Genomic DNA, 182,796 nt, shown 5'->3' on the forward strand with positions numbered 1-182,796 from the left:
CCCCAGCCGGCGCTTCCGGTTCGACCTGCACCCCCACCTGTGGGACGCGCGCCGGGCCGGTGAGCTGCGGGCGCGCTCCGGTGACGGCGGCCCGGACCCGGATCACGGCGGGCTGCTGCCGCCCGGGCACCGGTGTGCCGTGGACCGGTGGGCGGCCGAGGCGGAGCTCCTGCTGCGGGCCGAGGGGCGGCCGAGCGGCCGGGTCTGCGTACGGCTCGGAGCCCGGCACCGGATGGTCCTGGACGTGCCCGGCGACGGCCGGGGCGCCGCCCTGTCCTACGCGCCCTCCCGCGGCCCCTCCCTCCCCGTGCTGCCCGACGCGGCGACCTGGGTGCTGCCCGACCTGGAACTGCTCCGGGCCGGGGCGATCGACGCCGGACGCCTGCATCCGCTGGTCGCCTCGGCGTTGGGGGCCGAGCGGCCCGGGACCGCCGGGACGCCGGAACGGGCGGACGACCCACGGGTGGTGGAGTGCCGGGGCGCCCGGCACCGGATCGGCCTGGTCGACGGCGTCCTGGCCGCCCTCGACCACGATCCGGCCGAGGTCCGCCGGGAGGAACTGCTCGCCGCCTTCGGCGGTCCGCCGCTGCCCTGCCTGCGGGCCGTCGACGAGGCACACCGCCGGCCCGACTGCCTCCCCGGCGTCCGCGAACGCCTCCAGCACGGCGACGTCACCGGTGCGCTCGCCGCCGTGGAGACGTTGCTGGGGCCCGAGGCGGTGCTGCGTGACGGCCCGCTGCGGGACGCGCTGGAGACGGCGGCGCGGCGCCGCATCGCCCACGGGCTGTACCGGGCGGGCCTGGAAGGCCCCGCTCCCGGCAGCCTGCGCCCCTGGGACCGCCGCCGCTCCCGCGGCGACGGCCCGCACCCACGCCACATGTGACCCGGCCCGGCCCGACCGGGCCGGCTCCCCCCTTCTTCCTTCTTCTCTTCCTTCTTCGTTCCACCGAGACGGCTCACCACCGGCAACAGGTGATCACCCATGCGCACACACATCTCGCCCCTGCCCGACACCGCCACCCAGCTCGACGTGGCCGGCGACCTGCTGGCCCTGCTGCGGGACACCACCACCGAACCGCGCCCCGACATCCAACTGGAGGCCCTCACCCTGGCCGTGGCCGCCGACCTGCCCGTGCTGCTGTGGGGCGAGCCCGGCATCGGCAAGACCGCCGCCCTGACCCAGCTCGCCACCGCCCTGGACCTGCCGCTGACCACGGTGATCGCGAGCGTGCACGAGCCGTCCGACTTCTCCGGGCTGCCCATCGTCGGCGACGACCCCGCCGAGCAGGGCGTGCCGATGGCCCCGCCGGACTGGGCCGTACGCCTGGTGCGGGCCGGGCGGGGACTGCTGTTCCTCGACGAACTGTCCACCGCGCCGCCCGCCGTGCAGGCAGCCCTGCTCCGGCTCGTGCTGGAGCGGCGGATCGGGGCGCTGCGGCTGCCGCCGGGCGTGCGGATCGTGGCCGCCGCCAACCCGCGCTCCTCGGCCGCCGACGGCTGGGAGCTCAGCCCGCCCCTCGCCAACCGGTTCGTCCACCTGCAGTGGACGCACGACACCGACGTCGTCGTGCGCGGCCTCGGCGGGGTCTGGCCCCGGGCGACCCTGCCCCGGCTCGACCCGCGGAAGCTGCCGGAGGCCGTGGACTACGCCCGCCGTGCCGTGTGCGGGCTGCTCGGCGCCCGTCCCGCGCTCGCGCACCGGCTGCCCAGCGGCGAGGTGCGCCGGGGAGGGCCCTGGCCGTCCCCGCGCAGCTGGGAGATGACGCTGCACCTGATCGCCTTCGCGACCGCGGCCGGCTCCTCCCGTGACGTTCTCTCCCTGCTGGTGCGGGGCACGGTCGGGGACGGGCCCGGTCTCGAACTGCTGGCGAGCCTGGACCGGATGGACCTCCCGGACCCCGAGACACTGCTGGCCGACCCGGCCGGTGCGGTGCTGCCCGAGCGGGGGGACCTGCGGCAGGCCACGCTGGACGGGGTCGTGGTCGCGGTCCGCAACCGTCCCGAGCGGGCCCGCTGGGACGCGGCCTGGGCGCTCCTGGTCAACGCCCTGGAGACCGGCCCCCCGGACGTGGTGGTCGTCCCCGCGACCACCCTCGCCGCCCTGCGCCGCGACGACTGGAACGTCCCCGCGTCGATCGAGCGCCTGGCAGGAGTGGTGTCGCTGTCCCGGCGCGCGGACCGGACCACGGCGGCGGTCGCCGCGGCGGCCGCGGCGAAGGCGGGCCGATGACGACGAGAGACAGCGGCGGCCGCGAGTACCGCGAAGGCAGGCCGGCGAAGACGGACATCGCCGGTGGCCATCGGGACGAGGGCAAGCCGGCGAAGACTCGGGCGCCCGAAACCGCGCGCGGAGCGGCGTCCGGAGCGGCGCCCGGCACGGCGTCCGGAGCCGCCCCCGAAACCCCGCCCCGCACCGCCCCCAGACCCCTCGACCGGGACAAGCTGTTCACCGCCCGGCTGCACGCCGCCCGCGTCCGCCCCTACCTCGCGACGGCCCTCTTCGCCCTGCACGTCGTCGAGTCGCGGCGCGTGCCGACGATGGGCGTCGACCGGTACTGGCGCTGCTACGTCTCGCCGGGGTTCGTGGACCGCACGCCCGTCGAGGAACTGGCGGGCGTGTGGGTGCACGAGGTGTCGCACCTGCTGCGCGACCACCACGGACGCAGCGACCGGGTCGCGAAGGAGCGGGGCCTGCACGGCCCGGCGGAGCGCCTGAGGATGAACATCGCCGCCGACTTCGAGATCAACGACGACGTCTACGGCGACGGCCTGGCCCGCCCGGCGGGAGTCGTGGAACCGGGTGATCTCGGCCTGCGCGAGGGCGAGTTGATGGAGGAGTACCTGCGGCAGTTCAGCCTGGGCCCGCGTGCGCAGGACCTGGCCTGGCTGGACTGCGGCAGCGGCGCCGACGGCCTGGACCGGGAGTGGGAACTGGGCCCGGACGGCGCGCACGGCCTCAGCGAGCGGGAGCGGGACGCGGTCCGCTTCCGGGTCGCGCAGGGCATCACGGGCCGCCCCGGGCACGCCCCGCAGGGCTGGCGGCGCTGGGCCGAGGAGGCCTTCCACCCGCCCCAGCCCTGGCGGGAGCTGCTGGGCGCGGCGGTCCGCTCGGCGGCGTCCGGCCCCGGCGCGGGCGAGGACTACACCTACGGCCGGCCGGCCCGGCGCGCCACCGCGCTGCCCGGCACGGTCCTGCCGAGCCTGCGCCGCCGCCCGCCCCGCGTGTCCGTCGTCATCGACACCTCCGGATCGGTCAGCGACGCCGAACTGGGCAGCGCGCTCCTGGAGGTCGCCGCGATCGCCCGGGCCGTGGGCGGCCGCCGCGACCTGGTCACCGTCGTCCCCTGCGACGCCTCGGCCGGGGTCGCCCGCCGCCTGTGCCGCGCCGAGGGCATCCCGCTCACGGGCGGCGGCGGCACGGACCTGCGCGCCGGCTTCACCCGAGCCCTGCGCACCCGCCCGGCCCCCGACGTCATCGTCGCCCTCACCGACGGCCAGACCCCCTGGCCGGGCACGAGGCCCCCCTGCCGCACGGTGGTGGGCCTGTTCCCCCGCCGCTACGAGAACCACGCCTTCGACGAGTCCGAGCCGGAGTACGTCCCGGACTCACCCCCGGAGTGGGCGAGGGTGGTGGACATCGGCTGAACGGGCCGTCAGCTCGGCCTCAGCACGACCGCCTGGCCGCCCGCCGGGGCCATCTCCACGTCGAGGATGTCGTCGCGGGTGACGGTCCGGGTGCCGACCACGACCGGGGTCTGGTACGGGTTCGCGCCCGGGGTGCCGTCGGCGTAGACGGTCGCCGTGTACGAGCCGCCGCCGAGGAAGGACAGCGGCAGCGACAGGGTCCTGGACGACTCGTTCGTCATCGCGCCCAGGTACCAGATGGCGCCGTCCCGCCGGGCGACCGCGACGTACTCGCCGATCGGAGGCCTGCCTGCGGTGGCTCGCCGCGACCTCCACGCCGGCTGAGTAGCTCAGCTCGCGCGCCCCCGTTCAGGCCCCGCGCCTCGCCTCACCCCGGCTCGCCGAGCGCAACCGGCCTCTACACCCCTTCGCCCCTCACACCCCCCGGAACCCGTCCGTAGCCGCTACCACCGCCCCCGTCGTGGAGACCCCCGACAACCCGTGCCCCTCGTCGCCGATCAGCACGAGCTCCGCGTCCGGCCACGCCTGGGCCAGCCGCCACGCGATGTCCACGGGCCCGCTGATGTCCATCCGGCCGTGGATCATCACGCCCGGGATGCCGGCCAGCCTCCCGGCGTCGCGCAGCAGCACCCCGTCGTCCAGGAAGGCGGCGTGCCGCCAGTAGTGCGTGACGAGGCGGGCGAAGCGCATCCGGAAGAGCGGGTCGTCGTAGCGGGGGTCGGGCCGGTGCCCGGGCTGGGTGGAGACGTGCACGTCCTCCCACCGGCACCACTCCCGCGCGGCCCGTTCCCGTACGGCCGGATCGGGGTCGGCGAGCATCCGGGCGTAGGCGTCCACCAGGCTCCCGTCGCGCTCGGACTCCGGTACGGCGTCCCGGAACCGGGCCCACTCCCCGGGGAAGATCCGCCCCATGTCCCGGGTGACCCACTCCACCTCGCGCCGCGTGGTGTTGGTGACGCTGAACAGGACCAGCTCGGACACGGAACCGGGATGCTGCTCGGCGTAGGCCAGCGCGAGGGTCACGCCCCAGGAGCCGCCGAGGACCAGCCACTCCTCGATGCCGAGGTGCCGCCGCAACCGCTCGGCGTCGGCGATGAGATGGTGCGTGGTGTTGGCGGCGAGCGAGGTCCGCGGATCGGCGGCGTCGGGCGTACTCCGCCCGCACCCGCGCTGGTCGAGGAGCACGATGCGGTACGCCGCCGGGTCGAACAGCCGGCGCCAGAACGGCCCCGCCCCCGACCCGGGACCTCCGTGCAGCACGAGGGCGGGCTTGCCCGCGGGATTGCCACAGGTCTCCCAGTACACGCGGTTTCCGTCGCCGACGTCGAGCATGCCGTGCGCGTACGGCTCGATACCGGCGGGATAGAGCCCGGCCATGCGAGAGGTCCTCTCCGAAGCGGTGACGGGGGCGGGTGCGCGCCTACTTGATCGCGGTCCAGCCCGTCGGGGTCACCTTGTAGTGGTCCCCGTCGTCGGCGTCCATCCGCGAACTCGCGTGCACATGCACGTAGCCCCGCTCCAGGTGGTACCGGAACCCGCCCATCATGCCGACCACCGTGAAGACGATTTTCACGGCGGGGCCCTCGGTGAGGGGCGCGAGCGGTGGCAGCAGGTGTTCGATCTCCTCGAAGCACCGGCCGGTCGACTCCCGCATCAGGGTGTGGACATGGTGCTCCAGGGCGTCCGGCGGGGAGGGCAGGGGCCGTACCGTGACCGGTTCGAGGAGGTCCAGCAGGTGGGTGTGCCCCTGCTCCCTCGCGATGTCGACGGGGCGGCGGCCGTCCCGGGTGCGCTGGGTGCGCCAGGCGCCGTGTGCGATCAGCCGGGACACCACGGCGAAGTCCGCGCCGTGCCAGGCCGCCTGGTGCAGCGGGGAGAAGCCGCTGCGGTTGCCGGGCCGGGGCAGGTTGACCCACTCCGGCCGTTCTCCCAGCACCTCGAAGAGACGGCTCCAGGCGGCGTCCCGGGCCAGGTCCGAGAACTCGTCCCGCTGGTCCAGGTACCACTGGTTGAAGCGATCGCGGTCGGTGAGGCCGTCCCACGGCAGCAGCATGATCACCCGGTCACGCTAAACGACTCCGGCAGAGGCCCGTCGGGCTGCCCCAGGCTCACGGCTTGGCGCTCTCTGCAGGCCGAACGCCTCTTCGCAGCGCGCCAGAAGCTCCCGCACCGCAGGACTCGGGCCGCCCCTCCAGACCAGCGCGAGCAGCGCCGGTGTGGCGAGGTCGTCGATGGTGCGGACGACGAGCCGGTCCCGGTGCGCCGCGGCCATCGACTCGCTGAGGACGGCGACGCCCAGCCCCCGGGCCGCGAGGTCCGCGATGGCGTCCGCGGCGCTGGCCTGCAGCGTGATCCCGGGCCGGAGGTCCTGCGCGGCGCAGGCCCCGTCGAAGACGGTCCGCAGACCGGTGCCCGGGGGCATGCACACGATCGGATGGGCGGCGACGTCCCGCAGCGCGATCCGCCGCCGCGCCGCCAGCGGGTGCCCCTCGGGAACCACTACGACGAGCGGCTCGCTGATGATGGTCAGCGCCTCCAGCCCCTCGGGGGCGGCGGCCGTGCCGACCAGGGCCACATCGACGGTGCCCAGGCGCACCGCCTCCACGAGCCGGTCGGAGTTGTCCTCCAGCAGGGAGACCTCCACCCCCGGATGGGCCCGGTGGAACGCGGAGAGGGCGTCGAACAGGGGCGTGACGGTGCAGCCGATGACCATCCCGACCACGAGCGTGCCCCGGATCAGCCCGGTCACCTCACCCACCGCCTGTCCGACCGCCCCGGCCGCGGCGAGCGTCGCCCGGGCGTGGTCGAGCGCCGCCCTGCCCGCCGCGGTGAGGGTCGCGGTGCGCGCCGACCGGTCGAAGAGCTCGGCCCCGAGCTCCCGCTCCAACTGGCGGATCTGGGCGCTGACTCCGGACTGGCTGATGTGCACCCGCTCGGCGGCCCGCGTGAAGTTCCGCTCCTCGGCGACCGCGACGAAGTACTCCAGCTGCCTCAACTCCATAACTGTCGATTCTAGCTCCGATCTGATCCATCTGTTGGACTTCTGATCACTGCCCGACGAGGCTGGAGGCATCGCACCGAGACATCCCGACGTCAGGAGGACCCCGTGCCGGAGTACGAGAAGGCCATGCGCCCCGAGGACATCACCCGTCTGTTCGTCGAGCGCTCCAACGCCGGTGACGCGGCCGGGGTCGCCGCGCTCTACGAGGAGGACGCGGTCCTGGCCTACCCGCCCGGCCGTCGCACGGTGGGCCGCGAAGCGATCCGCGCCCTCTGGGAGAAGGTCCTGGCCGACCGCCCCCGCTTCGAGCCGGAACACCCTCTGCCGACCCTGGTCCACGGCGACATCGCCCTCACCTCCACCCCGCCGAAGGACGGCACGGGGGCGCGGGCGCAGGTGGTGCGCAGGCAGGCGGACGGGAGCTGGTTGCGGATACTGGATCAGCCGGAGTTCCTGCCGGCCTCCTGACCGGCGTCAGCGGCGGCCCGGAGGCCGGGACACGGTGAACCAGCCCGGCCTCACCTCCGTCAGCAGGTCGGGCAGCAGCCCTCGACCGCCGACCGCAGGGCGTCCGCCGGGGGGACGGCGCACGGCGCGAGCTGCGCCAGCGCCTCGCGCAGGAACCGGTCCTGTGCCGCCAACGGCACTCCCCGGTACCCCGGCGGGCCCTTGGACGCGTCGACCCCGCGCAGGGCCGTGACGTACGCCGCCAGGTCCTCGGCGAGCGGCACGGGTTCCTCGAGCGCGCCGGGGCAGGCTCCGGGCGTACCGGCCCAGGCGCCAGAGGTCGAAGATCTCCGTCCCGTCGGCGATGAAGTCCACGTCGACCTCGACTCCGTCCGGGCTCGTCAGCCGGCATCCCGCGCCGTGGACCGCGTAGGCGTACCCACCCGCCTCGCCCGTGCGGCTGATCTCACCCGACCGAGCCAGTACGAGCAGGTCCGCCGGCCGCTCCACTGACGGCACGGCCCGCCTGAGCGTCGTTGCGCCCCCGGCGCCTGGCCCCGCCCTCTGCCGCGTCCGCCTCGTCGCGTGCCGTGAAGGCCCGGGTGAGCGTGTCGCTCGCCCGCCGCACGGCCTCCGGGCTGCCCTGCGACGTCGGCGGCACCGAGCGCGCGGACGAAACCGAGCACGGTCTCCCGTGCGGATGTGCCCGGGTCGTCACGATCGTCTCCCCGCCCCGCCGAGGCCTTCACCCCGCCCTCCGGGCCGTACTCGCCCGCCGCACCAACCGCGTGGGCACCAGCGTCGTCCCGTGCTCCGCCCCGTCCTGGCGCATCTTGCTGAGCACTCCCTCCACGCACAGCCGCCCCACCTCGGCGAAGTCCTGGTGGATCGTGGTGAGGGGCGGGAGGAAGGACGCGGACTCGGGGATGTCGTCGAAGCCGATGACGCTGACGTCGTCGGGGACGCGGCGGCCGCGTTCGTGGAGGGCGCGGAGCAGGCCGAGGGCCATCTGGTCGTTGGCCGTGAACACCGCCGTGCAGTCCGGCTCGTCGGCGAGGAGGAGGCCCGCCCGGTAGCCGGATTCGGCCGACCAGTCGCCGCGGACCAGGGGCGGCGTCACCCGGCCCGCGGCTCTCAGGGTGTCGCGCCAGGCGTTGGCGCGGCGCTGGGCGGCGAAGGAGCCCTCCGGTCCGGCCAGGTGCCACACCGTGTCGTGGCCGAGGTCCAGCAGGTGCCGTACGGCGTCACGGGCGCCGCCCGCCTGGTCGGTGTCCACGACGGTGTAGCGGTCGCCGGCGTCGGAATCGGCCACCACGACCTGCACGCCGGGCGGCAGGGAGACCGTCGCCGCGTCGAGCAGGTGGATCTCCATGATGACGATGACGGCGTCCACGGCGAGCTCGCCCAGCCGGGAGAAGGCGCCGTTCACCTCGTCCTGGGTGGGGACGGCCACGGGCAGCAGGGTGACGGCGTACCCGTGCTCGGCGGCGGAGGTGGCGATGGCCTCCAGGGTGCGGATGTTGCCCATGGTGGACAGGGAGAAGGTGATCACGCCGAGGGTGCGGAACTCGCCCCGGCGCAGCGCCCGGGCCGCGCTGTTGGGGCGGTAGCCCAGCTCCCGCATGGCGGCCAGGACCTGCGCGCGGGTGTCCTCGGTGACGCCCGGGAAGCCGTTCGAGACGCGGGAGACGGTCTGGGACGAGACCCCGGCGAGCTGCGCGACGTCCGCCATGGACGCGCCCTGACGGGGCCGGGCCGCACGCCGTCTCGTGCCGCTCGCGCCCCCCGGCTGGCTCTCGCCGTCCACGGTGCCCACCTGCCCCTCGTTCCCCTCGCCGCGCACCCGGCGCAATTTTCGGTCCGGAACGAGTCCTTGACCCCTGAGATTCGGACAGTGTAGACATCCCGCCAGTGGATGTTTACGTAAACATTGCCTAGCTGAAATCGTACGAGAAGGCGTCAAATCCGCACCAGCGCACCACGTAGGCCCCGATCTCCGCGTCCGCCGGGAGCCCCCGTCACCGCGCGGCACGCAGAAGAGCTGGAGTACTCGAGATGGCACACCGCACCCGCAAGAGAAGGCTCCTCGGGGCCATCGGCGTCACCGCCGTGGCGACCGGAACCCTCCTGGCCACGACGACCCTGCCCGCCGCGCACGCCGAGCCGGCCCAGGCCGCGGCCGCCGGCGTCACCGTCCGGCCCGACCCGTCCTACTCGGGCGACACGTTCGAGGGCTGGGGTACGAGCCTGGTCTGGTTCGCCAACGCCACCGGCGACTACCCGCCCGCGGTCCGCGAGAAGCTCTACAAGCTCCTCTTCGGCGACGACGGTCTCAACCTGAACATCGCCCGCTACAACATCGGTGGCGGCAACGCCCCCGACGTCAAGGACTACCTGCGGGCCGGCGGCGCGGTCGAGGGCTGGTGGAAGGCCCCGGCGGGCACCACCCGCGAGGACGTCGACTGGTGGGACGCGGACGACCCGGCCGACTGGAACAAGAACGCGGACAACACGCAGCGCTGGTGGGTCGACCGCATCAAGAAGGACATCACCCACTGGGAGACCTTCAGCAACTCCCCGCCCTGGTTCATGACCGAGAGCGGCTACGTCTCCGGCAACTTCGACGCCGGCAAGGACCAGCTCAAGACCGACTCCGTCGACGACTTCGCCAAGTACCTGGTCGGCGCGACCGAACGCCTGGAGAAGGCGCACGGCATCAAGGTCGACACCCTGGACCCGTTCAACGAGCCGAACACCGACTACTGGGGCACCAAGCTCGGCCCCGACGGCGAGCCGACCGGCGGACGCCAGGAGGGCGCCCACATCGGCCCCGAGCTCCAGCAGAAGGTGATCCGCGCACTGGCTCCCGTCCTGAAGAAGTCCCGGTCGGACGCGGAGATATCCGCGATGGACGAGACCAACCCCGGCACGTTCGCCACGAACTGGAACTCCTACCCGCAGGAGGTGCGCGACCTCGTCGGCCAGATGAACGTCCACACCTACGGCACCGGCCAGCGCACCACCGTCCGCGACCTGGCCAAGGCCGCCGACAAGCCGCTGTGGATGAGCGAGGTCGAGGGCGACTGGGGCGACGGTCAGAGCTTCACGGACATGCGGCCCGGCCTGGGCCTCGCCCAGCGCATGGTCGACGACCTGCGCGAACTCGAGCCCAAGGCCTGGGTGTTCTGGCAGCCCGTCGAGGACTACGACAACATGAAGCCGGGCGGCGAGTCCGCCAAGGGCGGCAACTGGGGCGAGATCCAGCTCCCGTTCAGCTGCACCTCGAAGGACACCCTGAAGTCCTGCCCGATCTACACCAACACGAAGTTCGACACGGCCCGCAACTTCACGCACTACATCAAGCCCGGCGACCGGCTGATCAAGACGGACGACACGTCCAGCACCGCGGCGGTCTCCCGCAAGGGCGACACGGCGACCGTCGTCCACGTCAACAGCACGACCGAGGCGCGTGACGTCACCCTCGACCTCTCCAAGTTCGGCCGGGTCTCCTCCCGCGCCACGGTCACCCCGGTGGTGACCAGCGCCGACGGCAAGCTGGAGAAGCAGAAGCCCGTCCGCGTCACCGGCAAGCAGGCCACGCTCGCCGTGCCCGCGCAGTCGGTGACGTCCTTCCTGGTCAAGGGCGTCTCGGGGGTCGCGAAGGACGCGGCCGAGCTGCGCAAGGGCCACACCTACCGCCTGACCGGCGTCCAGAGCGGCAAGGACCTCACCATCGCCGGCAACGGCACGGGCCTGGTCATCAAGACCCCGAACACGACCGACCCCAGCGGGCAGCAGTGGCGGGTGGAGCAGATCCGCGGCGAGGACAACCGCAAGCGCTACGTCCTCACCGAGACCGGCGCGGACAAGCGCCTGGCCATTCGTGACGGCGCCCTGGTCGCCGAACCCGACGAGGGCCGCCGCGACGACGCCGCGCAGTGGATCGCGTCCTCGACCGGCGACGGTTCATGGACGCTCGTGAACGCGGCGACCGGCCAACTCCCGGACGTCGGAGGCCAGTCCACGAACGACGGCGCCTCCGTGGGCGTCTGGCAGCCGAACTCCGGATCCAACCAGCGGTGGAAGGTCACGGAGGTGGCGGGCGACTGACCTTCGTTCAGCGCCCCGCCCTCGACGCCCCCGGCGCCGCGGCCTCCCATCGGTCGCGGCGCCGGGGGCGTCGTGCGTCACGCATCGTGCGTCATCCGGCTTCCGCGTGGCCTGTGGGGGGGGGGAGTGCCCCACGGTGGGATCACCCCGAGGCGTTCCCCGAGCCCCCGATCATCCGCAACGCCCGCGTCACCGTCTCCGCGAACGACGGCCCCGTCGCACGGTCGGAGCGCAGGGCCCAGTCCTCCACGCCGATGCGCAACGCCGTGTTCAGGACGCCCGCCTCGACCCGGACGGCGAGGTCGCCGGCGGGGCGGCCCGTGCGGGTGGCGATCATCGCGGCGAACCTCGCCTCCGCGTCGGAGTGCGCTTCCAGCCACACCGCCCGCAGTCCCGGCTCGTCCCGGCACAACCGCAGCAGGTCGCCCAGGGCCCGCAGGCGCGGGGTGGCGTCGTCGTCCTGCTGGAGGCTCAGGATCGCCTCGGCGAGGGAGTGGTGGTCGCCGGAGGAGTCCCGCAGCCGGTCCGTCAGCAGATCGAGACCCGTCGTGAGCAGGGGGCGTACGCACTCCTCCTTGGAGCGGAAGTAGCGCCACAGCGTGCGCGTCGACACCCCGGACGCGGACGCGATGTCCTCCGCGGTGACCGCCGCCACGCCCTTCGCGGCGAAGAGCCGGACCGCCTCCTCGGCGATCTCCATCCGCGTCTCGGCGCGCCGCCGCTCCGTCAGCGGTGGCCGCCCCGTGGCAGCACCTGCTCGTCCGGCCATGCGCCCTCCTCGACTCGCCGTGCTCACTCTATTTTATGTCCTGCCCTGTCTTGGTGGCGCTGAGTGACCTCATGGCGCGCCGCGTCTTTATGTCGCACTGAGACAAAAAGCAGTACTGTGCCTGACGCCACGCCAGTGCGACGAGCGGAGGAGCGCCATGGGCGCCACGGGTCTGTCAGGCAAGAGCGTCATCGTCACGGGAGCCGCCTCCGGCATCGGCCGCGCGGCAGCGCTGCGGTTCGCCGGGGAGGGGGCGAGGGTCGTGGTCGCCGACCTGAACGCGGAGGGGGCCAAGAGCGTGGTGCGGGACGTCGAGTCCGCCGGGGGAACGGCCCTCGCCGTCACCGGGGATCTGAGCGAGACCGCCGTGGTCGACGCGGTCGTGGCCGCCGCCGTCGGCACCTTCGGCGGCATCGACGTCCTGGTCAACAACGCGGGCGTCATGGACACCATGTCCGCAGCGGCGGATGTCACCGACGCCGAGTGGGAGCGGGTGCTGCGGATCAACCTCACCGCGCCGTTCCTGCTGACCCGGGCCGTCCTGCCGCACATGATCGCGGCGGGCGGCGGCGCCATCGTCACCACCGCGTCCGAGGCGTCGCTGCGCGGCAGCGCGGCGGGCACCGCGTACACGGCCTCCAAGCACGGCGTCCTCGGCCTGACCCGCTCCCTCGCGGTGATGTACCGCGACCAGGGAATCCGCGCCAACGCCATAGCCCCGGGCGGCACCGCCACCGGCATCACCGCCGATGTCCGCATCGACCCCGGGGCCCACGGACCGGCCGTCATCGGCCGGCACTTCGTCAACATGGGCCGCATCTGCGAGCCGGAGGAGCAGGCCGCCGCCATCGTCTACCTGGCGTCCGACGCGGCGAGCGGGATCAACGGCGCAGTCCTGCCGGTGGACAACGCCTGGGCGGCCGTCTGACCGGCCGCCTCCCCACCCACCCGCGGCACGAGAGGAAGAGGACCCGCATGTCCACCCCCCACACTCCCTTGTCCCCCGACCTGGACTTCGACCCGGACGCCCTGCGCGAGCGCTACCGGGCCGAGCGCGACCGGCGCATCCGCCCCGACGGCAACCGCCAGTACCGCCGCACCACCGGCGAGTTCGGCCACTTCGACGACGACCCGCACGCCGGACCCGGCGTCACCCGCGAGCCCCTGACCGACCACGTCGACGTCCTGGTCGTCGGCGGCGGGTTCGGCGGCCTGCTCGCCGCCGCCCGGCTGCGAGAGGCCGGCCTGCGCGACATCCGGGTCGTCGAGAAGGGCGCCGACTTCGGCGGCACCTGGTACTGGAACCGCTACCCGGGCATCCACTGCGACATCGAGTCCTACGTCTATCTGCCCCTGCTCGAAGAGCTCGGCTACGTCCCGAAGTGGAAGTACGCGCCGGGCGAGGAGATCAGGGAGCACGCCCGGGCGATCGCCCGGCACTTCGGCCTCTACCGCGACGCCTGTTTCCGCACCCAGGTGACCGAACTGCGCTGGGACGAGGGCGAGTCCGCCTGGACCGTCACGACCGACCGCGGCGACCGGATGACCGCGACTCAGGTCGTCGTGGCGACCGGGTTGCTCAGCCAGCCCAAACTCCCCGGCATCGAGGGCATCGAGACCTTCAAGGGCCGCATGTTCCACACCAGCCGCTGGGACTACGACTACACCGGCGGCGACGCGAGCGGCGGCCTGACGAAGCTCACCGGCCGGCGCGTGGCCCTCATCGGCACCGGCGCCACCGCCATCCAGGTCGTCCCCCATCTCGGCCGGGACGCGCAGCACCTGTACGTCTTCCAGCGCACTCCCTCCTCCGTGGACGTGCGCGGCCAGCAGCCCACGGACCCCGAGTGGGCCGGCTCGCTCACCTCCGGCTGGGCGCGGCGCCGCAGGGACAACTTCCTCGCGGTCGTCACCGGTGCCGGGAGCGACGAGGACCTGGTGGCCGACGGCTGGACCAGCAGCGCCCGCCTCCAGCAGAAGCTCATCCCGACCCACCACTTCTCCGGCCTCACCCCCGAGGAGCGCGAACGCCTGGAGGAGATCGCCGACTTCCAGAAGATGAACGAGCTGCGTGCCCGGGTCGACGCGGTCGTCGAGGACCCGGAGACGGCGGAGAAGCTCAAGCCCTGGTACCGCTACATGTGCAAGCGGCCCACCTTCAGCGACCAGTACCTCCAGACCTTCAACCGGCCGAACGTCACCCTCGTGGACACGGCCGACCACGGGGGAGTGGAGCGCATCACCGAACACGCCGTCGTGGTGGGCGGGGTGGAGTACGAGGTCGACTGCGTCGTCTTCGGCACCGGTTTCGAGGTCGGCGTCTCCGGGCTGCTGTCGGGGCGGCTCCCCGCGTACGGCAGGGACGGCGTCGCCCTGCTCGACGCCTGGCGGGCGACCGGCCCGAGAACCCTGCACGGCTTCTACAGCCGTGGCTTCCCCAACCTGTTCATGCTGGGCTCGGTGCAGAGCGCCGCCTCCGTGAACTACGTGCACGTGCTGGACGAGCAAGCCGGCCATGTCGCCGAGGTGATCGCGGAGGCGCACCGGCGCGGGACCCGGATCGTGGAACCGTCGGCCGCGGCCGAGGCCGCCTGGGTGGCCACGATCCGCGAGAAGTCGGCCGACCTGTACGCCTTCCAGTCCGAGTGCACCCCCGGCTACTACAACGCCGAGGGCATGCCGAGGCCCCGCAGCGAGTCCTACGGCGACGGCCCCATCGCCTTCCACCAGCTGATCCGGCGCTGGCGTGCCCGGGGCGGCATGGACGAGGTGCTGGGATCGTGACGGAGCGTGCGAGCGGCTACGGCGTGCCCCGCACCCGCCGGGAGGCCCGCCGTCTCAACCCGCCCCCTCCGCTGTGGGGTTCCAACGGCGTGGCGTTCGGCCCCGACGGGCGGTTGTACGTCGCCCAGTTCCTCGCCGGGCGGATCAGCGCCGTCGACCCGGCCACCGGGGACGTCGAGACCGTCGTACCGATGGACGGCCCGGTCCAGTCGCCGGACGACCTGGCCTTCGGCGCGGACGGCTCGATGTACATCGCCGACCTGGTCCCCGGCCGGGTGTGGCGCCGCAGCCCCGAGGGCGCGTACACGCTGGTCTCCGACGAGGTGAAGGTGCCCAACGGCATCACCTGTGTCGGGGACCGGCTGTTCGTCAACGAGATGAAGACGAACGGCCGTCTGCTGGAGCTCTTCCCGGAGGGCGGCGACCCGGTCGTCCTCACCGACGGGCTGGCCTTCGGCAACGCGATGCAACGGGGCCCGGACGGCTGCCTCTACTACCCGCACATGATCAGCGGGCAGGTCTGGCGCATCCCGCCCGACGGCGGGGTGCCGGAGAGGGTCGCCGAGGACGTGCACGATCCCGTAGCGGTCCGCTTCGACCGGGGCGGCGTCCTGCACGTCCTCTCCCGCGGCCCCGAGGGCATCGTCACCCGCGTCGACCTGCACGGCGACGGCACCCGCTCGCTCGTCACCAGCGGCGTCACGGGCCTGGACAACGCCGCGTTCGACGCGGAGAACCGCATGTTCGTCTCCAGCTTCGCCAGCGGCGGCATCACCGAACTGCACCCCGACGGCCGCACCCGCCCCGTCGTCCCACGCGGCCTGGACGGCCCCTACGGCGTGACGATCGACCTGGGCGGCACGGTCTACGCGGCCGACCACTACCGCGTGGCCCGCCCCGAACACCCCGCCGACGACGGCGGTTCGGGCGACGTGGCCACCGAGATCCTCCAGCCGTTCTTCCACGGCATCACCGCCGACGGCGGCCTCCTGCACACCACGTCCCAGTACGGCGGCGTCCAGACCTACGACCCCGCCACCCGGGCCACCCGGGTCAGGGCGAGCGGCCTGAACCAGCCGCTGGGCCTCGCGGTCCGGTCCGACGGCCTGCTCGTGGTCGCGGAGACGGGAGCGGGCCGCGTCATCGGCCTCGACGCGGACGACACGGTCACCGTCCTCTCCGAGGGCCTGGACCACCCCGTGGACGTGGCCTTCGACACCGGCGGGCGCTGCTACGTCAGCGACGACCGGCTCGGCGCGGTGCTCCGCGTCGACGACGAGGGGCCGGTGGTCCTGGCGGACGGTCTCGGCGCCCCGCAGGGCCTCGCCGTCCACGGCGACGTGCTGTTCACCGTGGACGTCGAGCACCGCAGACTGTGGTCGGTGTCCCTGACCACGGGCGAGCGACGCGTCGAGGCCGAGGACCTGGCCGTCGGCCTGCCCCCGGGCGTCGAACGCCGGCCCGACCCGGCCCTCTTCGCCCACGGCGTCCCCGGCCTGGCCCTTCGCTTCGCCGGCCTCGCCGCGGCCCCGGACGGCTCCCTGCTCCTGTCGTCGAACGGGGAGGGCACGGTGCTGCGGCTGGCCCCGAACTAGGGCCCGGGGGCCGGTTCAGCGGCGGCGGCCCCGGGACGGCCTGCTCCGCCGTCCGTTGGAGCTTGAACCCGTGCGCGCCGGAGGCTTCTCGGCGGGCGCCGGGGTGAGGACGACGGGCACGCCCGACGGCTCCTGCGCCCCGGTGATGCGGCTCAGTTCGTCCTCGTCCGAGCGGACCCGGGTGACCTGCGGGGTGATCCCGGCGTCGGACATCAGCCGGGTCATCTCACGCCGCTGGTGCGGCAGGACCAGCGTGACGACGGTGCCGGACTCGCCGGCCCGGGCCGTACGGCCGCCGCGGTGCAGGTAGTCCTTGTGGTCGCCGGGCGGGTCCACGTTGACGACCAGGTCGAGGTTGTCGACGTGGATGCCGCGGGCGGCGACGTTGGTGGCCACCAGGACCGTGACCTGACCGTCCTTGAAACGGGCCAGGGTCTTGGTCCGCTGCGACTGGGACTTGCCGCCGTGCAGGGCCATGGCGCGCACACCGACGGCGAGCAGCTTCTTGGCCAGCCGGTCGGCGGCGTGCTTGGTGTCCAGGAACATGATCACGCGTCCGTCGCGGGCGGCGATCCGGGTCGTGGTGGCGTGCTTGTCGTCGTCCTCCACGTGCAGCAGGTGGTGCTCCATCGTGGTGACCGCGCCCGCGGACGGGTCGACGGAGTGGACGACCGGGTCGTGCAGGTAGGTGCGGACCAGCCGGTCGACGTTGCGGTCGAGGGTGGCGGAGAACAGCATCCGCTGGCCGCCGGGGCGCACCTGGTCGAGCAGGGCGGTGACCTGCGGCATGAAGCCCATGTCGGTCATCTGGTCGGCCTCGTCGAGGACGGTGATGTCGACGTGGTCCAGGCGGCAGTCGCCTCGGTCTATGAGGTCCTTGAGGCGGCCGGGCGTGGCGACGACGACCTCGGCGCCCGTGCGCAGCGCGTTCGCCTGCCGGCCGATCGGCATGCCGCCGACGACGGTGGTGAGCCGCAGCCGCAGCGCGCGGGCGAACGGGGTGAGGGCGTCGGTGACCTGCTGGGCCAGCTCGCGGGTGGGCACCAGGACGAGGGCCAGGGGCTGTCGGGCCTCGGCCCGCCGTCCGTCGACGCGGGCCAGCAGCGCGAGCCCGAAGGCGAGCGTCTTGCCGGAGCCGGTGCGCCCGCGGCCGAGCACGTCCCGGCCGGCCAGGGAGTTCGGCAGGGTCGCCGCCTGGATCGGGAACGGCGCGGTCAGGCCCTCGGCGCGCAGCGCGGCCAGCAGCCGCTCGGGCAGGTCGAGCTCGTCGAACGCCTCGACGGCCGGCAGCGCCGGGGTGACGGTGGCCGGCGGTGCGAATTCCTGGCTGGGGGCGGGGCGGCGCCCGCCGCGGCCGCCGCCCGCCGGACGGGAGGCGCTGCCTGCGCCGCCCGACTTACGGGAGCGGAACCCGTTGCCGCGGGAGTGGGGGGAGCCGTTGCTCCTACGAGCCGTGCGGTCCATGAGGGAACCTTCCTCGAAGCGGCACGCGTCGAGGAATGCGCGACGGCAGGGGAGAGCCGCGGGATTCGCAAGAGTTGAGCCGGATGGGAACAAAACGAGCCGAGGCCCGCACCGCGAGGGTGCGGGCCCCGGTCAGGGCATACGCGTACGCGTCAGGCGGGAACGATGTTCTCGGCCTGCGGGCCCTTCTGGCCCTGCGTGACGTCGAAGGTGACCTTCTGGCCTTCCTGGAGCTCACGGAAGCCAGAGGTGGCGATGTTCGAGTAGTGGGCGAAGACGTCCGGGCCGCCACCCTCCTGCTCGATGAAGCCGAAGCCCTTTTCCGAGTTGAACCACTTCACGGTACCGGTAGCCATATGAATCTCCCTTGAGGGCAGTACTCAGGGCCCGCACCTTGCGGACCCGTAGTCGCCGAAATGATCACCCTAAGGAGATCCGAGAATCCTCGGAAACAAAAAAGAGTGCTCGTCGACAAAAGGTCGAAAGAGCACTCGAAGTCTCTGGGAACCAAAACTGCAACGCCAGCCAAGGTAGCACAGGCCGCGTCGGAAGGCTCGGGAATCTCGTACCCGAGGTGGAGCCGTCCCTCCGTACGTACTGCGTTCTCAGTACCGGAGAGTGTCGGCAGGCGCACGACGACGGGACAAGCCGCTCACGGACAGGCTGGGGCAGACGTTCGACACCAGATGTGGAGACCTCCTGCCGTGGCTGATTTCCTGTATCGAGTGGGCCGTCTGGCCTTCCGGCGGCGCTGGTACGTCGCCCTGGTCTGGGCGGCCGTCCTGGCCGCCGTGGGGCTGGGCTCCCTCAAGGCGCCGGGGGCCGTCGACGAGGAGTTCTCGATGCCCGGCATCGAGTCCCAGAAGGCGTTCGACCTGATGGAGCAGCGCTTCCCCGGGGCCACGGCCGACAGCGCGACGGCCAGGATCGTCTTCATCGCGCCGGGCGGCGAGAAGGTCACCGCCGCCGGGAACAGGAAGTCCATCGAGAAGGCCGTGGCCGGACTCGGCGACGGCACGCAGGTCGCGAGCGCCGTCGACCCGTTCCGGGCGAAGACGGTCAGCCAGGACGGCACGACGGCCTTCGCGACCGTCACGTACAAGGTCGGCGCCAACGACCTCACCGACGCCGGCCGCGGCCACCTGGAGCGGACCATCGAGCGGGCCCGGGACTCCGGGCTGACCGTCGAGGCGGGCGGTACCGCGCTGGCCGCCGAGGGCGGGCCGGGCGGCGCGGCCGAGGTGATCGGCGTCGCGATCGCCGCGGTCGTCCTCCTGATCACCTTCGGTTCGCTTGCCGCCGCCGGGCTGCCCCTGCTGACGGCCGTGATCGGGGTCGGCGTGAGCATGGCCACGATCCTCGCCCTGTCCAGCGCCCTCGGCCTGTCCACGACCACCGGCACCCTAGCGATGATGCTGGGCCTGGCCGTCGGCATCGACTACGCCCTGTTCGTCGTCTCCCGCTACCGGGAGGAGCGCGCCAAGGGCCGTACGCCGCAGGAGGCGACCGGGATGGCCGTCGGTACGGCCGGCTCCGCGGTCGTGTTCGCCGGGCTCACCGTCGTGATCGCGCTGGCCGGGCTCGCCGTGGTCGGCATCCCGATGCTCACCAAGATGGGGCTGGCCGCGGCGGGCGCGGTCGTCGTCGCCGTACTGATCGCCCTCACCCTCGTCCCGGCGCTCCTCGGCTTCTGGCCGAACGCCGTGCTCAGCCGGCGGGCCCGCAGGAGCGGCCGGATCGAGGAGAGCGCCGGGGCCAACGCCGGCACCCGCTGGGCGCGGTTCGTGCTGCGCCGCCCCATACCGGTGCTGCTCCTCGGCGTCGTCGGCCTCGGCGCCCTCGCCCTGCCCGCCGCCGACCTCCAGCTGGGCATGCCGGGGGACGAGGCCAAGCCGGTCTCCACGACCGAGCGGCGGGCCTACGACGCGCTCGCCGAGGGCTTCGGGCCGGGCTTCAACGGGCCGCTGACCATCGTCGTGGACGCCAAGGGCGCCGCCGACCCGAAGGCCGCCGCCGACAGGGTCGCGAAGGAGATCGGCGGCACCGAGGGGGTCGTGTCCGTCTCCCCGGCCCGCTTCAACGGTGCCGGCGACACCGCGGTCTTCTCGGCCGTGCCCTCCACCGCGCCGACCGACGAGAAGACCAAGGATTTGGTGACCACCATCCGCGACGAGCGTCCCGGCATCGAGTCCGGCACCGGCGCGAGCTACGAGGTCACGGGCACCACCGCGATGAACATCGACATCGCCGAGAAGGTCCAGGCCGCGCTGGTCCCCTACCTGGTCGTCGTGGTGGGCCTGGCGATCGTGCTGCTGCTGGTGGTCTTCCGGTCCCTGCTCGTCCCGCTCAAGGCGGCCCTCGGCTTCCTGCTGTCGGTACTGGCCTCCCTCGGCGCGGTCGTCGTGGTCTTCCAGCAGGGCCACGGCGCGGAACTCCTCGGCGTGGAGCAGACCGGCCCGATCATGAGCCTGATGCCGATCTTCCTGGTGGGCATCGTCTTCGGCCTGGCGATGGACTACGAGGTGTTCCTGGTCTCCCGGATGCGGGAGGCGTACGTCCACGGCGAGCCGGCCGCCGATGCGGTCACGTCCGGCTTCCGGCACAGCGCCCGGGTGGTGGTGGCCGCCGCCCTGATCATGATCGCGGTGTTCGCCGGGTTCATCGGCGAGAGCGACTCCATGATCAAGATGATCGGCTTCGGGCTGGCCTCCGCCGTCCTGTTCGACGCGTTCGTCGTCCGGATGGCGATCGTGCCGGCCGTCCTCGCCCTGCTCGGCGACAAGGCCTGGTGGCTGCCGAAGTGGCTGGACCGGGCGCTGCCCCGCGTCGACGTGGAGGGCGAGGCCCTCACCCGGCCGGAGCGCGAACAGGCCCCGGACACGGCCCCGGACCTGGAGCCGGCGCGCACCTGAGGAAGCCGCACCCAGGGCCGCCCGTGGCGAAGGACACGGGCGGCCCCTCGGGCGTTCCCGCCCGGAGTCGACCACGATGGTCCCAGCCTCACCGACCGGAGAGCCTCATGAGCATCCCCCTGGAGCGGCGCTACGCGGATCGCCTGGAGGGATTCGCCGAGCAGCACCCCTTCCTCGTCGACCTGGCGACGGCCATGGCGCTGATGGCCTGCGCGACCTTCGGCACCTCCCTCGCCCTGCCCGGCGCCGACCCGCCGGACCAGGACCGGACCGGCGTGATCCTCATGGGCGTGGCGTGCCTCGCCCTGCTCAAGCACCGCGCCTTCCCGCGCACCGTGGTCACGATCACCATGGGCTGCACCGTGACAGCGGTCTCGATGGGCTATCTGCTCACGCCCCTGCTGCTGGCACCGATCATGGCGGCGCTGTACTGGCTCGCCACCCTCACCGACCGCAGGACCACCCGCGCCTACGGCATCGGCACCACGCTGGCGGTGATCGTCGCGGCCGTGTTCACCGACTCCATGGACCACCTCTCGCTGCTGCTGAGGACGATCGGCCCGTTCTTCTGGCTGATGCTGCCCCTGGCCGCCGGGAACATGACGCGGCTGCGGCGCGCCTACCTCCAGGCCGTGCAGGCCCGGGCCGAGCACGCCGAGCGCACCCGGGAGGAGGAGGCCCGGCTGCGCGTCACCGAGGAGCGGATGCGCATCGCCCGGGAGCTGCACGACGTCGTCGCCCACCACATGGCCCTGGCCAACGCCCAGGCCGGCACCGCCGCGCACCTCGCCCTCACCCGCCCCGAGGAGTCCCGGAGGATCCTCGACGACCTGACCGGCACCACCTCCTCCGCGCTGCGGGAGCTGAAGGCCGCGCTCGGCCTGCTCCGCCAGGACGGCGAGACCCCCGGCTCCGTGTCGCTGGAACCCTCCCCGGGCCTGTCCCGCCTGCCCGAGCTGGTCTCGGCGTGCGAGTCGGGGGGCCTGGAGGTCACCGTCACCACGGAGGGGCAGCCGCAGCCGCTGTCGCCGGGCGTCGACCTGACGGCGTACCGGATCGTGCAGGAGGCCCTCACCAACGTCACCAAGCACGCCACGGCCGAGGCCGCCCACGTGCTCCTCGCCTACACCGGATCCCGGCTGCTGATCACGGTCACCAACGACGGCCCCAGCAAGCCGGAGGCCGCCCGGGGGCGCGGTTTCGGCGTCATGGGCATGCGCGAACGCGCCCTGTCCATCGGCGGCGAACTGTGCGCGGGCCCCCGCCCCCAGGGCGGTTTCGAGGTCACCACCGCGCTGCCGCTGCAACCCGCCGTCCACCTCGCGGAAGGAACCACCGCATGACCATCAGGGTGCTGCTCGCCGACGACCAGGCCCTGCTGCGGGCCACCTTCCGCATCCTCATCGACTCCTGCGCGGACCTGGAGGTGGTCGCCGAGGCCTCCGACGGCGCCGAAGCGGTCGCCCTGACCCGCCGGTTCCACCCCGACATCGTCCTCATGGACATCCGCATGCCCGGCACCGACGGTCTGACCGCCACCTCCGAGCTGTGCGCCGACCCGGAGCTGTCCGCGACCCGCGTCCTGATCCTGACCACGTTCGAGACGGAGGACTACGTGGCCCAGGCCCTGCGGGCCGGTGCCAGCGGCTTCCTCGGCAAGGACGTCACCGCGGACACCCTCCTGTCCGGGCTGCGCACGGTGGCCTCCGGCGAGGCCCTCCTCTCGCCCGTCGCCACCCGCTCCCTCATCACCCGCTTCCTGATGGCACCCGCCTCCGGCGCCGGCCTCGCGCCACCGGAGCGCCTCGCCGACCTGACGGTCCGGGAACGCGAGGTGATGGCGCTGGCCGCGGAGGGCAGGTCCAACACGGAGATCGCCGAGGACCTCACGCTGAGCCCGCTGACCGTCCGTACGCACATCCACCGGGCCATGACCAAGCTGCACGCCCGGGACCGCGCCCAGCTGGTCGTCATCGCCTACCAGACGGGGCTGGTACGGGCCACGCCGCCGGTGACGTGAGCGGGCGGCCTACGGCCTGCCGTAGGCCGCCACCATGATCTTCTCGGCGGTCCGGTTCATGTCCTGGCCCTTGGCGTCGGTGGAGTTGACGCTGTAGACGAGGGTGCGCGAGCCGTTGCGGGTGGAGGCGATGGCGGCGTTGTACCCCCAGCGTCCGCCCGTCTTGCCCCAGACCTCGCGCCCGCCCAGCACCTTCATGGACAGTCCGACGGAGTAGGCGGCCGGCTTCCCGGTCCTGAAGTCGGTCACCTCGGGCAGCGTGAACATCTCCTCCAGCAGTGGCCCCCGCACGATCCGCCCCCGGAACAGGGCGCGGGTGAACGTCTCCAGGTCCGCGGTGGTCGAGACGATGTCCCCGGCCGCCCAGCCGTCCGTCGTCCCCCACACGGCGACGTCCCGCAGGCCCGTCGTGCCGTCGTCGAGCCGCATCGTCTGGTAGCCGTGGTTGTGCGGCCCGGTGATGCGCGGGTTCGCCCCCGGGAAGGAGGTGTCCCGCAGCCGCAGCGGCCCGAGCACCCGCCGGGCGACCTGACGCTCGTAGGAGTCGTGGGTGACGCGCTCGATGAGCAGACCGGCGACGGTGTAGCCGATGTTGAGGTAATGCTGCCGCTCACCCGGCGCGAACTCGGGCGTCTTCGACGTCGCCGAGCGGACCATGTCCCGGGGGTCGTACACCCGGAAGCGGTTGCCGTACGCCTCCTCGACGGTGGTGCCGGGGAAGTCCGGGGCGGGGATGCCGTGCGTGTGGTCGAGGAGCTGCCGGACGGTGACGCCCTTGTACGCCGCCGGGATCAGGTCCGGCAGATAGGAGCGGGCGCTGCGGTCCAGGTCCAGGCGTCCCTCCTCGGCCAGTTGCAGGGCGACCGCGGCGGTGAAGACCTTGGTGACGGACCCGGCGCGGAACCGGGCGGCGGGATCTGCGGGCCGGCCGCTCCGCAGGTCGTGGACGCCCGAACTGCCGTGCCAGGTACCCTTCTTGCCGCCGACCCGCACGAGAGCGGCGGTGGCGTCGGCGCCGGGGAGGCCTGCGATGGCGGCTTCGAGGGCGGCGTTCGGGGACTGCCCGGTGGTGGAGGGCGCGGCCGGCGGCGCGGCCGGGGCGGAGGCGGCGGCCGGGAGCACGGACGGCCCCGCGGTGATGCCCGCGACGAGCAGGGCGGCGGTCAGCAGGCCGGTACGGGTCTTCATGACGAACTCCGGTGATAAGGAGGGGCGTTGGGTGACGTCCTCATCCTCCGGAGCCGCGCCGCCGTGCGGATCGCCCTCGCCGGTGGTCCTGCGGGGTCACTTCCTCGCCGACGCGGGGGAGGGGCCGGCCCGGTCCGCTCCCCCGGGCGGGGGACCTCCGGCGGCGACGAGTCCGGTCTCGTAGGCGCAGATCACGGCCTGGATCCGGTCCCTGAGGCCCAGCTTGGCGAGCACGTTGCCGACATGCGTCTTGACGGTGTGATCGCTGACCACCAGCTCGGCGGCGATCTCGGCGTTCGACAGGCCCCGCGCGAGCAGCAGCAGCGTCTCGCGCTCCCGGGCGGTCAGGACGTCCAGCCGGGGATCGGGCCGGCGGGACCGGGCGGCGGGGCGGGTGTACTGCTCCACCAGACGCCGGGCGACGGAGGGGGCGAGCAGCGAGTCGCCCCGGGCGACGACCCGCACGGCGTGCACGAGGTCGTCCCGGCGGACGTCCTTGAGCAGGAAGCCGCTCGCGCCCGCGTGCAGCGCCTCGTACACGTACTCGTCGGAGTCGAAGGTCGTCAGCATCACCGTCCGGCAGTCGCCCGCGGAGCTGATCGCCCGGCAGGCCTCGATGCCGTCCACGCGGGGCATCCGGATGTCGAGCAGCGCCACATCGGGCGCGTGCCGCCGCACCGCCTCGACGGCCTCGCCGCCGTCACCCGCCTCGGCGACGACCTCGATGTCCGGCTGCACGTCCAGGATCATCGCGAAGCCGCTGCGCACGAGTTCCTGGTCGTCGGCGACCACGACCCGGATCGTCACGCCCTCACCTCCGCCGCCGCGGGGAGGGGAATCCGCACCCGCACCTCGAACCCGCGCCCGCCAGCGCCCGGCCCGGCGACCGCGCCGCCCCCGTGGGCCGCGGCCCGCTCCCGGATCCCGACGAGCCCGTGCCCGCCCCGACGGGGCACGGCGTGCGACCCCCGCCCGTCATCGCTCACGGTGACCTCCAACTCGACTGCTGTGTACGTCACGTGAACCCGCACAGTCTGTGCGTCCGCATGCTTGAGGGTATTGGTCAGGGCCTCCTGCACCACCCGGAAGACGGTGGCCCCCACGCCCTCGGGGACGGGCCGGACGTCCCCCACGGCCCGGTACGTCACGTCGAGCCCGCTCCCGCGCACCCGGTCGAGCAGTCCGGGCAGTGCGGCGAGCCCTGGCTGCGGCTCGCGCGGGGCCGTGCCGTCGCTCGCGGCGCCGTCGTCCCGCAACACCCCCAGCATGTGCCGGAGCTGCGCCATGGCGTCCCGGCCGGCCGCGGAGATGGCGTCGAAGGCCGCCTCGGCCCGCTCGGGCGCGGCACGCACCGCCACCGGTCCGGCCTCGGCCTGCACGATCATCAGGCTGACGGCGTGGGAGAGGATGTCGTGCATCTCCCGCGCGATCCGGGCCCGTTCGCGCGCCGCGGCCTGCTCGGCCTCGACGCGGTGGGCCCGCTGCCGGGCGTCGGTGAGCCGCCCGAACACGTAGGCGGCGGCGAACACGAAGAGGGAGAAGGTCAGTTCGCGCGCCGACCGGGTGTTGAGCCACACTCCCACCGGCACGGCGACCAGCAGCACCAGCCCGGTGACGAGCCGTTCGCGCGCGGCCGACAGCGCGGCGACGGTGTAGACGACGACCAGCCCGGTGTACGGCAGCGGCTGTCCGGGCCCGTCGACGGTCAGCCGGTACAGCAGGTTCGCGGCCAGCACCGCGAACAGCACGGCGACGGGAGCGTGCCTGCGCCAGACCAGCGGCAGCACGGTGAGCGTGCTCATCCCGTACGCGGCCCAGGTCGCCGGCGGCAGCCCGGGTGCGCGCGGCACCAGGAACGGCATGGTCATGGCGCTCTGGACGAGCAGAGCGACGCCGATGTCGGCCAGGAGCGGATGGTTCGCCGCGAGCACCCGCCCCCGCTCGAACCACCCGCGCAGTTCCCCGCGTATGCCCATGGCGACGAACGCCCCCCGTCTCGTGCGGCCCGATTGCCGAAACGGTAACGGGGCCGGCCGACTCAGGCGCCGGGTGCGCGGAAGGAGACCTGCCGGCGGGCGGCCTCGTCGATCTCGTCGAGGGTGAGCAAGGGGGTGGCCCGGGTCTGCAGGGCGCCGCTGGCCTTGACGGTGAGACTGGCGGCGGCCATGGAGACGCTGTCGGGGAGCTCGACGATCATGACGAGGTCGTCCGCCCCGAAGGCGAAGTACATGGCCTCGACCCGCCCGCCGAGCCCGGAGACGACCTGCTCGACGGCGGCCCGCCGCCCACTCGCGCCTTCGCTGAGCAGCCCCTTGGTGCCGTCGGGTGTGTAGGAGGCCTGGATGAGGAACTTGGGCATGCGGCAGGCCTTCCCGAGGCGGTCCCGGCGGTCACGCGGGGACGGCCGTATTCACTCGTTGGCGCACGCGAACCACCTCTCCTTCGACGTCTCCGTCCCTGGGCGTCGGCCGGATGGTGCGGCCGCAGCGGCTAGGGTGAACGCCGTGGAGCTCCTGCACCTGCGCTACTTCCTCGCCGTCGCCCAAGAGCTGAACTTCTCCACCGCGGCCCGCAAACTGCACATGGCGGCCTCCCCGTTGAGCCGGCGGATCAAGGACCTCGAGAACGAGGTCGGGCACCGGCTGTTCGACCGGGACACCCACCACGTGCGCCTCACCCCGGCCGGCAACGCGCTGGTGCCGATCGCGCGCGGGGTGCTGGAGCAGGTCGACTCCATCCGGTGGCGGCTGGACGAGACGGCCCGGCCGCGGCGGACCACCCTGCTGCTCGGCGTTCCCAGTGGCGTCCATCCCGACCTGCGGGAACGGATGGACGCCCTCGCCGAGCGGGTCGGCGACCGGTTCGAGATCAAACGCTGGCCCGGCGGCACCGACCGGCTCGTCGACGCGGTGTGCGACGGCAGGCTGGCGCTGACCCTGGCCCGGCTCCCGGCCGGCGGCGACCCGGCGCTGGAGCAGATGCCGGTGATGTCGGAGCGGCTCGGCGCGGTCGTGCCCCGGGACCGGTTCGCTGGACGCGAGTCCGTCGCCCTCGCGGAACTGGCCGAGCTCGCCTACGCGGGCTCCCCGACGGCCGTGACCAACGCCTACTTCCGCGGCCTCGACCAGCAGCTCGCCGAACTCGGCATCAAGAAGCGGGTCCAGCTGGGCAGCGCCACCTTCGACGGGGTCTCCGAAATAGTCTCCAGCGGTCTGGCGTTCTCCATTTCCATGCTGGATTCCAGAAGTCCGGTGCAGAATTACCGTCTCGACAATGTCGTCGTCCTGCCCTTCTCCGACTTCCACCCCCGTCTGGAGACCGGTCTAATCTGGCGCAAGGACCGGGCGCACGGCGGTGACCTGGAAGAAGTCGTGGCAGCGGCCCGCGAAGTGTTCGCCGAACCGCTCCACTCATAATCACCTGAAAATCTTCACGAAAAGCGGTATGACCACTGCGGTCATACCGCTTTTCGTTATTCGGTCATTCCATCAGGCCTCATTTGCTTTCGTTCTCCGTGTGCATCGCGCTAACTTAGTTGTCAGATACACACACATGGCGAACCGAGGAGTGAAGAAAACCGATGACGGACATCACCGACACCGTCGCCGGCCCGCTGGAGGGCGTCCGCGTGATCGACCTCTCGACCGTGGTGATGGGCCCCTACGCCGCCCAGATCCTCGGCGACCTGGGCGCCGACGTGATCAAGATCGAGTCGCCGTCCGACACCGTGCGCACCGGCCACTACCGCACGACCCCGGGCATGACCCCGCTGAACCTCAACGTCAACCGCAACAAGCGCAGCGTGTCCCTCAACCTCAAGGACGACACCGACCGCGAGCGCGCCCTGCGGCTGATCGACACCGCGGACGTGCTGATCACCAACATGCGCCCCGGCGCCCTGCACCGCCTCGGCCTCTCCCACGACGACATCGCCGCCCGCAACCCCGGCCTCGTCTACGCCCACGCCCAGGGCTTCCGCAGCGACTCGGACCGGGCCGGCAACGCCGCCTACGACGAGACCGTGCAGGCCGCCTCCGGCCTGGTCGACATCGCCGACCGGGCGCTCGGCGAGCCCGTCTACCTGCCGACCATCATCGGCGACAAGGTCTCCTCCCTGACCATCGCCTACAGCGTGCTGGCAGCCCTGCTGCACCGGAACAAGACCGGCCAGGGCCAGCTCGTCGAGATCCCGATGACGGACACCCTGATCGCCTTCAACCTGGTCGAGCACCTCGCGGGCCACACCCACGTGCCCGAGACCGGCCCCACCGGCTTCGCGCTGTCCATGCTGAAGGGCCACAAGGCGGTGCGCACCAAGGACGGCCTGGCCTGCGTCATGCCGTACAACCCGCAGAACTACCGGGACTTCCTCACCGCCGCCGGACGCCCGGACCTCGCCGAGGACCCGCGGGTCAACGGCGACGCCATCGACAGCGCCGACCACGAGGACCTGGCCGCGCTCCTGGAGACGTGCGCCCCGGCCCTCACCACCGAGGAGTGGGCGGAGGTGTGCGCCAAGCACAGCATCCCGATGGCGCCCGTGCTGGAGCTCGACCGCGCGCACGACGACCCCTACGTCCGCGACGGCCACCTGCTCGACACCGTCGAGCACCCGACCGAGGGCACGGTCCGCACCATCGGCATCCCGCTGCGCTTCTCCGCCACCCCCGGCTCGATCCGCCGCCTCGCACCGGTCGCGGGCCAGGACACCGAGGACGTCCTCGCCGAACTCGACGCCACCGCCCGCTGATTGCCACAGGAGGACAGTCATGAGCACCCCCACACCTCCCGTCGTGCGCACCGAACGCATCGGCTCCGCCCTGCTGATCACCCTCGACCGGCCCGAGGCCCGCAACGCCGTGAACGCGGCGACCGCCACCGCCCTGGCCGCCGCACTCGACGCACTGGAGGCCGACCCCACGCTGCGGGCCGGCGTCCTGACCGGCGAGGGCGGCACGTTCAGTGCCGGCATGGACCTCAAGGCCGCCCTGCGCGGTGAATCGCCCGAGGTCGAGGGCCGCGGCTTCGGCGGCCTGACGGAGGCCCGGCCGGACAAGCCCCTCATCGCCGCCGTGGAGGGCTTCGCCATGGGCGGCGGCTTCGAACTGGCCCTGGCCTGCGACCTGATCGTCGCCGCCGAGGACGCCCGGTTCGGCCTCCCCGAGGTCAAGCGCGGCCTGATCGCCGCGGGCGGCGGTGTGATCCGGCTGCCCCAGCGCATCCCGCACCACCTCGCGATGGAACTGCTGCTCACCGGCGAGCCCGTCGACGGCCGCCGGGCCGGCGAACTGGGCCTGGCCAACCGGGTCACCGCCACGGGGCAGGCCGTCGCCGAGGCGCTCCGGCTGGCCGAACGGGTCGCGGAGAACGCCCCGCTCGCGCTGGCGGCCGTCAAGCGCGTCGTCCGCGCCGCCGGCGGAGCGTCCGACGAGGAGGCCTTCGCGTTCCAACGCGAGGAGATGAAGACCCTGATGGCCTCGGACGACGTCCGCGAGGGCATGACCGCCTTCGCCGAGCGCCGCCCGGCGCGGTGGACGGGGCGGTGAGTCGGGCATGAGGACCGAGGACGTACGACAGCACCTCACCACCCCGCTCACCAGCCCGGCGTTCGCGCCGACGGTCCCGAGGTTCACGGACCGCGAGTACCTCAACGTCGTCTACCGCACCGACCCCGAGGCGCTGCGGGCCGTCGTCCCCGAACCGCTGCGGGTCGAGGAGCCGCTGGTCCGGTTCGAGGTCATGAAGATGGGCGACGTCAGCGGCTACGGCCCCTACACCGAGGCCGGCCAGGCGATCCAGGTCGGCTTCGAGGGGGAGCGGGGCGAGTACCTGCACGCGATGTACCTCGACAACTTCCCGGCGACCGCCTCCGGCCGCGAGGTCGCCGCCTACCCGAAGGTCATGGGCTCCCCGGCGCTGTACGCCGACTCCGGCGCGCTCGTCGGCACCCTCGAGCACGGCAGCCTGCGGGTCGCCACCGCGACCATGGGCTACAAGCACCACGAGCTGGACCGGCGCGAGGCCGAGGAACAGATCGGCGTGCCGACGTACATGCTCAAGACGATCCCCGGCTACGACGGCATGCCGCGTGTGCAGGAACTCGTCCGCACCCGCATCACCGACCTCACCGTCAAGGAGGCCTGGACCGGCCCCGCCCGGCTCCAGCTGTTCCAGCACGTGCTGGCCCCGCTGGCCGACCTGCCGGTGCTGGAGGTCGTCTCCGCCAGCCACATCCTCACCGACCTGACGCTGTCGGGCGTCGAGCCGGTCCACGACTACCTGAAGGGGGTCGCGTCATGACCCGCCCCTTCCGTGCGGCCGCCGTCATCGGCGCCGGGACCATCGGACTGTCCTGGACGGCCCTGTTCGCCGCGCACGGCCTGACCGTCCGGGTCAGCGACCCGCGTGAGGACCTCGCCGAGGCCGTCACCGAGGCCCTGGAGCAGTACGCGCCGCACCTGGCCGCCCGGGGCCTGGACGTGACCGCTCTCGCCGACCGCGTGCACATCGCCGCCGACGTCACCGAGGCCGTCCGGGACGCGGACGTCGTCCAGGAGAACGGCCCCGAACGGGCCGAGTTCAAGAAGGACCTGTTCGCGACCCTCGCCCGCGAGGCCCCGGCCCACGCGCTGCTGCTCAGCTCGTCCTCGGCGATCCCGTCGACCGCGTTCACGGGGGAGCTGGCGGACGAGGACGCCGCCCGTGTCCTCATCGGCCACCCCTTCAACCCGCCGCACCTGGTCCCGCTGGTCGAGGTCGTGCCCGGCGAACGCACCGGCGAGGACGCCGTCCAGGCCGCGCTGGACTTCTACACCTCGGTCGGCCGCACCCCGGTCGTCGAGCGCAAGGAGATCCCCGGCTTCGTCGGCAACCGCCTGCAGAACGCGCTCGCCCGCGAGGCGGTGTACCTCGTCGACCAGGGCGTGGTCACCCCCGAGGACCTCGACAAGGTCGTGACCAACTCGCTGGGCCTGCGCTGGGCCACGGTCGGGCCGTTCCTCGGCTCGCACCTGGGCGGCGGGCCGGGCGGATACCGGCACCTGGTCGCGCACATCGGGGCGTCGATGCAGCAGACGGGAGCGGGCGGCGGCACCCCGCCGCTGACCGGGGAACGACAGGAACGGCTCATCGAAGCCGTCGAAAAGGCCTACGGCTCCTCCACGTACTCGGAACTCACCGAGACGCGCGACCGCAGGCAACTCGCTGTCCTGGCCGCCCTGGACAGCACCGAGAAGGAGGAGAACTGAGATGACCACCCCCATGGAGCTCCTGGAGGACCTGCCGGCCGCCGACTTCTACGGCTACGAGTCGCTGCTGCCGGACGACGAGCGCAAGATCCTGCTCAAGGCCCGCACCCTCATGCGCGACGAGGTCAAGCCGCTGGTCAACGACAACTGGGCCAAGGGCGAGTTCCCGAAGGAGCTCATCACCCTGTTCCGCGACAGCGGCCTGGCCGGCCTGCCCTACGAGGGGTACGGCGAGCACAAGGCGGCCGTGAGCAACCTCCTGTCCGGCATGCTCGCCATGGAGATGACCCGCACCGACGCCTCCGTCTCGACCTTCTTCGGCGTCCACAACGGCCTGGCCATGTACTCCGTCCACTCCGGCGGCGACCAGGAGCAGCGCGACCGCTGGCTCCCGGCGATGGCCGCGATGGACAGGATCGGCGCGTTCGCCATGACCGAGCCCCTCGGCGGCTCCGACGTCGCGGGCGGCATGCGCACCACCGCCGAGCGCGAGGGCGACACCTGGGTCCTGAACGGCGCCAAGAAGTGGATCGGCAACGCCACCTTCGCCGACTACGTCGTGGTGTGGGCCCGGGACGTCGACGACAACCACGTCAAGGGATTCGTCGTCGAGAAGGACACGCCCGGCTTCGACCCGGTGAAGATCCAGAACAAGCTCGCCTTCCGGATCGTGGAGAACGCCGAGATCACCCTGACCGACGTCCGGGTCCCCGAGGCGAACCGCCTGCAGAACATCAACTCCTTCCGGGACGTCGCCGAGATCCTGCGCGCGACCCGCGCGGGGGTCGCATGGCAGGCCCTCGGCGTCATGGCAGGTGCCTACGAACTCGCCCTGGACTACGCCCGGGAGCGCCGCCAGTTCGGCCGTCCGATCGGCGGCTTCCAGCTCGTGCAGGACCTGCTGGTCAAGAGCCTCGGCAACATCACCGCGTCCTGGGGGATGCTGGTGCAGCTCGCCAGGCTTCAGGACGCCGGGATCTTCCGGGACGAACACTCCTCCCTGGCCAAGGCGTTCGTCACCTCCCGGATGCGGGAGGTCGTGGCCTGGAGCCGGGAGATCTTCGGCGGCAACGGCATCCTGCTGGACCACGACATCGCCCGCTTCTTCGCCGACGCGGAGGCGATCTACTCCTTCGAGGGCACCCGCGAGATGAACACGCTGATCGTCGGCAAGTCGATCACCGGTGAGAGCGCCTTCGTCTGACGTGCGGGCGCGAGCGCCTTCGGTGGTCGTCGGCGCATCTCAGGACGAACCAACCCCGGGTCTCCACCCGGGGTTTCGTTCTGCGTGGCCGGCAAATTGCGTGGCCGGACCGGCCCTCGGTTGCGTACGGTCGGCGCGATGAGCAGGAGACGTTACGTGGCCAGGGGCGTGCCCGGTGGCTACCGCATCTGGGACAACCGCGGGCGCCGCTGGTGGGGCGACTTCTACGAGTTGTGCCCCGACGACCTCCTGACCGAGCTCAACGGCCGGGCCGACCAGACGCGGATCACGGCACTGATGAAGCGCTACCGGGCGCAGAAGCGCTAGGTCCCGCCCTCACTGAGCGACGAGCTTCTCGAAGAAGAACTCGTGCTTGAGGAACGACGTGGCGTGCTCCGCCCCCGGATACGGCGGCACGAGCGGGGCCGCCTGAAAGAGCCGCCAGCCGTCCTCCAGGGCGCCGACCCCCGTCTCGTACGGGGGTTCGTCGCTGTCGCCGGTCGTCGGACGGGTCGAGCCCGTGCCGTCGTAGCGGGCCCAGCCGACGACCTTGGAGTCGAGGGCCGAGGTGTCGAGGTAGAGGACGAGGACCTGCTGCCGGGTGCTGGTCATGCGGTGCTCCTCGGAGAGACGGGCGCTGCGGGCCGGTTGGTGATGCGGGTGGCCCAGTGGTCGACGTCGAAGCCGGGGTCGCCGGACAGGGCGCGCCACAGCAGGATCCGGTTGTGGATCTCCAGCCGGGCGGTGGCCTGCTCGTACCAGGGGAACGTGCGCCGCAACTCCTCGCGCACACCGGGCGAGCCGGCGTCCCGTGTGTCCCACAGCCGCACCTGGGGCACGGTCGGGTTGAAGCGGATCTTGTACATGCGGCGGACGGTGTCGCTGTCGTTGCGCCGCCCGCCGTGCCAGATGCCGTGGTGCAGCAGGAGCACGGTGCCGGCCGGGCAGGTCAGCCGGGTCTGGCCGCGCAGGTTCTGGTAGCGGCCGGTGTCGGACTCATTGGTGCGGCGCAGATGACTGCCCGGGACGACGAGTGTGCCGCCCATCCCGGCGGTCACCTCCTGCGGGTAGTACATGAGCTGCACGTCGAAGGCGTCGGCCCGCACGTCGATGAGGGCGTCGGCGTGCAACGGCTGCGCACTGCCCTCATGCGGCAGGCGGGTGTGCACGAAGTGGTGGTCGACGGCCGGATCCGGACCCACCAGGCTCTCCAGCGCGCCCGCCACAGCGGGCAGTTCGAGGAGCCGCCGGGCGAAGGAACCCTCGGGGAAGGCCTTCGGCACGGGCGTGCCGTAGGGCACGTCGGGCAGTGGCCCGGCCGCGAAGACACCGAGCGCCTCCTCGTTCATCTCCCGGGGCACGACGCCGTCCAGGCGCAGGAAACCGTGGGCCGTGAACCGCGCCACCTCGACGGAGCTCAACAGCTGTTGTGTGGTCGGCATGACGCAACCGTAGGAGCGCGGAAGCCCGTAGTCGTGGGGCGTAATCAGCAACCACTGGTAATTTTCCACCATGCCGACCTTCGTGGAACTCCCCCTCGATCTGCCGCCCGACCGGGTGCACGCGGGCGTGGGCGTGCACGGCTCCGCCGGCCCGCACGAGGTCTTCCGCCTCCCGCACCTCTGGCAGCTCCACCTCTACGGCTACTCCGGCACCCTGGAGTCCGGCGGCGCGCGGCACCCGATCCGTCCCGGGCACCTCAGCCTCGTCCCGCCCGGCACGGAGGTGCACTTCCATTACGGCGCCGCGCGCTGCGAACACCTCTACGCCCACTTCCGGCTGCCGGGCGACGGGGAGCGGCGCCGCGTCCCGGTGATGCAGGACGCCGGCCCGGAGGCGGCGGTGCTGAGTGCGTTGCTGCGCCAGACGATCGCCGCGGGCGCGCAGTCCCCGGCCCGTGCCGCCGCGGAACTGTGGACGGTGCTGTGGCGCACGACCGGCTTGGCGGAGGCCACCGAGGCGCCCTTTGGGGCCCGGCATCCGGCGGTGCGGGCGGCCATGGCGCACATCGAGGAGCACCTGGCCGACCCGCTGAGCGTCCCCGGGATCGCCCGGGCCGCCGGGGTGTCCCACACGCACCTGACCCGGCTGTTCCGCGAGGACACCGGGCACACGGTCGTCGGCTACGTACGGCGGCGCCGCATGGAACGCGCCCGCCATCTGCTCATCGCCTCGACCCTGGCGATCCCGGCCGTCGCGGCGACGGTCGGGATCCCCGACCTCCAGGCCTTCAACAAGACCTGCCGCAAGGAGCTCGGCGCGTCGCCGCGTGCCGTGCGGCAGGCCGCGGGCGCAGAGGCGTCAGCAGCCCGTCGCCGCGATCTCTCGGGGCCCGGTGAGCGGCTCTTGGGCTGACTCCCTCAGAACTTCCGTGCGATCAAGGGATGTTGGCGTGCGCTAGGATTCTTTACCGAGCCATTACGCTCGGTTGAGCGTGTGAGGGGGGCGGGACATGGGGCGAGTGGTGCCCGTCCGCGTCCACAACGCCGCCCGTGACGGCGTTCCTGATACCGACCGCGCGGTGTGAGCGTTCTCCCCGCCCTCTGACGCGTGACGCATGACGCCCGACGCCTGAAGTCCGAGGCCGGGCGCGGCACGCGCACCCCGGCCGACGACGGCCGCAGCGGAGCACACCGCCGACGCCGCAGCACCTCCTGACCCCACCCCCGGCCGTCCGGGCGCGGGGTCATGCCCCCTCTCTTCTCCCGCTCACCGAGCCGTACCGCCGGGCCCTCGCGCCCACTGGCACAGACGCCGCAGACCCGATCAACGGAGGTCAGACGCCCGTGCACGACACCACCGCCATGCTCATCGAACTCGGGGCGATCATCCTCGCCCTGGGGCTCCTCGGACGCCTCGCCGGACGGGTGGGCTTCTCGCCCATCCCCCTGTACCTGCTGGCCGGACTCGCCTTCGGGCAGGGCGGCATCCTGCCGCTGCAGGCCAGCGAGGAGTTCGTCGCCACCGGAGCCGAGATAGGCGTCATACTCCTGCTGCTCCTGCTCGGCCTGGAGTACAGCGCCTCCGAACTCGTCACCACGCTGAAGACCCAATACCCCTCCGGCGCCGTCGACTTCGTGCTCAACGCCGTGCCGGGAGCCGCGATGGCCTTCCTGCTCGGCTGGGGGCCGGTGGCCGCCGTCGCCCTGGCCGGCGTCACCTGGATCTCCTCGTCCGGGGTCATCGCGAAGGTACTGGGCGACCTGCGGCGGCTCGGCAACCGCGAGACACCGGTCGTCCTCGGTGTGCTGGTCCTGGAGGACCTGGCCATGGCGGTCTACCTGCCGATCCTCACCGCCCTGCTGGCCGGGGTGAGCCTCGCGGGCGGCGCGGTCACGCTGCTGATCTCGCTGGGCACCGTGGGCGCCGTCCTCTACGTGGCGCTGCGGCACGGCCGCCTCGTGAGCCGTGCCGTGTCGTCGGACAGCGCCGAGATGCTGTTGCTGGCCGTCCTCGGTCTGACCCTTCTCGTCGCGGGTCTCGCCCAGCAGTTGCACGTCTCCGCCGCCGTCGGCGCGTTCCTGGTCGGCATCGCCCTGTCCGGCGAGGTCGCGGAGGGCGCCAGCAGTCTCCTCACCCCACTGCGGGACCTGTTCGCCGCGGTGTTCTTCGTCTTCTTCGGCCTGCACACCGACCCGGCCGCCATCCCGCCCGTGCTGCTGCCCGCGCTGGCCCTGGCCACCGTCACCACCCTGACGAAGATCGCCACGGGCTACTGGGCCGCCCGCCGCGCCGGGATCTCGCCCCGGGGCCGCTGGCGCGCGGGCGGCACGCTCGTCGCACGCGGTGAGTTCTCCATCGTCATCGCGGGCCTCGCCGTCGGCGCCGAGCCCCGCATCGGGCCCCTGGCCACCGCCTACGTCCTGATCCTGGTCGTCCTCGGCCCCCTCGCGGCCCGCTGGACGGAACCCCTGGCACACCGCCTCCCCCGCCGCGCGGCCCACCGCACACCGGCCGCCGCCCAGCCGCCCAAGGAGGCGGCGCCCGCGCACCGTTGACCTGCCGAGCGGGGGATTCCCGGGCGGCGGCCACGGTGCACGGCCGCCGCCCGCCGGGCACGTCCGGCCGGGCGCGCGGCCCACGCTCCGGCAGCAGCGCCTGGCCGGCGACGACGATGACCCGCCGGCCGGCCGGCGGGCGCCGGCGGCGCTGTGCCGCCCGAGGCACCGCATCCCGTCCGCCGACTGCCGTCCGCCGACCCGCCTGCCGTCTGCCGATCCGCCTGCCGATCGCCGTCCGCCGTCCCGTCCGCCGCCTGCCGATCGCCGACCGGTTGCCGTCCGCCGACCCGCCTGCCGTCCGCCGTCCCGCCTGCCGATCGCCGTCCGCCGCCTGCCGATCGCCGACCGGCTGCCGTCCGCCGACCGGCTGCCGTCCGCCGACCCGCCTGCCGATCGCCGTCCGCCGTGCCGTCCGCCGCCTGCCGATCGCCGACCGCCTGCCGATCGCCGACCGCCTGCCGATCGCCGACCGCCTGCCGATCGCCGACCGGCTGCCGTCCGCCGACCCGCCTGCTGATCGCCGTCCCGTCCGCCGCCTGCCGATCGCCGACCGGCTGCCGTCCGCCAACCCGCCTGCCGTCCGCCGACCAGCCTGCCGTCCGCCGACTGCCGTCCGTCGTCCACCCCGCCGAGCTGCCCGAGGAGGCGCGGCCGTCCCATCGTCGGGACGCTGTCGCGCCCCGGCCAGAGACCTTGGACGCCCGGCGTGGCTGTCCGGATTGGCTGTTTCCCCGGCCTGGGCTTGCTGGCACTCTGGCGAGCACCCCGGGAGCCGGTGGGGGAGACCAGGGGAGAATTCCGTCCAGGAGGACCGGAAGGAAGCGCCAGCATGATCGAGTGGATGCCCCTGGGCACCGGAGCCAGACCCGTACCGCAGCCCGTGGCCACGCCGCTGGTCTGGGCCGGGGCCGGCGGCGGCGCACTGGTGCTGGTGGCGCTGCTCAACACCGTGGTGGGACCCGACCGGCCGGAACTGGCCCTGCCCGCGTTGTCCCTGCTCGCCGCCCTGCTGGGCCTGTGCGCACGCTTCACGGCCGCCCCCGGGACGGCCCTGCTGTGCTGGCTGTTCCTCAACGGCTTCGCCATACCGCCCGCCGGCGCCCTCACCTGGGCCGGGCACCGCGACACCACCTGGCTGGCCTGCCTGCTCACCGCCGCCCTCATCGGCACGGCCCTGGCCCGTGTCCTCCACGCCCGCGCCGCCTACCGCCGCCTGGCCCCCGGCCGGGCCCGGCCCGACACCGCGACCGGCGACGGACCGTACGATTCCTGAACGTAGGGCCGCGCGAACCGAAGGGGCGTCATACGTGGGGCGGTTACTCGTCATCGGCGGCGGAGCAGCCGGCACCGCGGCGGCGCTCGCCCTGCACAAGCCCGGGTTCGACGTCGCCGTGTACGAGGCGCATCCGGACGCGGCGGAGGACATCGGCGCGTTCCTCACCCTGGCGAGCAACGGCATGCGCGCCCTCGCCCAGATCGACGCCACCGCCGCGGTCACCGCCCTGGGCTTTCCGCTGACCGGGATGCGGATGCTCGACGGCTCCGGCACCCAGAGGGCGGCCAGGACCCTCGGGGAAGCGGAGGACCCGGCCCTGCGCTACCGGTGTCTGCGGCGCGGCGACCTCAACACCGCGCTCCAGGCCGAGGCGGCCCGCAGGGGCATCCCCGTCCGGCACGGCGCCCGGCTCGTCTCCGTCGACGAATCCTCCGACTCCGTCACCGCGCACTTCGCCGACGGCGCCACCGCGACCGCCGACCTGCTCATCGGTGCCGACGGCCTGAACTCCACCGTCCGTCGTTCGATCGCCCCCACCGCCCGGCCCCGGTACGCGGGCGAGCGGGTCTTCTACGGCCGCACCACCGACGCCCCCCGCCTCGGAGCGACCGACGTCATCACCTTCATCCGCGGTACGTCCGTCGCCTTCGGCCACACAACGTCCCCCGAGGGCGAGACCTACTGGTTCGCCCGCGTCGCCGGCGACCCCCTGACCTCCGAGGAGATCGCGCGGGGCACAGCGGCCCGCCACCGCGACCTCCTCGTCCCGCTCCTGCGCGAGGACGCCACCCCCGCCGCCGGCATCGTCGCGGCCACGGCCGACGACATCCTGGTCACCAACGCCACGGAACTGCCCAGGGGAATGCCCTGGCGCTCCGCTCGCTGTCTGCTCATCGGCGACGCGGCCCACGCGGCCTCCCCGGCCACCGGTCAGGGAGCCTCCATGGCGTTGGAGGACGCCGTCGTCCTGGCCAAGGCCCTGCGCGACGCACCGGACCACGCCACCGCCCTGACCACCTACGAGAACCTCCGCCGCCCCCGCGTGGAGCACAACATCACCGTCAGCGGCGGCATCTCCCGCGGCACCCACACCCGCCCGGCCGCACCGGCGCCCCGCCCCGGCGACGAGGAACTGATCGCACAGTTGGAGTGGGACGGCCGTTGATCCGCACGCGGTGGGGCAGGGTGTCGCAGGAGGTCAGCCGGCGACAGCCGTGACGGTGACCGGGATGTTGCCGCGCGTGGCCTTGGAGTAGGGGCAGATCCGATGGGCCGCGGCACCCAGTTCCGCGGCTGTCTCCTGGTCGACGCCGCCGAGTTCGAGGCTCAGCACGGCGGCCAGTCCGAACTCGCCGTCGTCACCGTGGTGGAGGGTGATCTCGGCGTTGACGGCGGTGCTCGCCAGTGCGACCTTCCGCTCGGCGGCGGCGCGGCGCACGGCCCCGAGGAAACAGGCCGCCCAGCCCGCCGCGAACAGCTGCTCGGGGTTGGTGGCGCCACCGGCACCGCCCAGCTCCTTCGGTATGGCCAGCGTGGTCTCCAGAAGCCCGTCATCGGACCGCACGCTGCCGCCGTTGCGGCCCTCTCCGTCGACCCTCACGACGGCGGTGTAGCTGACTGCCATGTCTGTGCTCCCATTCGTCACTGGTTCAAGCGGTGACGGAATGGTGCCAGCACTTCTCATCTCCCGTCAATAAGCGGCTTGGGGGCTACTGGCCGACATGGCGTCACCTGTTTGACGGGTGACGATCCGCATGCAACAGTCAGGCCTCACACCAGCCGGTGCACGTCACACCACGGAGGTCCGAGTGATCAACAGGCGTAGTTTCGGCAAGGCCCTGGGAGTGGGCGCGGGAGCGGCGGCCGTAGGACTGGCCGGGCCCGGGAGCGCGCCCGGCGCGGCGGCCGTACCGGCCACGATCCCGGCATCCGGCCCCGCCCCCCGCACCGGTCCGCACACCACGTTTCCGCGGATCAAGCAGATCAAGGCCGGTGTCCTGGACGTCGGCTACACCGAACTGGGCCCCGCCCACGGCCCCGTGGTCATCTGCCTGCACGGCTGGCCGTACGACATCCACAGCTACGTCGACGTCGCCCCGCTGCTCGCCGAGCGGGGGTACCGGGTGATCGTGCCGTACCTGCGCGGCCACGGCACGACGCGCTTCCTGTCCGACCGGACGCTCCGCAACGCGCAGCAGTCGGCGATCGCCATGGACCTCATCGCGCTGATGGACGCCCTGAAGATCCACCGGGCCGTGCTGGCCGGCTTCGACTGGGGCTCACGCACCGCCGACATCGTCGCCGCGCTCCGGCCCGAACGCTGCAAGGCGCTGGTGTCGGTGAGCGGCTACCTGGTCACCAATCGGGAAGCCAACCTCAAGCCGCTGGCGCCCAGGGCCGAACTCGCCTGGTGGTACCAGTACTACTTCTCCACCGAGCGGGGCCGGCTCGCCATGGAGGACAAGACGCTGCGCCACGACCTGACACGGCTCGTCTGGGACACGGTCTCCCCGACCTGGGACTTCGACGACGCCACCTTCGAGCGCACCGCGGCGGCCTTCGACAACCCCGACTACGCGGCCATCGTGGTCCACAACTACCGCTGGCGGCTGAGTCTCGCCGACGGGGAGCGCCGTTACGACGGCCTGGAGAAGCTGCTCGCCGCCCGCCCCACGATCGGGGTTCCGACCGTCACGCTCGACGCCGAGCGGGACCCCTTCACCGCTCCGGGAGGCGGCACCTCGTACCGGGACAGGTTCACCGGCCCCTACGAGCACCGCGCCCTGCCGGGCATCGGTCACAACGTGCCCCAGGAGGCCCCCGCCGCCTTCGCGCAGGCCGTCGTCGACGCCGATCGCCTCTGAGGCTTGCCGAGGGGATGGTCACCGGTCAGAATGGTGACGTGAACCTCGATCATGTCTTCGTCTGCGGAAACCCGGCACTGGACTTCGCCGCCACGCTCCGGGCCCGCCGTTCGGTGCGCTTCGAGATGTTCGTGACGCCGGACCGGCTGAACGCCTGGTACGTGGAGTCCGGCCTGGTCGACGCGGTCTCCCCGGGCCAGGAGGCCGACGTCGAGCGGGCGAGGGCCGTACGGGAGGCGGTCTACCGGCTCGTCACCGCCCGCCGGCTCGGGGAGGAGTACGACGGGGCGGCGCTGACCGTCGTGAACAACGCCGCCCGTACACCACCCGCCGTGCCCCAGCTCACCCCGTCGGGGCGCTGGACGCAGGCGACGCCGGACGAGGCCCTCTCCCTGGTGGCGCGGCACGCCGTCGAGCTCCTGAGCGGCCCGGACGTGCCCCTGCTCAAGGAGTGCGAGAACCCGGAGTGCACCCGCACCTACATCGACCGCTCGCGGGGGATGCGGCGTCAGTGGTGCGGGATGGACTCCTGCGGCAACAAGATCAAGGCCGCCGCGTACCGCGCCCGCAAGAGGACCGCGACGGAGGCTAGCCGCCGACGTACCAGCTGAAGCCGCCGTTGCTGCTGGCTATGGCCAGGAGCACGAGCCACAGCACCACGTCGACGATGCCGAGGATGATGCCGGCCTTCGCCATTCCGGCACCGTTCTTGACCGACGCCTGCCGGCGGGCGACGGCGCCGAAGATGATGGCCAGCGGGCCCAGGATGATGTTCAGGAAGAACAGGCCGATGATGCCGCAGCACAGGCTCGCGATCGCCAGGCCGTTGGTGCGCGAACCGGAGGACGCGGCAGAGGAACCGCCGTAACTAGCCATGGATAACTCCCAGTTGTCGATGGCACGGACCGAACGGGCCGCACTCTCCTCACTTTCGACTTGTTTTGTTCGAATGCCCCTCAGGGCCGTTCCCATGACAACCAATTCGGGGGAGTGTCACGTCAGTTCTCGTGCACCAGCCCGGCGACGTGTGCGGTGACCATGTCGAGGACGCCCGTCCAGGCCGAGTCGTCGCCGAGCACGAGGTGGTTGAGCGTCAGGCCGTCGGTCATGGCGGCCAGGTAGCGGGCCAGGACGGGGACGGGCACGCGCAGACGCAGCCCCATGGCCTGCCGCAGCTGGTCGATGAGCTCGGTGTACGTCTCGGCGTACAACTCGTACTGACGGCGCGCCAGATGTTCGAAACCGGGCTGTCGCAGGGCGTACTGCGTGAGTTCGTAGGTGAGCATGTGCTCGTCGGGGTGGGCCCGGACGTGGTCCCAGTACGCCTGGAAACCCGCCCGGACCGTCTCCTCGAGGGTGGCTCTCGGCCGGATGGCCTCCTTCACCACCGTCACGTAGTGCCCGGTGATGGTGGTGATCACCGACTCGATCAGCTGCTGCTTGGAGTCGAAGCAGTAGTGGAAGACGCTCAGCGAGACACCCGCCTCGGCGGCGATGGACCGGGTCGTCGTCCTGGGGACGCCGTCCCGGGCCATCGCCCTGATCGCCGCTTCGGTGAGCTGTCGCCGCCGCTCGGCGGACGGCAACCGTGGCATGGAGCCCCTCTCGTGGGTGTCAGCCGCTGTGGACGCCGACTTCGTGGAGGGAGTAGCCCCAGCCGGTGCCGCGCTCCAGCCCGTGGACGCGGACGTACCGGGCCGGTGTGCCGGCGAACCGCGCGGTGTCCAGCCCGCCGTCACCGGCGGTCGTGGACCAGGCGGTCCGCCAGTTCACGCCGTCGGCGGACAGCTCGATCCGGTACGACTTCGCGTACGCGCGCTCCCAGTCGAGGGTGACCCGCCCGACGGTCCGCGCCGAGCCGAGGTCGACCTGGTACCACTGGTCGTCGCTCCAGTCGCTGGCCCAGCGGGTGCCGCGGTCGCCGTCGACGGCCCGGTGGGGTTTGTAACTCGTGAACAGGCTCCACTCCGAGGAACTGGCCGAAGTGGCGGCTCCGGCCGCGAGGTTGGTGCCGGCCTCGTGGTGCTCGGAGGCCGCCCAGGTGCCGAGGTAGGACTCCGCGCCCCGGAACAGGTCGTCGACCGTGTCCTGGCCGCCGACCCGGCGGATGTCCTCGATCCAGTCCGGGACGAGGCCGTAGTGGGCGGCGCCGTCGGTGTTCAGGTCCCAGGTGCGCTCGCCGGTGGTCTGCCGGTCGATGACCGAGCCGCCGTCGACGCTCTTGAACGGGTAGGTGACCTTGTTGGGCGCGTCCGCCCCGCGCGGCCCCGGCCAGCCGCCGACGCCGTTCATGTCGGTGCCGTAGCCGTAGCCCACGCCGTACTTGTCGCGCAGGGCCTCGGTGCGCTTCGCCTCCGCGACGAAGCCCTCGGAGCCGTGCATGTACTGGGCGATGAAGCCGCCGAGGCCGTAGACCCGCTCGGTCCAGTCCATGTCCATCCAGCTGTGCGAGGAGAGCACGCCGGGGTAGGACTCGGACTCGAAGATGTCGAGCACCCGGCCGGTGGCCTTGACGCTCATGTGGTCGATCTCCAGCATCATGCCGCGCTTCATCATGCCGCGGACGGCGTACTCGCCGAGATCGGTGAGCCCCCGCACGTTGCACTGGGCGTCGGCGCTGTACGACGGGACCTCCTCGCCCGCCGGCAGCTTCTTCTCGGCCGCGGGCGCCGCCGCGTTGCCGATGGGGTTGTCGTGCTGCGGGCCCTTGCACGTCTCGGTCTTCCAGTAGGTGCCGGTCGACAGGAACTGCCCGACGTTGATGGCCGTTCCGAGCGAGCCCGAGTCGAAGCGCACCCCGCACAGGGCGTTGTCGAACTTGTGGCACAGGAACATGCTGCGCACGCCCAGCGCGTGCAGCTCGTCCAGGCCCTTGTCGATGTCCGCCCTGCTGCACTGCGCGATGTCCAGGACCTGCTTGCAGCCGAACGGCTCGGAGGTCTCGACCCCCATGACCACCGCCAGCTTGCCCTGCTCGATGACCTTGCGGGCCTGCGCGCTGTCGGTGACGACCCGGAACCAGCCCTTGCCGGGCCCGCCGTACATCGTGTCGACGTAGGCCTGCATGTCGTACGTCAGCTTGGCCTGCAGCCGGATGGACGTCATCTCGTCGCAGGAGCGGTCCTTGAAGAAGTACACCGAGCAGATCACGCCGTTGGTGACGAGGTCGTTGACCAGCACCCGCTGCCCGCCGCGCCAGGCCCGCTCGATCCAGGCGTAGTAGTTCTGCTGGTGGGTCAGCGAGTCGTGCCGCGGCCAGTCCTTGAAGGTGGGCCAGCCGTTCGGGTCGTGCTTGCCGTCCCCGCCGTTGGTGATGAAGTCGAAGATCGCGAGCGAGCCGTCGGGGTAGTGCTCCGGACAGTCCTTGAGCGCGTCGGCCACGCCCTGCTCGGAGAACGCCTTGCCGCAGATCAGACGGCCGCCGAAGGCCTCGTTGGAGAAGATGTGGTCGTGCGCGTCGACGAACCCGCGCACCCGGCCCTTGGCGTCGGCGCCGGTGAAGGGCTCGCCCGTGACGTTGATCCGGGAGTCCGGCGCGGGCCGTGCGGTCGGGTCCCACCAGTCGTTCCCGGCCGCGGCACTCGGGGTGGGGCCGAGCGCGATCGACAGCACGAGCAGGAGCAGCGACACAACGGTGACGTTCTTGCGTCTGCGGTACGGGCGTCCGGAACTGATCACAGCCCACGTCCCTCGGTCGGCGGGTCGCGCGGGGTCTTGTCATGACCTCGCAAAGTGTGCGACGAGAATCGCCACTACCGCTTGATGAGTCAAGAGTCCGGGACGGTTGACCTGATGGCGCGATCCGCCCCGGGCGGGTCGCGCGGACCGGGGCAACAACGAACCCCAGGTCGCCGACCCGGGGTTTCAGGGAGCGGGTGACGGGCCCCGCCTGCCGTCGCGCGATCAGCTCGAAGCGGGAGCGGAGCCGCCGGAGGCTCCGTGCGCGGCACGGTACTCGGCGTTGATGCGCTGGGCTTCCTCGAGCTGGTCTTCGAGGATGACGATGCGGCAGGCGGCCTCGATCGGGGTCCCCCGGTCGACGAGTTCGCGGGCGCGCGCGGCGATCCGCAGCTGGTAGCGCGAGTACCGGCGGTGTCCGCCCTCCGAGCGCAGTGGCGTGATCAGCCGGGCCTCACCGATGGCTCGCAGGAAGCCGGGAGTGGTGCCGAGCATCTCGGCGGCCCGGCCCATGGTGTAGGCCGGGTAGTCGTCGTCGTCCAGACGATCACTGAGCGGGGTATCTGCTGGCATGTCACCTCGTAGTACAACGCGTCGAGGGGCCCTGGTGCCGTACGGCACCAGGGCCCCGAAGGAAATTCAACACCATCTGTCGGCCCTTATGGGGCGCCGACCTTCTGTTTCCGCTACCCGGCCCGGCTGCGGGAGGGGTAGCGGGGATCGCGGCTGCGTGACCGGGGACCACCATCCAATCCGGGGTCTTGCGGTACCCGGACCGAGAGCTTCCCGGCCGGGCGATCCTGATGGCGTCTGCTCCTCCGTCCTTCCTCGGTTCTCGTCTTTCCATGTCTACGAGAAGAAGAGTAACCACGACGGTGAGCAATGTCTACCCTGGCAAAGATAGATTTTGGAGCCCGGCGGATGCAGGCATCCTGTGGCGTCCGATCGGGTGGCGACATGGCAATGGGGCCCTGCCGACGCGCGTCGGCAGGGCCCCACTGGGTCCGTGATGGCGGTGACCCGCCCGTGTCTCACCCCTCCGGGAGGTCCCGCAGCCTTACACGGTCCGTGTAGGTGGGGGCGTTCCGCTGAACGGTGAGCCGGGCCAGGGTGACCAGACCCGTGCTCTGGTCGTCCCCGTCGCACAGGACGAGGTGGTCGACCTGCGCACCGGCCATGAGGGACAGCGCCACCTCGACCGTCATGTCGTCACGGATCCGAGGTGCGTGGGCCATGGTGTGGTACTGCGTGCGGGCCGGCGTCATGGGTGTCTCCTGCCGAGAGGGGAGGGCGAGTGGGCGCGGAGCTCTACGCGGCCGAGCCGGAACCGGTCCGTCGCTGGCCCCTGGAGCGTGCCGCTTCACCGGCGGGACGGCCCTGTCCGGCGGGTCGGCGGCCCCGGCGGCCCCGGGGCCCGGCGGACGCGCCGCGGGGGCGTTCCGCGCGCGGGGCGGGGATGACGACCGGGACCCCGGAAGGGGCCTGGGCGCCCGTGATGCGGCTCAGCTCCGCCTCGCCGGAACGCACCTGGGCGACCTGCGGCGTGATGCCCGCCGACGACATCAGCCGGGTCATGCCGCGCCGCTGGCCCGGGGTCACCAGGGTGACCACGCTGCCGGACTCGCCGGCCCGGGCCGTACGGCCGCCGCGGTGCAGGTAGTCCTTGTGGTCGCTGGGCGGGTCCACGTTGACGACCAGGTCGAGGTTGTCGACGTGGATGCCGCGCGCCGCGACGTTCGTCGCCACCAGGACCGTCACGTCCCCGCTCTTGAACTGGGCGAGGGTCCGGGTCCGCTGGGGCTGGGACTTGCCGCCGTGCAGGGCCGCGGCGCGGACACCGCTGCTCAGAAGGTGCGAGGTCAGCCGGTCCACCGCGTGCTTGGTGTCGAGGAACATGATCACCCGGCCGTCGCGCGCCGCGATCTCGGTGGTCGTCCGGTGCTTGTCGGCGTCGTGCACATGGAGGACGTGGTGCTCCATCGTGGTGACCGCGCCCGCGGACGGGTCGACGGAGTGCACCACCGGGTCGTGCAGGTAGGTGCGGACCAGCCGGTCGACGTTGCGGTCCAGGGTGGCCGAGAACAGCATCCGCTGGCCGCCGGGACGCACCTGGTCGAGCAGCGCGGTGACCTGCGGCATGAAGCCCATGTCGGCCATCTGGTCGGCCTCGTCGAGGACGGTGATGTCGACCTGGTCCAGGCGGCAGTCGCCCCGGTCGATGAGGTCCTTGAGCCGGCCGGGCGTGGCGACGACCACCTCGGCGCCGCCGCGCAGGGCACTGGCCTGCCTGCCGAGGGACATCCCGCCGACGACGGTGGCGAGCCGCAGGCTCACGGAGCGGGCGTACGGGGTGAGGGCGTCGGTGACCTGCTGAGCCAGCTCGCGGGTGGGTACCAGGACGAGGGCGAGCGGCTGCCGGGGCTCGGCGCGCCGCCCGGCCGTGCGGGCCAGCGCGGCGAGGCCGAAGGCCAGGGTCTTGCCGGAGCCGGTGCGGCCACGGCCGAGCACGTCCCGGCCGGCCAGGGAGTTCGGCAGGGTCGCCGCCTGGATCGGGAACGGCGCGGTCACGCCCTCGCGTCCGAGGGTGGCCAACAGCCGCTCGGGCAGGTCGAGATCGGCGAACGACTCGACGGCCGGCAGCGAAGGAGTGATCGTCTTCGGCAGCGCGAACTCGCCCTGGGGAGCCCGACGGTTAGTGAAGCCGCCGGAGCGGCGCGGACGACCGGAGCGGCGGTCGGCCCCGCCGCCCTGCTGGAAACGGTCATGGGTACGGGATGTGTGGGCACGCTTCATGCGGGACCTTCCTTGACGGGCGCGTAGCAAGGAAATCCCGCAGCAGAGGAGCAGCGCAGAGAATCTCGAGACGAGCCGAAGTCGATGCGGCCGGATCGGGCCGGCGGGGAAAAACAGCGAGCTGGGGCCCGCACCCCTTCAGGTGCGGGCCCCAGCTGCGAAATATGCGCGAGCGCCGATGTCAGGCGGGCACGATGTTCTCGGCCGTCGGGCCCTTCTGGCCCTGCGCGATGTCGAACGACACCTTCTGGCCTTCGAGCAGCTCGCGGAAGCCCTGGGTGGCGATGTTCGAGTAGTGGGCGAAGACGTCAGCGCCGCCACCGTCCTGCTCGATGAAGCCGAAGCCCTTTTCAGCGTTGAACCACTTCACGGTGCCAGTAGCCATTTTGTTTCTCCTTCGGAGGCGGTTTCGGGAATTCACCCTTTGTGAATTCCGTGTCGCCGTGATGATTACCCCGTAGGAAATGAACCTTCTGGCAACCACACCTGCAACTGAGATCGACAGTAGCACGGTAAGTTCGGCCCCGCGGCGGTCGAAAATTCCGATCCGGCGGCTGATCGAGGAATATTCTGCGGGCCCGGCTTCTATTTCTCATTTTGCGGGCACAGATATTGCCCTCCGTGGGCGCGGACCTTCCTGTCGCGCCCTCGCCTGGCGGCCCCGTGACCTCCGTCGACGGGCGATGTGCCGCTGCCGCCGTGATCGGTGGACGGCACGGCGGCACACGCGCCGGTTCGCCACTCCGGCGACGAAGGTCACATCCCCCGGACGGCCCATTCCTGCGACAACTACGTGGACATGTCACCGATCCGTGACGGCGGTGTGCGGGAACGAAGACGACGGGATCCCCGCGGCTCTCAGCCCCCTCCTAGTGATCAAGAAGCACCGGGAGGCCGAACCGACCACGGCCTCAACCGACCGATGAATCAGGGGATTTCATGTCCGGCAACCGTCGCAAGTCCTTCCTCGTCTCCGCAGTCCTCGTGGGCGGCGCCCTGCTGATGACCGCATGCCAGGACACGGACGAGGCCGCGGACACCGGAGCATCGCAGGGTTCCTCGTCCTCGTCCTCGTCCGGCGACGCGGCCACCCCGTCCGGCTCCTCGGCCGCGGGCAGCGGCCAGGGCACCGGCAAGGGCTCCGGCGCGGCGGGCAAGGGCTCCGGGGCGACCGGCGGGGCCGAGGACGGGGCCGGCTCCGGCGCCGACACCGGCAACGGCAAGCGCGAGCCCGTCGGGCAGAGCTGCGGCGCCAACGACATCTCCTGGAACGCCAGGTCCGAGACCCGGGCCGGCGGCTACATCCTCATCTCCGCGAAGGCGAAGCCGGGGATCACCTGCGTCCTGCCCGCCGCGCTGCCGACCGTCGCCTTCGGATCCGACGGCACGGAGGCGGGCCCCGCAGAGCAGGCCGCCGGGACGCAGATCACGCTGAGCGGGAACACCACCGCCTACGCCGGGGTCAACCCCAAGGGCACGAACGCGGACGGCGGCAAGGAACTGGACAGCATCATCGTCGCCGTCGGCGACGACGACCCCGACCCGGTCTCCCTGAAGGTCGGCGCCATCACGGTCGACAAGCCGGTCGTCACCAACTGGCACACCTCGGCGACGGACGCCGTCCCCTTCAGCTGAACGGATCCGCTGCTCCCCTCGGGGCTACCACGGCACCTCGCCCTCGTCACGAAGGCCGGCGCGTCCAGCGACCTGCCGGCGAAACTGCTCGACGCCCACGCCGCCGAACCCGACGCGGTCACCGTCGGTCTGCTCCTGTGCGGCATGGGCGAGCAGGGGCCGATGCTGCGCGACGGCCGGGCCGGCGTGGCGCTGCTGTACCTGCCGTTCGACACCACGGCCGGCCTCGACACCGAAGAGCGCTGCACGGAGGGCCAGGTCGCCCTGCTCCCGGCCGGACACGTCCTCACCGGCAGGCCCCACCTGCGCACGGTGTACGTCACCGGCCTCCCCGACCTGCCGATGCCGCGCTGGCCCGGCCCCGACGGCACGTACCCGGACGGCCCCGGCCCTCAGGCCCGCGACCACGCGCAGCTCCTCCAGCTGATCGCGCTCGGCCGCGCCTGCTGGATCGCACCGGACTCCTGCCGGACGCAACTGCGCGAGGACGTCACCGCCGTGCCGGTCCTGGACGCGCCGACGGTCACGACGGTGATCGCCTGGCCACCGCACAGCCGGTCCCGGGGGGTGGCGGTGCTGGTCCGGGCGGCGGTGCGGGTGAGTTCGTAGGAGGGACGGTGCCGCCTGCTCCGGGCAGGCGGTCGGTCGACCGCCCGTCGCCACCCGTCCCTGCTCGGCCCGGTAGGTCCGGTCCGATCCAGTCGGGTCCCGTCCCGTCCCGGCACGGACACGCGTCGCGGAGCGGCTGCCGTCGACGGCTGGGCGGTATGCACGCTGAGGCGACCGACCCGGGCCGAGGGCGGTCACCGCCACTGTGGCGAGAACCCGCTCAACCTGCCCGTCGACCCCGCCCACGGCCGGTCGGAGCCCGAGAGCAGCGATGTACTGTGCGCAATATGTCACTCGACCGTCCCGTCTCCCGCCGCCTCCTCAGTGACGAGGTCTTCGACCGCCTGCGCGACTCCATCGTGCGCGGCGAGCTCGTCCCCGGGGAGAAGGTCAGGGACGGCGAGCTCGCCGAGCGCCTCGGTCTCAGTCGCACCCCCGTGCGCGAGGCGCTCGCCCGGCTCGCCGACATCGGCCTGGTCGAGGCGAAGCCCGGCGTCTACACCCGCATCACCACCCTCGACCGCCGCGACGTCGAGAACACCCTCGCCGTCCTGCGCTCCCTCGACCGGCTCGCCGTGGAAGCGGCCGTCCCGGTCATGACCGAGCGGGACCTCGGGTGCATGCGCGAGGCCAACCGCGACTTCGAACGGGCCGTCGCGGCCGACGACACCGACGCCGCGCTCGCGGCCGACGACCGCTACCACGCCGTCCCCCTGACGGCCGCCGGCAACCCCGTGCTCAGCCGGATCGTCGAGCAGCTCCACCCGCAGATCCACCGCATCCTCCACCGCGAGTTCTCCACCCTGCTCGGCGGCCGCGACACCATCGAGCACCACGACCGGCTCATCGAGGTCTGCGCCGGCGGCGACGCCCGCGCCGCCGCCGACCTCTCCGGACGCCACTGGCTGGAACTCGGCGGGCACATCAACGAGCTGTTCGACACCAACCAGTTCGCGGAAGCGGCGACCGGATGAGGCGCTCCGATAGCATGTTCGACCGCGCGATGGTCCCGCCATCGCTGTCCCTCCCCCCAGCCATTCGGATGAATCGGCCAGAAGATTGATAGCCAGAAGATCGCGGGTGTTCTCGCGAATAGGCGGCATGACGTCGTGGGGTGCGTGGCGCCATTGGCGCGCGATGCTGTGGATCGCGGCGGCTGTGGTGGCGTGCGGATTCCTCGTCGCGCTGGAGATCGCCTCCCGCGGCTACGGGGAACCGGGGCCGATCACCAGCCAGGTGAAGGCCCTGGTCTTCGCCCCCAAGCCGGGCCCGCTCTACGGCGGTCTGGTGCTGATGATGGTGGTGCTGACCTGGCGGCAGCGGTTCATCGCGGCCGGCGCCGCGATCGGTATCGACTCCGTTCTCCTGCTGGTGCGTTGGGCGGCCGGTATCGAGGCGGGCGACGGCGAGTTCTTCGGCACCGGCGCGCTGTGGGTGATGCTGGGCTTCGCGGTCGTCGCCGTCACCCGCCGCACCGGCGCCGAACGCGTTCTGCTGCTGAAGGGCGTAGGGCTGGGCCTGTTGCTGGTGGCCGCCCGCAAGACCGGTGACACCTGGCTGTTCATCACGTCGAAGACCCGCCCGACGGTGCTCGACCAGTACGTGGCGATGGCCGATCACGCGCTGGGCAACCCGTCCTGGCTGGCGGGCCGGCTGGTCGAGGCCACCGACCCGGTCAGCTCACACGTCCTTCAACTGGTCTACGGCCAGCTCGCGGTGGCCGCGGTGGTCGTCGCGGCGTACCAGCTGCGCAACGTGACGGCCGACCGCCGCTTCCCGAGCCATCACCTCGTGCGCACCTTCCTGGTGATAGGCCTGCTCGGGCCGGCCTTCTACATGCTCTTCCCGGTGGTCGGACCGGTCTTCGCCTACGGCCCGGGCGCCTCCGGCACCGGCGGTGTGGAGTGGGCCGCGGCCAACCTGTGGCCGCACACGGCGCTGCCGATCACCACCCCGGCCCCGATGACGTACGACGGGATCACCCCCCGCAACTGCATGCCCAGCCTGCACACGGCCTGGGCCGTCGCGATCTTCGTCCACACCCGCCGGGCGCCGCGACTCCTGCGGTTCGCGGGCACGTTCTGGCTGGTCGTCACCCTCGCCGCGACGCTGGGATTCGGCTACCACTACGGCGTCGACCTGGTCGCCGGCGTGGTGTTCGCCCTCACCATCGAGGGGGCGCTGCGCACGGCCGAACGCGGCTGGGACCGGCGGGGCGTCCAGCTGGTCACCTACGGCACCACGGTCTTCGTCGCGCTCCTGGTGTCGTACCGCTACCTGCCGATGGAGATGGCCCGTCACCCGGAACTCTCCGGACCCCTGCTCATCCTGGCGATGACCTCGGTGATCTACGGCTACGTGCGGACCACCAGGCGGTGGGAATCGGCGGTCGCTCCGGTCCGGCAACCGGAACCGCAGCCCGAACCGGTCTGAGCCCGTAGAGTGGCGACCTTCGGACGGCGTGAGCCGGACGGAGTCCCCGAAGGCCGGGCCCATGCATCTCACCGACCGTCCCGCACACCGCCGCCTCGGCGCGGCGCTGGAGAACCTCTCCGTCACCTTCCGCGGCATGACCGCGCGTCCGGACGAGCACAACTGCGAGTGCCACTGGGGCAGCCCGGAGGAGCTCGCCCTGCTGAAGACGCCGGACGTGGAACTGGAGCCGGACCTCCTGCGCCGGACCTGGCAGGCCACCGACTGGTCCGATCACGCCGCCGTGCTGCGCCGCATCCTGCCGCAGTTCGCCACCGTCCTGGTCGCCGGCCGTGCGGAACCGATGTTCGGAGGGTACGAAGAGGCCGGGTACTCGCTGGCCCGGGGCCGCTGGCAGCAGTGGCCCGAAGAGCACGCCGGCCCGGTACGTGAGTTCCTCCATGCCTGGTGGGTGCAGAGCCTCACCGATCCGGACGCGGTCGTACCGGCCCACCAGGTCTTCGCGCTGTGTGCCGAGGCGTCCGGAACGCTGGAGCCCTGGCTCGCCGAATGGGAGCGGCAAACCGGGCACCTCGGCGACCTGCGTCTGGCCGAGGCGGTGGCGGAGTGGGAGTACGAACTCCTGGGGGACAGCCTGCCGTGGAGCGTCGACTGGTACGAGAACGACGCGGAGAAGATGCGCGCCGACCTGGTCGTCTGGCTCCTCGGCCACGCCGCGGCGCGGCTCCGCGCGTCGGGCGCGTCAGCGGAGCATACGGCTGCTCGGCCTCACCGACGAGGACCGCTGGACGGACCGGCACTGGCCCGGCCACCGCTACTGACGGCCGGCGAAAAACCAGTCCGTGGCGATGACTTCGCCTCGATAGCCTGCACGGCGTGACCACCTCATTCGCGAGCTCCCAGGACGTCGACGTCGCGACAGCCGGGGCGCGGGCCGGCGCGGACGTGGTCCGCGCCCTGTACGGCCGGCGCCTCGCCCGCGTCGACAAGGGCGCCGGGGACTTCGCCACCACCGCCGACATCGCGTCCGAGAAGGCGATCCTCGACGTGATCCGTGCCGCCCGGCCCGACGACGCGGTGCTCGGAGAGGAAGGCGGGCAGCGGGGCGCCGCCGACGCCGTCCGCCAGTGGTTGGTGGACCCCCTGTGCGGCACGCTGAACTACGCCGTCGGCACCATGCTGGTGGCCGTGAACGTGGCGCTGCGCGAGGGACCGGCGGCGGTGGCCGACCCGTTCGGCGGCGAGGTCTTCTTCACCGACGGGGAGACCGCGTGGGTCCGGCAGGACGGGGCCGACGACGCCCCGCTGACGCCCACGTCCGCGACTCGGCTGGTCGACGTCAACCTGGACCCGCCGTTCCCGAGCGCACCCGGATTCCGCGCCGTCGATCTGCTGGCCCACCCCGGTTTCACCGGACACTTCCGCCCGCGCGTGGTCTCCACGACGCTGGCGCTGGCCTGGGTCGCCGCAGGCAGACGCGCCGCATACGTCACCGACGGCGGCGACCTCTCCAGGAGCGTTCACTTCGCCGCAGGCATCGCACTGTGCCGGGCCGCGGGTTGCGTCGTCACCGGGATCGACGGCGCTCCGGTCGGCGAGACGACCCGAGGCCTCGTCGCCGCCGCCGACGCGGAGACACACGGGCTGCTGATGTCCGGCATACGGCGGGTCTGAGCAGGACCTCAGTGCGGACCCTGCGCCCGGCGGTCTTCAGGGATCGTGTCCTCGATCCCCCTTGCCTGCGACGCACTCGCGGGGGCGCGCGGCGTTTCGTCCGCGAGACCGTCCGGCCGGCGATCTACGCTCGGCCGGTGGCACGAACCGAGCAACGCGCCGAGGGAGCGGGACCGTTCACCACCCGGCTCACCTGGCACCTCCCGGACGGGGGCACCGCCGTATGGGAGTCACGGCCCGCCCGTCGGCGCGGGACCCTCGCCGTCCGGTCGCCCGGCTCGGCCGCCACGCGGCACACCAGCGCCGATGACGTCGCGCTCCGCCGCCTGCGCCGGCTCAACACCATCGCCGCGACCGCCTTCGTCATCGGCGGAGCCCTCTTCGCGGTGGGCGCCGGCATCGCCCAGTTCGGCTCCGGTGACGCGACCACCTGCGCCTCCGTCTACTTCGCCGGCGGCCTGTTCTTCAACACCGGCGGCTACGTCTCACTGCTCCAGGTCGTCAACGCTCCCCGGCACGTGCCCGGCGGTGAAGGGCGGCTCGTCATCCACGGCTGGCGCTGGTGGAGTTACGAGCCCGCCCGAGTGGACTGGCTGAGCGCGTTCGTCCTCTTCGCCGGCACCCTGGTGTTCGCCGTCGACCTGCTGGACTCCTTCCTCCAAGGGCTGAGCGTCCAGCAGATCAACCGGCTGATCTGGGCGCCGGACGTCATCGGGTGCGTGCTCTTCCTGGTCTCCGGGCATCTCGCGTTCGCCGAGATCTGCCACGGCCGGCTCTGCGTCCGCCGCCGCAGTCTCGGCTGGTGGATCGTCGCCGTGAACCAGCTCGGGTCCGTCCTCTTCATGCTCTCGGCGCTCGCCGCCTTCACCCGGCCCTCCACCGGCAGCCTGATCAACGCCGACATGGCCAACTGGGCCACCCTGATCGGCGCCTCGTGCTTCTCCCTCGGCGGCCTCCTGCAGTTCTACGAGCGCCCCTCCCACTCGCCGGGCTGACCCCCGGACGTCGTCTCCGGCCGGGGGAACATCATCGGCCAGGCAGCGCAACACCAGCCCGCCGTCGGCGACGCCTCCCGGCCCCCGGTGATTGGGTGACGCGCGAGCCCGACGGGCCGCGGCCCGACCGTGCGGGGCCATGCAGTGCAGGAGGCAGTCGATCGTGAGTTCCATCGAGGGCGCACCCCAGGGCGTGATCCCCGCGCATCTGCTCCGGGGCCAGAAGGCGCTGGTGACCGGGGCCAACTCCGGCATCGGCAAGGCCACGGCCATCGGCCTGGGCAGGGCCGGGGCTGACGTGGTCGTCAACTACGTGGCCGGCCGGGAGGAGGCCGAGAGGGTCGTCGAGGAGATCGCCTCGTTCGGGGTGCGGGCGGCGGCTTACGAGGCGGACGTGTCCGACGAGGACCAGGTCGCCGCCATGACGCAGCGGATGGTCGAGGAGTTCGGGACGATCGACATCCTCGTCGCCAATGCCGGGCTGCAACGGGACGCCCCCTTCACCGAGATGACCCGCGCCCAGTGGCAGAAGGTCATCGACGTCAACCTCACCGGGCAGCCCTCGACGCCGAGGGCGACCCCACCGACGTGAACGTCTGGAAGGCGATCTTCACGCCGATGTTCGGGCCGCAGTACTGGCACTTCGTGGTGGCCATGCTGGTGACCGCCGGCTACGTCGTGGCCGGTGTCTACGCCACAGGGTGGCTGCGCGGACGCCGGGACCATTACCACCGGCTCGGCTTCACCGTGCCGTTCACCGTCGCCGCGGTGTGCAGCCCGTCCAGTTCGTGCTGGGCGACTCCATCGCCCGGCGGGTCTTCCACGAGCAGCCGGTCAAGTTCGCCGCGATGGAGATCGTCTGGAAGAACCTCCCTAACCGTCGCCGAGGGAGCGGGCGCCGCCGGCACGCTGCGCTGGCTCGGCGTCGTCACGCTGGTGGCCGTGCTGCTGGTCTTCCCGGCGATCGCCCTCCTGTACTGGCTGGACACCCATGGCGAACTCGAATCCCTCACCGACGCAGACCTCCGCCGACGCGGTGCCGGGGACCAGGGCTGACCCCGCGGCCGCACGGCCGCGTTCGACAGGGACGGGACGGTCATGAGCGAAGAGCGGATCCTGCTGGGCATCGGCCTGGTCGTCGTGCTCGCGGTGGGCTCCCAGATCCTGGCGCACCAGCTGCGCGTCCCGTCCCTGATCGTGCTGCTGCCCGTCGGCTTCACCGCCGGGGCACTCACCGACATCGTCCACCCCGACCAACTGGCACCCGACTTCACGGCCTTGGTGTCGCTCGCGGTGGCCGTCATCCTCTACGACGCCGGGCTGGGCCTCGATCTGCGGTATCTGAAGGGCGAGACGCGGAGCGTGGTGGCCCGGCTGATCGCGCTGGGGGTCCTTCTCACCTGGGGAGCCTGTCTGGGACTGGTCACCGTGCTGTTCGACGTGCCGCTCACGGTGGCGGTGATGGTCGGCGTGATCCTCGTGGTGTCCGGGCCGACCGTCGTCGGCCCCCTGCTCGACCATGTCCGGCCGACCGACCGGGTGCGCAGGATCCTGATCTGGGAAGGGTCCCTGATCGATCCCCTCGGCGGCATCCTCGGCGCGGTCGTCTTCCACGTCATCGTCCGCTCCCAGGACGACCAGGGGTTCCGGTTCGGGACGTTCGCCGGGAGCATCGCGGTCGGCCTGGCCGGCGGCGCCGTCGGCGTCGCGCTGTTGTGGCTGGCCCTGCGCAGGCTGCGGCTCGCCGGGACGCTGGGGACGCTCGCGCAGCTGGCGGCCGTCGTCGCGGTGTCCGCGGCGTGCGACGCGGTGTTCGACGACACCGGGCTCATCGCGGCGATCGTCATGGGCATGGCGCTGGTGAACATGCCCGGCTTCGGCATGCCGGCGCGCCGGACCTTCTTCGAGACCGTCGTCGCACTGGTCATCGGTCTTCTGTTCATCTCCATCTCGGCCACGGTCACGCCGAAGTCCGTGGTTCCCGTGCTCCTGCCCTCGCTGGCGCTCGTCGCCGTGCTCGTCCTGGTGGTGCGGCCACTGGTCGCCGTGGGCGCGGCGGCACGGACGCGGCTCGGCTCCGGGGAACGCGGATTCATCGGCTGGATGGCACCCCGGGGCATCGTCGCCGCCGCCACCGCCTCGACGTTCTCCGCCGCGCTCGTCGACAAGGGGCTGCACGGCGCAGAGAAGATCCTGCCGATCACGTTCCTGGTGATCGTCGGAACCGTCCTGGTGTACGCGCTGACGGCACGGCCGGTGGCCGCCAGGCTCGGCGTCGTCCGGCCGTCGCGGACCCGGCCCCTGCTGGTGGGCGGCGCGCCCTGGGCGATCGACCTGGCACGGTCGCTGCGCACGGCCGGTCTGGCCGTGCTGATGTGGGCCGGCCACGCGCGGGAACGGGACCGGATCACGACAGCGGGGATCGAACTGGCCCCGGGCGAACTCCTGGCCAACGTGACCGACCCCGAAACCCGCCTGGAGGGAGTCACGGCCGTCCTTCTGCTCACGGACGACGACGACTTCAACGCACTCGCCTCCGTCGTCGTGCAGGACAGGGTCGAGGGCCCGGTCTACCGCGTCGGTCCCCCGCCCGGCAGCCAGGGCGTGGTCGCCCCGTACACGGGGGGCGGCGTGCTCTTCGGCGCCGGCCTCGTCCGGGACACCCTGGCGGACCGCCATGAGCGCGGGGCCCGCTTTCTGGTGCGGCCCGCCTCCGAGCAGCGGCCCCCCGGGCACGACACGCTCTTCGTCGTCCGGGCCGACGGCCGGCTCGAACCGGTCACCGAGGCGCGGGAGGTCGCGCCGGCCGAGGGGGACACCCTCGTGCTCCTCGGACCCGTACCGCCGCACGGTTCCGCGGGCACGAGCGCCGCGGGCACGAGCGCCCCGGGCTGACCGTCAGCGCCGGTTCAGAGCCGCGTCGAGGGTGATGGCCGCGTCGATGAACGCCAGATGCGTGAACGCCTGCGGGAAATTGCCGAGTTGGCGTCCTGTCAGAGCGATCTCCTCGGAGTACAGGCCGAGATGGTTGGTGTATCCGAGCATCTTCTCCAGGACGAGCCTGGCCTGGTCGGTCCGCCCGGCGCGGGCGAGTGCGTCGACGTACATGAAGGTGCACAGCGAGAAGGTCCCCTCGGAGCCGCGCAACCCGTCGGGTGAGGCCTCCGGGTTGTACCGGTACACCAGGCTGTCGGTGACCAGTTCCTGCTCCATCGCGTCCAGCGTGGAGGCCCACATCGGGTCCTCGGGCGTGATGAAGCCGACCGTCGGCATCCGCAGCAGCGAGGAGTCGAGCACATCGCCGCCGTAGTGCTGGATGAAGGCCCCGCGCGACTCGTTCCACCCCTGCTCCATGACCTGCTCGTAGATGGCGTCCCGCACGCTGCTCCAGCGTGCGGCCGCGGCCGGGCGGCCGGTGGCCTCCGCGAGCCGCAGCGCGCGGTCGAAGGCGACCCACGACATCACGCGGCCGTAGGTGAAGTGCCGGCGGCCACCGCGGGTCTCCCACAGGCCTTCGCCGGCCTGGTCCCAGTGCTCGGTCAGCCAGTCGAGGACGGCGAGCAGCTCGGTCCATTGCCGGTGTCCGGGGTGGATCCCGTGCCGGTGGGCGAAGTAGATGCTGTCCAGCGCCTCGCCGTAGATGTCCAACTGGATCTGGGTGGCGGCGCCGTTGCCGATGCGTACCGGGGCCGACCCCTCGTAGCCCTCCCAGTGGTCCAGGGTCTCCTCCTTCAGGTCGGAGGAGCCGTCGACCGCGTACATGATGTTCAGCGGCCCGGAACCCCCCTCACCGCCGGCCCGCTCCTTGATCCGCTCGCCGAGCCACCCGATGAACGCCTGGGCCTCTTCGGTGAACCCCATGCCCAGCAGGGCGTACACCGAGAAGGAGGCGTCCCGGATCCAGGTGAACCGGTAGTCCCAGTTGCGCTCGCCCCCCAGCTGTTCGGGCAGCCCCGTCGTGGGGGCCGCCACCACGGCGCCGGTGGGGGCGTAGGTCATGAGCTTCAGCGTGATGGCGGAGCGTTCCACGGCCTCGCGCCAGCGCCCGGAGTACCGGGACTTGCTCAGCCAGGACCGCCAGTACCGGATGGCGTCGTCGAAGATCTGCTGGAACTCGGCGAGCCGGACCTCCCGGGGCGGGCCGTCGGCGGCGGACTCCAGGACCAGTCCGCGCTGCTGCCCCGCCTGGAGGCTGAGCGTGAGGTGCAGGTCCTTGTCGACGGTCAGGGAGTTCAGCAGGCGCTCGTCGTCCGGCTCCCGGATCGGGTGCACCGTCAGGTTCGTCCCCTCCGAGACGAACACCGCTCCGTGCTCGGTGACGTGCAGCTCGTGCGGCTTGCGCCCGTAGTCGAAGCGCGGCGCGATGTCGATCTCGAAGGTCATGCTGCCGCGCACACAGCGGACCAGGCGGACCAGCCGGTGACGCGGGGTGACCGTCGTGCCGGTCACCGGCATGAAGTCGACCACCTCACCCGCACCCGCCTCGGTCATGAACCGGGTCACCAGGATCGCCGTGTCGGGCAGGTACAGCTGCTTGGTCGCGTACGCCGTGTGAGCGGGCCTGACCGTGCAGTGTCCGCCGTCGCGCTTGTCCAGCAGCGCGCCGAACACACTCGGCGAGTCGAAGCGCGGACAGCAGAACCAGTCGACCGTCCCGTCGGTGGTCACCAGCGCCGCGGTCTGCAGATCACCGATCAGGCCGTGGTTCTCGATCAGTGGGTACTCGCCCATGGAGGCGCCCCTTCCGACGTGCACCGTCACCCGGACAGCGGCCCCCGACCAGCGTAAGCCGGGGGACGGTCACCGACCTCCCGGCTGCTCCGGCCACCCCGGCGGCCCTCAGCTGTCGCGGGTGCTCCGGCCCGCCACCCGCGTCGGTTTCCCTGTCGGCCTCGGCGTCGTGGGAGGGGCCGATGGAGGCCGCCTCCAGCGGTACTCCCGGCTGACCGTCAACGCGAGTCCCGAGCCGATCGCCAAGGGCAGGACGCTCACGATCACCGGCAAGCTCAGCCGGGCCAACTGGGACACGCTCGACTACCGGGGCTGCACCAACCAGCCGGTCAAGCTCCAGTTCCGCAAGGCCGGCACCACGACGTACACGACCTGTACACCTCCGGCACCGGCACCCTGACGACCACGGCCCCGGCGCCCCAAGACGGCTACTGGCGCTGGAACTTCGCGGGAACCTCCACCACCCCGGCCGTCAACGCGACCGGCGACTTCGTGGACGTGCAGTAAGACGTGCAAGAGCCGGACGCGTCCCGCTCCGCTGCTGCGGGAACCGCGCGACCGGGGCAACCGACTCCTGGGGCAGGTCAGCCTCCCGGCCGAGGAGAACAAGCCCATGCCCTTACGTGATCAGATCCTTCCGCGAACACGGCCGGGAATTCCCTGGAACTCGGGGCCACTTCACCCCGACTACCTGAAAGACATGTTCCAGCCCAGTGGAATTCCGTTCGCGCGCAGGGAGCCTGAATGCCGATGAACCGGCCGGCCGCCACCGTTCTGGCCGCAGCCCTATGTCTGCTCACAGGAGCGTGCGGCGGCTCCTCTTCCGGTGACGGTGGCGACAGGCCGAGCGCGAGGACGACCGACGCCACGGCCTCGAAAACCGGATACCCGGTCACGCTGGAGAACTGCGGCCGGACCCAGACCTTCGAGAAGGCACCCAGCCGTGTCGTCGTCATGAACGGCGCCTCGGTCGCCGAGGTCTCCACCCTTCTCGCCCTCGGCCTCCAGGACAGGATCGTCGCCAACCAGCAGTCCTACGGCAGGTCCGAGGTCGCCGGCCGGGCCGCCGCGATCAAGGCCCTGCCCACCGGCGGCATCAAGGTCAACGAGGCGTACGACATCCCACGGGAGTCCATGCTCGGCCTGCGCCCCGACCTCGTCCTGTCCGTCACCACCTACGGCTTCGACCAGAAGAACGGCTTCGCCACCCGCGAGCAGCTCGAGCAGGTGGGAGCGGGCAGCTACGTCTCCCCGCAGGGCTGCGACGACGACCCCTCCAGGATGACCGTCGCCGACAGCCACCGGCTGCTGCGCGACATGGGGAAGATCTTCAACGTCGGCGACAAGGCCGAGAAGCTGATCGCGGAATCCGAGAAGAACATCGCGGCGGTATCCGAACGGGTCAAGGAAAAGACCGAGGGAGAGAAGCGCCCGAAGGTCATGGTGCTCTTCTCCAACATGTCCATGGGCAGCAACGACTTCAGCTCGGTCTTCGCCAAGGGAATCGTCAACGACATTCTCGCCAGGGCCGGCGGCGCCAACGCTTTCGAGAACGCCGCCAGGACCACCTTCGCCGACCTGAGCAAGGAGAAAGTGGCCGCCACCGACGTCGACGCCCTCGTCGTCATCGGCTACAACGACCCCGATCCGGCGGCATACGCCAAGAAACTGTTCAAGGAGTTCCCCCAGTGGCCGGCCGCCCGGAACAACACGTACGTGACGCTGTCGGACTCGGTGTACCTCGGCCCGAGCAACGACCTGGCCGTGCGGAAGATCGCCGAAATGCTGCACCCCGAGGCGTTCTGACCCGGCTCAGGACTCCGCTGGCGTTCACGCTCCTGTCCGTCGCGCTGATCGGCACGATGATCGTGGCGATCAGCATCGGCGCGGTGAACGTTCCGCTCGGCGACGTGTGGGGGATCGTCCTCCACCACGTCACCGGCACGGGAACGGCGCACCCCGACCCCGCGCTCGACCAGATCGTCTGGAACTTCCGCACCCCGCGGGTGGTTCTGGCCGCCCTGGCGGGCGCCGGCCTCGCCGTCTCCGGAGCGGTACTCCAGACCGTGGTGACCAACCCGCTCGCCGACCCCATCGTGCTGGGCATCTCCTACGGTGCCACGCTCGGAGCCGTCCTCGTCATCACCCTGGGCGGCGGCGCCGCGCTCGCCGGGCTCGGGGTGTCGGCGGCCGCCTTCCTCGGCGCGGTCGCCGCCGGCGCACTGGTCTTCGCCCTCGGACAACGACGGGGGCGCCTGGCACCGACCCGGCTGGTGCTGGCCGGCGTCGCCGTCGGCTACGCGTTCCTCTCGGCCACCAGCTACGTACAACTCCAGGCGACACCGAGCGAGTTGCGGACGGTCATGTTCTGGATGCTGGGCAGCGTCGCGGGCGCCCAGTGGGGCCAACTCCCCACCGTGACCGTGGTGGTGATCGCCACGGTCACGCTCCTCACCCTTTTCGGCCGGCGGCTCAACGTCCTGCTGACCGGTGACGAGTCCGCCACCGCGCTCGGCGTCAACGTCAACCGGCTGCGCGCCGTCCTCCTGCTGCTCACCGCACTGCTGACGGGAACCGTCATCGCCGTCGCCGGCAGCATCGGCTTCGTCGGCCTGATGATCCCGCATCTGGTGCGCCTGACCACCGGCGCCGACCAGCGTCGGCTGCTCCCCCTGACCGCCCTGCTGGGAGCCGTCTACCTGGTCCTCGTCGACCTGCTCTCCCGCACCCTCGACCGCCCCAACGAGATCCCCCTGGGCATCCTCACCGCACTCCTCGGAGCTCCCTTCTTCCTGTGGCTGCTGCGCCGCAACAAGGCCCTGGACTAGAGGCATGAAACTCACCGTCGACCGACTCCACGTCACACTCGACCGCAACCCGATCCTCCGCGAGGTCAGCCTCCGGGCCCACAAGGGCGACATCGTCGGTCTCGTCGGACCCAACGGCAGCGGCAAGTCCACCCTGCTGCGCACCGTCTACCGCTCACTGCGACCGGCGGACGGCGTGGTCAGGGTCGGCGAGGACGACGTATGGACCCTGTCCCCCCGCACCGCGGCGCGTCGCACCGCCGCCGTCCTCCAGGACGGCGGCGGCAACACCACCGGACTGACCGTCACCGAGATCGTCGCTCTCGGCCGCGCCCCTCACCACGGCCTGCTGGGACGTGACGGAGCGGAGGACCACCGGGCCGTGGCCGCCGCCATCGACCGCTGCGGCGTACGACCGTTCGCGGACCGTGACTACGCCTCCCTGTCCGGCGGAGAACGCCAACGCGTGCTGCTGGCCCGGGCGTTGGCCCAGATCCCCCAGCTCCTCGTGCTGGACGAACTCACCAACCACCTCGACATCCGCGCCCGCTTCGAACTGCTGGACCTCATCCGCGCCACCGGCATCACCACACTGGCGGTCCTGCACGACCTCGACCTGGCCGCCCGGCTCTGCGACCACCTGGTCGTCCTGCACGAGGGCACCGTGAGGGCGGCGGGACCGGTCCTGGACGTACTGACCCCCCAGCTGCTCGGCGACGTCTTCGGCGTCCGCGCCCGCACGGAACGGCACGCCGACGGCGTCATCCGCATCACGTACGCCGCCGACGCGCTCGCGGACGGGGACGGGGACGGGGACGGGGACGGAGACGGAGAGACTACGGCGGAGAGTCTCCCGAGCACCGGAACCGCGGTTCGCCGCATATGAGGTGAGAGCCGGTGTCACCAGCGAGTAGACCGCTCCGAGCGGCCCGCTGGTGCGCAGACCACGAGGGCCCGAAGCCGGTGACGGCTTCGGGCCCTCGCCGAACCGCTCCGCGCTCAGCGGGCGGCTGTCTCGCGGTGTGTCAGGCCGCCGCCCCGACCAGCCCCGAGCGCTCCGCGTCCCGCAGCGAGGCGACCAGGGAGGTGCGGGCGCGGGCGACCCGGGACCGAACGGTGCCGATCGGGCAGTCGCTGAGGTGTGCCGCCTCCGCGTAGGGCAGTCCGACGAGTTGGGTGAGGACGAACGCCTCACGCCGGTCCTCGGGCAGCTCGGCCAGCAGTTCGGCGAGCGCGACGCCGTCGTCGAAGCCGGGCAGGCCGCGCGGTTGAACCCGTTCGGCGGCGCACTGCCAGTCGTCGGTGTCGGCGAGGCGGGGGCGGGCGGCGGCGTGGCGGATGCTGTCGATCACCGCGCGGCGGGCGATGGACAGCAGCCAGGTGCGGGCCGAGGAGCGGCCCTCGAAACGGTGCAGGCTGCCGAGTGCGCGCAGGAACGTCTCCTGGGCGAGGTCGTCGGCGGCCTGGGGGTCCCCTCCCAGGTAGGTGACGTAGTGGCGGACGTCGCGATGCAGGGCGCGGACGAAGCGTTCGACGGCCTCGGGGTCGCCGCCGCGGGCCGCGAGCGCCCACGCCGTTATCGACTCCTCGGCCGGCGTCGTGGTGTCGGCGTGCACCGTCTTGTCGCGCGAGGTGGGCAGGACAGAAGTGATCACCTGGTGTCCTTCTCGGGAATCCGGCATCCGGGCCGACGCAGGGGTCGGTGGATCCGGTGAGGGTGTGGGGTGCGGCCGTACGCGCGCACGGTGGCGCATCACAGGCGGATGCGCGGCGCGGCGCTCGACCGGTGCCCGAGCCGCCCGGGCGCGGTGGCGCCGCGGGCGGTCGGGAATCCGGCTGTCTCAGGCGACAGCGGTCCCCACGGGCGGACCCCGCGTGGTGATGGCGTGGGTGAGAAGGAGCCTGCGTGGTGCCCGGGCGGAATCACCGCGGCGGGCGCGGACGCGGGGGCGGTGCGGTGGTGCCGGAAGGCGGAGCAGCAGCCGCAGGGGCGCCACGAGCCATCCGGCCAGCGCCCGCAGGATGCGGAAGGCGGCACGCTCGCCGTGCGCGAGCCACAGCCCGCAGAGCAGGGCGGCCAGCAGGTGCGCGGCGAGCATGCCGGTGGAGGACATACCGGCCATGCCATGCCCTGCCGACGCCAAGGTGTCCATGCCGTCCATGCCGTGTCCCATGGAGGCCATGCCGTCCATGCCATGGCCCGAGTGGGACATGGGCAGGGAGTGCGTGCCGTGCTCCATGGCGTGCGTGTGTGCCGGCATCGAGGGCGCCGGAGCCGGGCTCACGGCCGTCTGCGTGGCGGAGAACCACGCGTGCAGCGCCGTCTGGGCGGCGACCGTGAACGGAACGACGACGTGGAGTCCGCGCTCCCGGCCGGCCAGCAGCCACGCCGAACCGCCGACCGCCGCGGCTCCGGCGGCCAGCGCCCACCAGGCCACCACGGCCTCCGCCATCATGACGTGGCCCAGAGCGGCGAGCACCACACAGACGGCCGCGAACACCGCGGCCCGTCCTGCGCGTGAACACCACCCTGCTGTCATGGCGGTTCATCCTCGCATCCGTGGATCCGGCGTCAGGGGTGGGTACGGAAAGCCCCCTGGTATCCCGCTCAACGCGACCTCCGTGATACACGCCACACGACTTGGAGGGGAAGAGCCGGGAACTTCAGGGCGGTCCGGGCCGACTGCTGTTCCTGGGGGTACTTCTGTGGGGTACTTCTGTGGGGTACTTCTGTGACGGCAGGCTGAAGGTACGGAGCACGCCTGGGTTGCGAGTCGGCGACGGATCGTTCGGAAGGGTGGATTCCGCGCGATCGTTGGGCCATGGCCGAACTTGCCGACAAGCAGCCCTCCGACGAAGCGAGTGCCTTCACCGCGGGTTGTCTCCTGCTTCTCGTACTGGTGGCGGACATGGCGGCCGGACTGCTGGTCGCCATCGTGCTTGTCGCCCGAGGGTGGAACCGGATGGGAGCAGCCTCCGGACGGACGGCGGCCGACGTGCCGACCCCGGACTGGGCGCCGGTGCTGGGCTTCGGTGCACTGGCCCTGGCGCTCGGCGTCACGGCCGTCCTGCTGCTGCGGATCGGGCACCGGGGCATCGGGGCGGTGCAGCTGACGCTCTGCGTCTTCCTGGCCATCCACACGCTGAGGTCCTCGCCCTGACCCACACGAGGGAGCGGCGGCCACTCGCGCCGGTCACTCGGACCCGGCCAGACCGCATGTGACGCCGACCAGCGAAGCGACGGCCAGGACACCACAGGCGAACCTGAGCACCGTCGGCGTCAGGAGCCGATTGACCCCCACCGTGTTCGAGAGCTCTGCCCACGCCGTCATCGATCCCCCGCAGAGACCTCCGATGCCCAGTAAAGATAGTGGAGCTCGACCAGCCCAGCGGGGCCCCGGCCTGTGCGCAGTGCTCGTACGCACCGCTGGTGACCGCGACCGTCCGCCCGCCGGGCCGGTACCCGGCGATCAGGATCCACTGCCGCCCCATATCTGTCCTGTCCGGAGTTCCGGGCGGTAGCTTGGTGGAGAGGGCCCCTGCAGAAGGGCGATTCGATGGCGTGGTTCGCGTGGCTGCTCGCCGCCGCAGCACTGGGCGTCGCGGAGTTCTTCACCCTGACCCTGGTCTTCGGGCTCCTGGCGGGTGCCGCCGTGGTCGCCGCCGTCGTCGCCGGTGTGGGCATCGGCGTGGTCGGCCAGTTCGTGGCCCTCGGAGTCGCGGCGGCCGCGGGCCTTGTCGTCGTCCGTCCTGTCGCGCTGCGGCAGATGACACAGCAACCCCTCACCCGCGACGGCAGCGACGCGCTGATCGGCAAGCGGGCCGAGGTCATGCAGGAGGTCACCGCGACCCGCGGTCTGATCAAGCTCTCCGGCGAGGAGTGGTCCGCCCGCACGCTCGACGAGAGCCACGTGATCCCGGTGGGAGCGCTGGTCGACGTCATGGAGATCGAAGGCGCCACGGCCGTCGTCTACCCCCGCGAGCTTCTTCCGTGAACGGCTGAACGCACAGCAACGGAGGCACTGTGGAACCAGTTGTCGTCCTCGCCCTGGTGGCGGCCATCGTCGTCGTCTTCCTCGTGGCCTCCAGCGTGCGGATCGTCCCGCAGGCGCGCCGCTACAACGTCGAGCGGTTCGGCCGCTACCGCCGGACGCTGCAGCCCGGGCTGAACCTGCTCCTGCCGGTGGCGGACCGCATCAACACCAAACTCGACGTGCGCGAGCAGGTCTATTCGTCCGACCCCAGGCCGGTGATCACCGAGGACAACCTCGTGGTCAACATCGACACCGTTCTCTACTACCAGATCACCGACCCCCGGGCGGCTGCCTACGAGGTCGCCGACTACCTGCATGCGATCGATCAGCTCACCGTGACCACGCTCCGGAACGTCATCGGCAGCATGGACCTGGAGGAGACGCTCACCTCGCGCGAGGAGATCAACTCCCGGCTGCGCGCCGTCCTCGACGACGCCACCGGCAAGTGGGGCATCCGGGTCAACCGTGTCGAGATCAAGGCCATCGATCCACCGCACACCATCAAGGAGGCGATGGAGAAGCAGATGCGGGCCGAACGTGACAAGCGCGCGGCCATCCTGCACGCCGAGGGCGAGCGGCAAGCCAAGATCCTCACCGCGGAGGGCACGAAGCAGAAGGACATCCTGGAGGCGCAGGGCACGCAGCAGGCCATGATCCTGCGGGCGGACGGTGAGGCGAAGGCGGTGGAGCTCGTCTTCCAGGCCGTCCACCGCAACAATGCCGACGCGAAGATCCTGGCCTACAAGTATCTGGAGACGCTGCCGCACCTGGCGAACAGCGACAACAACACGTTCTGGGTGATCCCGGGGGAGCTGACCGAGGCGATCCGGACCGTCACCACCGCGTTCGGCGACCAGTCGACAGCGGGCCGGCCCTCACCCGCGCAACCCGAGGAAGCAGCCACGGGCGGCCCCGGCGACACGTCGTACGAAAGCCGGACTCCGGAACTCGGTGCGGGCTCGAAGGCCTCGCTCGACGCCGCCGCGGCTGCCGACGAGGCGGGGAGGCAGGCCGCCGCGGCGGTGAGCGACGCCAAGGCCGAGGCGGAGGCGGCGAAGTCGCCGCAGACGCCGCGGCGGGGGCAGACGCCCGGGGGTTCGTGAGGCCGGTTCGGCGGGTCCGCGGCACGAGGGATCGGAGAAGCGGCACCGGGGGTGGCGGGCGCCGGCCGGCCCCACCGCTCGATCACCGACAGGCCCCACCGCTCGATCACCGGTCGGTCCTGCCGCTCGATCACCCGCCGCCGGCACATCCGGCGGCCGCCGGGGCCTCCTCCTCGGCGGCCGCCGGGACGTGGACGAGGTGGCACTGCTCGACGGACGGTGGCCCGCGCGCTCCGGCGAGATCGTGCTGTCCGCCGGTCCCCGCACATCCCGACCATGGGCATGAAGATCACCTTCCCCGGCCTGTCCGGCGCGCCGGCCGTGACGGTGGTGGGTGTGGCCCGCTCGGACACGCAGACCGCCGACGCCTGCGTGGTTCCGTCCCAGGGGCCGGCGCTCACCGCGCCCGGCAGCGGCGGCTACCAGATGCTGTACCGCTCAGCCTCGACCCTCACGTCCGCGCATCCCGACCTGACGGAGACGAGCCATCACATCGCGGTCACGTCAGGCACCGACGTGACCGTCTACGTGGAGGCGCTGAACAAGGACCTGACACCGCTGGGGGCCACCGCTCAGGCCGGCGGACTCGACGCCGGCGGTGACATGGTCGTCCGCTCAACGCGCTGTCCACGATCCGCGATGGGCGACAGCGTGGGGCTCCGCCTCCCCGGTTCCGTCATCGCCGTCCACCACGGGGCCGAACTGTTCCCGCTGACCCTCGGCGGCCTGCTCATCGCCACCCTGGGTGTGCTGCTGCCCGCCGGCTGGGCCGCCAGGACCCGAACCGCGACCGCCCTGCGCACTGAATAGAGGTAGTCAAAGGCTGGTGTCGATCAAAATCTGCTGGGCCTGCTTGGGGCTGCCGGATCGGACCGCTTCGGTCATCGCGGCTCGCGCCGCCTCGGGGGGCGTGTCCGGGGGGACCACGAGCAGGGAGAAGTGGTCCTGGTCCCCTCGGGTCACGAGCGCGGTTTCGTCGCCCACGGAGAAGACGTCGATGTGCACCACACGGTCGTCGACGGTCACCCGCGTCGGTATTTCGTCCCAGGCCGCGGAGTCCAGGCCGATCCGTGTGATCGGCCCGAGGCGCTCGGTCAGGGCGCTGATCAGGCCGGGCAGTTCGGAGGCGAGACTCCTTGAACGGGGCCACCACGCGCCGTCGAGGATGCTCTGGCGTTCGTGAGTGGTGGTGAGCCGCAGAAGCGCCGTTCCGGGACGCATGGATTCGTGTGCACCGTCCGCCAGAAGACCTGCCGGAGGCGGGGAATCGGGATCGGGCATCGTGCTCACCTGCCTGTTCGGGGCCTCCTCGCGTCCACGCTACTCCTGGCGGGTCAGGCGCGGTCGCCGAGCACGGCGGTCATGATCGGCTCGGCTGCCTCCTCGGTGGTGTCGGGCGGCACGACCAGCAGGTCCCAGCGGCCGTGGCCGGGGGCGAGCAGGACGACGGTGTCCGGGGCGTGCGCTGCGACGGCCTTCCGCAGTCGTACGACCTGGTTGGCGACGAGCATCCGGCCGGGCGCCGCGGACCAGGCCGCTCCGTTCACCGTGACGCCGGAGATGTGTCCCCAGGCGCGCGGCAGTGCGGCGAGCAGCTGCGGAAGCTCCGCCAGGAGGTCGTACGAACGTGGCCACCACACCCCGTCGAGGCGACGTGGCAGCGCGCTGTGGGGCGCGAGCCGCAGGCGGAGGAGAGGGCGGATGGACGGTGCGGGCGGTGCGGGCGGTGCGGGTGGCGCTGTGGTGATCATGGCGTTTCCTTCGACGGATTGTGAAGCTCGGCCGCCAGGAGCTCGCTCGCGGTGAGGTGGAGCGCGGGGTCGGCAGCCGCGGCCATGAGCCGTGCCGCCGTGGCGGTCTCGGTCCGGGATGGGACGACGAGCAGGTCCCAGCGTCCGACGCCGTACGAGAAGAGCCGAATCATGTGCGGGTCGAAACCGGAGGCGAACCACGCGGCCTTCACCGTGTGCCCGGGCACGGGCAGGTCGCAGGGCGCCGCCGGCCAGGTGTCGCGGTGGGACGCCATGCGTGACACGCGTCCTCGCGTCGCGTCGAACGCCTCGGTGAGTGCGGGCAGTTCGGCCATCAGGTCATCGGTGTGGGGCCACCATGCGCCGCAGAGGGGGCCGGGCGGGAAGGTCGGTGGGCGCAGGGCGAGCCGGGCAGGGCGCGGTGGCGTGCCTACCGGGCGGCTGGCGGCGCGGTAGCCGGTCCTCGGCGGTGGGCCCGTGCCGGTGTGCGGGTTCATGGTCGTGGTTCCTGTCCTCGGGCGGCCGTCCTGCGACTGCCGGTGCCGCTGGGCGGGCGTCAGCCAGGCTCGTCGGTGTGGGCGCGTCGTGCCTGGGTGTGGCTGGTGGCCAGCCAGGGCGACCGGGCAACGGTCTCTTCGCCGACATGCCCGGTGTCGACGGTGAGATGGAGCAGGGTGCCCTGCCCGTCGGGGCCCGCGGGGTAGCTGCGGGGCTCGTCGCAGCGGAGGTTCCGGCGCAGTAGCTGCGTCACTCGTTGGGCGATGTCGGGGCTGGCGGCGATGATGCGGACCTCCGCGAGGTCGCCCATGGGGAGATCACCAGCGGCGGTCTCGTACGCCGGCGGGTCTTCGCTTGTGCCGTGACTGCTGCCGGTGTCGGTGCCTTGGCTGCGGCTTCGGCTGAGCGGCGCGGGCATGGACGTGACCTCTGTTCTGTCGGTCATTGCGGCCTCAACGTCCCGCGGCGTTCCGCGTGTTGTGCGTCGTCCGTTCCCGGTGGCGGCGCGGTCGGTGGCGCCCCCGCCCGCCGTCGCGATGGTCGCGACGGTCGAGCGCAGCGGACGGGGTGGAGTGCCATGGGGGCGGCGGGGTGGTGCCGGCGGCTGGGGGGCCGGGAAGAAAGCGGCTGGAGGAACGCAAGGCGATCCCTTCGCTGTGTGCGGAGTTGAGCCGGTGGATCACGTACGCTTCGGCGGCGATGAGCACGAGGAGCGCGGCGATGCCGAGGTCGATGTCCATGGCGGTCACGACCTGACGGTCGGTCGAACGCGGGAAGAGCCGGGGAGAAGCGGGCCCGCCGTCCCTCGGGCGCGTGGTGGTGCATGGGTGCCGGTGGTGCCGGTGGTGCCGTTCGTGCCCGTGGCGCCGGTGGTGAAGAGCTGCAGTACGGCCCTGCGCGGGTCGGGCACCGGCCACGCGTCGGCGGCGGAGAGGGAATCGAAGGCCGGGGCCATCGTGCTGACCTGTCTCCGGAAGCTCCTGCGCTGCGCGAGGCTTCCGGCGAAGTGTCTCGCCGAGGACGAGACCAGCGCGGAAGCCGGTGTGCGACATGCCCTCAGTACCTCCACCGTACTCCCGTGCGCCCCCCACTGTCGGGAAGCGGACGGAACGCCGCACCCGCCTCGGCGTTCTCGTCCACCGTCGGTCCCGAAGGGCAGCGCGGCCGCGGGAGTACGGTGGAAGACACCGAGGGCGTCGCGCGCCGACTCCGACACCGGTGCCGCTCTCGGCGACCGACGACGCCGGGCCGGGTCCGTCCGTGCCCGAAGCAGGGCTTGCCTCATGACCGTGAACGTGCCGGCTGCGCCGACGACCACAGAACTCCTCGGGCGTCCCGTCGGTTCGCACCCGCCCGCGACGCGGAAGCCCGGCCCGAGGCCGGAACGGGGCTCCTCGCCCCGGGAAGGGCAACGCGTCCGTCCGCTGACCCGGCGTCAGATCGAGGACCATCTGCAGGAACTGGGTGATCTGTACGCGGAGACGTCCGGCGGCGGCCCCTGGGCGTGGAACCAAGCCCGCAGCGCCTTCCTGCGGCGGCTTGCGGCCGACGCACGGCGTCCGGGATTCGAGCTGCTGATCGCGGAGACCACCGCGCTGACCGGTTGCGCCTACGGTTTCCCCGTAGGCGGCGACGGCCCTTGGTGGGAGGGCTTCGACGGATACCTTCCGGGGCGGCTGCTGCGGCTTGCCGCCTCCGGGCGTCTCTTCGTGATCTCCGGGATCCACGTTCCCACCCGGGTACGCAGGCAGAACCAGGACCGTGCCTGGAACCTCGCCCGTCGCCTGCAGAAACGGCTGCTCACCGACCACGGTGCCGCCGTCGCCGTCACGCTGGTGAAGCGCTCCGACCACAGGACCGTCGACGCGCTGCGGTCCTGGGGATGGCGGTACATCGAAGGCGACACACCGCGGACGGCCCCGCTCGGTCCGTTCCGCGTCCTGGTCCTCGACACCTGAGCCCCCGGGCCCCGCCTCACCGCGGTCACCGCCTTCAGGGCGACGGCAGACGCAGGGCGAGGAGGGCCACGTCGTCGGTGCTGCCGGGCGGCATGCGGGCGGGCAGTCGGTCGCACAGCGTGTCCAGCGGTTCGTGGGCGAGGGCGAGGGCGTGGCGGCGCAGACGGGCGAGGCCGGTGTCCAGGTCGCTGCCGGGGACCTCGATCAGGCCGTCGGTGTAGAGCAGGAGAGTGGAACCCGCTGGCAGGGCCTGCGCGGCGCTGGGCCGGCTGCCGCCGGTGCCCGGAGGGACACCGAGGACGACTCCCTGTCCCGCTTCGAGGTACCGCGCCTGTCCGTCCCGGGTCAGCAGCAGAGGCGGGGGGTGCCCCGCGCTGGTCCACCGCAGCGTCCAGGGACCGGTGTGCGGGTCGCCTTCGAGCAGGGCGAGGACGAGGGTGGCCATGGGGACGGTGGTGATGGCGGGCATGGCGTCGTCGAGGCGGTCGACGACGGCACCGGGCGGGCCGGTGTGGTCCCAGGCCAGTGAGCGCAGGATGCCGTGCAGTTGCGCCATTCCGGCCGCCGCGGTCAGATCGTGGCCCACGACGTCGCCGATGACCAGCGCGAGCGTGCCGTCCTTCCGCTCGAACGCGTCGTACCAGTCGCCGCCCACCTGGGAGCCGGCCGGGGCGGGCTGGTAGCGGGCGGCCAGCCGCAGGCGGCCGGGCTGGGGCAGCGGGGCGAGCAGGTTGCGCTGCATGGCCTCGGCTACGGCGCGCTGGCGGCCGAACCGCCGTGCGTTGTCGATGACCAGGCCGACCCGGCGGCCGATGTCGCTCACGACGTCCAGGTCGTCGCCGTCGAAGGGGTGCTCCGGGTCCGTGCGCACCACCGTCAGGGCGCCGGTGATCTGCCCTCGGGGGCCGAGCGGCACCGTGATGGCCGACGTCGAGCCCACCGTCCGCAGGAAGTCGTCGTGGACGGCGCCCAGGGGAGAGGCGGGCGGTGCGGCCGGATCCGCCTCCTGCTGCAGTACGGGATCAGCGCCGTTGAGCACCTGGACGAGCGGTGAGTGATCTCCCGCCCCGGCCCCGGTAAGACGCTGGCGCCCGCCCTCCAGTCCGGCCTCCCGGCCCGCGGGACCGGTCACCGCCACCCGGTGGACCTCCCCGGAACCGACCCGGAGATCCACCGCCGCCCAGTCGGCGAGGCGGGGAACCAGCAGGCGGCCCAGCCGGACGAGGGCCTCATCGGTCTCCAGGGTCTGGCCGAGTACGTCGGTGATCTCCGCGACCAGCGTCAGCCGCTCGGTGAGGTCCTCCAGAGCACGTGTGTAGGCCGCACGCTCCCGACGCGCGCTGCGCTCGCCGGCGGTGTCGGTGAACAGCACGGCCATGCCGATGAAGGCGCCGTCGTCCGTCACGGGAGAAGCGGACCAGGAGAGCGCGATCAGGCGACCGTCACCGCGCAGACAGATGTCGCCCTCCTCGCGTGCCTCGGACCTCTCGGCCACGGCCCGCAGCAGCGGGCACTGCTCCCGGGGGATCCTGCCGCCGTGCGCATCCCGGTGCAGCAGGTCGTGTGCGTCCTCCCCGCGCATCGCCGGGGCGGCGCGGCCGAGCAGCCGCTCGGCCGCCGGATTGACCGCGAGGATCCGTCCGTCGGGATCCACCACGACCAGGGCCGTGCCCAGGTGCCCGACGACCAGCTGCCAGAATCCCCTCTCGGCCGCCGGCCGGTTCCCCTCGTCTCCCGCGCCCTTCACCATGCCACCCCCTCCGTCAGGGAAACCCTCGCCGAAACCCGCGGGCGCATCGGGGGACCGACACACCAGTGGATCGATATTCCCGCGACTCGGCACGGATCAGCTCGGCGAGGCCGCGTGGCCGTGTCGTTCCGCCGGCGCGAGACGCTGCGACCACCCTGCTGCGGCACGCGCTCGGGCTGCCGGAACAACACCCCCTCCGTGAAGGCGACTTCGGTCTGAGCGGGTGACGAGAATCGAACTCGCCCTCGGAGCCTGGGGAGTGACGGCACTTGGGCAGGTGCAGAGGTCCTGACCTGCGCCTACGCGGTCCGGGGCCAGAGAGCGACAGCCCGGATCGCACCGCCCCTGGCCGCGTCGGATCGAACCTGTCTGCCACTTGCCCGGAATCGTTGCCTCTCAGGGACGACGGTTCCGGGGAAAAACGCATGGGAGCGTCTTCCGTTGTCCGCACGGTCCGCCGGGCCTGTCGGAGGAGTACGCTGGATTTACCGAGGATATTTCGAACACCGGCTTTCAGGCTCGTGTCGTTTTCGGCGATTCAATATTCCGGGCCGATCTCGGTCGGCCCGGGGCAGGGTTCGCGTCATGATGGCGACCATTACCCACCCGCCGACGACCGAAGCCGAAGACCGGCTCTCCTCGCTCTCTCCGCGTCTGTCGCTGGCTCCCACCGGCTCCGCACCGGCTCTGCTGGACGGCGCCTGGTGGCCCCGCTCCCGCGATCTCGAGGCGGAACTCCCGTCCCTGACCGCCGTACTGGATCCGCTGTGGGGGCGGATCACCCGGGTCACGGTGAATCCCGCTCAGTGGCCGGTCATCCCGCGCAAGGTGCCCGTCGCCGGGCACGTGGTGAACGTGGGCTGGTTCCGGGACGAGCAGGACCCGCACGAACTGCTGTTGCTCTCCTACCACGTGGGCCGCTGGAACCTCTTGGTCGTCCCGCCGCAGACGGCCCCCGACTCGGCCGCCTGGCTGATGACCGCCGCGAGTGACCCGCGGGGTATGTCGACCGCGAGCCGGTTGATGGAGGAGGCGGCGCGCCTGCGGACGCTGCGCGTCGCCGACCGGGCCGTGGAGGCGGTCTGGGACTCCGAAGGAGGGCACGAGCCACCCGACTCGGCCGCACCTCCACGGCTGCCGGCCATGACCGGCACGGTGCCGCAGCAACCGAGGGGCAGGTGAGGACGGTGGAGACCTTCGTGACCGTGGCCGTGATCCTGGCACTGATCGTGGTCGGGGCGCTCCTCATCCGCCTGCTGAACTCGCAGCACGGCGACCGTATGGCCGGCGTCCATTACGGCCACACCGGGATGCCTGTAGCGGGACCGGCTCCGTCGGCTCGGCGAAGGGCCCGCGGCGGGGCGGTGACGAGCCGTACCGGCCGCCCCGGTCGACCCGGACCCGGCGTACGCGGGCGACTCCGCCCGCGTGCCCGTGAAGGAGCGAGCCCCACCCTTCCGGCAGGCTCGCCCGGCCCGTCACCCGAGGGGCGGAACTGACCGCACCGACAGCACAACCCCGCAATCCGGGACCCCGGCCGCAGCCGCGCACACGACAGGCCGGGGGCCCACCCGCGTCCGGTGTCCGCAGGCCGGGGCAGCCAACCCTCCAGGACACGATGCCGTCGGACGCGGACCTTGTGTCCGGTTCGTGGCGCATCCCGGACGGCCGGTCCACCACGATGCCCGCCGACCCGGGCTCGTGGAACGGCCCTCCACCCGCCACTTCGCACACCCCGTATCGGCGGCACGCAGCGAGGGCAGGACCCGGTCCGGCCACGACGGCTCGCCGACGGGCACTCCGAACCGAGGAGCCATGCCCCTTCCACGGCTGAACGTCCACCGGCACGACCACCCCACCCGCACGCTGATCACCCTTTCGGGGGCGATCGACCTGGCCACCGCCCCGCTCGTACGGGCCGCGCTGGCCGAATGCCTGAACGACGGCACGGGTATCACCGACGTCGACCTCACGGGAGTCACCTTCTGCGACGCCAGCGGGCTCAACGTCTTCCTCACGGCATCGGGGCTCGCCACCGAAGCCGGCATGATTCTCCGGTTGCACCATCCGCCGCCGATCATGGCCCGCATCATCGAGATCACCGGCTCCGGTTTCCTGGTCCACGAGCTCCCCACCGGCCGGACGCCGTCACGTCGGTCTCCCGAGGAGGCTCAGTCGAGGGCGGTGAGGTGATCGGCATCGCCGCCTCGCCACTCGACGAGGAGGATGGTGGCGTCGTCGGTCGTGGTGCCGCCCCGTTCGTGCTTCAGGGCGTGGGAGAGCGCCCGCACCACCGCTCGTACCTCGGTGCGGTCGCGGAGAATCCGGTTGGTCCACTCGATGAGCTGTTCCTCACCGAACTGCTGCCCGCCGGTCTGGTGCTCCTCGATCAGGCCGTCGGTGAAGCACAGCAACCGGTCGCCACGTTGCAGCATCCGCTCGCTGACCACTGGCTCCTCGCCGCCGAAGCCGACGGGCAGCGTGGTGGGGCTCTCCAGCCGGTCCACCACGGCGCGGTCACGGATCAGGAACGGAGCCGGGTGGCCGGCGTTGACCCACTGCAGCAGGCCGGTGCCGATGTTCAGCACCATCATCTGCGCGGTGACGAAGTGCTCGTGGCCGAACTGCTCGTTGATGGCCCGGTCCATGAACGCGTACACCTGGGACAGGTCGGTGTGGGACCGTCGTGTGTGCCGGTAGGCGCCGACGGCCACCGTCGCCATGGTCGCCGCGTCCAGTCCGTGGCCCATCGCGTCGAGCATGGCCACGTGAAGGATGTCGCCGTTGAGGGCGTAGTCGAAGCTGTCGCCGGCCACGTCGTAGGCGGGCTCCAGGATTCCGGCCACTTCCACCTGCGGAACGGTCATCGACAGCGGCGGCAGCAACGACCACTGGATCTCCGCGGCCACGCTCATCGGGGCGCTGCGGCGGGCCTGGAAGAACTGGTCCGTGTAGGCGTCCTTGGTGACGATCATGTCCGCGACCAGGCCGGCGAGTCTCCGGAGCAGCCGCCGGTCGTCGTCATCGACGCTGTCCAGGGTGACTGCCATGACCCCGATCTGGTCGCTGCCGTCCAGCAGTGGCAGGTACATCCGCACGCTGCCGCCCTGCGGCACCTCCACCGTTCTTCGGCTCAGGAACGCCTCGCCGGCGGGGGAGTCCTCGACCGGCTCGGGGCCGCCGACCTTCAGCCTCCGGCCCGGCAGCGGCACCAACAGGACCTGTTCGTAGTCCTGCAGGAGGATGGAGACCTCCCGCCCCCCGACCCTGGCCACCTCCTCCGCGACGAGTGGGGCGATCAAGTCCGGCGGCATCTCGTGGGCCCGGTCCAGCAGCACACCCAGCAGTCGTTCGCCGAACCCCTCCGACCGGTCCACCCCGATCCTGTCCGGCTGGCGCCCACCGTCCGTCATCGCTCGATTCCCTTCGTCCCCGGGTGATGGCGAGCCGATTGCGCCTGGGTGGCATGTCGTCCCAAGCAGCCCTCGCCGCACATGGCTTGGGCAGAAGGGGGACCTCCCGCCATCGTAGGCCCCATTGCACCATTTCATCCGGATTTGTTTACAAAGCGGACGAGGAGGAGTCAGAGTCGAGGGTGCAGGAGGCAGCCATGACCGTCCTCGCGGCATTTCTTCTCGTCATCGGGACGATATTGATCCTGGTGGGGGCACTGCTGATCCTGGTCGGGACGGTTCTGATCGTCCTCGGGGCACTGCTGATCCTCATCGGGATCGCCCTGGTCGCTGTTGCGGCCTTCTTGCTCATCCGGAGAGCGCTGAGGCGGGAAGAGTAGAGGACGGCCGGACCGGAGCAAGGGGACCGCATCAAGCTCGGTGCGTCGAAAGGAGCGCGTGATGAGCAGGGGCGTGGTGGGCTTGATCGCGGGAATGGCGCTGGGGTTCGCCGCGTACTTCGGTGACTTCTGGGCCTTTCTGCTGGTGCTGGGGCTGGGCATCGTCGGTCTCGTGATCGGGCGGCTCATGGACGGTGATCTCGAACCGGGCGACTTCATCCGCCGCCGGGACCGCCAGGACCGCATCCGCGATGACCGGCGACGGGCCAGGGGTGACCGGCTGCGCTGACGGGGAGCCGATCGGCGCCCGGGCATCCGCGGCGTGGCGCGGCGCCGTCACCGCCGCCGACGGTCCTCGCGGCGATCACCGGATGCCTGCTCCTACGCGGGAACCCGGGTCTTCCGGAGCGGTGCTCCCGCCTGATGGAGGCTGACGAGGGCCAGCCGGTAGGAGGTGATCAGCCCGGTCTCCACGTAGTCCACGCCCAGGTCCTCGCAGTGGCGCCGGGTGATGGTCCGCGCCCTGCGCAGGTTGGGGCTGGGCATGCTGGGGAACAGGTGGTGCTCGATCTGGTGGTTCAGCCCGCCCAGCGCGATGTCGGTGAGCCGGCCGCCGCGCACATTGCGCGAGGTGAGCACCTGGCGGCGCAGGAAGTCCGGGCGGTCCTCGCCCTTCAGGATCGGCATGCCCTTGTGGTTGGGCGCGAAGAGGGAGCCGAGGTAGACACCGAAGAGGCACTGGTGGACGGCGAGGAAGGCGATCGCCATACCGAGGGGCAGCAGCCAGAACAGGACGGTCAGGTACACCGCGAAGTGCGCGAACAGCAGGACGCCGTCGAGCGCTCGGTGCTTGAGCGAGCGGTTGGCCAGCGCCCGCACGCTCGACACGTGCAGGTTGAAGCCCTCCAGTGTCAGGAGCGGGAAGAACAGGAATGCCTGCCAGCGGCCGATCAGACGGGGGAGCCCGGTGGCGGCCCGGGCCTGGTCCTGGGACCAGACCAGCAGGTCGGGGTCGAGGTCGGGGTCGAGGTCCTCGTGGTTGGGGTTGGCGTGGTGGCGGGTGTGCTTGTCCTGCCACCACCCGTAACTCATCCCGATACCGGCCCCGGCGATCCGTCCGGACACCTCGCTGGCCCGGCGCCGGCGGAACACCTGACGGTGGGCCGCGTCATGGGCGAGCAGGGCGACCTGACCGAAGACGACGGCCAGGAAAGCGGCGACGGTCAGGGTCCACCAGCTGTCACCGACGAGCGCGACGGTGGCCCACCCGCCGACGTAGAGCCCGGCGACCACGGTGATCCGCAGGGCGTAGTAGCCGGGACGGCGGCCCATCAGGCCGGCATCGGCGATCTTCCTCGACAGCCGGGCGAAGTCGCTGCCGGAGCTCTCCGAGGGCGGGGGGCGGACGATGGAATGCGTGGTCATGACGAGGGTTCTCCCCGGATGAGGCCGATGACTCGGCGCCGCCCGGGAGCCGCTGAGACCGGGCCGTAGGTAGGGATGCGCTTCCTCCAGTGCCGGAAGCGCATCGCGCGACCGCGGAGCAAGGACGACGTCTGCTTCGTCAGCGGGCGGCCGCGCAGGCCCTCTATGTGAATGCGTGTTCCCTGCCGGACGGGCCTCACACACCGCGACGGCACCGGGCTTGCGGAGCGGGCCGCGACTTCGACGTCATGGCCGGATCGATGACAGAGGCAAGAGCGCTCCACCTGAGGCGAGTTGTGGAGAGCCGTGATCAAGCAGGGCAGGCGACGTGGGCGTTGGGCCTGGCCGGTCATGCGGCGAGGGCGAGAGCACCGTGCAACTCGGCTGGTGTTCCGACTCCGTTCCGCCGTGTTCTCTGAGCGCAGCCACCAGTTGGCGGCCTCCCGCGAGGCGTCCGGCCGAGATGTCCGAGGTCTGCGTCGCAGCTGTGTCCACACCCTGTGGACGAAAGACCGCGGCCCTTGTGGGGCGGCGTGGTGCGCATCTGGCACGCGGCCCATCCACCCCGCGCGGCAAAACGGCCCGGGCCACGGACCTGCGCCGTCTTCGTGGAGCGGGTGACGAGAACCGAACTCGCCCTCTCAGCTTGGGAGGCGACTACGCCTGCGCGTCCAGTATGGCCTTGACCTGAGCAGATGCCTCCGCCCGGGAAGAGTTGCACGGACCTGGTCGCACCGCTGTTGACCGTGGCCGTCCGCCCTTACGGGCGCGTTGTGGGCACGACGTCGGAGTGAGCGGTCCGGGAGGGGCCGACGGGCCTTCGGAGGTCGCCGCGTCCATCTGCTTCGCGTCGCGCAGAGATGCGTGACTGTGGATGCGTACGTGCCCCGGCCTCTCGCTGTCATCGACGCCGACTCCGCGGGTACGGGCGAGGCCGCCGAGGCCGTCCGCCGAGCCAGGCCGGGGGCGCCCAGCACCCACTCAGGATGATCGTTACCGTAGCGTAACTTATCAAGGCGCTACCAACTTTAACTACCAGTGCTAGTTTTCCCGCACCCTGCATCGAAGCAGCGCGAGGAGTGCACTGTGAGCCGCTACAGAAGCCGTCCGCGTTCCCCGTTCAACCGCCTGACCGCCGCCGCGATCGCCGCCGTGGCCTGCGTCTGTGTCAGCGCGACCCCGGTCGACGCCGCCACCGGGACCGACACCGAACCCGTCGTGTCCCGGGGAGTCGCCATCCCGGCCTTCTACACCCCGCCCGCCCAACTGCCCGCCGCCAACGGCACCTTGATCCGACAAGAACCCCTCCCCCTGGGTGTCTCAGTCCCCGGCCTCGACGGCCGCCCCCTGCCGGGCACAGCCACCCGCCTGATGTACAAGTCCACCGACTCGAGCGGAAAGCCCGTCGCGGTGACCGGCGCCTACATCGAGCCGTCGGCGCAGTGGAAGGGCGACGGGCCCCGCCCCCTGGTGGCGGTGGCCTCGGGGACCATGGGCCAGGGCGACCAGTGCGCGCCGTCGTTCGCCCTGCAACACCCGCTCACCGCAGGCGAAGAGACCCTGTCCATCGCCTACGACAACCTGGCGATCTACCGTCTTCTCGCCACCGGAGCGGCCGTCGTCGTCACCGACTACGTCGGCCTGGGCGCCACCGACCGTCTGCACACCTACGTCAACCGCCTGGACGGGGCGCACGCGGTGCTGGACGCCGTCCGTGCGGCGCGCGATCTCCCCGGCACGTCCCTCACCTCCGGCTCCCGCGTCGGCCTGTACGGCTACAGCGAGGGCGGCGGCGCCACCGCCTCGGCGGCCGAGCTCCAGCCCACCTACGCGCCCGACGTCCAACTGGCCGGCACCTACGCGGGCGCGCCGCCCGCCAACCTGACCGCGGTCATGAAGGGGATCGACGGGAGCGCCCTGGTCAGCGCCCTGGGCTGGGCGATCAACGGCTTCTCCCAGACCTACCCCGACCTGCGCAGTGTCACCGAGGCGAACCTCAACGACGCCGGACGCAAGGCCCTCGCCGACACGTCGACCATGTGCGTCGGCGAGTCCGTCGTCCGCTACGGCTTCACCCGGAGCACGGCATGGACGACCAGCGGCAAGTCCGTCGCCGACATCATCGCCGCCGAACCCCGCGCCCAGGCCGTCCTCGACGAACAGCGCATCGGGACGCTCAAGCCGTCCGGTCCGGTCCGTGTGGCCACCGGCATCTACGACGACATCGTTCCGCACGCCCAGGCCCGCCAGTTGGCCGTGGACTGGTGCCGCAAGGGCGGCAACGTCACCTACGCGGCCGTTGACCTGCCCAACCTCGGCGACAGGATCCTCACCAACCACCTCGCCCCCCTCCTCACCGACCAGGGAACGGCGATCTCCTGGCTCACCGGCCGACTGGAGGGCGAACCGACCGCGTCCAACTGCTGGACGATGCCCTTCCAGTCCTGATCGATCCATCCGGCGGCCCGCCACCGCGGCGGCCGCCGGCCGAGCGGGCGCTGACGTCCGCCGCAACCGTTGAGAAGACACGCTGCTGCCCGCCCCGGCCCGGCGAGCAGTCAGGGGACGGACATCATGATCGTCGCGCGGAGACTGACCAGGCGGTACGGGCAGGTGACGGCCCCTCGACGACGTGTCGCTCACGGTTGAACCCGGTGTGGTGACCGGAATCCTGGAGCCGAACCACGCGGGCAGGTCCACCACGATGCGGCTCATGCTGCGCCTCGACAGGGGAGAGGGCCGCACCACCTTCGGCGGCCGCACCTACGCGGAGCTGGAGCAGCCGGTGCGGACGGTCGGAGCGCTGCCGGACGCCGGAACCGCGCACGAACCTGGCACGCGGCGAGTGGGAGCCGGTTCCGCGGTCGAGGCTGCGGGCGCTTACCGGCTCGACGCAGCAAAGGCGGAGAGACTCCATGCAGATGACCGGCCGTCCTGGGCGACCTGGAGGATGGGCTCGAACCGCTTGCACTCCAGCATTCCCGAAGGGCGGTGTTCACCGTCTCCTTCTTGGTGCTGGTACCGAGAGCTGTGGGCACTTCCGACACCAGCTGATCACCGAGGTCGACCACGGTCCGGCTCATCGGCTGCAGATCCGTAGACCTGGCAGGCTGGTGGCGTGTCGGTGCACATGACAATCAAGCTGGCGATCGCGGGAAAGCGCTTTAAAGTGAGCTGATCGTCACCTGTGACAGATGTGCCGGGGACGGTCTCAGGGGATATGGCCAGGGGGGTCAATTGATGTCTGCTTTTCGCACGGGACTGGTTCGAAGACGTGCTGCGGCGGGGCTGTGCGGAGCGGCGTTGACCGCCTCGCTGCTGCTTGCGCCCGCGGCGACGGCGTCGGGCGGCGGACCGGCCACGGTGGGGGCGGTTTCGTCGGTGGAGGACGAGGCGCTCCGTATCGGACGCAGCGTCGCGTTGGGGGACGACGGGCGCGTCGAGCTCGTCGACGGACGGGACGTCCGGGTGACGGCCGACGGGGCAGGGGCCGGGCAGACAACCCGTTACTCCGTCGCGTCGGTGCAAGGCACGGTGTCTGTGCGGCCGACCGGGAAGTCCACCGCTCATCGCACGGCCGCGCAGCTTCCGTTGACGGCGCGCACCAACGCCACGCAGAGCGCCGCCACTACGGCGAACGCCGCCGCGTCGACGTACTCGGTCAAGCTGAGCATCACGAACGCCGACGTCCGGTCCAAGTCGTTCTATATCTGGGACCGCCGGACCTGGACGCCGTACGCCGTCAACAGCGACACCGCCGGTGGCTCGTCGACCGTGAAGCTGCCGCCGGGTGACTACTTCTCCGTCGCGCTGCACAACGACTGGCAGGAGCCGAGCTACCTCCTCACCCGTGCCTTCTCGGTCGGTTCGGCGGCCAAGACCGTCACCTTTGACGAGCGCGCGGCCAAGGAGACCGCGATCCGCACCGACGACACCACCGCTACCCGGCACGCATCCGCCGTGTGGATCAGCGTCCCGGGCGGCGACCTGGCGGGCTTCGCCGGCTCGGGAGCCGACAAGGTGTACGTCACCCCGTTCTCGGTGAGCGGCGTCTCGCTGCGTCTGCACGAGGTGCTGGGCAAGAAGGGAGCCTCGGCGAGCGTGCCGAGCCCCTACCGCTACGACCTCACGCACAGCTTCACCACCACCGTGCCCACCTCGCCCATCAAGACGGTCCGTATGTCCTCCCTGGCGAAGAGCGTCACGAAGGTGGCCGCCCCGGGCACGCGGACGACCGCCTTTCTGCAGAGCGTCCCTTCCTTCGGCGAGTGGACGGGCGTCTACATCGGCGCCGCAGTGCCCGTGGGCGGTTCGGTCACCGAGTACGCCACCCCGGGTATCACCTACAGCCGACTGCTGTCCTACGGCACCGGCGAGCTGAGCCTGGACCTCCCGGACCGCACGTCGGTCGCCGGGACCAGCGCGGGCGAGACTCTGGGCGCGGCCCCGCTGCAGCCCCTGCGTGAGGAGTGGGGCGGTTCGAAGCGGAACTTCGGGAAGATCCGGCTGTTCGAGCCGAACGCCTTCGGCGACATGGCCGGCCACGCGGGTACCGACGGCCGCGCGACGTACTCGTACAAGCTCACCTCCTCCGACGGCGTCACCTATGCCCAGGCCGACGGTCTCGACGCGTTCGATGCGCTGACGTCGTCCAGCCTGCCGTCGTTCGAGAGGACGTACACCCTTGACCAGACCGTCCACCGCCGTGTTCCGTACTCGCGGCTGTCCACGGACGTACGTAGCGAGTGGACGTTCCGCTCGGAATACGAGGAGGGGCGGGAACTCCCGCTGATCGACGCCCGGTTGAACGTTCCGGGACTCGACGGCTTCGGTCGGGCGGCCGCCGGTGCAGTCCGGGTCCAGGCGAGCGCGACCACCCGCAATACGGATGTGGCGGAGGCGAACACCAGGATCACCGGGCTCGCCTACTCCACGGACGACGGCACGACCTGGACGGACCTGGCCGTCGCGTCGGACGGCTCGGCGACTCTCGACGTTCCCGCCACCGCCTCCTTCGTCTCGCTGCGCGTCACCTCCGACGACGACCAGGGCGGCAGCCTTCGCCGCACCATCACGCGGGCGTTCGCGGGCCCGGCGCCGCACGGCGACGAAACAGGGGGAGCGACCCGCATCTCGAACGTCACGGTCAACGCAGGCAAGCCGGTAGAACTGACCGACGAGCCGCTGCAGGACTTCAAGGCGAAGTTCACAGCAACCGCCCCGTCGGGGATCGCGGGCGGAGACATGTACCTCTACAAGGGGTCGTACGCCACCCCGGACGCCGTCCTCTACGGCACTTGGCCGGCCGCCTGCACCAAGGTCAACGCGACCACCTCCACCTGCGAGGCGCACTTCGCCTACATCCACCCGCGCTGGAGCCTCGGCCGCAACTCCCTCGCCGGCACCTGGAAGTTGGCTGCCTGGGCCGAGTCCGCGGACGGTACGGGCCACGTAGACCTGCACGCCGCCAAGTCGGCGCCCATACTGCGTGACGCGACGCTGACTGCCAACGCGGCTCCCGAGCCGGTGGCCAAGGGCAAACCCCTCACCATCACCGGCAAGCTCTCCCGCGCGGACTGGGAGACGCTCGGCGGCCACCATGGCTACGCCGGTCAGAAGGCGAAGCTCCAGTTCCGCAAGAAGGGGACGTCCACGTACACGACGGTGAAGACGATCACCACCGACGGCTCCGGAAACCTGAAGACCACAGCGAAGGCGACGACGGACGGCTACTGGCGTTACACCTTCGCCGGTACGTCCACCACCGCAACCGCCACCGCCGCGGGCGACTACGTCGACGTCCGCTGACCTCGCCTACCCCGCCGGGTCCCGGTCCGTGGAGCCAGGGCCCGGCGAGCCTCCCCCGGGTCCCGCCCGACAGCGAGCACAACATCCACGACATCGCCTGAGGCGCTTCCGCCGTGCCTGCGTCAGGCGAAGGTGGCGATCAGGGAGAGCGCGGAAGTCAGCAGGGAAACGAGTCCTGGGATGCCGTCGCACTTGGCCCGGATCCGTTCCAGCATGGTCCTCGCGGCTGAGCGGCCGCCGGTGTCGTCGAGGTGTTGCTGGGCGGTGAGGTCGAGAAGGACGGCACACTGCTGGTAGTCGTTGACGCGTCCTTGCTCGGCGGCCAATTCCTGTCGGATACGGTCGAGCAGCGCGAAGAATTCCTTCAACTGATCTGAGCCGGAACTGGTGTTGGTCTGGCTCTGCTGGGAGTTGGTGGCGCGCCTGGCTGGTTCTGGACGTTCCCCATCGCCCCGTAGTTCACGATGCCGGAATTATCGCCTGGGGGCTGGCTGTTCCTGCGGATCACGCTTTTCCTCCTGCTGTCGGGGGTTGGGCGTTCATCTGGGAACCGACGGCTCCGGGCTGGTTCTGCACAGAGCCCATCTCGCCGTAGTTGATGACGCCGGAGTTCTGGAGAATGACCGTGGTCTGCTGCACATAGGAGCCGACGTCGACGTTGTGATCCACGAGGAACCTCTCGACCGAGTCGAAGATCCGCCGTTGCATCATCTCGATGTAGCGGCGCGCGTCGTCGTACTGCAGCATGTCGTCCATGTATCGGGTCGAGTACGCCTCCCGTAGGCTTACCGGCCCTTTCTGCTTGTCGAGTTCGGGGCGCCTCCGGTCCTTGCCGGGATTGACGGTCACAGCCCCGCCCGGGAGGACATGCCGCCGCTGCTCGCCGCAGCATGCCCGGGACCGCCGAACTTGGTGTACGGGCTGTCAGTCCGTGCGGAAGCCAGCCATGATCGAGGCCGGGTAGCGGCTGCCTGCGGAACCCTGGGGAAGGACCTCCCGGATACGGGCCAGGTCGGCCTCGGTGAGTTCTACGTCGGTGGCGCCGACGTTCTCCTCCAGACGTGTGGCGCTGCGGGTACCCGGGATCGGGATTACGTCCTCGCCCTGGGCGAGTAGCCAGGCCAGGGCAAGCTGGGCGGGGGTGACGCCCTTGGTGGCGGCGAGCTTTCGGAGCTGCTCGGCGGCGTTCAGGTTGTAGGCGTAGTTCTCGCCCTGCCAGCGCTCGTCCCAGCGGCGCATGTCGCCCTCGGGATACTCGTCAGCGGGCTTGACCACGCCGGAGAGGAAGCCGCGGCCGAGCGGCGAGTACGGTACCAGGCCGATCCCCAACTCTCGCAGGACCGGCAGGATCTCGTCCTCTACTTCGCGTTCGAAGACCGAGTACTCGTACTGAAGGGCTGTGACCGGGGTGACGGTGTGGGCGCGGCGGATGTACTGCGGGCCGACGTTACTCAGGCCGAAGTACTGCACCTTGCCCTCGGCGATCAGGTCACCGACAGTGCCGGCGACCTCCTCGGCCGGTACGTCGGGGTCGGAGATGTGCTGGTAGAAGAGGTCGATGCGGTCGGTCTGGAGGTAGCGCAGGCTGTTCTCGGCGACCTTGCGGATGTTCTCCGGGCGGCTGTTGACGCCGCTCCCCGGCGTCCTGCTGGTCATGTCGAAGCCGAACTTGGTGGCCAGGATGACCTCGTCGCGGAAGTCCTTGACTGCGCTGCCGAGCAGCGTCTCGTTGCTGCCGGTGCCTTGGCCGTACAGCTCGGCGGTGTCGAAGAAGCCGACTCCGAGTTCGTGGGCGCGGCGGATGGTGGCGATGCCGTCCTCGTCGTTCGAGGGGCCGTAGGCCAGGGACATCCCCATCACGCCCAGTCCGAGCGCGGAGACGCGCAGTCCCTGCTGTCCCAGGGTGCGGTGCTGCATGAGATCGCTCCTCGTGTCATGTCGGCAGCCCATAGCTGACCAAACCAAACTGTTCGGTGTGAACCTACGCCTGCCCGGAGTGCAACGCAAAACCGAACGGTTCGGTCGCCTATCCTGGGCTCATGCCTCGCTCCACCAACCCTGGCCAGACCTCGGACGCCGCCATCGCGGGCGAGTCCGCCGACTCCACGCGCCAGCGGATCGTCGCCGCAGCCAAGGAGGAGTTCGCCCGGCACGGGATCGCCGGCGCCCGCGTGGACCGCATCGCCAAGCAGGCCAGGACGAGCAAGGAACGTGTCTACGCCTACTTCCGCAGCAAGGAAGCCCTTTACGCGCACGTCGCCGAACGCGAGACGACCGCACTCATCGAGGCCACTCAGCTGGACCCGGCCGACCTGCCCGGTTATGCCGGCATCCTCTTCGACCACTTCACGGCACGTCCGGACCACTACCGCCTGATCATGTGGGGCCGCCTGGAGCTGGCCGAGCCCGCAGGCAACACCACCAGCCCCCTCCAGGCCACGATCGCCGGCAAGCTCGACCAACTCCGCGACGCACAGCGCATCGGGTTGCTCGACCCGGCCTGGGACCCGGTCGACGTCCTCGCCCTGATCAACCAGATCGCCATGACCTGGGCAGGTCAGCCCGAAATCGCCGCCGCTGCCCCAGACCAGGCCGTGGACCCCTCCATCGCCGCCCGCCGCGCCGCACTGGTGGCCGCCGTCGAGCGCATGTTCCCTCGCTCGGACTGAGAACAACGCCCAAACCGTTTGGTTGGACGCACACCTCCGGGTGTGTCCGTTGAAGATGACCTGGTGGACGAACGCGCGGTCCGCCGGCGCGGGAGTGATGACATCGGGCCCGCGGCCGGCCAGGCGGTCGGTGATGGCCGTGGCCATCCGGATTGGCGGTAGCAGCCCTCGTCAACGGCTGTGCCAGCCAGGAGTTCGGCGACACCCGACAGACGCCCCGTCCCGGGGTCAGCCCCCGAAGGGTTTCCGGAGCCGACCACTTAGCTCAGTGAACTGGGATTTTGCGTATGCGACTTCACCCAAAGAGGTCCCTAATATGGTGCAAGTCACATGAAGTGCGTCTCGTCATTTGAGACGTCTGAGGTAGGCGTGGCGTCGCGTGGTGCGCGGGGCAACAGGTGCGACCATTTCGCTTTTCGACTTACGGCACGCAGGGGGCACGCCGCCCCCAAATTGGACTAGACAACAAACAACCCCCGGGCCAATGGCCTGGGGGTTTGAATTGGAGCGGGTGACGAGAATCGAACTCGCGCTCTCAGCTTGGGAAGCTGATGTTCTACCATTAAACTACACCCGCGTAAGACGCCGACCGGGGTCGGTGTCGAATGCTCGCTCACTCTACCTCATGCCAGGCCTCCGGCGTTCGCGCCGCGGGGCCTGAGGGCGTTTCAGGGATGGGATGCGGCTGCGGGGGAACGGAGTTGGGGCGTACGGTGGTGGCGCGTGAGAGGGTCCGGGCGGGGCCGGAGTGCCGCCTGGAGGGGCGTCCCTTTGATCCCGTACTGTGGCTTTTGTCGTCAGGCAAGCAGCAGCCAGACGCGGCTCTGGGGAAGGGACTCTGGGACTTGATGGAGCGCACCGTCGTCCGTTGTGCCGATGGGCACGTGTTCAGCACCGCTTCGTTCCCGATGCAGCAGGCCGAGCGGCTCGGCCCCGGGCGGCTGCTTCGGTGCCCGCGATGTGCGCGGCTCCGGAGCGTGGTGCCCGTCAGCTATCAGAAGCGGTAGCGGCGATAGCAGCGGCAGCCGCAGTGGCCGTGGTCGCAGTGACAGCACGGCCGGTGCGGTAACGGACAAGCAGTAGGCAACAGGCACAAGGCGCGCGGAGACGTCCGGTTGTGGTCGCTCCGCGCGCCTTGCGTATCCTCGGGGCGTGCTTCTCTCAGACAAAGACATCCGGGCCGAGATCGATGCAGGGCGGGTGCGGATCGACCCGTACGACGAATCGATGGTGCAGCCGTCGAGCATCGATGTGCGCCTCGACCGCTACTTCCGGGTGTTCGAGAATCACCGGTACCCCCACATCGACCCCGCCATCGAGCAGGCCGACCTGACCCGGCTCGTGGAGCCCGAGGGCGACGAGCCGTTCATCCTGCACCCCGGGGAGTTCGTCCTCGCCAGCACGTACGAGGTCATCACCCTGCCCGACGATCTCGCCTCCCGGCTGGAGGGCAAGAGCTCGCTGGGGCGCCTGGGGCTGGTGACGCACTCCACCGCCGGGTTCATCGACCCGGGCTTCAGCGGGCACGTGACCCTGGAGCTGTCCAACCTCGCCACCCTGCCCATCAAGCTCTGGCCGGGCATGAAGATCGGGCAGCTGTGCATGTTCAAGCTCAGCTCGCCCGCCGACTTCCCGTACGGCAGCGAGCGGTACGGGTCCCGGTACCAGGGACAGCGCGGGCCGACCGCCTCCCGGTCCTTCCTCAACTTCCATCGGACCCAGGTGTGAGCGACGTCAGCATGAGCGCAGTGCGGGAAAACCTGACCTACGAGAAGTTCGGCGTCGCCGTGCGCGAGCTCGCGCAGGCCATCGCCGACGACGGCTACGAGCCCGACATAGTCCTCAGCATCGCCCGCGGCGGTGTCTTCGTGGCCGGCGGGCTCGCCTACGCCCTCGACTGCAAGAACATCCACCTGGTGAACGTGGAGTTCTACACGGGGGTGGGGACGACCCTCGAGATGCCCGTCATGCTCGCGCCGGTCCCCAACGTGATCGACTTCTCGCAGAAGAAGGTGCTGATCACCGACGACGTCGCCGACACCGGCAAGACGCTCAAGCTGGTGCGCGACTTCTGCCTCGACACCGTCGCCGAGGTGCGCAGCGCCGTCGTCTACGAGAAGTCCCAGTCGCTCGTGAAGTGCGAGTACGTGTGGAAGCGCACCGACGACTGGATCAACTTCCCGTGGAGTGTCGAACCGCCCGTGGTGCGGAGGGCCGGCCAGGTGCTCGACGCCTGACCAGCGGATCACAGACAGTAAGAGGGGCTCCCCACGGGGAGCCCCTCTCTCGTGCCCGGTGAAAGATCAGACCGTGCCCAGCTTCACGATCGACAGCAGTGCGATCAGCTGGATCGCCGACGCTCCCAGCGCCTTCGGCCAGGGCAGGTCGTGGGAGCGGCTGACCATGAGCGTCAGCAGGGCGCCGCCCGCGATCCAGGTGGCCCAGCCCAGCAGCTGGACGAACGTCGCGTCGCCGCCCGCGAACATCGCGAAGACCAGGCGGGGCGCGTCCGTGAGGGACATGATCAGCATGGACAGGCCGACCGTGGGCTGCCAGGCGCCGTCGCCGCCGAGCTGGCGGGCCAGCGTGTGGGTGACCACGCCCAGGACGAACGCGCTCAGCACCATCGCGACGGCCGTCGTCAGGACGATCGGCACCGCGTTCGACAGTGTGGCGTTTATCGCATCCTTGCGGGCGCCGTCGAAGCCGAAGACGGCGAGCAGGCCGTAGAGGAACGTGACGACGAGGGCCGGGCCCCACATCGAGTAGTCCCGCATCTGGAGGAAGGTCTGGTTGGGGGCGAGGACGATCCCCCGGAGCAGCTGCTTCCAGTGCAGGCGCGGGCCGACCGGGCCGGGCGCCGGGGCCGCCGCGCCGGCGCGGTAGGTATCGCCCTGCGTGTAGGGGTCCTCGCCGACCGAGAAGGCCTGGGTGTGGCCCGGGTTGTTCGCCGCGTACGGGTCGTGCGGACCCTGCGGGCCGGGCGGGTACGCGCCGTCGCCGAAGTACTCCGGCTCGCCCTGGCCGCCGTAGCCGCCGCCGTGCCCGGCGTTGGGCTGCGGCCACGAGGGGCCGCCGCCGTTGCCGTACGGCTGCTGCTGCGGGTACGGCTGCGGCGCCGGCGGGGAGCCGTACGGCGGTCCCTGCGGCGTCTGCTGCCCGTACGGAGGGTTGTGCGGTCGCGTCTGAGGAGCGCCGTTGTTCCGGCCGCGTCCGATCCTGAATCCAGCCACGTCTTCGAACGTACCTGGTCCCCGGCGGTGGCGTGCCGGGCGCAGGCTTTCGGGCCCGGCTTTGCGGCCGAGCTGTGACATCCCTTAAGGGGAAGGGGCTTTGGGTGTCCGTGGGGTGTCAGGGTTCGGCCGTACGGGCCATGTGCCGGGTCATGTCCCAGGCCCTGCCCCGGCCCGGTCCGGGAGGAGCCGGGAGGAGCCACAACCGGCTGGGAAGGGCCGGCACGCGGCGGGAGGGGCCGGCCCGTGACACACCGCCGCGGGCCGGTCCGTGCGGGTCCGGTCAGTCGGCGAAGGCGCCGCCCAGCTCCGGCAGGCCGATCGCGCCGGTCTTCGTCGGGACCGTGCTCGTGCCGCGCATGAGCAGCGCGCCGCCCGCCGCGCCCACGGCGAGGTCCGCCCGGCCGTCGGCGGTCAGGTCGCGCAGGCGCAGCGTGTAGCCGAAGGCGGCGTGGGAGTCGGCCGGGCCGAGCACCGTCTGGGCGATCCACGAGGAACGCGCGCCGCTCAGGCCGCCGGAGCCGCCGCGGAAGACGTGGACGCCGCCCTGGTCCTCGTCGCCGTCGACGTCCTCGTGCGGGACGCCCACCGCGAGGTCCGCGTAGCCGTCGCCGTTGGTGTCGGCGGCCGAGATCGCGTAGCCGAAGTTGTCGTCGGCCTCGGGGCTGCCGGAGACGCCGGAGGTGGCCTGGGTGAGGGTGACCGACGTGCCGGGGCCGGACGACGTGCCGCGCCAGATCGTGACCGCGCCCTTGCCGTTGTCCTTGTCGGGCACGCCGAGGGCGATGTCGCCGTAGCCGTTCTTGTCGAAGTCGCCGATCACCGGGCTCGGGTAGAGGCCCTGCTGCCGGTCGCTGAGCGTCTTGGAGGTGCCCGAGGCGAGGCCGGAGGAGGTGCCCTTGAGGTACCAGGCGCGCTCGCGGATCTGGCTGCCGTTGATCTCCGTGCCGATCACGACCAGGTCCGTCTTGCCGTCGCCGTCGACCTTTCCGGCCGAGAGGGCGGAGGAGTACCAGCCGCCGGACCCCTTGTCGATCTTGCTGACCTTGCCGGTGGTGCCCGACTTGGTGAAGGGGCCGCGGTACAGCCACGCCTCCTCGCCGCCGATCACGGCCAGGTCGGGGGAGCCGTCGCCGGTGAAGTCGCCGGTCGCCAGGTCGCGGCCGAAGTGGCCGACCGCGCCGCCGACGGGGGCGATGGTGGTGCCGCCGGACAGGCCGGACTTCGAGCCCCACAGGACGGTGACGGTGCCGCGGTAGTCGTCGCTGCCCACGTGTTCGGTGGGGTTGCCGACGACGAGGTCCGCGTAGCCGTCCTTGTTGAGGTCCGCGCTCGCGAGGGACGCGCCGAACTGGTCGTCCTCCTCGCCGGAGCCGGGCACGCCCGCGCTGTCCTGGTGGAGGTACTTCGGGTGGGCGGTGTCGAGGCCGGTGGTGGTGCCGTACACGACGGTGATCGTGCCGCCCTCGCGGTCGACGTCGTTGTAGCCGCCGTAGGCGAGGTCGCGACGGCCGTCGCCGTTGAAGTCGTCGTAGTGCTTGGCGACGGCAGCGGCGGCGGGGCCGGTGAGGAACACGGGGGTGACGCCGGTCGCCAGCAGGGCGGCGACCAGGGCGGTCGTGGTGGATCTGCGCATGGGGATCTCCTGGTTCGTCAGCCGATGAGGCCGGCGCCGAACGCGCCGTAGGAGCGGGTCTGGCCGAGGCTGCCGGGGCCGAAGGTGCGGGCGCCGCCGGTGACGGGGCCGGAGGCGGAGCCGCGCAGGGCGGTGATCGCGCCGATGCCCTCGTCCTCGAAACCGGCCGTGACGGTGAAGTCGGCGTGGCCGTCCTTGCTGACGTCGGCCAGCAGGACGTCGGAGCCGAAGTAGTCGGTGGCCTCGGCGGAGCCCGGGACGCCGGCGGTGTCCTGGGTGACGGTGCGGGCGCCGGTGCGCGAGACACCGGAGGCGGAGCCGTTCATGAGGATCGTGGCGCCGGTGTCCTCGAAGGTGCCGACGTCCTCGAAGACGACGCCGATGGCGAGGTCGCCGTAGCCGTCGGCGTCGGTGTCGCCGATGGAGAGGGCGCTGCCGAAGCCGTCGCCCGCCTCGTCGGCGCCGGGGACGCCCTCGGAGTTCTGGGTGAGCTCGGCCATGGGCGCGTCGCCGTTGACCGGGCCGCCCTCCGAGCCGCGGATGACGACGACCCGGCCGCCGAGCGAACCGCTGTGGTCGTCCTCCTTCGAGAAGACGTTGCCGAGGGCGATCTCGTCGTAGCCGTCGCCGTCGATGTCACCGACGGCGATCGACGTGCCGCCGTTCAGGGGGCGGGGGAGCGAGGTGTCCAGGCCGGTGGCGGTGCCGAGGTAGGCGGCGCCCTTGGACCAGCTGCCCGACTCGTCCTCGTTCAGGCGCACCCGGTAGGTGAGGGCCAGGTCGGACCGGCCGTCGTCGTTGGTGTCGCCCGCCGCCATGGCGTCGACGCTGTACGACGTCTCGGGCAGGGCGACCCGCTGGACGGCGCCGGTGGTGCCGGTGGTGGTCAAGGGGCCGCGGACGACGTACGGATCCGCGTAGGCGCTCGCGGCCAGGTCCGGCTTGCCGTCGCCGTCGAAGTCGCCGGCGGTCAGCAGGGTGCCCCAGTGGTCGTGTCCGGAGACCGCCGGGTCCTTCACCGTGGTGCCGTTCTTCAGGCCGCTCGCGGAGCCCCACAGGACGGTGACGGAGCCGCCGTCGACGTCGTCGCCGACATCCTCGCCGGGGGAGCCGACCGCGAGGTCGGTGTAGCCGTCGCCGTTGAGGTCGGCCGGAGCGATCGCCTCGCCGAAGCTGTCCTCGGCCTCGGCGGCGCCGGGCACCCCGGCGGTGTTCTGGCTGATCACGGTGTGCTGGGCCGGGTCGAGGCCGGTGGCGCCGCCGTAGACCACGGCGACGTAGCCGGCCATGCCCTTGCCGTCGATCTTGGCGTAGGGGGCGGCGAAGGCCACGTCGCCGTAGCCGTCGCCGTTGAAGTCGGCCGTGGGGCCGGCGGCGGGTGCGGCGGTGGCCGTCGTCGCGGGCAGGGCCGTGAGCAGGCCGGTGGTGAGGGCCGTGGCCAGGAGGATGGTGCGCTTGCGCATCGGGATCCCCGTCGGGTCGTCGGTCGTCGGGTTGTCGGGTCGGACGTGGTGGTGGTCAGGAGTTGAGCGCGGTGCCGTAGCCCGGGGTGCCGGCCGTCGAGATGCCCGTGGTGCCCGGGCCGAAGCTCGTCGAGCCGGAGGTCGTCGGGCCGGTCGCCGTGGCGCGCAGGGACCAGACGGCGCCGTCTCCGGCGTTCTCGCCGGGCGCTGAGACGGACAGGTCGGCGCGGCGGTCGCCGGTGTGGTCGGTGAGCGTGACGCGCTCGCCGAACCGGTCGCCCGTCTCGGAGGTACCCGGCACCCCGGCGGTGTTCTGGGTGTACGAGGTGGCGCCCTTGGTGGTCAGTCCGGACGCCGAGCCGTACAGCACGGTGACGGCACCGGCGGAGCTGTTCTCGCCCGCGCTGCCGACGGCCAGGTCGGCGTACCCGTCGCCGTTGACGTCGCCGAGCGAGACGCCGCTGCCGAACCGGTCGCCCTTCTCGGCGGCGCCGGGCACCCCGGCGGTGTCCTGGGTGAGGACGAGCGGGGCGCGGCCGCTGTCACGGCCGTCGGGTCCGCCGTAGACGACGGTGACCTTGCCGCCGAGGGCGCCCCCGGGGTCGGCGGAGGCCTCTCGGTCGTTGCCCACGACGATGTCGGCGTGCCCGTCGCCGTCGATGTCGCCGACGGCGGAGACGAACCCGGCGGGCAGCTTCTGCAGCCAGTCGACGTAGTTGCCGATCTTCATGTCGGCGAGGGAGGTGGCGGCGGCGCCGTCGTGCGCGGTGCGGCCGTGCAGGACCACGCGGGGGCGGCCGTCGCCGGCGACGTCGCCGGCGGAGAGGTGGGTGACGCCGTTCGAGGACGACCACCAGTCGTTGCGCGAGCCCGAACCGCCGTTCGGCTCGCTGGTCTTGGTGATCGGGCCGTTCACGAGGGAGAGGGTGACCGGCCCGGTGGAGCCGACCGCGACGTCCACGTTCCCGTCGCCGTCGAAGTCGCCCGCGGCCAGCGTCCGGCCGTACCGGTCGTAGTCGGTGCTGAAGAAGCTGAACAGCGAGCGGGCCCCGGACAGGCCGGACGGCGAGCCCCAGACGATGGTGACCGTGCCGTCGTTGCTGTCGCTGCCGTCCTCGCCCGGCGTGCCGACCAGCAGGTCGGCGTAACCGTCGGTGTTCAGGTCGGCGGAGGCGAGCGCGGAGCCGAAGGCGTCGTCGGCCTCGGCGGCACCGGGCATGCCGGCGCTGTTCTGCGTCAGCAGGGTGCGCGTGGAGCTCTTCGGCCCGCTGGTGCTGCCGTAGACCACCGACACGGCGCCGGCCCTCGCCTGCCCGGCGACCGTGGCGCCCGGCGCGCCGATCGCGAGGTCGGTGCGGCCGTCGCCGTTGAAGTCGTAGGGGGCGGCGGCCGGCACGGCGTGCGCGGCCGGGGCGGAGAGGGTGAGGGCGAGCGGGGTCAGGGCCGCGGCGAGGACGGCGGTGGTGATGCGGGTGCGCATGGGTGTACGTGCCTCACAGGAGAGTCGGCGGGGTGTCACTGGGCCACGGTCGAGCCGCGTCACTGGGCCACGGTCGAGCCGAGGCCGACGCTGCCCTTGAGGGAGACGGCGCTGCTCGTGATGCCCTGCGCGCCACTGGTGGTCAGGCCGGTGGCGGAACCGCGCAGGGTCCACAGGCCGCCGGTGTTGTTCTCGCCGTGGACGCCGATGACCAGGTCGGCCTTGCCGTCCTTGGTGACGTCGGTCAGGCCGACCGCGGAACCGAAACGGTCCGAGGCCTCGGCGGAGCCGGGCACCCCCGCGGTGTCCTGGGTGTACGACTTCACACCGCTGCCGGTCTTCAGGCCCGAGGCGGAGCCGAACAGCACGGTCACCGAGCCCGCGTCCGTCGCCGAGCCGATGTCCTCGCCCGGGGCGGAGACCACGACGTCGGCGTACCCGTCGCCGTTGATGTCGCCCGTGCTCACCGCGCTGCCGAAGCCGTCCTCGGCCTCGGCGGCGCCGGGCACGCCCGCGGTGTCCTGGTGGACGACGGTCGGCTGCTGCGCCGGGTCGGGGCCGCCCGGGCCGCCGTACCAGACGGTGATCTGGCCGCCCTTGTGGCCGCCGGGCTTGAGGTCGTACGGGTCCGTGGGGTCGCCGAGGACGAGGTCGCCGTAGCCGTCGCGGTTGATGTCGCCGATGGAACCGGGGTAGCCGTCGGCGTTCGGCAGCTCGGCCATCTTGTGCGTCATTCCGGTCCAGCGGAAGTAGTTGATCTGGCCGCCGGTGTCGCCGTCCACGTTGAAGGGGTAGACGCGCTCGGCCGCGCCGTCGCCGCTGAGGTCGCCCGCGATCACCTCGAACGTGGTGCCGACCTCACCGACGCGGAGGTTGTTCAGCGGGCCGGCGGTGCGGGTGAAGGGGCCGTTGTAGATGCGGGTGTGGGTCTGGCCGGTGAGCGTGACGTCGGTGTCGCCGTCGCCGTCGAAGTCACCGGTGGCGATGCCCCGGGAGAAGTTGCCGTACTCGGAGAGCGTCGACGGCTGGGGCAGGCCCTTGCCGCTGGTCAGGCCGGACTTGCTGCCCCACAGCACGGTGCCGGAGCCGACGCCGTCCCGGTCGCCGATGCTCTCGTTGCTCGCGCCGACGACGAGGTCGGAGTAGCCGTCCCGGTCCAGGTCGCCGGCGGCCAGGGCGGAGCCGAACAGGTCGCCGGCCTCGGCGGTGCCGGGCACGCCCGCGGAGTTCTGGGTGATGACGGCCCTGCGGGCGGCCGAGACACCGGACGCCGAGCCGTACAGCACGACGACGGCACCGGCGCAGGAGGCCGAGCCGACGTCGGCGCACGCGGCGCCGGCCGCGACGTCCCGGTACCCGTCGCCGTTGAAGTCCCCGGCGAGACCGGAGGGGGCGGCGGTGGCGGGGGAGGCCAGGGCGGAGGTGAGCAGGCCGGTGGTGAGCGTGGCGGCCAGCAGGAGGGTGCGCTTGCGCAAGGTGGGACTCCGGGTGGGAAGGGGCCGGGCCGGACGTGGGGGCCGGCCCCGAGGGGGTGCGGGTGGCTGGGGTGGTGCGGGTGCTGCGGGGTGGTGCTGCGCGGGCGGTGGGTGGCTGGGGTGGTGCGGGGTGGTGCGGGGTGCTGAGGTGGGTGCTGGGCGGCGGGCGGTGGGTGGCGTGGTGCGGGTGCTTCGCCGGGCGGGTGGCTGGGTGGTGCGGGTGCTCCGCCGGGCGGGTGGCTGGGTGGTGCGGGTGCTGCGCGGGCGGTGGGTGGCTGGGTGGTGCGGGTGCTCCGCCCGGCGGGTGGCTGGGTGGTGCGAGGTGCTTCGCCGGGCGGGTGGCCCTGTCGGGGCGGATGGCGCCGCCCCCGGGGTGCTCCGCCGGCGTGAGGTGGCGATCGGCGGGTGCTCCGCCCCGGGGGGCTTCGCCGGTGTGGGACAACCCAGCCGGCGTGAGACAACCCAGCCGGCGTGGGACCACCCAGCCGGTGCGGGAGGCTCCGCCGGTCCGGACGGCGCCCGCCGGTCCGGGATGGCTCCGCCGGTCCGGGATGGCTCCGCCGGTCCGGACGGACCGCCGGTGCAGGACCGCTCCGCCGACGCGGGTCACCCCGGCCCGTTCCGCACGGCTCAGTCGCCGAGGTTCGCGCCGAAGTTCGGGTAGCCCGTCGTCGAGACGCCAGAGTCGCCGGGGGAGACGGTGCGCGAACCCGGGGCGGTGATCTTCGTGCCGTTGGACGGCGGGTAGAGGACCGCGCCGTTGCCGTCGTTCTCGTACGAGCCGGCCACCACGTCGGCGCGGCCGTCGCCGGTGACGTCGTCGAGCTTCACGTCGGTGCCGAGGAAGTCGCCCTTCTCGTCCGGGCCGGGGACGCCCGCGGTGCTCTGCGCGAACGACTGGGTGCCGGACGAGGCGTTGATGCCGGAGGCCGAGCCGTACAGCACGACGAGCTGGCCGGCGTCCTTCTTGCCGCTCACGTACGCGCCGGAGGCGGAGAACGCCACGCCGCCGATGCCGTCGCCGTTGAAGTCGGCCCGCGGGGCGTACGTGCCGTCCGCGGCGGTCGCCAGGGCGAGCCGCACGCGGGGGCGCCGGGACGGGAGTGCGGGTACGGACCGGCGCCCGGAGAGGCGCTCGTGCTGCTGCATGCGGGGTCTCCTGCTGCATGCGGGGGATGCCTGGCGGACATCCACAGTCGATGGAGGGCCGGACTGTCCGTGTTCGCCGGGAGTTGTCCGGGCGTTCACGGGCGTTCGGCGATCAAGAGACCCGCGGCGGGACGTAAGGGTTGTACGTGAGTTCGGTCAATTTGCGGGGCTGATCGGATCGGGTGTGGTGCGAGCCACGAGTGCTTGCGGACCCGGTGGCGCAGGTGGAGCACGCGATCGCCCTGGATCACGACGTGCGGGTCGTCCGGCAGAGGCCGGGCGTCGACCGGGCGCGGTGGCTTGTGCCGTGTCTCCTGCTGCTTCGGGCAGGCGGCGGTGGCCACGTCTCCCTGCTCCGGCACGCACGCGTGACCTCCCGCCCTTGTGAGGCGGGAGGCTGTGGGCATGCGACTTGGTGTGGTCGAGATCAACAGAAGCAGACCAAGATCGGGTGGGCTGTGATGGAGGCCATGATTCCGCCCGCGACTTCCCCTGATTGTGGGCAAGTTGCGCGACGATAGCCGTTCGACCTCAGGCGTGACACCGATGGAACCTTCAAAACGCAACTAGCGCTGTTGCAGGGCGAGGCCCGTGTCGCCGTGCGCCTCTCCCGATACGGGCTTGGGCAGCGCCGTCTTCGCCGTCAGCCCCCGCGACTGCCACGCGTTGTCGCGCAGCTTGAACAGGGCCCAGTACCGCGTCGGGCACAGCAGGACGATGTTCATGAACACGGCCGCCGGGGTGCCGACGAGCCAGGAGTGCCAGCGCTGGCGGGTGGTCATGTCCGGGCGCATCAGGACGTAGAGCCCGGACTGGCCGAAGCGCACGACCAGGTACACCGCGAGGTACACCAGGGCGATGCCGGGGTTGTGGTACCGCCCGCCCAGCGTCAGGAGCGACATGACGACGATCCACGCCAGCATCACCGGCGTGATGACGAGCTGGAGCAGCCCGAACGTCGGCGATATGAGCTGCTTCAGCGACAGCCGCGCGTACACGAACGGCAGCATCCACCACCACGAGCGGGCCCACCGCAGGCGCTGCCGATAGGTCTTCCGCAGGGTCGTCGGCATGTCGGTGACGACCCCGGCCTCGTTGACGGCCACGACCTCGCCGCGCATGAGCGCCCTGAGCGCCAGCCAGCGGTCGTCGCCGGTGCCGCACTCCACCTCGTAGGCGTCGAGGTGGTCGTAGAGGAGCTCGGCCCGGTAGAGGGCCAGGGCGCCCGAGGTGGTCTCCAGGGCGCCGAGCATCGAGCGCGAGGAGCGCATCATCACGCACGAGGTGCCGATGTCGATGTCCGCGGCCCGGGAGACCCAGGTCTCCTCGAAGTTGCGGATGTAGATCATGCCGGTGGTGGCCTGGATCCGCGGGTTGCTCATCGCCCGCAGCTGCTGCTCCAGCGCGTCCGGGAAGGGCTCGCCGTCGGAGTCGATGGTGAGGACGTACGCGAACTGCTTGTTCTGCTCCTGGAGGTGCCGCAGCACGGTGACCTGGGCGCCGCGCTTGCCCTTGTTCTCCTGCCGGTGCCAGAAGACCCGGGGGTGCTCGAAGGGTTCGACGGGGTGCTGCCGCGAGCCGTCGTCGATGACGTGGATCTCGTCGACGGGGTGCGTCTGCGCCAGCAGTGCCCGCACCGTGCGGTGCAGGTTCTCGGCGGGCTCCTCGAAGGCCGGGATGATCGCCACCGTCCGGCCCGGAGCGACGGGGAGGTGGGTGAAGGACCGGCCCTTCAGGAACGACCCCAGGCAGAGCACGATCACCGCCATGCCCAGCCACCAGTAGAACGTCAGGATCGGGCTCTTCGACTGCATGTGCACCACCACGGTGGCGGCGGCCAGAGCCGCCACCACCACGGCGGTCACCACGGTGAGCCTCACCCGCGGCGCACGGTCCTGATACGCGCTCAAGCGGTCACTCGCCTGCCGCGGGTCGCCAGGCGGAACGCCGCGACACCGCCGATCACGAGGAGCATGGCTGCGAGCACGATCCATCCGAGCGCGGTCCCGCCGGTCGCGGCCAGGGCGGCCCCGCCCGTGGCGGTACCGATCGCGGCGCCCACACCGTTCTGTCCGTACATGTCGTCCCTCTTTCCTTCAGTGGCTCTCGCGAGCCGTTCCGGTGGCTCTCTAGAGCCGTTCGATGTGGGATGCGGCGGTCATGACGCCGCGGGTGTCGAGTACGTAGGAGGCCTCGGCGGCGAGCCGGTCGAGGTCGAACTCGCCGTGCGGGGTGAGCAGGACGACGGCGTCGAAGTCGCCGACGGTCACGTCCGCGGCCGTCGCCCCGAAGGGGATCTCCCGGCTACCGTCGCCCGCCACCGGCAGATAGGGGTCCACGACGGTGACGTCCGCCCCCATCTGCCGCAGCCGGTCGGTGACTTCGACGGCCGGCGACTGACGGGCATCCGACGTGCCTGGCTTGTACGCGGCGCCGAGGGCGAGGATGCGCGCCCCGTGCACGCTGCGGCGGAACCGCCGGCTGAGGGCGTCCTGGAGTCGCCGGACGACGTAGTCCGGCTGGCTCTCGTTGATGTCCTGGGCCAGTTCGATGAGCCGGAACGTCTGGCCGTGCCGGGCCTTGACGTGGTGGCTGAGGTAGACCGGGTCGATGGGCAGGCAGTGCCCGCCGACCCCCGGCCCGGGCAGGAACTTGGTGAACCCGAAGGGCTTGGTCGCGGCCAGTTCCAGCGTGTGCCAGACGTCCACACCGAGGGTGTGGGCCATCCGCGAGAGCTCGTTGACCAGCGCGATGTTGACGTGCCGGTAGGTGTTCTCGAACACCTTGGCCAGCTCGGCCTCTTCGAGCCCCGACGCGGGCACGGTGACCTCGGTGACGGTGTCGTAGAAGCCCTTCAGCCGCTCGAGGCAGCCCTCGGTCAGCCCGGCGACGATCTTCGGCGTGTTCTCCAGGCGCCAGTCGGGGTTGCCGGGGTCGATGCGCTCGGGGCTGAACCCGACGTGGAAGTCCCGCCCGGCGACGAGGCCGGAGCCCTCCTCCAGCAGTGGGACGAGCACGTCACGGGTGGTGCCGGGGTGGGTCGTCGACTCGAGCACGACGGTGGCGCCCGGCTCGATCCACTCGGCGAGCACGCGACCGGCGTCCCGTACGCAACTCAGGTCCGGGGCGCGGTCGGTGAGCGGCGTGGGCACGGTGATGACCGCGATGTCGAACCCCTTGAGGTCCTGCGGGTCGCAGGTCGCGTAGTAGGCGTCCGAGTCGAGCACCGCCCGAAGCCGGTCGTCGCCGATGTCCTCGACGTACGACGACCCGGCGGCCAGCGCCTCGCAACGCGCCCGGTCGGGCTCGTAGCCGGTGACGGCGTGCCCGGCCTCGGCGGCCCTCACGGCCAGGGGCAGGCCGACATAGCCCTGCCCCAGCACACATATGTGCATGGTGTTTTCCTCACCCCTGAAGTACGGCCCGCCTGTTCCTGAAGCAGGCGGCCGTGGCGTGGTACTGCGTGAGAAGCGGTGTGGGGACGGCACCATCACCGCGTCACCGGACTGCCGGGCCCCCTTGCCCGACCGTGCGCAAAGCGCAACCGGTGATCTTCACAAACCCCCCTCATTTGTGGACCTTCATGGTTCAACAATAATTCGCTGAACGGAACCCTCTTTACTGATTCGAGATGTGAAGTGCGAGGAGGGGGGCTGTGGTTGGATTTGCTGCCAGGGCAACTGCCAGCCAGGGGGCACCCTGAGGCGTTCAGGATCTTCACAGTCGGCGGCGAAAGTGGCGCCGTCGAGGGCGTCGGGTCAGTGCATTCGCGAATATCGTGCGCCCCCGTTTGCGCCCCCGGTACCACCGCTTCGCACTGTCACCGGTTACCCGTGGTCATCCCAGGTCGGGGCGATCATTGGAGGGTCGGAGGGGGATCTCGTCCATGGGTGGAAAGTTGCGCGACCGCGTCAACATCGTGCGATAGAAAGGGCGTTCGGCCGTGGGGTACGGCCTCGACGTATCTCTGTGGGGGGACCTTGTTCAGAACTCGGGCGGCTTCGGCCGCCATCGGTGTCGTGGCGTTCCTGGTGACCGGCACCCCGGCGGCGAACGCCGCGGAGGCGCAGGCTCCGGATGTGCGGTACGCACACAGCGCCACGGGCGATCTCGGCACCCTGGAGGTCGGTATCAGCTCCGACAGCGCCATCACGGGAATCAGGGCCCATCTCGTCTCCGCGGCCACGCAGCAGGAAGTCGCCGTCGTGGAGTACGACGCGTTCGACCTCGTCTCCGGCACCGCGGACAACGGCGTGTGGCGCACGAGGAAGCCCCTCGACCTTCCCGATCTGGGCAGCTACACCGTCCGCATCGAGGCGACGGACGCCGACGGCGACCGCGACATCGACAACTCCGCGGGCACGCTCGCCTACTACGTCGCCGCGGTGTTCGAGGACGTGCACCCCGACCGCACGGAGATCGACACCGACCACCGTCAGGTGCGCATCGACGGCACCCTGAAGGGTCGCTGGCCGGCGACCCGGGAGCTGAAGCCCCTGGCCGACCACCAGGTCGACCTCGACGTGGACAACTGGACGGAGAACACCGTCCGCACCGACGCGCAGGGCCACTTCTCCGGCACGGTCACCGTGAACGACGCGGTGCCGGTCCAGGCCGTCTTCCGGCACGACAACGCCAACCCGTACGTCCTGTACGGCGAGTCCGAGTCGACCTCGATCACCATCCGTCAGGTGGCCACGCGCTGGACCTTCCAGGCCCCGTCCGAAGCCAGGACGATCGACTACGGGGACGAGGTCACCGTCACGGCGACGCTGGAGCGCGAGACCCCGCAGGGCTGGGTGCCCTTCGAGGGCCAGAGCGGCGGCGTCCTCTACGAGGCATCCTCCGGCACTCACTGGGCCAGCGTCGGCTACTTCACCACCGGCGCCGACGGCAAGGCCACGACCTTCACCCACATCCCGGGGGAGACCGGCACCTTCCGCGTGGCGTCCCACAGCGACGACCCGTTCATCGCCGAGGCCTCCGCGAACAGCGCCGAGATCACCGTCCTGCGCGCCTCCGTCTTCACCTCGTTCTCGGCCGCCCGCACCGAGGACGGTGGCGTGCACGTCGAGGGCGCCATGGACTTCCCCGACGGCTGGACGCCCGCGGACATCCCGGTGCACATCCAGTACTCGCGAGACGGCAAGCGCTGGACGGACCTGGCGACGGCGCAGGCCACCTGGTCCGGCGAGGGCCACGCCTTCTCGGCGGACCTCGCCGACGGGCGGCGGGGTCACTACCGTGCGCAGTTCGACAAGACGGAGTCGTTCCGCGGGGCGACGTCGGCGGTCGTGCGGGTGGCCCGCTGATGTCGGTGAGTCTGCGCAGACTCACGAGCAGCGCGACGTGCGCCGCCGTGCTGCTCGCCGGGGGAGCAGTCGCCTGCGGAGAGGGCTCGGGGAGTGACTCCGCGCAGGAGGGCTCCGCCAAGGCGACGCCCAGGGCGGCCGTGGCGAGGGCCGCGGCGAACTCCGAGGACATCACCTCGCTCCACTATCGGATCACCGGGACCGTGCCGCAGACGGGCCGTCTGGAGGCCGAAGCCTCCATGCGTACGGAACCTTCGGCCATGAGCATGCGGATGACCACGGCCGACCACGGTGAAGACGGCCGGCTGGAGGTCCGGTTCGTCGACGAGGTGATGTACGCGGGCGGGAGCGCGGTCGACTCCGGCAAGCTGGACGGCAAGAGCTGGTTCAGCGCCCGTCCGGCCGTATGGGGCCGTGGCGCGGTGGACAACAACTCCTACCGCGTACTGCCGAGTCAGCTGGAAGGCAATCCGGCCGTGCAGTCCAGGATCCTGACCGCCTCCAAGGACGTGCGGAAGATCGGGACGGAGACGATCGACGGCACCCGGACCACTCACTACAGGGGAACGGTCACGTGGAGAGGCATCAGCGCGGCCCGTGACGCCGCCTCGAACAAGGCGGCTCGGGAGCGCCACATCGAGAGCCTGGATCAGTTCGTGGCGCTGCGTATCGACGACACGCTCACCATGGACGTGTGGATCGACGAAGGCGACCGCACACGACAGTTCCGTATGCGCGGCGACACTCGTGCCACACGGGGCGGCGCCGAGGGCAAGCCGCTCGAATTCATCGACGGCGACCCCCTCGACATGACCGTCACCTTCCTCGAGGTCAACCAGCCGGTGACCGTCGATACGCCCCCGTCCGAAGACACCACCGACATCGCCGCGCCGGGGGACAAGGCGCAGTCGGCCGGGGACTGAGCTGCACCGGGTCAGGACCATGTCGCCTGGCCCGGCGCATCCGTCTCGCACGGCGACCACTGGCGGGCCGACAACGCCGGCGATGCCTACGCGCACGGCGGGCAGTACGGAAAACGCTCGTAGTGCTTGTAGCCCAGCACCAGGGCAGCGACGGCCCAGACGATCACGACATAGAGATCGGCCTCGTCGCCGAGGCACTGGCTCTTGTCGCGGCACTCCTCGCTCAGCTCCAGGGCCCCCTTGCCGACCGCCCCGTTGACGGCGAGCTGGACCAGCCACGAGACACCGCTGGCCACGTGCAGCCCGGCGACCGCGCCGAACGCCCAGGCGCCGGTCCGGGCGTCGAACGGCGTCTGCGCGGGCAGCGGCCGGTAGTAGGCCAGCAGGATGAGCGCGCAGACGAACCCCACGACCCCGTTCAGCAGGTCGTACTCACCGTCGTCCATGACCAGGACGAAGACGGTGGTGAAGGTGGTGGCGGTGAGAGCCCCCTGGTCGACGCCCCGCATGGTCGCTGTCACGGAGCAAGACGGTAGGGGGTCGAGGGGGAACTCGTCCCGACAACACCGTGATTACCCCCGGATCAGGCCGGGCGCGGTGGGGCAGTGGGTTCCTACTCCGGTCCGAACTCGTACAGCACCTCGTAGAGATGTCCCGCCTTGACCATCGAGGTCGCTTCGATCGGACGTCCGTCGGCAGCGAGGACAACCCGAAGCGTGCACAGCACGGGCAGGCTGCCGGGCAGGCGTAGAGCCTCGAACTGTTCCTGTGTGGGGACTCGGGCGGATACCTGGTCCACGCAGTGGTGGGGTGTGTGGCCCAGTTGCCTGAGCAGGGTGGCTGTCCCGCCTTTGATGCGGCGGTGGTCCCTCAGCGGTGTGCCGTCGGCGATGGCCGGCGGGTAGTACGACCGCACGAGTTCAGCCGGTTCGTCGTCGATGAGTACGAGCTGGCTGCGGAGTACCGCCACGCCGCCGGCCGGGAGAGCGAGGGCGTTGCGAATATCAGCGGGTGGGACCGTCTCCCTCACATCGAGGAGCATGATGTGGGCGTCCGTGCCGTGTTTGGCCGCCTCGGTGAGCCAGGGGTAAGACCGGTCGGCGGCGGCCGGGGCGAGGGAATCCGCAGGGCGTATCGTGCGCTGGTGGTGTTCGCGGACCGTCACCGCCGCCCCTGCTCGTCCGACCACCAGGCGCTCGTCCTTGAGGAGTTGGAGCGCCTTCTGGATCGTGGCGTTCGAGGCGTCGAAGCGGGTGCGGAGTTGAGCGGTGGAGGGCAGGTTCGCGCCCGGCGACAACTCGCCGCTCATGATGTCGTGGCGCAGGTCCGCCGCGATCCGTTCGTGCAGCGAGCGGCGATCGTGGGCTTCTGGTTCGGCCTTGGGCACTGCGGTCATCCGATTCTGATCTCGTAACGCAACTGCTGGCGTTGGGCGGGCATGACCATACGGTCGACCTGAATCGGCCGTTCGTCGCAGTCCAGGGTGAGTCTGGTGAGGCGCAGGACCGGTTCCGTCGGCCCGAGTCGCAAGGCCTGTTGCTCTGCTTCCTCGGGCAGGGCGGCTGTTACGTCCTCCCTGACCAGCGCACCGACATGACCCAGTTCGGCGAGGAGGGTGACGGCTCCACCACGGATCTTCGCCGTTCCGGCGAGCGGGGTGCCCCGGGCGATGGCGACGGGGTAGTAGGTGTCGGTCAGCTCGTTCGGCTCGTCGTCCAGGAGGATCAGGCGACGTCGTACGACGACCGGTTCCCCGTCGGCAACCCCGAACAGCCGTGCAACCTCAGCCGGCGCATGGACCTCCCCCGCATGGACGATGCGTTGAGACCCACTTCGCCCTTGGGCGGCCACATCCGCACTCCAGGCATCACCCTGTCCCTGCGCGCGCGGCGTCAGGTACGGCATCGACGTGCTGGTCCACCTGCTCCTGCTCACGACGTCCTCCCGTGACTGGCATGCCACCGACCTTGCCGCTTTACACGGTAAGCGACTCGGTGGCCAGGGGTTCGGGGTGGGCGACTCGCCTGCCAACCTCGCTGCATTTCGAGAAAAGCAATAAGGTTACGGATGTTGTAACTCCGGCCATCCGTCGAATGATTCGGAACCGATGACATGACCGACCTGCTTCGTCGTCTCGTCGCCTGGGCGGGCCTCACGCCCAAGCCCCGCCGGGCATGCCGACGCGCGTTACGCGAGACGCACCTCCTGACCGGCGTTCCGTCGCAACAGCCCCTCCCTCTGCCCATCCACCGCAGCCCTACCGCGCCGACACCCTCATCGATGGAACCTCCACCCGGGCCGTACGCCCGTACCTCGTCGTTCACGAGCAGCGGCAAGCGCGACAGCAGAACCACGAACTGGGTTCGGCCACGATGGAGTTGCCTGTAGCCGGGCCGTACTGGCCCCATGGCGTGGAGGCAGCCTGATGAGGTCATACCCCCGCCGCACCCTCCGCCTGCTGCCCTGGACCAGCCCCGAAGCCAAGCCGTGTTTTGTGATCACGGATGACGACGGGGGGCCCGTGTCCCGCAGAGCCGACATCGAGGAGGAGATCCAGCTCGACATGGGCAGTCAACTGTTCGCGCATGCGGACGACATGCTCCCGACCGCCACCGAGACACAGGTCCGATTCCTCGCAGAGCGTCTGACCGAGGCGCTGCGCGACATTCTCCGTGTTGCCGAGAGCCGGGGGCGGAGGGGGCGGATGTCCGGTGACGGGCTTTCGGAGCGGTCCTCCTCATGACCGCCGCGGCAGACCAGCCGTCCGCGTCCCCCGAGTGCACCCTCGCCGTCCGCCCCGGCTATCAGGACCTGCACGCCCGTTGCCTCCAGACCCGCGACCTGCCATTGCCCTTTGCCTTCGGCATCCCGCTTCAGCGCCGCTGCGGATGCCCGTGTCACGTGGCTCGGCCGTAGAAACACCGACGCCCCCCGCCCGATGACTCGGACAGGGGGCGTCGAGAACAACCCGTGGGTACCGGCTACTTCACCGGCTCCGGCTCCGGCGCGCTCGGAGAGTCCGCCGTACCGGCCGGAGGCTCGCCGTCGTCGTCGCCGTCGTCGTCGGTGTCCTCCGCCTGGACCGGCGTCTTCACCGAGTCCAGCAGCAGCTGGGCGACGTCCACGACCTGGATGGACTCCTTCGCCTTGCCGTCGTTCTTCTTGCCGTTGACGGAGTCGGTGAGCATGACCAGGCAGAACGGGCAGGCCGTCGAGACGATGTCGGGGTTGACCGACAGGGCCTCGTCGACGCGCTCGTTGTTGATGCGCTTGCCGATCCGCTCCTCCATCCACATCCGCGCACCACCGGCGCCGCAGCAGAAGCCGCGCTCCTTGTGGCGGTGCATCTCCTCGTTGCGGACACCGGGGACGGCGGCGATGATCTCGCGCGGCGGCGTGTAGATCTTGTTGTGGCGGCCCAGGTAGCACGGGTCGTGGTACGTGATGATGCCCTCGACCGGCGTGACCGGGATCAGCTTGCCCTCGTCGACGAGGTGCTGGAGCAGCTGCGTGTGGTGGATGACCTCGTAGTCGCCGCCGAGCTGCGGGTACTCGTTGCCGAGCGTGTTGAGGCAGTGCGGGCAGGTGGCGACGATCTTCTTGGCCGACTTGGGCTTCGCCGACTCGGCGACGACCTTGCCCTCGTCGTCCATCTCCTCGCCGAACGCCATGTTCAGCGCCATGACGTTCTCCATGCCGAGCTCCTGGAACAGGGGCTCGTTGCCGAGACGCCGGGCGGAGTCACCGGTGCACTTCTCGTCGCCGCCCATGATCGCGAACTTGACGCCCGCGATGTGCAGCAGCTCGGCGAAGGCCTTCGTGGTCTTCTTGGCGCGGTCCTCCAGGGCGCCGGCGCAGCCGACCCAGTAGAGGTACTCGACCTCGGACAGGTCCTCGATGTCCTTGCCGACGACCGGGACCTCGAAGTCGACCTCCTTGAGCCACTCCAGGCGCTGCTTCTTCGCCAGGCCCCAGGGGTTGCCCTTCTTCTCCAGGTTCTTGAGCATCGTGCCCGCCTCGGACGGGAACGCGGACTCGATCATCACCTGGTAGCGGCGCATGTCGACGATGTGGTCGACGTGCTCGATGTCGACCGGGCACTGCTCGACACAGGCGCCGCAGGTGGTGCAGGACCACAGGACGTCCGGGTCGATGACGCCGTTCTCCTCGGCGGTGCCGACCAGCGGGCGCTCGGCCTCCGCGAGGGCTGCGGCGGGCACGTCCTTCAGCTGCTCCTTGGACGCCTTCTCCTCGCCCTCCATCGTCTTGCCGCCGCCGGCCAGCAGGTACGGCGCCTTGGCGTGCGCGTGGTCCCGCAGGGACATGATCAACAGCTTGGGGGAGAGGGGCTTGCCCGTGTTCCAGGCGGGGCACTGCGACTGGCAGCGGCCGCACTCGGTGCAGGTGGAGAAGTCCAGCAGGCCCTTCCAGGAGTACTGCTCGACCTGGGAGACGCCGAAGACGTCGTCGTCACCGGGGTCGGTGAAGTCGATCGGCTTGCCGCCCGAGGTCATCGGCTGGAGCGCGCCGAGGGCCGTGCCGCCGCTCGCCTCGCGCTTGAACCAGATGTTCGGGAAGGCGAGGAAGCGGTGCCAGGCGACACCCATGTTGGTGTTGAGCGACACCACGATCATCCAGATGAACGAGGTGCCGATCTTGATCATCGCGACGAAGTAGACGAGGTTCTGCAGCGCCGTGACGCTCAGCCCCTTGAACGCGAGCACCAGCGGGTACGACGCGAAGTACGACGCCTCGTAGTGGTCGACGTGGTGGAGCGCGCCCTCCAGACCCCGCAGGACGTAGATCGCGAGGCCGATGGTGAGGATGACGTACTCGACGAAGTACGCCTGGCCGGCCTTGGAGCCGGCGAAGCGGGACTTGCGGCCCGGGCGGCTCGGCAGGTTCAGCAGGCGGATCGCGATGAGCACCGCGATGCCCAGGATCGTCATCACGCCGATGAACTCGATGTACAGCTCGAACGGCAGGAACTCACCGACGACCGGCAGCACCCAGTCGGCCTTGAACAGCTGGCCGAAGGCCTGGGCGAGGGTCGGCGGGAGCGTCAGGAAGCCGACGGCGACGAACCAGTGGGCGACACCGACGATGCCCCACCGGTTCATGCGCGTGTGGCCGAGGAACTCCTTCACCAGGGTCACGCTGCGCTGGTAGGGGTTGTCGGTCCGGGTGCCGGCCGGGACCGGCTGGCCCAGCTTGAAGTACCGGACGAACTGGCCGATCGCGCGTGCGAGCAGCGCGACGCCGACCACGGTCAGAACCAGCGACACGATGATCGCGGCGAGTTGCATGGGGGCTCCTCGGGCCTGCGAGGGGTTTTGTCAGGGGGACCTGTCGTTCTTCAGGCTTCCCCGAGATTACTAAGCGGTAACTTATGCAGTCCGTCTGAGACTACCCTCATCCTCCGCCGCACTGTAGCCGGGTGGGCAGTGATCTGAATCGCTGAGGGTTGCCTCAGAAACGGACCGGATCCGGTCGCGATCCAGTCGTGTTATTCATACCGAAATGTCATAATCCCGCCTACCTTATATCCGTGCTCTACGGGATCACCGCCGCCGCCACCGCCCTACTTCTCACCGCCCTGCTCGCCGCCGCCCTGCGAACCCCCGCGCTACGGCTGCGACTGGTCGAGCGGCGGCGGCAGCGGGACGTACCGCTGTCCGGGGGTGTGGCCGTCGTGCTCGTCACGGGCCTGGTCGTCGGGGCCGGGGAATGGCTGGGGGTCACGCCGCCCGCCGACGGGGCGCGCGGGGTGCTCGTCGCCGCGGGCGCCGTCGCCCTGCTCGGGCTCGCCGGTGACGTGTTGCGGCTGCGGCGGCGGGTGCTCGCCGCCGGTACGGCCGTGGCGGCCGCGTGTGTCGTGCCGTACGGGGAGACGGGGGTGGGGACCGGGCTGCTGGCGGTCGTGTGGATCGTGGCGGTGGTGTCCGGGTTCCGGGGGCTCGACCACGCCGACGGGCTGGCGGGCACGATCGGGGTCGTCGCGGCCTTCGGGGTGGCGGCCTGTGCGGCCGTCGAGGTGATGGACGGGATCGCGGGGCTGATGAGCGTGCTGGCCGCCGCGCTGACCGGGTTCCTGCTGCACAACTGGCACCCCGCGCGCGTGGCGCTGGGCGGCTGCGGGTCCATGTCCGCGGGGTTCGTGATCGCCGTGGGGGCCGTGTACGCGCGGGCCGGGTCCGGCGTCGTGGAGAGCGCGGGGGTCCTGTTCGCGCTGACCGCGGTGGTGGCCGCCGATGCCGTACTCGTGCTGGGGGTGCGGCGGTTGGCCGGGCGGGTCGTGGGGCGCGGCGGGCCCGACCATCTGGCGCACCGGCTGCGGCGGCTCGGGCTGACCGCGCCGGGTGCGAGTCTGCTGCTGGGAATGGGGGCGTTGTCCGGGATGCTCGTCGGGGTACTCGCGCACGTGGGCCACATCGGGGCCGGCGCCCTGTGGTGGGTGGTGGGAGGGGTCCTCGTCGTGGTGTTCACCCTCTCGCGTGTCCCTGTACACGTCCCCCGACGCAGCGTATCTCCGCAGGTCGGAGCCCCATTGCGTGTAAGGAACGGATAAGAGTTGAGCCTGCCCGACTCAGCTCTGTTGACCGGTTGGGGGCCGTCGTGCACACTTGAGTCCGTTCCACTCAAGTCAGCTGGAGGAATCAACCATGGCACGTGCGGTCGGCATCGACCTGGGCACGACTAACTCCGTCGTCAGCGTTCTGGAGGGCGGCGAGCCCACCGTCATCACCAACGCCGAGGGCGCCAGGACCACGCCGTCCGTCGTCGCCTTCGCCAAGAACGGTGAGGTGCTCGTCGGAGAGGTGGCCAAGCGCCAGGCGGTCACGAACGTGGACCGGACCATCCGCTCCGTGAAGCGTCACATGGGCACGGACTGGAAGATCGAGCTCGACGGGAAGCCTTTCAACCCGCAGCAGATCAGCGCCTTCGTGCTCCAGAAGCTCAAGCGTGACGCCGAGTCCTACCTGGGCGAGAAGGTGACCGACGCGGTCATCACCGTCCCGGCGTACTTCAACGACTCCGAGCGTCAGGCCACGAAGGAGGCCGGCGAGATCGCCGGTCTGAACGTGCTGCGCATCGTCAACGAGCCCACCGCGGCCGCCCTGGCGTACGGCCTCGACAAGGACGACCAGACCATCCTGGTCTTCGACCTCGGTGGCGGTACGTTCGACGTCTCGCTGCTGGAGATCGGCGACGGCGTCGTCGAGGTGAAGGCCACCAACGGTGACAACCACCTCGGTGGTGACGACTGGGACCAGCGCGTCGTCGACTACCTGGTCCAGCAGTTCCAGTCCGGCCACGGCGTGGACCTGGGCAAGGACAAGATGGCCCTGCAGCGTCTGCGCGAGGCCGCCGAGAAGGCGAAGATCGAGCTGTCCTCGTCCACCGAGACCTCGATCAACCTGCCCTACATCACCGCCTCCGCCGAGGGCCCCCTGCACCTCGACGAGAAGCTCACCCGCGCCCAGTTCCAGCAGCTGACCGCGGACCTCCTGGAGCGCTGCAAGACGCCGTTCCACAACGTCATCAAGGACGCCGGCATCTCCATCAGCGAGATCGACCACGTCGTCCTGGTCGGCGGCTCCACCCGTATGCCCGCCGTCGCCGAGCTCGTCAAGGAGCTGACCGGCGGCAAGGACGCCAACAAGGGCGTCAACCCGGACGAGGTCGTCGCCATCGGCGCCGCCCTGCAGGCCGGTGTCCTCAAGGGCGAGGTCAAGGACGTCCTGCTCCTCGACGTCACCCCGCTGTCCCTCGGTATCGAGACCAAGGGCGGCATCATGACCAAGCTCATCGAGCGGAACACGACGATCCCGACCAAGCGGTCCGAGATCTTCACCACCGCCGAGGACAACCAGCCCTCCGTGCAGATCCAGGTCTACCAGGGCGAGCGCGAGATCGCGGCGTACAACAAGAAGCTCGGGATGTTCGAGCTGACCGGTCTGCCCCCGGCGCCCCGCGGCGTCCCGCAGATCGAGGTGTCCTTCGACATCGACGCCAACGGCATCATGCACGTCACGGCGAAGGACCTCGGCACCGGCAAGGAGCAGAAGATGACCGTCACCGGCGGCTCCTCGCTGCCGAAGGACGAGGTCGACCGCATGCGCCAGGAGGCCGAGCAGTACGCGGAGGAGGACCACAAGCGCCGCGAGGCCGCCGAGTCCCGCAACCAGGGCGAGCAGCTCGTCTACCAGACCGAGAAGTTCCTCAAGGACAACGAGGACAAGGTCCCGGGCGAGATCAAGACCGAGGTCGAGGAGGCCGTCGCCGAGCTGAAGGAGAAGCTCAAGGGCGAGGACTCCGCCGAGATCCGCACCGCCACCGAGAAGGTCGCGGCCGTCTCGCAGAAGCTGGGCCAGGCCATGTACGCGGACGCCAATGCGGCCCAGGCGGCCGGTGGTCCCGCCGGTGACGCGGGCGCGGCCGCCGGTGGTGCCAAGGCCGCTGACGACGACGTCGTCGACGCCGAGATCGTCGACGAGGACCGGAAGGACGGTGCCGCGTGACGGAGGAGACCCCGGGCTTCGACGAGCAGCAGCCCGACGTCCCTTCCGGCGCCACCTCCGACGACGCCGAGCCGAAGGCCGCCTCCTCCTCCGCGGAGGAGGAGGCGGCCCCGGCCGGGGACACGGGCCAGGACGTGGCTCTGGTGGCCCAGCTGGACCAGGCCCGCACGGCGCTCTCCGAGCGCACGGCGGACCTCCAGCGCCTCCAGGCCGAGTTCCAGAACTACCGCCGCCGGGTCGAGCGCGACCGGATCGCGGTCAAGGAGATCGCCATCGCGAACCTCCTGACCGAGCTCCTGCCCGTGCTCGACGACATCGGCCGCGCACGCGAACACGGCGAACTGGTCGGCGGCTTCAAGTCCGTCGCCGAGTCGCTGGAGAGCACCGCGGCGAAGATGGGCCTGCAGCAGTTCGGCAAGGAGGGCGAGCCCTTCGACCCGACGATCCACGAAGCCCTGATGCACAGCTACGCACCGGACGTCACCGAGACGACGTGCGTCGCGATCCTGCAGCCCGGGTACCGGATCGGCGAGCGCACCATCCGCCCCGCGCGGGTGGCGGTGGCCGAACCCCAGCCGGGGGCGCAGACGGTCAAGGCGGACGAGTCCGCCGACGCCGACGACAAGGAGAGCGGTGGCCCGGACGAGGGCTGACGTCATCAACGAAGGGAAGGAGGGGCGTCGAGGATGAGCACCAAGGACTTCATCGAGAAGGACTACTACAAGGTCCTCGGCGTCCCCAAGGACGCCACCGAGGCCGAGATCAAGAAGGCGTACCGGAAGCTCGCCCGCGAGTTCCACCCGGACGCCAACACCGGCAACGTCAAGGCGGAGGAGCGCTTCAAGGAGATCTCCGAGGCCAACGACATCCTCGGCGACCCCAAGAAGCGCAAGGAGTACGACGACGCGCGCGCCCTCTTCGGCAACGGCGGCTTCCGCCCGGGGCCGGGCGGCGCGGGCGGCTCCTTCAACTTCGACCTGGGCGACCTCTTCGGAGGCGGCGCCCAGGGCGGCGGCCAGGGAGCCGGCGGCTTCGGCGGCGGACTCGGTGACGTTTTCGGGGGCCTGTTCAACCGCGGTGGCGCGGGCGGGCCGGGGACGCGTACGCACCCCCGGCGCGGCCAGGACATCGAGTCCGAGGTCACGCTCAGCTTCACCGAGGCGATCGAGGGCGCGACCGTCCCGCTGCGGATGTCGTCGCAGTCTCCCTGCAAGGCCTGTTCGGGCACCGGCGACAAGAACGGCACGCCGCGCGTGTGCCCGACCTGCGTCGGCACCGGGCAGGTCGCCCGGGGCAGCGGCGGCGGCTTCTCCCTCACCGACCCCTGCCCCGACTGCAAGGGCCGCGGCCTGATCGCGGAGAACGCCTGCGAGGTCTGCAAGGGCAGCGGCCGGGCCAAGTCCTCGCGGACCATGCAGGTGCGCATCCCCGCGGGCGTCAGCGACGGCCAGCGGATCCGGCTGCGCGGCAAGGGAGCGCCGGGCGAGCGCGGCGGGCCGGCGGGCGACCTCTACGTGGTCGTGCACGTCGACGCCCACCCGGTGTTCGGCCGCAAGGAGGACAACCTCACGGTCACCGTCCCGGTGACCTTCACCGAGGCGGCCCTCGGCGGCGAGGTGCGGGTACCCACCCTGGGCGGCTCGCCCGTCACGCTGAAGCTGCCTCCGGGCACGCCCAACGGGCGCACCATGCGCGCCCGGGGCAAGGGCGCGGTCCGCAAGGACGGCACCCGCGGCGACCTTCTGGTCACCGTGGAGGTGAGTGTTCCGAAGGACCTGACGGGGAAGGCTCGTGACGCACTCGAGGCGTACCGCGAGGCGACCGCGGGTGAGGATCCGCGGGCGGATCTGTTCCAGGCCGCGAAGGGAGCATGAGTCAGATGGACGGTCGTCGGCGCAATCCGTATGAACTGACCGAGGAGACCCCGGTCTACGTCATCTCGGTGGCGGCCCAGCTGTCCGGCCTGCACCCCCAGACCCTGCGCCAGTACGACCGGCTGGGTCTGGTCTCCCCGGACCGCACGGCGGGCCGGGGCCGGCGCTACTCGGCCCGCGACATCGAACTGCTGCGCACCGTCCAGCAGTTGTCGCAGGACGAGGGCATCAACCTGGCCGGTATCAAGCGCATCATCGAACTGGAGAACCAGGTCGCCGCGCTCCAGGCCCGGCTGGCCGAGATGCAGGACGCGCTCGACGGAGCGGCGGCGGCGATGCGCCAGCGCGAGGCCGCGGTGCACGCGTCGTACCGCCGCGACCTGGTGCCGTACCAGGAGGTGCAGCAGACCAGCGCGCTGGTGGTGTGGCGGCCGAAGCGGCAGCAGCAGTCCGACTGACGCGCATTCGCACATGAGAGGGCCGGGAGTTCACTCCCGGCCCTTTCGTGTGCCTTGGTGGGGTTTCACCCGGTCTCACCCGGTCTCCCGTGGATGACTGGGGCGTGCGCGGCACTTGAAGGTGATTCCGCAGAGTCTTCACAACTACTGCGGAGCGTGGTGTTGTCATCTCGTTAAGTGGTTCCGCTTGACGCTGGGGGCGCATCCGCGTTGGCTTTTCAGTCACATGGGTCCCAAAAGAGGTGCCCACGTCCGAATCACACGCGAAGTGAGCTCCCGCATGCGTCGTCGCATCTCCATATCCGTGGCAGCCGCCACGATGTCCGTCACGCTCGCCGGCTGCGGCATGCTCAACGCGACGGGGAGCAGTGACGACGCGAGCCCGGCGAAGGGCAACGACATCACGGTGGGCCTGCTGCTGCCGGAGAAGGCGAACACGCGGTACGAGAACTTCGACTACCCGATCATCAAGCAGAAGGTCGAGTCGCTCACCAACGACAAGGGCCGCGTCGAGTACGCCAACGCCGAGGCGAGCGCGGACAAGCAGGCGGGCCAGCTGCAGCAGATGATCGACGACCGGGTCGACGTGATCCTGCTGGACGCCGTCGACGCGCAGGCCATCGCGAGCGGCGTGAAGAAGGCCAAGGAGGCCGGCATCCCGGTCATCGCCTACGACCGGCTGGCCGAGGGCCCGATCGACGCGTACATCTCCTTCGACAACGAGCTGGTCGGCGAGGTCCAGGGCCGCACCCTGCTGGAGGCCATCGGCGAGAAGGCGAGCCTCTCCGACAAGATCGTCATGATGAACGGCTCGTCGACGGACCCGAACGCCAAGCAGTTCAAGGCGGGCGCGATGTCCGAGCTGAACGGCAAGGTGACGATCGCCGAGTCCTTCGACACCAAGGACTGGAAGCCGGAGAACGCCGAGGCCAACATGGCCGACGCGATCCGGAAGATCGGCAAGGGCAACATCGCGGCGGTGTACTCCGCCAACGACGGCATGGCCGGCGGCATCGTCAAGGCGCTGGAGGCCGCGGGCGTGTCCGACCTGCCCCCGATCACCGGGCAGGACGCGGAGCTCCCCGCCGTGCAGCGGATCCTCAGCGGCGAGCAGTACATGAGCGTGTACAAGTCCTACCCGCAGGAGGCGGAGAACGCCGCGGAGATGGCCGTCGCCAAGGTCCAGGGCCGCGACATCCAGTTCGCCGCCCTCACCCGCGACAAGGTCGACAGCCCCACGGACAAGGGCATCCCGGCGCAGCTCGTGCCCGTGGTCGCGCTCACCAAGGAGAACATCAAGGACACGGTGGTCGCGGACGACATCTACAAGCTGTCGGACATCTGCACGGCCGAGTACAAGGCGGCGTGCCAGGCCGCCGGTCTGAAGTAGCCGCACCCCGAGCCGGGTTCACCCACCCCCGGCCGGCTGTCATGACGTGACGGGCCGAGGCTCGGAAATACCGGTGTGTACCGGTGGTTTCCGGTGCTCGTCGCGCGGGGAGCCGTGTTGCGGAGCACGTCCCGTCCGCGCATAGTTGCGCTGCGGCAGGACGGCGAAACCGGGGGTGGGATGGGCGATGGCCGGGCACGGGGCGGATGAGCATCCCCATGGTGCCGACCGACTGTGCGAGGTCGGGGATCGCGTGTATTCCCGGGCCGTACGGCGCGGCCGGGTGCCGCGCCGGGACGCGGAACCGGTGCCCTGTCTGCTGGAACTCGCCCTGCTGCACCCGGACCCCGATGACATGGACTGGCTGGTGCCGACCTCCCCGCAGGAGGTCATGACCCGGCTGCTGCGCGGGATGCACGACGAGGTCAGCGCGAGCCAGCGGCGGGTGGGCTCGGCCGTCGCGGCCGTCGAGTGGTACGCCGGTCTGGGCCGCCAGGTGCGGCCGGCCGCGTCGGGGGCGGAGGGCCCGGCGATCCGGGTCCTGGACGGACTCGCCCGGATCCAGGCCGCGATGGACGAGGCGACCCAGGCGTGCACCACCGAGGTGCTCACGGTCCAGCCCGGCGGCATCCGCCGCGAGGCGGAGCTCTCCGAGGGGCTGCACCGGGCGCTGGCGCTGCGCGGCCGGGGCGTGCGGATGCGGGACCTGTACACCCATGTCGCCCGGCACGGGCAGGGGTTGCTGACCTACCTGGAGCTGATGGGCGACGCGGTGGAGGCGCGCACGCTGGACGAGGTGATCGACCGGCTGATCCTCTTCGACCGCACGGTCGCCTTCATCCCCGCCAACTCCGACCGCACGATGGCCCTGGAGCTCCGGCACCCCGCGATCGTCGAATACCTCGTCACGGTCTTCGAACGCCTGTGGCGCCTCGCCATCCCCCTCACGGCCCCGCTCCCCGACACGGGCATCGAGGGCATCTCCCACCGGGAGCAGTCCATCGCCGCGCTGCTGGCGGAGGGGCACCAGGACGCGGTGATCGCGGAGCGGCTGGGGATCAGCGTGCGGACGTGCCGGGCGCACATCGCCCGGCTGTCGGAAACACTGGGCGCGGCGAGCCGCACACAACTGGGCGTACGCATCGCCCAGGCGGGCCTGGACGGGCCTCAGCACGCCACGACGTCCGTCAGCGTTCCTGGTCAAGAATCCCGGACTGCGCGATGAGATAGCCCAGTTGGGCACGGCTCCCGCTGCCCAGGGCCGATGCCAGCTTGGCGATATGGGCCCGGCAGGTGCGCACGTTCATGCCGAGTCGGCGGGCGATGGCCTCGTCGACATGGCCCTCGATCAGGAGCTTGGCGATGGAGTGCTGAATCTCCGTGATGCCGTCGCGGGCGGTCCCGTACGGTGTACCGGTGCTGAGCGGGACCGACCGGTCCCACAAATACTCGAACAGCTTGATGAGGTAGCGGACCAGGCCGGGGTGACGCAGCTCCAGGGCGACCTGCTGGTCGTCCCGGGCGGGGATGAAGGCGACGGACTCGTCACAGATGATCAGGCGCTCGACCAGCTCGTCGATGGTGCGGTATTCAGCCTTGCCGTCGGAGAGCTGGGCCGCGTACGCCAGCTGCTCGGGGTTGTAGTGGGCGGTGTGCTGGTAGAGGGTGCGGATCCTCACACCGCGTTCGATCAAGGGCCGGTCGCGCTCCAGCCCGCGCAGCAGGCTGCGCTCGGACATCCGGTCGCTCGGCTGGACGGTGAGCATCTCCGTCTGACACTGGACGGTGGCCATGTTGAGCGCGGCGTTGATTCGTTCGCCGCCTTCCAGCACAGTGATGGCGTCACTGGTCGCCGCCAGCTGGGTACCCAGTGCGAGGAACGGCTGAAAGGTCTCCGCGAGTCCCGTCGCCAGGCGCCGGCGATCGGCTATCTCCTGCTCCAGCGGGTTGAGCTGCCGGGACAGGGCGACCGCCGGGGGCACCGGACGGAGCCAGGTGGGGTCGTCCGGATCGGGGTGGAGCAGGGCGAACTCCATCAGGCACGGGGCGGGCTCCGCATCCACGCGGGCGATCCGTCCGGCACGCAGAGCGGTGGCATAAAGACGGCTACCCTCATCGCACCACTCGGTCATCGCGTGGGGATGTGCCGTCTTAGTCCGATTCGATGCCAAATTTCCACCCCCCAGGGTCCTGAACATGCAGGAACATGATGCATCGATTGTGTGGCCATGACGTGCCCGAATGAGCCATCGTCGTACCTGACGGGGGAAAAGGGGACCTTCAAGTGAGGACGAAGCCGACTATGCGTAACAGAATGCTTCGCTCGGTGCTTGTCGCCGCCTTCTCCGCCGTTGTAGCCCTCGGTGTGCTGAGTGGCTTCTCCGATGTGAAGGACGATGTTCGGGCGAACAGCAGCTGGCCGTCCGTTGCCGTGAACAGTGCCGGTGCCGCGGACAACAGCAGTTGGCCGAGCCCTGGGGCAGACGGAGCCGGGAGCTGACCGTGACCACTCCACCCGACGACCGCTCCTTCCGTCGTGAAATGGCCACCGCCTACCGCTCCGGCTGGCACTTCATCGACCTGGTCACCGCCATCCCCCACAGCGGTGACTCGTTGATGGTGACTGTTTTCGGCGAGCCGGTGGTCGTGACGCGGGACGACGACGAGGACGTACGGGCGTACCGGTGTCTGCGGCGGCCTCGGGGGGCGCCGCAGCCAGTGCGATGTGCCGTACGGTACGGAATGATCTTTGTGAACCTGGACCAACGGGACCACCAGCAGGTGGAGGCCGACTCTCCTGCCCCGAGGACCATCTCTGCCACCCCCCGCAGTGCCTGACGCGATTCCCCCGTCGTAACAGATCGCTCAGGTGCTTCCCCCCGCAGCGGCGTCACCGTGACCTGAACACGGTGACGCCGCTGCAGTTTTCGGGGACATTTCCGGGTATCGGCCCCCTCCCGTGGTGGCCGGATCCAGTCGATCACCGGTGTGGATATTCACTTCGCTCAACCTCGCCCCATCGCTCGCGTCAGGTGGATCTCGATCACCACGCGCGCCGGATTCGGCGAGGGCGTCCTGCCGTAGCGCTCCGCGTAGCGCCGCTCCGCCTCGGCGACCCGGTCCCGCTCCTCGTGGACGAAGGCCCGGCCCTCCAGCGTCGCCCAGCGGCGCCCCTCCAGCTGGCAGACGGCGACGGGCGCCCCCTCCTCGCCGGCGGCCCGCACGTACCGGACCTTCGCGCTCGCCCGGTTCGTGATCACCCGAGCCAGACGGGCCTCGGGATCGTATGTGACCCCGACGGGTACCAGATGCGGAGTGCCGTCCGGGCGGGGAGTCGTCAGGGTGCACAGGTGCCGCTCCCGCCAGAAGTCGAGATACGACGGGTCCGGAGCGCCGGGGTCCACGGAGTACTTGGTCGCCATGCCCCGGAACTTAGACCCCCGAGACTCCCGGAACCGTCCTTGAGTGCACTAGACTCAACTTTGTGCAAGCCGTTCGGGTCAGTGCAAGGAGGAGAACGCGAACGTGGACGCCGAGCTGACCAACCGGAGCCGGGACGCGATCAACGCTGCCAGCAACCGGGCCGTGACCGAGGGACACGCCGACCTCACCCCTGCCCATCTGCTGCTCGCGCTGCTCCAGGGACAGGACAACGAGAACATCACCGACCTGCTCGCCGCGGTCGACGCCGACCAGGCCGCCGTACGCTCCGGAGCCGAGCGCGTGCTCGCCGGGCTGCCGAGCGTGACCGGGTCGACCGTCGCGCCGCCCCAGCCCAACCGCGAGATGCTCGCCGTCGTCGCCGACGCGCAGGCCCGCGCCAAGGACCTGGGCGACGACTACCTCTCCACCGAGCACCTCCTCATCGCCCTCGCCGCGAAGGGCGGCGCGGCCGGCGAGGTGCTGTCCCGGCAGGGTGCCGACGCCAAGAAGCTCCAGGCCGCTTTCCAGAAGACGCGAGGGCAACGACGCGTGACCACGGCCGACCCCGAAGGGCAGTACAAGGCCCTGGAGAAGTTCGGGACCGACTTCACCGCCGCCGCGCGGGAGGGCAGGCTCGACCCCGTCATCGGGCGGGACCAGGAGATCCGGCGCGTCGTGCAGGTGCTGTCCCGCCGGACCAAGAACAACCCCGTGCTGATCGGCGAGCCCGGCGTCGGCAAGACCGCCGTCGTCGAGGGACTCGCGCAGCGGATCGTGAAGGGCGACGTGCCCGAGTCGCTGAAGGACAAGCGGCTCGTCGCGCTCGACCTGGGCGCGATGGTCGCGGGCGCCAAGTACCGGGGCGAGTTCGAGGAGCGGCTGAAGACCGTCCTCGCCGAGATCAAGGACTCCGACGGGCAGATCATCACCTTCATCGACGAGCTGCACACCGTCGTCGGGGCCGGCGCGGGCGGCGACTCCGCCATGGACGCCGGGAACATGCTGAAGCCCATGCTCGCCCGCGGCGAGCTGCGCATGGTCGGTGCCACGACCCTCGACGAGTACCGCGAGCGCATCGAGAAGGACCCCGCCCTGGAGCGGCGCTTCCAGCAGGTGCTGGTCGCCGAGCCGACCGTCGAGGATTCGATCGCGATCCTTCGCGGGCTCAAGGGCCGCTACGAGGCCCACCACAAGGTCCAGATCGCCGACAGCGCGCTCGTCGCCGCCGCGTCGCTCTCCGACCGGTACATCACCTCCCGCTTCCTGCCCGACAAGGCCATCGACCTCGTCGACGAGGCGGCCTCCCGGCTCCGCATGGAGATCGACTCCTCGCCCGTCGAGATCGACGAACTCCAGCGCGCCGTCGACCGGTTGAAGATGGAGGAGCTGGCGATCGGCAAGGAGACCGACGCCGCCTCCCGCGAGCGCCTGGAGAAGCTGCGCCGCGACCTCGCCGACAAGGAGGAGGAACTGCGCGGCCTCACCGCCCGCTGGGAGAAGGAGAAGCAGTCCCTCAACCGCGTCGGTGAACTGAAGGAACGCCTCGACGAGATCCGCGGCCAGGCCGAACGCGCCCAGCGCGACGGCGACTTCGACACCGCCTCCAAGCTCCTCTACGGCGAGATCCCCGCCCTGGAGAAGGAGTTGGAGGCCGCCTCCGAGGCCGAGGAGGAGGTCGCGAAGGACACCATGGTCAAGGAGGAGGTCGGCTCCGACGACATCGCCGACGTCGTCGCCTCCTGGACCGGCATCCCGGCCGGGCGCCTGCTGGAGGGCGAGACGCAGAAGCTGCTGCGCATGGAGGACGAGCTGGGCAAGCGGCTCATCGGCCAGACCGAGGCCGTGCGCGCGGTCTCCGACGCCGTACGCCGGTCCCGCGCCGGCATCGCCGACCCCGACCGCCCCACCGGCTCCTTCCTCTTCCTGGGCCCGACGGGCGTGGGCAAGACCGAGTTGGCCAAGGCCCTCGCCGACTTCCTCTTCGACGACGAGCGGGCGATGGTCCGCGTCGACATGTCGGAGTACAGCGAGAAGCACAGCGTGGCCCGGCTGGTCGGCGCGCCGCCCGGATATGTCGGCTACGAGGAGGGCGGCCAGCTCACGGAGGCCGTGCGCCGCCGCCCGTACTCCGTCGTCCTGCTGGACGAGGTGGAGAAGGCCCACCCGGAGGTCTTCGACATCCTGCTCCAGGTGCTGGACGACGGCCGGCTCACCGACGGGCAGGGGCGCACGGTCGACTTCCGCAACACGATCCTCGTGCTGACGTCGAACCTGGGCAGCCAGTACCTGGTCGACCCGGTCACCAGCGAGCAGGAGAAGAAGGAGCAGGTCCTGGAGGTGGTGCGGACCTCCTTCAAGCCGGAGTTCCTCAACCGCCTGGACGACCTGGTCGTCTTCGCCGCGCTGACCAAGCCCGAGCTGGAGCGCATCGCGAAGCTCCAGCTGGACCGCCTGGCCAAGCGGCTCGCCGAGCGGCGCCTCACCCTGGACATCACGCCCGAGGCCCTGGCCTGGCTCGCGGAGGAGGGCATGGACCCGGCGTACGGGGCCCGGCCGCTGCGGCGGCTCGTCCAGTCCGCCATCGGCGACCGGCTCGCCAAGGAGATCCTGTCCGGCGAGATCAAGGACGGCGACACGGTCCGGGTGGACCGCTTCGAGGACGGGCTGCTGGTGGGCCCGGCGACGGAGAAGACGCTGTAGGACGTCACATCAGGACGCCGTAGGACGTCACATCGTGAACGCCGAGAACCGCACCAGCGCGGTCTCGGCGTTCTCGTACTCCACCCTCACCTGGACGACATGCGCCTCCGCCGTGCCGGGCAGGCCGTTCTCGTGGGTCACGTCGAGGCAGAGCGCTCCGCAGGCGCCACCGCCCGTGCGCGGCTCGGGGCCGTTCGGGTACGTCTCGCGCAGCCAGTCGCGGACGTCCTCGCGCGGCATCCGCAGCACCGCCGAGTACGACGTGTCGATGCCCCGCTGCACGGTGCAGTCATGGGCGCGGGCGTTCGCGGGGCGCTCGGCGGCGCCGAAGGCCAGGGCCTCGGTGCAGGGGACGGTCGCCGCCGCGCCCGTACGTTTGCCGCCGCGGGCCTCGTCGTCGTCCGACCAGGCCCACAGGAACAGGCCGATGATCAGGACGCCGAGCACCACCACCGGCAGTGCCAGGAACGGCAGGATGATCCCCCACCGGGTATGGCCTCGCTCCGCTGCCTGCATATGCACCGTCCCCTCCGAAGGCTGCTCAGGAGGACGGCTGTGGGTACCCGGAGGTTGCAGTTGACCGGATCGTGTCAGCCCAGGGCTGACAGGGTCTGTCGGGGCTTGCCACCCCCCTCCCCGCATGGGGGAGGATGGCGGAATCCGTACGAAGGGAAATTCACGGTGACCATCGACCCGTCCTCGATTCCGAACTTCGGGGGCCAGCCCGAGCCGCAGCCCGGCGGCCCGGCCGGCCCCGTCGTCCCGGATCAGGACCTCGTGAAGCAGCTCCTCGACCAGATGGAGCTCAAGTACGTCGTCGACGACGAGGGAGACCTCGCGGCGCCGTGGGAGCAGTTCCGCACCTACTTCATGTTCCGGGGTGAGGGAGACCAGCAGGTCTTCTCCGTGCGGACGTTCTACGACCGGCCCCACGAGATCGAGGCCAAGCCGCAGATCCTGGAGTCGATCGACGACTGGAACCGCCGGACCCTGTGGCCCAAGGTCTACAGCCACACCCACGACGACGGCACGGTCCGCCTCATCGGCGAGGCCCAGATGCTGATCGGCATGGGCGTCAGCCTGGAGCACTTCGTCTCCTCGACGGTCAGCTGGGTGCGCGCCGCGATCGAGTTCGACAAGTGGCTCATCGAGCAGCTCGGTATTGAAGAGGAGATCAACGAAGCGGAGAAGCCCGAGGACGAGGAGTAGATCCTCAGCCGGCCCCGCAGCGGCGCGTCGGCGCGTACGAGCACGTACGCGCTGTACGCGCCGTACGCCTTTTCGGGCGCCGCTGCCTCCCCTCGGGCGCCGCTGCCTCCCCTCCCTCCCCGAGGGGGCGGATCAGACCTCAAGACGCAGCTCCGCCCATACCGTCTTGCCCACCGGGCTGCGAGGCGTCGACCCCCAGCGCTCGGCCAGGACGCCCACCAGGAGCAGCCCCCGGCCGGACTCGCCATCGGGAGACGACGAGGGCGCGGCCGTGGGCAGCCGCTTCGCGGAGGCGGCGTCCGCGACCTCCACACGCAGCACGCCCGCGGCCCGGTCCAGGACGAGCCGGAGACCGAATTCCCGGCCGGGAACCCGACCGTGCTGTACGGCGTTCGCCGCGAGTTCGCCGACGACGAGGGCGACCCCGCAGGAAACGTCCGACGCCGGCGGGTGGCCCCGTTCCCCCATCCACCGGACGGCGTGACGCCGGGCGAGCTGCGCACCGCGCGGGGTGGAGGGGAACTGCAGCGTGAGCGACTGGAGTTCACGCTGCGGCATGTCTCCCGGGGTGGCGGTTTCTGTCAGCACGGCCTGTCCGTCCCTTTCCGTCGGCTCGACGCGCTCCGCTGCGCACACGAGTCATCACGTTCCGTGCTCAAGAGTCGGCCGATCGTCCTACGCTCGACAGGGGGCACAGCCTTACTTGTGAGGCCGTAAGGAACGGAAGTGATGCCTTGGCCAACGGAATTGACCCCAGTGCGTCGATGGCCGCACTGTTCGGTGCGCGGGTGCGCAGGCTCCGGACGGCGGCGGGGCTGACCCAGGCCGAGCTGGGCGACCGGACGCATGTCGTGAGCACGCGGATCACGCAGATCGAGCGGGCGTCCGGAGCGAAGCCGACGCTGGAGCTGGCGCGTGCGCTGGATGTGGTGCTCGGGGCGGACAACCTCCTGGTCGAGCTGTGGCCGTACGTGTACCGGGAGGCGTTTCCGGACTGGTCGCGGAAGTTCATGGAGTACGCGGAGCGGGCGGTGGTCATCAGGCAGTACGCGGCCCATGTGGTTCCGGGCTTGTTGCAGACGGAGGAGTACGCGCGGGCGGTGCTTGGCCTCGATGCTCTGCTGGACGGTGAAGAGCAGTTGGAGGAGCGGGTCTCAGCCCGCATGGGGCGGCAGGAACGGCTCGGTTCACCCGACCGGCCAGAACTGTGCGTGATCCTTGACGAGGCGGTGCTGAGACGCCCGATCGGTGGTCATGCCGTGATGCGAAAACAGTTGGCACGACTGCTCGGCGCTGCCGAGAGCCGCCACACCACTCTGCAGGTGCTGCCGTTCGACCAAGGCGGGCACGAGGCCATGGGCGGCTCGCTGACAATCCTGTTCCTGCCCGACGGCTCGGAAGTGGCCTACACGGAGGGTTCGGACTACGGCCAACTCATCGAAGAACCGGTCAACGTCAGTCGCTACAAGGTGATTTACGATCGGCTGCGGGCGGCAGCCCTGCCCCCGGTCATGTCGCTCGACATGGTCCGGTCCGCGATGGAGGGCAACTACCGTGGCGCGAATCTCCCGTCCCGATCTGACCGACGCCGCTTGGCGCAAGAGCAGCTACAGCAATCAAGCGGGGGGCGACTGCGTGGAGGTGGCCGACGGGTTCCGAGGGGCCGTCGTCCCGGTCCGTGACAGCAAGGCCCCGCAGGGCCCCGCGCTGTGCTTCGAAGCCGCCTCCTGGGCCGCCTTCATAGGTGAGTTGAAGGCCGGGCACCACCGTCCCTGAAGCGGCTTCCGGACGCACCGGGCCCTTGTCCGCGAGGGTCCGGTAGGCCACTGACCTCCTGAAAGAACCGGGGAAAGAACTACCCGCCCACCCACCCTCCCCGCGCCGGAAGGCGGGCGTCACCCGTCCGAGTGACCGGCTTGCAGGGGCGGGTAGCGGGCCGTTACGTTCGCCGCGACAACCGCAAACAAACAGATACGGCCCCCGGCCGGGACGGCAATCCCGAACGAGGGCCTGACCGATCAGGAAGTAGTGCCTTCCCGATGGCTGACCCGCAGTGTAACGCGCGCCTGCGCGCCGACGCCGGAGCTCCGACTACCGGCGTGATCCACGTACGCACCCGCCTCACGGCCGACTTCACGGTGATCTCCAACGCCCTCGCCCAGCGGCGCGGCAGCGCGGTCACGATCGGCGTCGCGGCGTACATCGCCTCCCTGCCCGACGGCTGCCCCGTGACCATCACCGCCCTGTGCGAGCACTTCAGCGAGGGCGAGATCCTCATCTCGCGAGCGCTCAGGGAACTCGAATCGGCCGGATTCCTGGAACGCCGCCGCGAACGGACGCCCACCGGGCAGGTGCGTACCCGGACGTACTTCTACGACGTACCGCGCGGCCAGGGCCCGGGCGACCCGCCCGAGCCGCCGAAGCCCCGGCCAAGGAGGAGGCCCACCGTCCCGGAAACCCGACGGGAGGCGGCGCCCGCTCCCGCTCCTGAGGAGCCCGGCAGCCCGGCGCCCGCACTCGCCGACGCCGACGCCGAGGCGGTCGCCGTACTGACCGCCCTGCGCCGGGTCGACCCCCGCCTGGTCCTGTCCGCGCAGGAGGTCGCCCGCCTGGCGCCGGCCGTCGCCGAGTGGCTGGCGGCCGGTGTCGGGCCGCGGGAGATCACGGAGCTGCTGACCGTACGGCTCCCCGACCGTTTCCGGGCCCGCCCGGCAAGCGTCCTGGCCTTCCGCCTCCGGGAAACCCCGCTGCCGGTGCCACCCCGCGCGCCGCTCTCACCGGACGTCGGCCGCCCGGTCGTGCTGCCCTTCCAGACCTGCGACGGCTGCGAGCGTGCCTTCCGCGCCCCGGGGCCCGGACACTGCCGGACCTGCCGGGACCGGCTGAGCGAGCAGCACCTGTGTGCGGCCGGCTGAGGCGACCCGGGCGAAGCCTGCGCCGCGACCGGTCGATCAGGGGGCGAGGTCCAGGACGCGCACCGGCTGCCCCTTCCACGTATGCGCCCTGGTGGTCGCGATCACCGCGCCATCCGGCCGCTCCGGGCTGGGCTGGGCGGCGTAGAGGGTGTGCGCGTCGGACCAGGTGGTCGCGCGGGCCACCGCCAGTGCGGCGGGCAGGTCCAGATCGACGATTGTGATGCAGGGCAGGGCGGCAATGTGCTCCGCGGTACCCGGTCGGTCACGATCGGCCTCGACCAGAGAACACACCGTGGCGTACAGGAACCAGCCCGGCTCGGCGTGAGCGCGATGGATCAGCCGGGACACCAGGACGTTGCCCCGTCCAGCGGCGACCATCGCACTTTCGTCGAGGAAGACATGCACATCACGGGTCACGCGGCATCCGCCTCAGCCAGGCGGCGGTCCAGTTCGGCGTCCAGCTCGTCCTGCTCGTGCTCGCTGGGGGCGTAGCCGTTCCACTCTCGCAGCACGGCCCGTGCCTTCTCCGCGCGCTCGTTCCGCTCCGTCGGGGTGAGCAGGGTCTCGGCGAGCCGGGCCAGGTAGGCACGGAGAGACAGTCCTTCCTCGGCAGCTATCTCGGCGAGCCGGTCGCGAGCCTCGGCGGGGATACGGATGTTGGCGTCCGACATGATGCTGGCTCCCTTGACTCCCCAGTACGGGTACGTACCCGTACCCGTCATGTCACTCTAGCGTCCCCGTCGCCCGGAACGCCGCCCCGAGCCGCTTCGCCGCCTCCTCCAGCACCCCCGTCCGCTTGCAGAACGCGAACCGTACGAACGGGGCGCCCTCCTCGCGGTGGTCGTAGAAGACCGCGTTGGGGATGGCGACGACCCCGGCGCGCTCCGGCAGGCCGCGGCAGAAGGCGAAGCCGTCGCCCTCTTGAGACAGCACAGCGCCGAGGGGGCGGATGTCGGTGGTGATGAAGTAGGTGCCCGAGGGGCGGAAGACCCGGAACCCGGCCTCCGCCAGGCCTGCCGCCAGCAGGTCCCGCTTGGCCAGCATGTCGGCACGGAAGTCCGTGAAGTACGACTCGGGCAGTGAGAGGGCCTCGGCGACGGCGTACTGGAACGGGCCCGCCGAGACGTACGTCAGGTACTGCTTCGCCGAGCGCACCGCCGTGACCAGCTCCGGGGCCCCCGTCACCCAGCCGACCTTCCAGCCGGTGAACGAGAACGTCTTGCCGCTGCTGGAGATGGTCACCGTACGCTCGCGCATCCCCGGGAACGTCGCCAGCGGCACGTGCTCGGCGTCGTCGAAGACCAGGTGCTCGTACACCTCGTCCGTCACCACCAGCAGGTCGCGCTCCACCGCCAGCTCGGCGATCGCGGCGAGCTCCTCGCGCGTGAGGACCGTGCCGGTCGGGTTGTGCGGGGTGTTGATCAGCAGGAGCCGGGTGCGGTCGGTGACGGCGTCGCGCAGCTCGTCGAGGTCGAGGCGGAAACGGCCCTCGTCCTCGTGCGCCCGCAGGGTGACCGGCACCCGGCGCCCGCCGGCCATCGCGATGCACGCCGCGTAGGAGTCGTAGTACGGCTCGAAGGCGATCACCTCGTCGCCGGGTTCCACCAGGGCCAGCAGGGCGGCGGCGATGGCCTCCGTGGCACCGGCGGTGACCAGGACCTCCGTGTCGGGGTCGTAGCCCAGGCCGTAGCGGCGCTGCTGGTGGGCGGTGATCGCGGTGCGCAGCTCGGGCACGCCGGGGCCGGGCGGGTACTGGTTGCCGCGGCCGTCCCGCAGGGCCCGTACGGCGGCCTCCCTGATCTCCTCGGGGCCGTCGGTGTCGGGGAAGCCCTGCCCGAGGTTGATGGCGCCGGTGCTCAGAGCCAGGGCGGACATCTCGGCGAAGATCGTCGTCCCGAACTCGGCGAGCCGGCGGTTCAGGAGGGGGCGCGCGCTGGAGGTCATGCCGGTCATCCTGCGCCGAAGCTCTGGAGTTCCTCAACTCTGTGTTGGGCCGGGAGCGGGGAGGGCATCACCGCCTCACGCAAGAGCGAGGCGCCCACGGGGGGCCGCTTCGGGGGAAACGAAAGGAGGGTGACGCCATGATCATCGGCATCATCCTGGCGGTGTTCGCGGTTCTGCTCATCGGGCTGCTGGTGCCCCTGGCTCGCAGGGGCGGGTCCCGTTCCCGCCGGACGGCGCGGCGTGGAGCGTGGGCGTCCTCCGGCTCGAGCAGCAGCCACAACAGCTGGTGGGCCGGCGGGGGAGACTCCGGCGGCGGACACAGCGGGGGACACTCCTGCAGCAGCGGCTCGTCCTGCAGCAGCGGCTCGTCCTGCGGAGGCGGGTCGTCCTGCGGGGGCGGCGGCGGCGGTGGCTGCGGCGGCGGAGGCAGCTGACTGCCGCCGACCGACGTCGGCGTTCTGATGAAACGGTCGGCCGTCCTCACCACGGGGAGCCGTATCCACCCAAGCGCGGGGTCCGCACCTGAGGGCGGGCTCCGCGTCGTCATGTCCGGGGCTTCCCGGACGGATCACCGGCCGAACTCCTGTCGGGCGACTCCGGGGGGATCCTGGTAACGCTTCCTGTCTGTAGGACAACTCCCGTCCGCCCTGGCGCGGCTCAGGCAACTGCCCGCGCCAAACCGCCCTTCCGGGGATCGGGCGCGATTCCGCACTCCCGTCCGTCCCGGCTCCGGTCGTGAGCCACGGCGCACCGGCGCACGCCTCCCCGATACCGGCGCACGCCGTAGTTGAACAGTTGAGCTGTGGAGCCCTCTGAGGGATGGAAACCTTACGAACTTGGGTAAAAACGCTGTGGCGGCGCCACCGTTCATGATTCCCTCTTAGCCACCGACGCAGCCCTCCCCGGACGTCCTGCGGACACCTTCCTGAAACCGGCCGACCGGGTTGCCTCGGGCCGACATCCCCCGGTGTGACCGGGGCGCAGCGGACCCATCTCCCTCTCCTTTTTGTGTGCTTGCGGAGCCGATCCATGCTCACGACCCTGAACACCTCCTACACCGACACCCGCGCGGCCGATCTCGCATGGGCCCTGGGGCGCGAGCCGCTTCCCGCACTGGCCGCACTCGACCTCGAACTGGCGGACGTCAAACTGCAGTTGCGACTCCTCGGCGCGTCCCACCAGGTCCTGCTGGAGGAGGAGCGGGGCATCTGCTCGGAGACGGTGGCGTGCATCGCGGGCAGCAGCACTCCGCTTCCGCTCGGCGTCGCCAAGCGGGTGGACGACTGGGAGTACGAGTTCGCGGCCCGGGTCGAAGTCCTCTCGCCCGGCTCCTTCGCGGGCCGTGCACAGGAGTTGCTGGCCCTCGTCTCCGACCATCCGCACGGCCTCGTCGGCGTCTTCCCCGGCAGCCCGTACGCCTTCACGGCCCTGCTCGCGCAGCATCACGAGGGGCAGGTGCACTGGCGGACCTGGCACGCCTACCCGCAGGACGGGCAGTTGGTGGCGACCCGCACGAAGGTGGGCGTACGCGTACCGGCGGCGGTCTACGCCAACTGACCCTCGCTGACTGATGTCCGGCCCGCCGAACCGTATGTGGTGAACCGAATCTCGTACCAGTGTCCGGCTCCGGTAAACCAGCACCACACGTGTGGGTGACGAACCGCAGTCGAGGCGTGACGTAACGTCGCAGCGTGATCGAGCCGCACGCGCCCGCCCCGCCCCGTTCCCCGGCGCCCTGGAGCGCCCCGGGCGGCCCCGACGGCCCGGCGCGACTGCCCGTCCGGCCCGGCACCGGACGGTTCTTCGTCCTCGCCGGCGCGTTCGTCTGCGCGGCCTGCGGACTCGTGTACGAACTGGAACTCGTCGCGCTCGCCTCGTACTTGATGGGCGACTCCGTCACACAGGCGTCCGTGGTGCTGTCCGTGATGGTCTTCGCGATGGGCATCGGCTCCCTCGCCGCGAAGCGGTTGCGCCGGCTCGCCGCGGCCGGTTTCGGCGCCGTCGAGGCCACCCTCGCGCTCGTCGGCGGGTGCAGCGCGATGGCCCTGTACGCCGTGTTCGCCTGGACCGGCGACTGGGGCGGGATGTGGGCCAGCGGGCCGCGCTGCATGCTGGTCGTCTTCTCCCTCGCCATCGGACTGCTCATCGGCGCCGAGGTCCCGCTGCTGATGGAACTGATCCAGCGCATCCGACGCCAGGACGCGGGCGGCGCGGTGGCCGACCTGTTCGCCGCCGACTACGTAGGAGCCCTCGTCGGCGGCCTCGCCTTCCCCTTCCTGCTGCTGCCGTTCCTCGGGCAGTTGACCGGCACGCTGCTCACCGGCGCGGTCAACACGGTCGTCGGCGGGGCGCTGGTGCTCGGCCTGTTCCGGCGGGACCTCACCCGCCGGGCCCGCTGGCTGCTGCTGATCGGCAACGGCCTCGTCCTCGCCGTCCTCGCCTCCGCCGCCGTCCTCGTCGACGACTTCGAACGGGCCGCGCGGCAGGCGATGTACGGCGAGGACGTCCGCGTGGCGCTCCAGACCGGTGTGAAGGAGGTGGTCCTCGCCGGCGGTACGGACGGCCGGCCCCTCGACATCTACTTCGACGGCCGGCTGCGGGTCAGCGGGCGCGACGAACCGCGCGTCCACGAGGCCCTCGTCCACCCGGCCATGACCGGACCGCACGCACGTGTGCTGATCCTCGGCGGCGGCGACGGCCTCGCGGTGCGCGAGGTGCTGCGGCACTCCGGAGTGGACCGGGTCGACGTCGTCGAACTCGACGCGGAGGTGGTCCGGCTGGCCCGCACCGACCCGGCCCTGTCCGCGCTCAACGAGCACGCCTTCGGCGACCCGCGCGTACGGGTCACGACCGCGGACGCCTTCGGCTGGCTGCGCGGGGCGAACCCGGCGACGTACGACGTGGTCGTCTCGGACCTGCCGGACCCGGGCATCACGGCGAGTACGAAGCTGTACTCGCAGGAGTTCTACGGCCTCGCCCGGCGGGTGCTGGCCCCCGGCGGCCGGCTCGTGGTGCATGCCGGGCCGGTCGCGGCCGGGCCCCGGGTGTACTGGACGGTCGAGGCGACCGTGCGCGCGGCCGGTCTGCGCACCGCCCCGTACGGCACGGGGAGCCGTCGCACCGGTTCCGCCGCCGGGCCCGGCCACACCGCCGCCGAACGCTCCCGGGCGCCCCGGGACTGGGGTTTCGTGCTGGCCGCCCGCACGGACCCGCGCCCGCGGCTCGACCCGGACGGTCCGCGGCCCGGCGTCCTCACGGAGGCGTCCCTGGCCGCGGGGGAACGGGCGGCGCGCAGGACGCGGATCGCGGGCCTGCCCGCGTCGACGCTGGTGCATCCGCGGTACTGACGGGTGCATCCGCGGTGCTGAGGGGCCGGGGCCTGTCGGACGGGCCCGGAGGATACGCCTGGTGGGGGTGGATCGGGGGTGAATCCCCCGGGCGGGGGTGCGTTTCGGGCTGTGCTGGGTAGAGTCCGTCGACATGGAGCACGAGGTGTTCGTTCCGGTTCCGGCCGAGCGGCTCAGGGAGGTGCTGGACGACCCCGCGCGGGTCGCCCGGGCCGTCCCCGGGCTCCAGCAGGACGCCGGCGCCGAACCGGTCGCCGGACGGCTGAAGATCCGGGTCGGCAGCCACTCCATCACCTACCGGGGTGCCGTACGGGTCTCCCGGCGGGGCGACGACGCGTACGCCGTCGAGGGTGAGGCGGAGGAGTCGCGGGGCAGCGGCTCGGTCGAGCTCAGCCTGCGGATCGCCCTGCGCGCGGCGGAGGACGGCTGCACCGTCGTCTACGACGGCACGGCCTCCGCGGACGGACGGATCAAGGACCTCCCGGCGGACGCGGTGGAGAGTGCCGTCACCCGGCTGCTGAACCGTTTCGCGGAGCACCTCGCCGCGGCGGCCACGGGCGCGGACGACGAGGCGCCGACGCCACCGCCCCCGGCCCCGTCCGGCCAGGGCACGGGCGCGGAGGCCGAGGAGAAGGCCCCCGCCGATCCCGGTCTCACCGAGGAACCCCCGGCCGCACCCGAGCGCCCCTCCGTCTTCGGCGCCGACGTCCCGCCCTCCTCCCTCGGACCCGAGGACGGGGAGGACCAGGAGGACGAGGAGGACATCGCCGAGGCGGCGCACGCGCGGCGGACCATGATCGGGCGTAGTGCCGAGGAGGTCGACCACGCGCCGCCGCGCGGCCGGTACGCCCCCGTGCCCGCGCCGCAGACCGTGACGGCCCCGGCCCCGCTGCGCTGGGCGGCCCCCGCGGCGGCGCTCGCGGTGGCCTCGGCCATCGTGGCGGTGCGGGCCCTGCGCCGACGCCGCTGAGCCACACCGCGTGCGGACCGGGCGGAGATGGCGAGATGGCCGAACCACCCCGCAACCGGCGAGGCCCTCTTGATCACCGCAGTAGGGTCGACCCGTGAGTGACGAAGACATCACGCTGACCGCGGGTGACGCGGAGGTGACCGTGCAGCCGGGCAACGGCGGCCGGGTCGGAGGGCTGCGGATCGGCGGCGTCGAACTGCTCCGCCAGGGCGAGCGGTTCGGGTGCTTCCCGATGGTGCCGTGGTGCGGCCGGATCCGGGACGGACGGTTCCTGGACGGCGCCGAAGTGCGGCAGATGCCGCTGAACGCCCCGCCGCACGCCATCCACGGCACCGTCCGCGACCACGCCTGGCGCACCGCCCGCACGAGCACGGACGAGGCCGTCCTCACGTACGAGCTCGTCGACCCCTGGCCCCACCCGGGCGTCGTCACCCAGATCGTCGCCCTCACCGAGGACGCGCTGACGCTGACCATGTCCGTCGAGACGTACGAGTCGTCCTTCCCGGCGCAGATCGGCTGGCACCCCTGGTTCAACCGGAACCTCGGCGGCGAGGACGTGGCCCTGGACTTCGCCGCCGCCTGGCAGGAGGAGCGCGGCGAGGACCACCTGCCCACCGGCAACCGCCTCGACCCGAAGCCCGGCCCCTGGGACGACTGCTTCGGCATGCCCGGCGGCGTCGAGGCCACCCTGACCTGGCCCGGTCAGCTGGAGCTGAAGGTGACCAGCCGCGAGGAGTGGGTCGTCGTCTACGACGAGCAGCGGGAGGCCGTGTGCGTGGAACCGCAGACCGGCCCGCCCAACGGGCTCAACACCCTGCCGCGCCTGGTCACACCCCTGGAGCCGCTGGAGGCCACCACGACCTGGCGTTGGCGGCGGCTCTAAGCTGGGCGCCATGACGGACACACGCGGCGCGCTGCTGCAGCAGATCAAGGACAAGGCCGTGGTGCACGGCAAGGTGACCCTGTCGTCGGGTCTCGAGGCCGACTACTACGTCGACCTCCGGCGCATCACGCTCGACGGCGAGGCCGCCCCGCTGGTCGGCCAGGTGCTGCTGGACCTGACCGCCGAGCTGGACTTCGACGCCGTCGGCGGCCTGACCATGGGCGCCGACCCGGTCGCCGCCGCCATGCTGCACGCGGCCGCCGCGCGCGGGAAGCGCCTGGACGCCTTCGTCGTGCGCAAGGCCGCCAAGGCGCACGGCCTGCAGCGGCGCGTCGAGGGCCCGGACATCGTCGGCCGCCGCGTGCTGGTCGTCGAGGACACCTCCACCACCGGCGGCTCCCCGCTCGCCGCCGTCGAGGCCGTGCGCGAGGCCGGGGCCGAGGTCGTCGCCGTCGCGACCATCGTCGACCGGGCGACCGGCGCCGCCGAGAAGATCCAGGAGGGCGCCGGGGTGCCGTACCTCTTCGCCTTCTCCAAGGACGAGCTGGGCCTCGACTGACCGGGGACTGACCAGGGCGTGGACGGTGGCCTGGACCTTCCGGCCAAGTCTGGAAAGATGGGGCCGACGATGACGTCGCACCCCAAGGTCTAGGTCAGGGCCGTTAGACACAGCAGTACGTCAACCCGCAGATACAAGGAGCGGACGCATGCCCATCGCAACTCCCGAGGTCTACAACGAGATGCTGGACCGGGCGAAGGCAGGAAAGTTCGCCTACCCGGCCATCAACGTGACCTCCACCCAGACCCTGCACGCGGCCCTGCGCGGTTTCGCTGAGGCGGAGAGCGACGGCATCGTCCAGATCTCCACGGGTGGCGCCGAGTTCCTGGGCGGTCAGTACAGCAAGGACATGGTGACCGGCGCGGTCGCCCTGGCCGAGTTCGCGCACATCGTCGCCGAGAAGTATCCGGTGAACATCGCGCTGCACACCGACCACTGCCCCAAGGACAAGCTCGACGGGTACGTACGTCCGCTCCTGGCGCTCTCCCAGAAGCGCGTCGAGGCCGGTCTGAACCCGCTGTTCCAGTCGCACATGTGGGACGGCTCCGCCGAGACCCTCGCCGACAACCTCTCCATCGCGCAGGAGCTGCTGGAGCAGGCCCGCGCCGCGAAGATCATCCTCGAGGTGGAGATCACCCCGACCGGTGGCGAGGAGGACGGCGTCACCCACGAGATCAACGACTCCCTCTACACCACGGTCGACGACGCGATCCGCACCGCCGAGGCCCTCGGCCTCGGTGAGAAGGGCCGCTACCTGCTCGCCGCGTCCTTCGGCAACGTGCACGGCGTGTACAAGCCGGGCAACGTCGTCCTGCGCCCCGAGCTGCTGAAGGAGCTGAACGAGGGCGTCGCCGCCAAGTTCGGCAAGGGCTCCCCCTTCGACTTCGTCTTCCACGGCGGCTCCGGCTCCACCGAGCAGGAGATCCGCACCGCGCTGGAGAACGGCGTCGTGAAGATGAACATCGACACCGACACCCAGTACGCGTTCACGCGCCCCGTCGCGGACCACATGTTCCGCAACTACGACGGCGTCCTGAAGGTCGACGGCGAGGTCGGCAACAAGAAGACCTACGACCCGCGCACCTGGGGCAAGCTGGCCGAGGCCTCCATGTCCGCGCGCGTCGTCGAGGCCTGCGGCAACCTGCGCTCGACCGGCACGAAGATCAAGTAAGTCCCCTTCGCGCCGGTTCCGGCCGGTTCGCTTCGGTACGTATCCGGCTCGCACCGGGTCGCATCCGGTTCGCTCGCGTGGAGCCCGGCACCTCCTGAGGTGCCGGGCTCTTCCGTATGCTCCCTGCATGCCCGATGTCCGGTTGGCCTCCCCGCAGGGCAAGTGGATCCTGCTCACCACCGTCCTCGGCTCCAGCATGGCCATGCTGGACTCGACCGTCGTCAACGTCGCCCTGCCGCGCATCGGCCGCGACCTCGACGCGAACCTGTCCGCCCTGCAGTGGACGGTCAACGCCTACATGGTCACGCTGGCCGGGCTGATCCTGCTGGGCGGGGCGCTCGGGGACCGGTTCGGGCGGCGCAAGGTGTTCGTCGTCGGCGTGGTGTGGTTCGCGCTGGCGTCGCTGTTGTGCGGCATCGCGCCGAACGCGGGCGTGCTGATCGCCGCGCGGGCACTGCAGGGGGTCGGCGGCGCGCTCCTGACCCCCGGGTCACTGGCGCTGATCCAGGCGTCCTTCCACCCCGACGACCGGGGGCGGGCCGTGGGCCTGTGGTCCGGGTTCGGCGGGATCGGGGCGGCGGTCGGGCCGTTCGTCGGCGGCTGGCTGGTGGACGGGCCGGGCTGGCGGTGGGTGTTCCTGCTGAACGTGCCCCTGGCCCTGGTGTGCGTGCCGGTGGCGCTGCGGCACGTCCCCGAGTCGGGGGACCAGCAGGCGCACGGGCGGTTCGACGTGCTCGGGGCCGTGCTGGGGGCGCTGGCCCTCGCGCTGGTGACGTACGCGCTGATCGAGGCCGGTGGGGGCGGCGCGGTGGTGGTGGTCTCGGCGGTGGCCGGGCTGGCCGCGGCCGTCGCGTTCGTGGTGGTCGAGCGGCGCCGGCCCGATCCGATGATGCCGCTGGACATCTTCGCGTCCCGGCAGTTCACGGCCGTCAACCTCGTCACGCTGTGCGTGTACGCGGCCCTCGGCGGGTTCTTCTTCCTCGCCGCGCTCCAGCTCCAGGTGGTCGTGGGCTACTCGGCCCTCGCCGCCGGTACGGCCCTGCTGCCGACGACCGTGCTGATGCTGCTGCTGTCGGCGCGCTCCGGGGAGCTGGCCGGCCGGATCGGGCCGCGGATCCCGCTGACGGTGGGGCCGCTGCTGTGTGCGGCCGGGATGCTGATGATGCTGCGGGTCGGACCGGACGCGTCCTACGTCGCCGATGTGCTGCCGGCGCTGGTGGTGCTCGGGCTGGGCCTGGTCACGCTGGTGGCGCCGCTGACGGCGACGGTGCTGGGCTCGGTGAGCGTGGTGCGGGCGGGGCTGGCCAGCGGCATCAACAACGCGGCGGCCCGAGCGGCGGGTCTGATCGCGGTGGCGGCGCTGCCGCTGCTGACGGGGATGGGGGAGGAGGCGTACCGGGAGCCGGCCGCCTTCGACACGGCGTTCGACAAGGCGATGGGCTGGTGCGCGGGGGCCCTGGTGGTGGGGGCGGTGATCGCGGCCGCGGTGGTGCGCAGGCCGCCGCCGGACTGCAAGCGGCCGGAGTGCCTGCGGCACGGCGGTGTGACGGCACCGCCGCTGGAGGGGGAGCCGGTGCGGAAGCGGTTGGGGTAGAGGGCCGGGGTGCTGCTGCCGGGCGCCAGGTGCAGGGCGCTGGGTGCCGGGTGCACAGGGGCCGGGTGCCGGGTGCAGGGGCAGGGTGCAGGTGCTCAGGCCGAGGCCGGGCGGGACCGGTGCCCACGGCCGAGCGGGATGGCGCAGACTTGGGGCATGTCCATTCACGAGAACCTTCTCGGGGGCCCGCCCCCGACCCACCTCCCCGACGACCCCGGGCCGCGGGACATGCTCGCCTCGGGTGCCGCGCCCGCCGAGGTCGCCGGTGCGCACCCCACCTCCTCGCTCGCCTGGGCGCAGCTCGCCGACGAGGCCTTCGAGCGGGGCGCCGCCGTGGAGTCGTACGCGTACGCGCGCACCGGCTACCACCGCGGTCTGGACGCGCTGCGCCGCAGCGGCTGGAAGGGCCACGGCCCGGTGCCGTGGGAGCACGAGCCGAACCGCGGCTTCCTGCGCGCCCTGCACGCCCTCGCCCGCGCCGCGCAGGCGATCGGCGAGCAGGAGGAGTACGAGCGCTGCTCCCAGTTCCTGAAGGACTCCTCGCCGACGGCGGCGCAGGTCCTGGGCTGACACACGGTCCGTGCACGCAAGGCCCGCCCCCGAAAGGCGGGCCTTGCGGTTTCGGGGGACGATTGCGCAAGATGCCCTCGGGGACCGGGGCCCCCGTGTCGGATTCGGCAGGGGCGGACCGCTACCCGGAGTTATACGCAGGAGACAGCGATGTCCCACGAGGCTCACGAGCCCGAGACCCCGCATCTCGACTTCCACGGCACGACGCCGTACGAGGACTACGTCAAGGCAGACGTACTCACCCACCTCCAGCACACCCTCTCCGACGATCCCGGAGAGATGGTCTTCCTGGTCACGACCCAGGTGATGGAGCTGTGGTTCACCGTCATCGTCCACGAGTGGGAGACGGCCGCGGGCGCGCTCCGGGGTGACGACATCCCGACCGCCATCCACGCGCTCAAGAGGTCCGTCCGCGAACTGGAGGCGCTCAACCACTCCTGGAAGCCGCTCGCCCAGCTCACGCCGGCCCAGTTCAACTCGTACCGCAGCGCCCTCGGCGAGGGATCCGGCTTCCAGTCGGCGATGTACCGGCGCATGGAGTTCCTGCTCGGCGACAAGTCCGCGTCCATGCTCGTCCCGCACCGGGGCGCTCCGCGCGTGCACGCCGAGCTGGAGAAGGCGCTGCACGAGCCGAGCCTGTACGACGAGGTCGTGCGGCTGCTGGCGCGGCGCGGGCACGACATCCCGGAGGCGGTGCTGCGGCGCGACGTCTCGCGGCGCTACGAGCCGTCGCCGGAGGTGGAGGCGGCCTGGACGGCCGTCTACTCGGGCGACGAGAGCGACGAGGTCGCCCGGCTGGGCGAGGCGCTGAGCGATGTCGCCGAGCTGGTGTGGCGCTGGCGCAACGACCATTTGGTCGCCACCCGCCGTGCGATGGGCGCCAAGACCGGCACGGGCGGCTCCGCCGGGGTGGCCTGGCTGGAGAAGCGCGCGCAGAAGAACGTGTTCCCCGAGCTGTGGACGGCGCGGTCCTATGTCTGACCTGGCCATCGTGGCGGAGAAGCTGGACGCCGTCGACGAACTGGGCGGCAAGCGCGAGGAGTTCGCCCTCGACGACGTTGTCTACCTCGACGGCAACTCGCTGGGCGCGCTGCCCGCCGTGGTGCCCGGCCGGGTGGAGGACGTCGTACGCCGCCAGTGGGGCGAGCTGCGCATCCGGTCCTGGGAGGAGAGCGGCTGGTGGACGGCGCCCGAGCGGATCGGCGACCGGATCGCCCCGCTGGTCGGGGCGGCGCCCGGGCAGATCGTCGTGGGCGACTCCACCAGCGTCAACGTCTTCAAGGCGCTCGTGGGCGCGGTGCGGATGGCCGGGGAGGGCCGTGACGAACTCCTCGTCGACGCGACGACCTTCCCCACCGACGGGTACATCGCCGAGTCCGCCGCCCGCATGACCGGCTGCACCCTGCGGCCCGTGGCCCCGGCGGACGTGCCGGGCGCGCTGGGCGAGCGCACCGCCGCCGTCCTCCTCAACCACGTCGACTACCGCACCGGCCGGCTGCACGACCTGCCCGGTCTGACGGCCGCCGTGCGCGGGGCGGGCGCGGTCGCCGTCTGGGACCTGTGCCACAGCGCGGGCGCGCTGCCGGTCGGACTGGACGAGCACGGCGTGGACCTCGCGGTCGGCTGCACCTACAAGTACCTGAACGGCGGGCCCGGTTCACCCGCGTACCTGTATGTGCGGCGGGAGCTGCAGGACCGTTTCGACTCGCCGCTGCCCGGGTGGAACTCGCACGCCGAGCCCTTCGGGATGCGCACCGGCTACGAACCCGCCCCCGGCGCCCTGCGCGGCCGGGTCGGCACGCCCGACATCCTCTCCATGCTCGCCCTGGAGGCGGCCCTGGAGGTCTGGGACGGGGTGTCGGTCGAGGCGGTGCGGGCCAAGTCCCTCGCGCTGACGGACTTCTTCCTTCAGTGCGTGACGGCGTACGTGCCCGAGGGCCGGGTCGCGTGCGTGACGCCGGTGGCGCACGAGGAGCGGGGCAGCCAGATCGCCCTGCGCTGCGACGACGCCGGCGACGTGATGAAACGGCTGATCGAGCGGGGCGTGGTCGGCGACTTCCGGGCGCCGGACGTGCTGCGCTTCGGCTTCACGCCGCTGTACGTCGGGTTCGCCGACGTGGAGCGGGCCGCGCGGGTGCTGGCGCGGACGCTGGCCTGAGCGGCGGCGGGGCCGGGACGCCCCGGTGGTGTCCCGGCCCCGCGGTGCCCGTCCGGTCTTCACCGAGGGTGACATCCGCATGTCCGCGCATGTCACGCGCCTGGTACCGTCCCGGCCAACGGCTGAGACCCTCAACTGGGCGGCCGCGTACGGTTCATCGCTGGAAGGTTGGAGCATGACGGACGACGTCGCAGCAGCACGGGCCGCTGCCGAGGAGAAGTCGGCTTTCTCCCACGCGCCCGTCGACCCCGACGCCACCGCGGCCTACGGCGACCACCCCGACCAGGTGATCGACTTCTTCGCCCCGCGCCGGGCCGGCGGCCCCGGGCCCGCGCCGGTCGTCTTCGTCCTGCACGGCGGTGCCTGGCGGGCCCCCTACGACCGGCGCCACATCAGCCCCTTCGCGGACTTCCTCGCCCGCCGCGGGTTCGCCGTGGCCAGTGCCGAGTACCGGCGCGGCGGCGCCGACGACACCGTCGCCGGCCGCTGGCCCGAGACCTTCGACGACATCGCCGCGGCGCTGGACGCCCTCCCGGCGCTGGTACGGGAGGTGCTGCCGCAGGCCGACCCGCGCCGTACGGTCCTCACCGGCCACTCGGCGGGCGGGCATCTCGCGCTGTGGGGTGCCGCCCGGCACGTCCTGCCGGCCGACTCGCCCTGGCGGGGCGGCAGCCCGGCGACGCTGCGCGGCGTCGTCGCCCTCGCCCCGATCGCCGACCTCGCGATCGCCGACAAGCTGGACGTGTGCGGGGGCGCCGCGCGTCAACTTCTGGGCGGGGACGAGAACTTCGCGGAGCGCCAGCCGTACGCGGACCCGGCGCTGCTGCTGCCCACCGGCATCGCCACCACTCTCGTCCAGGGCCGCACGGACGTCGATGTGCCGCAGGCCGTCGCCGAGTCGTACGCGGAGGCGGCGGCGAAGGCCGGGGAGATGGTGGGGGTGACGCTGCTGGAGGACGTGGGGCACTTCCCGCTCATCGACCCGGCGGCGGACGCGTGCGCGGTGGTCGTGGAGGAGATCGCGCAGCTGGCCTGGTGAGCACCGCGGCGCGGCCGTCGCCGGCAGCGCCCTCGGCGGGTCCGTCGGAGCAGGCCCCGGTCATACCCGTAGTACCTGAGAGCTACACGGCAGATGGGTTCCTGAGCGTGACGCGGACGAGGTCGCCCGCTCCGTAACTTCCCTTCCATGCAGACCCGATGGCCGGGTGCGCTGGAGGGGGACGACCATGGGGTCCGCACCGAAGTACCGTCGTGCCGACGGCGGCAGACGCCGCGCCGGGCGATGGCGTCGCGCCGCGCTCGCCGCCCTCGTCACGGGCGCCGTGGTCCTGCCCCTCTCCGCGGCCGTGCGACCGGAGACCCCCGCACCGGCCCCCGCCTCCCTCACGCCCCTCGGCGCGGCGACGCTCGACGAGGCCTACGCCGCCAACCGGGCCAACGCCGCCGAGGCGTCCCGCATGGCCGCCGCCCACCACGACCGCAGCCGGGCCGCGACGGACCGCCGGCTGGCCGCCCCCACCCGGCACCTGCTCCACTTCGACGGCCGCGGCTCCGGCCGGGTGACGGAGGTCCTCGGCGACCTCGCCCGGGCCGACCGCGTCGCCGTCCTCGTCCCCGGCTCCGACACGGGCCTCGACACCTACGGCCGGTTCCACGCCGCGGCCTCCGCCCTGCACCGGCAGCTCGTCCGGCAGGCCCCGGCGGGCACGCGCACCGCGGTCGTGGCCTGGATGGGCTACGAGACGCCGGGCACGGTCAGCACGACGGTCACGACGACCGGCAGGGCGGAGCAGGCGGCCCCGCGCCTGCGCGCCCTGGTCGCCGACCTGCGCGCGATATCCGGCGAAGGAGCGCGCCTCTCGCTCCTCTGCCACTCCTACGGCTCGGTCGTCTGCGGCCGTTCCGCGGCCGGGCTCGACGTCGACGACATCGCGCTCGTCGGCAGCCCCGGCACCGGCGCGGACACCGCCGCCGCCCTGCACACCCGCGCCCGGGTCTGGGCGGGCCGGGGCGGTGACGACTGGGTGGAGAACGTCCCACACCTCGACCTGGACCTGTTCGGCACCACGGTCGGTTTCGGCACCGACCCCGTCTCCCCGGCCTTCGGCGCCCGGGTCTTCACGGCGGGCGACGGCGGCCACAGCGACTACTTCAGACCCGGCTCGACCTCCCTGACCAACCTGGCCCGGATCGTCCTGGGCGAGACCGAGGCGGTGACCCATGACTGACATCGGCGTACGCGCCGTCCGGCAGGGAGTGCGCCGCCGCGCCGACCGCATCGGCGCGGCCACCCCGCCCGGCCGCGACCGGGCCGTGGACGCCCTGCGGGGGGTCGCCGTCCTCGGCGTCGTCCTCGGGCACTGGCTCGTCACCGCCCTGGTCTCCGACGGCCGCACCCTGCGCACGGCGAGCCCTCTGCAGCACATGCCCTGGCTGGCGCCCATCTCCTGGATGTTCCAGACACTCGCCGTGTTCTTCCTGGTCGGGGGCCATGTCGCCACCCGCGGCCACGCCTCGGCCCGTGACCGGGGGGTGCCGTACCACCAGTGGCTGACGGGCCGTCTGACCCGGCTGTTCAAGCCGGTCGCGGCCGTCCTCGGCCTGTGGACGGTGGCCGCGCTCGCCCTGCTGCTGTCGGGCACCGAGTTCGGCACGGTCCGCACGCTGGTGAAACTGGCCCTCGCCCCGCTGTGGTTCCTCCTGGTGTTCGCGGGCCTGACGGCGGCGACCCCGCTGCTCACCCGGCTCAACCCCCTCTGGCCCCTGGCCGTCGTGCTCCACGTCGACCTGCTGCGCTTCGGCCTGGGCGGCCCCTCCTGGCTGGGCTGGGTGAACGTGGCGGCGGCCTGGGCGGTGCCGTACACGCTGGGCGCGGCCTGGACCCGCGGCGAGCTGGAGCGCCGCCGAGCGGGATGGATCCTGCTGGGGGCCGGGGCGGCGGCGACCGCGGCGCTCGTCGCATGGGCGGGCTATCCGGCGGCGATGGTCGGCGTCCCGGGCGGTGGCATGTCCAACCTGGACCCGCCCTCGCTGGCCGTTGTCACGTTCGGCCTGGCCCAGTGCGGTCTCGCCCTGCTGCTGCGCGAGCGCCTGCGGCACGCGATGCGCAGGCCCGTGGTGTGGGCGGCGGTGGCGCTCGTCAACCTCTCCGCGATGACCGTCTTCCTCTGGCACCAGACGGCCCTGATGGCCACGACCGCCACCGGCCTCCTCGCCGGCCGGCTGCCCGGCCTGCACACCCCGCCCGACGGGCTCGGCTGGGTCGGTGTCCGGCTGCTGTGGCTGCCCGTGTTCGCACTCGCCCTCGCGGTCTGCTGGGCCGCCTTCCGCTCCTTCGAACGTGGCGGCGGGGGCCGCAGGTCGCGGGTGGTGCGGGCGCACCGCCCGTCCGACCGGGGCACAGCGGCGAAGGCGCGACATGTCTAGGCTGGGCCGCGTGACGGACACGGGGGTGGGCCGCGCGCCGCGAGCGCGCGTCACGGGCTGGCTGCGGGCACTGCGCGGGGACCTGTGGACCGTCCGGGTGGACCCGTTGCCGCCCTCCACCTGGATGCGCTGGCTGCCGCACGGGCTGCTGTGCCTGGCCGCGTTCGGTGTTGTGCTCGGTGGCGCGGGCGATCTCGGGGACAACGGGCACCTGGCTCCCGGCCTGGCCCTCGTGGCGGCGACCGGACAGGGCAGCGCCGTGGTGCTGGCGATGTGGCGGCCGGTGCCGGCGTGGTGGCTGTCCCTGGGGGTGTTCACCCTGATCGCCGTCACGGTGCGCACCCGCATGGGCTTCGACCTGGAGACCTACACCTGGCCGTGGACCGCCGCCGGAATCATCGCCGAGCTGCTCGTGCTGCTGCTGCTCGCGCTGCGGGTGCCCACCCGCGCGGCGGTGGCGGCCCTGGCGGTGACCGCGTTCGCCACCTGGGTCTTCGAAAGCCTGTGGACCGGGGAGCCCTACGACACCACCGGCGTCCTCGCGATCTCCCTGTTCACCATCGTCGTGATACTCGGCAGCGCGCTCAGGGGCCGCCGCGAAGCCCGCGCCCAGCTCGTCGAGCAGACCACGCTCACCGCCGAGGAACGCACCCGGCGCACCCTCCTGGAGGAGCGCAGCCGCATCGCGAGGGAGCTGCACGACGTGGTGGCCCACCACATGTCGGTCATCTCCATCCAGGCGCAGGTCGCCCCGCACCTCGTCGAGAACCCGCCCGACGAGCTCAGGGAGAACCTCGCGGGCATCCGGCAGAACGCGCTGGAGGCACTGATCGAGCTGCGCCGCGTGCTGGGCGTGCTGCGCTCGGAGCACACCGGGCCGGGGGAGTCGCCCGACGGCTCGGGTGACGGGACCGCACCGCACGCCCCCCAGCCCACGCTCGACCGGCTCGACGCGCTGGTGGAGAACACCCGGGCCGTCGGCCGCGAGGTCGTCACCGACATCAACGGCGAGCGGCGCCCGCTGCCGCCCGGCGTGGAGCTGTCGGCGTACCGGATCGTGCAGGAGGCGCTGAGCAACGCCCTGCGGCACGCACCCGGCGCGAACATCACGGTCCGCCTCACGTACGAGACGGACGGCCTGGAGGTGGAGATCGTCAACGGCCGCCCGAGCGCCCCGCCCCCGCCGTCGACGGGCGCGGGGCACGGACTGCTCGGCATGCGGGAGCGGGTCGCGATGCTCGGCGGCACCATGACCGCGCACCCGTGGCACTGGGACGGCTTCAAGGTCACCGCCTTCCTCCCGGACACCCCGCCCGCCGACACCCCGGGCACCGACCACCCCACGGCCCCCAGGAAAGGGACCTCATGACGAGCGGTACCGGCCACCCCATCCGGGTTCTCATCGTCGACGACCAGGCGATGGTCCGGCAGGGCTTCACCGTGCTGCTCGGCGTCCAGCCCGACATAGAGGTCGTCGGCGAGGCGAAGGACGGCGAAGGCGGCATCGCGAAGGCCGCCGAGACCCTCCCCGACGTCGTCCTCATGGACATCCGCATGCCCGGCATCGGCGGCATCGAGGCGACCGAGCGCATCACGGCCGCGCACCCGGACATCAAGGTGCTGGTGCTCACCACCTTCGACCTCGACGAGTACGTGTACGACGCGCTGCGCGCCGGAGCCTCCGGGTTCCTGCTGAAGGACGCCTCGGCGGAGCAGCTCGCCGAGGCGGTCCGGGTGGTCGCCGCCGGGGAGGCGCTGCTCGCCCCGGTCATCACCCGCAAGCTGATCGCCGAGTTCTCGCGGCTCGACGGCAAGCCGCGCTCCCCGCTCAAGGAACGCGTCGGCGACCTGACCGAGCGGGAGACGGAGGTGCTCGCGCTGATCGCGCAGGGCCTGTCGAACGCGGAGATCGCCCGGCACCTGTATGTGGCCGAGCAGACGGTGAAGACCCACGTGGGCCGGATCCTGGTGAAACTGGGCCTCAGGGACCGGACCCAGGCGGCGGTGTTCGCCTACGAGTCGGGGCTGGTGCGGCCGTCGGGGTACTGAAGGGTGGCCGGCGGGGCCCCGTAGTACCTCAGGGGGACGCCCAGGAACCCCTCTCCAAGGGGACGACCGGGACTCGGGGGCCGCATACCGTTCTGTACGTGACCGAGACGACCCACATACAGACCACGCCGCAGGGGGACGGGGCCAAGCAGCACAGCCCCGAGTACCGGGTGGCCGTGGACTCCCTGCGCGGGCTGCGGCAGGACCTGATCCACGACGCCTTCGCCTACCGGCCGCTGCCGGGCCGGCGCACGGACGGGCGGTTCGCCCGGCGACTGCCCGGCCGGCTGCGGGAGTACACGGCCTGGACGCCGCACGCCCTGATCGTTGCGGCGGCCCTGATCAGCCTGGCACTCGCCACCGTCGACACCGGTGGGCCGGCCGTGCTGACGGGTCTGTTCTGCGCGGTTCCCGTCCTGCTGACCATGGTGCGGCCGGTGGGAGCGTTCTGGGCGTCCATGGTCTCCACCCCGATCGTCGCCGTGCTCGGCAGTCGCTGGGGCGAATGGCCCTGGGCACCCGGCGGCTTCGCCTGCCATCTGACCGTGCTGACGGTCGTGGCCATGCGCACCAGGCCGCGTGCGGCCGGGTGGATGTGGGTGCTGACGGGGGTGTACGCCCTCCTCGCGGACGCCGGCATCGGCCCGACCAACACGTACGGCACCAACTCCGGCGCCATGCTGGTCATCTCGGCGATGATCCTGCTCTGCGTCACCGTCTGGCACACCCGGCGCCACGCCGAGCAGGAGGTCACCGCCCAGCAGACGGTCACCGCGCACGAGCGCTCCCGCCGCACCCTGCTGGAGGAGCGCACCACCATCGCCCGCGAGCTGCACGACGTGGTCGCCCACCACATGTCGGTCGTCGCCATCCAGGCGGAGGCCGCGCCGTACCGGGTGGAGAACCCGCCGCCGGAGCTGGAGAAGGCGTTCGCCACGATCCGGGAGAACGCGGTGGCGGCCCTGACCGAACTGCGCCGGGTGCTCGGCGTCGTCCGCGCCGAGGACTACGAGGTCCCGGACGCCCCGCAGCCCACGCTCGCCGACCTGGACGGACTGCTGGCCAATGTCCGGGAGGCCGGGCTGATCGTGGAGAAGACGGTGACGGGCGCGGTGCGGGAGCTGCCGCAGGGCGTGGAGCTGTCGGCGTACCGCATCGTGCAGGAGGCCCTGAGCAACACCCTGCGGCACGCGCCGGGGGCCACCGCCCGGGTCGAGATCGGGTACGTGCTCGGCGGCCTGGGGTTGCGCGTGGTCAACGACGCTCCGCCCAACCCGAGCCTCATCAAGCCCTCGCCCGGCGCCGGACACGGCATCACGGGCATGCGGGAGCGGGTGACGATGCTGACCGGCGAGATGACGGCCGGCGGCACGGAGGACGGAGGATACGAGGTGACGGTGTTCCTGCCGGTCGCCCTGCCGGGCGAGGACGACGCATGACCATCCGGGTCCTGATCGCGGACGACCAGATGATGGTGCGCGAGGGCTTCTCGGTCCTGCTGAACGCGATGCCGGACATCGAGGTCGTCGGCGAGGCGGTGAACGGCCGTGAGGCCGTCGCCAAGGTGCGCGAGCTCGCCCCGGACGTGGTGCTGATGGACATCCGCATGCCCGAGCTGAACGGCATCGAGGCGACCCGCGAGATCGTCGCCGCCGACGGCGCGGCGAAGGTGCTGGTGCTCACCACGTTCGACCTCGACGAGTACGTGTACCAGGCGCTGCGCGCGGGCGCCTCGGGCTTCCTCCTCAAGGACGCCTCGGCCCGCCAGCTCGCCGACGGGGTGCGGGTGGTGGCGTCGGGGGAGGCGCTCCTGGCCCCCTCGGTGACCAGGCGCCTGATCACCGAGTTCTCCAAGCTCTCCGAGAAGCCGCGCCTGATGCCCTCCGCGCAGGCCGCCTACGGGGATCTCACCGAGCGGGAGACGGAGGTGCTCGTCCTCATCGCGCAGGGCCTGTCGAACTCGGAGATCGCGGAGCGGCTGGTGGTCGCCGAGTCCACGATCAAGACGCACGTCAGCCGGATCCTGGTGAAGCTGGGCCTGCGGGACCGCACCCAGGCGGCGGTGTTCGCGTACGAGGCACGGCTGGTGACGCCCGGATAGCCGCGGCCTCGGTCAGCCGTGCGGGACAGCCCCGGCTCGGACAGCCCCGGCTCGGACAACCGCCGTCCGGACAGCCGGGGGACGTCGCCCCGCAGGCCCCCGGCCCCGGGGCGACGCGGACGGATCAGTCCAGCTGCATCGGCGTGCAGTCGCTGACGTAGGACTTGGAGACCCAGCCGGTGGTGCCCTTGGCCAGTCCGCTCCTGGACTTCTGGCCGAGCTGCAGCTTGATCCAGGAGCCCTTGGTGGCGAGCTTCTTGCCCCAGTCGTTCTTGTGCAGGATGCCCTTGGACGCGTAGCCGGTGCCGGCGCCCGTGCGGAAGTTCACGCCGCTGCTCTTGTAGACGTAGTAGTAGACGTTCGGCTTGCAGGGCATCTCGGCGGCGGTGGCGGCCGGGGCGGCCACCGCGACCGCGCCGGCGGTCAGCGACAGGGCCAGCACGGCCGAGGCGGCCAGACGGGCGGGGACGCGGGTGCGGAGCTTGGCTCGCTGCTGTGTCATGACGTTCTTTTCCTTGCGAAGACTCGTGCCGTTCACACGGCCAGGCCAGCTTAAAGATCTTGATGTCGCGAGATCGTCTCCGTCGTGTCCCTGCCGTGTGAAGGAACACCCCTGGTCAGAGAGGGGGTTCGGCAGCTAGCGTCCCGGCATGGCTGCATTCGACCCGTGGGACCCGGCGTTCCTCGCCGACCCGTACCCCGCCTACGCCGCACTGCGTGCCCGGGGCCGCGTGCACTGGTTCGAGCCCACGAGGCAGTGGCTCGTCCCGCACCACGCGGACGTCTCGGCACTGCTGCGCGACCGGCGCCTGGGCCGGACGTACCAGCACCGGTTCACGCACGAGGAGTTCGGCCGCACGGCGCCCCCGCCGGAGCACGAGCCGTTCCACACGCTCAACGACCACGGAATGCTCGACCTGGAGCCGCCGGACCACACCCGGATCCGCCGCCTGGTGTCGAAGGCCTTCACGCCGCGCACGGTGGAGCGGCTGAAGCCCTATGTGCGGGGCCTGGCGGACGACCTGGCGTCCGCACTGGTCGAGGCGGGCGGCGGCGACCTGCTGAAGGACGTCGCCGAGCCCCTGCCCGTCGCGGTGATCGCCGAGATGCTCGGCATCCCGGAGTCCGACCGGGCCCCGCTGCGCCCCTGGTCGGCGGACATCTGCGGGATGTACGAGCTGAGCCCGTCCGAGGACACGGCGGCCAAGGCCGTCCGGGCGTCGGTCGAGTTCTCCGACTACCTGCGCGACCTGATCGCGGCCCGCCGCAAGGAGCCCGGCGAGGACCTCATCTCCGGGCTCATCGAGGCCCACGACGAGGGCGACCGGCTCACCGAGCAGGAGATGATCTCCACCTGCGTACTGCTGCTCAACGCCGGCCACGAGGCCACGGTGAACGCCACGGTCAACGGCTGGTACGCCCTGTTCCGCAACCCGTCCCAGCTGGAGCTGCTGCGCGCGGACCACACGCTCATCCCCTCCGCGATCGAGGAGCTGATGCGCTACGACACCCCGCTCCAGCTGTTCGAACGCTGGGTCCTGGACGAGATCGAGATCGCCGGCACGACGATCCCGCGCGGTGCGGAGATCGCCATGCTCTTCGGCTCCGCCAACCACGACCCGGCGGTGTTCCGGAACCCGTCCGCCCTCGACCTCACCCGCACGGACAACCCCCACATCTCCTTCAGCGCCGGCATCCACTACTGCATCGGCGCACCACTGGCCCGTATCGAACTGGCCGCCTCGATGGGGGCGCTGCTGGAGAGGGCCCCGACGCTGCGCCTCGCCGAGGAGCCGGAGCGGAAGCCGAACTTCGTGATCCGGGGTCTCGAGGGGCTCAGCGTCGAGGTCTGAGCCGCCGGAGCAGGGTCCAGGCCGCCAGGGCGGCGGCGGCCCCGCCGAGGACCGCAAGCGGCAGTTCGGCGTAGAGCACGCTCCAGTCCGGGGCCGCCTCGAACCGCCGGAACCGCCCCCGGACTCCGACGGCCCACACCGCGAGTCCCGCGCCGGCCCCGAGGGCGGTGGTCAGACATCCCACGGCGGCCTGCGTACGTGTCCCATGCCCGGCATGGACGTACGTGCGCCGCTGCCCGGTTCCCGCCGCCGCTCAGGTCGACATGTCGCGTCGCCGCAACCCCGCCAGCCCCCCGGCCACCAGCAGCACCGCCAGCCCGGTCAGCACCAGCACCGGCCCCCACTGCATGGAGCCGCCCGGCAGCTTCGGCAGGTGCCCGAACGGTGAGACGTCCAGCACGGCCTGCGGTGCGTCCAGCGCGGGACCGACCCAGCCGATCAGGAGCACCGCCCCGGCGACGCCCCACGCCGCCAGGGCCGCCCGGGGCAGGACCCCGTGCAGCAGCACCGCCAGCCCGCCGATCACCCACACCGCCGGGAGCTGCACCAGGCACGCCACCAGGATCGGGCCGGTCTCCTTGCCGTAGCCGACGGCGAAGCCGAGCCCGGCCAGCAGCATGATCAGCGCGGCGCCGCCGAAGGCGATCACCAGATGCCCGGCGGCCCAGCGCACCCGCCCCACCGCGTTCGCCAGCACCGGTTCCGCCCGGCCCGAGGTCTCCTCGCCGTGCAGGCGCAGCACCGACGCCACGATGTACAGCGCCGCGATCAGGCCCAGCATCCCGACCATCGACGCCAGGAACGCGTCCGTCAGGCCGGACTGGCCGCCCATGCGCTCGAAGATGCGCCGGGCGTTCTCGTTGTCGCCCACCAGGTCGGCCGCGCTGTCGGTCATGCCGCCGTAGACGACCCCGGCCAGGAAGAATCCGATGCTCCAGCCCAGCACGCCGCCGCGCTGCAACCGCCAGGCCAGGGCGCCCGCGCTGCCCAGGCGGCCGGACGCCGGGCCCGGCCTGGTCGGCAGGAAGCTCATGCCGAGGTCCCGGCGGCCGGCCAGGGCGTAGGCCACCGCGCCCTGGAGGGCCACCGCCCCGGCGAGCAGGGCCAGCACCCACCAGCGCTCGGACGCGTAGGGCCGCAGGTTCTCCAGCCAGCCCAGCGGCGACAGCCAGGTCAGGACCGACGAGCCTCCCCCAGTGCCGAAAGCCGGGGAGGTGCCCCCATCCGTCGCCGAGTCGCCCGCCGCGCGCAGGACGAACGCGGCTCCGAGCACCGCCGCCGTGAGGCCGCGTGCCAGCCGCGCGCTCTCCGTCAGCTGCGCGACGATCGCGGCCATCGTGGCGAAGACCATCCCGACGGCGGCGATCCCGAGCCCGAGGGCCAGGGCGCCGGTCGTGCCCTGCCCGGCCAGCCCGGCCGTCACCAGCAGCGCCAGGACCCCGTTCGCGACCGCCGCCGCGAGCAGGGCCGCCGTCAGGGAGGCCCGGCGGCCCACCATCCCGGACGCCACCAGCTCCTGACGGCCGCTCTCCTCCTCGTCCCGGGTGTGCCGTACGACGATCAGCAGGCTCATCACGGCCGCCAGGGCACCGGCGTAGATGCCGACGCGCCAGGCCGTCAGGGCGCCCAGCGAGTCGCCGAAGACCGGGCCGACCATCGCGCGCAGCGAGGCGTTGGTCTCCATCTGCCGGAGCAGGTCGGCGCGTTCGGCCGGGGTGCCGTACAGGCCTTCCAGGGTGCCCGGCATGGAGAGGACCATCAGCGCGTTCACCGCGATCCACACGGGGATCATCAGCCGGTCTCGGCGCAGGGCGAACCGCAGCAGGGTGCCCGTGCCGGCCAACTGGCGTGAACTGCCGGGCCGTACCGCGAACGTGGTCATCGGGCCACCGCCGTGTCCGGCTCGGCCGTCTCGGTCGCCTCGTCTTGGTAGTGCCGCAGGAACAGCTCCTCCAGCGTGGGCGGTGTCGACGTCAGCGACCGTACGCCCGCGCCGCTCAGCGACCGCAGGACGGCGTTCAGCCGGTCGGTGTCGACCTGGAGCCGGACGCGGTGTCCCCGCACGTCGAGGTCGTGCACGCCGGGCAGCTCCGCCAGGCCGTCCGGCGGGCTCGCGAGCTCGGCGACGACGCTGGTGCGGGTGAGGTGGCGCAGGTCGGCGAGCGAACCGCTCTCGACCGTGCGGCCGCCCCGGATGATGCTCACCCGGTCGCACAGCTCCTCGACCTCGCTGAGGATGTGGGAGGAGAGCAGGACCGTGCGGCCCCGGTCGCGCTCCTCCTCGACGCAGGCCTGGAAGACCTCCTCCATCAGCGGGTCCAGACCCGAGGTCGGCTCGTCCAGGATCAGCAGGTCGACGTCCGAGGCGAACGCGGCGACCAGGGCGACCTTCTGCCGGTTGCCCTTCGAGTAGGTGCGGCCCTTCTTGGTGGGGTCGAGTTCGAAGCGCTCGATCAGCTCCGCGCGGCGCCGCGCGTCGAGCCCTCCGCGCAGCCGGCCGTAGAGGTCGATGACCTCGCCGCCGGAGAGGTTGCGCCACAGCGTGACGTCCCCGGGGACGTAGGCGATGCGGCGGTGCACCTCCACCGCGTCCGTCCACGGGTCGCGGCCGAGGACCTGCGCGGCGCCCGAGTCGGCGCGCAGCAGGCCGAGCAGGACCCGGATGGTGGTGGACTTCCCGGCGCCGTTGGGGCCGAGGAAGCCGTGGACCTCGCCGGCGGCGACCTCCAGGTCGAGCCCGTCGAGAGCATGCGTCCGCCCGAAGGACTTGTGCAGTCCGGAGACGGTGATGGCCTTCGTCATGTTTCAGAACGTACACTTCTTTCAGAAATTTGTGAAGTTAAGGAAGCGTGTGAATCGCGGATAGGGTGAGGCCCATGACGGAATCAGCCGGGACCGGCCGGGACGCGGAGGTCGTGTCGAGGTTCGTGGAGTCCTTCGCGGCGCAGCTCGTCGAGGCGGGGATGACGCGCATGCCCGCCCGGGTCTTCGCCGCGCTCCTGTCCTCCGACGCGGGCTCGATGACCTCCGCCGAGCTGGGGGAGCAGTTGCGAATCAGTCCCGCGGCGGTGTCCGGGGCGGTGCGCTACCTGGCCCAGACGCACATGGTCTCCCGCGAACGGGAGCCGGGCTCGCGCCGGGAGCGCTACCGGGTGCACGGCGACCAGTGGTACGAGGCCCTGACCAACCGCGACGCCGTCCTCAAGCGGTGGGAGGCCGCCCTGCGCGAGGGCGTCACCAGTCTCGGCGCCGACACCCCGGCCGGCCGCCGCCTGTCCGAGACGCTGGCGTTCTTCGAGTTCCTCGAGGGTGAACTCCTCGCGATGATGGAGCGCTGGCGGGTGCACCGCGAGAAGACGTTCGGACCGGAAGGCCCCCAGGGCTGACTCACCGCCCCGACGGCACCGTCAGTCCCCACGCGGCCTCCCGTACGACCCACGTCCGGGTCCGCACCGGTCCCGAGACCACCGTGTCCGCGCGGTAGCGGAAGTGCGCCCCGGACACCGTCACCGTCCGGCCCTGCGCCAGCAGCGGCGAGGCCTCCGCGCCCACCGACACCGGCCTGACCTCCACCGACGCGATCCCCGCGGCGACCGGAGCCACCGACACGGCCTCCACCGGCTGGTCCAGGTCGACGAGCGTCTCCCCGTCCACCTCGACCCGCAGCCGGGACGGCCCCGGCTCGGGCGCGGCGGCGACCCGGGACGGGCGGCCCGCCGGGACCAGCGTCCGGACCAGGGACTGGCAGGTCCGCAGCCACGGGTGGCCCGGCACCGCGTCCACGTCCGGCGTCCCCTCCGGGACCGTCCCGGCCGAAGCGGGCCGCAACGGCGGTATCCGCAGCGCGCCGAGCACCACCCCGTCGCTGTCGTCGACCATCAGGTCCATGCGCCGCTCGACCCCGTCGAGCACGGCCCGCGCCGCCGCCACCGTCCCCGTCGGCACGCCCAGCGACCGGGCCAGGGACAGCGCGCCCCCGACCGGCACCACCGACAGCGCACATCCGGCCAGCTCCCGGTGCCGGTGCAGCAGGGCCACCGCGCGGATCAGGGCCCGGTCGTCGCCCACCACCACCGGTCGCCGCGAGCCCCGCCGGGCCAGAGCCCGGGCGAACTCCTCCGGCCCGTCCGGCAGGCACAGCTTCATGCCGGCACCCGCTCCGAGCACGTCTTTCGCGATCCGGACGGACTCTCCGTCCGACCTACGGGCGACCGGGTCGACCACCACCAGCAGCTGCTCGGACGTCGCGGAAGTCGCCACCTCGGCCATGCCTCGCTTCCTCGGGTAGCATCTTTGTGCAAGAGCCCCTTGCGCTATTGCGCCAGGGGCTTCGTCTATTCCGGGGCATCCGGTCCGACGGTTGGCGGCCAACGGTGGTCGCGGTGCACGCGGTGGTACACCGCCGCGTTCGCCCTCGACCATGGACATGCCCCGCCCGGAAGGGGTGTACGCGCGTGCCCGCACTTGTGCTGCTCGGTGCTCAGTGGGGTGACGAAGGCAAGGGAAAGGCCACCGACCTTCTCGGTGGCTCCGTGGACTATGTAGTGCGCTACCAGGGCGGCAACAACGCCGGCCACACGGTGGTCGTGGGTGACCAGAAGTATGCACTGCACCTCCTCCCTTCCGGAATCCTGTCTCCCGGCTGTACGCCGGTCATCGGAAACGGCGTCGTCGTCGACCCGTCGGTCCTGCTCTCCGAGCTGAGCGGTCTGAACGAGCGTGGCGTCGACACGTCCAAGCTCCTCCTCAGCGGTAACGCGCACATCATCACCCCGTACAACGTGACGGTGGACAAGGTGACCGAGCGCTTCCTCGGCAAGCGGAAGATCGGCACGACCGGGCGCGGCATCGGCCCGACCTACGCCGACAAGATCAACCGCGTCGGTATCCGCGTGCAGGACCTGTACGACGAGTCGATCCTCACGCAGAAGGTCGAGGCGGCCCTCGACATCAAGAACCAGGTCCTCACCAAGCTCTACAACCGGCGCGCGATCGCCGTGGAGCAGGTGGTCGAGGAGCTGCTGGGCTACGCCGACAAGCTCGCGCCGTACGTCTCCGACACCGTCCTGGTCCTCAACCAGGCGCTGGAGGACGACAAGGTCGTCCTGTTCGAGGGCGGCCAGGGCACGCTCCTCGACATCGACCACGGCACGTACCCCTTCGTCACCTCGTCGAACCCGACCGCGGGCGGTGCCTGCACCGGCGCCGGTGTCGGCCCGACGAAGATCAGCCGGGTCATCGGCATCCTGAAGGCGTACACCACCCGCGTCGGCGCCGGCCCGTTCCCGACCGAGCTCTTCGACGAGGACGGCGAGGCGCTGCGCCGCATCGGCGGGGAGCGCGGTGTCACCACCGGCCGTGACCGCCGCTGCGGCTGGTTCGACGCGGTCATCGCCCGCTACGCGACCCGCGTGAACGGCCTGACCGACTTCTTCCTCACCAAGCTCGACGTCCTCACCGGCTGGGAGCAGATCCCGGTCTGCGTGGCGTACGAGATCGACGGCAAGCGTGTCGAGGAGCTCCCGTACTCCCAGACCGACTTCCACCACGCGAAGCCGGTCTACGAGATGCTGCCGGGCTGGAGCGAGGACATCAGCAAGGCCAAGTCCTTCTCCGACCTGCCGAAGAACGCCCAGGCGTACGTCAAGGCGCTGGAGGAGATGTCCGGCGCCCCGATCTCCGCGATCGGCGTCGGCCCGGGCCGGGACGAGACGATCGAGATCAACTCGTTCCTCTGACCCGCCCCCGCCCCCGCGTCCGCAGGCCGTCCTCCGTGCACACGGGGGGCGGCCTGCGTTCCGTCGCAGGGAGAGTTGCCGGGAACCGGCATACGCTGAATTCATACCCCCGCGTGCGTCGACCAGAAGAAGATGACCACGATGTGTTCTTCGACATGCAGGACAGCTGGCAGATGCCGGTCATCAGCGAGCCCTTCTTCCTCCAGCTGGGCGCGGAGATCACCTACACGCCGGTGATGAACGTCGAGGACATGCAGAAGGGCCTCTCCCAACTGGGACGCTGAGCTGCCGCCTCAGCTGAAGACGATCATCGACCCCTGGGCGAGACTGCGGGTCACGGCCGCGTGCAGGCCGAGCCAGACGTGCCGTTCACGGGCGAACGGGCTCGGGTCGTACGGGGCGGGCACGGCGGGTTCCTCCAACTCCGTCGGGGCGAGCGGCGCCTGGGGGGCCGCCGGCGGGTTGGCCGGGTCGATGCCGAGGGCCGGGGCGACCACCTCCAGCTCCCGCAGCAGCGCGTGCGAGGAGCCGAGCGGGCCGCCGCCGGCGAGGAGTGCGTCGTCGGCGAGCGGGCTGGGGAAGTCGACCGGGACGTAGGCGCCCGCGTGGTCGTAGTGCCAGACCAGGTGCGACTGCTGGGCCGTCGACTCGAACATCTCCAGCAACTGCTCGTAGTCCCCGCCGAGTTCGTCCACGGGCGTCACCGGCAGGCCGCACACCTGGAGCAGATAGGCCCGGCGCAGGAAGTGCAGCGCGTCGTAGTCGAAGCCCGCGACCGGGGCGACCTCGCCGGACAGGCCCGGCATGTACTGGTACACCGGCACCGGCGGCAGACCGGCCTCGGCGAGCACCTTGTTGTATTGCGCGAGTTCCTCGGCGAAGGGGTTGTCCGGCGTGTGGCACAACACGTCGACGAGCGGTACCAGCCACAGGTCACAGGCCAAAGAAGGCTCCTCGCTCAGCGCGGTGGTCGGGTAGCACGGTGGTCAAGAAGGGTAGCGGTGCGCCGCGGTCACGGCTCCCGCCGTGCATGTCCCATACCCATACGGGCAGCGGCGACTCGGGTCACCGGGAGGCGAGCCGCTCGATCAGGCTGAGCGAGTGCGTGTTGTACGCGGCGATGATCGCCCGGGCGGCGTCGTTGTCGCGGGCGATGAGGGCGTCGACCAGCCGGGTGTGGCCGGCCCACAGCTCGCCGCGCAGATCGGTGAGCCGCCGCAGGTGCTGCACCGCGCACACCCAGGTCTGGACGCGCAGCCGGTGCAGGAAGTCGGCGAGGTAGGGGTTGCCGAAGCAGGCGCCGAGTTCGCGCCAGAAGCGCAGGTCGTAGCCGATGAGGATGGTGAGGTCACCGGCGGCGGCGGCCCGCTGCGCCTCCTCGCCGCGCCTGCGGACCCCGGCGACTATGGCGGCGGACCGGGGGTCGTCGGGCCGCACGGCGTTCGGCCGCCCCTCGGTGAGCGCGAGGAACATGCCCTCGATGACCAGCCCGCGGGCCTCGATCATGCCGCGGAAGTCGTCGACCGAGTACTCGTGGACCCGGAAGCCGCGGTGCTGGTCGGCCTCCAGGAGCCCCTGCGCGGAGAGGTCGACGAGCGCCTCGCGCACCGGCGTCGCGGACACCCCGTACTGCTCGGCGATCTCCTTGACCGTGAACTCCTGTCCCGGCTGGAGCCGCCCGGCCAGCACCTCGTCACGAAGGGCGTCGGCGATCTGCTGCCGCAGGGTGCTGCGCGTCACGGCGCCGTTGCCGGAGCTGGCGGGCATGGTCAGGGCGTCTCCCTCGTCGCGTTCGGGTGGCGTGCGCGTATATGTATGTCTACGAGCACGCCACCTTACGCGTTCGAACGGGACGCGAGGATGTCGGTTACTGACGGGTTTACAGGCGTTTACCCGGTGTACTCGTCCGCCACCGACAGCGCGGCGTCCAGCACGGCGAGGCCCTCCTTGAGCTCCGCCTCGGTGATGTTGCAGGGCGGCACGACATGCGTCCGGTTCATGTTCACGAAGGGCCACAGGCCGCCCTTCTTCGCGGCGGCGGCGAAGGCGGCCATCGGGGCGTTCGCCTCGCCGGCCGCGTTGTACGGCACCAGCGGCTCCCGCGTCTCGCGGTCGCGCACCAGCTCCAGCGCCCAGAACATGCCCACGCCGCGCACCTCGCCGACGCTTCTGTGCCGCTCGGCGAGCGCCCGCAGCTCCGGCCCGACGACGGAGTCGCCGAGCCGCGCGGCGTTCTCCACGACGCCCTCCTCCGCCATGACGCCGATCGTCGCGACGGCGGCGGCGCACGCCAGCGGGTGCCCGGAGTACGTCAGGCCGCCGGGGTACGGGCGCTTGCCGAACGTCTCGGCGATCGCGCCGGAGATCGCGACCCCTCCCAGCGGCACGTATCCGCTGTTCACGCCCTTGGCGAAGGTCAGCAGGTCCGGCGTGACGTCGAACAGGTCCGCCGCGAACCACTCACCGGTCCGCCCGAACCCGGCCATGACCTCGTCCAGGACGAAGACGATCCCGTACGTGTCGCAGAGCTCCCGCACCCCGGCGAGGTAGCCGGGCGGCGGGACCATGATCCCGGCCGTGCCCGGGATGGTCTCCAGGATGATCGCCGCGACGGTCGAGGGCCCCTCGAAGCGAATCGTCGTCTCCAGGTGCTCCAGCGCCCGCGCGCACTCCTGCTCCTCGGTCTCGGCGTAGAAGCGGGAGCGGTAGAGGTAGGGCGCCCAGAAGTGCACGACCCCGGCCGTGCCGCTGTCGGAGGCCCAGCGGCGCGGGTCGCCGGTGAGGTTCACGGCCTGCTGTGTGCCGCCGTGGTACGAGCGGTACGCCGAGAGCACCTTCGGGCGGCCCGTGTGCAGACGGGCCATCCGGATCGCGTGCTCGACGGCGTCGGCGCCGCCGTTGGTGAAGAAGATCTTGTCCAGGTCGCCCGGGGTCCGCTCGGCGATCAGCCGGGCCGCCTCCGACCGCGCCTCGACCGCGAAGGCGGGCGCGAAGGTCGTCATCCTCGCGGCCTGCTCCTGGATCGCGGCGACGATCTTCGGGTGCTGGTAGCCGACGTTGGTGTAGACGAGCCCGCTGGAGAAGTCGAGGTAGCGCCGGCCGTCGTAGTCCCAGAAGTACGACCCCTCGGCACCGGCGACGGCGAGCGGGTCGATGAGCTCCTGAGCGGACCAGGAGTGGAACACATGGTCACGGTCGGCGGCCTTGACGGCGGCACCGGCTTCGGGGTTCGGCTGAGGGGTCATGCGGGCGAGCGTAGGTGCGGGGGAGAGGGCGGTGAAATCGGCGGCCTGTCTGGAGTCGGCGGCGGCCCCCCGACAGGTTGTCCAGGCGGGCGACCCGTTGTCCCACCACTATTGACAGCATGCTGCCTTCTCGACAGAATGCTGTCATAAGCGCACGGGATCGAGGAGGAGTCATGAACACCACCACCGGCAAGCCCGTCCATCTCGCCGTCTACGACACCCTCGCGGACTGGGAGACCGGCCACGCCACGGCTCAGCTCGCCCGCACCGGCCACGAGATCCGGACCGTCGGCCCGTCCACGGCCCCGGTACGGAGCATCGGCGGACTGCGCGTCCAGCCCGACCTGGCCCTGGAGAACCTGCGTCCCGAGGACAGCGCGCTGCTGATCCTGCCGGGCGCCGACCTCTGGGACACGACCGACGACCTCGCGCCCTTCGCCCGCACGGCCAGGGCCTTCCTCGACGCGGGCGTCCCGGTCGCCGCCATCTGCGGCGCCACCGCCGGACTCGCCCGCGAGGGCCTGCTCGACGACCGCGACCACACCAGCGCGATCTCCTTCTACCTGACCGCGACCGGCTACGCGGGCGGGGGACGCTACGTCGAGGCCGACGCCGTCACCGACGGCCCCCTGATCACCGCCGGCCCCACCGAGCCCGTCGCCTTCGCCCGGGAGATCCTCCGGCTCCTCGGGGTCTACGAGGGGGAGGTGCTGGACGCCTGGTACCGGCTGTTCCACGACTCCGACGTGGCGGCCTACGGGGTGCTGGAGAAGGCCGGCGCACTGTGAGCCGCGAGCGTCAGGACCTGTTCAGCCGCAGCGCCCTCGGGGTGTTCAGGCTCAACGGCCAGTTCCTCGCCGTCGCGGAGGAACTGGCCCGGCCCGCCGGGCTCACCGCCGCCTGGTGGCAGGTGCTCGGCGCGGTCCTCGGGGAGCCGCTGCCGGTCTCCGGCATCGCCCGCGCCATGGGCATCACCCGGCAGAGCGTCCAGCGCATCGCCGACCTGCTGGTGGAGCGGGGGCTCGCGGAGTACCGGCCGAACCCGGCACATCGCCGGGCCAAGCTCCTCGCGCCGACCGGCGAGGGACGTGCGGCGATCGCCCGGATCGACCCCGGCCACGCGGCGTTCGCCGACCGGCTGGCCGAGGCGTTCGGCGAGGCGGACCTGGCGGAGGCGGTACGGCTGCTCGAACGGCTGTCGACGGTGCTGGACCAGGTGGGGCTGCCCGGCACGCCCCCGCCGCCTGTTACGGAACCGTAGAGTTCGCCCAGGCCACCCCGCCCCGGCCCGGCACTATTCTCGATCTGTTGCTCACGTGTGGGGGGAAGGCGGCTGAGCGATGGAGAAGCTGGGGCCCGGGGATCCACAGCGTATCGGTGCCTACCGGTTGCTGGCGCGGCTCGGTGCGGGGGGCATGGGGCACGTCTATCTGGCCCGCTCGGAGCGGGGCCGTACGGTCGCCGTGAAACTCGTGCGCGAGGAGCTGGCCGCGCAGGAGGAGTTCCGGGAGCGGTTCCGGCAGGAGGTGCAGGCCGCGCGGCGGGTCGGCGGGTACTGGACGGCGCCGGTGCTGGACGCGGACACCGAGGCGGCGGTGCCGTGGGTCGCCACGGGCTATGTCGCCGGGCCGAGCCTCCAGCAGGTCGTCGGGCACGACCATGGTGCCCTGCCCGAGCGGACGGTCCGCATCCTCGCGGCCGGGCTCGCGCACGCCCTCAAGGACATCCACGCCGCCGGCATCGTCCACCGTGACCTCAAGCCGTCCAACGTGCTGGTCACCATCGACGGCCCGCGCGTCATCGACTTCGGCATCGCCCGCGCCCTGGAGACCGTGACGGACGGTGGGCTCACCCGTACCGGCGCGCTGGTCGGATCGCCCGGCTTCATGGCGCCCGAGCAGGTGCGGGGCGACCGCATCACCCCGGCGTGCGACGTCTTCTGCCTCGGCTCGGTCCTCGCCTACGCCGCGACCGGCGCCCTGCCCTTCGGCACCGCCAACAGCGGCGTGCACGCCCTGATGTTCCGCATCGCCCAGGAGGAACCGGACTTGGAAGGCGTCCCCGAGGGCATCGCCGACCTCGTCCGGGACTGCCTGCGCAAGGACCCCGCCGCCCGGCCCTCCCTCGACCGCGTCCTGGAACGCACCGGCGCGGACGACACCGTCTCCGACGGCCGCGCCCTCGACCCGTGGCTGCCGAGCGCACTCGTGGCCCAACTGGGGCGGCACGCGGTGCGGTTGCTGGACGCGGAAGACCCCGAGGGGACCGGCTCAGCGGAGGAGGCCGGCACTCCCGGGTCGCCTGCGGGCCGGCAGGGCTCCGGCCCCGACGAGAACCCCGGCCCCGGCTCCACCCCCGAACACGCCCCCGCCGCCGACGAGTCGTCGCCGCGCCCGGCGCTGCCCCCGGCCCCCGCGGCGGCGCCCGCCGCGACCCCGGCCCCGCCCCCGCCGGGCCGGCCGGGCGAGGGCCCGCCGGTCAACCATCTGCCCACCATGGTCGCGGGGCAGGGCGCGCCCCCGGCGCCCCGGCAACTCCCGGCCGCGGGCGCCCCGCCCCACCCGCAGCCGCAGACACCCCCGCCCCCGTACCCGGCGTACGGCTACCCCCAGCAACACCCCCAGCCCCATCCCGCCTACGGCGGCCTCGGCTCCACCCCGCCCTACGGTCCGCCCCCCTACGGCACGACCCCGCCGTACGGCCCCCCGCAGCCACAGCCGCGGGGGAACGGCCGTTCCACCGCGCTGCTCGTCGTGATCGCCCTGGTCGTCGCGCTCGCCGCGGGCGGTTCGGTGTACGCGCTGATGCAGGGCGGCGGCGACGACCGGGCCGACGACGGCGCCGGCCCGACGCAGGGCACGAGCGCCCCGCCGACCAGCCCGGGCCCGTCCCCGACGACCTCGCAGCCGGACACGTCGGCCTCCCCGGCGGACGGCACGATCCCGACCGGGTACCTCGGCACCTGGACCACGACCATCGACAACGCCGACGGCGAGCACAGCCGTTCGCTCACCATCCAGCAGGGCGAACCGGGCGACACGATCCTCTCCCTCGTGGCCGACGGCCCGACCAAGGGCGGTGGCGGCAGCTACCACTGCGTGTTCGAGGGGCGGTTGACCGCGGCCCCCGGTACCGGCGGCGCGCTGGCGATCGGCCCGTCCACCGTGAAGGTCGGGCAGCCGCGCACCGCCTGCACCCCGGGCGCGGCCACCGAGGTGACCCTCCTGTCCGACGGCACGCTCGAGCGCGTGAACACGAGCAGCGGGGAACGGCTGACGTACACGAAGCAGTGACCGACTCGCCTCGTTCGCCAGGTCGGCGTCCAGCTTCCTGACGTACCTGGCCCGCGGCAATGGCCAGGACGTCATCCGCACCCATGGCCACGTGCCGTGCTGGACCCCGGAGGGCCTGACCCTCTGCGCCGCCTAGCTGCGGGCCGACCCGCCGCCCCCGCTGCGGCATACGCACCGCCCCCGCTGCGGGCATGCGTGCCGCCAGGGGCGGCACGGGTGGGCGCAGCGGCACCCCGCACCGCCGGGCTGCGGACCCACCCAGGCCTCAGCACAAATGCCGAGCACCTCGCTACGAAGGGCTGCGCACCCACCCGCCCCGGCAAGGACGCCGAGCACCAAGACCCCGCCCGGACCGCCTCACCGCGGCTCCGGCGGCCGCTGCCGAGGCATGTTCGGCCGGGCCGCCCCATGCGGCGGCACAGTGAACCGCCCGTTCACCCCCGCCTCGTTCCCGCGCCCCGGCCCCGGGAACACCACCGCCTGCAACCCCACCGGCGCGGAACCCCCGGTCCGGAACTCCCCCATCCAGTCCGCCGTCTCCACCCGGACCAGCTCCGTCAGGTCCTCGGAGAACCTCCGCAGCACCCCGAGGCACCGCTCCGCGGCCTCCCCGGCCGTCCCCTCCGCAGGACCCAGCACCTCCCGCACGCTCTCCGCCGCCCAGTCGAACTGGAGCGCCTGCAACCGTCGCTGCACGGCCTGCGCGGTGGCCACGTCCCGCATCCACCCGGACGTCACCCCGAAGTACCGGTCGACGGCCACGCACGCCGCCCCCACCAGCAGCGCCAGGCACCCCCAGGGCGCGATCCCGCCCGCGACCCCGGTCAGATCCAGCAGGGGCAGCGCGACCCCGGTGACCGCCCCCACCGCGGCCCCGCAGCGCAGCACCCGCGCGCACCGCCGCTTCCACACCCGGTCCGCGAGGTACCAGGCCGCCGTCCGCAGCGCCCCGTGCTCCACCCACCGGTACAGCTCGTCCAGCCGGAGCGCCGGCTCCCCCCAGTCCCCGAGCGGGAAGACCCGCCCGGTCAGATCGCCCGGCCGCAGCCCGGCCGCCGCCTGCTCGCCCCGCCCGTCCTGAGGCGGCCCCTCGGGCTGCATCTCCGGCTGACCCACCCGGCACTCCTCACTGACCACGAATGACCACGTACGGTTCACTCACCGATCACGCTGCGCGATGGACGAAAAGTCCGCGCCCTGCCCGCGCCCGACCCTTCCTACCTCCCAATGGGTGGCGAAGACGTAGCTTTCGCCTCTTTTCCGCCCGGAAGTATTCCTTGATCAGGTATAGGGCGCGAGGGGGACTCACTCGAAAGAGTGCTGGGGCGACGGCAGCCCCGACCACGTAGGCTCGTGCCCAACGGGAAAACCCGTACCGAGCAAGGAGCTGATCGTGATCCCCGGTGGTGGCCAGCCCAATATGCAGCAGCTGCTCCAGCAGGCCCAGAAGATGCAACAGGACCTGGCACAGGCGCAGGAGGAACTGGCGCAGACGGAGGTCGACGGGCAGGCGGGCGGCGGTCTGGTGACGGCCACCGTCACCGGCGCCGGAGAGCTGCGCGCCCTGAAGATCGATCCGAAGGCGGTGGATCCCGAGGACACCGAGACCCTCGCCGACCTGGTCGTGGCGGCCGTGCAGGCGGCCAACGAGAACGCGCAGGCGCTCCAGCAGCAGAAGCTGGGCCCGCTCGCGCAGGGCCTGGGCGGCGGAGGCATTCCCGGCCTGCCGTTCTGACCCGGCGCACCGCCTTCCTCACAGAGGCGGCAGACAACTACGGTACGTACGGGACGGTGCGTACCGACCCCGAAGACCCAGGAAGGGCAGTCCGTTGTACGAAGGCGTGGTCCAGGACCTGATCGACGAGCTGGGGCGGCTGCCCGGCGTCGGTCCGAAGAGCGCCCAGCGGATCGCCTTCCACATCCTGCAGGCCGAGCCGACGGACGTACGGCGTCTCGCGCAGGCCCTGATGGAGGTCAAGGCGAAGGTCCGCTTCTGCGCGACCTGCGGCAACGTCGCGCAGGAGGAGCTGTGCAACATCTGCCGCGACACCCGCCGCGACCCGGCCGTCATCTGCGTGGTCGAGGAGCCGAAGGACGTCGTGGCGATCGAGCGCACGCGTGAGTTCCGGGGCCGCTACCACGTCCTGGGCGGCGCGATCAGCCCGATCGACGGGGTGGGCCCCGACGACCTGCGCATCAGGGAGCTCCTGGCCAGGCTCGCCGACGGCACGGTCACCGAGCTGATCCTCGCCACGGACCCGAACCTGGAGGGCGAGGCGACGGCGACGTACCTCGCCCGCATGATCAAGCCCATGGGCCTGAAGGTCACCCGCCTGGCCAGCGGCCTCCCGGTGGGTGGGGACCTGGAATACGCGGACGAGGTCACGCTCGGACGCGCCTTCGAGGGGAGACGACTCCTAGATGTCTGACGCCACGCTGCACGCGACCAACCAGAACCCGGACGATTTCGTGGTCCAGATCGCGGACCAGATCGAGAGCTTCCTGGTCGCCGTCACGGAGGTCGCCAAGGGCGACGAGCCGGAATCGGCCGTGCCCTTCCTCCTCCTGGAGGTCTCCCAACTCCTCCTGGCCGGCGGCCGGCTCGGCGCGCACGAGGACATCGTGCCCGACGAGCGCTACGAGCCCGACTCGGGCCCCGAGCCGGACGTCGACGCGCTCCGCGAGAACCTGGCCCGCCTGCTGGACCCGATCGACGTCTACTCCGAGGTCTTCGACCCCTACGAGCCCCGCAAGGCGCCCGTGCCGGCCCGGATCTCCGACGACCTGGCCGACGTCATGGCCGACCTGCGCCACGGCATGTCCCACTACCGCGCGGGCCGCACCAGCGAGGCCCTGTGGTGGTGGCAGTTCTCCTACTTCTCCAACTGGGGCTCCACGGCCTCGGCCACCCTCCGGGCCCTGCAGTCGGTCCTCGCTCACGTCCGCCTCAACCAGCCCCTCGCCGAACTCGACGGCCTGGACACGGACCAGGGCATGGGTGACGACACGCTGGAGATCGAGGCGGGCCGGGTCATGGCCGAGGAGATCGCGGGGCCTCTGGGGCTGCGCCCGGCGAAGTAGCCGGTCAGATCCGAACGGCCGTGCCGGTGACGCCGATTCCGCTGTGCGGGTCCGCCGGCACCGTCACGGTGATCAGGCTCGGCCGTCCCATGTCCACACCCTGATGGATCGTCAGGGTCGCGGGGTTCGGCACGAGTTCGAGCTCCCTCAGGTAGCCGCCGAACGCCGCCGCCGCCGCTCCCGTCGCCGGGTCCTCGGTCACGCCGCCGGGCGGGAACGGGTTGCGGGCGTGGAAGACGGTGGGTGACTCGCGCCAGACCAGGTCGATCGTGGTCCAGTCCCGGCGGGCCATGAGGTCGCCGAGCGCGGCCATGTCGTAGTCCAGGTCCGCCAGCCGGTCCCGGCTCGCGGTGGCGATGACCGGGTGCCAGGCACCGCCGAAGGCCACCCGGGGCGGCAGCAGCGGGTCCAGGTCCTCGGTGGACCAGCCGAGGATCGCCAGCAGTTCGCCGAAGTCGGCCTCTTCGAGGGGGACCGTGCGCGGGGCGACGCTCACCAGGGTCGCCACGAGGGTGCCGTCCGCCGCCCGGTCCGTGGTGACGGTGACCGGGCCGGCCTGGGTGCGCAGGTGCAGCCGGCCGGTGCCGTGCCGCTCCGCGTGGGCCACGGCCGTGGCGATCGTCGCGTGGCCGCAGAACGACACCTCGGCCAGCGGGCTGAAGTACCGGACGTCCAGGGTGCCGTCGCCGGGGTCCACCACGAACGCCGTCTCCGAGTAGCCGACTTCGGCCGCCGTCGCCAGCATCAGCGCGTCGTCGGCGCCGCTCGCGTCGAGCACCACCCCGGCCGGGTTGCCACCTTTGGGATCCGTGCTGAACGCCACGTAGCGCAGTATCTCCATGCCCAGACGGTAGCGCCCGGCCCTCTGCCGTGCCGCCGGATTTGGAGGCTCCTTGTATGTGCGCTGTACGTGGGCTGCACGGCCCCTAACCGGTGAAACGCGAGGCTGGAGTCACGTCCACCGCGAAGAACGCGGAGGCAAGCCGACTCCCTTCGATCTCACTGGAGATGTCATGGACCGTCGCCCCGTCCGCCGGCGCATAGCCGTCGCCGCCACCGCAGTCCTGGTCGCCGGCACCCTCGCCCTCGGCGCCGGGGTCGCCGGAGCCGATTCCCAGGGCAGGGGCAACAAGCACGCCAAGCCGGTGACCAAGGGGCAGGTGCTCGGACTCTTCGACCGCTGGAACGCCGCGCTGCGGACCGGTGACCCGGACAAGGTCGCCGACCTGTACGCGAAGGACGCGGTCCTGCTGCCGACCGTCTCCAACCAGGTGCGTACGGACAGAGCCGGGATCGTCGACTACTTCGAGCACTTCCTGCGGAACAAGCCGGTCGGCACGAAGGTCGAGTCCGTCGTCAACGTCCTCGACCGCGACACCGTCATCGACACCGGCGTCTACGAGTTCGTGCTCACCGACCACGGCACGGGCGAGAAGAGCACCGTCAAGGCCCGCTACACCTACGCCTACGAGAAGCAGCCGAACGGCACGTGGCTCATCGTGAACCACCACTCCTCGAAGATGCCGCAGGGCTGAGCCGGTTCAGCCGCCGCCCCGGTGGGACGCCCGCAGCGTGATCGTCACGCACAGGCCACCACCGGGCGTGTCCGTCAGCGTCACGGTCCCGCCGTCGTCCGTCGCCAGCTGTCTGACGACGGCCAGACCGAGGCCGGAGCCGGACTTGCCGGTCAGGCCCTGGCCGCGCCAGAAGCGGTCGAAGGCGCGGGACTTCTCGGTGTCCGACATGCCGGGCCCCTCGTCCAGGACCGACACCCCCACCACATCGCCCCGGGGCTCCACCCGCACGGTGATCGTCCCGCCGTCGGGCGAGACCTCCAGGGCGTTGGAGAGCACGTTGTCCAGCATCTGGTCCAGATGACCGGGGCCGGCCAGCACAGACGGCCGGCCGTCGATACTCCCCCTGAGCGCGATGGTGACTCCGCGCTCGTCGGCGGCCGGTCTCCACACGGCGAGCCGTTCCCGCACGATGTCCATCAGCGGGAGCGGCTCGGCCGCCGTCACCTTCGCCTCGGCCCGGGCCAGCACCAGCAGCCCGCTGACCAGCCGGCTCATCCGGACGACCTCCGCCGTCGCCTGCTCCACGTCCTCCCGTACGAACTCGTCGTCCGTCCCGTCGGCGATGTTGTCCAGGGACAGCCGCAACGCCGTGAGCGGGGTGCGCAGTTGGTGAGAGGCGTCCGCGACGAAGATGCGCTGGGCCGCGATCAGGGTGTCCAGCCGTTCCGCGCCCTGGTTGAGGGTGCGCGCCAGGGTCTGGGTCTCGGGCGGGCCCGTCACGGGGGAGCGGGCGGTCAGATCGCCGTCGCTGAACTTGCTGGCCATGTCGTTGAGCTGACGCAGCGGGCGGGTGAGGCGCCGGGCCACCCCGACGCCGAGCAGGGCGGCCACCCCGAGCACGAGCACGGCGAGGACCGCTCGGAAGCCCCAGATCTGCCAGAGCCGGCTGGTCATCTCGTCGGTGGAGTACACGATGCGTACGGCGCCGGTGATCCGGTCCGTGCCGGCCGCGCGGGCGGGCACCGTGATCACCAGCTCGGGGCCCCAGATGAAGGAGGAGCCCCAGTCGGTCGTGGGCCTGCCGTCCTCCAGCGCGCGGGTCAGTGCCGCGTCCGCCGCCGGGTGCGGCAGGTCCGCCGGGCAACCCGCGGTGCGGGTCACCTGAATCTCGTCGTCGTAGGCCTTGGCCATCTCCTCCAGGGCCTGGCAGGAGGCGGCCCGGCCGTCGCCCAGCAGCAGGGCCATGGCGTCGGCCTCGCGCATGACGGCCGACCGGGTGTCGTCCCGCAGCTGGTCCGTGAGCGTGAACGCCACCGGCACGGTGAACAGCGCGATGGCGACGGCGACGAGCAGGACGTAGCTGCGGACGAGCTGGCGGATCATGAGGTGGTGCCGTCCCCGTCGGCGTCCTTCGCGATCTCCAGCCGGAAGCCGACCCCGCGCACCGCCTCGATCGTGACCGCCCCCGCGAGCTTGCGCCGCAGCGCCGCCACGTGCACGTCCAGCGTCTTCGTCGGCCCGAACCAGTTCGCGTCCCAGACCGCTTCCATGATCTGCTCGCGCGACATCAGCGCCCCGGGCTCCTCGGTGAGGAAGGCCAGCAGGTCGTACTCCTTGGGCGCGAGGGCGACCTCCTCGCCGTCCAGGCGTACCCGGGCCGCCTTGCGGTCGATCGTCAGGCGGGTGCCGTAGCGGTCGGGGCCGGCGTCGGGCGTCCCGGCGGGGGTGCGGGGCCGCGTGCGGCGCATGACCGCCCTTATCCGCGCGATGACCTCACGGACGCCGAACGGCTTGGAGACGTAGTCGTCCGCACCGAGCTCCAGCCCGACCACCCGGTCGGTCTCGTCGCTGCGGGCGCTGATCACGATGATCGGGACGTCGCCCCGCTCGCGCAGCGCCTTGCAGACGTCCAGCCCGTCGGTGTCGGGCAGGCCGAGGTCCAGCAGGACGACGTCGTACGGACCCTCGTGCTCGAGAGCCGCCCCGCCCGTGGTGACCCACTCGACCTCGAAGCCGTAGCGCCTGAGGCCACGGCGCAGGGACTCGGCGACCGGTTCATCGTCTTCCACCAGGAGTACGCGCACAGCCGAACCCTAGTGCTTGAAAGTTGTGTGATCGGGGCCGCGGCTCGTGCGATTGTGACGCCGGGCACTTTCCCGAGTGGCCGGTGCCCAGATGGGCATGAGCGACTCTGGACGGGCGGCCCGAGATCTCACCATGCGATATCGCGGAGGGGTTTTTCGGACGCTCGTTAGACTGAGCCGACCGCGGTACGAATGCGTATGAGCGGATAGAGACGGATTGAGCGAGGAGCGCACGTGGGCCTTGTCGTGCAGAAGTACGGAGGCTCCTCCGTAGCCGATGCCGAGGGCATCAAGCGCGTCGCCAAGCGAATCGTGGAAGCGAAGCAGAACGGCAACCAGGTGGTTGCCGTGGTTTCCGCGATGGGCGACACGACGGACGAGCTGATCGATCTCGCCGAGCAGGTTTCCCCGATGCCTGCCGGGCGCGAGCTCGACATGCTGCTGACCGCCGGAGAGCGGATCTCCATGGCCCTGCTGGCCATGGCGATCAAAAAGCTGGGCCACGAGGCCCAGTCGTTCACCGGCAGCCAGGCGGGTGTCATCACCGACTCGGTCCACAACAAGGCCCGGATCATCGACGTCACGCCGGGCCGGATCAAGACCTCGGTGGACGAGGGCAACATCGCGATCGTGGCCGGTTTCCAGGGTGTCTCCCAGGACACCAAGGACATCACCACGCTCGGCCGTGGCGGCTCCGACACCACGGCGGTGGCTCTCGCCGCCGCCCTCGACGCCGACGTCTGTGAGATCTACACCGACGTCGACGGCGTCTTCACCGCCGACCCGCGCGTGGTGAAGAAGGCCCGGAAGATCGACTGGATCTCCTTCGAGGACATGCTCGAACTGGCGGCTTCCGGGTCGAAGGTGCTGCTCCACCGCTGTGTGGAGTACGCCCGCCGGTACAACATCCCGATCCACGTCCGGTCCAGCTTCAGCGGACTTCAGGGCACGTGGGTCAGCAGCGAGCCAGTCGTTCGCACGACACAGCAAGGGGAAAAGCAGGTGGAGCAGGCTCTCATCTCCGGTGTCGCGCACGACACCTCCGAGGCCAAGGTCACGGTCGTCGGCGTGCCGGACAAGCCGGGCGAGGCGGCCTCGATCTTCCGCACGATCGCCGACGCCGAGATCAACATCGACATGGTCGTGCAGAACGTGTCCGCGGCCTCCACGGGCCTGACGGACATCTCCTTCACGCTGCCGAAGACCGAGGGCCGCAAGGCCATCGACGCGCTCGAGAAGAACAAGTCCGGCATCGGCTTCGACTCGCTGCGCTACGACGACCAGATCGGCAAGATCTCCCTCGTCGGCGCCGGCATGAAGACCAACCCGGGCGTCACGGCCGACTTCTTCACGGCCCTGTCCGACGCCGGCGTGAACATCGAGCTGATCTCGACCTCCGAGATCCGCATCTCGGTCGTCACCCGCGCCGACGACGTCCCCGAGGCCGTCCGCGCCGTGCACTCCGCGTTCGGGCTCGACTCCGACAGCGACGAGGCAGTCGTCTACGGAGGCACCGGCCGCTGATGGCCGATCTCCGACAGGACGCCCGGACCGTACGGTCCGGGCGTCCGACGCTTGCCGTGGTGGGGGCGACCGGTGCCGTCGGCACGGTCATGCTCCGGATCCTGTCCCAGCGGGCGGACATCTGGGGCGAGATCCGGCTCATCGCCTCCCCGCGCTCCGTCGGCCGCAAACTGACCGTGCGCGGCGAGGAGACCGAGGTCCTCGCGCTCACCGAGGAGGCCTTCGACGGGGTCGACGTCGCCATGTTCGACGTCCCCGACGAGGTCGCCGAGCGGTGGGCGCCCGTCGCCGCCGCCAAGGGCGCGGTGGTCGTCGACAACTCCGGCGTGTTCCGGATGGATCCGGACGTGCCGCTCGTCGTGCCCGAGGTCAACCCGCACGCCGTGCGGATGCGGCCCCGCGGGATCATCGCCAACCCCAGCTGCACGACCCTCTCCATGATCGTCGCCCTGGGCGCGCTGCACGCCGAGTTCGGGTTGCGCGCGCTGGTCGCCTCCTCGTACCAGGCCGTCAGCGGCGCCGGGCGCACCGGTGTGGAGACCCTGCGCCGGCAGCTGTCCCTGGTCGCCGGCACGGAACTGGGCACCCACCCCGGCGACGTACGCCGGGCCGTCGGGGACCACACCGGACCGTTCCCGGAGCCGGTCGCGCTGAACGTCGTGCCGTGGGCCGGCACGGCGCAGGAGGACGGCTGGTCCTCGGAGGAGCTGAAGGTGCGGGACGAGTCCCGCAAGATCCTCGGCCTGCCGAACCTCCCCGTGGCCGTCACCTGTGTCCGGGTGCCGGTGATCACCACCCACTCCCTGACCGTGCACGCCCGTTTCGAGGGCGAGGTCACCGTCGACAAGGCGCGCGAGATCCTCGCCACGGCGCCCGGGGTCGTGCTGTTCGACAACCCGGCCGCGGGGGAGTTCCCGACCCCCGCCGACGTGGTCGGCACCGACCCGACCTGGGTCGGGCGGGTCCGGCGGGCGCTGGACGACCCCACGGCGCTCGAACTGTTCGTGTGCGGGGACAACCTGCGCAAGGGTTCCGCGCTCAACACCGCGCAGATCGCCGAGGTGGTCGCGGCCGAGCTGTCCTGACGAGGCGGAGCGGTCCTGACCGGGTGGTCGCCCGGGTTTCGTGAAGTTTCGCGGCGCGGAAACCCCCAGACCGATGTCAGAGACGGTTTGTAGGATCTGTGCACGACATGTGAGCCGGTCCATGGTCCGGACCACTTGTTCGTGGCGCTTCGGCATCAGAGGATTTATCTCCCCGTCCTCCGCAACCGTGCGGAGGGCGGGGAGCGTCTTTGCGGTCGCCCTTCGGCCGTGGGAGCGCTTCATCAGGCGTGGGGACGCCTGGAACCGGGCGTGGGGACGTCCGTTCATATTTGGACATAGGGGAAGAGCGGGACGCATGAGGGCATTTGATGCACCATCGGTTGTGCTGCCTGACGCGGGTAGACCGTCGACGGCGACGGTCGGCGTGAAAGTGACGCCCGGCACGTACAACCCTCACGGGGGTCAGCGTGTCAAACAAGCGTGGCAGAGGTACTCGACTTCAGCGCGGCACGCGGCACGGTCCTTCGACCGCCCCGTCCGGCGGCTCTACGACCCCGCATGGCCGGTACGCCCGGTGGCATGCCGGTGATCGCGCCCGTGCCCGCAGCGCGGCCGGCCCGCATCCCCAGTCAGCGCGACGGCGCGGAGGACGGCCTCGCGGCCGGCACCACCGTCGACCACCTCACCGAGACCTACCGGGCGCACTACCGCTCGCTGCTGGGTCTCGCCGCGCTCCTCCTCGACGACACCGCCTCCTGCGAGGACGTCGTCCAGGAGGCCTTCATCCGTGTCCACTCCGCCCGCAAGCGGGTGCGCGACCCCGAGAAGACCCTGGCGTACCTGCGCCAGACCGTCGTCAACCTCTCGCGCTCCGCGCTGCGCCGCCGCATACTCGGCCTGAAGCTGCTGTCGAAGCCCATGCCCGACATGGCCAGCGCCGAGGAAGGTGCCTACGACCAGCTGGAGCGCGACTCCCTCATCAAGGCGATGAAGGGGCTGCAGCGCCGCCAGCGCGAGGTGCTGGTGCTGCGCTACTTCGCGGACATGACCGAGGCGCAGGTCGCCGAGACGCTCGGCATATCGCTGGGCTCGGTCAAGGCCTATGGCTCGCGCGGTATCGCGGCGCTCCGGATCGCCATGGAGGCGCCGGCATGAGTGACGGCAACGGCACGGGCGGCAACGGGCGCGACCGCCCCGAGCCCGCCGAGCGCCTCGACGAGCGACAGGCGCCGACCAGGCTCCACGGGCAAGATCCGAAGCAATCGCACGCTGGGAACGGAACTGTGAACCACGGCCCCGACGACCAGAGCCCCGACGGGTTCGACTCGGACGAGCTGGACCTGCGCAGGATGCTGCACCAGGTGGTGCAGGAGGTGGAACCGCGCGACGGCACCCTGGACTACCTCCGCAAGGCGGTACCGCAGCGGCGGACCCGCAAGCGGCAGGCCGTCGTCGGCATGGCCGCCGCCGCGCTCTTCATCGGCACCGCCATCCCCGCCCTGGTGCACGTCTCCAACGCCACCGGCTCCGACGCCAACCCGTCCGTCGCCGGACACGCCTCCGAGACCCAGGGCGGCGCGAGCCAGGGCAAGGGCCCGGACGGCGGCGAGAGCACCGCGGGCGGCTCCTCCGGCAAGGCCGAGGGCAAGGACAAGGGCGACAAGAAGGAGAAGGACAAGGGCAAGGGATCCGGCGCCTCCACGGGCGCGTCCCAGGGCGCCGGCCCCTCCTCCACCACCGCCGCCGGTACCCCGGCGTGCACCCCGGCCCAGCTCGGCCCCGCCTCCGGAAGCAGCAACGCCCCCGACTCCACGGGCGCGGTCTCCGGCTCCTTCCGCGTCATCAACGTCTCCGGCGCGGCCTGCACGGTCACCGGCCCCGGCTCGGTAGCCGCGCTGCCGCAGGGCGCCGCCGACATGAGCAAGGTCGGCTCGGCCCGGCACGCCGCGGGCGACGCGGCGGCCGGTCTGCTGCCCGACCCCTCCCTGGAGGCCGCCCAGCTGGTCCTCCAGCCGGGCATCGGCTACGACGTGAAGTTCGCCTGGGTCCCCTCCGAGACCTGCCCCACCCCCGGCGGCAGCGTCGGCGGCCCCGACCCCACCCCCGACCCCACCCCGTCGGACGACCCGGCGGCCACGGGCGGCACCTCCACCGGCGGCGACACCGGCACGGCCCCCCAGCTCGTCAGGGAGGACGGCACGGTCGACGGCAGCGTGGCCGTGACGTACACCCCGGTCACGGGCTCGGGCGCGACGTCGGTGACGGTGTCCAACGCGTGCGCGGGGACGGTGTACTGGACGGGCGTGCTGGCGGGCGCGTAACGCCCTCAGCTGTGGGCATGCGTGTCGCGCCCCCTCGGTTGCGGGCATGCGTCCCGCTGAGGGCGGCGCCCGTCCCAAGGAGAGCGGCACCCCGCTACGCCGGGCCGCGCACCCACCCGGCCCGGGCTGAGACGCCCTCACTCCACGTCGGACCCACGGGCCACGGCCGCCCGGACGCCGCTCACTTCACCGCGGCGTCCACGGCGACGGGCTCCTCGTCCGCCACCAGCCCCAGCTCCGCGTCGCGTACGGACTCCACCTCGCGCCGCAGCAGCCGGAACCACATGAAGATCACGAACCCCACGAAGGCGAACCACTCGGCCGTGTAACCCAGGTTCTGGAAGGCCTTCAGGTCCAGCCCCGAGTCCGGCGGCGCGGCGGCCGGCACGGCCTTCATGCCCGAGTCGCCCTTCGCCAGCGTGACCCACGCGTCGTACACGTCGTACGGCACCAGGTTCACCAACGACGCCGCGCTGATCGCCGCGGTCTGCCCGGCCGGCAGCCCGCCCTGCGCGACGACGCCGTTGTCCCCCGGCGTCTCCGACGCCTGCAGCGCACCGATGACCGTGACCTCACCGGCCGGGGCAGCGGGAACCTTCGCCTTGTCGGCGGAACCGGGCAGCCAGCCCCGTACCACCGGCAGCGCCTCACCCGAGCCGGTCCGCAGCAGCGTCAGCACGTAGAAACCCTGCCTGCCGTCGAGCTCCCGCCCGGGCACCAGCAGCTGCTTGCCGTACGTCCCGCTCGCGGTGACCAGCTTCCCGGACGTCGCCTTGTCCACCGGCAGCATGTCCTTCAGCGGCCGGGGCGCCTCGTGCCGGGCCTCGGACACCTGCTCGGTCGCGGCCTGGTGATCCTGCACGCGGTCCTCGAACCGGCCCAGCTGCCAGGACCCCATGAAGATGCAGAAGGGGATGGACAACAGCACGAAGACGTTGATCCCCCACCATCGGGGCGTCAGCAGAAACCGGTACACACCCCCACGGTACGGGGGTGCCGGGCAGGGCCCGGCTGCGGGGTCGGCAACGGGGCGGGGGCGTCGGGCGGTTCCGGACGCCGTGCCGCTCAGTACCGCTCGGTCAGGTGCTCCCGGCCCGCCGGGGGCTCGACGGCACGGGCCAGAAGCCTGCGCGAACGCCCCGGCCGAGGCTCAGTCCTTGCGGGCCCGGATCGAGTACATCAACGGAATCCGCGGCCGGCCCTGCGGAAAGCGGAAGTAGCCGTCCCGCCGCTCGAAGCTCCCGAACCGCCGGAACAGCGACACGTCGTGCTCGTGCAGGAACTCGATCCGCAGCCCGGCCGCCGCGAGCGCCGAGACGACCTCGCCCACCGGATGCTGCCACTCGACCCGCCGGCTGTGCGTGAACTCGGCGCCCTCGGCCGCGTACGACCCCGCGCTCTCTTCGACCCAGGCGTCCCGGGCGAAGTAGTCATGCGTGATCCGCGAGCCGGTCTCGTCGTCGAGGACGTCGGTGAGCGGGTGGAACTCGCAGAGGTAGAGGAACCCGCCGGGGGCCACGAGCGCCGCGACGGTCTCCGCCCAGCGCCCGATGTCGGGCAGCCAGCACAGCGCGCCGACGCCCGTGTACACGATGTCGTACGACGGGTCCGGGACCGCGGCCGTCGCGTCGTACACGTCCGCCGCGACGAACGCCGCCCGGTCCGGGCCGAGGCCGAGGTCGCGCGCGAGCCCGCGGGCCAGGTCGACGGCGGGTTCGGAGAAGTCGAGACCGACGACGCGGGCGGCGCCGTGCCGGGCCCAGGACAGCGTGTCGAGGCCGATGTGGCACTGCAGATGCAGCAGAGAGCGATTACCGACATCGCCCACCTCGGCGAGCTCGAAGTCCCGCAGGGGGTCCTGACCGGCCCGGAAGGCGTCCAGATCGTAGAAATCACCGGCCACGTGCAGCGGCACCCGCTCGTCCCAGTGGGCGCGGTTGGCCTCGTTCCAGTCGGCCGGGGTGGGGGAGTACAAGGGTGCGGCTCCTGACCTGCTCGGAGGGGGGACCGGTGGAGGTTATCCACAGGCTGGGGACCCCGCCAGCGAATTGTCGGCCGGGGCGGGCAGTATGGGGCCATGACTGAGAGCAACGGGTCCGACGCGCGGGATCAGCGGGACCAGCACGAGCAAGTGGTACAGGCGGGACGGCAGGAGCGGATGCCGGACTGGGAGAAGCGCTTTCGGGCGCCCCGGGTGTCCCTGCCCGACTGGGCGGAGGACGCGCCGGACCACTCCCTGTTCGTCTCGAACGCGACCGGGACGTACGAGCTGTACGCCTGGGACCGGTCGACAGGCGAGCAGCGCCAGGTGACGGACCGGCCGAACGGCACGACGGACGGCGTGCTGTCCCCGGACGGCGCGTGGATCTGGTGGTTCGACGACAAGGACGGCGACGAGTTCGGCGTGTGGCGCCGCCAGCCCTTCACGGGCGGCGCGGACGAACCGGCCGCCGCGGGCCTGGACGCCTCCTACCCGGCCGGCCTCGCTCTCGGCCGTGACGGGCGTACGGCGGTCGTGGGCCGTTCCACGGACGAGGACGGCACGACCATCCACCTCGTGCGCACCGGCGAGGACCCGGTGGAGATCTACCGGCACCGCGAGTCGGCCGGCGTCGGCGACCTCTCCCACGACGGCTCGCTCATCGCCCTCGAGCACACCGAGCACGGCGACGCGATGCACTCGGCGCTGCGCGTCCTGCGCCCCGACGGCACGGCCGTCGCCGACCTCGACGACACCGAGGGCGGCACCCGCGAGCTGGGCCTGGAGGTCCTCGGCTTCGCCCCCGTCGACGGCGACACGCGCCTGCTCATCGGCCACCAGCGCCGCGGCCGCTGGGAGCCCCTGGTGTGGGACGTGGCCACCGGCGAGGAGACGGACCTGGCGCTGGAGCTGCCGGGCGACGTCAGTGCCGAGTGGTACCCGGACGGCAGCGGCCTGCTCATCGCGCACAGCTTCGAGGCCCGCAGCGAGCTGTTCCGCTACGACCTGGCCGGCCGCACCCTGTCGGAGATCCCCACCCCGAAGGGCACGGTGTCCGGTGCGACGGCCCGGCCCGACGGCAGCGTGGAGTTCCTGTGGTCCTCGTCGGCCGAGCCGTCGGCGGTGCGCTCCACGACGGGCGGTGTCGTGCTCGACCCGCCCGGCATGAAGTCACCCGGCTCGGTGCCGGTGGAGGACGTGTGGGTGGAGGGCCCGGGAGGCCGCATCCACGCCCTCGTGCAGAAGCCGCAGGGCGTGACCGGCCCGCTCCCCACGGTCTTCGACATCCACGGCGGCCCCACCTGGCACGACAGCGACTCCTTCGCGGCGGGCCCGGCGGCCTGGGTCGACCACGGCTACGCGGTGATCCGTGTCAACTACCGCGGTTCCACGGGCTACGGCCGTGCCTGGACGGACGCTCTCAAGCACCGTGTCGGTCTCATCGAGCTGGAGGACATCGCCGCGGTCCGCGAGTGGGCCGTCACCTCCGGCCTCGCCGACCCCGACCGTCTGATCCTCACCGGCGGCTCCTGGGGCGGCTACCTCACCCTGCTCGGCCTCGGCGTCCAGCCGGACGCGTGGACGCTCGGCATCGCGGCGGTGCCCGTCGCCGACTACGTCACGGCGTACCACGACGAGATGGAAGCGCTGAAGGCGATGGACCGCACGCTCCTCGGCGGCACCCCCGAGGAGGTCCCCGACCGCTTCGAGGCGTCCTCCCCCCTCACCTACGTCGACCAGGTCAAGGCCCCGGTCTACATTTCGGCCGGTGTCAACGACCCCCGCTGCCCGATCCGCCAGATCGAGAACTACGTCAAGCGCCTGGAGACGAGAGGCGCGGTGCACGAGGTGTACCGGTACGACGCCGGTCACGGCTCCCTGGTCGTGGACGAACGGATCAAGCAGGTCCGGTTGGAGCTGGAGTTCGCGGAGAGGCATTTGAGCCGACGTCCGTGAACCGCGGGCATGCGTGCCGCCTGGGGCGGCACGGTGGGCGCGGGCGGCACCCCGCTGCGCCGGGTTGCGCAACGCCCCGGCCTGAGTGCACCGCCGAGCATCTCGTGACGCCGGGCAGCGCAGGACCCGCTCGGCGTCACCGAGTGCACCGCCGGGCATCTCGTGACGCCGGGCAGCGCAGGACCCGCTCGGCGTCTACGCCCCCGCCCGATCCCGTCTCCTCCGCCCCAGCAACTCCGCCAACCCTCGCCGCGTCGCCGCCAGCACCACCCGGTCACCGGCCCCCAGCACATACGTAGGAGGCAGATCCCACACCAGCCCCGAGGCCGGCGCGCTGTCCTCTTCCCCGCTCTCCCCCTCACTCCGCCGCCGCCCAGGAGGTGACGTATTGAGCGCCAGCACCCGCCACGCCCCGGCCCGGAACGCCTCCCCGACCGTCCGCCCCTCCAACTGCGGATGCCCGGCCACATCCACCTCCGCGAACAGCAGAACCCGCCGCTCCACCGGGATCGCCCCCAGGATCTGCCGCCCCATCATCGCCCCGGCGAACGCGGGCGCGGCCAGATGCGACACACTCCGGCTGCGCGTGAGGGCGAACGGGTGCGCGGCCCGCAGCGTGCGGTACACGGCCGTCGCGAAGTCGTCGTCGTACAGCCGCAGCACGACCCGCAGATCGGGCCGTACGGACCGGGCGTACAGCGAGGCCTCCAGATTCGTCGTGTCCGCGCTGGTCAGCGCCAGCAGCGCATGGGCGCGGTGGATCTTCGCGGCCTCCAGGACCCCTTCCTGCGTGACGTCCCCGAGCACCACCGGCACCCGCAGCCGCCGCGCCGTGGCCATCCCGCGCGCGTCCGGATCGGACTCCACGCACACCACGGGAATGTGCAGCTCACGCAGCCGCGTCAACACCCGCGTCCCGATCTTGCCGAGCCCGAGCAGCACCACATGGCCGCCGAGCCCACGCGGCGGCTTCCGCAGCGCGGACGCGCTGCGGAACGTGCCCAGTGCCTCCAGCACCGCGGCCAGCAGCACCGGCAACAGCAGCAACCCCACCAGCCCGGACAGCAGTTGCAGCACCTGACGCGCGGTCGACTCGTGGAAGGCGGGATCGTTGATGCCGAAGAGATCGAGCAGCGTCACGTACGTGGCGTACAGCGGATTCTCACCGGTCACGATCATCAACCCCACGGCGAGCGCCAGCACACAGGCCACCAACCCGGCCAGCGACCACCGCAGCCGCCGCGAGAACAGCGAGGCGAACGGCGGCACACCTCCCCGCCCGGCGGGCAGGGACGGCCCGGAGTACGACACCTGCTCCAGGACGACGGTCCCGCGCCCGGTCGCCGCCCCCACCGCCGCCTCGTCCGGCAGCAGATGCGGCCCGTGCTCCCCGCTGCCCTCGGAACCGTCCGCACCGGCCGGGTCGTTGCTCGTCGCGGACAGCAGGGCCAGGGTGCACAGCCCCGGGTCGGCCACCTCGCCCGGCCGCGGCGGCTGCCGTTCCACCGCGCGCAGCACGAGCCCTTCCGTCTGGACGACCTTGCTGGTGCCCACGAGGGCGGTGGCGGCCAACGCGGGAGCGGCCGTGTCGGCGTCGGACAGCACCGTCGTCGACGCGTCGAGGCCCGCTCCCTGCCCGTCCCCGGAGGCCACGGCCGCGGTCTGGTCCAGCAGTTCCTCGATGTGCTGCCCCAACCGCCGGTTGTAGAGCCGGAGTACGAGGCGGATGCGGGGGTTGAGCCGGCGGGCGGTGAGGGCGGCCCGGATGTTGGTCTCGTCGTCGTCGTAGACGAGCGCCAGGGCCGCCGCCCGGTCGGCGCCCACCTCCGTGAGGACGGCCTCGGTGATCTCCGGAGCCTCCACGACCTGCTCGTTCGAGGCCGCTTCACCGCTCGTGCCGGTCCGGTTGACGGCCGCGTTCACGACCCGGTCGAGCAGTGCCGCCGAGGCGGCCCGGGCCCGTCCGACCACGGGCTGGCGCACCCGTCTCCCGGAGGGCGGCACGACGAGCGTGACCTGCTCGGCGTAGACACCTCGGAGTTCGGCGGCCAGCCGGTGCGCGAGCCCGTCGTCACCGCACACGATCATGTGCGTGGCCGGATCACTCGGCTGGCCTTGGTTCGGAACGCTCCCCACGAGGAGAAGACTGCCTCACCGGGACGGCCGGTTCCAGAAGGGGACGGTGGGGCGTGAACGCCCGGCCGCCGCTGTCCGTACGCAAGGGGAGGGAATGGGGCAATGCCCTCGCGCACCACCGGAGGTACCGGGCCCGTGGCCATCACGAAGACCGCCCCGCAGGACGGCGCCGAGCGCGGGGACGCCGACGGCGGGGGTGCCGAGCCTGGGGACACCGCGCCGGACGGCCGCGAGCAAGAGGAGGCCCGGCATCTCAACTCCCCGCTCCTCCTGACCCTTTTGCTGCTGACGGCGGTGATGTTCCAGGACCCGATCCGCGGGGCCCTGGCCGCACCGGTGATGCAGAGCTGGATGACGGTGTTCGTCGCGGTCATGGTCCAGGCACTGCCGTTCCTGGTGCTCGGCGTGCTGCTGTCGGCGGCGATCGCGGTGTTCGTACCGCCGTCGTTCTTCGCCCGGGCCCTGCCGAAGCACCCGGCGCTGGCGGTCCCGGTCGCCGGCGCGGCGGGCGCGGTACTGCCCGGCTGCGAGTGCGCGTCGGTGCCGGTGGCCGGCGCCCTGGTCCGCCGAGGCGTCACACCGGCGGCGGCCCTGGCCTTCCTCCTCTCGGCGCCCGCCATCAACCCCATCGTGCTGACGGCGACGGCCGTGGCGTTCCCCGGCAACCCCGGGATGGTCCTGGCCCGTTTCGTCGCCAGCCTGCTCGTGGCCTGCTCGATGGGCTGGCTCTGGCACCGCCTCGGCCGCACGGACTGGCTGCGTCCCCCGGCCCGCGCGTCGTACGAGGGACAGAGCAAGGGCGCGGCCTTCTGGGGCTCGGTCCGCCATGACGTGACGCACGCGGGCGGCTTCCTGGTGGTCGGCGCGATGGCCGCGGCGACCCTGAAGGCGGTGGTCCCGGCGGACTGGCTGGGCGTCGCGGCCGGTCATCCCGTGCTGTCGGTCCTGTTCCTCGCGGCCCTGGCCGTGCTGCTCTCCATCTGCTCGGAGGCGGACGCGTTCGTGGCGGCGTCCCTGACCCAGTTCTCGCTGACGGCCCGTCTGACGTTCCTGGTCGTCGGCCCGATGATCGACCTGAAGCTCTTCGCGATGCAGGCGGGCACCTTCGGCCGCGCCTTCGCCCTGCGCTTCGCCCCCGCGACCTTCGCCCTGGCCGTCGTCGTATCGGCCCTGACCGGAACGGTCCTGCTGTGAACCGCCTGGCCCAGACGGCCCTCCTCTTCCTGCTCGGCGCGACCCTCCTGCACGCCGGCACCACCGACCTCTACCTGCGCTACGTCAAGGAGGGCCTGCGCCCCCTAGTCCTCCTGGCGGGCGTGGTCCTGATCGTCACGGCGGCGGCAACCCTCTGGTACGACCGCCGAGGCGCCTCGACCCACGACGGAGGCACCCCCGTCCACGACCACCACCGAGAACCCCGCGTCTCCTGGCTCCTCACGCTCCCGGTCCTCGCCCTGATCCTGGTCGCCCCGCCGGCCCTGGGCTCCTACAGCGCGACCCACACCGGCACGGCCCTGACCAAACCCTTCGGCTTCCCGGCCCTCCCCACCGGCGACGCCCCCCTCCACCTCGCCGTGGTCGACTACGCCGGCCGCGCGATCTACGACGACGGCCGTGCCCTGCGCGACCGCGAGCTGAAGATCACCGGTTTCGTCACCCTGGACCGCGAGGGCGCCCCCTACCTGGTCCGCATGGGCCTCAACTGCTGCGCGGCGGACGCCCAGCCGGTCAAGATAGCCCTGACGGGCAACGTCCCTCCCGTCCTGCGCCCGGACACATGGCTGGAGATCACCGGCACCTACACACCCCGCCGCACGAAGGACCCGGTCAACGACGGCCCGATCCCGTACCTGGAGGTGACGACCGCGAGGCCGGTCCCCACTCCGCACGACCCGTACGACGAGACGTGGAACACCTGAACTGCGTTATGACACCGACCTGTTGGGGTACTCGCAAGGAACCGCTGATCAGCGAGGGGCACCCATGACCACACTCCGAGGCGGCCACACCGCGGAACTCGACCGGCCGCTCCTGCCCGAGGCGGCCCGCGAGGAACTGGCGAAGGCCGACCACCGGGCCAACCTGACCCTGGCCACCCTGGGCGCGGCCCTGGCCGCTCTCCTCACCGCGATCACCGTGGGCGTCATCACCCCCACCCAGTACGCCACGATCCCCCAGCTCCTCCTCTGGACGGGCTGCGCGGCCTGCGCCCCGTCCCTGGTCCTCCTGAGCCTGGCGACCAGGCCCCAGCCGGCCCCGACGACCGACACCCCACCCCAACTCCTGACCCGCGCCACCCACGTCAAGCACCGCCGCATACGCCAGGCGATGACGTGGGGCGCGGCTTTCCTGACCCTCACGTTGGCGGGGACGCTGGCCGGGCTGCTGTCGTAGCCCTTTGCCCTTTGCCCTTTGCCCACTGCCCAGAGCACATGGCCCAGCTCGGCCGCCTCCTCAGTCAGGGCCGCTCCAGTCGAACGGGAAGTGCTTGCTCGACTTGCCGGAGCGTTCCCAGGAGAAGCCGAATGCGTCGGCGCGGTCGACGGTGGCCCGGCCCCACGTGGCGACCTGGCCCGGCCCCACCTCGGCACCCGGGGCGTTGTGGACCTGGACGCGAGCGCCGTTCGGCGTGGTCGGCCCGGTGAGAGCCTCGGCGCTCGCCGTGACACGACCCGGGATCTCGGCTCGCCAGGTGGCAAGGTCCTCGTCGATCTCCACGACGATGGGCGCGATGTCCATGCCACGCATCTCGGGGTGGAACATCTCCCCGAACTGGGCCGGCCATCCTCCTGCCTCACCGCCGAAGACGGCTCCGAGTGCGGCCCGCTGCTCGTCGTCGGCGCGTTCGTCGAGGAAGACGGCGGCGTACGGATCGGTGTGCGTGCCGGTCCACGGGTTGCCCTCGAAGGAGCCGAGCATCAGGACGTTGAGATCGTCGAGTCGTACGTCGCCGAAGTTGCCCTTCCGAATGTGCCAGACCAGTACGCCTTCGCAGTCGCCGTAGGTCGGGGGCTGCGCGAAGGTGCAGGGGCAGGGTATGGCGCACTTGCACACGTCGAACCAGTCGCCGGCCAGGTGCCAGCGTGTACCGGTGGTGGCCTGTTCTGTCATCTCGCTTCCCTCCTGCCGAGCCCGAAGGAGCTCACTCGGAGTGGCGAGACCGCGTATCCCGAGCCCGCTCCCGGGACCGGGAGGGTGGCCTCCCCTCCAGCTTGCACCTCACGTCCCGGGCGGGAAACCGATCCACGTCGGCAATCGCGCGCCTGGCGCCTCGGTGACGGTGTGAGCGGGGTGGGACACGGGATACACGGGATACACGGGATCACATGCCGTCCATGGCCGGCATCGAGCCCTGCAGCCCCGGCAGCAGCCAGTCTTGAAACGGTGCGAGCAGGGCCAGGACGAGGAAGGCGACGCCCACGATGCCGGAGAGAAGCCAGCCGCGGGACCACAGCTTCTCCGCGAAGATCACCAAGGCCAGTCCGGCCATCGCCGCCACGTTCATCACGCCGAGGGGTACGAGGACGACCATCAGCCCGGCGCAGCAGCCGGCGCAGTAGGCGCCGTGGTGGACGCCCACCCGCAGGTCGCGGGCCGGTCGCCGGAAGCCGGCGTAGCGCACCAGGTGGCCCAGGGGGTCGCGGCAGTGCCGCAGGCAGACGTGCTTGAGAGGGCCGAGTTGGTACAGGCCCGCGAGCAGGAAGGCGATCGAGCCGATCCAGCGTCCGGCGGTCGGATGGTCGTCCACCAGGTCGCCGGTGAGGGCCAGGGCCCCGTAGGCGAACAGTCCGAAGGCCGTCCACACCAGCAGATATCCGCCCACGAACTCGATGGTGCGGGCGGCCCGGGCCCAGCCGGAGGACTGCCTCCCGACACCTCGCACCCAGGTGATGGCCACCGGTGCCATGGAGGGCAGCATCATGGCCGCCATCATCGTCACCCAGAGCAGCAGGAACAGGGGCAGCGCCATCCCCATGGTGCCGGGTTCGACCCCCATGTCCCGGGCCTGCCCGATGGTCAGCGCCCAGGCGGGCACCGCGATCAGGACGACGAGGAACCAGCCGGCCGCGAGATCCCGGGTGGGCAGCAACGTCCCACCCGCTCCGGTCGGGGCGGGCGACCGAGAGGGTACGAACGCAGTGGCCCAGCTGCGATGCATTGGAGTCGCCTCCTGCGGCTGTTTCCAGAACAGCACAGCTGCACCTGCGACGCGAGCCGCCCGGGCGACCCGCCCGGACCGCCCCTTCCCAACATCCCCAGAAACCCGTCAGGGCCTGATCCACCGAGTGGATCAGGCCCAGATCTGGTTTTTCACTGTCGGGGTGGCGGGATTTGAACCCACGACCTTTTCGTCCCGAAGCAACTTGGGTGGGCACTCGACCTTGGGGACGTGCGGCTCTCACCTGCTGTGATGGT

General features: G+C 71.6%; 176 protein-coding genes, 1 tRNA gene and 5 pseudogenes (1 of these 182 cut by a window edge). 105 read left to right on the forward strand and 77 right to left on the reverse strand.

Annotated features, from left to right (window positions below; genetic code table 11):
* The 3 genes from IE153_RS27120 to IE153_RS27130 form a co-directional block, all read left to right on the forward strand.
* Positions 1–883, forward strand: partial view of a hypothetical protein gene (locus IE153_RS27120; protein WP_189592424.1) — the 3' portion only. It extends 455 nt beyond the left edge of the window; only the last 883 of its 1,338 coding nucleotides appear in the window; the start codon falls outside the window, past its left edge; it ends in the stop codon at positions 881–883.
* A 99-nt stretch (positions 884–982) separates the two neighbouring features.
* Positions 983–2,230 (forward strand): AAA family ATPase, encoded by a 1,248-nt coding sequence (locus IE153_RS27125; RefSeq protein ID WP_189592425.1) that lies wholly within the window; start codon positions 983–985, stop codon positions 2,228–2,230.
* Complete coding sequence (locus IE153_RS27130; RefSeq protein WP_229829191.1) at positions 2,227–3,645, forward strand: vWA domain-containing protein; 1,419 nt, start codon at positions 2,227–2,229, stop codon at positions 3,643–3,645. Before IE153_RS27125 ends, IE153_RS27130 begins: the two co-directional genes overlap by 4 nt.
* A gap of 8 nt (positions 3,646–3,653) precedes the next feature.
* Here the strand turns inward: IE153_RS27130 and IE153_RS27135 are convergent, their stop codons facing one another.
* The 4 genes from IE153_RS27135 to IE153_RS27150 all read right to left on the reverse strand — a co-directional run bounded on the left by IE153_RS27135 (position 3,654) and on the right by IE153_RS27150 (position 6,646).
* Positions 3,654–3,923 carry a glycoside hydrolase family 97 C-terminal domain-containing protein gene (locus IE153_RS27135; RefSeq protein ID WP_268251850.1) on the reverse strand — a complete coding sequence of 90 codons (270 nt, stop codon included), beginning with the start codon at positions 3,921–3,923 and terminating at the stop codon, positions 3,654–3,656.
* Positions 3,924–4,059: 136 nt separating this feature from the next.
* A complete protein-coding gene (pip, locus tag IE153_RS27140) occupies positions 4,060–5,022 on the reverse strand; it encodes a prolyl aminopeptidase (RefSeq protein ID WP_189592426.1) in 963 nt (320 codons plus the stop codon).
* Positions 5,023–5,065: 43 nt separating this feature from the next.
* A complete protein-coding gene (locus IE153_RS27145) occupies positions 5,066–5,698 on the reverse strand; it encodes an ankyrin repeat domain-containing protein (protein ID WP_229829204.1) in 633 nt (210 codons plus the stop codon).
* A 15-nt stretch (positions 5,699–5,713) separates the two neighbouring features.
* Positions 5,714–6,646, reverse strand: coding sequence for a LysR family transcriptional regulator (locus IE153_RS27150; RefSeq protein WP_189592427.1), 933 nt, complete (start codon positions 6,644–6,646; stop codon positions 5,714–5,716).
* 105 nt (positions 6,647–6,751) lie between these two features.
* Between IE153_RS27150 and IE153_RS27155 the strand changes: the two genes are divergently transcribed.
* Positions 6,752–7,114 (forward strand): YybH family protein, encoded by a 363-nt coding sequence (locus tag IE153_RS27155; protein ID WP_189592428.1) that lies wholly within the window; start codon positions 6,752–6,754, stop codon positions 7,112–7,114.
* A 59-nt stretch (positions 7,115–7,173) separates the two neighbouring features.
* Here IE153_RS27155 and IE153_RS27160 read toward each other — a convergent pair whose 3' ends face one another.
* The 3 genes and pseudogenes from IE153_RS27160 to IE153_RS27165 form a co-directional block, all read right to left on the reverse strand.
* Positions 7,174–7,377 (reverse strand): protein kinase family protein, encoded by a 204-nt coding sequence (locus IE153_RS27160; protein ID WP_189592429.1) that lies wholly within the window; start codon positions 7,375–7,377, stop codon positions 7,174–7,176.
* 76 nt (positions 7,378–7,453) lie between these two features.
* Positions 7,454–7,612: pseudogene (locus tag IE153_RS42905) on the reverse strand (DUF6896 domain-containing protein); the annotation flags it as partial.
* A gap of 226 nt (positions 7,613–7,838) precedes the next feature.
* A complete protein-coding gene (locus IE153_RS27165; RefSeq protein ID WP_189592569.1) occupies positions 7,839–8,825 on the reverse strand; it encodes a LacI family DNA-binding transcriptional regulator in 987 nt (328 codons plus the stop codon).
* Positions 8,826–9,148: 323 nt separating this feature from the next.
* Between IE153_RS27165 and IE153_RS27170 the strand changes: the two genes are divergently transcribed.
* Positions 9,149–11,203, forward strand: coding sequence for a glycoside hydrolase (locus IE153_RS27170; protein ID WP_189592430.1), 2,055 nt, complete (start codon positions 9,149–9,151; stop codon positions 11,201–11,203).
* Positions 11,204–11,345: 142 nt separating this feature from the next.
* Here the strand turns inward: IE153_RS27170 and IE153_RS27175 are convergent, their stop codons facing one another.
* Complete coding sequence (locus tag IE153_RS27175; protein ID WP_189592431.1) at positions 11,346–11,972, reverse strand: TetR/AcrR family transcriptional regulator; 627 nt, start codon at positions 11,970–11,972, stop codon at positions 11,346–11,348.
* 157 nt (positions 11,973–12,129) lie between these two features.
* Between IE153_RS27175 and IE153_RS27180 the strand changes: the two genes are divergently transcribed.
* From IE153_RS27180 to IE153_RS27190, 3 genes are read left to right on the forward strand one after another with little or no spacing between them, the layout of a single operon-like run.
* Positions 12,130–12,900, forward strand: a complete 771-nt coding sequence (locus IE153_RS27180; RefSeq protein WP_189592432.1) for an SDR family NAD(P)-dependent oxidoreductase — start codon at positions 12,130–12,132, stop codon at positions 12,898–12,900.
* A gap of 47 nt (positions 12,901–12,947) precedes the next feature.
* Complete coding sequence (locus tag IE153_RS27185) at positions 12,948–14,756, forward strand: flavin-containing monooxygenase (protein WP_189592433.1); 1,809 nt, start codon at positions 12,948–12,950, stop codon at positions 14,754–14,756.
* The gene (locus IE153_RS27190; protein ID WP_229829193.1) at positions 14,753–16,351 is read left to right on the forward strand and encodes a hypothetical protein; all 1,599 of its coding nucleotides are present in this window, start codon (positions 14,753–14,755) and stop codon (positions 16,349–16,351) included. Before IE153_RS27185 ends, IE153_RS27190 begins: the two co-directional genes overlap by 4 nt.
* Before the next feature lie 15 nt (positions 16,352–16,366).
* On the opposite strand, the gene IE153_RS27195 is transcribed toward IE153_RS27190, so the two are convergent.
* Together IE153_RS27195 and IE153_RS27200 are read right to left on the reverse strand one after the other, a co-directional pair.
* Entirely contained in the window at positions 16,367–17,815 is a 1,449-nt protein-coding gene (locus IE153_RS27195; protein WP_189592434.1) for a DEAD/DEAH box helicase, read from the reverse strand.
* Positions 17,816–17,967: 152 nt separating this feature from the next.
* Positions 17,968–18,171 carry a cold-shock protein gene (locus tag IE153_RS27200; RefSeq protein WP_003991681.1) on the reverse strand — a complete coding sequence of 68 codons (204 nt, stop codon included), beginning with the start codon at positions 18,169–18,171 and terminating at the stop codon, positions 17,968–17,970.
* Positions 18,172–18,519: 348 nt separating this feature from the next.
* On the opposite strand from IE153_RS27200, the gene IE153_RS27205 reads away from it, so the two are divergent.
* From IE153_RS27205 to IE153_RS27215, 3 genes are all read left to right on the forward strand, one after another.
* A complete protein-coding gene (locus IE153_RS27205) occupies positions 18,520–20,727 on the forward strand; it encodes an MMPL family transporter (RefSeq protein ID WP_189592435.1) in 2,208 nt (735 codons plus the stop codon).
* Between the two features lie 107 nt (positions 20,728–20,834).
* Positions 20,835–22,070 carry a sensor histidine kinase gene (locus IE153_RS27210; RefSeq protein ID WP_189592436.1) on the forward strand — a complete coding sequence of 412 codons (1,236 nt, stop codon included), beginning with the start codon at positions 20,835–20,837 and terminating at the stop codon, positions 22,068–22,070.
* Entirely contained in the window at positions 22,067–22,747 is a 681-nt protein-coding gene (locus tag IE153_RS27215) for a response regulator transcription factor (RefSeq protein ID WP_189592437.1), read from the forward strand. The genes IE153_RS27210 and IE153_RS27215 overlap by 4 nt, the downstream gene beginning before the upstream one ends.
* 9 nt (positions 22,748–22,756) lie before the next feature.
* On the opposite strand, the gene IE153_RS27220 is transcribed toward IE153_RS27215, so the two are convergent.
* From IE153_RS27220 to IE153_RS27235, 4 genes are all read right to left on the reverse strand, one after another.
* Positions 22,757–23,935: a serine hydrolase domain-containing protein gene (locus tag IE153_RS27220; RefSeq protein WP_189592438.1), complete on the reverse strand. Its 1,179-nt coding sequence runs from the start codon at positions 23,933–23,935 to the stop codon at positions 22,757–22,759.
* A 96-nt stretch (positions 23,936–24,031) separates the two neighbouring features.
* Positions 24,032–24,742, reverse strand: a complete 711-nt coding sequence (locus tag IE153_RS27225; protein ID WP_189592439.1) for a response regulator — start codon at positions 24,740–24,742, stop codon at positions 24,032–24,034.
* On the reverse strand, positions 24,739–25,911 hold the full coding sequence (locus tag IE153_RS27230) for a sensor histidine kinase (RefSeq protein ID WP_189592440.1): 1,173 nt from the start codon (positions 25,909–25,911) through the stop codon (positions 24,739–24,741). The genes IE153_RS27225 and IE153_RS27230 overlap by 4 nt, the downstream gene beginning before the upstream one ends.
* A 62-nt stretch (positions 25,912–25,973) precedes the next feature.
* Positions 25,974–26,294 carry a GYD domain-containing protein gene (locus IE153_RS27235; protein WP_189592441.1) on the reverse strand — a complete coding sequence of 107 codons (321 nt, stop codon included), beginning with the start codon at positions 26,292–26,294 and terminating at the stop codon, positions 25,974–25,976.
* 145 nt (positions 26,295–26,439) lie between these two features.
* On the opposite strand from IE153_RS27235, the gene IE153_RS27240 reads away from it, so the two are divergent.
* From IE153_RS27240 to IE153_RS27270, 7 genes are all read left to right on the forward strand, one after another.
* Positions 26,440–27,351 carry a LysR family transcriptional regulator gene (locus tag IE153_RS27240; protein WP_189592442.1) on the forward strand — a complete coding sequence of 304 codons (912 nt, stop codon included), beginning with the start codon at positions 26,440–26,442 and terminating at the stop codon, positions 27,349–27,351.
* Between the two features lie 164 nt (positions 27,352–27,515).
* On the forward strand, positions 27,516–28,685 hold the full coding sequence (locus IE153_RS27245) for a CaiB/BaiF CoA transferase family protein (protein WP_189592443.1): 1,170 nt from the start codon (positions 27,516–27,518) through the stop codon (positions 28,683–28,685).
* A 19-nt stretch (positions 28,686–28,704) separates the two neighbouring features.
* Positions 28,705–29,481: a crotonase/enoyl-CoA hydratase family protein gene (locus IE153_RS27250; protein WP_189592444.1), complete on the forward strand. Its 777-nt coding sequence runs from the start codon at positions 28,705–28,707 to the stop codon at positions 29,479–29,481.
* 7 nt (positions 29,482–29,488) lie between these two features.
* Positions 29,489–30,235: an acetoacetate decarboxylase gene (locus tag IE153_RS27255; RefSeq protein WP_189592445.1), complete on the forward strand. Its 747-nt coding sequence runs from the start codon at positions 29,489–29,491 to the stop codon at positions 30,233–30,235.
* Positions 30,232–31,182, forward strand: a complete 951-nt coding sequence (locus tag IE153_RS27260) for a 3-hydroxyacyl-CoA dehydrogenase NAD-binding domain-containing protein (protein WP_189592446.1) — start codon at positions 30,232–30,234, stop codon at positions 31,180–31,182. Before IE153_RS27255 ends, IE153_RS27260 begins: the two co-directional genes overlap by 4 nt.
* Position 31,183: 1 nt before the next feature.
* A complete protein-coding gene (locus IE153_RS27265) occupies positions 31,184–32,386 on the forward strand; it encodes an acyl-CoA dehydrogenase family protein (protein ID WP_229829194.1) in 1,203 nt (400 codons plus the stop codon).
* 138 nt (positions 32,387–32,524) lie between these two features.
* The gene (locus IE153_RS27270) at positions 32,525–32,713 is read left to right on the forward strand and encodes a hypothetical protein (protein ID WP_189592447.1); all 189 of its coding nucleotides are present in this window, start codon (positions 32,525–32,527) and stop codon (positions 32,711–32,713) included.
* 9 nt (positions 32,714–32,722) lie between these two features.
* Here the strand turns inward: IE153_RS27270 and IE153_RS27275 are convergent, their stop codons facing one another.
* Both IE153_RS27275 and IE153_RS27280 read right to left on the reverse strand, forming a co-directional pair.
* A complete protein-coding gene (locus tag IE153_RS27275) occupies positions 32,723–32,998 on the reverse strand; it encodes a hypothetical protein (RefSeq protein ID WP_031105436.1) in 276 nt (91 codons plus the stop codon).
* Positions 32,995–33,828, reverse strand: coding sequence for a phytanoyl-CoA dioxygenase family protein (locus IE153_RS27280; RefSeq protein ID WP_189592448.1), 834 nt, complete (start codon positions 33,826–33,828; stop codon positions 32,995–32,997). The genes IE153_RS27275 and IE153_RS27280 overlap by 4 nt, the downstream gene beginning before the upstream one ends.
* A gap of 70 nt (positions 33,829–33,898) precedes the next feature.
* Between IE153_RS27280 and IE153_RS27285 the strand changes: the two genes are divergently transcribed.
* From IE153_RS27285 to IE153_RS27300, 4 genes are all read left to right on the forward strand, one after another.
* Positions 33,899–34,741 carry an AraC family transcriptional regulator gene (locus tag IE153_RS27285; protein WP_189592449.1) on the forward strand — a complete coding sequence of 281 codons (843 nt, stop codon included), beginning with the start codon at positions 33,899–33,901 and terminating at the stop codon, positions 34,739–34,741.
* A 431-nt stretch (positions 34,742–35,172) separates the two neighbouring features.
* The gene (locus tag IE153_RS27290) at positions 35,173–36,384 is read left to right on the forward strand and encodes a cation:proton antiporter (RefSeq protein WP_189592450.1); all 1,212 of its coding nucleotides are present in this window, start codon (positions 35,173–35,175) and stop codon (positions 36,382–36,384) included.
* Between the two features lie 832 nt (positions 36,385–37,216).
* On the forward strand, positions 37,217–37,660 hold the full coding sequence (locus IE153_RS27295; RefSeq protein WP_189592451.1) for a hypothetical protein: 444 nt from the start codon (positions 37,217–37,219) through the stop codon (positions 37,658–37,660).
* 34 nt (positions 37,661–37,694) lie between these two features.
* On the forward strand, positions 37,695–38,828 hold the full coding sequence (locus tag IE153_RS27300; protein ID WP_189592452.1) for an FAD-dependent monooxygenase: 1,134 nt from the start codon (positions 37,695–37,697) through the stop codon (positions 38,826–38,828).
* A gap of 33 nt (positions 38,829–38,861) precedes the next feature.
* On the opposite strand, the gene IE153_RS27305 is transcribed toward IE153_RS27300, so the two are convergent.
* Entirely contained in the window at positions 38,862–39,287 is a 426-nt protein-coding gene (locus tag IE153_RS27305; protein WP_189592453.1) for an organic hydroperoxide resistance protein, read from the reverse strand.
* 184 nt (positions 39,288–39,471) lie between these two features.
* Here IE153_RS27305 and IE153_RS27310 point away from each other — a divergent pair, with 184 nt between their 5' ends.
* Both IE153_RS27310 and IE153_RS27315 read left to right on the forward strand, forming a co-directional pair.
* On the forward strand, positions 39,472–40,527 hold the full coding sequence (locus IE153_RS27310) for an alpha/beta fold hydrolase (RefSeq protein WP_189592454.1): 1,056 nt from the start codon (positions 39,472–39,474) through the stop codon (positions 40,525–40,527).
* Positions 40,528–40,565: 38 nt separating this feature from the next.
* Complete coding sequence (locus IE153_RS27315) at positions 40,566–41,138, forward strand: CGNR zinc finger domain-containing protein (protein ID WP_031109361.1); 573 nt, start codon at positions 40,566–40,568, stop codon at positions 41,136–41,138.
* Here IE153_RS27315 and IE153_RS27320 read toward each other — a convergent pair.
* The 7 genes from IE153_RS27320 to IE153_RS27350 form a co-directional block, all read right to left on the reverse strand.
* On the reverse strand, positions 41,116–41,403 hold the full coding sequence (locus IE153_RS27320; RefSeq protein ID WP_031109362.1) for a DUF4190 domain-containing protein: 288 nt from the start codon (positions 41,401–41,403) through the stop codon (positions 41,116–41,118). The genes IE153_RS27315 and IE153_RS27320 overlap by 23 nt on opposite strands.
* A 122-nt stretch (positions 41,404–41,525) precedes the next feature.
* Complete coding sequence (locus IE153_RS27325; protein WP_189592455.1) at positions 41,526–42,122, reverse strand: TetR/AcrR family transcriptional regulator; 597 nt, start codon at positions 42,120–42,122, stop codon at positions 41,526–41,528.
* Between the two features lie 19 nt (positions 42,123–42,141).
* Positions 42,142–44,205, reverse strand: a complete 2,064-nt coding sequence (locus IE153_RS27330) for a discoidin domain-containing protein (protein ID WP_189592456.1) — start codon at positions 44,203–44,205, stop codon at positions 42,142–42,144.
* Between the two features lie 225 nt (positions 44,206–44,430).
* Entirely contained in the window at positions 44,431–44,778 is a 348-nt protein-coding gene (locus IE153_RS27335) for a helix-turn-helix domain-containing protein (RefSeq protein ID WP_031109366.1), read from the reverse strand.
* A gap of 458 nt (positions 44,779–45,236) precedes the next feature.
* Positions 45,237–45,470 carry a CBS domain-containing protein gene (locus IE153_RS27340; RefSeq protein ID WP_031109367.1) on the reverse strand — a complete coding sequence of 78 codons (234 nt, stop codon included), beginning with the start codon at positions 45,468–45,470 and terminating at the stop codon, positions 45,237–45,239.
* A gap of 43 nt (positions 45,471–45,513) precedes the next feature.
* Positions 45,514–46,998, reverse strand: a complete 1,485-nt coding sequence (locus tag IE153_RS27345) for a DEAD/DEAH box helicase (protein ID WP_189592457.1) — start codon at positions 46,996–46,998, stop codon at positions 45,514–45,516.
* 181 nt (positions 46,999–47,179) lie between these two features.
* Entirely contained in the window at positions 47,180–47,383 is a 204-nt protein-coding gene (locus IE153_RS27350; RefSeq protein WP_028799214.1) for a cold-shock protein, read from the reverse strand.
* Between the two features lie 554 nt (positions 47,384–47,937).
* On the opposite strand from IE153_RS27350, the gene IE153_RS27355 reads away from it, so the two are divergent.
* The 10 genes and pseudogenes from IE153_RS27355 (at position 47,938) to IE153_RS27405 (ending at position 57,239) form a co-directional block, all read left to right on the forward strand.
* Complete coding sequence (locus IE153_RS27355; RefSeq protein WP_189592458.1) at positions 47,938–48,633, forward strand: DUF4232 domain-containing protein; 696 nt, start codon at positions 47,938–47,940, stop codon at positions 48,631–48,633.
* 42 nt (positions 48,634–48,675) lie between these two features.
* A pseudogene (locus tag IE153_RS27360) lies at positions 48,676–49,242 on the forward strand (type 2 periplasmic-binding domain-containing protein); the annotation flags it as partial.
* 287 nt (positions 49,243–49,529) lie between these two features.
* Positions 49,530–50,216 carry a GntR family transcriptional regulator gene (locus IE153_RS27365; RefSeq protein ID WP_189592459.1) on the forward strand — a complete coding sequence of 229 codons (687 nt, stop codon included), beginning with the start codon at positions 49,530–49,532 and terminating at the stop codon, positions 50,214–50,216.
* 127 nt (positions 50,217–50,343) lie between these two features.
* Positions 50,344–51,675, forward strand: a complete 1,332-nt coding sequence (locus IE153_RS27370) for a phosphatase PAP2 family protein (protein ID WP_189592460.1) — start codon at positions 50,344–50,346, stop codon at positions 51,673–51,675.
* 28 nt (positions 51,676–51,703) lie between these two features.
* The gene (locus tag IE153_RS27375; RefSeq protein WP_308432211.1) at positions 51,704–52,555 is read left to right on the forward strand and encodes a hypothetical protein; all 852 of its coding nucleotides are present in this window, start codon (positions 51,704–51,706) and stop codon (positions 52,553–52,555) included.
* Positions 52,552–53,349, forward strand: a complete 798-nt coding sequence (locus tag IE153_RS27380; protein WP_189592461.1) for an inositol monophosphatase family protein — start codon at positions 52,552–52,554, stop codon at positions 53,347–53,349. The genes IE153_RS27375 and IE153_RS27380 overlap by 4 nt, the downstream gene beginning before the upstream one ends.
* A gap of 137 nt (positions 53,350–53,486) precedes the next feature.
* Complete coding sequence (locus IE153_RS27385) at positions 53,487–54,344, forward strand: hypothetical protein (protein ID WP_189592462.1); 858 nt, start codon at positions 53,487–53,489, stop codon at positions 54,342–54,344.
* Between the two features lie 208 nt (positions 54,345–54,552).
* Positions 54,553–54,903: pseudogene (locus IE153_RS27390) on the forward strand (SDR family NAD(P)-dependent oxidoreductase); the annotation flags it as partial.
* Positions 54,867–55,400, forward strand: a complete 534-nt coding sequence (locus IE153_RS41810) for a cytochrome ubiquinol oxidase subunit I (RefSeq protein WP_435811806.1) — start codon at positions 54,867–54,869, stop codon at positions 55,398–55,400. The pseudogene IE153_RS27390 and the gene IE153_RS41810, both read left to right, overlap by 37 nt.
* A gap of 42 nt (positions 55,401–55,442) precedes the next feature.
* Complete coding sequence (locus IE153_RS27405; protein ID WP_189592463.1) at positions 55,443–57,239, forward strand: cation:proton antiporter; 1,797 nt, start codon at positions 55,443–55,445, stop codon at positions 57,237–57,239.
* 3 nt (positions 57,240–57,242) lie between these two features.
* Here the strand turns inward: IE153_RS27405 and IE153_RS27410 are convergent, their stop codons facing one another.
* A complete protein-coding gene (locus IE153_RS27410; protein WP_189592464.1) occupies positions 57,243–59,075 on the reverse strand; it encodes a glycoside hydrolase family 15 protein in 1,833 nt (610 codons plus the stop codon).
* A gap of 190 nt (positions 59,076–59,265) precedes the next feature.
* Between IE153_RS27410 and IE153_RS27415 the strand changes: the two are divergent.
* The 4 genes and pseudogenes from IE153_RS27415 to IE153_RS27430 all read left to right on the forward strand — a co-directional run.
* Positions 59,266–59,582: pseudogene (locus IE153_RS27415) on the forward strand (calcium-binding protein); the annotation flags it as partial.
* Between the two features lie 237 nt (positions 59,583–59,819).
* Entirely contained in the window at positions 59,820–60,881 is a 1,062-nt protein-coding gene (locus tag IE153_RS27420) for an ABC transporter substrate-binding protein (protein ID WP_189592465.1), read from the forward strand.
* Between the two features lie 56 nt (positions 60,882–60,937).
* Positions 60,938–61,903 carry a FecCD family ABC transporter permease gene (locus IE153_RS27425; RefSeq protein WP_189592466.1) on the forward strand — a complete coding sequence of 322 codons (966 nt, stop codon included), beginning with the start codon at positions 60,938–60,940 and terminating at the stop codon, positions 61,901–61,903.
* Between the two features lie 4 nt (positions 61,904–61,907).
* Complete coding sequence (locus IE153_RS27430) at positions 61,908–62,768, forward strand: ABC transporter ATP-binding protein (RefSeq protein WP_189592467.1); 861 nt, start codon at positions 61,908–61,910, stop codon at positions 62,766–62,768.
* A 139-nt stretch (positions 62,769–62,907) separates the two neighbouring features.
* Here IE153_RS27430 and IE153_RS27435 read toward each other — a convergent pair whose 3' ends face one another.
* A complete protein-coding gene (locus IE153_RS27435) occupies positions 62,908–63,537 on the reverse strand; it encodes a sigma-70 family RNA polymerase sigma factor (RefSeq protein ID WP_229829196.1) in 630 nt (209 codons plus the stop codon).
* A gap of 186 nt (positions 63,538–63,723) precedes the next feature.
* A complete protein-coding gene (locus tag IE153_RS27440) occupies positions 63,724–64,422 on the reverse strand; it encodes a hypothetical protein (protein WP_189592469.1) in 699 nt (232 codons plus the stop codon).
* Positions 64,423–64,704: 282 nt separating this feature from the next.
* Here IE153_RS27440 and IE153_RS27445 point away from each other — a divergent pair, with 282 nt between their 5' ends.
* From IE153_RS27445 to IE153_RS27460, 4 genes are all read left to right on the forward strand, one after another.
* Positions 64,705–65,043, forward strand: coding sequence for an inner-membrane translocator (locus IE153_RS27445; protein ID WP_189592470.1), 339 nt, complete (start codon positions 64,705–64,707; stop codon positions 65,041–65,043).
* Positions 65,044–65,439: 396 nt separating this feature from the next.
* Positions 65,440–65,877 carry an NfeD family protein gene (locus IE153_RS27450; RefSeq protein WP_189592471.1) on the forward strand — a complete coding sequence of 146 codons (438 nt, stop codon included), beginning with the start codon at positions 65,440–65,442 and terminating at the stop codon, positions 65,875–65,877.
* Positions 65,878–65,906: 29 nt separating this feature from the next.
* Positions 65,907–67,019 carry an SPFH domain-containing protein gene (locus IE153_RS27455; RefSeq protein WP_189592472.1) on the forward strand — a complete coding sequence of 371 codons (1,113 nt, stop codon included), beginning with the start codon at positions 65,907–65,909 and terminating at the stop codon, positions 67,017–67,019.
* Between the two features lie 276 nt (positions 67,020–67,295).
* Positions 67,296–67,829 carry a hypothetical protein gene (locus IE153_RS27460; RefSeq protein ID WP_229829197.1) on the forward strand — a complete coding sequence of 178 codons (534 nt, stop codon included), beginning with the start codon at positions 67,296–67,298 and terminating at the stop codon, positions 67,827–67,829.
* A 6-nt stretch (positions 67,830–67,835) separates the two neighbouring features.
* Here IE153_RS27460 and IE153_RS27465 read toward each other — a convergent pair whose 3' ends face one another.
* Genes IE153_RS27465 through IE153_RS27485 form a run of 5 tightly spaced genes read right to left on the reverse strand, consistent with a single transcriptional unit; the run spans position 67,836 to position 70,008 of the window.
* Entirely contained in the window at positions 67,836–68,300 is a 465-nt protein-coding gene (locus tag IE153_RS27465) for a DUF5994 family protein (RefSeq protein ID WP_189592473.1), read from the reverse strand.
* Between the two features lie 53 nt (positions 68,301–68,353).
* Positions 68,354–68,770, reverse strand: coding sequence for a DUF5994 family protein (locus tag IE153_RS27470; RefSeq protein WP_189592474.1), 417 nt, complete (start codon positions 68,768–68,770; stop codon positions 68,354–68,356).
* Positions 68,767–69,267: a DUF5994 family protein gene (locus IE153_RS27475; RefSeq protein WP_189592475.1), complete on the reverse strand. Its 501-nt coding sequence runs from the start codon at positions 69,265–69,267 to the stop codon at positions 68,767–68,769. The genes IE153_RS27470 and IE153_RS27475 overlap by 4 nt, the downstream gene beginning before the upstream one ends.
* Positions 69,268–69,326: 59 nt before the next feature.
* Positions 69,327–69,713 (reverse strand): hypothetical protein, encoded by a 387-nt coding sequence (locus IE153_RS27480; RefSeq protein ID WP_308432212.1) that lies wholly within the window; start codon positions 69,711–69,713, stop codon positions 69,327–69,329.
* Positions 69,714–69,720: 7 nt separating this feature from the next.
* Positions 69,721–70,008, reverse strand: a complete 288-nt coding sequence (locus IE153_RS27485) for a hypothetical protein (RefSeq protein ID WP_189592573.1) — start codon at positions 70,006–70,008, stop codon at positions 69,721–69,723.
* 543 nt (positions 70,009–70,551) lie between these two features.
* Between IE153_RS27485 and IE153_RS27490 the strand changes: the two genes are divergently transcribed.
* A complete protein-coding gene (locus IE153_RS27490) occupies positions 70,552–71,226 on the forward strand; it encodes a hypothetical protein (protein ID WP_189592476.1) in 675 nt (224 codons plus the stop codon).
* Between the two features lie 34 nt (positions 71,227–71,260).
* On the opposite strand, the gene IE153_RS27495 is transcribed toward IE153_RS27490, so the two are convergent.
* The gene (locus IE153_RS27495; protein WP_189592477.1) at positions 71,261–72,976 is read right to left on the reverse strand and encodes a SpoIIE family protein phosphatase; all 1,716 of its coding nucleotides are present in this window, start codon (positions 72,974–72,976) and stop codon (positions 71,261–71,263) included.
* Between the two features lie 585 nt (positions 72,977–73,561).
* On the opposite strand from IE153_RS27495, the gene IE153_RS27500 reads away from it, so the two are divergent.
* Both IE153_RS27500 and IE153_RS27505 read left to right on the forward strand, forming a co-directional pair.
* Positions 73,562–74,158 (forward strand): DUF5994 family protein, encoded by a 597-nt coding sequence (locus IE153_RS27500; RefSeq protein ID WP_189592478.1) that lies wholly within the window; start codon positions 73,562–73,564, stop codon positions 74,156–74,158.
* 633 nt (positions 74,159–74,791) lie between these two features.
* Positions 74,792–75,169 (forward strand): STAS domain-containing protein, encoded by a 378-nt coding sequence (locus tag IE153_RS27505; RefSeq protein ID WP_189592479.1) that lies wholly within the window; start codon positions 74,792–74,794, stop codon positions 75,167–75,169.
* Here IE153_RS27505 and IE153_RS27510 read toward each other — a convergent pair.
* On the reverse strand, positions 75,148–76,389 hold the full coding sequence (locus IE153_RS27510) for a PP2C family protein-serine/threonine phosphatase (RefSeq protein ID WP_189592480.1): 1,242 nt from the start codon (positions 76,387–76,389) through the stop codon (positions 75,148–75,150). The two genes, IE153_RS27505 and IE153_RS27510, sit on opposite strands and share 22 nt — an antisense overlap.
* Before the next feature lie 197 nt (positions 76,390–76,586).
* On the opposite strand from IE153_RS27510, the gene IE153_RS27515 reads away from it, so the two are divergent.
* Together IE153_RS27515 and IE153_RS27520 are read left to right on the forward strand one after the other, a co-directional pair.
* The gene (locus IE153_RS27515) at positions 76,587–76,769 is read left to right on the forward strand and encodes a hypothetical protein (protein WP_189592481.1); all 183 of its coding nucleotides are present in this window, start codon (positions 76,587–76,589) and stop codon (positions 76,767–76,769) included.
* A 61-nt stretch (positions 76,770–76,830) separates the two neighbouring features.
* Positions 76,831–77,058 carry a hypothetical protein gene (locus IE153_RS27520; RefSeq protein ID WP_189592482.1) on the forward strand — a complete coding sequence of 76 codons (228 nt, stop codon included), beginning with the start codon at positions 76,831–76,833 and terminating at the stop codon, positions 77,056–77,058.
* A 92-nt stretch (positions 77,059–77,150) separates the two neighbouring features.
* Here IE153_RS27520 and IE153_RS27525 read toward each other — a convergent pair whose 3' ends face one another.
* Positions 77,151–78,194: a fatty acid desaturase family protein gene (locus IE153_RS27525; protein WP_189592483.1), complete on the reverse strand. Its 1,044-nt coding sequence runs from the start codon at positions 78,192–78,194 to the stop codon at positions 77,151–77,153.
* A 1,086-nt stretch (positions 78,195–79,280) separates the two neighbouring features.
* On the opposite strand from IE153_RS27525, the gene IE153_RS27530 reads away from it, so the two are divergent.
* Entirely contained in the window at positions 79,281–80,642 is a 1,362-nt protein-coding gene (locus IE153_RS27530; protein ID WP_189592484.1) for a lipase family protein, read from the forward strand.
* 530 nt (positions 80,643–81,172) lie between these two features.
* Here the strand turns inward: IE153_RS27530 and IE153_RS27535 are convergent.
* Positions 81,173–81,277, reverse strand: a pseudogene (locus IE153_RS27535) (type II toxin-antitoxin system VapB family antitoxin); the annotation flags it as partial.
* A gap of 220 nt (positions 81,278–81,497) precedes the next feature.
* Here IE153_RS27535 and IE153_RS27540 point away from each other — a divergent pair.
* Positions 81,498–84,002 carry a hypothetical protein gene (locus tag IE153_RS27540; RefSeq protein WP_189592485.1) on the forward strand — a complete coding sequence of 835 codons (2,505 nt, stop codon included), beginning with the start codon at positions 81,498–81,500 and terminating at the stop codon, positions 84,000–84,002.
* Positions 84,003–84,124: 122 nt separating this feature from the next.
* On the opposite strand, the gene IE153_RS27545 is transcribed toward IE153_RS27540, so the two are convergent.
* The 3 genes from IE153_RS27545 to IE153_RS27555 form a co-directional block, all read right to left on the reverse strand.
* The gene (locus tag IE153_RS27545) at positions 84,125–84,370 is read right to left on the reverse strand and encodes a hypothetical protein (RefSeq protein ID WP_189592486.1); all 246 of its coding nucleotides are present in this window, start codon (positions 84,368–84,370) and stop codon (positions 84,125–84,127) included.
* Between the two features lie 136 nt (positions 84,371–84,506).
* Positions 84,507–84,851, reverse strand: a complete 345-nt coding sequence (locus IE153_RS27550) for an AbeC-like domain-containing protein (RefSeq protein ID WP_498063512.1) — start codon at positions 84,849–84,851, stop codon at positions 84,507–84,509.
* A 75-nt stretch (positions 84,852–84,926) separates the two neighbouring features.
* Entirely contained in the window at positions 84,927–85,919 is a 993-nt protein-coding gene (locus IE153_RS27555) for an aldo/keto reductase (protein WP_189592488.1), read from the reverse strand.
* Positions 85,920–86,041: 122 nt separating this feature from the next.
* Here IE153_RS27555 and IE153_RS27560 point away from each other — a divergent pair, with 122 nt between their 5' ends.
* Positions 86,042–86,671, forward strand: coding sequence for a TetR/AcrR family transcriptional regulator (locus IE153_RS27560; RefSeq protein ID WP_189592489.1), 630 nt, complete (start codon positions 86,042–86,044; stop codon positions 86,669–86,671).
* A 503-nt stretch (positions 86,672–87,174) separates the two neighbouring features.
* On the opposite strand, the gene IE153_RS27565 is transcribed toward IE153_RS27560, so the two are convergent.
* A tRNA-Gly gene (locus IE153_RS27565) sits at positions 87,175–87,248 on the reverse strand.
* Between the two features lie 575 nt (positions 87,249–87,823).
* On the opposite strand from IE153_RS27565, the gene dcd reads away from it, so the two are divergent.
* A complete protein-coding gene (gene dcd, locus IE153_RS27570; RefSeq protein ID WP_030846430.1) occupies positions 87,824–88,399 on the forward strand; it encodes a dCTP deaminase in 576 nt (191 codons plus the stop codon).
* 11 nt (positions 88,400–88,410) lie between these two features.
* Entirely contained in the window at positions 88,411–88,908 is a 498-nt protein-coding gene (locus IE153_RS27575) for a phosphoribosyltransferase (protein ID WP_189592490.1), read from the forward strand.
* A 66-nt stretch (positions 88,909–88,974) separates the two neighbouring features.
* Here the strand turns inward: IE153_RS27575 and IE153_RS27580 are convergent, their stop codons facing one another.
* From IE153_RS27580 to IE153_RS27620, 9 genes are all read right to left on the reverse strand, one after another.
* Complete coding sequence (locus tag IE153_RS27580) at positions 88,975–89,985, reverse strand: Yip1 family protein (protein WP_189592491.1); 1,011 nt, start codon at positions 89,983–89,985, stop codon at positions 88,975–88,977.
* Between the two features lie 202 nt (positions 89,986–90,187).
* Positions 90,188–91,540 (reverse strand): FG-GAP and VCBS repeat-containing protein, encoded by a 1,353-nt coding sequence (locus tag IE153_RS27585; protein WP_189592492.1) that lies wholly within the window; start codon positions 91,538–91,540, stop codon positions 90,188–90,190.
* Between the two features lie 17 nt (positions 91,541–91,557).
* On the reverse strand, positions 91,558–93,003 hold the full coding sequence (locus IE153_RS27590) for an FG-GAP-like repeat-containing protein (protein ID WP_189592493.1): 1,446 nt from the start codon (positions 93,001–93,003) through the stop codon (positions 91,558–91,560).
* A 55-nt stretch (positions 93,004–93,058) separates the two neighbouring features.
* The gene (locus IE153_RS27595) at positions 93,059–94,483 is read right to left on the reverse strand and encodes an FG-GAP-like repeat-containing protein (protein ID WP_189592494.1); all 1,425 of its coding nucleotides are present in this window, start codon (positions 94,481–94,483) and stop codon (positions 93,059–93,061) included.
* 59 nt (positions 94,484–94,542) lie between these two features.
* Positions 94,543–95,958, reverse strand: coding sequence for an FG-GAP repeat protein (locus tag IE153_RS27600; protein ID WP_189592495.1), 1,416 nt, complete (start codon positions 95,956–95,958; stop codon positions 94,543–94,545).
* A gap of 630 nt (positions 95,959–96,588) precedes the next feature.
* Entirely contained in the window at positions 96,589–97,107 is a 519-nt protein-coding gene (locus IE153_RS42910) for a hypothetical protein (protein WP_438817937.1), read from the reverse strand.
* A gap of 566 nt (positions 97,108–97,673) precedes the next feature.
* The gene (locus tag IE153_RS27610) at positions 97,674–99,017 is read right to left on the reverse strand and encodes a glycosyltransferase family 2 protein (protein WP_189592496.1); all 1,344 of its coding nucleotides are present in this window, start codon (positions 99,015–99,017) and stop codon (positions 97,674–97,676) included.
* Positions 99,014–99,187, reverse strand: coding sequence for a ComC/BlpC family peptide pheromone/bacteriocin (locus IE153_RS27615; RefSeq protein WP_107063075.1), 174 nt, complete (start codon positions 99,185–99,187; stop codon positions 99,014–99,016). Before IE153_RS27615 ends, IE153_RS27610 begins: the two co-directional genes overlap by 4 nt.
* 49 nt (positions 99,188–99,236) lie before the next feature.
* Complete coding sequence (locus IE153_RS27620; protein WP_189592497.1) at positions 99,237–100,502, reverse strand: nucleotide sugar dehydrogenase; 1,266 nt, start codon at positions 100,500–100,502, stop codon at positions 99,237–99,239.
* A gap of 585 nt (positions 100,503–101,087) precedes the next feature.
* Between IE153_RS27620 and IE153_RS27625 the strand changes: the two genes are divergently transcribed.
* Positions 101,088–102,419, forward strand: a complete 1,332-nt coding sequence (locus IE153_RS27625) for a hypothetical protein (RefSeq protein ID WP_229829198.1) — start codon at positions 101,088–101,090, stop codon at positions 102,417–102,419.
* Positions 102,419–103,342 (forward strand): SCO4651 family lipoprotein, encoded by a 924-nt coding sequence (locus tag IE153_RS27630; RefSeq protein WP_229829199.1) that lies wholly within the window; start codon positions 102,419–102,421, stop codon positions 103,340–103,342. Before IE153_RS27625 ends, IE153_RS27630 begins: the two co-directional genes overlap by 1 nt.
* Positions 103,343–103,428: 86 nt before the next feature.
* Here the strand turns inward: IE153_RS27630 and IE153_RS27635 are convergent, their stop codons facing one another.
* From IE153_RS27635 to IE153_RS27645, 3 genes are all read right to left on the reverse strand, one after another.
* A complete protein-coding gene (locus IE153_RS27635; protein ID WP_189592498.1) occupies positions 103,429–103,863 on the reverse strand; it encodes a hypothetical protein in 435 nt (144 codons plus the stop codon).
* A 92-nt stretch (positions 103,864–103,955) separates the two neighbouring features.
* Positions 103,956–104,738, reverse strand: a complete 783-nt coding sequence (locus IE153_RS27640; RefSeq protein ID WP_189592499.1) for a GntR family transcriptional regulator — start codon at positions 104,736–104,738, stop codon at positions 103,956–103,958.
* Positions 104,735–105,247, reverse strand: a complete 513-nt coding sequence (locus tag IE153_RS27645; RefSeq protein WP_435811811.1) for a GntR family transcriptional regulator — start codon at positions 105,245–105,247, stop codon at positions 104,735–104,737. Before IE153_RS27645 ends, IE153_RS27640 begins: the two co-directional genes overlap by 4 nt.
* Positions 105,248–105,863: 616 nt before the next feature.
* Here IE153_RS27645 and IE153_RS27650 point away from each other — a divergent pair.
* Positions 105,864–106,085, forward strand: a complete 222-nt coding sequence (locus tag IE153_RS27650; protein ID WP_308432213.1) for a hypothetical protein — start codon at positions 105,864–105,866, stop codon at positions 106,083–106,085.
* Positions 106,086–106,323: 238 nt separating this feature from the next.
* Here the strand turns inward: IE153_RS27650 and IE153_RS27655 are convergent, their stop codons facing one another.
* Positions 106,324–108,648 carry a (Fe-S)-binding protein gene (locus tag IE153_RS27655; RefSeq protein WP_189592502.1) on the reverse strand — a complete coding sequence of 775 codons (2,325 nt, stop codon included), beginning with the start codon at positions 108,646–108,648 and terminating at the stop codon, positions 106,324–106,326.
* 242 nt (positions 108,649–108,890) lie between these two features.
* On the opposite strand from IE153_RS27655, the gene IE153_RS27660 reads away from it, so the two are divergent.
* The 7 genes from IE153_RS27660 (at position 108,891) to IE153_RS27690 (ending at position 116,811) form a co-directional block, all read left to right on the forward strand.
* A complete protein-coding gene (locus tag IE153_RS27660; RefSeq protein ID WP_189592503.1) occupies positions 108,891–109,910 on the forward strand; it encodes an MraY family glycosyltransferase in 1,020 nt (339 codons plus the stop codon).
* A 94-nt stretch (positions 109,911–110,004) separates the two neighbouring features.
* Entirely contained in the window at positions 110,005–111,864 is a 1,860-nt protein-coding gene (gene dnaK, locus IE153_RS27665; protein ID WP_189592504.1) for a molecular chaperone DnaK, read from the forward strand.
* Positions 111,861–112,517, forward strand: a complete 657-nt coding sequence (gene grpE, locus IE153_RS27670) for a nucleotide exchange factor GrpE (protein ID WP_189592505.1) — start codon at positions 111,861–111,863, stop codon at positions 112,515–112,517. The genes dnaK and grpE overlap by 4 nt, the downstream gene beginning before the upstream one ends.
* A gap of 33 nt (positions 112,518–112,550) precedes the next feature.
* Complete coding sequence (gene dnaJ, locus IE153_RS27675) at positions 112,551–113,738, forward strand: molecular chaperone DnaJ (RefSeq protein ID WP_189592506.1); 1,188 nt, start codon at positions 112,551–112,553, stop codon at positions 113,736–113,738.
* Between the two features lie 5 nt (positions 113,739–113,743).
* Positions 113,744–114,196, forward strand: coding sequence for a heat shock protein transcriptional repressor HspR (locus tag IE153_RS27680; protein WP_062928190.1), 453 nt, complete (start codon positions 113,744–113,746; stop codon positions 114,194–114,196).
* Positions 114,197–114,476: 280 nt separating this feature from the next.
* Entirely contained in the window at positions 114,477–115,586 is a 1,110-nt protein-coding gene (locus tag IE153_RS27685; protein ID WP_392657178.1) for a sugar ABC transporter substrate-binding protein, read from the forward strand.
* A gap of 187 nt (positions 115,587–115,773) precedes the next feature.
* Positions 115,774–116,811, forward strand: a complete 1,038-nt coding sequence (locus IE153_RS27690; RefSeq protein WP_189592508.1) for a helix-turn-helix transcriptional regulator — start codon at positions 115,774–115,776, stop codon at positions 116,809–116,811.
* Here IE153_RS27690 and IE153_RS27695 read toward each other — a convergent pair.
* Positions 116,774–117,784, reverse strand: a complete 1,011-nt coding sequence (locus tag IE153_RS27695) for a helix-turn-helix domain-containing protein (protein ID WP_185012250.1) — start codon at positions 117,782–117,784, stop codon at positions 116,774–116,776. The two genes, IE153_RS27690 and IE153_RS27695, sit on opposite strands and share 38 nt — an antisense overlap.
* Positions 117,785–118,088: 304 nt before the next feature.
* On the opposite strand from IE153_RS27695, the gene IE153_RS27700 reads away from it, so the two are divergent.
* Positions 118,089–118,424, forward strand: a complete 336-nt coding sequence (locus tag IE153_RS27700) for a Rieske (2Fe-2S) protein (protein WP_030846386.1) — start codon at positions 118,089–118,091, stop codon at positions 118,422–118,424.
* A 167-nt stretch (positions 118,425–118,591) separates the two neighbouring features.
* Here the strand turns inward: IE153_RS27700 and IE153_RS27705 are convergent, their stop codons facing one another.
* The gene (locus IE153_RS27705) at positions 118,592–119,008 is read right to left on the reverse strand and encodes a pyridoxamine 5'-phosphate oxidase family protein (RefSeq protein ID WP_189592509.1); all 417 of its coding nucleotides are present in this window, start codon (positions 119,006–119,008) and stop codon (positions 118,592–118,594) included.
* 103 nt (positions 119,009–119,111) lie between these two features.
* On the opposite strand from IE153_RS27705, the gene clpB reads away from it, so the two are divergent.
* Complete coding sequence (gene clpB, locus IE153_RS27710) at positions 119,112–121,709, forward strand: ATP-dependent chaperone ClpB (protein WP_189592510.1); 2,598 nt, start codon at positions 119,112–119,114, stop codon at positions 121,707–121,709.
* Between the two features lie 27 nt (positions 121,710–121,736).
* Here clpB and IE153_RS27715 read toward each other — a convergent pair whose 3' ends face one another.
* Positions 121,737–122,225 carry a hypothetical protein gene (locus IE153_RS27715; protein ID WP_189592511.1) on the reverse strand — a complete coding sequence of 163 codons (489 nt, stop codon included), beginning with the start codon at positions 122,223–122,225 and terminating at the stop codon, positions 121,737–121,739.
* Between the two features lie 165 nt (positions 122,226–122,390).
* Between IE153_RS27715 and IE153_RS27720 the strand changes: the two genes are divergently transcribed.
* Positions 122,391–122,918 carry a YbjN domain-containing protein gene (locus tag IE153_RS27720; RefSeq protein ID WP_189592512.1) on the forward strand — a complete coding sequence of 176 codons (528 nt, stop codon included), beginning with the start codon at positions 122,391–122,393 and terminating at the stop codon, positions 122,916–122,918.
* Positions 122,919–123,050: 132 nt separating this feature from the next.
* Here the strand turns inward: IE153_RS27720 and IE153_RS27725 are convergent, their stop codons facing one another.
* On the reverse strand, positions 123,051–123,506 hold the full coding sequence (locus tag IE153_RS27725) for an ATP-binding protein (RefSeq protein WP_438817938.1): 456 nt from the start codon (positions 123,504–123,506) through the stop codon (positions 123,051–123,053).
* A gap of 176 nt (positions 123,507–123,682) precedes the next feature.
* Here IE153_RS27725 and IE153_RS27730 point away from each other — a divergent pair, with 176 nt between their 5' ends.
* From IE153_RS27730 to IE153_RS27735, 3 genes are all read left to right on the forward strand, one after another.
* Positions 123,683–124,600, forward strand: coding sequence for a helix-turn-helix domain-containing protein (locus IE153_RS27730; protein WP_189592513.1), 918 nt, complete (start codon positions 123,683–123,685; stop codon positions 124,598–124,600).
* Positions 124,560–124,694, forward strand: coding sequence for a DUF397 domain-containing protein (locus IE153_RS41815; protein ID WP_229829200.1), 135 nt, complete (start codon positions 124,560–124,562; stop codon positions 124,692–124,694). Before IE153_RS27730 ends, IE153_RS41815 begins: the two co-directional genes overlap by 41 nt.
* Positions 124,695–124,957: 263 nt before the next feature.
* Positions 124,958–125,833: a hypothetical protein gene (locus IE153_RS27735; protein WP_189592514.1), complete on the forward strand. Its 876-nt coding sequence runs from the start codon at positions 124,958–124,960 to the stop codon at positions 125,831–125,833.
* Positions 125,834–125,869: 36 nt separating this feature from the next.
* On the opposite strand, the gene IE153_RS27740 is transcribed toward IE153_RS27735, so the two are convergent.
* The 3 genes from IE153_RS27740 to IE153_RS27750 are packed head-to-tail and all read right to left on the reverse strand — an operon-like array spanning position 125,870 to position 127,786.
* Positions 125,870–126,211 carry a PIN domain-containing protein gene (locus IE153_RS27740; RefSeq protein ID WP_435811821.1) on the reverse strand — a complete coding sequence of 114 codons (342 nt, stop codon included), beginning with the start codon at positions 126,209–126,211 and terminating at the stop codon, positions 125,870–125,872.
* 35 nt (positions 126,212–126,246) lie between these two features.
* Positions 126,247–126,504, reverse strand: a complete 258-nt coding sequence (locus IE153_RS27745) for a hypothetical protein (RefSeq protein WP_184909554.1) — start codon at positions 126,502–126,504, stop codon at positions 126,247–126,249.
* Between the two features lie 52 nt (positions 126,505–126,556).
* Positions 126,557–127,786 (reverse strand): pyridoxal phosphate-dependent aminotransferase, encoded by a 1,230-nt coding sequence (locus tag IE153_RS27750; RefSeq protein WP_189592516.1) that lies wholly within the window; start codon positions 127,784–127,786, stop codon positions 126,557–126,559.
* A 128-nt stretch (positions 127,787–127,914) separates the two neighbouring features.
* On the opposite strand from IE153_RS27750, the gene IE153_RS27755 reads away from it, so the two are divergent.
* The 18 genes from IE153_RS27755 (at position 127,915) to IE153_RS27840 (ending at position 146,605) form a co-directional block, all read left to right on the forward strand.
* Positions 127,915–128,211 (forward strand): hypothetical protein, encoded by a 297-nt coding sequence (locus IE153_RS27755; RefSeq protein WP_189592517.1) that lies wholly within the window; start codon positions 127,915–127,917, stop codon positions 128,209–128,211.
* Positions 128,212–128,806: 595 nt separating this feature from the next.
* On the forward strand, positions 128,807–129,334 hold the full coding sequence (locus IE153_RS27760; protein WP_189592518.1) for a DUF2617 family protein: 528 nt from the start codon (positions 128,807–128,809) through the stop codon (positions 129,332–129,334).
* Between the two features lie 134 nt (positions 129,335–129,468).
* Positions 129,469–131,124 carry a polyamine aminopropyltransferase gene (locus IE153_RS27765; RefSeq protein WP_189592519.1) on the forward strand — a complete coding sequence of 552 codons (1,656 nt, stop codon included), beginning with the start codon at positions 129,469–129,471 and terminating at the stop codon, positions 131,122–131,124.
* A gap of 133 nt (positions 131,125–131,257) precedes the next feature.
* Positions 131,258–132,094, forward strand: a complete 837-nt coding sequence (locus IE153_RS27770; RefSeq protein ID WP_189592520.1) for an SRPBCC domain-containing protein — start codon at positions 131,258–131,260, stop codon at positions 132,092–132,094.
* A 94-nt stretch (positions 132,095–132,188) separates the two neighbouring features.
* The gene (locus IE153_RS27775) at positions 132,189–132,977 is read left to right on the forward strand and encodes an aldose epimerase family protein (RefSeq protein WP_189592521.1); all 789 of its coding nucleotides are present in this window, start codon (positions 132,189–132,191) and stop codon (positions 132,975–132,977) included.
* Between the two features lie 10 nt (positions 132,978–132,987).
* Positions 132,988–133,536: an orotate phosphoribosyltransferase gene (pyrE, locus tag IE153_RS27780; protein ID WP_189592522.1), complete on the forward strand. Its 549-nt coding sequence runs from the start codon at positions 132,988–132,990 to the stop codon at positions 133,534–133,536.
* A gap of 148 nt (positions 133,537–133,684) precedes the next feature.
* Positions 133,685–134,707 carry a class II fructose-bisphosphate aldolase gene (fbaA, locus tag IE153_RS27785; RefSeq protein WP_030846331.1) on the forward strand — a complete coding sequence of 341 codons (1,023 nt, stop codon included), beginning with the start codon at positions 133,685–133,687 and terminating at the stop codon, positions 134,705–134,707.
* 127 nt (positions 134,708–134,834) lie between these two features.
* Positions 134,835–136,301: an MFS transporter gene (locus IE153_RS27790; protein WP_189592523.1), complete on the forward strand. Its 1,467-nt coding sequence runs from the start codon at positions 134,835–134,837 to the stop codon at positions 136,299–136,301.
* A gap of 156 nt (positions 136,302–136,457) precedes the next feature.
* Positions 136,458–136,871, forward strand: a complete 414-nt coding sequence (locus IE153_RS27795; RefSeq protein ID WP_097218406.1) for a DUF3151 domain-containing protein — start codon at positions 136,458–136,460, stop codon at positions 136,869–136,871.
* A 150-nt stretch (positions 136,872–137,021) separates the two neighbouring features.
* Positions 137,022–137,852: a tryptophan 2,3-dioxygenase family protein gene (locus IE153_RS27800; protein ID WP_189592524.1), complete on the forward strand. Its 831-nt coding sequence runs from the start codon at positions 137,022–137,024 to the stop codon at positions 137,850–137,852.
* Complete coding sequence (kynU, locus tag IE153_RS27805) at positions 137,845–139,029, forward strand: kynureninase (RefSeq protein WP_189592525.1); 1,185 nt, start codon at positions 137,845–137,847, stop codon at positions 139,027–139,029. The genes IE153_RS27800 and kynU overlap by 8 nt, the downstream gene beginning before the upstream one ends.
* A 175-nt stretch (positions 139,030–139,204) precedes the next feature.
* Positions 139,205–140,068, forward strand: a complete 864-nt coding sequence (locus IE153_RS27810) for an alpha/beta hydrolase (RefSeq protein ID WP_189592526.1) — start codon at positions 139,205–139,207, stop codon at positions 140,066–140,068.
* Positions 140,069–140,255: 187 nt separating this feature from the next.
* A complete protein-coding gene (locus IE153_RS27815; protein ID WP_189592527.1) occupies positions 140,256–141,257 on the forward strand; it encodes an alpha/beta hydrolase in 1,002 nt (333 codons plus the stop codon).
* On the forward strand, positions 141,250–142,455 hold the full coding sequence (locus IE153_RS27820) for an acyltransferase family protein (RefSeq protein WP_189592528.1): 1,206 nt from the start codon (positions 141,250–141,252) through the stop codon (positions 142,453–142,455). The genes IE153_RS27815 and IE153_RS27820 overlap by 8 nt, the downstream gene beginning before the upstream one ends.
* Positions 142,448–143,824 carry a sensor histidine kinase gene (locus IE153_RS27825; protein ID WP_189592529.1) on the forward strand — a complete coding sequence of 459 codons (1,377 nt, stop codon included), beginning with the start codon at positions 142,448–142,450 and terminating at the stop codon, positions 143,822–143,824. The genes IE153_RS27820 and IE153_RS27825 overlap by 8 nt, the downstream gene beginning before the upstream one ends.
* Positions 143,821–144,504 carry a response regulator gene (locus tag IE153_RS27830; RefSeq protein WP_189592530.1) on the forward strand — a complete coding sequence of 228 codons (684 nt, stop codon included), beginning with the start codon at positions 143,821–143,823 and terminating at the stop codon, positions 144,502–144,504. The genes IE153_RS27825 and IE153_RS27830 overlap by 4 nt, the downstream gene beginning before the upstream one ends.
* A 98-nt stretch (positions 144,505–144,602) precedes the next feature.
* Complete coding sequence (locus IE153_RS27835; protein WP_229829201.1) at positions 144,603–145,943, forward strand: sensor histidine kinase; 1,341 nt, start codon at positions 144,603–144,605, stop codon at positions 145,941–145,943.
* A complete protein-coding gene (locus tag IE153_RS27840) occupies positions 145,940–146,605 on the forward strand; it encodes a response regulator (protein ID WP_030846299.1) in 666 nt (221 codons plus the stop codon). The genes IE153_RS27835 and IE153_RS27840 overlap by 4 nt, the downstream gene beginning before the upstream one ends.
* A gap of 124 nt (positions 146,606–146,729) precedes the next feature.
* Here IE153_RS27840 and IE153_RS27845 read toward each other — a convergent pair whose 3' ends face one another.
* A complete protein-coding gene (locus tag IE153_RS27845; RefSeq protein WP_189592531.1) occupies positions 146,730–147,107 on the reverse strand; it encodes an SH3 domain-containing protein in 378 nt (125 codons plus the stop codon).
* A 148-nt stretch (positions 147,108–147,255) separates the two neighbouring features.
* Between IE153_RS27845 and IE153_RS27850 the strand changes: the two genes are divergently transcribed.
* Positions 147,256–148,458, forward strand: a complete 1,203-nt coding sequence (locus IE153_RS27850) for a cytochrome P450 (RefSeq protein WP_189592532.1) — start codon at positions 147,256–147,258, stop codon at positions 148,456–148,458.
* Here IE153_RS27850 and IE153_RS27855 read toward each other — a convergent pair.
* The 3 genes from IE153_RS27855 to IE153_RS27865 form a co-directional block, all read right to left on the reverse strand.
* Positions 148,442–148,642, reverse strand: coding sequence for a hypothetical protein (locus IE153_RS27855; protein ID WP_189592533.1), 201 nt, complete (start codon positions 148,640–148,642; stop codon positions 148,442–148,444). The genes IE153_RS27850 and IE153_RS27855 overlap by 17 nt on opposite strands.
* A gap of 69 nt (positions 148,643–148,711) precedes the next feature.
* Positions 148,712–150,340 carry an ABC transporter permease gene (locus IE153_RS27860; RefSeq protein ID WP_189592534.1) on the reverse strand — a complete coding sequence of 543 codons (1,629 nt, stop codon included), beginning with the start codon at positions 150,338–150,340 and terminating at the stop codon, positions 148,712–148,714.
* Positions 150,337–151,260, reverse strand: a complete 924-nt coding sequence (locus IE153_RS27865; protein ID WP_189592535.1) for an ABC transporter ATP-binding protein — start codon at positions 151,258–151,260, stop codon at positions 150,337–150,339. Before IE153_RS27865 ends, IE153_RS27860 begins: the two co-directional genes overlap by 4 nt.
* A gap of 74 nt (positions 151,261–151,334) precedes the next feature.
* Here IE153_RS27865 and IE153_RS27870 point away from each other — a divergent pair, with 74 nt between their 5' ends.
* Positions 151,335–151,844, forward strand: a complete 510-nt coding sequence (locus IE153_RS27870; RefSeq protein ID WP_189592536.1) for a GbsR/MarR family transcriptional regulator — start codon at positions 151,335–151,337, stop codon at positions 151,842–151,844.
* Position 151,845: 1 nt separating this feature from the next.
* On the opposite strand, the gene IE153_RS27875 is transcribed toward IE153_RS27870, so the two are convergent.
* Complete coding sequence (locus IE153_RS27875; protein WP_189592537.1) at positions 151,846–152,727, reverse strand: diacylglycerol kinase family protein; 882 nt, start codon at positions 152,725–152,727, stop codon at positions 151,846–151,848.
* A gap of 185 nt (positions 152,728–152,912) precedes the next feature.
* On the opposite strand from IE153_RS27875, the gene IE153_RS27880 reads away from it, so the two are divergent.
* Both IE153_RS27880 and IE153_RS27885 read left to right on the forward strand, forming a co-directional pair.
* Positions 152,913–154,196 (forward strand): adenylosuccinate synthase, encoded by a 1,284-nt coding sequence (locus tag IE153_RS27880; protein ID WP_189592538.1) that lies wholly within the window; start codon positions 152,913–152,915, stop codon positions 154,194–154,196.
* 143 nt (positions 154,197–154,339) lie between these two features.
* Positions 154,340–154,480: a hypothetical protein gene (locus IE153_RS27885; protein WP_438817939.1), complete on the forward strand. Its 141-nt coding sequence runs from the start codon at positions 154,340–154,342 to the stop codon at positions 154,478–154,480.
* Between the two features lie 9 nt (positions 154,481–154,489).
* On the opposite strand, the gene IE153_RS27890 is transcribed toward IE153_RS27885, so the two are convergent.
* The 3 genes from IE153_RS27890 to IE153_RS27900 all read right to left on the reverse strand — a co-directional run bounded on the left by IE153_RS27890 (position 154,490) and on the right by IE153_RS27900 (position 157,441).
* Complete coding sequence (locus IE153_RS27890) at positions 154,490–155,140, reverse strand: putative DNA-mimic protein (RefSeq protein WP_031109637.1); 651 nt, start codon at positions 155,138–155,140, stop codon at positions 154,490–154,492.
* A gap of 121 nt (positions 155,141–155,261) precedes the next feature.
* The gene (locus IE153_RS27895; protein ID WP_189592539.1) at positions 155,262–155,963 is read right to left on the reverse strand and encodes a GntR family transcriptional regulator; all 702 of its coding nucleotides are present in this window, start codon (positions 155,961–155,963) and stop codon (positions 155,262–155,264) included.
* A gap of 122 nt (positions 155,964–156,085) precedes the next feature.
* A complete protein-coding gene (locus tag IE153_RS27900; RefSeq protein ID WP_189592540.1) occupies positions 156,086–157,441 on the reverse strand; it encodes an aspartate aminotransferase family protein in 1,356 nt (451 codons plus the stop codon).
* A gap of 173 nt (positions 157,442–157,614) precedes the next feature.
* Here IE153_RS27900 and IE153_RS27905 point away from each other — a divergent pair, with 173 nt between their 5' ends.
* From IE153_RS27905 to IE153_RS27915, 3 genes are all read left to right on the forward strand, one after another.
* Positions 157,615–158,229, forward strand: a complete 615-nt coding sequence (locus tag IE153_RS27905; RefSeq protein WP_189592541.1) for a type 1 glutamine amidotransferase family protein — start codon at positions 157,615–157,617, stop codon at positions 158,227–158,229.
* A complete protein-coding gene (locus IE153_RS27910) occupies positions 158,226–158,702 on the forward strand; it encodes a MarR family winged helix-turn-helix transcriptional regulator (RefSeq protein ID WP_189592542.1) in 477 nt (158 codons plus the stop codon). The genes IE153_RS27905 and IE153_RS27910 overlap by 4 nt, the downstream gene beginning before the upstream one ends.
* A gap of 79 nt (positions 158,703–158,781) precedes the next feature.
* Positions 158,782–160,734, forward strand: a complete 1,953-nt coding sequence (locus IE153_RS27915; RefSeq protein WP_189592543.1) for a serine/threonine-protein kinase — start codon at positions 158,782–158,784, stop codon at positions 160,732–160,734.
* A gap of 357 nt (positions 160,735–161,091) precedes the next feature.
* Here the strand turns inward: IE153_RS27915 and IE153_RS27920 are convergent, their stop codons facing one another.
* A complete protein-coding gene (locus IE153_RS27920; RefSeq protein WP_189592544.1) occupies positions 161,092–161,850 on the reverse strand; it encodes an SLATT domain-containing protein in 759 nt (252 codons plus the stop codon).
* A gap of 277 nt (positions 161,851–162,127) precedes the next feature.
* On the opposite strand from IE153_RS27920, the gene IE153_RS27925 reads away from it, so the two are divergent.
* From IE153_RS27925 to IE153_RS27935, 3 genes are all read left to right on the forward strand, one after another.
* On the forward strand, positions 162,128–162,469 hold the full coding sequence (locus IE153_RS27925) for a YbaB/EbfC family nucleoid-associated protein (protein WP_078885280.1): 342 nt from the start codon (positions 162,128–162,130) through the stop codon (positions 162,467–162,469).
* A gap of 94 nt (positions 162,470–162,563) precedes the next feature.
* Positions 162,564–163,163, forward strand: coding sequence for a recombination mediator RecR (recR, locus tag IE153_RS27930; RefSeq protein WP_003991835.1), 600 nt, complete (start codon positions 162,564–162,566; stop codon positions 163,161–163,163).
* Entirely contained in the window at positions 163,156–163,815 is a 660-nt protein-coding gene (locus IE153_RS27935; RefSeq protein WP_189592545.1) for a DUF5063 domain-containing protein, read from the forward strand. Before recR ends, IE153_RS27935 begins: the two co-directional genes overlap by 8 nt.
* A gap of 4 nt (positions 163,816–163,819) precedes the next feature.
* On the opposite strand, the gene IE153_RS27940 is transcribed toward IE153_RS27935, so the two are convergent.
* On the reverse strand, positions 163,820–164,656 hold the full coding sequence (locus IE153_RS27940) for a PhzF family phenazine biosynthesis protein (protein ID WP_189592546.1): 837 nt from the start codon (positions 164,654–164,656) through the stop codon (positions 163,820–163,822).
* A gap of 172 nt (positions 164,657–164,828) precedes the next feature.
* On the opposite strand from IE153_RS27940, the gene IE153_RS27945 reads away from it, so the two are divergent.
* A complete protein-coding gene (locus tag IE153_RS27945) occupies positions 164,829–165,350 on the forward strand; it encodes an SgcJ/EcaC family oxidoreductase (protein WP_189592547.1) in 522 nt (173 codons plus the stop codon).
* Positions 165,351–165,356: 6 nt separating this feature from the next.
* Here the strand turns inward: IE153_RS27945 and IE153_RS27950 are convergent, their stop codons facing one another.
* Entirely contained in the window at positions 165,357–166,715 is a 1,359-nt protein-coding gene (locus IE153_RS27950) for a sensor histidine kinase (RefSeq protein WP_189592548.1), read from the reverse strand.
* The gene (locus IE153_RS27955; RefSeq protein WP_189592549.1) at positions 166,712–167,416 is read right to left on the reverse strand and encodes a response regulator transcription factor; all 705 of its coding nucleotides are present in this window, start codon (positions 167,414–167,416) and stop codon (positions 166,712–166,714) included. Before IE153_RS27955 ends, IE153_RS27950 begins: the two co-directional genes overlap by 4 nt.
* 234 nt (positions 167,417–167,650) lie before the next feature.
* On the opposite strand from IE153_RS27955, the gene IE153_RS27960 reads away from it, so the two are divergent.
* The 4 genes from IE153_RS27960 to IE153_RS27975 all read left to right on the forward strand — a co-directional run bounded on the left by IE153_RS27960 (position 167,651) and on the right by IE153_RS27975 (position 172,307).
* Positions 167,651–168,940, forward strand: coding sequence for an aspartate kinase (locus IE153_RS27960; protein WP_185012288.1), 1,290 nt, complete (start codon positions 167,651–167,653; stop codon positions 168,938–168,940).
* Positions 168,940–170,025: an aspartate-semialdehyde dehydrogenase gene (locus IE153_RS27965; protein ID WP_189592550.1), complete on the forward strand. Its 1,086-nt coding sequence runs from the start codon at positions 168,940–168,942 to the stop codon at positions 170,023–170,025. Before IE153_RS27960 ends, IE153_RS27965 begins: the two co-directional genes overlap by 1 nt.
* Positions 170,026–170,565: 540 nt before the next feature.
* Positions 170,566–171,141: a SigE family RNA polymerase sigma factor gene (locus tag IE153_RS27970; protein WP_142161321.1), complete on the forward strand. Its 576-nt coding sequence runs from the start codon at positions 170,566–170,568 to the stop codon at positions 171,139–171,141.
* A 128-nt stretch (positions 171,142–171,269) separates the two neighbouring features.
* A complete protein-coding gene (locus tag IE153_RS27975) occupies positions 171,270–172,307 on the forward strand; it encodes a hypothetical protein (protein WP_189592578.1) in 1,038 nt (345 codons plus the stop codon).
* 181 nt (positions 172,308–172,488) lie between these two features.
* On the opposite strand, the gene IE153_RS27980 is transcribed toward IE153_RS27975, so the two are convergent.
* Positions 172,489–173,283 (reverse strand): SURF1 family protein, encoded by a 795-nt coding sequence (locus tag IE153_RS27980; protein WP_189592551.1) that lies wholly within the window; start codon positions 173,281–173,283, stop codon positions 172,489–172,491.
* A gap of 174 nt (positions 173,284–173,457) precedes the next feature.
* Positions 173,458–174,282, reverse strand: coding sequence for a class I SAM-dependent methyltransferase (locus tag IE153_RS27985; RefSeq protein WP_189592552.1), 825 nt, complete (start codon positions 174,280–174,282; stop codon positions 173,458–173,460).
* Positions 174,283–174,384: 102 nt separating this feature from the next.
* Here IE153_RS27985 and IE153_RS27990 point away from each other — a divergent pair, with 102 nt between their 5' ends.
* On the forward strand, positions 174,385–176,244 hold the full coding sequence (locus IE153_RS27990; RefSeq protein WP_189592553.1) for a S9 family peptidase: 1,860 nt from the start codon (positions 174,385–174,387) through the stop codon (positions 176,242–176,244).
* 195 nt (positions 176,245–176,439) lie between these two features.
* On the opposite strand, the gene IE153_RS27995 is transcribed toward IE153_RS27990, so the two are convergent.
* On the reverse strand, positions 176,440–178,332 hold the full coding sequence (locus IE153_RS27995; RefSeq protein WP_189592579.1) for a potassium channel family protein: 1,893 nt from the start codon (positions 178,330–178,332) through the stop codon (positions 176,440–176,442).
* 183 nt (positions 178,333–178,515) lie between these two features.
* Between IE153_RS27995 and IE153_RS28000 the strand changes: the two genes are divergently transcribed.
* From IE153_RS28000 to IE153_RS28010, 3 genes are all read left to right on the forward strand, one after another.
* Positions 178,516–179,574: a permease gene (locus IE153_RS28000; protein WP_229829203.1), complete on the forward strand. Its 1,059-nt coding sequence runs from the start codon at positions 178,516–178,518 to the stop codon at positions 179,572–179,574.
* Positions 179,571–180,299: a TIGR03943 family putative permease subunit gene (locus tag IE153_RS28005; RefSeq protein ID WP_189592555.1), complete on the forward strand. Its 729-nt coding sequence runs from the start codon at positions 179,571–179,573 to the stop codon at positions 180,297–180,299. Before IE153_RS28000 ends, IE153_RS28005 begins: the two co-directional genes overlap by 4 nt.
* Positions 180,300–180,363: 64 nt before the next feature.
* Positions 180,364–180,774, forward strand: coding sequence for a Pycsar system effector family protein (locus IE153_RS28010; RefSeq protein WP_189592556.1), 411 nt, complete (start codon positions 180,364–180,366; stop codon positions 180,772–180,774).
* A gap of 60 nt (positions 180,775–180,834) precedes the next feature.
* On the opposite strand, the gene IE153_RS28015 is transcribed toward IE153_RS28010, so the two are convergent.
* On the reverse strand, positions 180,835–181,491 hold the full coding sequence (locus tag IE153_RS28015; protein WP_189592557.1) for a DUF1326 domain-containing protein: 657 nt from the start codon (positions 181,489–181,491) through the stop codon (positions 180,835–180,837).
* A gap of 211 nt (positions 181,492–181,702) precedes the next feature.
* The gene (locus IE153_RS28020; RefSeq protein WP_189592558.1) at positions 181,703–182,539 is read right to left on the reverse strand and encodes a DUF2182 domain-containing protein; all 837 of its coding nucleotides are present in this window, start codon (positions 182,537–182,539) and stop codon (positions 181,703–181,705) included.
* Positions 182,540–182,796: the final 257 nt, after the last annotated feature.

Source organism: Streptomyces massasporeus (assembly GCF_014648995.1).
GTDB lineage: Bacteria > Actinomycetota > Actinomycetes > Streptomycetales > Streptomycetaceae > Streptomyces > Streptomyces massasporeus.

Excerpts from the sequence above, each read along its gene's own strand:
- IE153_RS27125 (WP_189592425.1), top strand. The coding sequence starts at position 983 with ATGCGCACACACATCTCGCCCCTGCCCGACACCGCCACCCAGCTCGAC.
- IE153_RS27130 (WP_229829191.1), top strand. The coding sequence starts at position 2,227 with ATGACGACGAGAGACAGCGGCGGCCGCGAGTACCGCGAAGGCAGGCCG.
- pip (WP_189592426.1), bottom strand. The coding sequence starts at position 5,022 with ATGGCCGGGCTCTATCCCGCCGGTATCGAGCCGTACGCGCACGGCATG.
- IE153_RS27145 (WP_229829204.1), bottom strand. The coding sequence starts at position 5,698 with ATGCTGCTGCCGTGGGACGGCCTCACCGACCGCGATCGCTTCAACCAG.
- IE153_RS27150 (WP_189592427.1), bottom strand. The coding sequence starts at position 6,646 with ATGGAGTTGAGGCAGCTGGAGTACTTCGTCGCGGTCGCCGAGGAGCGG.
- IE153_RS27165 (WP_189592569.1), bottom strand. The coding sequence starts at position 8,825 with ATGGCGGACGTCGCGCAGCTCGCCGGGGTCTCGTCCCAGACCGTCTCC.
- IE153_RS27170 (WP_189592430.1), top strand. The coding sequence starts at position 9,149 with ATGGCACACCGCACCCGCAAGAGAAGGCTCCTCGGGGCCATCGGCGTC.
- IE153_RS27175 (WP_189592431.1), bottom strand. The coding sequence starts at position 11,972 with ATGGCCGGACGAGCAGGTGCTGCCACGGGGCGGCCACCGCTGACGGAG.
- IE153_RS27180 (WP_189592432.1), top strand. The coding sequence starts at position 12,130 with ATGGGCGCCACGGGTCTGTCAGGCAAGAGCGTCATCGTCACGGGAGCC.
- IE153_RS27185 (WP_189592433.1), top strand. The coding sequence starts at position 12,948 with ATGTCCACCCCCCACACTCCCTTGTCCCCCGACCTGGACTTCGACCCG.
- IE153_RS27195 (WP_189592434.1), bottom strand. The coding sequence starts at position 17,815 with ATGGACCGCACGGCTCGTAGGAGCAACGGCTCCCCCCACTCCCGCGGC.
- IE153_RS27200 (WP_003991681.1), bottom strand. The coding sequence starts at position 18,171 with ATGGCTACCGGTACCGTGAAGTGGTTCAACTCGGAAAAGGGCTTCGGC.
- IE153_RS27210 (WP_189592436.1), top strand. The coding sequence starts at position 20,835 with ATGAGCATCCCCCTGGAGCGGCGCTACGCGGATCGCCTGGAGGGATTC.
- IE153_RS27215 (WP_189592437.1), top strand. The coding sequence starts at position 22,067 with ATGACCATCAGGGTGCTGCTCGCCGACGACCAGGCCCTGCTGCGGGCC.
- IE153_RS27220 (WP_189592438.1), bottom strand. The coding sequence starts at position 23,935 with ATGAAGACCCGTACCGGCCTGCTGACCGCCGCCCTGCTCGTCGCGGGC.
- IE153_RS27230 (WP_189592440.1), bottom strand. The coding sequence starts at position 25,911 with ATGGGCATACGCGGGGAACTGCGCGGGTGGTTCGAGCGGGGGCGGGTG.
- IE153_RS27235 (WP_189592441.1), bottom strand. The coding sequence starts at position 26,294 with ATGCCCAAGTTCCTCATCCAGGCCTCCTACACACCCGACGGCACCAAG.
- IE153_RS27245 (WP_189592443.1), top strand. The coding sequence starts at position 27,516 with ATGACGGACATCACCGACACCGTCGCCGGCCCGCTGGAGGGCGTCCGC.
- IE153_RS27250 (WP_189592444.1), top strand. The coding sequence starts at position 28,705 with ATGAGCACCCCCACACCTCCCGTCGTGCGCACCGAACGCATCGGCTCC.
- IE153_RS27255 (WP_189592445.1), top strand. The coding sequence starts at position 29,489 with ATGAGGACCGAGGACGTACGACAGCACCTCACCACCCCGCTCACCAGC.
- IE153_RS27260 (WP_189592446.1), top strand. The coding sequence starts at position 30,232 with ATGACCCGCCCCTTCCGTGCGGCCGCCGTCATCGGCGCCGGGACCATC.
- IE153_RS27265 (WP_229829194.1), top strand. The coding sequence starts at position 31,184 with ATGACCACCCCCATGGAGCTCCTGGAGGACCTGCCGGCCGCCGACTTC.
- IE153_RS27270 (WP_189592447.1), top strand. The coding sequence starts at position 32,525 with ATGAGCAGGAGACGTTACGTGGCCAGGGGCGTGCCCGGTGGCTACCGC.
- IE153_RS27275 (WP_031105436.1), bottom strand. The coding sequence starts at position 32,998 with ATGACCAGCACCCGGCAGCAGGTCCTCGTCCTCTACCTCGACACCTCG.
- IE153_RS27280 (WP_189592448.1), bottom strand. The coding sequence starts at position 33,828 with ATGCCGACCACACAACAGCTGTTGAGCTCCGTCGAGGTGGCGCGGTTC.
- IE153_RS27285 (WP_189592449.1), top strand. The coding sequence starts at position 33,899 with ATGCCGACCTTCGTGGAACTCCCCCTCGATCTGCCGCCCGACCGGGTG.
- IE153_RS27295 (WP_189592451.1), top strand. The coding sequence starts at position 37,217 with ATGATCGAGTGGATGCCCCTGGGCACCGGAGCCAGACCCGTACCGCAG.
- IE153_RS27305 (WP_189592453.1), bottom strand. The coding sequence starts at position 39,287 with ATGGCAGTCAGCTACACCGCCGTCGTGAGGGTCGACGGAGAGGGCCGC.
- IE153_RS27320 (WP_031109362.1), bottom strand. The coding sequence starts at position 41,403 with ATGGCTAGTTACGGCGGTTCCTCTGCCGCGTCCTCCGGTTCGCGCACC.
- IE153_RS27325 (WP_189592455.1), bottom strand. The coding sequence starts at position 42,122 with ATGCCACGGTTGCCGTCCGCCGAGCGGCGGCGACAGCTCACCGAAGCG.
- IE153_RS27335 (WP_031109366.1), bottom strand. The coding sequence starts at position 44,778 with ATGCCAGCAGATACCCCGCTCAGTGATCGTCTGGACGACGACGACTAC.
- IE153_RS27340 (WP_031109367.1), bottom strand. The coding sequence starts at position 45,470 with ATGACGCCGGCCCGCACGCAGTACCACACCATGGCCCACGCACCTCGG.
- IE153_RS27345 (WP_189592457.1), bottom strand. The coding sequence starts at position 46,998 with ATGAAGCGTGCCCACACATCCCGTACCCATGACCGTTTCCAGCAGGGC.
- IE153_RS27350 (WP_028799214.1), bottom strand. The coding sequence starts at position 47,383 with ATGGCTACTGGCACCGTGAAGTGGTTCAACGCTGAAAAGGGCTTCGGC.
- IE153_RS27355 (WP_189592458.1), top strand. The coding sequence starts at position 47,938 with ATGTCCGGCAACCGTCGCAAGTCCTTCCTCGTCTCCGCAGTCCTCGTG.
- IE153_RS27365 (WP_189592459.1), top strand. The coding sequence starts at position 49,530 with ATGTCACTCGACCGTCCCGTCTCCCGCCGCCTCCTCAGTGACGAGGTC.
- IE153_RS27370 (WP_189592460.1), top strand. The coding sequence starts at position 50,344 with ATGACGTCGTGGGGTGCGTGGCGCCATTGGCGCGCGATGCTGTGGATC.
- IE153_RS27405 (WP_189592463.1), top strand. The coding sequence starts at position 55,443 with ATGAGCGAAGAGCGGATCCTGCTGGGCATCGGCCTGGTCGTCGTGCTC.
- IE153_RS27410 (WP_189592464.1), bottom strand. The coding sequence starts at position 59,075 with ATGGGCGAGTACCCACTGATCGAGAACCACGGCCTGATCGGTGATCTG.
- IE153_RS27420 (WP_189592465.1), top strand. The coding sequence starts at position 59,820 with ATGCCGATGAACCGGCCGGCCGCCACCGTTCTGGCCGCAGCCCTATGT.
- IE153_RS27425 (WP_189592466.1), top strand. The coding sequence starts at position 60,938 with ATGATCGTGGCGATCAGCATCGGCGCGGTGAACGTTCCGCTCGGCGAC.
- IE153_RS27430 (WP_189592467.1), top strand. The coding sequence starts at position 61,908 with ATGAAACTCACCGTCGACCGACTCCACGTCACACTCGACCGCAACCCG.
- IE153_RS27440 (WP_189592469.1), bottom strand. The coding sequence starts at position 64,422 with ATGACAGCAGGGTGGTGTTCACGCGCAGGACGGGCCGCGGTGTTCGCG.
- IE153_RS27445 (WP_189592470.1), top strand. The coding sequence starts at position 64,705 with ATGGCCGAACTTGCCGACAAGCAGCCCTCCGACGAAGCGAGTGCCTTC.
- IE153_RS27450 (WP_189592471.1), top strand. The coding sequence starts at position 65,440 with ATGGCGTGGTTCGCGTGGCTGCTCGCCGCCGCAGCACTGGGCGTCGCG.
- IE153_RS27460 (WP_229829197.1), top strand. The coding sequence starts at position 67,296 with ATGGGCATGAAGATCACCTTCCCCGGCCTGTCCGGCGCGCCGGCCGTG.
- IE153_RS27465 (WP_189592473.1), bottom strand. The coding sequence starts at position 68,300 with ATGCCCGATCCCGATTCCCCGCCTCCGGCAGGTCTTCTGGCGGACGGT.
- IE153_RS27470 (WP_189592474.1), bottom strand. The coding sequence starts at position 68,770 with ATGATCACCACAGCGCCACCCGCACCGCCCGCACCGCCCGCACCGTCC.
- IE153_RS27475 (WP_189592475.1), bottom strand. The coding sequence starts at position 69,267 with ATGAACCCGCACACCGGCACGGGCCCACCGCCGAGGACCGGCTACCGC.
- IE153_RS27480 (WP_308432212.1), bottom strand. The coding sequence starts at position 69,713 with ATGACCGACAGAACAGAGGTCACGTCCATGCCCGCGCCGCTCAGCCGA.
- IE153_RS27485 (WP_189592573.1), bottom strand. The coding sequence starts at position 70,008 with ATGGACATCGACCTCGGCATCGCCGCGCTCCTCGTGCTCATCGCCGCC.
- IE153_RS27490 (WP_189592476.1), top strand. The coding sequence starts at position 70,552 with ATGACCGTGAACGTGCCGGCTGCGCCGACGACCACAGAACTCCTCGGG.
- IE153_RS27495 (WP_189592477.1), bottom strand. The coding sequence starts at position 72,976 with ATGGTGAAGGGCGCGGGAGACGAGGGGAACCGGCCGGCGGCCGAGAGG.
- IE153_RS27500 (WP_189592478.1), top strand. The coding sequence starts at position 73,562 with ATGATGGCGACCATTACCCACCCGCCGACGACCGAAGCCGAAGACCGG.
- IE153_RS27505 (WP_189592479.1), top strand. The coding sequence starts at position 74,792 with ATGCCCCTTCCACGGCTGAACGTCCACCGGCACGACCACCCCACCCGC.
- IE153_RS27510 (WP_189592480.1), bottom strand. The coding sequence starts at position 76,389 with ATGACGGACGGTGGGCGCCAGCCGGACAGGATCGGGGTGGACCGGTCG.
- IE153_RS27515 (WP_189592481.1), top strand. The coding sequence starts at position 76,587 with ATGACCGTCCTCGCGGCATTTCTTCTCGTCATCGGGACGATATTGATC.
- IE153_RS27520 (WP_189592482.1), top strand. The coding sequence starts at position 76,831 with ATGAGCAGGGGCGTGGTGGGCTTGATCGCGGGAATGGCGCTGGGGTTC.
- IE153_RS27525 (WP_189592483.1), bottom strand. The coding sequence starts at position 78,194 with ATGACCACGCATTCCATCGTCCGCCCCCCGCCCTCGGAGAGCTCCGGC.
- IE153_RS27555 (WP_189592488.1), bottom strand. The coding sequence starts at position 85,919 with ATGCAGCACCGCACCCTGGGACAGCAGGGACTGCGCGTCTCCGCGCTC.
- IE153_RS27560 (WP_189592489.1), top strand. The coding sequence starts at position 86,042 with ATGCCTCGCTCCACCAACCCTGGCCAGACCTCGGACGCCGCCATCGCG.
- IE153_RS27575 (WP_189592490.1), top strand. The coding sequence starts at position 88,411 with ATGAGCGCAGTGCGGGAAAACCTGACCTACGAGAAGTTCGGCGTCGCC.
- IE153_RS27580 (WP_189592491.1), bottom strand. The coding sequence starts at position 89,985 with ATGTCACAGCTCGGCCGCAAAGCCGGGCCCGAAAGCCTGCGCCCGGCA.
- IE153_RS27585 (WP_189592492.1), bottom strand. The coding sequence starts at position 91,540 with ATGCGCAGATCCACCACGACCGCCCTGGTCGCCGCCCTGCTGGCGACC.
- IE153_RS27590 (WP_189592493.1), bottom strand. The coding sequence starts at position 93,003 with ATGCGCAAGCGCACCATCCTCCTGGCCACGGCCCTCACCACCGGCCTG.
- IE153_RS27595 (WP_189592494.1), bottom strand. The coding sequence starts at position 94,483 with ATGCGCACCCGCATCACCACCGCCGTCCTCGCCGCGGCCCTGACCCCG.
- IE153_RS42910 (WP_438817937.1), bottom strand. The coding sequence starts at position 97,107 with ATGCAGCAGCACGAGCGCCTCTCCGGGCGCCGGTCCGTACCCGCACTC.
- IE153_RS27615 (WP_107063075.1), bottom strand. The coding sequence starts at position 99,187 with ATGTACGGACAGAACGGTGTGGGCGCCGCGATCGGTACCGCCACGGGC.
- IE153_RS27620 (WP_189592497.1), bottom strand. The coding sequence starts at position 100,502 with ATGCACATATGTGTGCTGGGGCAGGGCTATGTCGGCCTGCCCCTGGCC.
- IE153_RS27630 (WP_229829199.1), top strand. The coding sequence starts at position 102,419 with ATGTCGGTGAGTCTGCGCAGACTCACGAGCAGCGCGACGTGCGCCGCC.
- IE153_RS27640 (WP_189592499.1), bottom strand. The coding sequence starts at position 104,738 with ATGACCGCAGTGCCCAAGGCCGAACCAGAAGCCCACGATCGCCGCTCG.
- IE153_RS27645 (WP_435811811.1), bottom strand. The coding sequence starts at position 105,247 with ATGCCGTACCTGACGCCGCGCGCGCAGGGACAGGGTGATGCCTGGAGT.
- IE153_RS27655 (WP_189592502.1), bottom strand. The coding sequence starts at position 108,648 with ATGCAACTCGCCGCGATCATCGTGTCGCTGGTTCTGACCGTGGTCGGC.
- dnaK (WP_189592504.1), top strand. The coding sequence starts at position 110,005 with ATGGCACGTGCGGTCGGCATCGACCTGGGCACGACTAACTCCGTCGTC.
- dnaJ (WP_189592506.1), top strand. The coding sequence starts at position 112,551 with ATGAGCACCAAGGACTTCATCGAGAAGGACTACTACAAGGTCCTCGGC.
- IE153_RS27680 (WP_062928190.1), top strand. The coding sequence starts at position 113,744 with ATGGACGGTCGTCGGCGCAATCCGTATGAACTGACCGAGGAGACCCCG.
- IE153_RS27685 (WP_392657178.1), top strand. The coding sequence starts at position 114,477 with ATGCGTCGTCGCATCTCCATATCCGTGGCAGCCGCCACGATGTCCGTC.
- IE153_RS27690 (WP_189592508.1), top strand. The coding sequence starts at position 115,774 with ATGGCCGGGCACGGGGCGGATGAGCATCCCCATGGTGCCGACCGACTG.
- IE153_RS27695 (WP_185012250.1), bottom strand. The coding sequence starts at position 117,784 with ATGTTCAGGACCCTGGGGGGTGGAAATTTGGCATCGAATCGGACTAAG.
- IE153_RS27705 (WP_189592509.1), bottom strand. The coding sequence starts at position 119,008 with ATGGCGACCAAGTACTCCGTGGACCCCGGCGCTCCGGACCCGTCGTAT.
- IE153_RS27715 (WP_189592511.1), bottom strand. The coding sequence starts at position 122,225 with ATGCAGGCAGCGGAGCGAGGCCATACCCGGTGGGGGATCATCCTGCCG.
- IE153_RS27730 (WP_189592513.1), top strand. The coding sequence starts at position 123,683 with ATGGCCGCACTGTTCGGTGCGCGGGTGCGCAGGCTCCGGACGGCGGCG.
- IE153_RS27735 (WP_189592514.1), top strand. The coding sequence starts at position 124,958 with ATGGCTGACCCGCAGTGTAACGCGCGCCTGCGCGCCGACGCCGGAGCT.
- IE153_RS27740 (WP_435811821.1), bottom strand. The coding sequence starts at position 126,211 with ATGGTCGCCGCTGGACGGGGCAACGTCCTGGTGTCCCGGCTGATCCAT.
- IE153_RS27745 (WP_184909554.1), bottom strand. The coding sequence starts at position 126,504 with ATGTCGGACGCCAACATCCGTATCCCCGCCGAGGCTCGCGACCGGCTC.
- IE153_RS27750 (WP_189592516.1), bottom strand. The coding sequence starts at position 127,786 with ATGACCGGCATGACCTCCAGCGCGCGCCCCCTCCTGAACCGCCGGCTC.
- IE153_RS27755 (WP_189592517.1), top strand. The coding sequence starts at position 127,915 with ATGATCATCGGCATCATCCTGGCGGTGTTCGCGGTTCTGCTCATCGGG.
- IE153_RS27760 (WP_189592518.1), top strand. The coding sequence starts at position 128,807 with ATGCTCACGACCCTGAACACCTCCTACACCGACACCCGCGCGGCCGAT.
- IE153_RS27770 (WP_189592520.1), top strand. The coding sequence starts at position 131,258 with ATGGAGCACGAGGTGTTCGTTCCGGTTCCGGCCGAGCGGCTCAGGGAG.
- pyrE (WP_189592522.1), top strand. The coding sequence starts at position 132,988 with ATGACGGACACACGCGGCGCGCTGCTGCAGCAGATCAAGGACAAGGCC.
- fbaA (WP_030846331.1), top strand. The coding sequence starts at position 133,685 with ATGCCCATCGCAACTCCCGAGGTCTACAACGAGATGCTGGACCGGGCG.
- IE153_RS27790 (WP_189592523.1), top strand. The coding sequence starts at position 134,835 with ATGCCCGATGTCCGGTTGGCCTCCCCGCAGGGCAAGTGGATCCTGCTC.
- IE153_RS27795 (WP_097218406.1), top strand. The coding sequence starts at position 136,458 with ATGTCCATTCACGAGAACCTTCTCGGGGGCCCGCCCCCGACCCACCTC.
- IE153_RS27800 (WP_189592524.1), top strand. The coding sequence starts at position 137,022 with ATGTCCCACGAGGCTCACGAGCCCGAGACCCCGCATCTCGACTTCCAC.
- kynU (WP_189592525.1), top strand. The coding sequence starts at position 137,845 with ATGTCTGACCTGGCCATCGTGGCGGAGAAGCTGGACGCCGTCGACGAA.
- IE153_RS27810 (WP_189592526.1), top strand. The coding sequence starts at position 139,205 with ATGACGGACGACGTCGCAGCAGCACGGGCCGCTGCCGAGGAGAAGTCG.
- IE153_RS27815 (WP_189592527.1), top strand. The coding sequence starts at position 140,256 with ATGGGGTCCGCACCGAAGTACCGTCGTGCCGACGGCGGCAGACGCCGC.
- IE153_RS27820 (WP_189592528.1), top strand. The coding sequence starts at position 141,250 with ATGACTGACATCGGCGTACGCGCCGTCCGGCAGGGAGTGCGCCGCCGC.
- IE153_RS27825 (WP_189592529.1), top strand. The coding sequence starts at position 142,448 with ATGTCTAGGCTGGGCCGCGTGACGGACACGGGGGTGGGCCGCGCGCCG.
- IE153_RS27830 (WP_189592530.1), top strand. The coding sequence starts at position 143,821 with ATGACGAGCGGTACCGGCCACCCCATCCGGGTTCTCATCGTCGACGAC.
- IE153_RS27840 (WP_030846299.1), top strand. The coding sequence starts at position 145,940 with ATGACCATCCGGGTCCTGATCGCGGACGACCAGATGATGGTGCGCGAG.
- IE153_RS27845 (WP_189592531.1), bottom strand. The coding sequence starts at position 147,107 with ATGACACAGCAGCGAGCCAAGCTCCGCACCCGCGTCCCCGCCCGTCTG.
- IE153_RS27850 (WP_189592532.1), top strand. The coding sequence starts at position 147,256 with ATGGCTGCATTCGACCCGTGGGACCCGGCGTTCCTCGCCGACCCGTAC.
- IE153_RS27860 (WP_189592534.1), bottom strand. The coding sequence starts at position 150,340 with ATGACCACGTTCGCGGTACGGCCCGGCAGTTCACGCCAGTTGGCCGGC.
- IE153_RS27865 (WP_189592535.1), bottom strand. The coding sequence starts at position 151,260 with ATGACGAAGGCCATCACCGTCTCCGGACTGCACAAGTCCTTCGGGCGG.
- IE153_RS27870 (WP_189592536.1), top strand. The coding sequence starts at position 151,335 with ATGACGGAATCAGCCGGGACCGGCCGGGACGCGGAGGTCGTGTCGAGG.
- IE153_RS27875 (WP_189592537.1), bottom strand. The coding sequence starts at position 152,727 with ATGGCCGAGGTGGCGACTTCCGCGACGTCCGAGCAGCTGCTGGTGGTG.
- IE153_RS27895 (WP_189592539.1), bottom strand. The coding sequence starts at position 155,963 with ATGCCCGCCAGCTCCGGCAACGGCGCCGTGACGCGCAGCACCCTGCGG.
- IE153_RS27900 (WP_189592540.1), bottom strand. The coding sequence starts at position 157,441 with ATGACCCCTCAGCCGAACCCCGAAGCCGGTGCCGCCGTCAAGGCCGCC.
- IE153_RS27905 (WP_189592541.1), top strand. The coding sequence starts at position 157,615 with ATGAACACCACCACCGGCAAGCCCGTCCATCTCGCCGTCTACGACACC.
- IE153_RS27915 (WP_189592543.1), top strand. The coding sequence starts at position 158,782 with ATGGAGAAGCTGGGGCCCGGGGATCCACAGCGTATCGGTGCCTACCGG.
- IE153_RS27935 (WP_189592545.1), top strand. The coding sequence starts at position 163,156 with ATGTCTGACGCCACGCTGCACGCGACCAACCAGAACCCGGACGATTTC.
- IE153_RS27940 (WP_189592546.1), bottom strand. The coding sequence starts at position 164,656 with ATGGAGATACTGCGCTACGTGGCGTTCAGCACGGATCCCAAAGGTGGC.
- IE153_RS27945 (WP_189592547.1), top strand. The coding sequence starts at position 164,829 with ATGGACCGTCGCCCCGTCCGCCGGCGCATAGCCGTCGCCGCCACCGCA.
- IE153_RS27950 (WP_189592548.1), bottom strand. The coding sequence starts at position 166,715 with ATGATCCGCCAGCTCGTCCGCAGCTACGTCCTGCTCGTCGCCGTCGCC.
- IE153_RS27965 (WP_189592550.1), top strand. The coding sequence starts at position 168,940 with ATGGCCGATCTCCGACAGGACGCCCGGACCGTACGGTCCGGGCGTCCG.
- IE153_RS27970 (WP_142161321.1), top strand. The coding sequence starts at position 170,566 with ATGCCGGTGATCGCGCCCGTGCCCGCAGCGCGGCCGGCCCGCATCCCC.
- IE153_RS27990 (WP_189592553.1), top strand. The coding sequence starts at position 174,385 with ATGACTGAGAGCAACGGGTCCGACGCGCGGGATCAGCGGGACCAGCAC.
- IE153_RS27995 (WP_189592579.1), bottom strand. The coding sequence starts at position 178,332 with ATGATCGTGTGCGGTGACGACGGGCTCGCGCACCGGCTGGCCGCCGAA.
- IE153_RS28010 (WP_189592556.1), top strand. The coding sequence starts at position 180,364 with ATGACCACACTCCGAGGCGGCCACACCGCGGAACTCGACCGGCCGCTC.
- IE153_RS28015 (WP_189592557.1), bottom strand. The coding sequence starts at position 181,491 with ATGACAGAACAGGCCACCACCGGTACACGCTGGCACCTGGCCGGCGAC.
- IE153_RS28020 (WP_189592558.1), bottom strand. The coding sequence starts at position 182,539 with ATGCATCGCAGCTGGGCCACTGCGTTCGTACCCTCTCGGTCGCCCGCC.